Annotated in this window: 197 protein-coding genes, 5 tRNA genes and 1 pseudogene (2 of these 203 only partly in view); 103 read left to right on the top strand and 100 right to left on the bottom strand. The window is 66.8% G+C overall.

What is annotated here, in order from left to right; genetic code table 11:
- The 7 genes from GGR46_RS08820 to GGR46_RS08790 form a co-directional block, all read left to right on the top strand.
- Positions 1-1,207, top strand: the 3' portion of a protein-coding gene (locus tag GGR46_RS08820) for an MFS transporter (RefSeq protein WP_183996493.1). Its footprint begins 128 nt before the window's first position; the window shows 1,207 of its 1,335 coding nt (coding positions 129-1,335); its start codon lies off the left edge, out of view; its stop codon occupies positions 1,205-1,207.
- A 223-nt stretch (positions 1,208-1,430) separates the two neighbouring features.
- Positions 1,431-2,153, top strand: coding sequence for a GDSL-type esterase/lipase family protein (locus GGR46_RS08815; protein WP_183996904.1), 723 nt, complete (start codon positions 1,431-1,433; stop codon positions 2,151-2,153).
- Positions 2,150-4,102: a glycoside hydrolase family 97 N-terminal domain-containing protein gene (locus tag GGR46_RS08810; RefSeq protein WP_183996491.1), complete on the top strand. Its 1,953-nt coding sequence runs from the start codon at positions 2,150-2,152 to the stop codon at positions 4,100-4,102. Before GGR46_RS08815 ends, GGR46_RS08810 begins: the two co-directional genes overlap by 4 nt.
- A gap of 54 nt (positions 4,103-4,156) precedes the next feature.
- Positions 4,157-4,600 carry a cupin domain-containing protein gene (locus tag GGR46_RS08805; protein ID WP_183996489.1) on the top strand — a complete coding sequence of 148 codons (444 nt, stop codon included), beginning with the start codon at positions 4,157-4,159 and terminating at the stop codon, positions 4,598-4,600.
- A 14-nt stretch (positions 4,601-4,614) separates the two neighbouring features.
- A complete protein-coding gene (locus GGR46_RS08800) occupies positions 4,615-5,760 on the top strand; it encodes a Gfo/Idh/MocA family protein (protein ID WP_183996487.1) in 1,146 nt (381 codons plus the stop codon).
- A 26-nt stretch (positions 5,761-5,786) separates the two neighbouring features.
- Positions 5,787-7,130, top strand: coding sequence for a Gfo/Idh/MocA family protein (locus GGR46_RS08795; protein WP_183996485.1), 1,344 nt, complete (start codon positions 5,787-5,789; stop codon positions 7,128-7,130).
- A 109-nt stretch (positions 7,131-7,239) separates the two neighbouring features.
- Positions 7,240-8,262 carry an oxidoreductase gene (locus tag GGR46_RS08790; RefSeq protein ID WP_183996483.1) on the top strand — a complete coding sequence of 341 codons (1,023 nt, stop codon included), beginning with the start codon at positions 7,240-7,242 and terminating at the stop codon, positions 8,260-8,262.
- 104 nt (positions 8,263-8,366) lie between these two features.
- Here the strand turns inward: GGR46_RS08790 and GGR46_RS08785 are convergent, their stop codons facing one another.
- Positions 8,367-10,586, bottom strand: coding sequence for a beta-glucosidase (locus tag GGR46_RS08785; protein ID WP_183996481.1), 2,220 nt, complete (start codon positions 10,584-10,586; stop codon positions 8,367-8,369).
- A gap of 143 nt (positions 10,587-10,729) precedes the next feature.
- Positions 10,730-12,781: an NAD(+) synthase gene (locus GGR46_RS08780; protein ID WP_183996479.1), complete on the bottom strand. Its 2,052-nt coding sequence runs from the start codon at positions 12,779-12,781 to the stop codon at positions 10,730-10,732.
- A gap of 95 nt (positions 12,782-12,876) precedes the next feature.
- Between GGR46_RS08780 and GGR46_RS08775 the strand changes: the two genes are divergently transcribed.
- Entirely contained in the window at positions 12,877-14,388 is a 1,512-nt protein-coding gene (locus GGR46_RS08775; RefSeq protein WP_183996477.1) for a hypothetical protein, read from the top strand.
- A gap of 62 nt (positions 14,389-14,450) precedes the next feature.
- Here the strand turns inward: GGR46_RS08775 and GGR46_RS08770 are convergent, their stop codons facing one another.
- The gene (locus GGR46_RS08770) at positions 14,451-15,167 is read right to left on the bottom strand and encodes a murein L,D-transpeptidase catalytic domain family protein (protein ID WP_183996474.1); all 717 of its coding nucleotides are present in this window, start codon (positions 15,165-15,167) and stop codon (positions 14,451-14,453) included.
- Positions 15,168-15,428: 261 nt separating this feature from the next.
- On the opposite strand from GGR46_RS08770, the gene GGR46_RS08765 reads away from it, so the two are divergent.
- The 5 genes from GGR46_RS08765 to mtnA all read left to right on the top strand — a co-directional run bounded on the left by GGR46_RS08765 (position 15,429) and on the right by mtnA (position 19,104).
- Positions 15,429-16,145, top strand: coding sequence for a L,D-transpeptidase family protein (locus GGR46_RS08765; RefSeq protein ID WP_183996472.1), 717 nt, complete (start codon positions 15,429-15,431; stop codon positions 16,143-16,145).
- A gap of 45 nt (positions 16,146-16,190) precedes the next feature.
- Positions 16,191-16,808: a methylthioribulose 1-phosphate dehydratase gene (locus tag GGR46_RS08760; protein WP_183996470.1), complete on the top strand. Its 618-nt coding sequence runs from the start codon at positions 16,191-16,193 to the stop codon at positions 16,806-16,808.
- Positions 16,805-17,347, top strand: coding sequence for a cupin domain-containing protein (locus tag GGR46_RS08755; protein WP_183996468.1), 543 nt, complete (start codon positions 16,805-16,807; stop codon positions 17,345-17,347). Before GGR46_RS08760 ends, GGR46_RS08755 begins: the two co-directional genes overlap by 4 nt.
- Positions 17,348-17,431: 84 nt before the next feature.
- Positions 17,432-18,061, top strand: a complete 630-nt coding sequence (gene mtnC, locus GGR46_RS08750; protein ID WP_183996465.1) for an acireductone synthase — start codon at positions 17,432-17,434, stop codon at positions 18,059-18,061.
- Positions 18,058-19,104 carry an S-methyl-5-thioribose-1-phosphate isomerase gene (mtnA, locus tag GGR46_RS08745; protein WP_183996463.1) on the top strand — a complete coding sequence of 349 codons (1,047 nt, stop codon included), beginning with the start codon at positions 18,058-18,060 and terminating at the stop codon, positions 19,102-19,104. Before mtnC ends, mtnA begins: the two co-directional genes overlap by 4 nt.
- Before the next feature lie 57 nt (positions 19,105-19,161).
- Here the strand turns inward: mtnA and GGR46_RS08740 are convergent, their stop codons facing one another.
- Positions 19,162-19,869, bottom strand: a complete 708-nt coding sequence (locus tag GGR46_RS08740) for a hypothetical protein (protein ID WP_183996461.1) — start codon at positions 19,867-19,869, stop codon at positions 19,162-19,164.
- 118 nt (positions 19,870-19,987) lie between these two features.
- Positions 19,988-21,145, bottom strand: coding sequence for an aminotransferase (locus tag GGR46_RS08735; protein ID WP_183996459.1), 1,158 nt, complete (start codon positions 21,143-21,145; stop codon positions 19,988-19,990).
- An 85-nt stretch (positions 21,146-21,230) separates the two neighbouring features.
- Between GGR46_RS08735 and GGR46_RS08730 the strand changes: the two genes are divergently transcribed.
- Positions 21,231-21,464 carry a hypothetical protein gene (locus tag GGR46_RS08730; RefSeq protein WP_183996457.1) on the top strand — a complete coding sequence of 78 codons (234 nt, stop codon included), beginning with the start codon at positions 21,231-21,233 and terminating at the stop codon, positions 21,462-21,464.
- Positions 21,465-21,680: 216 nt separating this feature from the next.
- Here the strand turns inward: GGR46_RS08730 and GGR46_RS08725 are convergent, their stop codons facing one another.
- The 4 genes from GGR46_RS08725 to GGR46_RS08710 form a co-directional block, all read right to left on the bottom strand.
- Positions 21,681-22,148 carry a hypothetical protein gene (locus GGR46_RS08725; RefSeq protein WP_183996455.1) on the bottom strand — a complete coding sequence of 156 codons (468 nt, stop codon included), beginning with the start codon at positions 22,146-22,148 and terminating at the stop codon, positions 21,681-21,683.
- 71 nt (positions 22,149-22,219) lie between these two features.
- Positions 22,220-23,062 carry an NPP1 family protein gene (locus tag GGR46_RS08720; RefSeq protein ID WP_183996453.1) on the bottom strand — a complete coding sequence of 281 codons (843 nt, stop codon included), beginning with the start codon at positions 23,060-23,062 and terminating at the stop codon, positions 22,220-22,222.
- A 301-nt stretch (positions 23,063-23,363) separates the two neighbouring features.
- Positions 23,364-24,407 carry a rod shape-determining protein gene (locus tag GGR46_RS08715; RefSeq protein ID WP_183996451.1) on the bottom strand — a complete coding sequence of 348 codons (1,044 nt, stop codon included), beginning with the start codon at positions 24,405-24,407 and terminating at the stop codon, positions 23,364-23,366.
- 251 nt (positions 24,408-24,658) lie between these two features.
- A tRNA-Arg gene (locus GGR46_RS08710) sits at positions 24,659-24,735 on the bottom strand.
- A gap of 59 nt (positions 24,736-24,794) precedes the next feature.
- On the opposite strand from GGR46_RS08710, the gene GGR46_RS08705 reads away from it, so the two are divergent.
- The 3 genes from GGR46_RS08705 to GGR46_RS08695 all read left to right on the top strand — a co-directional run bounded on the left by GGR46_RS08705 (position 24,795) and on the right by GGR46_RS08695 (position 27,966).
- The gene (locus GGR46_RS08705) at positions 24,795-25,544 is read left to right on the top strand and encodes a queuosine precursor transporter (protein WP_183996448.1); all 750 of its coding nucleotides are present in this window, start codon (positions 24,795-24,797) and stop codon (positions 25,542-25,544) included.
- A gap of 104 nt (positions 25,545-25,648) precedes the next feature.
- A complete protein-coding gene (locus GGR46_RS08700; protein WP_183996446.1) occupies positions 25,649-26,479 on the top strand; it encodes an alpha/beta hydrolase in 831 nt (276 codons plus the stop codon).
- A gap of 143 nt (positions 26,480-26,622) precedes the next feature.
- Positions 26,623-27,966 carry a methyl-accepting chemotaxis protein gene (locus tag GGR46_RS08695; RefSeq protein ID WP_183996444.1) on the top strand — a complete coding sequence of 448 codons (1,344 nt, stop codon included), beginning with the start codon at positions 26,623-26,625 and terminating at the stop codon, positions 27,964-27,966.
- Positions 27,967-28,106: 140 nt separating this feature from the next.
- Here the strand turns inward: GGR46_RS08695 and GGR46_RS08690 are convergent.
- The 10 genes from GGR46_RS08690 to GGR46_RS08645 all read right to left on the bottom strand — a co-directional run bounded on the left by GGR46_RS08690 (position 28,107) and on the right by GGR46_RS08645 (position 34,708).
- Positions 28,107-28,178 (bottom strand) — tRNA-Cys (locus tag GGR46_RS08690).
- Positions 28,179-28,305: 127 nt separating this feature from the next.
- Positions 28,306-28,381, bottom strand: a tRNA-Pro gene (locus GGR46_RS08685).
- A 125-nt stretch (positions 28,382-28,506) separates the two neighbouring features.
- Positions 28,507-29,019: a cysteine hydrolase family protein gene (locus GGR46_RS08680; protein WP_343058087.1), complete on the bottom strand. Its 513-nt coding sequence runs from the start codon at positions 29,017-29,019 to the stop codon at positions 28,507-28,509.
- Between the two features lie 7 nt (positions 29,020-29,026).
- Positions 29,027-29,692 (bottom strand): phosphoribosylformylglycinamidine synthase subunit PurQ, encoded by a 666-nt coding sequence (purQ, locus tag GGR46_RS08675; protein ID WP_183996440.1) that lies wholly within the window; start codon positions 29,690-29,692, stop codon positions 29,027-29,029.
- A complete protein-coding gene (gene purS / locus GGR46_RS08670) occupies positions 29,689-29,919 on the bottom strand; it encodes a phosphoribosylformylglycinamidine synthase subunit PurS (RefSeq protein ID WP_183996438.1) in 231 nt (76 codons plus the stop codon). Before purS ends, purQ begins: the two co-directional genes overlap by 4 nt.
- Positions 29,920-30,138: 219 nt before the next feature.
- Entirely contained in the window at positions 30,139-30,918 is a 780-nt protein-coding gene (gene purC / locus GGR46_RS08665) for a phosphoribosylaminoimidazolesuccinocarboxamide synthase (RefSeq protein ID WP_183996436.1), read from the bottom strand.
- A 104-nt stretch (positions 30,919-31,022) separates the two neighbouring features.
- A complete protein-coding gene (locus GGR46_RS08660; RefSeq protein WP_183996434.1) occupies positions 31,023-32,006 on the bottom strand; it encodes a DUF4349 domain-containing protein in 984 nt (327 codons plus the stop codon).
- A 110-nt stretch (positions 32,007-32,116) separates the two neighbouring features.
- A complete protein-coding gene (locus tag GGR46_RS08655) occupies positions 32,117-32,986 on the bottom strand; it encodes a DUF4349 domain-containing protein (protein ID WP_183996432.1) in 870 nt (289 codons plus the stop codon).
- Positions 32,987-33,299: 313 nt separating this feature from the next.
- Positions 33,300-34,214 (bottom strand): hypothetical protein, encoded by a 915-nt coding sequence (locus GGR46_RS08650; RefSeq protein WP_183996429.1) that lies wholly within the window; start codon positions 34,212-34,214, stop codon positions 33,300-33,302.
- Between the two features lie 173 nt (positions 34,215-34,387).
- The gene (locus GGR46_RS08645; RefSeq protein WP_183996427.1) at positions 34,388-34,708 is read right to left on the bottom strand and encodes a UrcA family protein; all 321 of its coding nucleotides are present in this window, start codon (positions 34,706-34,708) and stop codon (positions 34,388-34,390) included.
- A 114-nt stretch (positions 34,709-34,822) separates the two neighbouring features.
- Here GGR46_RS08645 and GGR46_RS08640 point away from each other — a divergent pair, with 114 nt between their 5' ends.
- The gene (locus tag GGR46_RS08640; protein WP_183996425.1) at positions 34,823-35,761 is read left to right on the top strand and encodes a LysR substrate-binding domain-containing protein; all 939 of its coding nucleotides are present in this window, start codon (positions 34,823-34,825) and stop codon (positions 35,759-35,761) included.
- Between the two features lie 42 nt (positions 35,762-35,803).
- Here GGR46_RS08640 and GGR46_RS08635 read toward each other — a convergent pair whose 3' ends face one another.
- Both GGR46_RS08635 and GGR46_RS08630 read right to left on the bottom strand, forming a co-directional pair.
- Entirely contained in the window at positions 35,804-36,421 is a 618-nt protein-coding gene (locus GGR46_RS08635; RefSeq protein ID WP_183996423.1) for an outer membrane protein, read from the bottom strand.
- Between the two features lie 130 nt (positions 36,422-36,551).
- The gene (locus GGR46_RS08630) at positions 36,552-37,175 is read right to left on the bottom strand and encodes a hypothetical protein (protein ID WP_183996421.1); all 624 of its coding nucleotides are present in this window, start codon (positions 37,173-37,175) and stop codon (positions 36,552-36,554) included.
- 68 nt (positions 37,176-37,243) lie between these two features.
- On the opposite strand from GGR46_RS08630, the gene GGR46_RS08625 reads away from it, so the two are divergent.
- From GGR46_RS08625 to GGR46_RS08615, 3 genes are all read left to right on the top strand, one after another.
- Complete coding sequence (locus GGR46_RS08625; protein WP_183996419.1) at positions 37,244-37,588, top strand: hypothetical protein; 345 nt, start codon at positions 37,244-37,246, stop codon at positions 37,586-37,588.
- Entirely contained in the window at positions 37,585-39,825 is a 2,241-nt protein-coding gene (gene parC / locus GGR46_RS08620; protein ID WP_183996417.1) for a DNA topoisomerase IV subunit A, read from the top strand. The genes GGR46_RS08625 and parC overlap by 4 nt, the downstream gene beginning before the upstream one ends.
- Positions 39,826-39,985: 160 nt before the next feature.
- Positions 39,986-41,602: a putative bifunctional diguanylate cyclase/phosphodiesterase gene (locus tag GGR46_RS08615; protein ID WP_183996902.1), complete on the top strand. Its 1,617-nt coding sequence runs from the start codon at positions 39,986-39,988 to the stop codon at positions 41,600-41,602.
- On the opposite strand, the gene GGR46_RS08610 is transcribed toward GGR46_RS08615, so the two are convergent.
- From GGR46_RS08610 to GGR46_RS08595, 4 genes are all read right to left on the bottom strand, one after another.
- Complete coding sequence (locus GGR46_RS08610) at positions 41,572-42,762, bottom strand: CCA tRNA nucleotidyltransferase (protein WP_183996415.1); 1,191 nt, start codon at positions 42,760-42,762, stop codon at positions 41,572-41,574. The two genes, GGR46_RS08615 and GGR46_RS08610, sit on opposite strands and share 31 nt — an antisense overlap.
- Positions 42,750-43,340 (bottom strand): CoA pyrophosphatase, encoded by a 591-nt coding sequence (locus GGR46_RS08605; protein WP_183996413.1) that lies wholly within the window; start codon positions 43,338-43,340, stop codon positions 42,750-42,752. The genes GGR46_RS08610 and GGR46_RS08605 overlap by 13 nt, the downstream gene beginning before the upstream one ends.
- Positions 43,337-43,903: a DUF1285 domain-containing protein gene (locus GGR46_RS08600; RefSeq protein WP_183996411.1), complete on the bottom strand. Its 567-nt coding sequence runs from the start codon at positions 43,901-43,903 to the stop codon at positions 43,337-43,339. Before GGR46_RS08600 ends, GGR46_RS08605 begins: the two co-directional genes overlap by 4 nt.
- A gap of 312 nt (positions 43,904-44,215) precedes the next feature.
- A complete protein-coding gene (locus tag GGR46_RS08595) occupies positions 44,216-44,737 on the bottom strand; it encodes a GNAT family N-acetyltransferase (protein ID WP_183996409.1) in 522 nt (173 codons plus the stop codon).
- A gap of 183 nt (positions 44,738-44,920) precedes the next feature.
- On the opposite strand from GGR46_RS08595, the gene GGR46_RS08590 reads away from it, so the two are divergent.
- Complete coding sequence (locus GGR46_RS08590; RefSeq protein ID WP_183996407.1) at positions 44,921-45,292, top strand: dihydroneopterin aldolase; 372 nt, start codon at positions 44,921-44,923, stop codon at positions 45,290-45,292.
- Between the two features lie 170 nt (positions 45,293-45,462).
- On the opposite strand, the gene GGR46_RS08585 is transcribed toward GGR46_RS08590, so the two are convergent.
- A complete protein-coding gene (locus GGR46_RS08585) occupies positions 45,463-46,077 on the bottom strand; it encodes a hypothetical protein (protein WP_246425934.1) in 615 nt (204 codons plus the stop codon).
- Positions 46,078-46,531: 454 nt separating this feature from the next.
- Between GGR46_RS08585 and GGR46_RS08580 the strand changes: the two genes are divergently transcribed.
- The 5 genes from GGR46_RS08580 (at position 46,532) to GGR46_RS08560 (ending at position 49,651) form a co-directional block, all read left to right on the top strand.
- Entirely contained in the window at positions 46,532-47,212 is a 681-nt protein-coding gene (locus tag GGR46_RS08580) for an energy transducer TonB (protein ID WP_183996405.1), read from the top strand.
- Positions 47,213-47,297: 85 nt separating this feature from the next.
- Positions 47,298-48,059 (top strand): MotA/TolQ/ExbB proton channel family protein, encoded by a 762-nt coding sequence (locus GGR46_RS08575; protein WP_183996403.1) that lies wholly within the window; start codon positions 47,298-47,300, stop codon positions 48,057-48,059.
- A gap of 100 nt (positions 48,060-48,159) precedes the next feature.
- Complete coding sequence (locus tag GGR46_RS08570) at positions 48,160-48,642, top strand: ExbD/TolR family protein (protein ID WP_183996401.1); 483 nt, start codon at positions 48,160-48,162, stop codon at positions 48,640-48,642.
- 32 nt (positions 48,643-48,674) lie between these two features.
- Positions 48,675-49,097 (top strand): ExbD/TolR family protein, encoded by a 423-nt coding sequence (locus tag GGR46_RS08565; RefSeq protein WP_183996898.1) that lies wholly within the window; start codon positions 48,675-48,677, stop codon positions 49,095-49,097.
- A gap of 188 nt (positions 49,098-49,285) precedes the next feature.
- The gene (locus tag GGR46_RS08560) at positions 49,286-49,651 is read left to right on the top strand and encodes a tetratricopeptide repeat protein (RefSeq protein WP_183996399.1); all 366 of its coding nucleotides are present in this window, start codon (positions 49,286-49,288) and stop codon (positions 49,649-49,651) included.
- Positions 49,652-49,747: 96 nt separating this feature from the next.
- Here GGR46_RS08560 and dcd read toward each other — a convergent pair whose 3' ends face one another.
- The gene (gene dcd, locus GGR46_RS08555; RefSeq protein ID WP_183996397.1) at positions 49,748-50,299 is read right to left on the bottom strand and encodes a dCTP deaminase; all 552 of its coding nucleotides are present in this window, start codon (positions 50,297-50,299) and stop codon (positions 49,748-49,750) included.
- A gap of 82 nt (positions 50,300-50,381) precedes the next feature.
- On the opposite strand from dcd, the pseudogene GGR46_RS25385 reads away from it, so the two are divergent.
- Positions 50,382-51,926: pseudogene (locus tag GGR46_RS25385) on the top strand (glycosyl hydrolase 115 family protein); the annotation flags it as partial.
- A gap of 601 nt (positions 51,927-52,527) precedes the next feature.
- Entirely contained in the window at positions 52,528-52,971 is a 444-nt protein-coding gene (locus GGR46_RS25380; protein ID WP_343058086.1) for a hypothetical protein, read from the top strand.
- On the opposite strand, the gene GGR46_RS08545 is transcribed toward GGR46_RS25380, so the two are convergent.
- From GGR46_RS08545 to GGR46_RS08530, 4 genes are read right to left on the bottom strand one after another with little or no spacing between them, the layout of a single operon-like run.
- Positions 52,968-53,336 (bottom strand): VOC family protein, encoded by a 369-nt coding sequence (locus tag GGR46_RS08545; protein WP_183996395.1) that lies wholly within the window; start codon positions 53,334-53,336, stop codon positions 52,968-52,970. The genes GGR46_RS25380 and GGR46_RS08545 overlap by 4 nt on opposite strands.
- A 21-nt stretch (positions 53,337-53,357) precedes the next feature.
- Positions 53,358-53,798, bottom strand: coding sequence for a cytidine deaminase (locus GGR46_RS08540; RefSeq protein WP_183996393.1), 441 nt, complete (start codon positions 53,796-53,798; stop codon positions 53,358-53,360).
- Positions 53,795-54,487 carry a GH25 family lysozyme gene (locus GGR46_RS08535; protein ID WP_183996391.1) on the bottom strand — a complete coding sequence of 231 codons (693 nt, stop codon included), beginning with the start codon at positions 54,485-54,487 and terminating at the stop codon, positions 53,795-53,797. Before GGR46_RS08535 ends, GGR46_RS08540 begins: the two co-directional genes overlap by 4 nt.
- A gap of 4 nt (positions 54,488-54,491) precedes the next feature.
- On the bottom strand, positions 54,492-54,977 hold the full coding sequence (locus GGR46_RS08530) for a UPF0262 family protein (RefSeq protein WP_183996389.1): 486 nt from the start codon (positions 54,975-54,977) through the stop codon (positions 54,492-54,494).
- 83 nt (positions 54,978-55,060) lie between these two features.
- Between GGR46_RS08530 and GGR46_RS08525 the strand changes: the two genes are divergently transcribed.
- Both GGR46_RS08525 and GGR46_RS08520 read left to right on the top strand, forming a co-directional pair.
- Positions 55,061-56,554: a replicative DNA helicase gene (locus GGR46_RS08525; RefSeq protein WP_183996387.1), complete on the top strand. Its 1,494-nt coding sequence runs from the start codon at positions 55,061-55,063 to the stop codon at positions 56,552-56,554.
- Between the two features lie 42 nt (positions 56,555-56,596).
- The gene (locus tag GGR46_RS08520; protein ID WP_183996385.1) at positions 56,597-58,039 is read left to right on the top strand and encodes a S41 family peptidase; all 1,443 of its coding nucleotides are present in this window, start codon (positions 56,597-56,599) and stop codon (positions 58,037-58,039) included.
- Here GGR46_RS08520 and GGR46_RS08515 read toward each other — a convergent pair.
- From GGR46_RS08515 to GGR46_RS08460, 12 genes are all read right to left on the bottom strand, one after another.
- Entirely contained in the window at positions 58,033-58,635 is a 603-nt protein-coding gene (locus GGR46_RS08515; protein ID WP_183996383.1) for a hypothetical protein, read from the bottom strand. The two genes, GGR46_RS08520 and GGR46_RS08515, sit on opposite strands and share 7 nt — an antisense overlap.
- A 13-nt stretch (positions 58,636-58,648) precedes the next feature.
- Positions 58,649-59,413 (bottom strand): phosphoadenylyl-sulfate reductase, encoded by a 765-nt coding sequence (locus GGR46_RS08510; RefSeq protein ID WP_183996381.1) that lies wholly within the window; start codon positions 59,411-59,413, stop codon positions 58,649-58,651.
- Positions 59,406-59,831, bottom strand: a complete 426-nt coding sequence (locus tag GGR46_RS08505) for a DUF934 domain-containing protein (protein ID WP_183996379.1) — start codon at positions 59,829-59,831, stop codon at positions 59,406-59,408. Before GGR46_RS08505 ends, GGR46_RS08510 begins: the two co-directional genes overlap by 8 nt.
- Positions 59,824-61,455 carry a nitrite/sulfite reductase gene (locus tag GGR46_RS08500; protein WP_183996377.1) on the bottom strand — a complete coding sequence of 544 codons (1,632 nt, stop codon included), beginning with the start codon at positions 61,453-61,455 and terminating at the stop codon, positions 59,824-59,826. Before GGR46_RS08500 ends, GGR46_RS08505 begins: the two co-directional genes overlap by 8 nt.
- 1 nt (position 61,456) lies before the next feature.
- On the bottom strand, positions 61,457-61,753 hold the full coding sequence (locus tag GGR46_RS08495) for a DUF2849 domain-containing protein (protein WP_183996375.1): 297 nt from the start codon (positions 61,751-61,753) through the stop codon (positions 61,457-61,459).
- A complete protein-coding gene (gene cobA, locus GGR46_RS08490) occupies positions 61,750-62,535 on the bottom strand; it encodes a uroporphyrinogen-III C-methyltransferase (RefSeq protein ID WP_183996373.1) in 786 nt (261 codons plus the stop codon). Before cobA ends, GGR46_RS08495 begins: the two co-directional genes overlap by 4 nt.
- A gap of 92 nt (positions 62,536-62,627) precedes the next feature.
- On the bottom strand, positions 62,628-63,221 hold the full coding sequence (locus GGR46_RS08485) for a hypothetical protein (RefSeq protein WP_183996371.1): 594 nt from the start codon (positions 63,219-63,221) through the stop codon (positions 62,628-62,630).
- A gap of 59 nt (positions 63,222-63,280) precedes the next feature.
- Positions 63,281-64,579, bottom strand: a complete 1,299-nt coding sequence (locus tag GGR46_RS08480) for a glycoside hydrolase 5 family protein (RefSeq protein ID WP_183996369.1) — start codon at positions 64,577-64,579, stop codon at positions 63,281-63,283.
- A 153-nt stretch (positions 64,580-64,732) separates the two neighbouring features.
- Positions 64,733-65,023 carry a TFIIB-type zinc ribbon-containing protein gene (locus GGR46_RS08475; RefSeq protein WP_183996367.1) on the bottom strand — a complete coding sequence of 97 codons (291 nt, stop codon included), beginning with the start codon at positions 65,021-65,023 and terminating at the stop codon, positions 64,733-64,735.
- Between the two features lie 6 nt (positions 65,024-65,029).
- Entirely contained in the window at positions 65,030-65,737 is a 708-nt protein-coding gene (locus tag GGR46_RS08470) for a Bax inhibitor-1/YccA family protein (protein WP_425506538.1), read from the bottom strand.
- Positions 65,738-65,958: 221 nt separating this feature from the next.
- Complete coding sequence (astD, locus tag GGR46_RS08465; RefSeq protein WP_183996365.1) at positions 65,959-67,374, bottom strand: succinylglutamate-semialdehyde dehydrogenase; 1,416 nt, start codon at positions 67,372-67,374, stop codon at positions 65,959-65,961.
- Between the two features lie 60 nt (positions 67,375-67,434).
- On the bottom strand, positions 67,435-68,784 hold the full coding sequence (locus tag GGR46_RS08460; protein WP_183996363.1) for a protein adenylyltransferase SelO family protein: 1,350 nt from the start codon (positions 68,782-68,784) through the stop codon (positions 67,435-67,437).
- Between the two features lie 18 nt (positions 68,785-68,802).
- Here GGR46_RS08460 and GGR46_RS08455 point away from each other — a divergent pair, with 18 nt between their 5' ends.
- The 3 genes from GGR46_RS08455 (at position 68,803) to GGR46_RS08445 (ending at position 72,370) form a co-directional block, all read left to right on the top strand.
- Positions 68,803-69,666 carry an alpha/beta fold hydrolase gene (locus GGR46_RS08455; protein WP_183996360.1) on the top strand — a complete coding sequence of 288 codons (864 nt, stop codon included), beginning with the start codon at positions 68,803-68,805 and terminating at the stop codon, positions 69,664-69,666.
- Positions 69,667-69,765: 99 nt separating this feature from the next.
- Positions 69,766-70,899 (top strand): glycosyltransferase, encoded by a 1,134-nt coding sequence (locus tag GGR46_RS08450; RefSeq protein ID WP_183996358.1) that lies wholly within the window; start codon positions 69,766-69,768, stop codon positions 70,897-70,899.
- A 67-nt stretch (positions 70,900-70,966) separates the two neighbouring features.
- Complete coding sequence (locus GGR46_RS08445) at positions 70,967-72,370, top strand: nitronate monooxygenase (protein WP_183996356.1); 1,404 nt, start codon at positions 70,967-70,969, stop codon at positions 72,368-72,370.
- A gap of 48 nt (positions 72,371-72,418) precedes the next feature.
- On the opposite strand, the gene GGR46_RS08440 is transcribed toward GGR46_RS08445, so the two are convergent.
- Both GGR46_RS08440 and GGR46_RS08435 read right to left on the bottom strand, forming a co-directional pair.
- Positions 72,419-72,859 (bottom strand): PilZ domain-containing protein, encoded by a 441-nt coding sequence (locus tag GGR46_RS08440; protein WP_281396567.1) that lies wholly within the window; start codon positions 72,857-72,859, stop codon positions 72,419-72,421.
- 158 nt (positions 72,860-73,017) lie between these two features.
- A complete protein-coding gene (locus tag GGR46_RS08435) occupies positions 73,018-74,016 on the bottom strand; it encodes a 2-hydroxyacid dehydrogenase (RefSeq protein ID WP_183996352.1) in 999 nt (332 codons plus the stop codon).
- 96 nt (positions 74,017-74,112) lie between these two features.
- On the opposite strand from GGR46_RS08435, the gene GGR46_RS08430 reads away from it, so the two are divergent.
- Both GGR46_RS08430 and GGR46_RS08425 read left to right on the top strand, forming a co-directional pair.
- Positions 74,113-74,589 (top strand): SH3 domain-containing protein, encoded by a 477-nt coding sequence (locus GGR46_RS08430; protein ID WP_183996350.1) that lies wholly within the window; start codon positions 74,113-74,115, stop codon positions 74,587-74,589.
- 169 nt (positions 74,590-74,758) lie between these two features.
- Positions 74,759-75,154 (top strand): lysozyme inhibitor LprI family protein, encoded by a 396-nt coding sequence (locus tag GGR46_RS08425; protein ID WP_183996348.1) that lies wholly within the window; start codon positions 74,759-74,761, stop codon positions 75,152-75,154.
- Here GGR46_RS08425 and GGR46_RS08420 read toward each other — a convergent pair.
- Positions 75,151-75,435, bottom strand: coding sequence for a hypothetical protein (locus GGR46_RS08420; RefSeq protein WP_183996346.1), 285 nt, complete (start codon positions 75,433-75,435; stop codon positions 75,151-75,153). The genes GGR46_RS08425 and GGR46_RS08420 overlap by 4 nt on opposite strands.
- 50 nt (positions 75,436-75,485) lie before the next feature.
- Positions 75,486-76,673 carry an acetyl-CoA C-acyltransferase gene (locus GGR46_RS08415; protein ID WP_183996344.1) on the bottom strand — a complete coding sequence of 396 codons (1,188 nt, stop codon included), beginning with the start codon at positions 76,671-76,673 and terminating at the stop codon, positions 75,486-75,488.
- A gap of 88 nt (positions 76,674-76,761) precedes the next feature.
- Between GGR46_RS08415 and GGR46_RS08410 the strand changes: the two genes are divergently transcribed.
- The 9 genes from GGR46_RS08410 to GGR46_RS08370 all read left to right on the top strand — a co-directional run bounded on the left by GGR46_RS08410 (position 76,762) and on the right by GGR46_RS08370 (position 91,123).
- Positions 76,762-77,022: a hypothetical protein gene (locus tag GGR46_RS08410; RefSeq protein ID WP_183996342.1), complete on the top strand. Its 261-nt coding sequence runs from the start codon at positions 76,762-76,764 to the stop codon at positions 77,020-77,022.
- Positions 77,012-77,779: a prepilin peptidase gene (locus GGR46_RS08405; protein ID WP_183996339.1), complete on the top strand. Its 768-nt coding sequence runs from the start codon at positions 77,012-77,014 to the stop codon at positions 77,777-77,779. Before GGR46_RS08410 ends, GGR46_RS08405 begins: the two co-directional genes overlap by 11 nt.
- Positions 77,780-77,806: 27 nt before the next feature.
- Complete coding sequence (locus GGR46_RS08400) at positions 77,807-78,577, top strand: SIMPL domain-containing protein (protein ID WP_183996337.1); 771 nt, start codon at positions 77,807-77,809, stop codon at positions 78,575-78,577.
- Positions 78,574-79,986: a coniferyl aldehyde dehydrogenase gene (locus GGR46_RS08395; protein ID WP_183996335.1), complete on the top strand. Its 1,413-nt coding sequence runs from the start codon at positions 78,574-78,576 to the stop codon at positions 79,984-79,986. The genes GGR46_RS08400 and GGR46_RS08395 overlap by 4 nt, the downstream gene beginning before the upstream one ends.
- A 391-nt stretch (positions 79,987-80,377) precedes the next feature.
- Entirely contained in the window at positions 80,378-80,827 is a 450-nt protein-coding gene (locus GGR46_RS08390; protein WP_183996333.1) for a MarR family winged helix-turn-helix transcriptional regulator, read from the top strand.
- Positions 80,828-80,908: 81 nt separating this feature from the next.
- Positions 80,909-82,984, top strand: a complete 2,076-nt coding sequence (locus GGR46_RS08385; protein ID WP_183996331.1) for a malate synthase G — start codon at positions 80,909-80,911, stop codon at positions 82,982-82,984.
- 110 nt (positions 82,985-83,094) lie between these two features.
- The gene (locus GGR46_RS08380) at positions 83,095-85,383 is read left to right on the top strand and encodes an autotransporter assembly complex protein TamA (protein ID WP_343058083.1); all 2,289 of its coding nucleotides are present in this window, start codon (positions 83,095-83,097) and stop codon (positions 85,381-85,383) included.
- Positions 85,383-89,606, top strand: a complete 4,224-nt coding sequence (locus tag GGR46_RS08375) for a translocation/assembly module TamB domain-containing protein (RefSeq protein ID WP_183996329.1) — start codon at positions 85,383-85,385, stop codon at positions 89,604-89,606. Before GGR46_RS08380 ends, GGR46_RS08375 begins: the two co-directional genes overlap by 1 nt.
- A gap of 53 nt (positions 89,607-89,659) precedes the next feature.
- Positions 89,660-91,123 carry an FAD-dependent oxidoreductase gene (locus GGR46_RS08370; protein ID WP_183996327.1) on the top strand — a complete coding sequence of 488 codons (1,464 nt, stop codon included), beginning with the start codon at positions 89,660-89,662 and terminating at the stop codon, positions 91,121-91,123.
- Positions 91,124-91,259: 136 nt separating this feature from the next.
- Here GGR46_RS08370 and GGR46_RS08365 read toward each other — a convergent pair whose 3' ends face one another.
- From GGR46_RS08365 to GGR46_RS08345, 5 genes are all read right to left on the bottom strand, one after another.
- Positions 91,260-92,474 (bottom strand): flavin monoamine oxidase family protein, encoded by a 1,215-nt coding sequence (locus GGR46_RS08365; RefSeq protein WP_183996325.1) that lies wholly within the window; start codon positions 92,472-92,474, stop codon positions 91,260-91,262.
- Positions 92,471-92,926: a MaoC family dehydratase gene (locus GGR46_RS08360; protein WP_183996323.1), complete on the bottom strand. Its 456-nt coding sequence runs from the start codon at positions 92,924-92,926 to the stop codon at positions 92,471-92,473. Before GGR46_RS08360 ends, GGR46_RS08365 begins: the two co-directional genes overlap by 4 nt.
- Positions 92,926-94,872: an acetyl/propionyl/methylcrotonyl-CoA carboxylase subunit alpha gene (locus GGR46_RS08355; protein ID WP_183996321.1), complete on the bottom strand. Its 1,947-nt coding sequence runs from the start codon at positions 94,870-94,872 to the stop codon at positions 92,926-92,928. The genes GGR46_RS08360 and GGR46_RS08355 overlap by 1 nt, the downstream gene beginning before the upstream one ends.
- 124 nt (positions 94,873-94,996) lie before the next feature.
- Positions 94,997-95,320: a DUF3088 family protein gene (locus GGR46_RS08350; RefSeq protein WP_183996893.1), complete on the bottom strand. Its 324-nt coding sequence runs from the start codon at positions 95,318-95,320 to the stop codon at positions 94,997-94,999.
- A complete protein-coding gene (locus GGR46_RS08345) occupies positions 95,317-95,829 on the bottom strand; it encodes a nuclear transport factor 2 family protein (protein WP_183996319.1) in 513 nt (170 codons plus the stop codon). The genes GGR46_RS08350 and GGR46_RS08345 overlap by 4 nt, the downstream gene beginning before the upstream one ends.
- Positions 95,830-95,905: 76 nt before the next feature.
- Between GGR46_RS08345 and GGR46_RS08340 the strand changes: the two genes are divergently transcribed.
- Positions 95,906-96,337, top strand: a complete 432-nt coding sequence (locus tag GGR46_RS08340; RefSeq protein WP_183996316.1) for an endonuclease domain-containing protein — start codon at positions 95,906-95,908, stop codon at positions 96,335-96,337.
- A 20-nt stretch (positions 96,338-96,357) separates the two neighbouring features.
- Here the strand turns inward: GGR46_RS08340 and GGR46_RS08335 are convergent, their stop codons facing one another.
- Positions 96,358-97,959: a carboxyl transferase domain-containing protein gene (locus GGR46_RS08335; RefSeq protein WP_183996314.1), complete on the bottom strand. Its 1,602-nt coding sequence runs from the start codon at positions 97,957-97,959 to the stop codon at positions 96,358-96,360.
- Between the two features lie 127 nt (positions 97,960-98,086).
- On the opposite strand from GGR46_RS08335, the gene GGR46_RS08330 reads away from it, so the two are divergent.
- Complete coding sequence (locus tag GGR46_RS08330; protein WP_246425932.1) at positions 98,087-100,156, top strand: M13 family metallopeptidase; 2,070 nt, start codon at positions 98,087-98,089, stop codon at positions 100,154-100,156.
- Positions 100,157-100,201: 45 nt separating this feature from the next.
- Here GGR46_RS08330 and GGR46_RS08325 read toward each other — a convergent pair whose 3' ends face one another.
- The 5 genes from GGR46_RS08325 to hmgA form a co-directional block, all read right to left on the bottom strand.
- Positions 100,202-100,570: a hypothetical protein gene (locus GGR46_RS08325; protein WP_183996309.1), complete on the bottom strand. Its 369-nt coding sequence runs from the start codon at positions 100,568-100,570 to the stop codon at positions 100,202-100,204.
- Complete coding sequence (locus tag GGR46_RS08320) at positions 100,567-101,721, bottom strand: isovaleryl-CoA dehydrogenase (RefSeq protein ID WP_183996308.1); 1,155 nt, start codon at positions 101,719-101,721, stop codon at positions 100,567-100,569. Before GGR46_RS08320 ends, GGR46_RS08325 begins: the two co-directional genes overlap by 4 nt.
- Before the next feature lie 143 nt (positions 101,722-101,864).
- Entirely contained in the window at positions 101,865-102,299 is a 435-nt protein-coding gene (locus GGR46_RS08315; RefSeq protein ID WP_183996306.1) for a hypothetical protein, read from the bottom strand.
- A 134-nt stretch (positions 102,300-102,433) separates the two neighbouring features.
- Complete coding sequence (locus GGR46_RS08310; RefSeq protein ID WP_183996304.1) at positions 102,434-102,787, bottom strand: Rieske (2Fe-2S) protein; 354 nt, start codon at positions 102,785-102,787, stop codon at positions 102,434-102,436.
- Between the two features lie 154 nt (positions 102,788-102,941).
- Complete coding sequence (gene hmgA / locus GGR46_RS08305; protein ID WP_183996302.1) at positions 102,942-104,219, bottom strand: homogentisate 1,2-dioxygenase; 1,278 nt, start codon at positions 104,217-104,219, stop codon at positions 102,942-102,944.
- A gap of 160 nt (positions 104,220-104,379) precedes the next feature.
- On the opposite strand from hmgA, the gene GGR46_RS08300 reads away from it, so the two are divergent.
- Entirely contained in the window at positions 104,380-105,723 is a 1,344-nt protein-coding gene (locus tag GGR46_RS08300; RefSeq protein ID WP_183996300.1) for a dicarboxylate/amino acid:cation symporter, read from the top strand.
- A gap of 138 nt (positions 105,724-105,861) precedes the next feature.
- Here the strand turns inward: GGR46_RS08300 and hppD are convergent, their stop codons facing one another.
- Complete coding sequence (gene hppD, locus GGR46_RS08295; RefSeq protein ID WP_183996298.1) at positions 105,862-106,899, bottom strand: 4-hydroxyphenylpyruvate dioxygenase; 1,038 nt, start codon at positions 106,897-106,899, stop codon at positions 105,862-105,864.
- 205 nt (positions 106,900-107,104) lie between these two features.
- Here hppD and GGR46_RS08290 point away from each other — a divergent pair, with 205 nt between their 5' ends.
- Positions 107,105-107,410 (top strand): hypothetical protein, encoded by a 306-nt coding sequence (locus GGR46_RS08290; RefSeq protein WP_183996296.1) that lies wholly within the window; start codon positions 107,105-107,107, stop codon positions 107,408-107,410.
- Between the two features lie 37 nt (positions 107,411-107,447).
- Here GGR46_RS08290 and GGR46_RS08285 read toward each other — a convergent pair whose 3' ends face one another.
- Both GGR46_RS08285 and GGR46_RS08280 read right to left on the bottom strand, forming a co-directional pair.
- On the bottom strand, positions 107,448-108,794 hold the full coding sequence (locus tag GGR46_RS08285) for an FAD/NAD(P)-binding protein (protein WP_183996294.1): 1,347 nt from the start codon (positions 108,792-108,794) through the stop codon (positions 107,448-107,450).
- Between the two features lie 18 nt (positions 108,795-108,812).
- Positions 108,813-109,088, bottom strand: a complete 276-nt coding sequence (locus tag GGR46_RS08280; RefSeq protein ID WP_425506536.1) for a DUF6356 family protein — start codon at positions 109,086-109,088, stop codon at positions 108,813-108,815.
- Between the two features lie 273 nt (positions 109,089-109,361).
- On the opposite strand from GGR46_RS08280, the gene GGR46_RS08275 reads away from it, so the two are divergent.
- Both GGR46_RS08275 and GGR46_RS08270 read left to right on the top strand, forming a co-directional pair.
- Positions 109,362-110,927 (top strand): MFS transporter, encoded by a 1,566-nt coding sequence (locus tag GGR46_RS08275; protein WP_183996889.1) that lies wholly within the window; start codon positions 109,362-109,364, stop codon positions 110,925-110,927.
- A gap of 8 nt (positions 110,928-110,935) precedes the next feature.
- Positions 110,936-111,412, top strand: coding sequence for a YbaK/EbsC family protein (locus GGR46_RS08270; protein ID WP_183996292.1), 477 nt, complete (start codon positions 110,936-110,938; stop codon positions 111,410-111,412).
- A gap of 7 nt (positions 111,413-111,419) precedes the next feature.
- Here GGR46_RS08270 and GGR46_RS08265 read toward each other — a convergent pair whose 3' ends face one another.
- The 6 genes from GGR46_RS08265 to GGR46_RS08240 form a co-directional block, all read right to left on the bottom strand.
- The gene (locus GGR46_RS08265; RefSeq protein ID WP_246425931.1) at positions 111,420-112,499 is read right to left on the bottom strand and encodes a sialidase family protein; all 1,080 of its coding nucleotides are present in this window, start codon (positions 112,497-112,499) and stop codon (positions 111,420-111,422) included.
- Between the two features lie 206 nt (positions 112,500-112,705).
- Entirely contained in the window at positions 112,706-125,755 is a 13,050-nt protein-coding gene (locus GGR46_RS08260) for a hypothetical protein (protein ID WP_183996290.1), read from the bottom strand.
- Positions 125,756-125,920: 165 nt separating this feature from the next.
- On the bottom strand, positions 125,921-126,859 hold the full coding sequence (locus GGR46_RS25835) for a helix-turn-helix domain-containing protein (protein ID WP_183996288.1): 939 nt from the start codon (positions 126,857-126,859) through the stop codon (positions 125,921-125,923).
- Between the two features lie 217 nt (positions 126,860-127,076).
- On the bottom strand, positions 127,077-128,483 hold the full coding sequence (gene phoA / locus GGR46_RS08250) for an alkaline phosphatase (protein ID WP_183996285.1): 1,407 nt from the start codon (positions 128,481-128,483) through the stop codon (positions 127,077-127,079).
- Between the two features lie 17 nt (positions 128,484-128,500).
- A complete protein-coding gene (locus GGR46_RS08245) occupies positions 128,501-129,538 on the bottom strand; it encodes a phosphatidylinositol-specific phospholipase C1-like protein (RefSeq protein WP_183996282.1) in 1,038 nt (345 codons plus the stop codon).
- Between the two features lie 63 nt (positions 129,539-129,601).
- The gene (locus tag GGR46_RS08240) at positions 129,602-132,352 is read right to left on the bottom strand and encodes a TonB-dependent receptor (protein WP_183996279.1); all 2,751 of its coding nucleotides are present in this window, start codon (positions 132,350-132,352) and stop codon (positions 129,602-129,604) included.
- Positions 132,353-132,725: 373 nt separating this feature from the next.
- On the opposite strand from GGR46_RS08240, the gene GGR46_RS08235 reads away from it, so the two are divergent.
- The gene (locus tag GGR46_RS08235; RefSeq protein ID WP_246425930.1) at positions 132,726-132,947 is read left to right on the top strand and encodes a hypothetical protein; all 222 of its coding nucleotides are present in this window, start codon (positions 132,726-132,728) and stop codon (positions 132,945-132,947) included.
- 102 nt (positions 132,948-133,049) lie between these two features.
- On the opposite strand, the gene GGR46_RS08230 is transcribed toward GGR46_RS08235, so the two are convergent.
- Positions 133,050-134,978, bottom strand: coding sequence for a lipoxygenase family protein (locus GGR46_RS08230; RefSeq protein ID WP_246425929.1), 1,929 nt, complete (start codon positions 134,976-134,978; stop codon positions 133,050-133,052).
- A 150-nt stretch (positions 134,979-135,128) separates the two neighbouring features.
- Between GGR46_RS08230 and GGR46_RS08225 the strand changes: the two genes are divergently transcribed.
- Positions 135,129-136,295, top strand: a complete 1,167-nt coding sequence (locus GGR46_RS08225) for a GGDEF domain-containing protein (protein WP_246425928.1) — start codon at positions 135,129-135,131, stop codon at positions 136,293-136,295.
- An 81-nt stretch (positions 136,296-136,376) separates the two neighbouring features.
- Here the strand turns inward: GGR46_RS08225 and GGR46_RS08220 are convergent, their stop codons facing one another.
- The 9 genes from GGR46_RS08220 to GGR46_RS08180 all read right to left on the bottom strand — a co-directional run bounded on the left by GGR46_RS08220 (position 136,377) and on the right by GGR46_RS08180 (position 150,640).
- Positions 136,377-138,035, bottom strand: a complete 1,659-nt coding sequence (locus GGR46_RS08220; protein WP_221262587.1) for an FAD-binding dehydrogenase — start codon at positions 138,033-138,035, stop codon at positions 136,377-136,379.
- Complete coding sequence (locus tag GGR46_RS08215) at positions 138,032-139,756, bottom strand: AMP-binding protein (RefSeq protein WP_183996274.1); 1,725 nt, start codon at positions 139,754-139,756, stop codon at positions 138,032-138,034. Before GGR46_RS08215 ends, GGR46_RS08220 begins: the two co-directional genes overlap by 4 nt.
- On the bottom strand, positions 139,753-141,039 hold the full coding sequence (locus GGR46_RS08210; RefSeq protein ID WP_183996272.1) for an acetyl-CoA C-acetyltransferase: 1,287 nt from the start codon (positions 141,037-141,039) through the stop codon (positions 139,753-139,755). Before GGR46_RS08210 ends, GGR46_RS08215 begins: the two co-directional genes overlap by 4 nt.
- Positions 141,032-141,931 (bottom strand): MaoC family dehydratase, encoded by a 900-nt coding sequence (locus GGR46_RS08205; protein WP_221262586.1) that lies wholly within the window; start codon positions 141,929-141,931, stop codon positions 141,032-141,034. Before GGR46_RS08205 ends, GGR46_RS08210 begins: the two co-directional genes overlap by 8 nt.
- Before the next feature lie 5 nt (positions 141,932-141,936).
- Positions 141,937-143,247, bottom strand: a complete 1,311-nt coding sequence (locus tag GGR46_RS08200) for a 3-oxoacyl-ACP reductase (protein WP_183996270.1) — start codon at positions 143,245-143,247, stop codon at positions 141,937-141,939.
- Positions 143,244-145,739: an acyl-CoA dehydrogenase gene (locus GGR46_RS08195; protein WP_183996267.1), complete on the bottom strand. Its 2,496-nt coding sequence runs from the start codon at positions 145,737-145,739 to the stop codon at positions 143,244-143,246. Before GGR46_RS08195 ends, GGR46_RS08200 begins: the two co-directional genes overlap by 4 nt.
- A 221-nt stretch (positions 145,740-145,960) precedes the next feature.
- Entirely contained in the window at positions 145,961-146,431 is a 471-nt protein-coding gene (locus GGR46_RS08190; RefSeq protein ID WP_183996264.1) for a protein activator of alkane oxidation PraB, read from the bottom strand.
- Between the two features lie 447 nt (positions 146,432-146,878).
- Positions 146,879-147,364 (bottom strand): DUF2147 domain-containing protein, encoded by a 486-nt coding sequence (locus tag GGR46_RS08185; RefSeq protein ID WP_246425927.1) that lies wholly within the window; start codon positions 147,362-147,364, stop codon positions 146,879-146,881.
- Between the two features lie 63 nt (positions 147,365-147,427).
- On the bottom strand, positions 147,428-150,640 hold the full coding sequence (locus GGR46_RS08180) for a TonB-dependent receptor (protein WP_183996262.1): 3,213 nt from the start codon (positions 150,638-150,640) through the stop codon (positions 147,428-147,430).
- A 446-nt stretch (positions 150,641-151,086) separates the two neighbouring features.
- Between GGR46_RS08180 and GGR46_RS08175 the strand changes: the two genes are divergently transcribed.
- The 6 genes from GGR46_RS08175 (at position 151,087) to GGR46_RS08150 (ending at position 157,315) form a co-directional block, all read left to right on the top strand.
- Entirely contained in the window at positions 151,087-151,716 is a 630-nt protein-coding gene (locus GGR46_RS08175) for an ABC transporter ATP-binding protein (protein WP_343058080.1), read from the top strand.
- Positions 151,713-152,921, top strand: coding sequence for an ABC transporter permease (locus GGR46_RS08170; protein ID WP_246425926.1), 1,209 nt, complete (start codon positions 151,713-151,715; stop codon positions 152,919-152,921). The genes GGR46_RS08175 and GGR46_RS08170 overlap by 4 nt, the downstream gene beginning before the upstream one ends.
- Positions 152,902-154,380, top strand: a complete 1,479-nt coding sequence (locus GGR46_RS08165; protein WP_183996257.1) for a TolC family protein — start codon at positions 152,902-152,904, stop codon at positions 154,378-154,380. The genes GGR46_RS08170 and GGR46_RS08165 overlap by 20 nt, the downstream gene beginning before the upstream one ends.
- On the top strand, positions 154,377-155,663 hold the full coding sequence (locus tag GGR46_RS08160) for an efflux RND transporter periplasmic adaptor subunit (protein WP_183996255.1): 1,287 nt from the start codon (positions 154,377-154,379) through the stop codon (positions 155,661-155,663). The genes GGR46_RS08165 and GGR46_RS08160 overlap by 4 nt, the downstream gene beginning before the upstream one ends.
- Positions 155,664-155,804: 141 nt before the next feature.
- Complete coding sequence (locus tag GGR46_RS08155; RefSeq protein WP_183996253.1) at positions 155,805-156,320, top strand: RNA polymerase sigma factor; 516 nt, start codon at positions 155,805-155,807, stop codon at positions 156,318-156,320.
- Positions 156,317-157,315, top strand: coding sequence for a FecR family protein (locus tag GGR46_RS08150; protein WP_183996251.1), 999 nt, complete (start codon positions 156,317-156,319; stop codon positions 157,313-157,315). Before GGR46_RS08155 ends, GGR46_RS08150 begins: the two co-directional genes overlap by 4 nt.
- Before the next feature lie 338 nt (positions 157,316-157,653).
- Here GGR46_RS08150 and GGR46_RS08145 read toward each other — a convergent pair whose 3' ends face one another.
- Together GGR46_RS08145 and GGR46_RS08140 are read right to left on the bottom strand one after the other, a co-directional pair.
- A complete protein-coding gene (locus GGR46_RS08145; protein ID WP_183996249.1) occupies positions 157,654-158,430 on the bottom strand; it encodes an anti-sigma factor family protein in 777 nt (258 codons plus the stop codon).
- Positions 158,427-158,939 carry a sigma-70 family RNA polymerase sigma factor gene (locus GGR46_RS08140; RefSeq protein ID WP_183996247.1) on the bottom strand — a complete coding sequence of 171 codons (513 nt, stop codon included), beginning with the start codon at positions 158,937-158,939 and terminating at the stop codon, positions 158,427-158,429. Before GGR46_RS08140 ends, GGR46_RS08145 begins: the two co-directional genes overlap by 4 nt.
- 166 nt (positions 158,940-159,105) lie before the next feature.
- Between GGR46_RS08140 and GGR46_RS08135 the strand changes: the two genes are divergently transcribed.
- The 8 genes from GGR46_RS08135 to GGR46_RS08100 all read left to right on the top strand — a co-directional run bounded on the left by GGR46_RS08135 (position 159,106) and on the right by GGR46_RS08100 (position 170,341).
- A complete protein-coding gene (locus tag GGR46_RS08135; RefSeq protein ID WP_183996244.1) occupies positions 159,106-160,185 on the top strand; it encodes a catalase family peroxidase in 1,080 nt (359 codons plus the stop codon).
- Complete coding sequence (locus tag GGR46_RS08130; RefSeq protein WP_183996242.1) at positions 160,182-160,802, top strand: cytochrome b; 621 nt, start codon at positions 160,182-160,184, stop codon at positions 160,800-160,802. Before GGR46_RS08135 ends, GGR46_RS08130 begins: the two co-directional genes overlap by 4 nt.
- A gap of 348 nt (positions 160,803-161,150) precedes the next feature.
- Positions 161,151-162,710 (top strand): TonB-dependent siderophore receptor, encoded by a 1,560-nt coding sequence (locus tag GGR46_RS08125; protein WP_183996240.1) that lies wholly within the window; start codon positions 161,151-161,153, stop codon positions 162,708-162,710.
- Positions 162,668-163,291 carry a TonB-dependent receptor domain-containing protein gene (locus GGR46_RS25715; protein WP_183996866.1) on the top strand — a complete coding sequence of 208 codons (624 nt, stop codon included), beginning with the start codon at positions 162,668-162,670 and terminating at the stop codon, positions 163,289-163,291. Before GGR46_RS08125 ends, GGR46_RS25715 begins: the two co-directional genes overlap by 43 nt.
- Positions 163,292-163,778: 487 nt before the next feature.
- Complete coding sequence (locus tag GGR46_RS08115; RefSeq protein ID WP_183996238.1) at positions 163,779-164,999, top strand: AAA family ATPase; 1,221 nt, start codon at positions 163,779-163,781, stop codon at positions 164,997-164,999.
- Positions 164,999-165,454 (top strand): hypothetical protein, encoded by a 456-nt coding sequence (locus tag GGR46_RS08110; protein ID WP_183996236.1) that lies wholly within the window; start codon positions 164,999-165,001, stop codon positions 165,452-165,454. The genes GGR46_RS08115 and GGR46_RS08110 overlap by 1 nt, the downstream gene beginning before the upstream one ends.
- The gene (locus GGR46_RS08105) at positions 165,451-167,388 is read left to right on the top strand and encodes a hypothetical protein (RefSeq protein ID WP_183996234.1); all 1,938 of its coding nucleotides are present in this window, start codon (positions 165,451-165,453) and stop codon (positions 167,386-167,388) included. Before GGR46_RS08110 ends, GGR46_RS08105 begins: the two co-directional genes overlap by 4 nt.
- Positions 167,389-167,440: 52 nt before the next feature.
- Positions 167,441-170,341 carry a hypothetical protein gene (locus tag GGR46_RS08100; protein ID WP_183996232.1) on the top strand — a complete coding sequence of 967 codons (2,901 nt, stop codon included), beginning with the start codon at positions 167,441-167,443 and terminating at the stop codon, positions 170,339-170,341.
- A gap of 185 nt (positions 170,342-170,526) precedes the next feature.
- Here the strand turns inward: GGR46_RS08100 and GGR46_RS08095 are convergent.
- From GGR46_RS08095 to GGR46_RS08085, 3 genes are all read right to left on the bottom strand, one after another.
- A tRNA-Glu gene (locus GGR46_RS08095) sits at positions 170,527-170,601 on the bottom strand.
- Between the two features lie 82 nt (positions 170,602-170,683).
- Complete coding sequence (recJ, locus tag GGR46_RS08090) at positions 170,684-172,447, bottom strand: single-stranded-DNA-specific exonuclease RecJ (protein WP_183996230.1); 1,764 nt, start codon at positions 172,445-172,447, stop codon at positions 170,684-170,686.
- Between the two features lie 57 nt (positions 172,448-172,504).
- Positions 172,505-172,666 (bottom strand): hypothetical protein, encoded by a 162-nt coding sequence (locus tag GGR46_RS08085; protein WP_183996229.1) that lies wholly within the window; start codon positions 172,664-172,666, stop codon positions 172,505-172,507.
- A gap of 235 nt (positions 172,667-172,901) precedes the next feature.
- Between GGR46_RS08085 and smpB the strand changes: the two genes are divergently transcribed.
- The 5 genes from smpB (at position 172,902) to GGR46_RS08060 (ending at position 179,214) form a co-directional block, all read left to right on the top strand.
- Entirely contained in the window at positions 172,902-173,384 is a 483-nt protein-coding gene (gene smpB / locus GGR46_RS08080) for an SsrA-binding protein SmpB (protein WP_183996228.1), read from the top strand.
- On the top strand, positions 173,377-173,934 hold the full coding sequence (locus GGR46_RS08075; protein ID WP_343058079.1) for a DUF2062 domain-containing protein: 558 nt from the start codon (positions 173,377-173,379) through the stop codon (positions 173,932-173,934). The genes smpB and GGR46_RS08075 overlap by 8 nt, the downstream gene beginning before the upstream one ends.
- A 202-nt stretch (positions 173,935-174,136) precedes the next feature.
- A complete protein-coding gene (locus GGR46_RS08070; protein WP_183996226.1) occupies positions 174,137-176,218 on the top strand; it encodes a M13 family metallopeptidase in 2,082 nt (693 codons plus the stop codon).
- A 196-nt stretch (positions 176,219-176,414) separates the two neighbouring features.
- A complete protein-coding gene (locus GGR46_RS08065; protein ID WP_183996225.1) occupies positions 176,415-178,811 on the top strand; it encodes a hybrid sensor histidine kinase/response regulator in 2,397 nt (798 codons plus the stop codon).
- A 40-nt stretch (positions 178,812-178,851) separates the two neighbouring features.
- On the top strand, positions 178,852-179,214 hold the full coding sequence (locus GGR46_RS08060) for a response regulator (protein WP_183996224.1): 363 nt from the start codon (positions 178,852-178,854) through the stop codon (positions 179,212-179,214).
- A 109-nt stretch (positions 179,215-179,323) separates the two neighbouring features.
- On the opposite strand, the gene GGR46_RS08055 is transcribed toward GGR46_RS08060, so the two are convergent.
- Entirely contained in the window at positions 179,324-180,040 is a 717-nt protein-coding gene (locus GGR46_RS08055; RefSeq protein ID WP_183996222.1) for an MOSC domain-containing protein, read from the bottom strand.
- Positions 180,041-180,215: 175 nt separating this feature from the next.
- Here GGR46_RS08055 and recA point away from each other — a divergent pair, with 175 nt between their 5' ends.
- From recA to GGR46_RS08035, 4 genes are all read left to right on the top strand, one after another.
- Positions 180,216-181,295 carry a recombinase RecA gene (recA, locus tag GGR46_RS08050; protein ID WP_183996220.1) on the top strand — a complete coding sequence of 360 codons (1,080 nt, stop codon included), beginning with the start codon at positions 180,216-180,218 and terminating at the stop codon, positions 181,293-181,295.
- A gap of 220 nt (positions 181,296-181,515) precedes the next feature.
- Complete coding sequence (locus GGR46_RS08045) at positions 181,516-182,910, top strand: RNB domain-containing ribonuclease (protein WP_183996217.1); 1,395 nt, start codon at positions 181,516-181,518, stop codon at positions 182,908-182,910.
- Positions 182,907-183,374, top strand: a complete 468-nt coding sequence (locus tag GGR46_RS08040) for a DUF1801 domain-containing protein (protein ID WP_183996215.1) — start codon at positions 182,907-182,909, stop codon at positions 183,372-183,374. The genes GGR46_RS08045 and GGR46_RS08040 overlap by 4 nt, the downstream gene beginning before the upstream one ends.
- Positions 183,371-183,997: a glutathione S-transferase family protein gene (locus tag GGR46_RS08035; protein WP_183996213.1), complete on the top strand. Its 627-nt coding sequence runs from the start codon at positions 183,371-183,373 to the stop codon at positions 183,995-183,997. The genes GGR46_RS08040 and GGR46_RS08035 overlap by 4 nt, the downstream gene beginning before the upstream one ends.
- Positions 183,998-184,003: 6 nt before the next feature.
- On the opposite strand, the gene GGR46_RS08030 is transcribed toward GGR46_RS08035, so the two are convergent.
- From GGR46_RS08030 to GGR46_RS08015, 4 genes are all read right to left on the bottom strand, one after another.
- Positions 184,004-184,327: a hypothetical protein gene (locus GGR46_RS08030; RefSeq protein ID WP_183996211.1), complete on the bottom strand. Its 324-nt coding sequence runs from the start codon at positions 184,325-184,327 to the stop codon at positions 184,004-184,006.
- Between the two features lie 10 nt (positions 184,328-184,337).
- Positions 184,338-184,904, bottom strand: coding sequence for a hypothetical protein (locus GGR46_RS08025; protein WP_183996209.1), 567 nt, complete (start codon positions 184,902-184,904; stop codon positions 184,338-184,340).
- 82 nt (positions 184,905-184,986) lie between these two features.
- Positions 184,987-185,841, bottom strand: a complete 855-nt coding sequence (gene trhO, locus GGR46_RS08020; protein WP_183996207.1) for an oxygen-dependent tRNA uridine(34) hydroxylase TrhO — start codon at positions 185,839-185,841, stop codon at positions 184,987-184,989.
- On the bottom strand, positions 185,828-187,147 hold the full coding sequence (locus GGR46_RS08015; protein ID WP_183996205.1) for a dicarboxylate/amino acid:cation symporter: 1,320 nt from the start codon (positions 187,145-187,147) through the stop codon (positions 185,828-185,830). The genes trhO and GGR46_RS08015 overlap by 14 nt, the downstream gene beginning before the upstream one ends.
- Before the next feature lie 155 nt (positions 187,148-187,302).
- On the opposite strand from GGR46_RS08015, the gene GGR46_RS08010 reads away from it, so the two are divergent.
- Positions 187,303-188,556 carry a M24 family metallopeptidase gene (locus GGR46_RS08010; protein WP_425506534.1) on the top strand — a complete coding sequence of 418 codons (1,254 nt, stop codon included), beginning with the start codon at positions 187,303-187,305 and terminating at the stop codon, positions 188,554-188,556.
- Between the two features lie 191 nt (positions 188,557-188,747).
- Here the strand turns inward: GGR46_RS08010 and map are convergent, their stop codons facing one another.
- Together map and GGR46_RS08000 are read right to left on the bottom strand one after the other, a co-directional pair.
- Entirely contained in the window at positions 188,748-189,506 is a 759-nt protein-coding gene (gene map / locus GGR46_RS08005) for a type I methionyl aminopeptidase (RefSeq protein ID WP_183996201.1), read from the bottom strand.
- Position 189,507: 1 nt separating this feature from the next.
- Complete coding sequence (locus GGR46_RS08000) at positions 189,508-189,714, bottom strand: ParD-like family protein (protein ID WP_183996199.1); 207 nt, start codon at positions 189,712-189,714, stop codon at positions 189,508-189,510.
- Positions 189,715-189,815: 101 nt separating this feature from the next.
- Here GGR46_RS08000 and GGR46_RS07995 point away from each other — a divergent pair, with 101 nt between their 5' ends.
- Both GGR46_RS07995 and alaS read left to right on the top strand, forming a co-directional pair.
- Positions 189,816-190,367: a site-2 protease family protein gene (locus GGR46_RS07995; RefSeq protein WP_221262585.1), complete on the top strand. Its 552-nt coding sequence runs from the start codon at positions 189,816-189,818 to the stop codon at positions 190,365-190,367.
- Positions 190,368-190,435: 68 nt separating this feature from the next.
- Complete coding sequence (alaS, locus tag GGR46_RS07990) at positions 190,436-193,087, top strand: alanine--tRNA ligase (RefSeq protein WP_183996195.1); 2,652 nt, start codon at positions 190,436-190,438, stop codon at positions 193,085-193,087.
- Between the two features lie 43 nt (positions 193,088-193,130).
- Here alaS and GGR46_RS07985 read toward each other — a convergent pair whose 3' ends face one another.
- The 3 genes from GGR46_RS07985 to GGR46_RS07975 form a co-directional block, all read right to left on the bottom strand.
- Positions 193,131-193,655 (bottom strand): hypothetical protein, encoded by a 525-nt coding sequence (locus GGR46_RS07985; protein WP_246425925.1) that lies wholly within the window; start codon positions 193,653-193,655, stop codon positions 193,131-193,133.
- 2 nt (positions 193,656-193,657) lie between these two features.
- Positions 193,658-194,173 (bottom strand): hypothetical protein, encoded by a 516-nt coding sequence (locus GGR46_RS07980; RefSeq protein ID WP_183996192.1) that lies wholly within the window; start codon positions 194,171-194,173, stop codon positions 193,658-193,660.
- Between the two features lie 72 nt (positions 194,174-194,245).
- Entirely contained in the window at positions 194,246-196,045 is a 1,800-nt protein-coding gene (locus GGR46_RS07975) for a cation:proton antiporter domain-containing protein (protein ID WP_183996190.1), read from the bottom strand.
- Between the two features lie 375 nt (positions 196,046-196,420).
- Here GGR46_RS07975 and GGR46_RS07970 point away from each other — a divergent pair, with 375 nt between their 5' ends.
- Positions 196,421-199,009, top strand: coding sequence for a TonB-dependent receptor (locus GGR46_RS07970; protein ID WP_246425924.1), 2,589 nt, complete (start codon positions 196,421-196,423; stop codon positions 199,007-199,009).
- Positions 199,009-199,827, top strand: coding sequence for a hypothetical protein (locus tag GGR46_RS07965; RefSeq protein ID WP_183996188.1), 819 nt, complete (start codon positions 199,009-199,011; stop codon positions 199,825-199,827). The genes GGR46_RS07970 and GGR46_RS07965 overlap by 1 nt, the downstream gene beginning before the upstream one ends.
- A 75-nt stretch (positions 199,828-199,902) precedes the next feature.
- Here the strand turns inward: GGR46_RS07965 and GGR46_RS07960 are convergent, their stop codons facing one another.
- On the bottom strand, positions 199,903-201,123 hold the full coding sequence (locus GGR46_RS07960; RefSeq protein WP_183996186.1) for an NADP-dependent isocitrate dehydrogenase: 1,221 nt from the start codon (positions 201,121-201,123) through the stop codon (positions 199,903-199,905).
- An 82-nt stretch (positions 201,124-201,205) separates the two neighbouring features.
- On the bottom strand, positions 201,206-201,823 hold the full coding sequence (locus GGR46_RS07955; RefSeq protein WP_183996184.1) for a class I SAM-dependent methyltransferase: 618 nt from the start codon (positions 201,821-201,823) through the stop codon (positions 201,206-201,208).
- 152 nt (positions 201,824-201,975) lie between these two features.
- Between GGR46_RS07955 and GGR46_RS07950 the strand changes: the two genes are divergently transcribed.
- From GGR46_RS07950 to pssA, 3 genes are all read left to right on the top strand, one after another.
- Positions 201,976-202,374, top strand: a complete 399-nt coding sequence (locus tag GGR46_RS07950; RefSeq protein WP_183996182.1) for a hypothetical protein — start codon at positions 201,976-201,978, stop codon at positions 202,372-202,374.
- A gap of 83 nt (positions 202,375-202,457) precedes the next feature.
- Positions 202,458-203,186: a phosphatidylserine decarboxylase gene (locus GGR46_RS07945; protein ID WP_183996180.1), complete on the top strand. Its 729-nt coding sequence runs from the start codon at positions 202,458-202,460 to the stop codon at positions 203,184-203,186.
- A gap of 50 nt (positions 203,187-203,236) precedes the next feature.
- Positions 203,237-204,022 carry a CDP-diacylglycerol--serine O-phosphatidyltransferase gene (gene pssA, locus GGR46_RS07940; RefSeq protein WP_425506542.1) on the top strand — a complete coding sequence of 262 codons (786 nt, stop codon included), beginning with the start codon at positions 203,237-203,239 and terminating at the stop codon, positions 204,020-204,022.
- Here pssA and GGR46_RS07935 read toward each other — a convergent pair.
- On the bottom strand, positions 203,973-204,191 hold the full coding sequence (locus GGR46_RS07935; protein WP_183996178.1) for a hypothetical protein: 219 nt from the start codon (positions 204,189-204,191) through the stop codon (positions 203,973-203,975). The two genes, pssA and GGR46_RS07935, sit on opposite strands and share 50 nt — an antisense overlap.
- Positions 204,192-204,548: 357 nt before the next feature.
- On the opposite strand from GGR46_RS07935, the gene rpsB reads away from it, so the two are divergent.
- The 15 genes from rpsB to GGR46_RS07860 all read left to right on the top strand — a co-directional run bounded on the left by rpsB (position 204,549) and on the right by GGR46_RS07860 (position 219,417).
- Positions 204,549-205,346 carry a 30S ribosomal protein S2 gene (gene rpsB, locus GGR46_RS07930; protein ID WP_183996176.1) on the top strand — a complete coding sequence of 266 codons (798 nt, stop codon included), beginning with the start codon at positions 204,549-204,551 and terminating at the stop codon, positions 205,344-205,346.
- A 216-nt stretch (positions 205,347-205,562) separates the two neighbouring features.
- On the top strand, positions 205,563-206,495 hold the full coding sequence (tsf, locus tag GGR46_RS07925; protein WP_183996173.1) for a translation elongation factor Ts: 933 nt from the start codon (positions 205,563-205,565) through the stop codon (positions 206,493-206,495).
- A gap of 159 nt (positions 206,496-206,654) precedes the next feature.
- On the top strand, positions 206,655-208,622 hold the full coding sequence (locus GGR46_RS07920) for a glycoside hydrolase family 84 protein (RefSeq protein WP_183996170.1): 1,968 nt from the start codon (positions 206,655-206,657) through the stop codon (positions 208,620-208,622).
- Positions 208,623-208,767: 145 nt separating this feature from the next.
- Positions 208,768-209,499: a UMP kinase gene (pyrH, locus tag GGR46_RS07915; protein WP_183996168.1), complete on the top strand. Its 732-nt coding sequence runs from the start codon at positions 208,768-208,770 to the stop codon at positions 209,497-209,499.
- Positions 209,500-209,512: 13 nt separating this feature from the next.
- On the top strand, positions 209,513-210,070 hold the full coding sequence (gene frr / locus GGR46_RS07910) for a ribosome recycling factor (RefSeq protein WP_183996166.1): 558 nt from the start codon (positions 209,513-209,515) through the stop codon (positions 210,068-210,070).
- Positions 210,071-210,124: 54 nt separating this feature from the next.
- Complete coding sequence (locus GGR46_RS07905; protein WP_246425923.1) at positions 210,125-210,856, top strand: isoprenyl transferase; 732 nt, start codon at positions 210,125-210,127, stop codon at positions 210,854-210,856.
- Positions 210,853-211,647: a phosphatidate cytidylyltransferase gene (locus GGR46_RS07900; RefSeq protein WP_183996162.1), complete on the top strand. Its 795-nt coding sequence runs from the start codon at positions 210,853-210,855 to the stop codon at positions 211,645-211,647. Before GGR46_RS07905 ends, GGR46_RS07900 begins: the two co-directional genes overlap by 4 nt.
- A complete protein-coding gene (dxr, locus tag GGR46_RS07895) occupies positions 211,644-212,801 on the top strand; it encodes a 1-deoxy-D-xylulose-5-phosphate reductoisomerase (RefSeq protein WP_183996160.1) in 1,158 nt (385 codons plus the stop codon). Before GGR46_RS07900 ends, dxr begins: the two co-directional genes overlap by 4 nt.
- Positions 212,798-213,931: an RIP metalloprotease RseP gene (gene rseP / locus GGR46_RS07890; RefSeq protein WP_183996158.1), complete on the top strand. Its 1,134-nt coding sequence runs from the start codon at positions 212,798-212,800 to the stop codon at positions 213,929-213,931. The genes dxr and rseP overlap by 4 nt, the downstream gene beginning before the upstream one ends.
- Positions 213,932-213,999: 68 nt before the next feature.
- Positions 214,000-216,828: an outer membrane protein assembly factor BamA gene (bamA, locus tag GGR46_RS07885; RefSeq protein WP_183996156.1), complete on the top strand. Its 2,829-nt coding sequence runs from the start codon at positions 214,000-214,002 to the stop codon at positions 216,826-216,828.
- Positions 216,828-217,580 carry an OmpH family outer membrane protein gene (locus GGR46_RS07880; RefSeq protein ID WP_221262584.1) on the top strand — a complete coding sequence of 251 codons (753 nt, stop codon included), beginning with the start codon at positions 216,828-216,830 and terminating at the stop codon, positions 217,578-217,580. Before bamA ends, GGR46_RS07880 begins: the two co-directional genes overlap by 1 nt.
- Complete coding sequence (fabZ, locus tag GGR46_RS07875) at positions 217,577-218,056, top strand: 3-hydroxyacyl-ACP dehydratase FabZ (RefSeq protein ID WP_343058077.1); 480 nt, start codon at positions 217,577-217,579, stop codon at positions 218,054-218,056. Before GGR46_RS07880 ends, fabZ begins: the two co-directional genes overlap by 4 nt.
- A gap of 118 nt (positions 218,057-218,174) precedes the next feature.
- A complete protein-coding gene (rpmE, locus tag GGR46_RS07870; protein ID WP_086130097.1) occupies positions 218,175-218,405 on the top strand; it encodes a 50S ribosomal protein L31 in 231 nt (76 codons plus the stop codon).
- Positions 218,406-218,544: 139 nt separating this feature from the next.
- Positions 218,545-218,802 (top strand): PilZ domain-containing protein, encoded by a 258-nt coding sequence (locus tag GGR46_RS07865; protein ID WP_246425922.1) that lies wholly within the window; start codon positions 218,545-218,547, stop codon positions 218,800-218,802.
- Positions 218,803-218,898: 96 nt separating this feature from the next.
- On the top strand, positions 218,899-219,417 hold the full coding sequence (locus GGR46_RS07860) for a hypothetical protein (protein ID WP_183996152.1): 519 nt from the start codon (positions 218,899-218,901) through the stop codon (positions 219,415-219,417).
- A gap of 16 nt (positions 219,418-219,433) precedes the next feature.
- On the opposite strand, the gene GGR46_RS07855 is transcribed toward GGR46_RS07860, so the two are convergent.
- The 5 genes from GGR46_RS07855 to GGR46_RS07835 form a co-directional block, all read right to left on the bottom strand.
- On the bottom strand, positions 219,434-220,471 hold the full coding sequence (locus GGR46_RS07855; protein WP_183996149.1) for a DUF2332 domain-containing protein: 1,038 nt from the start codon (positions 220,469-220,471) through the stop codon (positions 219,434-219,436).
- 92 nt (positions 220,472-220,563) lie between these two features.
- A complete protein-coding gene (locus GGR46_RS07850) occupies positions 220,564-222,420 on the bottom strand; it encodes a methyl-accepting chemotaxis protein (protein ID WP_183996147.1) in 1,857 nt (618 codons plus the stop codon).
- 122 nt (positions 222,421-222,542) lie between these two features.
- On the bottom strand, positions 222,543-225,053 hold the full coding sequence (locus GGR46_RS07845; RefSeq protein WP_183996145.1) for a TonB-dependent receptor domain-containing protein: 2,511 nt from the start codon (positions 225,051-225,053) through the stop codon (positions 222,543-222,545).
- A gap of 557 nt (positions 225,054-225,610) precedes the next feature.
- Entirely contained in the window at positions 225,611-226,312 is a 702-nt protein-coding gene (locus GGR46_RS07840) for a tetratricopeptide repeat protein (protein ID WP_183996143.1), read from the bottom strand.
- Positions 226,313-226,373: 61 nt separating this feature from the next.
- Positions 226,374-226,463 (bottom strand) — tRNA-Ser (locus GGR46_RS07835).
- A 126-nt stretch (positions 226,464-226,589) separates the two neighbouring features.
- Here GGR46_RS07835 and GGR46_RS07830 point away from each other — a divergent pair.
- From GGR46_RS07830 to GGR46_RS07815, 4 genes are all read left to right on the top strand, one after another.
- The gene (locus tag GGR46_RS07830; protein WP_183996141.1) at positions 226,590-227,615 is read left to right on the top strand and encodes a lytic murein transglycosylase; all 1,026 of its coding nucleotides are present in this window, start codon (positions 226,590-226,592) and stop codon (positions 227,613-227,615) included.
- Positions 227,599-228,789, top strand: coding sequence for an SPOR domain-containing protein (locus GGR46_RS07825; RefSeq protein ID WP_183996140.1), 1,191 nt, complete (start codon positions 227,599-227,601; stop codon positions 228,787-228,789). The genes GGR46_RS07830 and GGR46_RS07825 overlap by 17 nt, the downstream gene beginning before the upstream one ends.
- A gap of 17 nt (positions 228,790-228,806) precedes the next feature.
- Complete coding sequence (locus GGR46_RS07820; protein WP_183996138.1) at positions 228,807-229,976, top strand: D-alanyl-D-alanine carboxypeptidase family protein; 1,170 nt, start codon at positions 228,807-228,809, stop codon at positions 229,974-229,976.
- Between the two features lie 184 nt (positions 229,977-230,160).
- Positions 230,161-230,686 carry the 5' portion of an AAA family ATPase gene (locus tag GGR46_RS07815; protein ID WP_183996136.1) on the top strand. Its footprint extends 464 nt past the window's final position, so the window shows 526 of its 990 coding nt (coding positions 1-526); its start codon is at positions 230,161-230,163; its stop codon lies off the right edge, out of view.

Here is a 230,686-nt window from a genome sequence, read left to right as displayed (position 1 = left end):
CACCGACTTCCAGGCCCAGGCGAGCGCCTTCGCGTTCTTCTTCGCCTATTTCGTCGTCTCGATCCCGGCCTCGGCGCTGGTTTCGCGGCTGAAGGCGGTGCCTTCGATCATCGCCGCGCTGATCACGATGATCGCCGGCTGCCTGATCATGCTGACCGCCGCCAACGCCGCCAATTACTGGCTGGTGCTGCTCGGCCTGTTCGTGATGGCCAGTGGCATCACCGTGCTGCAGGTGGCGGCCAACCCGCTCGCCGCGGCGCTGGGTGACCCGAAGGGCAGCCATTTCCGCCTGGTGCTCAGCCAGACCTTCAACTCCTTCGGCACCTTCCTGGGCCCGCTGCTCGGCGCGCATCTGTTCCTGCAGGGCGTCGAAGTGAAGGAAGGCACCGTGATCACGCCGGAAGTCCGCGCCCAGGCGCTGCACGGCATCGATTCCGCCTATTTCTGGATCTGCGGCCTGATCGCCGCGCTGGCGGTGTTCTTCTTCCTCAGCCGCCGCGTCGTGACCGAGGCCGCTCCGGCACCGGCTGCGAGCAGCGACGGCCTGTTCGCGGCCTTTTCGTCGAAATGGGCGCTGTTCGGCGGCCTGGCCATCTTCCTCTATGTCGGCGCAGAAGTGTCGATCGGTACGCAGATGGCGCTGTTCCTCAACTCGAACGCGATCTGGGGCCATTCCGACGCCGCCTTCAGCGTGCCGCTGCTCGGCTACGCAATGGGTAGCGACGGCGTGCAGGGCGTCTCCCTGCAGGAAGCCGGCAAGGCGGTCGCCTTCTACTGGCTGGGTGCGATGGTCGGCCGTGCGGTCGGTTCGGGCCTGCTCACCGTAGTGAAGGCGCACAAGCTGCTCGCGCTGTTCACCGCGATCGCCGCCGCCATGTGCCTCTATGTCTTCGCGGTTGGCGGCGTCACCGCCGGCTTCGTCGCGCTCTCGATCGGCCTGTTCAACTCGATCATGTTCCCGGTGATCTTCACGCTCACCCTGGAGCGCTCGACCGCCAGCGCCGAATCGACCTCGGGCCTGCTCTGCACTGCCATCGTCGGCGGCGCGATCCTGCCGCTGCTGGTGGGCCTGGTCTCGGGCTCGCACGGCTACAGCTTCGCGCTGATCGTGCCGGCGATCTGCTATGTCGCACTCTGCTTCTTCGCGATCGCTGCCGGCCGTGCGCCGACGGTCCGCGCCGAAGGCGGGGTTTCTTCGGTTCACTGATCGGAGAAGAAGTCGTTCGCTTGCCGCCGGATCCCCGGGTCTCCCCCTCCGGCGGCAAGGAACGAACTGGTGCGCGAACGCTGTCGAACGCGATCCCGACATCCGCGCACAATGCCGGGCCGATCCACTAAACGGCAGTCCCGGAGAGAACTTGCGGGCTTTTCTTCGGGAAAGCCGGCGGGCTAGTGTCCCCGGTATCCGTTCGATGCCGGAGACGCCTGAGATGCCGATCGTCCGCCGCGGGTTCCTTGCCGGAGCCCTGTTCCTTCCTGCCGCCGCCCGTGCCGCCCAGGCGCAGGAGAGCTGGGAGGACAAGCACCAGCGCCAGCTCAAGGAAGACTGGCCCTGGCTGGGCCGCTATGCCGCGGACAATGCGAAGCTGATCGCCTCGGGCCGGAAGGTCGACATCGTCTTCATGGGTGATTCGATCACCGAGGGCTGGGCATCCAAGCATTCCGCCTTCTTCACCCCCGGCCGGGTCTGCCGTGGGATCAGTGGCCAGACCACGCCGCAGATGGTGCTGCGGATGATGGCCGATGTGATCGCGCTCAAGCCGCGTCTGGTCCACATCATGGCAGGCACCAACGATATCGCCGGCAACACCGGCAGGATCACGCTCGAGCAGAGCTGCGACAATCTCCGCATGATGACCGAGCTGGCCCAGGCGAACGGCATCAAGGTGCTGCTCGGCTCGGTACCGCCGGCCGATCATTTCCCCTGGCGCCCCGGCCTCGAGACGGTGCAGCCGATCAGGGCGATCAATGCGTGGCTGAAGGACTATGCCCGCCGCGCCCGCGCGGTCTATGTCGACTATACCGGCGTGCTGGCGACGGAAGCCGGGGCGATGAAACCGGGCATGGCGTATGACGGCGTCCACCCGACCGAACAGGGCTATGCCGCCATGGAGAGCGTCCTCGCGCCGGTGCTGAAGGCGCACAAGGCGTGAGGCTGTTCCTTGCCGCAATCGCGCTGCTCTCCGCGGCGCCCGCTTCCGCGCAGCAGATCCTCACCGCGGTGTCGCCCGATGGCAGCAATCGCATCGCGATCCAGCTCAACGGCTCGGGCACGCCGACCTATGCCGTTTCGCGCGGCGGCAATCTGGTGATCGCGCCGTCTCCGATCCTGCTCGATCTCGATACCGACACGCTCGGCTATAATCTCGCCATCACCGGATCGGAGACCGCCAGCGCCGATGCGCGCTACCCGATCGTCGCGGGCACCGCAGCGGAAGGGCGCGATCACTACAACCAGCTGACCGTCCATTTCCAGGAGCGGGGCGGGGCGAAGCGCAAGCTCGACATCGTGCTGCGCGCCTATGACGACGGCGTGGCGTTCCGCACCGTCGTGCCGGTCCAGCCCCAGACCGCTGCCGCGATCATCCGCTACGAGCGCACGGGCTTCTATTTCCCGCCGACCTACAAATGCTGGGGCTTCAACGTCGGCAAGTTCGGATCGAGCCACGAAGGCGAGTTCGATCCGGTAGACCTGCCGCACCTGCGTGACCACAATCTCTTCGATCTCCCCTTCGCCTGCGAGACCGGCAAGGCCGCCTTCGCGATCACCGAGGCGGACCTGCTCGATTTCGCCGGCATGTACCTCACCGGTCGCGGCGATGGCGGGCCGGGGCTGCAGCTTAAACTGTCTCCCTCGCTCGACGATTACCGGATCGCGGTGCACACCCGCATCGGCAGCCCGATCGTCACGCCGTGGCGCGTGGTGATGCTCGCCGACCAGCTCGGCAAGCTCAACGAGAGCACCCTGGTCACCAACCTTTCCAGCCCCAGCCGGATCGAGGACACCAGCTGGATCAAGCCGGGCCTGACCAGCTGGGACTGGTGGAGCGGGCCTTCGATCGCGGCACTGCCCGGCCAGCGCAGTACCACTGCGGTCGCCAAGGCGCTGATCGACTTCGCCGCCGCCAACGGCCTGCCTTATTCGATGATCGACGAGGGCTGGTATGCCGGTGCCGGCGGGGGCGGGGTGCGCCGCCCGGGCGTCGACATCACCAAATGGGCCGATGCGATCAACCTCCAGGAAGTCGCCGACTATGCCCGCTCGAAGAAGGTCCGGCTCTGGGTGTGGATGCACTGGCAGGCGCTCGACGATCAGCTCGAGGACGCGCTGACGCTCTACGAGAAGCTCGGCATCGCGGGCATCAAGATCGACTTCATGGACCGGGACGACCAGTGGATGGTCAACTGGTACACCCGCACGCTCGGTGCCGCGGCGCGCCATCACCTGATGGTCGATTTCCACGGCGCCTTCCCGCCGCGCGGCCTGGCGCGCACCTGGCCGAACTTCATGACCCAGGAAGGCGTGATGGGGGCCGAGTACAACAAGTGGAGCCGGCGGGCGACCTCGCGGCACAATGTGATGCTCGCCTTCACCCGCGGGCTGATCGGCCCGATGGACTATACGCCGGGCGGTTTCCGCAACGTGACGCCGGCCGAGTTCCGCATCCGCGGCGACCTGCCGTTCGTCCAGACCAGCCGCGCGCACGGGCTGGCGATGTATGTCGTCTTCCTCTCGCCGATCGGTGCGGTGTCCGACAGCCCGGACACCTATGCCGCGAGCCCTGCCGGGTTCGATTTCATCAAGGCGGTGCCGGCGAGCTGGGACGAGACGCGCTACCTCGCCGGCGAGACGGGCGAGTATATCGTCCTGGCCCGCCGCAAGGGCAGCCGCTGGTATCTCGGCGCGATGAACAGCGAGACGGCGCGCACGGTCACCGTGTCGCTCGACTTCCTCGGCAAGCGGGGCGGGGCGATGCGGCTGTGGACCGACGGCGCCCGGCCCGACACGCCGATCGTCACCGGGAAGCGGGTAGCCGATGGCGAGACGTTGACGCTCGATCTCGCCGCCAATGGCGGGGCCGCGGCGATATTCGAGAAATAGGGGTTTCAAAACTCATACAATTGATGTTAGCTCTTTCCGAAAGAGGAGAGGGTGATGCGGATCACGCGTAGGGACGTCGGCATTGCCGCGGTCGCGATCTTGTGCGGTTGGGGCGCCGGTGCGCTCGCCCAGCAGCACGATGTCCTCGGTCCCGCGGTGTGGGACTGGAACAAGCTGGCGGTGAAGAAGACCGATGTCGGCGAAATCCGCGACCTCGTCCGCCGGCCCACCGCGACGCTCGACGAGCTGGAGATGCATGTCACCACGCTCAACCCGGGCCTGTCCTCGCATCCGCCGCATACCCATCCCAACGAGGAGCTGGTGATCATCGACACCGGCACCGTCGAGACGCTGTCGGGCGGCAAATGGGAACGGCTCGGGCCCGGCTCGGTGATCTTCAATGCGTCGAACGCGCCACATGCGTTGCGCAATGCGGGCGGGACCCCTGCCACCTATCACGTTATCAACTGGAAGACCGCCGCCACGCCGGCCAAGTGACAGGAGAGCACGAGATGGACCGCCGATCGATCCTCGGCATTGCGGGCATTGCCGCGATGCTGCCCCCCGAAGTCCTCGCCCAGTCGCAGAGCTCGGGCAACGCACCCTCGGAGAATGCCGCGCCGGTGGGCCCCGAGCCTGGGGTGAAGCACCGGATCGACTTCGGCGTGATCGGGCTCGACCACGCGCACATCTATTCGATGACCGACGCGATGATCCGCGGCGGCGGCGTGCTCAAGGCGTTCTTCTCGGCCGATCCCAGGCAGGTCGACACGTTCCGCAAGCGCTATGGCAACGCCGTGAAGATCGCGCGGAGCGAGGACGAGATCCTGGGCGACAAGTCGATCAGGCTGATCGTCGGCGCGCCGATCCCCGATCTGCGCGCGCCGCTCGGCATCCGGGCGATGCGTGCGGGCAAGGACTATCTCGGCGACAAGCCGGCGATCACGTCGCTCGACCAGCTCGCCGAGGTCCGCAAGGCGATCGCCGAGACCAGGCGCAAGTTCGCGATCCTGTATTCCGAGCGGCTCGAGGTGCGCGCGGCCGTCCATGCCGGCGAACTGGTCCAGCAGGGCCGGATCGGCAAGGTGATCCAGACGGTCAACCTGGCCCCGCACCGCGTCGGCGCCGGCCGGCCGGACTGGTTCTGGGACAAGGCCCGCTATGGCGGCATCCTCACCGATATCGGCAGCCACCAGGCCGATCAGTTCCTGTTCTACACCGGTTCGAAGACCGCGCATGTCGTTGCCGCGCAGACCGGCAACCTGAAATGGCCGGACAAGCCGGACTTCGAGGATTTCGGCGACATGATGCTCACCGGCGACGGCGGCACCGGCTATGTCCGGGTCGACTGGTTCACGCCCGACGGCTTGCCGACCTGGGGCGACGGCCGGCTCTTCATCCTCGGCACCGAGGGCTATATCGAGCTGCGCAAGTACGTCGACATCGCCGGGCGTCCCGGCGGCAACCACCTGCTGATCTGCGACAAGCAGGGCGTTCGCTACATCGACTGCTCCAAGGTGCCGCTGCCCTTCGGCCCGCAATTCATCGCCGATATCATAGAGCGCTCCAGCGTGGCGCAGGACCAGGAACAGGCCCTGCTCGCCGCCGAACTGGTGCTCACCGCACAGAAGAACGCGACGCGGCCGGTCACGGCCTGAACCGGACAACACAGGAGGAGAGGGGCATGCGGCTTTCCAGACGCCAGACTTTGGGTGCCATCGCGGCGCCGATGATCGTGCCGTCCAGCGTGTTCGGCCAGAATGCGCCCTCCAACCGCGTGACGATCGGCGCGATCGGCGTCGGCCGGATCAGCCGCGTCCACGACATGAAGGAAATCCACAAGCACGCCGACGCCCAGATCGTCGCGGTGTGCGATGTCGATACCAAGCGGCTCGGCGCGGGCATGCAGCTGGTCGACGACCGCTATGCCGCCAGCACCGGCAAGCCTTATTCGGGCACGCGCGGCTATACCGATTACCACGAGCTGCTTGCGGCGAAGGACATCGATGCGGTGCTGGTCTCCACTCCGGACCACCAGCACGCCCCGCTAGCCGTGCATGCGGTGCAGGCGGGCAAGCATGTCTATCTGCAGAAGCCCGCCTCGCTGACCATCGCCGAGGGCCGGCGGATGGCCGACGAAGTGAAGAAGTCGGGTCGTATCCTCCAGATCGGCTCGCAGCAGCGCGGGCAGGACCCCTGGCCGCAATTCCACCGCGCCTGCGAGCTGGTCCGCAACGGCCGGATCGGCAAGCTCAGGCATGTCGAGATCGGCCTGCCCGGCGACCCCTCGGGGCCCGAGGCGCCGCAGATGCCGATCCCGGCCAACCTCAACTACGACGCCTGGCTGGGAACCACCCCCGAGCAATATTACACTGAGATCCGCGTCCACCCGCAGAACAGTTTCGAGGATCGCCCGGGCTGGCTGCGCATGGAGCAGTTCGGCGCCGGCATGATCACCGGCTGGGGTGCGCATCATGTCGACATCGCCCATTGGGGCATGGACATGGAGCATAGCGGCCCGGTCGAGGTCTGGGGCAGCGCGGAATTCCCCAAGTCCGGGCTATGGGACGTGCACGGACCCTTCGAGACGCATGCCCGCTATGCCAATGGCGTGACGATGACGATATCGGGCGCGCTGCCGAACGGGGTTAAGTTCATCGGCGACAAGGGCTGGGTGTTCGTCCAGCGTACGGGCGCGGTCTCGTCCTCCGATCCATCCAAGCCCGCCGACATTCCGCTCACCGCCAGCGATCCGAAGATTCTCGACAGCGTGATCGGGCCGAATGAAGTGCAGCTCTACAAGGCGCCCGAGCAGCACCGGAACTGGCTCGATGCCATCCTGAAGGGCGTACCGGTCAGCGCGCCGGCCGAGATCGGGCACCGCGCCTGCTCGACCTGCTTGCTCCACCACATCGCGATGAAGACCGGTCGCCGTCTCAAATGGGATCCCAAGGCGGAGAAGTTCATCGGCAACGATGCCGCCAATGCGATGCTCAGCCGGCCGCAACGGGCGAAGTACGCGATTTGACCCTATTCCGTCATCCCGACGTTCGCCGGGATGACGGTTCTTGGCGAACGATTGGAAACTTCCCGAGGCTGGCCTAGGGCGCCCTGGCAGGCAGAGTAAGGAGCGTTGCATGATCCGCACCGGAGTGATCGGCTATGGGCTGGGCGGTCTCGCCTTCCATGCGCCTTTGGTCGATGCGGTCCCCGAGCTGGAGCTGGCCGCCATCGCCACCTCGCGCGGCGCGGACGTCCATGCCCGCTATCCCGATGTCGCGGTCGTCACGCCCGACGCGCTGCTCGCCGACCCGTCGATCGAGCTGGTGGTGGTCACCACCCCCAACGACACGCACGTGCCCCTCGCGCGCCGCGCGCTGGAGGCGGGCAAGCATGTCGTGATCGACAAGCCCTTCGCCACCAATGTGCCCGACGGCGAGGGCCTGATCGCGCTGGCAAAGGAGAAGGGCCGGCTGGTCAGCGCCTTCCACAATCGTCGCTGGGATGGCGACTTCCTCACCGTGCGCAAGCTGCTCGACAGCGGCGTGCTCGGCGAGGTCATGCTGGCCGAGCTGCGCTGGGACCGGTTCCGCCCTGCGCTCGCCCAGGCCTGGAAGGAAGACCCCGAAGCCGGTGCCGGCATCCTCGCCGATCTCGGCCCGCACCTGATCGACCAGGCGCTCCAGCTTTTCGGCATTCCGCAAGCCGTCCAGGGCGACATCGCCGTCCAGCGCGAGGGTGGCCGTACCGACGACTATTTCGAGATCACCCTCTTCTATGGCCAGCGCCGCGTGACGCTTTCCGCTGGCCGCCTGTTCGTGACACCACGCCCGCGCTTCTGGCTGCACGGCACCAGGGCGGACTTCGCCAAGCACGGCCTCGACCCGCAGGAGCCCCGCGTGAAGGACGGCGCGCGCTACACCGATCCGGGCGTTGGCGACGAGGAACCGCAGTTCCATGGCACGCTCACCCGCGCCGATGGCGGCAGCGAGATCGTCCCGACCGAGACCGGCGACTATCGCGGCTTCTATTCCGGTATCGCGCGCGCCATCGCTACGGGTGGCCCCGCGCCGGTGCCCGGCGAGGACGCGGTGCTCGGCCTGCGCATCGCCGAGCTGGCGCGGGAAAGTGCGCGTGAGGGACGGCGGCTCGGCCTTTAGCCTTGCGCCGAGGCGTCATCCCGGCCCCAAACCGTCATCCCGACTTTCGTCGGGATGACGCGTTGTGGCGGGGACGACGACTTACTTCGGATTCCTGCTGCTGGTTACGGCCGCCACCCCACCGCGATCGTCCGCGCCTGCAGCGTCACCGGCACCGTCGCGACGAGGTCTTTCGCCGACGTCCCCAGCATCACCTGTACGGTCCCGCCGGCGATCTTCCACGAATTGCTAGCCCCGTCGAACGTCGCGAGCAGGCGCGGATCGACTTTCAGCGTCACCGTCTTCGCCTCGCCGGGCGCGAGCTCGACCTTGGCGAAGCCGCCCAGCCGCTTCGGCGCTTCCCAGCCGGTACCCGCGACATAGAGCTGCGGCACGGCCTTGCCCTTCACCTTGCCGGTGTTGCGCACGGTGAAGCTCGCTGAGACGGTGCCGTCATCGGCCCGCGCGCTCAATCCGGAATAGCCGAATTCGGTGTAGCTGAGCCCGTGCCCGAACGGGAAAGCCGGGGTCAGCCCCTTGGCGTCATACCATTTGTACCCGACGGTCGCGCCTTCGCCGTACGTCGTGTCGCCCTTGTTCGGGGTCGAGGGCCTGGCCAGCTGGTCGAGGCTCGCCGGGAAGGTCGCGGGGAGGTGGCCCGAGGGGTTCACCTTGCCGAACAGCAGGTTGGCGATTGCGCTGCCGCCCTGCGTGCCCGGATACCAGGCGGCGAGGATGCCGGCGACCTGGCCGCGCCACGGCGTCAGCACCGGCCCGCCGGTCTCGAGCACCACCACCGTCTTCGGATTGGCCTTGGCCACCGCCGCGATCAGCTTGTCCTGGTCGCCATCGAGGTTCAGCGCCACGTCGAACGCCTCGCCGGCCCATTGCGTGCCGAACACGATGGCGACGTCCGCGCCCTTCGCAGCCTTGGCCGCGCCGCCGGCGCTGTTGCCATCGACGAATACCAGTTCGGCATTCGGCGCCTGCGCCTTGATCGCGGCGAGCGGCGCGTCGGGATAGTACATCACCGGCCCCGGCCAGCTGGTCGGCTTCAAACCGGGCACCGCATTGCCGCCCACCGGATAGACCAGCGACGAGCCGCTGCCTGCCAGCACGCCCTTGTCCGCCCGCCCGCCGATCACGACGATCTTCTTGACCGCCGGCGACAGCGGCAGGATCGCGCCCTTGTTCTGGAGCAGCACCGCGCCGCCCTCGGCATCCTTGCGCGTCACTTCGGCGCTCTTCGCCAGCAGCTCGGGCGCCAGGTCCATCGGCGCCTCGGTCACCGGCTGGTCGAACAGCCCATTGTCGAACATCGCGTGCAGGATCGCCCCGGCCATCGCATCGAGGCGTTCCCTGGAGACCGCGCCCTTCGCCACCGCGTCCTTCAGCGGCGCGCCGAAATAGGGTTCCTTGTCGAACGGGAAGCCCGAATCCTGGTCGAGCCCGGCATTGGCCGCCGGCGCGGTCGAATGGGTCGCGCCCCAATCCGACATCACATAGCCCTTGTAGCCCCAGTCGCGGCGCAGCACGTCATTGAGCAGCCAGCCATTCTCGCAGGCATGGGTGCCGTTCACCCGGTTGTACGAGCACATCACCGAGCCCGGATTGCCCTTCTCGATCGCGAACTGGAAAGCGAGCAGGTCACTGGTCCGCGCCACCACCGGATCGATGATCGAGTTGCCGGTGTCGCGATCGGTCTCCTGGTCGTTGATCGCGTAATGCTTCACGGTCGAGATGATGTGGTTCGACTGGATGCCGGCGATCTGCGCGCCCACCATGGTGCCGGCGAGCAGCGGGTCCTCGCCGCCATATTCGAAGTTCCGCCCGTTGCGCGGCTCGCGCATCAGGTTGACGCCGCCGGCGAGCATCACGTTGAAGCCCGAGGCACGCGCCTCGTTGCCGATCATCGCGCCGCCGGCATGGGCCAGCTCGACGTCCCAGCTCGCCGTGGTGGCGAGGCCGGAGGGCAGGGCGGTCCGTCCGCGCTTGCGCGCCGCGCCGCCCTGGGTGGCGACGCCGACGCCCGCATCGGTCTGCCACTGGGCCGGGATGCCCAGCCGGGGAATGGCGGGGATATAGCCCGCCGAGCCCGGCCGTGCCTCGGCAGGGGCCTTGTAGCCGTTCTTGGGTGCGAAATCGGTGCCGAAATAGCCGAAGACCAGGACGAGCTTCTCGTCCTCGGTCATCTGGGCGAGGACCGCCTTCACCCGGGCATCGGGCGAGAGCCTGGCGTCCATCCAGGGGCGGGGCTGCTCCTGCGCGGCGGCAGGCGCCGCGGCGGCAAGGGCGACGCCCAATGCGATGATCGAACCCGCAAGGGCGTGGCGGTGCAGCTTCATGATTCCCTCTCCCGCGATTTTTGTCAGCGTTGTCGGGAAGGATATACAGGTCAAGCCCTGGTAACGCTATCACCGAGATGGTCGTAGAACATCGACTGCACCGTCATCCCCGCCTTAGCGGGGATGACGACAAGGGTAAGAGCTCAGGGCAGATTCGCCTTCAGCTCCTCGATCCACGGCCGCGCAACGCCGTCCGAGGGGGCGCGCCAGTCGCCGCGCGGGCTCACCGCGCCGCCGGCCGAGACCTTCGGCCCGTTGGGCAGGGCGGAGCGCTTGAACTGGCTGGTCTGGAAAAAACGGAACAGGAACTCCTCCAGCCACCGCGCGATCGTCGCCAGGTCGTACTGGTGGCGCGCATCCTCGGGGAAGCCGATCGGCCATTGCCCGGCCTGCGCATCCTTCCAGGCATGCCAGGCGAGGAAGGCGATCTTGGACGGCCGCAGCCCGTACCGGATCGTGTAGTGGAGGAAGAAATCGTGCAGCTCGTACGGCCCGATCCGGTCCTGCGTGCTCTGCATCTTGCCGTCCGCATCGGCGGGGACCAGCTCGGGCGAAATCTCGGTGTCGAGGATGCTGGTCAGCACCTCCGCTGCCTCACCGGTGAACTGGCCGGTCTGCACGGTCCAGCGGATCAGATACTGGATCAGCGTCTTGGGCACGCCGGCATTGATGCCGTAATGGCTCATATGGTCGCCCACGCCGTAGGTGCACCAGCCGAGCGCGAGCTCGCTCAGGTCGCCGGTGCCGAGCACGAAGCCGGCACGCTGGTTGGCAAGGCGGAAGAGATAGTCGGTGCGCAGGCCCGCCTGGACGTTCTCGAAGGTCACGTCATAGACCGGCTCGCCCTTGGCGAAGGGATGGCCGATCCCCTCGAGCATCGTGCGTGCCGCCGGGCGGATGTCGATCTCGGCACCGGTCACGCCCAGCGCGTTCATCAGCGCCCAGGCGTTGGACTTGGTGCCGTCGCTGGTCGCGAAGCCGGGCATGGTGAAGCCCAGGATGTCGGTGCGCGGCCGGCCGAGCCGGTCCATCGCCCTGGCCGCGACGATCAGCGCGTGGGTGGAATCGAGCCCGCCCGAGACGCCGATGACGATATGCTTCGCGCCGGTGGATTCCAGCCGCTTGCGCAGCCCCTCCACCTGGATGTTGAACGCCTCGTAGCAATCCTCTTCCAGCTTGGAGGGTGTGTTGGGCACGAAGGGAAAGCGGCGCAGCTTCCGGAGCAGGCCCTTGTCGGCATAGTCGGGGCGGTGCTGGAAGACGATGCGGCGGAAGCGCGTCTCGGGATCGCCATTGGCGGCGGCGCAGTCGTTGAACGTGCCCATCCGCATCCGCTCGAGGCGCAGGCGCTCGAGGTCGATGTCCGCGCACACCACTTCGGTGGTCAGCTCGAAGCGCTCGGTGGTGGCGATGCACTCGCCCAGCTCGTGGATCATGCCCTGGCCGTCCCAGGCGAGATCGGTCGTGCTCTCGCCGGGGCCCGAGGCCGAATAGACATAGGCGGCCACGGCGCGTGCCGATTGCGCCGCACAGAGCATCGCCCGCTCGCGTGCCTTGCCGACCACGATGTTCGAGGCGGAGAGGTTGCACAGCACCAGCGCGCCCGCCAGCGCCGCCTCGGTCGAGGGGGGCAGGGGTGCCCAGTAATCCTCGCAGATCTCGGCATGGAAGACGAAGTCGGGCAGTTCCTCGGCGGCGAAGATCAGGTCGGTGCCGAAGGGCACGGTCTGCCCTGCCACCTCGATTTCCAGCCCGGCCAGCCCGGCGCCGAGCGCGAACCAGCGCTTCTCATAATATTCGCGGTAATTGGGCAGGTAGCTCTTGGGGATGACGCCCAGGATGCGCCCGCGCGAGATCGCCACCGCGGTATTGTACAGCCGGCCGCTCCGCCGCAGCGCCGCGCCGACCAGCAGGACCGGCTTCAGCTCGGTGCTGGCCGCGACGATCGCCGCGATGCCCGCCTCGGTCGCCTCGCAGATCGTGTCCTGCAGGTGCAGGTCGTCGATCGCGTAGGAGGTGACGCTGAGCTCGGGATAGACGAGCAGGTCGGCGCCCATCTCGTCGCCCTGCCGGGCCAGTGCGATCGCCGCCTCGGCATTTCGCACCGGATCGCCCACCGTCATGATCGGTGTGCACACCCCCGCGCGGATCATTCCCTGGCGGTGGATCGAATAAAAGGGGTGGGACTGCGCCATCGTCTCCGTCTTGTAACGACATGTTTCGATCTGATGCCGTCCCTAGTCGCTCGGGTGCGCTTGTGCCAGTCCTGCACAGGCTCTACCCGCAGGCCATGCTCCACTGGACCCGCCGCCAGTTCGACGCGCATCCGGTGCGCACGGTCATGGCCGTTTTCGTCGCGTACACGATCTTCAAGATCAACCTGAAGTTCTTCGCGCCGGCAGGGCCGTGGTGGCGCGGCTGGCACGATCAGATGCAGTATCTGAAGTCGGCCAGGGCCTTCCTGCATTTCGACCTGAGCCCGGACCAGCATTGGTACCCCTTGCTCTATCCGCTCGCCGGCGCACCCTTCGCCTGGGCGCCGACGCCGTTCGTACCGATCAACCTGCTCTGCTATGCGGGGGCCTTCTGGGGCTTCTACCGCGTCTGCGCGCGCTTCGGGGTAGGAGGACTGGCCGCGGGCCTGCTCTTCCTCGCCGCGACGATCGGCGACCTGCGCGTCTCCAAATTCTGGCTCGAGCCCTGGACGACGACCATGTCGGCCGCCTTCATCTGGCTGGCCTTTGCCGAGGCCGCCGACATGATGTTCGGTACGCGCCGCCGGCCCTGGCGGCTCGGCGCGCTGCTGATGGCGATCGCGCTGGTCCGCCCGGCGGACGTGGTGGTGAGCGCGGTGATCGGCGGCTTCGCGCTCTGGCGCCCGGTGCTGATCGAGAAGCGCTGGGGTGACCTGTTCAAGGGCCTGGGCGGGGCAGGGGCGGCATTGGCTCCCTATGCGGCGATCTATCTCGCCATCTACGGCCCGCGCCTGACCGACTACACCATCCTGTCGGGCGATTACGGCTTCGCCTTTGCCGATCTCGGCTGGAAGGCGAGCATCCTGCTGGTCGATCCCTCGCCCTGGTTCCCCGGCGAGACCGGACTGCTGCGCGAGCTGCCCTGGCTGCTCACCGGCACCGCGGGCCTGATTCTGGGCGTGATGCGCCTGCAGGGGCCGATGCGCTGGCTGACGCTCTGCATGGGGCTGGTGGCGCTGATCTACACCCTGATGATGCTCGCCTATGTCGATCTGGTACCCAGCGGCATGTGGCGCTTCTTCAACGCGCATTATTTCAAATGGCTGTTCCCGATGGCGGCGCTGTTCACCTGGCTGCTGGTCACCTGGCGTGACCTGCGCGGGCTGGCGGTGGTGGTGGCGCTGGTGCTGCTCGCCAGCTTCCGCATCGTCCCGCGCCCCGCCGAGCCGCAGGAGCAGGCCAAGGCCATCGTCTTCGTGGCGCCCGATGCGCCCTGGCAGGACATCTATTTCGCCCGTTCGGCGATCGTGGATGCCAGGGGCGCCCAGCGAAGCCCGGCCGACTATCACCAGCTGCCGATGGGCGACCGGGTGATGGCGATCGCCTTCAAGCGCCGCTTCGAGGGCGATGTGCTGTGGTACGGCGTCACGCCGGCCAGCATCGCCTCCTGGCCAAAGGGCAGCGGCAAGGCCGAAGTGGTGCTGCCGGGCAGCTGGCCGCAAAAGCCCCTTGCGCGCTACGCGACGAAGCTGACCTTCGGGTACCCTTGCTGGGCACCGCCCTTCCCGTGCGGGACCGGGCCGGGGCCGGGCCTGCCGAAGAACTGAGCGCAAACGGAAAAGGCCGGGCATCTCGCCCGGCCTTCCTGGTTTCCTGGAATGTCGGCCGCTCAGACCTTGGCGGCGTAGATCATCCGGCCCGGTCCCAGCCGCTCGAACAGCTTGGCCAGCTGGTTCTCGCCGACGGCGAAGCAGCCCTGGCTGCGGCCGAGCTTGCCGTGCCTGGCGATCATGTCGTCGTTCGCATACCAGGCCGAGTGGACCACGATCGCGCGGTCGAGCGCGTTGTTGTTGGTCGGGTCGAGGCCGAGCAGGCGCTGCGAGTCGCCATGCTTGCCGACATAATAGTCGGCCGTCAGGAACGCGCCTTCGCAGGTCGCTTCCGAATTCACTTCGTTCGAGAAGCGCTGGAGCATGCCGCTATGGCTCGGGTCGGAGCCGATGCCGTGCGCGACGAGGAAGCGCTCGACCTGGCCGGTGCCGAGGTTGACGATATGGAAGCGCTGGTTGTTCGACGAGGTGGCGAAGTCGGCGATCGCGATCCGGTCGTGCGACGGGATGCGCATCGAATGGCGGTTGAGCGAGGCCAGCGCCTTCTTGAACAGCTCGGGGCGGATGCCGTTCGGCACGCCGGGCACCTTGGGAGCCGCAGCCACTTCGGGCGCCTTGGGGATCGCCGGGACCGGGGCAGGGACCGGCATCGGTGCCGGTGCCATGGCGGTGTTGATGGTACGCGAGGCGCAGGCCGAAACCGCTGCACCACTCGCCATCACAAGCGCCGACTTCAACAAGGCGCGACGCGACTGAATCGTATCGAGGCTATTCATCACTATCCAAAAGACCCGCTGCTTTACCCCTTGGGGGAATCTATATCAGACAGATGGTAAGCGCGGCGCTTAACATCTGTCCCAAGTTGCGCGACTCGCCGCAACGCATGCCCGGTTCGCCGAAGCCCTGCCGAAATCCGGAACATTGCCAGCGATTTGCGCACCCTAGATATGTCCGATTCGGCAGCGGCACGAAATTAGGTTAATTTCGTTAAGGAATCGCCCTGAGCCGTCCTGGCTCGAGATTCGGAGAGCTGTTTGATGCGTTCCGGCGTCCTTGCCGTCCTTCTCCTGGCCTGTGCCACGATCCTTCCCGCCATTCCCGCCGCCGCGCAGGTCGCCGCATCCGACACGATGCAGGTGGCGCCCTCGTCGCTGCGCAACGGGCAATGGGCCTGGTACGAGGCGCCGCGGCTCATCCAGGCCAGCACCAGCGACTGGGATCCCGTCTCGATCGTCGTCAGCATTCCGGACCAGCGCGCCTATGTCTATCGCGGCGGCCGCCTGGTCGGGGCCAGCACGGTCTCGACCGGATCGGACGGACGCGAGACGCCGGTGGGTGCCTTCACCATTCTCCAGAAGAAGGTGTTCCACCGCTCCAACCTCTATTCGAACGCACCGATGCCCTTCATGCAGCGACTGACCTGGGACGGGATCGCGCTGCATGCCGGCCGCCTGCCGGGCTATCCCGCGTCGCATGGCTGCATCCGCTTCCCCGCCGCCTTCGCCAAACAGCTCTATGCGCTGACCGAGATCGGCGGCGACGTGATGGTCACCGACGAGCCGGTGCGCGATCCCGAGCGTTCGGGGCCGTCCACGCCGATCCTGATGGCGGATGCCCGCAACCTGGGCGGCGAGGCGTTCAACATGGTGACCATGCCCGGCCTGGCGCCGCGCCCGCAGATCCAGCCCGCGACCTGGGTCACCGGTCCGGCGCGCGAAGTCGTCCAGCCGCTTCCCCGCCGCGGCTCGAAATAAATTCTGTAATGCGCGCGACGCTTTGGATCGGCTAAGCGCGATTCCATGACGATGTCGTTCGAAGACGCAGCACAGGGCCTGGTCGAGGTCGGCCGCCGCCTCGATGCACGAGGCTGGGCTCCCGCCACCGCGGGCAATTACTCGGTCCGCCTCGAGGACGGCAGCATCGCCGTTACCGTATCCGGCTGGCACAAGGGCAGGCTGACCCCGGCGGGTATCATGCGCGTCGATCTCGACGGCACGCCGCTCACCCCCGGCAAGCCCTCGGCCGAGACCGACCTGCACCTCGCCATCTACCGCCTGTTCCCGAATGTCGGCGCGGTCCTGCACGGCCATTCGCCCGAGGCCGTCGGCATGAGCCGTGCCGCCGCCGATGCGAAGGAGTGGGTGTTCGCCGGGCACGAGATGCTCAAGGTCTTTCCGGGCAACACCACGCACGAGGCGGAGATCCGCCTGCCGATCGTCGACAACAGCCAGGACATGGCGGTGATCGAGGCGGCGATCCGTCCCGCATTGCTGGCGCCGGACGCAGCACCCGCCTATCTTATCCGCAGCCACGGGCTCTATGCCTGGGGCAAGGACCTGGCCGAGGCCGAGCGGGTGCTCGAGGGCACCGAATGGCTGATCGCCGCCGAACTGGCCGAAAGGGCATGGAAACGATGACCCATCTCCGCATCTTCGACGAGGCCGGCGGCGCTCCGCTGACCGACACCCGCGATGCCGCCGACATCGCCGCTGCGCTCGCCCCGATCGGCGTGCGCTTCGAGCAATGGCCGTCGCGCCCGCTCGCCGGCGATGCCGGCCAGGACGAAGTGCTGCAGGCGTTCGCGCCTGAGGTCGAGCGCCTCAAGGCCGAGAACGGCTATCAGTCGGTCGACGTCATCCGCATGGTCCCCGACCATCCGGAGAAATCCAACCTGCGCACCAAGTTCCTCTCCGAGCATCGCCATTCGGAGGACGAGGTACGCTTCTTCGTCGAAGGCGAGGGGCTGTTCACCCTGCGCGAGGGCGAGAAGATCTATGCGGTGCTGTGCGAGGAGGGCGACCTGATTTCCGTGCCGGCCGGCACCCGCCACTGGTTCGACATGGGGCCTTCGCCCCGGTTCACTGCGATCCGACTGTTCACCAACGCGGACGGCTGGATCGCCAACTTCACCGGCGACACGATCGCGGACCGGTTTCCGCGGCACGAGCCTGCCTAGCCGTCATCCCGGCGAAAGCCGGGATCTCGTGCCGCATGCGCCTTCGCCTGAGATCCCGGCTTTCGCCGGGATGACGAGAGTATCATGAAACCCAAATCCATCCTTCTCGACATCGAAGGCACGACGAGCAGCATCAGCTTCGTCGCCGACGAGCTTTTCCCCTATGCTCGCAAGCATTTGGCGGCATTCGTTGAAGCGAACCCGGAAGTCGCCGCGCCGATCCTGGTCGAGGTGCCGGGCGACGATCCGGTCGTCACGCTGATCCAGTGGATCGACGAGGACCGCAAGGCGACCCCGCTCAAGACCCTTCAGGGCCTGATCTGGGCGCAGGGCTATGCCGATGGCGAGCTCAAGGGCCATGTCTACCCGGACACCCCCGAGGCGGTCCGCCGCTGGACCGAGGCAGGGCTCCAGGTGAACATCTATTCCTCGGGCTCGATCGCCGCGCAGAAGCTGATCTTCGGTCATTCGATCGCCGGCGACCTGACCCCGCTGCTCGGCAACTATTTCGACACCACCACCGGCCCCAAGCGCGAGGCGGATTCCTACACGAAGATCGCCGACGCGCTCGGCCTCGCGCCGTCGGAACTGCTCTTCGTCTCGGACATGCCGGCCGAGGTCGATGCCGCCCGCGAAGCCGGGCTCCAGGCGCTGCTCATCGATCGCGCCGGCGGCCCGGCCGATGTCCACACTCTCGCGGAAGTCCTCCCATGATCCTCGAAGGCAAGCCCACCCGCTCGATCCGCCGCACCGAAGACGGCAAGGGCGCGGTCATCCTCGACCAGCGCCAGCTGCCCTGGGAAATCAAATGGGTCGAACTGCGCGACGTCAATGCCGCAGCAGTCGCGATCCGCGAGATGTGGACGCGCGGCGCCCCGATGATCGGCGCCACGGCGGCCTATGGCTATGCGATGGCGCTGGCGGTCGATCCGAGCGACGCCAGCCTCCAGGCGGCCTATGACAAGCTTCACGAGACGCGTCCCACGGCGATCAACCTGCGCTGGGCGCTCGATGAGGTCCGCGCCGCGGTGAAGGACCTGCCCGAGGCGGAGCGTGCCCAGGCTGCCTTTGCCCGCGCCGATGCGATCTGCGATGAGGATGCCGAGCTTTGCCGCGCGATCGGCGAGCATGGGCTGGAGCTGTTCAAGGCGCTGCACGCGAAGAACCCGGATCGGCCGCTCAACATCCTGACCCATTGCAATGCCGGCTGGCTGGCGACGGTCGATTACGGCACCGCCACCGCGCCGATCTATCTCGCGCACGATGCGGGCATCCCGGTGCATGTCTGGGTCGACGAGACCCGCCCGCGCAACCAGGGCGCGCTGCTCACTGCCTTCGAGCTGCGCAACCACGGCGTGCCGCACACGGTGATCGCCGACAATGCCGGCGGCCTGCTGATGATGAAGGGGCAGGTGGACGCGGTGGTGGTCGGCACCGATCGCGTCACCCGCAACGGCGATGTCTGCAACAAGATCGGCACCTATCTGAAGGCGCTCGCGGCGCACGACAACGCCGTGCCCTTCTATGTCGCGCTGCCCTACACGACGTTCGACCCGAACACCGAAAGCGGCGCCGACATCCCGATCGAGGAACGCAGCGCCGAGGAGCTGACCCGGCTCAGCGGGCCGCTGGCAAGCGGGGAAATCGGCACTGTCCGGGTAACCGATTCCCCCGCCGCCAATCCAGCATTCGACGTGACGCCCGCACGCCTGGTGACGGGTTACATCACCGAGCGTGGGGTGCTGGACCGGATCTGAGGTTCATTTGCCCGTTCCCCGGCGAATACCGGGGAACAGCATTGGCCTTCTCGCCGCTCAGCGCGGTTCGGTCTTCACCGTCGTCGTCGTGGTGGTCGATGCCGCCGGGCGGGTGACCGTCGTGGTGGTCTTGCGCACCGGCTTCTTCACGACCTTGCGCGTGGTCGTGCGCGCCGAGGAATAGCTGCGCGCCGGCTGGGTCGTGGTCGTCTCGATCGTCGTCGCGACCGGCTGAGCCGCCGCGGTACGCGCCGCCGCTGCATCCGCCGCCGCCGACTGGGCGGCCGCAGCCGCCGCTTCGGCGCGGGCAGTGGCCGCGGCCGCATCGCTTTGCGCGGTCATCGCCGCAGCCTGCGCGGCTTCGCGCTGGCTGGCCTCGGTCGCGGCATTGGCCGAGGCATTGGCCGCGGCTACCTGCGCGTCGCGGCGTGCATCGCGCTCGGCAGCCATGGCGTCACCCTTGTTGCGTTCGGCCTCGGCCAGCGCCTGGTCGGCCAGGCCCGAGGCGCGACGCGCCTCGTTGATCGTCGAATCGCGGTGGTCCCGTGCCATCTGGTCCTTGGCGACGCGCAGCGCTTCCTGTGCCTTGGCCATCGATTCGCTGGCATAGGTTTCCGCGCCCGCGGTCTGGGCCGCTTCCACCTTTGCGGTGGCCTCGGTGAGGGCAGTGCGTGCGCGGTCGATACGGCTCTGGGCAAGCGACGGCGTCGCGACGAGCAGCGCGGTCACGGCGGCGCCGCGCATCAGCAGCTTCATGTTACGCATGGTACAACTCCAGTTTGTCCCGCGGCCGGCGAACGTGCCGGAAACGAGCCGAGTTGCGTCTTGCGCGGTGAAGCGGACTCTTCCGTCGATGAAGCGCCCGTTGCCCGAGTCGCAGGCTTCAGCCGGCCAGTCGATCGCGCGCTTCGGCGATTCGGGCGATCGCGGCGTCGAGCGTCGCGTCCTCCTTGACGAAGCAGAAGCGCAGGACGTTGGTCACGGCATCTTCGGCGTAGAAGGCCGAGACCGGGATCGAGGCGACGCCCGCTTCGTCGATCAGCTTGTTGGCGAAGCTGACATCGTCGAGGCTGATGCCCGACGCGGTGAGATCGACGGACAGGAAATAGGTCGCGGCACTGGGCAACACGGCGAAGCCGGCACCTTCCAGCCCTGCGCGCAGCCGGTCGCGGCCATGCTGGAAGCGATGGCGTGCCTCCTGCACCCAGCCGTCCTGCGTCGCGAGCCCCTCGGCCACGGCCCATTGCAGGTTGGGCGGGGTGGTGAAGGTGAGGAACTGGTGCGCCTTGGAGATCACGCGCGCGAGGGCAGGGGCGGCGCAGATCCAGCCGACCTTGAAGCCGGTCAGCGCGAAGATCTTGCCCGCCGATCCGATCTTCACCGTGCGCTCGCGCATGCCGGGGAAGCCGATCAGGGGAAGGTGGCGCGCACCGTCGAAGGTGACATGCTCCCAGACCTCGTCGCAGATCGCGGTCAGGTCATGGGAGACGCAGAAATCGGCGAGCATCGCCAGCTCGTCGGCGCCGCACATCGTCGCGGCGGGGTTGAGCGGGTTGTTGAGCAGCAGCACCCTGGTCTTGCTGGATACCGCGGCTTCGAGCGCCGCCCTGTCGATCTTCCACTCCGGCGGGCTCAGCCGCACGAACTTGGGCACGCCGCCGGCCTGGCGGATCAGCGGCACATAGGCATCGTAGAGCGGCTGGAAGCAGATCACCTCGTCGCCGGGCGACACACAGGCGAAGATCGCCGCGGCCAGCGCCTCGGTCGCGCCGGAGGTGACGACCACTTCCTCCGCCGCCAGGTTGAGGCCCTGGTGCCGCGCGTAGTGCTCGGCCACCGCGCCGCGCAGTTCGGGCAGGCCGATCATCGGCGGATACTGGTTCGACTTCTCCAGCATCGCCTTCGCCGCCGCCTGCAGTACCGCCTCGGGTCCGCGTCCGTCGGCGAAGCCCTGGCCGAGGTTGATCGCCCCGGTCTCGCGGGCGCGGGCGGACATGGCTTCGAAGATGGTGGTGCCCATCCGGGCGTAGAGCGGGTTCATGCCGGCAAGCTTGTGGCGGCTTGCATCTTCGGGTGCAACCGCCGCATTAGGCCAGCGTTCAGGCTTGCGCCAATAAAGGAAGATCATGAGCAAGACCCCGCCCAAACCGCAGGATGCGCAGTCGCCTTACCCGATCGAGGAGGCACCGCACGACCATCACGACGAAGGCAGCGAGGCGCTCCAGGCGATGAAGGATCTCGCGGACGCGAAGAAGCGCTGGAAGCCCGATGCCAAGCAGATCGGCATGGGTGCCGCGATCGGCATCGGCTCGGCCGCGATCGTTGCCGGCCTGCTCTACTGGCGCGGCGGCAAGAAGTAATCGCAAGGCGACCGGCGGCGAAGCGCCTTCGTCGCTCGATCCACGCCCTACGTCGCACGACGCTCGTCGCCCGGTGCCCATGCCGCCACAGCGCGGGGGTGCCGGCGCGACCTGAACCCGACAGTTGCGCCGGCATACATCCCTGTGCCGGGCCGGAACGACGCCCGTACCGGTGCCGAACGGGCGTCCTGCTGGCCGGGGCGCCCGTCTTGGCGTCTATCGGGCTTCCACCACCGCGGCACGGATGTGGAAGAGATTGCTCGACACCTCGTCCATCTGGACCGGGCCCTGCATCCTGTACCCGTCCGCCGCGACCACCTTCGCCAGCCCGCCGAGCAGCATCTCCTGCCGCTTCGCCAGGAATTCCTCGCCCGTAGGCGGCGGGATCGTCGCGGTCACCGCGCATCCGCGGGCATCGCAGCTGAAATCGACCTGCTCGAGCAGGGGATAGGCCTGGCGGACATGCGCGGTCACCTTGTCCGGCATCACGGGCGCATTGGCCGGCACGATGACGGGAGGGGTGAGCGTATTGCTGGCCGCGACGGCGAGCGCACCGGTGATCACCACGCCCTCGGCAGGCGGCTGGTTCCCGTTCTCCGCGCCGCGCTGGACGAGCCAGAGGCCGGCCAGGGCGATCATCAGCACCGCGCCGCCCAGCGCGAGCAGTTGCAACTTGCGATCCATTGCCTTGTGCACCTCGATGGGGTTCCACCCCGCGCCGCCGGGGGTTGGGGGCGACGCGGGATGGAGAGGGGTCAGCAGATGGTCGAGCCAGCCGGGCAGCCCGGGGAGTTCGAGCCCGAGTCGGTGTTCGGATCGAACCCCGGCGTGATGCTGCTGTTGACGCTGGCTGCGAGGACGCCCGAGAAGCGGGAGTCCTTGTTGTCGAAATTGCCGCTGCCGAAATTATAGTTGGAGATGGCGTTGCGGACGCTGGCCGACGGATAGCCGTTCCAGCTGATCAGCGGCTGGATCAGCCACTGGCCGGTGCCGTTCTCGGGCGGCTCGTCGCCATTGTCGGTCTTCGAGAAGCGCCACAGGTGCGAGAAGCCCCAGGTCTCGTAGTGATAGACCATCTTCACGTGCTGGCCGGTCGAGTCGCTCTGGAAGCGCAGCTGGCCGCCGCTGGTGGCGCGGGTTTCCCACTTGCCGTGGTCGCCGCGGGTGACGCCGACGACGGTGCTGTTGGTGCCCTGGTCGGTGGTCCAGACGATCACCGATTCCCAGTCATAGGCGTGCGAGAAGTCCGACTGCCAGAAATAGCTGTAGACGCGGGCGCAATAGCCGTTGTTGCAGCGGGCGCGAACATAGACGTTGCTCGTCGTGCGGTAGCTGGCCTGGCGGCACGAAGCCGGGGGCAGGGTGGCGTAGGTCGAGGCGCCCTGGCTGATCGCGCCCGACGCGTTGACCGCCGGCACGTTGAAACAGACGTCGGTGTCGAAGTCGATCGCGGGCTGGAAGCGCTTGTCGAGCGCAGTGGCCAGTTCGGGCAGCGCCGCGACCGGGGCCGGCCAGCCCTGTGCCTTGGCGGAATGCGGCGACAGCATCGCGAACGCCCCGAAGGTCGCGATGGCCAGAATTTGAATTTGGCTCTTCATATAATCTCCCAATGCAAGACAATGTGGAGTCAAGTCGCGCAAATTCGTTTCCGCAATTAGTATTGCGGATGTATAGTTTGATAATATTTATAACGAATCGCGCGTTATTTAATTCGCGCGTTACTGTGAAACTATTGTTGCAGTATTTAAGTTGAGATCTTCGTAATGATATTATTCATGATCTTCTGGCTCTATTGCGCGCGCCAAAACGCCTCTTCAGCCCATGCGCGCATGTGCCCTCAGAAGGGAGACGGGAGATCGCGAATATCAGGACAAAGATTTTTTGCGGCCGGGCAGCCGATCAGGTGCTCGACATTGCGCCCCGATACACCGGGTCCTCGAGCGCCCGCCCGGCGCCGGTGGCGACGCACATCAGGGCATTCTCCGCGACCATGACAGGCAATCCGGTTGCCTTGGACAGGACGTCGTCCAAATTCGCGAGCAGGCTGCCGCCGCCGGTCATCACGATGCCCTGGTCATAGATGTCGGAGGCCAGCTCCGGTTCGGTCTTCTCCAGCGCCGAGTGCACGGCCTCGACGATCTGGGCGGTGAGGTCGGCAAGGGCATTGGCGATCTCGCCCTGATTCACTTCCACCTCGGAAGGCATGCCCTTCACCAGGTCTCGCCCCCTGACCTTCGTGGTCTGGCCGATGCCGTCTTCCGGAATCTGGGCGGTGCCGATCTCGACCTTTATCCGCTCCGCCGTGGCTTCGCCGATCATGAGGTTGTGCTTGCGACGGATTGCGGAGGCGATCGCCTCGTCCATGCGGTCGCCGCCGACGCGAATGGAGGCGCTGTACGCCAGGCCCTTGAGAGACAGGACGGCGACCTCGGTCGTGCCTCCACCGATGTCCACGACCATGACCCCGAGCGGTTCGGTGATGGGCAGGCCGGCACCGATGGCCGCTGCCATGGATTCCTCGATCAGATAGACCTTGCCGGCGCCCGCGTTGGTGGCCGCCTGCTGGATGGCACGCCGCTCGACCTGAGTCGCGCTGCTCGGAATGCTGACCGCGATCTCCGGGCGGCGGCCGATCCGCATCGGGCGGCCGCCGACCTTGTCGATGAAATACTTGATCATCTGTTCCGCCACCTCGACATCGGCGATCACGCCATCGCGCATCGGGCGGATCGTGCGGACGTTGTCGGGCGTCTTCCCGAGCATCAGCTTCGCCTCGGCGCCGACCGCCCGGACACGCGAGATGCCGCCGGTCGTTTCCATCGCCACCACCGATGGTTCGCTGAGCACAATGCCTCGGTCCCGCAGGTAGATGACTGTGTTTACCGTGCCGAGGTCAATCGCGAGATCGTGGGAGCCGCTCGAGAAGAAGCGAGGAAATTGCATCAAGTTCAATCTGTTGGCATCGCGTGCGCTTCGCAGAATTGCGGAGCGCGATATCGATCGCACGGGCCGGTGCGGTGGGCTGGTCGCGGGGGCGGGTCAAGCCATTATCGGCTGGAATGACCCGCTGCAGCGCCGACGTGAGCGCGATCGGGCGAGCAGGTTCTGGCGCACCCGAAGGGAGCGACTTCGAACCCCTCAGGGTTCGCAAGCGCGAACGCGCGCGAGCTTGCTGCGAGGCTCTTCCAAAAAATTGGCGCGCCCGGCTGGATTCGAACCAGCGACCACGAGCTTAGAAGGCACGTGCTCTATCCAACTGAGCTACGGGCGCGCGACGGATGCCCCTAGCGTGGATTGCGCGGCAGCGGAACCGGGATCATAGATGCGTGCATGAACTCCGGGGACGGGAAGCCGGCGCAGGTCGCCGCGAACACGCTGCGCGGCGGGCAATTCCGCTATTACGACTTCATGATGGCCGCCTTCGTGGCGATCATCCTGCTGTCGAACGTGCTCGGCGCGGGCAAGGTCTCGCAGGTCTGGCTGCCGATCTACAACGACTATTGGCCGTTCGGCGCCGGTATCCTGTTCTTCCCCGTCTCCTATGTGATCGGCGACGTGCTGACCGAGGTGTACGGCTATGCCCGCGCACGCCGGGTGATCTGGGCGGGCACCGGGGCGGTGCTGTTCATGGCCTTCATGTCCTGGGTAGTCGTCGCGCTCCCGCCGGCGCCGAGCTGGGGCAACCAGGCCGCGTACGAGACGATCTTCGGCCAGGTACCGCGCATCGTCCTCGCCTCGGTCTGCGCCTTCTGGGCGGGCGAGTTCGTCAACTCCTACGTCCTCGCCCGGATGAAGCTGTGGACCGGTGGCAAGATGCTATGGACCCGCACGATCGGCTCGACGATCGCGGGCGAGGGGATCGACAGCCTGATCTTCTACCCGCTGGCCTTTCTCGGTGCCGAGGGCTGGACCACGACGCTCGTCATCCAGGTGCTCTTCACCCAATGGGCGCTCAAGGTCGCGTGGGAAGTGATCCTCACGCCCGTCACCTATCTGGTCGTCGGCTTCCTCAAGCGCCGCGAGGGCGTCGACGTGTTCGACGAGGGGACCGATTTCACGCCCTTCGCCACCCGCGTCTGATCCGGATCAGGGAGTCCGCGCCGATATTTGCGAATACCCGAAGGAGTAGCTGACACCGGGCGACAAGGCTGTCATTCTTCCCGCGATTCTTTGGGGAGAGCATCATGACTGCGACGACGGAAGAGACTTTCGGCAGCACCGGGCACGTCAACATCTTCTTCCGCTCCTGGCTTCCCGAGGGGGAGCCGCGCGCGGTGGTGGTGATCTGCCACGGGGTGAATTCGCATGGCGGCCAGCATGAATGGACGGCCCAGCGCTTCGTGGAGAAGGGCTATGCCGCCTATGCGCTCGACCTGCGCGGCCGCGGCCGTTCCGAAGGCGATCGCTTCTATGTCGAGAAGATCTCCGACTATGTCGACGATGTCGCCGGCACCATCGCCATCGCCAAGTCGCGCCACCCGGGGAAGAAGGTCTTCCTGCTCGGGCACAGTGCCGGCGGCGTCACGTCCTGCACCTACACGCTCGACAACCAGCACGAACTGGCCGGCTTCATCTGCGAGAGCTTCGCCTTCCAGGTGCCGGCGCCCGGCTTCGCCCTGGCTGCGATCAAGGGCCTCAGCCACATCGCGCCGCATCTCGGCGTGCTCAAGCTGAAGAACGAGGATTTCTCGCGCGATCCCGAATGGGTGGCGACGCTCAATGCCGATCCGTACATCAAGGACGAGGTTCAGCCTGCCGCCACGGTGGCCGCGCTGGTCCGCGCCGACGAACGGATGCGCGAGGAATTCGACACGATCACGATTCCGGTGATGATCCTGCACGGAACAGAGGATCGGGCGACCGTCTGCCACGGCAGCGAATTCTTCTACGAACATGTTGGATCGAGCGACCGGACCCTCAAGATTTACCAGGGCCATTACCATGATTTGCTCGCCGATCTTGGCAAGGAAGGCGTGATGGCAGACATTCTGGAATGGGTCGAAGCGCGAACGTAACGATCAACTTCGCGTAATTTATGTAATTGTACGCGAACGGAAAAATATTGTTACGTATATTGGCGAAGCGGCAATTTGCGGAGGTGGGCACTCTATAATGTTCAGCGGAGCAACACTTTGTTGCAGATGCTGAGGGAATGCCCATGCACTGGTTTGTCGCTAACGCGCCCATTCGCCGTAAGCTGCTAGTAGCGTTCGGCTCGATGGTGGCGCTCGTCGCGCTTATGCCGCTCACCCTGTTGCTGTTTCCCGCGCTTGCCCTGGCTGTCGGCATTGCCGCCACCGTGGCGGCCGCGGGTCTCGGCGTCTGGTATCGCAAGGCGATCGCCGACCCCTATGTCACCACCGTGCTGCGCATGGAGGCATTGGCGGCCGGCGATCTCGCCAGCCCGATCCAGTTCACCGAATATCGTGACTGTGTCGGCCGTCTCACCAAGGCGATGTTCACCTTCCGCGATGCCGCAGCGGGGCAGATCAAGCAGAATGAGGAAGCCGAGCATCACGGCGAAATCGTTCGCGGCATGACCGCCAATCTCGAGCGGCTGGCCCAGGGCGACCTGACCGCCGACATCGTCGAGGAATATCCGGCAACCTATGCGAAGCTGCGCGAGAACTTCAACGCGGCACTCGCTTCGCTGCGTGCGCTGCTCGGCGCCGTGACCGAGAGCACCTCGGCCATCCGCAACGGATCGGGCGAGATTGCCCAAGCCTCGGAAAGCCTGGCGCGCCGTACCGAGGCCAATGCCGCGAGCCTGGAGCAGACCACCGCCGCGATCAGCCAGATGGACCAGCGCCTGAAGGCGACCGCCGAAGCCGCCGCCAACACCGTGGCGCGTGCCGACGGCGCCACCGCGACCGTGTCGGGTGGCCGTCAGGTCGTCGATGAGGCGGTGCAGGCGATGAACCGCGTCAATGACAGCGCCAAGGGCATCGATTCGGTCATCGAGGGCCTCGACAAGATCGCCTTCCAGACCCGGGTGCTCGCGATGAACGCCGCGGTCGAGGCCGGCCGCGCGGGTGAAGCGGGCAGGGGCTTTGCCGTTGTCGCCGATCTCGTCTCGGCGCTCGCCATGCGGGCCGAGGAAGAGGCCGGGCGTGCCCGCGAGCAGCTCACCGCCACCCAGGTCGATATCGTCGCCGCGGTGACCATGGTCGAGAAGGTCGATGGCGCGCTCGCCCATATCGCCGAGGACGTCAGTGGCGTGCATACGCTGCTCAACCAGATGGCGGCCGACAACCAGGCCCAGTCGACCGCGATCAGCGAGATCAGCAGCGCGATCGGCACGATGGACGTGTCGACCCAGCAGAATGCCGCGATGGTCGAGGAAACCTCGGCTGCCGCCCGCAACCTCACCGTCGAGGTCGCGACCCTCGCCGAGCAGGCGTCGCGCTTCCAGATGACGGGCGGCCGCAAGCCGCTGTCCTTCCCGGCGCCGGGCCTGGCTGCCTCGCTGAACGGAGAACATGCGGGGTTCGCACTGAACTGAGCTTCGTCCCGGCGGACGCCGGGATGCTTCCGGACCTGTGGGTTCGCCATCAGGCGGGGCGATCGCGGCACTTCCCGCGGTCGCCCGCTCGTTGGAGCAAGGCATCACCGATATAACCATATAGGATATATGGGTATGCGAGTCCGGGGCCGGAATCGAACCGGCTCCTGGCGGGTTTGCAATCCGCTGCGTTCCCACTTCGCCACCCGGACATGGGTGTTCGCCGCTGGTGTGGCCGGAGGGATTTGCACCCTCTAGCATCGGATCCACATACCGACCTCGCACTATATTGCGTTCGGCCACCACAGAACGACTGAAAAGCGTTGGTTCTTGGAAAGGTGGTCAGGGTGGGGGATTTGAACCTGCAGCCCCCGGTCCCAGGCCGGGCGCTCTGACTCTCTTGAGCTACACCCTGAAAACGGGCGCAGCGAAGCATTCCGTCAATGTCGACAGGTGCTGGGTCGCGGTTGCGAGAAGAGAGTGATCGCAGTCATGGTGCGAGCGCAATCGCAATCGCATGATTCGCGGATTCGTACAAGCCTATTTGGATAAGTTCAGTTCGTGGGGGCTGCGCAGTACGCTTCCGAAATGGTGCTGCCAAAGCCGCGCACCGAGATCTGCGCTGCGGTCTAGGGACGAGCCGACGCTCAGCCATTGCAGCAAGGTGGGGCGCAATCCCGCGTCGAACAGCATGAAGCCCGCTGCCAGGCAGCAGGTATCGGCCTGGATGCCGCAGACGTACACGCGTTCCGTTTCCCGCGCGCGCAAATGGTCGATCAGCTCGATCGGCGGAAGATAGCCGTGCTTCACGAAGATATGGTCGGCCGCGACAAGGCTTTCGTCGTCAGGTGCGGGCTTCCAGCCGAGCTGGCGCTCGAACGGCGTCACCGATTCGTCGTGCCGCTCGATCGTCGCCACGGTGTGGAGGGTGCGGCTCAGCGCGCGGATGCCGTCCACGATCGCATCCGGCACGGCAAAGCTCGGCTGGACGTCGACGACCAGCAGCGCAAGTCCGGGAAGGGTGGGGCGCTCGGCTAGCAGCGGCCCCGGCACGCTGGCCTCAGGCCACCGCCTCGAGAAGGCCCTCGAACAGCCGGCGGCCGTCGGTGCCGCCATGCGCGGCTTCGATACGACGCTCGGGGTGCGGCATCATGCCCAGCACGTTGCCGGCCTTGTTGAGCACGCCGGCGATGTTGCGGGCCGAGCCGTTGATGTCGGCGGCATAGCGGAAGGCGACGCGGCCTTCGCCTTCGATCCGGTCGAGCGTATCGGCGTCGGCAAAGTAGTTGCCGTCGTGATGCGCCACGGGAACCGTGATCTGCTCGCCCGAACGATAGCCCGAGGTGAAGATCGACTGCGAATTGTCGACCGTCAGCGGCACGTCGCGGCAGACGAAGTTTAAGCCCGAGTTGCGCATCAGCGCGCCGGGCAGCAGCCCGGTCTCGGTGAGGACCTGGAAGCCGTTGCAGATGCCGATCACCGGCATGCCCTTGTCAGCCGCCTCGACCACGGCCTTCACGACCGGGGAGCGCGCCGCGATCGCGCCGCAGCGCAGATAGTCGCCATAGGAGAAGCCGCCGGGCAGGGCGATCAGGCCGAGACCCTGGGGCAGCTCGCTTTCGCCGTGCCACACCATGGCGGGCTTCACGCCCGTCACCGCCTCCAGCGCGACTGCGATGTCGCGATCGCAGTTGGAACCGGGAAAGACGATGACTGCGGTCTTCACAGCTTTTCCACCCGGTAGTTCTCGATGACGGTGTTGGCGAGCAGCTTGCGGCACATCTCGTCGACGGCCTCGTCGCTGGTCGAGTCTGCGAGCTCGAGCTCGAAGATCTTGCCGGCGCGGACGTCTTCGACGCCTTCAAAGCCGAGGCCGCCCAAAGCGTGCTGGATGGCCTTGCCCTGGGGGTCGAGCACGCCGTTCTTCAAGGTGACGATGATGCGGAGCTTCATGGGCAGGGCCTATGGCGCGGAGTGCGCCGGGCTGCAACCCCATCTAGGCATCATCGCCATCAATCCGTCATCCGGCCGAAATCGTCATCCCGGCGAAAGCCGGGATCTCAGGCGAAGGCGCGGGACGGGTCGCGCAAACATGGGGAAAGAGCCGCCCGAGATCCCGGCTTTCGCCGGGATGACGGGTTGATTGGGAATGACGTTATTGGCTTGGGAGGCTTACTTGCCCCGGCGCTTCCGGTGGCTTTCGAGGTCCAGCACCGCCGAATCCTCACCTTCCGGGAACAGGCCGAGTCGGCGCGCGACTTCCTGATAGGCCTCGACTTCGCCGCCCAGGTCGCGGCGGAAGCGATCCTTGTCGAGCTTCTCGCCGGTGGTCATGTCCCACAGGCGGCAGCCGTCCGGGCTGATCTCGTCGGCCAGGATGATGCGCGAATAGTCGTTGTCCCAGATCCGGCCGAACTCGAGCTTGAAGTCGACCAGGCGGATGCCGATGCCGGCGAACAGGCCCGAGAGGAAGTCGTTCACGCGGATGGCCATGTCGGCCATGTCGTGCAGTTCTTCCTGGCTCGCCCAGCCGAAGCAGAGGATGTGCTCGTCGGTGACCAGCGGGTCACCCAGCGCATCGTCCTTGTAGTAATATTCGACGATCGTGCGCGGCAACGGGGTGCCTTCCTCGATGCCGAGCTTCTTGGCGAGGCTGCCGGCGACGACGTTGCGCACCACGACTTCGATCGGGACGATCTCGACCTGGCGGATCAGCTGCTCGCGCATGTTGAGGCGGCGGATGAAGTGAGTCGGGATGCCGATGCCGGCGAGCAGCGTGAAGACGTGCTCGGAAATCCGGTTGTTGAGGACGCCCTTGCCGTTGATCGTGCCCTTTTTCTGGGCGTTGAAGGCGGTCGCGTCGTCCTTGAAATACTGGATCAGCGTACCGGGTTCGGGACCCTCGTAGAGGATCTTTGCCTTACCTTCGTAGATCTGCCGGCGGCGTGCCATCGGGTGCTTTTTCCCCTGGAAAGTCATTGCCCCGGCGGCACGGGGAATCCGCGCACGTGCCGGGGCGAGAGGCGGCCTATACCCAAAGGGGGGGTAAGGTGCAATCACACATCCTCGTTAACGGGTTCCAATCCGGCATGGCGCCATCGCCGTGCCACCGGGCGGAGCAGAAGCGCCACCGGTACCGCAAGCACTGCCCAGGGGAGCAGGAAGATCAGCAGCACCAGCAGGGTACGCAATGCGCCGATCACGGTCGCGCCCGATTGCAGGATCGCGTCGCCGATCTGGCCGAAAAAGCCCTGGCGGGTCGGTGCCGCGATCGGTGCGGTGGTCGGCGTGTAGCTGATCGCGAAATCCGAATAGGCGACGCGGCCCTTCAGCGTGCTCATCCAGCCCTTGGCCTGGTCGAGCTCCTCCTGGGCCTGGGCAACGCTGCGCTCGGCCTCGACCAGCTCGCTCACCCGCCCGGCGCGCCCGCGCAGCATTTCGGTCAGGCGCGACACCAGTATCTCGCGCTGGCGGATGCGGGCGCCGGTATCGACCAGGTCCTTCGAGACGTCCTCGGCCGAGATTTGGGTATCGACCGCGCGCCCGCCGGCCTTGCCGACCAGCCGGGTGAAGTCCGCCGAAACGCGCTGCGCCAGGTTGCTCGCGATGCGCAGCTTGAGGCTCGCCTGGGTGGCGCCATCGTCATTGCTGCCGCGCTCCATCGCGACGAGCTGGCAGCGGGGTCCCAGCCGGTTGCACAGGTCGAGATGTGCCTGCTGCGCGGTGGCTACGGCCCCGGCCGGGAGCCGGTAGCCGAGCGTGTAGCTGTAGGCGACCTGCGGTACGCTGATCGGGATGGCGTCGGTCGCCGGCACGGCTTCGTTGGGAGCGGCGGGCTCCGCTGCCGGTGCGCTGACGCCCGGCGCCTCCACCATCCTGGGCGAGGAAGGTGGCATGTCGACATTATAGGTATTCAGCGGCTCGGCCATCCTGTGCACGAAGCTCGGCCCCGAATTGAGCAGCATAATGCAGGTGCCCGCAGCAAGGATGGCGGCAAGACTTCCGCTACCCAGCAACACCCAGCGATTCGGCTTGCGCATCGCGTCTCTCCCCTTGTTGATTATGATATAACATCACATAATTGATACCGAAACAAGCGGGGCGACCATGGGCCGTCCCGCTTGCCTCCCTAGAAGGGGATCGGGACGGATCAGGCCGCTTCGGCTGGCTTGCCGCGCTTGCGCCGCACCAGCAGTACGACCGGGATCGCCAGCAGCACCCAGGGGAGCAGGTAGATTGCCAGCGTCAGCAGCGCGCGGACGCCGATCAGGAAGCTGGCGAAGGATCCTTGCCCCGCCTCGGTGAGCTGCCCCGCCACGCTGCCCGAATTGGTCGCCGGGGCGATTGCCGAATAGCGGATCTCGAAGTCCGACATGGCGACGCGGCCCTGCAGCTCGGTGAGCCAGCCGCGGGCCTGGTCGAGTTCCTCCTGTGCGGCCGCGACACTGCGCTCGGCCTCGACCAGCTCGGAGACCTTGCCCGAGCGCGTGCGCAGCACCTCGGTGAGCCGCGCGACGAGCAGCTCGCGCTGGGCGATCCGTGCCTTGGTGTCGACGATCTGCTTGGAGACGTCGTCGGTGGAGACCTTGGTGCCGGTCGCCCGCCCGCCGGCATCGGCCGCGGCCCTGCCCAGCGCGTCGGAAAAGCGGTGCGCCTCGCTGGTCGCGACGCGGAGCTTGGTCATCGCGTCGCCGGTCTTGTCCTGGCTGTCGTCGCGCTCGAAGGCGAGCAACTGGCAGCGCGCCGGGCCCATCTCTTCGCACAGCCGGCGATGTGCATCCTGGACCGCGCCCAGCTTGTCGGTCGGCAGCAGATAGCCCAGCGAATAGCTATAGGCGAGCTGGGGCAGGCTGACCTTCACCTTGTCCGCCGCGGCGCCCTTGGCGTCGCCCGCCGTATCACTGGCGGGCTGGGTCATTTCCTGAACAGTGACATCGCTCTTGCTGCCCTGGCCATTGTCGGCCGCAGAGCATCCCGCCAGCGCACCGCCCAGCAGAAGCAACGGAATAAGACGCTTCATAATCCCTCCTTGCCACAATCTGGCCATAATCCATCACAGAGATGGGATTTGAGTCAAGCCACAATTTTGCCCCATTTAAGGCGAGATTATGGCAAGGCAGATCTTGGCGCGGCAAGTCGCGCCGTCCGTCGCCCGCTGGCGCGTGCGGGGTCGGCGATGCCTCGGCGTGCAACGCGCGTGCGGGCGCGGTTCCCGGCGGATGCCAGGGGCCAGTTGCGATGGGGTTCCTGTGGTCTGGGCACCATCGATGGTGCGCCGAACCCGGGCCCCGGCCTGCGCCGGGGAGCCGATACTGTCGAACCTCGCCCTGGCGCTAGGCGTGCTGGTCCTCTTCGTCGCGTGAGAACCAGCGCTGGATCAGGTTGCGATTGTCGCCGCGCTCGCGGTGCGCATGGCCGTCGCCGCCATTGTGGACGCTGTCATAGCCGTCGTCATGGCGCGGCTCGGGGTCGGAGCCCACGGCGCGGCCGTGGATGATCCAGCGCAGGACCAGCACGACCGCGAGCATCAGCAGGCACCAGGGCCCGACGCTCGCCAGCAGCTGGACGAGCTGGGCGACCGAATTCTCCAGCGTCTGCCCTGCGGTGCGGAAATTCGCTTCGGACGAGCCGAGCCCGCTCAGCGCGCTGCTCGATTCATAGGTGAACAGCATTGGCGCGTTGGCAAGGGTCTGGCCCTGGCTCGCCTCCACCTCGGCGATCATCGAGAGCGCGTTCTGCAGCCGCGCCGCGCGCGCCTGGCCCTCGGGGGCGGTGCTGGCGCGGGCGTTCTGCAGCTGGTCCTGCAGTCGCTTCACCACCGCGGTGCTGCGCGCGGTCGCGGTCGAATCCGCGCCGGTGATCTCGGTATCGACCAGCACGCCGTCCGATCCGGTCACGTTCTTGGTCACCGCATCGCCAAAGGGGCGAGCGATCGAGGGGTCGATGCGGATGGTCAGCACCGCGCGGGTCTTGTTGCCGTCGTCGACGCGGTAGCGCATCGAGAGGATGCGGCAGCGCGCCGGTCCGATCCGGTCGCAGGCATCGGCATTGGACTGGAGCACGCCCTTCACCCGGCTGCCGGGCAGGCGATAGGCATAGCGATAGTCGAAGCCCGTGCCGGTCGAGGCAAAGGCCTCGGCATTGGCAGCCGAAGCGAATTCGGACTTGTCCTTGCCGTCCGCGGAGCGATTGCCGTCATCGCATCCCGCGAGCAGCGCAAGCGCCGCCAATGCCCAAACGACTCGCATGGGGTTCTCCCTGTTCCCTGAACGAGGAGTAACCATATTTTTGTGACGGGCCCAACCCGCCTGGATGGCACCGGCTTTCCCTTTTCGGGATCGCGATGCGCGATATCAATGATGCTTATGGGTTGGCGGGCGGTGTTGCAGACCGCCCGCCTCTTCGCCTTCCGAGGGATCAATCAGGGACGGGCGGAGATCTGGGTGGTGCCGGCGTGCCGCGCGACCGCCTGCTGGCGGGCCTCGGCGACCTGCTGGCGCAGCAGCGCCTTGCAGCGCAGGCCGCTGGGTGCCTCGGTCACATAGCCGGGGCGGGTGGTCGGGCAGACCGTGTCGACCGCACGGGCCAGCCGCCGGTCGAGCGCGGTGCGGCCTTCGGCACGCGACAGGTCGAGATCGGCATAGGAAACGCGGATGACGGCGTGGCTCTGCTGGGCCTTGGCGGCCAGCGGGATGAGCGCGGGCGAAAGGATCAGGGCGAGGGGGATGAGGGTCTTCAGCATGGCTTGTTCCTTTGGATGCGCGCCATGTTCGGCACCCCCGTCATTTGCGCCCGGACGCGCCGCGGGGCCAACAAATCATTGGCCATGATATATAAGCTGTGCTTGTATATTTGGATGCGTCGCCTTCCTCCGCTTTCCGCCGTCCGGGTGTTCGAGGCTGCCGCCCGGCACGGCAATTTCACCCGCGCCGCGGAAGAGCTGGGCATGACCCAGGCCGCGGTCAGCTATCAGATGAAGCTGCTCGAGGAGCGGGTGGGGGCGCCGCTGTTCGCGCGTAGCGGGCGTGGTATCATGCTCACCGATGTCGGGCGCCGGATCGCGCCGCAGATCACCACGGCCTTTGACGCGATGGGCGACGCCTTTGCTGCGGTGCACGCCGAATCCGAAAGCGTGATGCGGATCACCGCGCCGCGCACGCTCGCCACCAACTGGCTGGCCGGCCGGCTCGGCTCGTTCCAGCTCGCCCGTCCCGAACTGGCGGTGCAGCTGCACGTGGGCGATGAGATGGTCGACCTGCTCGCCGGGGAAGCGGATGTCGCGCTGCGCGGCGCGCCCGGCCCGATGCCGGGCCATAGCTGCCACTTCCTGATGGGCATGCCGGTGGCGCCTTTCGCCAGCCCGGCCTTCCTGGCGAAATACCCACCGGTGCGCATGCCCGCCGATCTGCTCGATCTGCCGCGGCTGACCTACAATGATGACTGGTGGGACCTGTGGTTCGCCGCCGCGATGGGCGAGACCCCGGAATATGCCGATCTGGCCGGCGTCCGCTTCGATTCGCAGATCCTCGACGGCAATGCCGCGATTGCCGGGCACGGCGTCTCGATCCTCAGCCCGCCCATGTGGTTGCCGGCGGTCCGCTCCGGCCAGCTCGTCCAGGTGCTGCCGCAGACGGCCCAGTATCGCAATGCGTTCTGGCTGATGTACGCCGAGAGCAAGCGCAACCAGCCCAAGGTCCGCGCCTTTCGCGAATGGCTGCTGGAGGAAGTGAAGGCCTCGCTGGCGGACGACCCCTGGGGCGCACTGGTGCCGCCGGAGGGTTGCCCGACAGACTGACAGGGGGATGGGGACAAGCCATCCCCCTGCCGCCCCTATGATCTAGAAGCGCACGCCGATGCCGGTGAGCAGTTGATGGCGGTCGTTGTTGCCCTGATAATCGTCAGATCGCGTGAAGCGATATTCGGCTTTGGCATAGACGTTCTTGGTCAACTTCTGCTCGACGCCGGCACCCACGCGCAGGCCATTGGCGGTGTCGGGACCATAGTTTCGGCCGTCGCTACCGTGGGTATCGTAGCGCAGGTCCGCCCAGCCAGCCTTGGCAAAGATTAGCGTCTTCGGGCTCAGCGCATAGCCGATGCGAGCAGAGACATCGATGTCGCGCGCCGCGTCGGTCTTGAAGGTAGTCGACCCGGTGCCCGGGAACGGCCCCATCTTGGCGCTGCCCGCGACGACCCAGCCGATACCGCCTTCGACACCGATGGTGACCCGCTTACCGATGGCCACGTCATAGCCGACCGCGCCGCCTACGCGCAGCCCGGTCAGTTCGCCGCCGGAAAGTGCATCGTCGCCGCTCTGGTCCAGGCCGATCGTCGCTTCGATGCGCGGGCCGGCAAATGCCTGGGCGGGCGTCTTCTCCTGCTCTGCATCCTGGGCAAACGCAGTGTTCGTGCCGACGAGGCAAGTCGCGGCGACGACAATCAGGATAGAATTACGCATGTTCTGCTTACTTTCGTTCGAGTTCCCCTGTGTGTTTCGGAGACGGAACGATTGCGGCGATCCCGTAATAGCCTGTGAAAATTCCCGCCGCGCAGATGGGCATCGTCCTCATCTGTCTCAGACACGAGATTTAAGGGGCGGTTTCCGGCGGGATCAGGTTGGGTGGGCAGCTATTCAGCTTTCCGCGTGCCTCGGCCAGCGTCTTCTGATGAAGGGCGATGCGTTCCGCGGACGTCGGCACCTGCAGACTGCCCTCGGCCACCACTACCTCTCCCCGCCGCCGCTGCAGGCGGAAGGTGCCGCCCGCTGCGAGCATGCGTCCGAGCGGGCGATTGGGCTCTTCATCGGTCACCAGCGGAAAGGATGCGGCGATGCCGGGGCGGCCGGTCTTGGACTTGAGGTTGAGGACATAGGCTCGCCGGTCCCAGTGCTGACCGTCCGGCGCAATGATCCGAAGGCTGTCCGCCAGCGTGACCGGGGCGGTTTTCGTGGCATAGAAATAGCCGTGCACCCAGGGTGTGGCGGTGTTCGGCTCGGGGAACCAGATGTTGAGCAGGAAGGGGCTGTCCCCACCGCCGATCTCCAGCCTGCCCGTCTGCGCGATCGGCTTGCCGTCATGGAGGCGAAGCAGCGTCTTCATCACGCCGCCGGTTATGGGGGCGGTGACCAGGGTCTCCTGGCAGCCCTGGGCAAGGGCGTTGGGCGTGCCGAAGGCGGTAAAGGCAAGGGCGGTGAGCAGGATCGATGTGCGCATGGGGTGGCCTGTTCTGGAATGATGTTCCTTGCCTGGCCTGCATCGCGCGCTGTGCCTGCCGGCCTGCGATGAAGCACGCCCACGACGCGACGGGGCTGGCATGGCCGATTCACGGCGCGGGCAAGTGGCGAAAAGCCGGACTGCCGGCGCTGGTAAAGTTGGAAATGTTCTGCTTTAGTTCCGGAATGTTCCTTCAGTCCGATCCTGGCGTCCGATCATCGGCTTTCCTGCGTGTGTGGAGATTCAAGGGATTCAACATTTTCCGGCGGCGCTCGGGGATAAGTATGAGAAATCAATTGATTAGTTATCCGGTCGACTGGGTCGATGTGGGGGCGTTCAACCCTTTGGTTGAATGTTGCCATGCCCCGGCTTGGCGCTTGGCCTTCGCTGCTGCTATCCGGGGTGGGAAATGAGCCTCGACACCGACATTCAAGATCCCGGCGCGCCTTCCGACGTCCCCTTCGACAGCGCGCTTTCCGAGCGGTACCTGGTCTACGCGCTCTCCACGATCACGGCGCGCTCGCTGCCCGATGTCCGCGACGGATTGAAGCCGGTCCACCGCCGCCTGCTCTGGGCGATGCGGCTGCTGCGGCTCGATCCGGCGAGCGGCTACAAGAAGTGCGCCCGCGTCGTCGGCGATGTCATCGGTAAATACCACCCGCACGGCGATCAGTCGGTCTATGACGCGATGGTCCGTCTGGCCCAGACCTTTGCGCTCCGGTATCCGCTGGTCGACGGCCAGGGCAATTTCGGCAATATCGACGGCGATAACGCGGCTGCGTACCGATATACCGAAGCGCGGCTCACCCAGGTCGCCATCGACCTGATGGACGGGCTCGACGAGAACGCCGTCGATTTCCGCCCGACCTATAATGGTGAGGATGAGGAGCCCGAGCTCTTCCCGGGCCTGTTCCCCAATCTGCTCGCCAATGGCGCCGCCGGCATCGCGGTCGGCATGGCGACCAGCATCCCGCCGCACAATGCCGCCGAGCTGATGAATGCCGCGGTAGCGCTGATCGACAATCCGGCGGCGAATGTCCTCGACTATGTCCAGGGGCCGGACCTGCCGACCGGCGGCATCATCGTCGACAGCCCTGCAGCGATTGCGGAAGCCTATGCCACCGGTCGTGGCGGTTTCCGGGTGCGGGCCAAGATCGAGAAGGTCACCGAGAAGGGCGGGGGCTGGCACCTCGTCGTCTCCGAGATCCCCTACGGCGTCCAGAAGGGCAAGCTGATCGAGGGTATCGCCGATCTCATCAACGAGAAGAAGCTGCCGATCCTGGGCGACGTCCGCGACGAGAGCGCCGAGGACATCCGCATCGTGCTCGAGCCGCGCAGCCGCACGGTGGTGGCCGAGGACCTGATCAACAGTCTGTTCCGCCTGTCGGACCTCGAGGTGCGCGTTCCGCTAAACCTCAACGTGCTCGACAAGCATCGCACGCCGCGGGTGATGAGCCTGCAGGAAGCGCTGCTGGGGTGGATCGAGCATCAGTTCGTGGTGCTGCGCCGCAAGTCCGAGCATCGTGTCGCCAAGATCACCGACCGCCTCGAGCTGGTCGGCGGCTACATCATCGCCTTCCTCAACCTCGACCGGGTGATCGAGATCATCCGAACCGAGGACGAGCCCAAGGCCGTGATGATGGCGGAGTTCGAGCTGACCGACCGCCAGGCCGAGGCGATCCTCAACATGCGGCTGCGCAGCTTGCGCAAGCTCGAGGAGATGGAGCTCAAGCGCGAGCGGGACGCGCTGGAGAAGGAAAAGGCCGATCTCGAGCTGCTGCTCTCGTCCGACGCCCGCCAGCGCACCCGGATGAAGCGCGACCTGGCGAAGATGATCGAGCGCTACGGGCCGGAGACGGCGCTGGGCAAGCGCCGCACCCTGGTCGAGGAAGCTGCGCCGGCACGCGAGATCCCGCTCGAGGCGATGATCGAGCGCGAGCCGATCACGGTGATCCTCTCGGCACGCGGCTGGATCCGCGCGATGAAGGGGCATGTCGAGGATCTGTCGGGCGAGGCGCTGAAGTTCAAGGAAGGCGACTCGGCCTTCCTGGCCTTCCATGCCCAAACCACCGACAAGCTGCTGCTCGCCGCCGACAATGGCCGTTTCTACACGCTGGGCGCGGACAAGCTGCCCGGTGGGCGTGGGTTCGGCGAGCCGGTGCGCCTGATGATCGACCTGGAGGGCGAACGAAACATCGTCGCGCTGCTGCCGGCGAGCCAGGCACCCAGGCTGCTCGTCGCGGCGGACGATGGCCGCGGCTTTGTCGTGAAGGCCGAGGACGTCATCGCCGAGACGCGCAAGGGCAAGCAGGTGGTGACGCCGCGCGCCGGCGCGCATCTCAAGCTGGTCCGGCCCATCGGTGCCGAGGACGATGCGGTCGCGGCGGTGGGCGACAACCGCAAGCTGCTGGTCTTCCCGCTCACCGAAGTGGCGGAGCTGGCGCGCGGGCAGGGCGTGCAGCTGCAGCGCTACCGCGACGGCGGATTGAGCGACGTGCGGACCTTCAAGATGGTCGACGGGTTGAGCTGGGCGATGGGCGGCGAGAGCGGCCGGACGCGCACCGAGTCCGATCTTTCGCCCTGGCGCGCGACACGCGGTGCGGCGGGCCGGATGGCGCCGAACGGGTTTCCGCGCGACAATCGTTTCTAGGATGACGTAAAACGCTTTTGTTTCAGGCGGTTTTAACCAATCGGGGCTAGGCCGGGGCGTGATGGTATTCGCCAGGACGAAGAAAGCCCGTGTCGTGGCGCCGCTGCCCCTGCCGCAGCAGCCGGCTTCGCTTGTCTTCGGCCCGGGCATCTCGGCGATGATGCTCGACATGCTGCCGGTGCCGGCCGCGCTGGTGGAGCTGCAGGATGACGTGTTCGTCTTCGACGCGGTGAACCGATCCTTCCGGGTCGCCGGCCTCGGCACCGTTGCCAGCGAATCGCCGCTGATCCGCCTGCTCGGTGCGCGGCTCCGCCGCTTCATCGAATCGAACGAGATCCAGTGCGAGATCAGCTGGCAGTTCGGCGACGAGGTGGATGCCCGGCACTTCCGGGTGATGCTCGCCAAGCGTGCCGACCGCCGGTCCTTCCCGCGCTGCATGGTCACCCTGGTCGACCACACGTCGGAACTCCGCACCGAATACAGCTTGCGCCGCGAGATGGCGACGGACAGCCTCACCGGCCTGCCCAACCGCGCTGGCTTCTCCGATGCGCTCGAGCATGCGATCACGCCCGAAAATGCCCAGGATTTCGCGGTGATGGTGGTCAATCTCGACCGGTTCAGCCGCGTCAATGCCTGTATGGGCGGTCTGGCGGGCGACGAGCTGCTGATCACGGTGGCGCGCCGGGTGAAGGGTGCGCTGCGCAGCCGCGACACGCTGGCCCGGATGGGCGGCGACGAGTTCGGCGTGCTGCTTACCCTCGACGAGGGGCCGAGCGACGCACTCCATGTCGCCAAGCGCATCCAGGCGGCCCTGGCCAATCCGTTCCGCCTCTCGGACTTCGAGATCCGGGTCGACTGCTCGATCGGCATCGCCCTGGGCAGCGACAATGACGGCGACCCCGAGGATCTGGTCCGCAACGCCCAGTTCGCGGTGAAGCGCGCCAAGAAGAGCGGCCGCACCGAAATCTACCAGGCCCATACCTTCGACATCGCCCGCGAGCAGTTCGGCATCGAGACCGAGCTGCGCCGGGCGATCGAGCATGGGCAGATGACGCTCTGCTACCAGCCGATCTGCGACCTCGCGACGGGCAAGATCATCTCGTTCGAGGCGCTGGCCCGCTGGACCAACGAGGAGGGTGTCCGCCTTTCGCCCAACGACTTCATCCCCGTCGCCGAGGAATCGGGCCTGATCATCCCGCTCGGCCGCTGGGCGATGGAGGAAGCGGCGCAGACCATCGCGGCCTGGGACCGGGCGGCGGGCGGGGACGCCGGCGTCAAGGTCGCGGTCAACCTTTCCGCGATCCAACTGCAGCGCGATCATATCCCCGCCATGGTCAAGGGCGCGCTCGACCGACACGGCGTAGCGGGCGACCGCCTGACCCTCGAGCTCACCGAAAGCGCGATCGTCACCGATCCGGACCGCATCGCCCAGACGATGAACGCCCTCAAGGACCTGGGCACCACGCTGGCGATGGACGATTTCGGCACGGGCTATTCGAACCTCGCCTATCTCCAGAAGCTGCCGATCGACCTGCTCAAGATCGACCGCAGCTTCGTCTCCGGCATGCTGGCCGACCGCGACAAGGTCGCGATCGTCCGCGCCATCCTAAGCCTCGCCCAGGCGCTCGGCATGCAGACCACCGCAGAGGGTATCGAGACCAACGAACTCGCCCAGACCCTGGCGGCGCTGGGCTGCACCTATGGCCAGGGCTTCCTCTACTCACGCGCCCTCGAGCGCGAGGACGCCTACGCGCTGCTCGTCGAGCGCAACGCCTGAGCTACCGCTTCGTCGGCCAGTGCCGACACGCGTGCCTCATCCGGAAAACCCTCGGCGATCCAGGCTTCCTCGACCTGCTTCATGAGCTGCGCGACCTTGGGCCCGGCCTTGATGCCGCGCGCCACGATCGCGCCGCCCGAGAGCGGGAAGCGGGGCGGCTGCCACGCTTCCAGCACCGCCACTTCCGAAAGCGGGCTGCCGAAGATCAGCAACCGGTCGCGCGCCGCCTCCACGCCCGCGCGCCACGCCATCGAGACGAAATTGCTTTCGGGCGGCACGACCGCGGAGGCAAGACGCTTGCGCTGGGCCTTCGAGAGCTTGAGCCGCGCGGCGATCAACTCGGCGAGCGTGGCGTCGGTCGGGATCAGCGAGGCGAGCCGGCGGATCGCATCGGGAGCGACACCGGCAGCGTCCTCGCGCGCCGCGAGATTGGCGAAGCGGTCCGCCGATGTGATCTCCGGCAGCACGGGCAGGAAGATGCCGCGCTCGATCATCAGGGCGACCACGCGGACCGCGTCCTTCGCCACCAGCAGCTTGAGCAGCTCATCGGCGATGCGCTCGCGGCTGAGCGCCATCAGGTCTCTCGAACGCGCCGTGCAGGCTTCGAGGCCAGCCGGATCGGCGACGTCGCCGAAGCGGGCGAGGAAGCGGAAGAAACGCAGAATGCGCAGATGGTCCTCGGCGATGCGCTGGAACGCATCGCCGATGAAGCGGACATGGCGCACCTCGAGATCGGCCAGGCCTCCGAAATAGTCGAAGATCTCGCCGCTCGCCGGATCGGCATAGAGCGCGTTGATCGTGAAATCGCGCCGTGCCGCGTCCTCGCGCCAGTCATCGGTGAAGGCGACGGTGGCGCGGCGGCCGTCGGTGGAGACGTCACGGCGCAGCGTGGTGACCTCCACGGGGCCGCTTGCCAGCACCGCGGTGATCGTGCCGTGATCGATGCCGGTGGGCACGGCGCGGATGCCGGCGCCCTTGAGCAGCTCCAATACCCGCTGCGGCGGAAGCGGCGTCGCGACATCGAGATCGGAGACCGGCAGGTCGAGCAACGTATCGCGCACCGATCCACCGACGAAGCGCACGTCGCCGAGCACCTCGACCAGATGGGCGAGCCCCTCGCGGTGCCGCCAGTCGGCATCGGGCAGGATCATGCCGCCCATTTCAGCCGCCTCGAAAGATTGACCAGCATTGCCGCCGTTGCTCCCCAGATCCGGCGGTCCTGCCAGAGTATCTCGTAATAGCGCCGCTCATGGCCCTGATATTGCGCCACCTGCTCGCGCTGGTTGGCGGTGTCGAGGAGGAAATCGAGCGGCACCTCGAAAACGCTGGCGACCTCGGCCTCCGATGGCGTGAGCAGCAGATCGGGCGGCACCACGCCGACCACCGGGGTGACGACATAGTTGGTGACGGTGCGATAGCTGTCGGTGGTGCCGACCACTTCGACCGAGGCGGGCGGCAGGGCGATCTCTTCGTGCGCCTCGCGCAGCGCCGCGCCGATCGGGCCATCGTCTTCCGGATCGATACGGCCACCGGGAAAGGCGACCTGGCCGGCATGACTGCGCAAAGTCTCGGTACGCTGGGTGAGGATCACGCCGGGAGAGGCGCGATTGGTGACGGCGATCAGCACCGCGGCGGGGTTGCCGCGCACCGCGGGGTCGAAATCATAATGGTCGCCGGGGAGCAGTAGCGGTGAATGATCCGCCGCGAGTGCGAGGCGCAGGCGATCGGCGAGGCTCATTCTGCCGGCTCCAGCGGGAAGAAAGCGCCGTTGCTCCACACGCCCGGCGGCGTGCTGCCATTGGCCAGGGCGATCTCGGCCAGTTCGTAATAGACGGTGCGGGCGACCAGTGCCTCCAGCCCGCGGCGGACATGGAGATAGGGGCGGGGGCCGTCCTCGCGATCCTCGAAGCGCAAGCCGTGCTCCGGGCCGGCGGTGACGAGGTCGCCGGTGTTGAGGCGGAAGGCGAGCTTCATGGCGTCGCCTTCGCCCTCGCGCTTCATCTCCACCGCGGTGAAGGGCGCATCCTCGACGTCGATGTCGAGCTTCTCGACCGGCGTGACCAGGACGAAGCGCCCGTCGGGCTCGCGGCGCAGGATCGTCGAGAACAGGCGGACCATCGGCAGGCGCCCGATCGGCGAGCCCTGGTGGAACCAGGTACCGTCGCGGGCGATGCGCATGTCGCTATGCCCGCAATGGCTGGGGTTCCAGCTTTCGACCGGCGGCAGGCGATCCTCTTCGGCGAGGCGTGCGATCTCGGCAAGCGAGAGGCTGGCGAAGTCGGGCGGGGGCGTGGAGGGCATCGATTCGCCTCAATCTGCCGGCGCGGCGGGGCCGCGGAAGTTTACGAAACATACGCTACGGGGCCCCTGATTCCCGGTCCCCGGATGGTTCAGCGAACGAAGGCTGTGGAGGAAAAGCTGCGAACGGTCGGCCATGCCGGAGACCCAAGCAGACAAAATCCTACATTGGAAGCTGCGACTTGGCTTTTCCCCGGCGAAGGCCGGGGCTCAGTCCTTGCGAATCACGCGCCTCGGCGCGTCTTCGCCGCGCACACTTAGTCTGGGCCCCGGCCTTCGCCGGGGAAAGAAGCGTTGCTCGGATTTGGTTGCTACTCAGGCCGCTCGTCGAAGACGGGCCCCGACCTGGCCCGGACCAGCCGGCACCCCGGCGCCGCGGGCGAGCAAGCGGCGCGCCTCGAACGGGCCGGGCAGGCGCCAGCCGCCGGTCTTCTCCGCGGTGAAATCGAAGAAGCGGGCATAATATTCGGGATCGCCGACCAGCATCAGCGCATCGGCGCCGACGACCGGAGCGGCTTCCGCCGCTTCGAGCATCCGCTCCATCAGCATGCGGCCGATACCGCCCTGCTGGCGATCGGGCTGGACCGCGACGGGGCCGACCATCACCATGGGCACACTGCCGCCGCCATCGCGTTCGAGCGCGACCGGCCAGCACTGGATCGAGCCGAGCAGGCTGCCATCGTCCGCCACCGCGGCGAAGCTGAGTTCCGGAATCTCCGAAGTGCCAAGGCGGACCTTGTACGCAGTGCGCGCGCGTCGGCCCGGACCAAAAGCACGGTCGAGCAGCGTCTCGACGGCCTGAGGATCCACGGTCTCCAGCGGCAGCAAAGCGATCACTTCATACATTCCTTTCACAACAACGCCCGACCTGCGGATCGGGGCCGCGCGAAATAGCGCCCATCGGCGCTTTCGCAATACTGAATATATGCATGGCGGGGCCGAGAGGGAGGGGCGGGCTTTCCAGCAAGCGTGCATCTGCTATTGGGCGCGGCCTGTTTCCCCCTGAAAGGCATTGGCGACTTGCCCGATTCCCTGAAGCTCCAGGTCCATGACCTGGAAGTCGAAGTCCTCACCGGCGTCTATTCGGAAGAGACGCACCTTCCACAGCCGCTCCGTATCTCGGTGACGGCGGACATCGACCTGCCCGAACGCTTCGAGCCGGATACGCCGCTCAGGGCGTCCAAGAATTATATGGACATCAAGCACGCGGCGACCGACGGGCTGCCCAAGGACGTGCACTTCACCCTGGTCGAGGCGGTGGCCGAGCACATCTGCGACACGCTGTTCGTCGGCGATGCGCGCGTGCAGCGCGTCGAGGTGCGAATCGTCAAGCTGGCGATCGCGGAACAGGGCGAATCGATCGGGATCACGCTGGTCCGCGAGCGGAAGTAACAGAATCCCTCTCTCTCCCGCCTGCGGGAGAGAGAGGGAGCCGCAGAAGGCGGCGGAAGGGTGAGGGTGTCTGCGGGCGGCGAGCGCTTCGCTTGCCTCCAGCACTCACCCTCACCCGGTCTCGCTACGCTCGACCACCCTCTCCCGCAGGCGGGAGAGGGGATCGGGTGCTAGGCACACGGCCCCAGCGAGCGCAGTACGAAGGCATAGTCCTCGCGCGCCTTGGCGGCGTTCTGCGGATCGTCCGATTCGACGCTTTCCGTCGGCAGGCTGCGCGGCAGGCCGCAGGCGAGGCGATACCAGAGGAAGGTATTCGCCGCCGGCGCCCCGGCCGATTCGTCGACAATGTCCCCCAATGAAACACTCCAGCGCGGCGTTTCGCCCGGACGGCGCAGGATCTGGAGCGACACGGGCGCGCCGCCGGCGGTCTGCAGGAACACCTGGGTTTCCCCCTCGCCGGGCAGCGAGCCCGGGACGTGGAAGGCGTTGCCGACGCCGGTGATCGCCGGTGCGGCATCGGCGGCGAGCGCATCCCTGGTGATCGCGCGAACCTGCGCATCCAGCTCGGGCAACCAGTTCATCTGGCTCTGTAATCCGGTGAGCTGCACCGTGCCCGGGCGGCTGGGCACCGGGCGGGCGAAGAGCAGCACGCGCTGCTTGGCCAGCTTGGGCGGCTTGCCCTTGGCGTTGAGGGGCACATCGGCGGTGTAGGTGATGCGCGAGGAAAGGGCCTGCGTGCCGCGAATCAGGGCCGAGACATCCGCCTCGATCAGGAATCTGGCCATACCAGTGGCCAGACCAGGCGATTCTTCCGCCTTCAACCGGTCCGCCTTGCGAATGCGTGCGTCGACGATCAGCGGCGCCGTCGTCACTTGCCGTGCCAGGGTGGCATAGCTGGGTAAAACAGGTGCGGTTTGCCCCTGTGTTTGCGGGGGGTTAGCGGATGCACCTAAGGGTGCAGCGAGCGCAATCGCGCAAGAAAATATGGCGGGGAAGGTGCGGGTCATGCCGATCGGGTTACCGGAATCCGTTACGGCTATACAGAAATAATTCCGTCATCCGCCGATTGTAGGTCGGGTTTGTCCGACAAAGGGTTTGCGTAGACCCGGTGCGCGCGATAGAGACTCGCCCGCTGCCGAATTGGACGCATTTATAGCGCACGGCGGGCAGGCTTGTGCACGGGTCGCAAATCCGCCGCATAGGGCTGCATGTCAGGGATTAGAGGAGTGACGTTGCCGGATGTCTTACGCTGACCGCAATACAAGTGGCAGCCGCGTCGTCGCGATCGTTCTGGTTGCGATAATCGTGGCTGGCATGGGGTATGCCTTCGTCACGGGCCTTGCATATCAATTTGTCAAGAAGCAGGCGGAAAAGCTGAACACGTTCGACGTGCAAGAGCCGCCGCCCCCGCCCGAAGAAGTGCCGCCGCCGCCGCCGCCGCCGGATACCCCGGTGCCGCCGCCGCCGACTCAGATCGCAGTGCCGCCGTCCGTGGTGCAGGTGCCGACTCCGTCGCCGCCCATCCAGACGACGCCCAACATTCCGCAGACCCCGCCGCCGACGAGCCCTCCGGCTCCGCCCGCGCAGCCGGCTCCTCCGCCGCAGCCGCCGGCACCGCCGCGGATTGCAAAGAAGCTCACGCCCCGCGGTTCGCCGCAGAGCTGGGTTACGGATGACGACTATCCTGCCTCTGCGCTCCGCGCCGAGCAGGCCGGCACCGTCCGCTTCCGCCTTGACGTCGATGCGTCGGGCAAGGTGACCAACTGCACCGTAACGGGTTCGAGCGGCGTGTCCGTTCTGGACAGCACGGCTTGCAACCTGCTCAAGCGCCGCGCCCGGTTCAATCCGGCCGAGGACGAGGGTGGGAACAAGATCCCGGCTCCTTACAACGGCAGCTTCACCTGGAAGATTCCGACCTAGGCCGAGTGATTTGCTGGCGCGCTCCAGCGAGGGCGCGCCGGACCTGTGGATAAAAGCGCTATTTAGTTAGAGGAAAGAACCGACAATGCTCACGACCATTCTCGCCGCCGCGGCGCCCAAGGAAAACCCGTACGGCCTGATTCCCGCGCTCCGTGAGGGCGGCCTGATCTCGCAGACGGTGTTCGGCATTCTCGTGCTGATGCTGTTCTTCTCGCTCTACATCCTGTTCACCAAGCTGTTCGAGCAGCAGAAGATCCTCAACCAGGCCAAGCGCGTCCGCGCCGGCTTCTGGAGCGCCAACAGCCTGCGCGAAGGCGCTGCGAAGCTCGAGAAGAACTCGGCCTATCGCCAGCTGGTCGACGACGGCCTGGCCGCCCAGGAGCAGCACTCGAAGCTGACCGACCCGGTCGAAGCCCATGACTGGCTGCACGGCTCGCTTGCCCGCTCGGAAGACCTGATCAACTCGCAGCTGAAGAGCGGCCTGTCGTTCCTCGCCACCGTGGGTTCGACCGCTCCGTTCATCGGTCTGTTCGGTACCGTTATCGGCATCATCCGCGCGCTCGTGAAGATCGGTGCGGCTGGCCAGGCGTCGATCGACGCGGTCGCCGGTCCGGTCGGTGAAGCGCTGATCATGACCGCCGTCGGTCTCGCCGTCGCCGTTCCGGCCGTGCTCGCCTTCAACTGGCTGCAGGCTCGCAACAAGAAGATCAACGAGAGCCTGAACGCTTTCTCGAACGATCTGCTCGGCTACCTGGCTTCGGACGGCCGCGTGCGCCCGACCGTTGCCAAGGCTGCTCCGGCCAAGGCCGCTCCGGCCGCGACCACCAGCACCGCGCCGCGCGCCTAAGCGATCTGGAATATATGGGCCGCGCTTCCCCTGGCGGGTGCGCGGCCCTCTCCAGCCCGCAGGGGCTGGGGATTGGATTAGAAGAATAGGATAGCGCGCAATGGCGATGAGCGTAGGAGGGGGTGGCGGTGATGACGCCCCCATGTCGGACATCAATACCACGCCGCTCGTCGACGTGATGCTGGTGCTCCTCATCATCTTCCTGATCACGGTTCCGGTCGTGATCCAGACGGTGAAGCTGGAACTGCCGAAGGTCCAGTTTGAACCGACGATCACCAAGCCCGAGAACGTTGCGCTCTCGGTCACTGCCAACAACGGCAAGTGCGAAGTCTTCTGGGGCATGACCCCGGTGACGAGCCAGGAACTGGTCGAGCGTGGCGTGAAGAAGCTGAAGGCCGAGATCGACAAGCAGGGTGGCATCAACGCCGCCGGCCTCGAGCTCCCCGAAGTGCACATCCGCGGCGACATCAACACGCCGTACCGCTGCATCGGTGGCACCATCTTCGCGATGCAGATGGCCGGCTTCGTCAAGGTTGGCTTCATCTCCGAACCGCCCGCCGGTTCTGCCACGACCCGTCTCTGACGGCCCGGCTCAAAGGAGTTTAGACTATGGGTATGAGCGTGGGCGGCGGTGGTGATGACGGCCCGATGATGGAAATCAACACGACGCCGTTGATCGACGTCATGTTGGTGCTTCTGATCATGATCATCATGACCATTCCGATTCAGACGCACGCGGTGAAGGTCGACCTTCCGCAGTCGAACAACAACCCGCAGAACGTCGTCGAGCCGGAGAAGAACAAGGTCTATATCGATGCGCAGGGCCAGGTTTTCTGGAACAGCGCGCCGATCGACGACGTGACGCTTCGCCAGTATCTCGACCAGACGCTGCAGATGTCGCCGGAGCCGGAGCTGCACTTCCAGCCCGATCCGCAGGCACGCTACGAAGTCGTCGACCGCATTCTCGCGATCATCAAGCGCGCGAATGTGAACAAGCTCGGCTTCGTCGGCAACGAGCAGTATCGCAACGATTTCTGATCCGCCGCCCTTCGGGGCCTGGATCTGGAACAAGGAGAGGCGGTCCTTCGGGGCCGCCTTTCTTTTTGTCCGTAGGACTACGGAGGCGCATCAATCCGCTTGTGCACGTGACACGGAAGTGTAACACTACTGTCTTCAAAGAGTCACGAAACAGTCTCCGTGACGTAACAAAAGAAGGAGTAGGAGTTATGCGCACCGCGCTCATTGTCCTTGCAGCCGCCCCGTTCGCGCTCGCCACGCTTCCGGCGCAGGCCCAGCGTGACAACGGGGATCCCGTAGCCAGTGCCGCCATCTTCAATGGCAATTATTCGAAGGCGGAAGAGCAGCTCAACGCGCGCCTGCGCCTCGATCCGAACCAGCCCGAGCTGCTGCTCAACCTCGCGGCGGTCTATGCCCAGACCGGACGCACCGCGGAGGCACGGGCGCTCTACATCCAGGTGCTCCAGCAGCGCGATGTCGAGATGGATCTTACGGCCGACCGCGTGGCGAATTCGCATGTGATCGCCAACAAGGGGCTGCAATATATCCGCACGCTCCAGCTGACGTCGCGCTGAGCCCCATTTCCTGCCGTCTGGCTGCGTGAAGCGTAGCCAGCGGCGGACAACAGGCGCCGCCGATCGCGGCGCCTTTTCCATATCTGGATTAGAGGCTTAGAGCCGGGGCAGGGTGACGCCGCGCTGGCCCATATATTTGCCCGCACGATCGGCATAGCTGGTCTCGCAGGGCTGGTCGCCCTTGAGGAACAGGAACTGGCACGCGCCTTCGTTCGCGTAGATCTTGGCGGGCAGCGGCGTGGTGTTCGAGAATTCCAGCGTGACATGCCCTTCCCATTCGGGCTCGAGCGGCGTCACATTCACGATGATCCCGCAGCGCGCATAGGTCGACTTGCCCAGGCAGATCACCAGCGTGTCGCGCGGGATGCGGAAATATTCGACCGTCCGGGCCAGCGCGAAGCTGTTCGGCGGGATGATGCACACATCGGTCTTGCGATCTACGAAGCTGTTCGCAGCGAAGTCCTTCGGGTCCACCACCGCCGAATCGACATTGGTGAAGATCTTGAACTCGTCCGCCACGCGGGCGTCATAGCCATAGGAGCTGAGCCCGTAGCTGATGCAGTTCTCGCGGCGTTGTGCCTCGACAAAGGGCTCGATCATGCCCGTTGAGAGGGCCTGTTCGCGAATCCAGCGGTCTGAAAGGATCATGCCCCCGTTTTGCCGGAAGCACGCGACGGGGCAAGTGGCTTGTCGGATTGCAGGGATGTGCGCATAACGCAGACAAATAGACATGGGAGAGGCTATGCGCGGGTTGGTGGCGGCTGCACTGGTGGCGACGGTGGTTTCGGTACCGGCGCTGGCCTGTAAAGGCGCGGTGACGGTATGCTCCACGGCCGACGGGACGAGCTTCGCGCTGATCCGAGGCGGCAAGCCTGCGACCGTGCTGGTCGATCCCGCAGCCGACCCGGCCGTGCGCTATGCCGCGGAGGGATTTGCCGGCGACCTCCAGCGCGTGAGCGGCACCAGGGCCGTGCCGGCGCTGGGGCAGGTCGGTACGACGGGCCCGGTGGTGATGATCGGCGTGCTCGGCCAGAGCCCGATGATCGATGCGCTGGTTCGTGCCGGCAAGATCAGGGCGCAGGACATCGCCGGCGAATGGGAGGCCTTCCGCCAGATCGTTGTCGACAATCCCGCGCCGGGTATCGACCGTGCGCTGGTGATCGTCGGCTCGGACCGGCGCGGCGCGGTCTATGGCGCCTATGATCTTTCGGAGAAGATCGGGGTGTCACCCTGGCACTGGTTCGCCGATGTGCCGGTGGCGAAGCGTGCGAACGTTTACCTCACCGCCGGATCGCGGCGCGACCAGCCGAAAGTGCGCTATCGCGGCTTCTTCATCAACGACGAGGCACCGGCCTTCTCCACCTGGGTCCAGAAGAAGTTTGGTGGCGCGAATGCAAAGGCTTACGCGCATATCTTCGAGCTCGAGCTCAGGCTGAAGGGCAATTATCTCTGGCCGGCGATGTGGGCGCCGCGTGCCTTCAACGACGACGATCCGCAGAACAAGATCCTCGCCGACGAGATGGGCATCGTCATGGGCACTTCGCACCACGAGCCGATGACCCGGGCGCAGGACGAATGGCACCGCAATACCGCCGGAGGCGTGACCGGGGGCAAATGGGACTACACGGCCAATGCGGCGAACCTGCGTGCCTTCTGGCGCGGCGGGATCGAGCGGATGATGTCGAAGGGCGACGGCAAGGGCTATGAGAGCCTGGTGACCGTGGGCATGCGCGGCGATGGCGACGAGCCGATGGCGGAGGGCACGGCGACCAAGCTGCTGGAGGGCATTGTCGCCGACCAGCGCAGGATCATCGCCGAGGTGACCGGCAAGCCGGCGGACCGGACGCCGCAGGTCTGGGCGCTCTACAAGGAAGTGCAGGACTATTACGACCATGGCATGCAGGTGCCCGACGACGTGACCCTGTTGTTCGCCGACGACAATTGGGGGCAGGTACGCCGCTTGCCCGATCCGGGCGCCCCGCCGCGCAAGGGCGGCTACGGGGTCTATTACCACTTCGATTATGTCGGCGGGCCGCGCAACTACAAGTGGCTGAACACCAATCAGATCGAGAAGAGCTGGCAACAGATGGACCTGGCCTGGCAGCGCGGCGCCCGGGCGCTGTGGATCGTCAATGTCGGCGACCTGAAGCCGATGGAGTATCCGCTGAGCTTCTTCATGAAACAGGCCTGGAACCCCGAGGCGATGACGCCCGAGGCATTGGCGAGCTATCCGGCCGAATGGGCGAGCGAGCAGTTCGGCCCGGAACAGGGCAAGGCGATCGGCGCGCTGCTGACGCGCTATTCGCAGCTCGCAGCGCGGCGGAAGCCCGAACTGATCGATGCGGATAGATTCGGGCTCGGGCGGGGCGACGACCCGGCGCGCGATGGGGGCGAGTTCGGTGCGATGGTCGGCGAATGGGATGCGCTCGAGGCCGCGATGCTGAAGGCCAAGGCGCGGGTGCCTGCAAATGGGAGGGACGCGTTCTTCCAGCTGGTCGAGCATCCGATAGCGGCGATGGCGAACCTCTATCGGCTCTATTACGCGGTCGCGTGGAACCGTCGGCTCGCGGAGGGGAACGACAGCCGTGCCAATGGCTTTGCCGACCAGGCGGAGACGCTGTTCGCCCGCGATCAGGAATTGAGCGACCGCTATCACGCCATCGCTGGTGGCAAATGGGACGGGATGATGCTCCAGACCCATATCGGCTACACCAACTGGCAGCAGCCGGAGAAGCAGGTGATGCCCGAGGTGAAGCGGGTGGCGGGCACGCGCCGTTCAGTTGTCGGCCTGCGTCAGGGGGGGGGCAGACGTCGCCACCACGATCGAGGCGGGCGATTATGCACGGGCGGTAGGCGGCAAGGGGCTGCGCTGGCAGGTGGTCCCGCATCTGGGGCGCACCCGCGAGGCGGTGCTGGCACTTCCGCAGGGGCAGCCCGCGACCAGCGTGGCGGACGGGGTCCGGCTGGAATATGCGGTGCCGGTCGCCAAGGCCGGAGACCTGAACGTGCAGCTGATCCTGGTGCCGACCCTGGGCACCGGCGCGGATGGCAAGCTGCGGGTGGGTGTCTCGATCGATGACGGTCCGGTGGAGGTGCTGACCGACCTGCTCACCCCGGCGCCCAATGCCGCGGACAGCCAGCCGAAGCGCGACTGGAACAAGGCGGTGGAGGACAATGCTCGGACGCTGACCGCGCACTTCCCGGGCGTGGCGGCGGGCAGGCATGTGCTGAAGGTCTGGCGGATCGACGACAATGTCGTGCTGCAGCGGATCGTGGTGGGAACGGGCGCGCTGCCGGGGAACTATCTGGGCGGGCGCTAGCCCTGCACCACGTGCCACAGTTCCCCGCAGGGACCGATCACATAGGCCAGCGTCAGTCCCCAGGGCATCAGTGCCGGCGGCCTGGGATCGGGCACGCCGAAGCTGCCCGGCAGATCGAGGGACTGGATATGTGCCCACCAGGCATCCAGATCCTTCACGATGAGCTGCATCATGAAGTTGTTGCCCCAGCCTTCGTCATAATAGTCCTGGAGCAGGAAGCTGCCGGCATCGCAGGCGAAGCCGGCCACGCCGGCCGCTTCGAACGTGATCTCGAAGCCGAGCGCCTGGTAGAAGCGCTTGGAGAGGGCGAAGTCCTTGCCGCCGGGGACGAAGGGACGGATCGTGGTCGTGGCGAGGCTGGTCATATGGGGCTCTCTCGCCCGGTATCAGGCCATGCCGAGGTCGCGGGGGCCGAACGCTGCCGGGAGCAGCTGGGAGAGCGTGTACTCCGCAATCTCGTCCCCCGTGGCGCCGCCGCAGAAGACGGGCAGGTCGCGGCCACCGAGCTGGGCGGCCTCGTTGATGATCTGGCGGCAGCGGCCGCACGGGCTGACCGGGGCGGTGTCTGCGTGTCCCATCCGGCCGCCGATCACGCCGATCGCGACGACGTCCTTCAGACGCCCTTCGCTGCTGGTCCTGGCCAGCGCCACCGTCTCGGCGCAGAGCGACAGGCCGTAGCTGGCATTTTCGAAATTGGCGCCGGTCACGACCGTGCCGTCCGAGAGCAGCACGGCGGCGCCGACCGCGAAGTTCGAATAGGGGGCATAGGCGTTCTTCGAGGCTTCGCGGGCGGCCTCGATCAGTGCCTTGGGGTTCACTTCGCTCATTTCGCCATCACGTCCCAATTGACCGGTGCGCCGACGCCTTCGATCCGGCGGTGGCGCGATGCCTGCCATATCGACCATGGCCGCGCGAAATACGAGGGGGGGAAGAAGCGCTGCTGCGCCCAGAGCAGGCGCGGAAAGGCGTCGCTGAGGCGATACTGGTCCTCGAAGCGGCTCGAGACCATCAGGATCGCCGGCTTGCCGATATGCGTCTCGACATCGTGGAGGAAGCGGCCGATTTCGCCGATCACCACCTGGCGCTCGGGCCGGGCAGGGCAATCGGGCTGGAAATCGATCTGGACCGCGGGCGGCAGTTGGTCGTCCGAGCGCGGCACCGTGGTCATGAAGTTGCCCGACTGATCGGTGGCGAGTTGGCAGAGCGAGTAGACGTGGAGCGCGCCACGACGGATGCCGGCCTCGAAGGTCCAGCGCCAGTTCTCGGGGAAGCGGAGGTCGCGCGCCTGGGAGCCGGTGGTGGCGCGTATATAGGCGAAGTCGATCCCGGCCTTCTTGGCGGTCCACCATTCGATCGGCCCCTGTTCCTCGGACACGTCGACGCCCTGGACGGGGAAGTCGGAGGGCGTGGGGCGCCAGCGCGAGGCAAACAGCCAGGCACTCCAGCCGAGCAAGGCCAGAAGCAAAAGCGCCGGCACGACGAAGCGCAGCCGGCGTACGAGAACGCGGATGTGCAACGTCCTAACCCTTGATGTGAAGCACGCAGATCAGCGTGAACAGGCGGCGGGCGGTATCGAAGTCCACGTCGATCTTGCCTTCCAGCCGGTCCTTGAGCAGCGTCGCCGCGTCGTTGTGGATGCCGCGCCGGGCCATGTCGACGGTTTCGATCTGGGCAGGCGTGGCGTTGCGAATCGCGGCATAATAGCTGTCGCAGATGGCGAAGTAATCGCGGATCGGGCGGCGGAATGCGGCCAGGCCGAGGATCAGTGTCTCCTGATGGGAATCGTCGGCGCGCTTGATCTCCAGTGCCAGCCGGCCTTCCTGCACCGCCAGATGGAGCTTGTAGGGGCCGGCATAGCTGTCCGCCTGGGGGCGCTGGGGCGCGAAGTGATTCTCCTCGAGCAGGTCGAAGATCGCGATCCGGCGCTCCTGCTCGATATCGGCCGAGCGCCACAGAATCGTGCGCTCGTCGAGCGTGACGTCGATGATGCGCGGATCTGCGGCCATACCGCCGTTGCTTTGCGACCTATTACCGTTTTCCACAAGCTGTGCGGTTGCCGGAAACGCCGGGCGGTGCGCATAGGATGGGGATGGCGCAACCGATCCCCCTTCCGATTCCCGATTCTCCCGAAGGCCTGAGCCTGCCCGCGAACGTCGAGGCGGAGGCCGCGCTGCTCGGCGCAATGATGATCGACAACCGAGTCGCGGAAGACGTGCTGCAGAAGCTGCGCCCCGAGCATTTCTTCGAGCCGCTGCACGGGCGGATCTATGACGCGATCTCGACGCTGGTGGGCGACAACCGTCTCGCCACGCCGGTGACGCTCAAGCCGCTCTTCGCCGCCGATGCCGCGATGAAGGAGCTGGGTGGGCCGGCCTATCTGGCGCAGCTGACCGGCAACCCGGCCAGCTTGATCGGCGCGCGGGCGTTTGCGGACCAGGTCTATGACCTTGCGGTGCTGCGCGCGCTGGTCGGCGTCGGGCGCCATCTGGTCGACAGTGCGCTCGATACCAGCGAAGAGATCAATCCTGCCAAGCAGATCGAGCAGGCCGAGCTAAAGCTATACGAAGTCGCGGAAAAGGGCGGCGAGGATACCGGCGCCAAGAGCTTCACCCGCGCCGCGACGGTGGCGGTGCGGCACACCGAGCGGGCGATGAACTCGGGTGGCAGCGTGTCGGGCATCACCTCGGGCCTGACCGACTTCAACGCGATGACCGGCGGCCTCAACCGTTCCGACCTTCTGATCCTTGCCGGGCGCCCGGGCATGGGCAAGACCTCGCTCGCCACCAACATGGCGTTCAACGCGGCCAAGCGATACCTCGACGACATGGAGGCTGGGATTCCGGAGGACAAGTCGATCGGCGCGCCGGTCGCCTTCTTCAGCCTCGAAATGTCGGCCGACCAGCTGGCGCTGCGTATCCTGTCCGAGCAGTCCGAAGTCTCGTCGGAGAAACTGCGTACCGGCAATATCTCGGGGCCTGAGTTCATGAAGTTTGCGCGGGCGGCGGGCGATCTGGAGCGGCTGCCGCTCTATATCGACGACACGCCCGGCCTGACCATCGCGGCGCTGCGCACCCGTGCGCGGCGACTGAAGCGTCAGTACAAGATCGGTTTCGTGGTGGTCGACTATCTCCAGCTGCTCACCGGCTCGGCCAAGGCCTCGGGCGACGGGCGCGTGCAGGAAATCTCGGAGATCAGCCGCGGCCTGAAGACGCTGGCCAAGGAGCTGCACGTGCCGGTGCTGGCGCTGTCCCAGCTCAGCCGCGCGGTGGAAAGCCGCGAGGACAAGCGGCCGCAGCTCTCCGATCTTCGTGAATCGGGCTCGATCGAGCAGGACGCAGATATCGTGCTGTTCGTCTATCGCGACGAATATTATCACGACTTCAAGGCGCCCAAGGTGCCCGACGGCAATTCGACGCCGGACGAGATCGCCAAGTACCAGGCCTGGCAGGACCACCAGCTGCAGGTGGCGAACAAGGCGAGCGTGATCATTGCCAAGCAGCGTCACGGTGCCACCGGTACGGTGGACCTGCGCTTCGATCGCCAGTTCACCAAGTTCAGCGACCTCGCGCCGGGCGGCTATTGATCCGGCTTGCCGGACTTCGGTACGCTTGCGTATCAAGTCGGCATGCCGTTCCTAGCGTTCGCGATGGCCGCCTGTCCGGCGGGCCAGCTTAGCCCCGTCCGGGCCATCGAAGATCTGGAACTGGCCATCTCCGCCGCAGAGGCGGGATTGCCCGACATCTATTGGCGTCAGAGCCCGGCGCAATGGGCGAGGCGCAAGGCCGAAGCGCGAACGGCGATGGCGCGAGTTACCAATGAGGAAGAATTCTTCCGCGCGCTGAGCCCGCTGCTGCGCGGGATCGGCGAGGGGCATCTCTCGGTGGCGCGCAGCGAGGGGATGAACTGCCGCTATCGTGAGACGGCACAGCTCTTCCCGCTCGACCTGCTCTGGCGCGACGAAGGCGCCTTTGTCACCGCCGGTTATGGCGGAGCGGCGGACGTGCCGGTGGGGAGCCAGCTGCTCTCGGTCGGCGGGCAGGGCCACAAGGCGATGCTCGAGGAGATGGCGCGGGTGAGCGCGCATGACGGCGACAACCGGACGGGGGTGATGCGCGACCGGCTGGGGCGCGGCTATGCGGCGGTGCGCTGGTGGATGCGCGGCAACGAGCGCGATTATGCAGTCCGGCTGAAACTGTCCGACGGCCGGATCGTCGCGCGGTGGCTGGCGCCGGTGCCGTTCAGCGCCCGGCCCGCGCCGCCCGAGGATCCCGCACCGGTGGCGACGCTGCGTTGGGTGAATGTCGACACCGCCTATCTTTATGTCCCGACCTTCAGCAACAAGCGGTATCGGGCGGCGGGGGCGGACTATCGCGCGACCGTCCAGGCGATCTTCGAGCAGATTGCCGCGCGTGGGACGAAGAATCTGATCCTCGACCTGCGCGACAATGGGGGTGGATCCGAGCCGAACGAGAGCATCCTCCTGTCCTATCTGATCGAGGAGCCGTTCCGGAAATACGCGTCGGTCCGTTCGCGGTCGAACAGGCTCCGGGTGACGAGCCTGTCCGGCAAGGTTTTCGAGCAGGAAATCTATGATGCCGACGAGTTGAGAACGGTGGAGGCGGCGCCGAATGGCGATCTGCTCCGCATCGACGCTCCGCCCGAGGGCCTGATGACGCGCTGGGAAAGGGCGCGCCCGGTCTTCAAGGGCCGGCTGGTCGTACTTGCAGGCGGCTATACCTTCTCGGGCGGCGCCGAGCTGGCATCGATGCTCCGCGCGACCAACCGCGGGCTGTTCGTCGGCGAGGAAGTGGGTGGGACCCATGGCGGCAACACCAGTGGCTATAAATGGGAGCTGACCCTGCCCAATTCAGGGATGGAGATCGGCATCCCGCTGCTCGCCTTCCGCTTCACATGGCCTGAACCGCATCCCAATCACGGCGCCATGCCGGATTGCTTCGTCCAGCCGCGTGTGGGCGAGGTGCGGGTGACGAAGGATGCTGCCTATGACGTGGCGCTGCGGGCACTGAGCAGGGCATGGGCGGCGCCCTCCAGGACGGTCTGTCAGTAGCCGAGACGCTTCAGTTCCTGCTTCACTGCGGCGATCGTCTTGAAGCGATAGTGCGTGTCGCCGCCCTCGCGCGAGCTGCATTCGCAGCCGACCCCGCCGAACTTCTTGCTGAGCCCCTCCAGATAGGTCAGCGCCGGCTTGCCGATAGCGGGCGTATCGAACAGGCGGACTTCGTAGAAGGCGCCGCTATAGTCGTAATGCTGCTGCGGCCATTTGAGGATGACGATCAGCTCGCGATCCGCGTCGCGATCGGCATTGGCGAAGCCGATCGCCGCGACCTCGGCGTCGCCGCCTTCCTCCTCGCCGGTGGTGACCGCGATCTTGCCCCAGGCGCCGTCCGGCTGCTGCACCAGTGCGAACAGCTCGCGGAAGCTGACAGTGTAGTTGTTCTGTAGTTCGCCGCGCTGATAGTCGGCGAAGATCGTACGTCGGCCATTCCAGGGCGCATCTACGATATTCAGATCGCCTTCGGGCCGGTCGAGGATACGCGCGGCGAAATGTGCCGGGGGCTCGCCGGTCTCGAGGCGCCAGTCGGGAGCGGTAGCGTTCGCAGTGGCGAGCAGGGCGAGGAGCGGGAACAGGGGCCGAATCGACATCGGCCCGAACCTATCAGAAGCTCGGCTGGTTGGGGTCGCCGTCTTCGATCGCGGTGTGGATGCCGCACTCGGTCTTGTCCCAGCCGCGCCAGCGACCCGAGCGGGGATCTTCGCCCGGCTTGACCACGCTGGTGCACGGCGCGCAGCCGATCGAGAGATAGCCCTGTGCCTCCAGGGGATGGCGAGGCAGGCTGTGCATCTCGAAATAGGCTTCGATGTCGTCCTTGGTCCAGCTGGCCAGCGGGTTGAACTTCAGCCGGTCGCCATCGAGCTCGAAGCGGGGCAGGGCGTTGCGGGTGCTCGCCTGGAATGCCTTGCGGCCGGTGATGCTGGTGTCGAAGCCGGCGAGCGCCTTTTCCAGCGGCATCACCTTGCGGATTTCGCAGCAGCCGTCCGGATCATAGGACCAGCGCAGGCCGGTGGCGTCGCGCTTCTCGATCGCCTCGGCATCGGGCACGATGATCTGGAGGTTCTTCAGCCCGATGAATGCCGCGAGCTGGTGAACATAGGCAAGCGTCTCCGGGAAATGCTTGCCGGTATCGAGGAAGATCACGGGGGTGTTCGGATCGGCCTGGGCGACCAGATGGAGAAGGGCCGCGCTCTCGGCGCCGAAGGACGAGACGAGCGCGACGTCGCCTAGCATGTGGTTGCCCAATACTTCGCGCAGCATCTCGGGCGTGTCGGTGCCGCGGAACAGGTTGTTCAGGCGGATCGCGTCAGCCGCCGTCCAGCGCGGGGCGACGTCCAGTCGATCAACCTTGCGTACGGCTTCAGCCATGCCGGCGTTTCCATACGGGCACCGCAGGATCGGCTGCCGCCTGATAGTGGAATTCGTAGCGGGCCAGGCTTGCCGCGAGCACGGCCTCGTCGACCGGAGCCTCTGGTGCGAAGCTGTCGAAGCCGCAGCGGCGCATCAGCGGGATCTGATCGACCAGGACGTCGCCCTGGGCGCGCAGCTCGCCGGTATAGCCCGCCTCCCGCAGGATGCGGCCGGTGGAATAGCCGCGGCCGTCGCGGAACTTGGGGAAGCTCACTTCGACCAGCGCGAGGCGATCGAGATAGGGGAGCAGGATGCGCGCATCCTCGCCGCTCTCGATGCGGACGGCCGTGGCGTTGGACTGGCCGAGGAACGCGTCGAGGGTGACGGCGGGCTCCTCATGCGTCTCGTCGTCGCGGTAGCGCAGCAGATCACCCATAGATCGCCTCCTTGAACGGGGCCATGCCGAGGCGGCGATAGGTATCGAGGAAGCGTTCGCCGTCCTCGCGCTGGGCGAGATAGAGGTCGGTCGCCTTCTCGATCGCGTCGACAATGCCGTCCTCGCTGAAGCCGGGGCCGGTGATCGTGCCGAGCGACACGTCCTCCGCGCCCGAGCCGCCGAACGACAGCTGGTAATTCTCGACGCCCTTACGGTCGACACCGAGGATGCCGATGTGACCGGCATGATGGTGGCCGCAGGCATTGATGCAGCCGCTGATCTTGAGCTTGAGTTCGCCGAGTTCGCGCTGGCGGCCGATGTCCGAGAAGCGCGTCGCGATCTTCTGCGCGAGCGGGATCGAACGCGCGTTGGCGAGGCTGCAATAGTCGAGGCCCGGGCAGGCGATGATATCGCTGATCAGGCCGAGATTGGCTTCGGCCAGGCCCGCTTCGCGCAGCTGCTGCCACACGGTGTAGAGATCGGCCTTGCGGACATGCGGCAATACGATGTTCTGGGCGTGGGTGACGCGCAGCTCGTCGAAGCTGAACTGTTTGCCGAGATCGGCCATCAGGTCGATCTGGTCGGCGGTGGCGTCGCCGGGGATGCCGCCGATCGGCTTGAGGCTGATCGTGACCACCGCATAGCCCGGCTTCTTGTGCGCCGAGACATTCTGATCGAGCCAGACGGCGAAATCGGGATCGCTGCGGTCGAGCGTGTCGGGCGCGTCCGCGTCGAAGGCGGGCGGGGCGAAATAGGCGGCGATACGATCGAACTCGGCCTGGGGCGGATCGATGCCGAGCGCCTTCACCGCGGCGAATTCCTCCTCGACCTCGGCACGATATTTGTCCGCGCCGAGCTCGTGGATCAGGATCTTGATCCGCGCCTTGTACATGTTGTCGCGGCGGCCATAGCGATTGTAGACGCGCAGGCAGGCTTCGAGATAGCTGACGAAATCGTCGAAGGGCACGAAGTCCTTGATCAGCGGCGCGATCATCGGGGTGCGGCCCATGCCGCCGCCCACGTAAATCGCGGCACCGAGCTGGCCGTCCTTCTCGACGATCTGGATGCCGATATCGTGCAGGCGCATCGCCGCGCGGTCTTCCTCTGCTGCGATCACGCAGATCTTGAACTTGCGCGGCAGGTAGCTGAATTCGGGGTGGAACGTGCTCCACTGGCGCAGCAGCTCGGCCCAGGGGCGCGGATCGGTCAGCTCGTCGGCTGCGGCACCGGCGAACTGGTCCGACGAGATGTTGCGGATGCAGTTGCCGCTGGTCTGGATGGCATGCATCTCGACCGTCGCCAGCTCGGCGAGGATGTCGGGCGCGTCCTCGAGCTTGATCCAGTTGTACTGGAGGTTCTGGCGGGTGGTGAAATGGCCATAGCCGCGATCATATTTGCGGGCGATGTGCGCCAGCATGTGCATCTGGCGGCTGTCGAGCGTGCCATAGGGCACGGCGACGCGCAGCATGTATGCGTGGAGCTGGAGGTAGAGGCCGTTCATCAACCGCAACGGCTTGAACTGGTCCTCGGTAATCTGGCCGGCGAGGCGGCGGTTCACCTGGTCGCGGAATTCCTCGACGCGGGCCGCGACGATGGAGTGGTCATATTCGTCGTATTTGTACATGTCAGATCACCCAGCTGCCGGCATTGGGGTCGGCGGGCTTCAACGTCAGGTCCGGACGGACGGTGGGGCCGAGCGCGCGGATGCGGTCCTTGATGTGCGCGGGGCGGGGCCCCTCGGGCGTGGCAGTCGCGTCGATCACATAGGGACCGTTGACCCGGCGCGCGCCTTCCTCGGCATGGGCGATCGCCTCGCCCTGGTCGCCGACATCGACGGCATCCTCGACATGGCGCGACCAGCCCGAGCCGGACCACCAGGTGACGTCGCCGGTGGGAAGATCGTTTCCGGTGAGCAGCTTCATGCCAGCGCCTCCGCCGCCTTCGCCCAGTTGGCGAGCTTGTCCTCGGCATCGGCTAGCATCACGACTTCGCCGACGATGATGATCGCGGGGCTCTGCACCTGCTCGCGCGCGACCATCGGACCGAGATCGGCGAGCAGGGTACGCAGCGCGCGGCTGCCCTCCAGCGTGCCGCGCTCGAGCACCGCGACGGGCATGTCGGGCGAGACGCCGTCATTCATCAGCTTCTCGGAGATGTCCGGGCAGGTGGCGACGCCCATATAGATCACCAGCGTGCGGCCCTTGCCGGCCAGGCCGGACCAGTTCTGCTCGCTGAGGCCCTTGCATTGGCCGGCGACGAAGCTGACCGCGCTCGACCAGTCGCGGTGCGTGAGCGGCAAGTTGACCTCGGCGGCCGCACCCAGCGCGGCGGAGATGCCCGGGATGACTTCCACCGGCAGGCCGGCGGCGCGCACGGCTTCGACTTCCTCGCCACCGCGACCGAAGATGAACGGGTCGCCGCCCTTGAGACGGACGACGATCGCGCCGGTCTTCACATGTGCGACGATCAGTGCGTTGATCGCATCCTGCGGCACGGTGTGCTTGGAGCGGCTCTTGGCGACCGAGATGCGGTGGGCCTGGGGGGCGAGATCGAGAACGCGCGGATCGACCAGCCCGTCATGGACGAGCACATCGGCCTGCTTGAGCGCCTCGACGGCGCGCACGGTGAGCAGGCCCGGATCGCCGGGGCCCGCGCCAACGAGAATCACGCGCCCGCGCGCGGTGGGATCGAGAAGGGTCGCCATGGACGGCAGATGGGCCGCGACGGCTCGGGGGGCAACGGACGGTTGCTTGGGGTGGGGCTAGGGAAACTATCGCCAGTGGCTGCGTGTAGCCGCTAGGGGCGATCGAGAAGCCCGATGGGCGGCTCTGGTGGCATGTTCAGGCGCCCTTTCGGGCTTGGCCAGAATTTGAACTTCGTCACAGCAAACCAGACGAGGCCGGCAAAGACCACCGTGCCGATCATCAGGTACAGACCATTCATTCGGTCCGAGGTGTACAGCTCACGATCCCGCCATATCAGGCTCAGCCAGAATGCCAGAAACATCAGGCTGATGGTGGATGCGGGGGCATCGCCGAAATAGTGGATGTAGATTCTGGATATCAACGCATCCCGCCTGTTCTCCTCCGCACGAAGGCGCCAGGTGCGCATTGCGATATGCGCGGCCAGAATACTGAAATAGAACATCAGTGCGGTGATCGCGGCGGAGCTGGACAGTAAGAGCCAATAGTCGTGGAGGTTGTCCAAGTGCTCGAAGGTCGGGCTCTTGAGCGCAAAATAGGCCGCGGTAAAAAATCCCTGAGACGTGAACAGCCACGACATCCGGTGATGGATGAGTGTGTGCTCGAACTGAATTTTGTTCAGAGCCTCCGCATATTCGAGTTCGTACGTCGGGTCTTTCGGAACGCGATCCCTCATAGCGCCAGACATGTTTCCTCCCCCTCAGGAAGCACCAGTCTATCACGCGCTACTGCGATCCGCAGATCGTTTTAGTCCACAATGGCGAGAGCCCGGGCATGCGCCTGTATCACCGCGCGGGTAGAGACGTCGCTGTCGAACACGCCGTACCAGCCCTGGGGCTCGTGGGGCGGATCGCCTAGCCAGGCGGTGTCGCCGGGGCGGAAGCGGTGGTCGCCGTGCACCGGGCGGCCCTCGCCGTTCCAGGCCCAGAAGTTGGAGCCGGCGATGATGGCTGGATTGGCTTCGACTGCGTCGTAGATCAGCTTGTAATACAGGTCCTTGTAGCGAGTTGCTGACTCTGGATCATAGCCGCCGCCGTCGCGTGGATAACCGAATTCCTCGATCGCCAGCGGCTTGCCGATCTCGGTCGCCAGCGCGAGGTGCTGGGCGATGTACTCGCGCACCCTGGCGAAGCTCGCGTCGTTGGTGCCGGCGATATCCTTCGCATCGACCCAACCCCAGTTGAGCGGCCAGATATGGGCGGTGAGATAGTCGATCTCGGGGAAGGTGTGCGCGGCCTTGTAGACATCGGCGCGCTCGACCGAGCCCTTGAGCCCTTCGCTACCGGTGGAGACGAGGTGCCTGGGCGAAAGCGACTTGATCAGTTTCGCCGTGCCCTGGATCCAGCCATTGTACGCAGCGAGGTTCGGCTCGGCGGATTTGGAGCTGCCGCCGGGACGCGGTTCGTTGGCGAGTTGCCAGGCCATGATCGTGGAATCGCCGGCATGGCGCTTCACGGTGGCGCGGACATAGTCGTGGAACAGGGCGACGGCCTCGCTGTTCGCGTAGAATTGTGCGGTCATGTCCGGGAATTCGGGCCAGGGATGGGCCGGATCGTTCGCGTCGAGATACTTCCCGCCATTCACCCAGCTGAGATAGGTCATCATCCCGCCCGACCATTCCCAGAAATTGGTGAGGTAGAGCACCGCCTTCATGTCGCGCTTGGCGAGCTCGGAGAGCGCATAGGCCAGGCCGTCGACCAGGGCCGGGTTCCACGCGCTTCCCCTGGTGCGGAAGGCCGGCTTCACCGAGTTCTTGAGCGGGGAATCCTCGGCCGAGGCGGCGATGCGCAGGTTGCGGATACCGATCGAGGCCAGCGTGTCGAGCTCGCGGCGCAGGCGGTCCCGATTGCCCCAGGGCGCATCGGCCCCGAGCCAGGCGGCGTACCACATGTTCGTGCCAGCGAAGCGATAGGGCTTGCCGCCGAGCAGCAGGCCAGTGCCCTTGCGGGTGACGAAATCGTCGGGAGCGGCGATTGCGGGAAGGGGAAGCGCGGCGCCGGCGAGCGCGGCAGCGGTCGATCCGAGCACGGACCTGCGGGTGATCATGGTCTTCCTCCCCTGTTAGCGGTCACAGCATAACCGCCACGGCGCGGGGAGGAAGTGGGGTTGGACGGGGCGCGGCCTTCGCAGGTGAGGAGGGTAAAAGGCCGCGCCCGTCCGCCCGCGCGTATTGCGCCTGCACGCGGGCTGGGATCAGGGTCAGTCGAACAGTTCCTCGAGGAACGACTTGCGGCGCTTCTGCGGATAGTGCCCGCCAAGGCCGTGGCCGCGATCATCATAGCGCGGGCGCTCGTCGCGATACTCGCCGCGATATTGCGGCTGGGGAGCCGCCGGTGCGGGCGCCGGGGTAGCGCTGCGCTCGATGATCTTGTCGAGTTCGCCGCGATCGAGCCACACGCCCCGGCAGCTGGGGCAATGATCGATCTCGATCCCGGAGCGCTCGACGGGCACCAGCACGGTGCCGTCGACGGGGCAGGTGAAACTGGCCATCGCGTGTTACTCCCGCTCGCCCGTCAGGTTCAGCAGCAGCTGGAACATGTTGATCAGGTTCAGATAGAGCGACAGCGCGCCCATGATCGCCAGCTTGTCGGCAGCTTCGCTGCGACCGTAGTGGGCGTACTCGCTCTTCAGGCGCTGCGTGTCCCAGGCGGTGAGGCCGGCGAAGATCACGATGCCGATGACCGAGAACAGCGTCTGCAGCAGCGACGAGCCGAGGAAGATGTTGACGATGCTCATCAGCACCACCGCGATCAGGCCGACCATCAGGAAGGTGCCCATGCCGGTCAGGTCACGCTTGGTGGTGTAGCCGAACAGGCTCAGCGCCAGGAACATGCCGGCCGCGGCGAAGAAGGCGGTGGCGATGCTCTCGCCCGTGAAGACCAGGAAGATGCTGGCCATCGACACGCCCATCACGCCGGCAAAGGCGAAGAAGGCGGTGCGCGCGCCGGCCGTGCTCATCCGGTCGATGCGGAACTGGAAGAAGAAGATGAAGGCGAGCGGCGCGAACATCGCCACCCATTTCAGCGGCGTGCCGAAGATCAGCGCGACCAGTGCCGGCGTGCTCGCCACGGCAAGCGCGACGAGGCCGGTGATCGCCAGACCGATCCCCATGTTGCGATAGATGCCCAGCATGTGCTGGCGCAGTCCCTCGTCAAAGCGCGCGGCTGCGGCGCCGGTGCGGGGAGTCTGGTAGAGAGGGTTCACGTGCGAAAACTCCAATCGAAGCAAAGCATTCGATCGAGCGACGCCCGGGGCCGGTTCGGTGGGGAAGGGGGACTTGGCCGTCCGAACCTGCACCGAGCGCGCTCGATGCGGTCCGACATCACGAGGGCTTGGAAAGCCCTCGCCAGAGGGGCCCGGTCCGCTTCTGGAATGTAGGCGGCGGGTCGTGGCGCTTCAACGCCGCGATTGTAACGAATTGTTGCTCAGGCGTCCCTGAGACCGACCCCCATCGAGGCGCGGGAGGATTCGCTTTCCGACGAGACCACCGGATAGGCGCAATAGTCCGCGGCGTAATAGGCGCTCGGGCGGTGGTTGCCCGACCAGCCCACGCCCCCGAACGGTGCCGCCGACGAAGCGCCGTTGGTCGGCCGGTTCCAGTTGACGATCCCGGCGCGGATGTTCGCCCAGAACTGGTCGTAGCGCTTGGGATCCTGCGAGACGAGGCTGGCCGACAGGCCGTAGCGCGTGTCGTTGGCCTCGATGATCGCGTCCTCGAAGCTGTCCGCCCGGAAGACCTGGAGGATCGGGCCGAACAGCTCGACGTCCACCTTTTCGCGCGCGCCGGTCATATCGATCACGCCGGGGGTGAGGAAGGGGCGGCCCTCGATCGGGCGCTCCATGTGGCGGAGCGGACGGCCGCCCATGGTCGACAGCGCCAGGAAGCTCTCGGTGAGCATGTCGGCCGCGTCATTGTCGATCACCGGGCCCATGAACGGCGCCGGATCGGCATGGGGCTCGCCGATGATCAGGCGGCCGATCAGCTTGTTGAGCTCGCCCATCAGCGGATCGAACAGCTTCTGGTCGACGATCAGGCGGCGGGCGGCGGTGCAGCGCTGGCCGGCGCTGGTGAAGGCCGACTGAACCACCAGCACGGCGGCCGAATAGAGATCGGGCGTGTCCCACACCACGATCGGGTTGTTGCCGCCCATTTCGAGCGCGAGGATCTTCTCGGGCCGGGTGGCGAACTGGCGGTTGAGCGCGATGCCGGTATTGGCCGAGCCGGTGAACAGCAGGCCGTCGATGTCCGGATGGCCGGCGAGCGCCTTGCCCTCGTCCGGGCCGCCGACGAGCAGGCGGACACAGCCCTCGGGAATTCCGGCGGCGTGGAAGCAATCGACCAGGAAGGCGCCCGAGGCCGGGGTCTTCTCCGACGGCTTGAACACCACGGCATTGCCGGCGAGCAGCGCGGGGACGATGTGGCCGTTGGGCAGGTGGACCGGGAAATTATAGGGGCCGAGCACCGCCAGCACGCCGTGCGGCTTGTGGCGCAGTGCCAGGCGAGTGTTCATCGGCGCATCGATCCGGCGCTGGCCGGTCCGCTCCGAATAGGCGGTGATCGAGATATCGACCTTGGCGATCACCGTCTCGACCTCGGTGCGCGCTTCCCAGAGCGGCTTGCCGGTCTCGCGGGCGATGAGGTCGGTGAAGGCGTCCGCTTTCTGCCGCACGACATTGGCGAAACGGCGCAGCGCCTCGATCCGATAGGCGAGCGGGTGGGCCGCCCAGGCGGCCCAGCTCGCGCGGGCGAGGGCGACTTCCCTGTCGGCGTCTCCGCTAGTCTGGCGCCAGAGAACCGCACCGGTGGCGGGTTCGGTCGAGATGATTTCCGTGCCGGGCATCGATTTCGGGGAGAATTGGTCTTTCGGGAAGGTTGCCGTGCTTTGCACGAATTTGGGCGGCTAGGCCAGTGCCTCTGCCATATGTCGGATCGCCGCGACCTTGGCATGGAGCGGCGCCCAGTCATCCGATTCGGCGATCGATGCCCAGAGCGTCTCCACCTCGTCGATCAGCATCGAGCAGGGTGTGCCGGACCAATAGGCGTGGTCGCGTGCCTTGCGGGGCTGGTAGAACTCCAGCTGGCCACGCAGATCGTCGAACGCTTCGCCATAATGGGTAGGAAGCTCGCCGCCGAACGCATCGAAGAAGAACTCGTCGAGCGGGGTCAGCGTCTCGGCCAGGGCCTTTTCCAGCACGCGGGTGAGGATGCCGTCCGCCTCGGTGCCGCGGGGATTGACGCCGAGGCGCCAGAGCAGGGCTTTGGTGACTTCGCGCTGATAGGTTTCGGGGTAGGCTTCCATCGCCTCGATCAGCGGTTCCTCGTCGGCGATCAGGCGCAGCGAGATGGCGAGCTGCATCGCGTCCCAGTAGATCGCCTCGGGCTGGCGGCCGAAGGCGTAGAGCCCGGCATGGTCGAAATAGGCGGCGGTGAAGCCCGGCTCCCAGAAGGGAGCGAAGCGCCACGGGCCGTAATCGAAGCTCTCGCCGGTGACGTTGATGTTGTCGCTGTTGAGCACGCCGTGGACGAAGCCCGCGGCCATGAAGCGCGCGGCCATCGTCCCGGTGCGCTCGCAGACATGGGCGAGCAGGCGGGCGGGGCCGTCCGCGCCCGGCTCCTCGCCATAATAATGGCGCAGCACATAGGCGACGAGGCGCTCCATCGCCTCGGCCTCCTGGAAATGGGCGAGGCGCTGGAAGGTGCCGATGCGGATATGGCCGTGGTTGAGGCGGACCAGCACCGAGGAGCGGGTAGGCGAGGGCTCGTCGCCGCGGTGGAGCTCCTCGCGGGTCTCGATCAGCGAGAAGGTGCGGCTGGTGGGTACGTTCAGTGCCTCGAGCATCTCGGTGGCGAGGATTTCGCGGACGCCGCCTTTGAGCGTGAGGCGGCCGTCGCCGAAGCGGCTGTAGGGGGTCTGGCCCGAACCCTTGGTGCCCAGGTCCATCAGCCGGCCGTGCGAGTCGGTCATCTGCGCGAACAGGAAGCCGCGGCCATCGCCGATCTCGGGGTTGTACACGCGGAACTGATGGCCGTGATAGCGCAGCGCCAGCGGGGCTTCGAGCGAGCCCCTGAGCGGTTGGAATCGGCCGAAATGGGCGACCCACTCCTCGTCCGACAGACCGTCCAGCCCAACCTCGGCCGCGGCACGGTCGTTACGGAATCGCAGGCTCGTCTGCGGGAAGAGCGCGGCGGCGACGCGATCGTAGAATGCATCGCCGAGTTCGAGGATCGCCTGTTGCGGAGTGAAGTCCATGCGGCGATATGGGGAACAATGGCCGAGCGACGCAACTATTCCGACGGTTTCTGGTGGTCGCGGGACGGGATTCGTCTCCACTATCGCGAATATGCAGGCCCGGCGGACAAGCCGCCGGTGCTGTGCTTCCCGGGGCTGACGCGCAATGCGCGCGATTATGAGGCGCTGGCCGAGCGGCTGGCCGGGCAGTGGCGCGTTATCTGCGTCGAGTTCCGCGGGCGGGGGGAGAGTGGGTATGCGAAGGATTCGATGTCCTATGTGCCGCTCACCTATTTCCAGGATGTCGAGGCGCTTCTCGAGGCATTGAAGGTCGAGAAGTTCATTGCGATCGGCACCTCGTTGGGCGGACTGGTGACGATGCTGCTCGCCGCCACCGAGCGCGACAAGCTGGCCGGCGTGGTGCTCAACGACGTCGGTCCCGAGATCAATCCCGCGGGACTGGCGCGAATCCGCACCTATGTCGGCAAGGCGGTGTGGTACCCGACCTGGATGCACGCGGCGCGCGGCGTCGCGGAGGGCAATGCCGATGTCTATCCGGACTATGGCATCGAGGACTGGCTGCGCATGGCCAAGCGGCTCTACCGGGTGAACAGCTCTGGCCGCATCGTCCTGGACTACGACATGAAGATCGCCGAGCCGTTCCGCGTGCCGGGCAACGAGGCCGGGCCGGACATGTGGCCGACGATCGACGCGATCAACGGCCGACCGCTGCTGATCGTGCGCGGCGAACGCTCGGATATCCTGAGCGAGGACACCGCCGCGAAGATGGTGGCGCGGGTGCAGGGCGCCGAGCTGGTCACCGTGCCCGGCATCGGCCACGCGCCGACGCTGGAGGAGCCCGAGGCGGTTGCGGCGATCGAGCGGCTGCTGGCGAGGATTTGATCGCCGTCACGGCGCCGACCCGGGAACGTGACGAACTCTTGCCGCGCGATATCCTGGCTTTCGCCGGGAAGACTGATTGACTATCGAGCTTTCCCAACGATGCCTGTCCACATCCTCCACCTCCATTCGACCTTCAACCTCGGCGGCAAGGAAGCGCGCGCCGTGCGGTTGATGAACGCGTTCGGCGACAAGGCGCGGCACACGATCGTCTCGGCGATGCCCGACCAGCTCGAGGCGCGGGCGATGATCGCCAAGGGGATCAAGTACGAGATCGCCCAGGACCCGCCGCCGCTCTCGGGCAAGCCCTCGGTCAAGCGCTACGAGGCGATCGCGCGCTACATGCGCCGCTTCGATCTGGTGCTGACCTACAATTGGGGCGCGATCGACGGGGTGATGGCGGCGCGGGTGTTCGGCAAGGGCCTGCCGCCGGTGATCCATCACGAGGATGGGTTCAACCAGGACGAGGCCGAGAAGCTCAATCCGGTGCGGAACATGTACCGCCGGCTCGCATTGCCCGCCGCCAACGCGCTGGTCGTGCCGTCCGAGATACTCGAGAAGATCGCGCTCCGGCAGTGGCGCCAGCCCGTCGAGCGGCTGTTCCGCATCGCCAACGGCATCCCGACCCAGCTCTATGCCGGCAAGCCCGACATCGAGCTGATCCCCGATCTCAAGAAGAAGAAGCCCGGCACGATGGTGATCGGCTGCGTGGCGGGCCTGAGGCCGGTCAAGGACCTGCCGATGCTGGTCCGCGCGGTGGCGGGGCTCAATACGCGCTTCAAGCTGGTGATCGTGGGCGAGGGCCCGGAACGCCAGAACATCCTCGACGCCGCCGAGGCGATGGCGATCGAGGACGACGTGATCCTGCCCGGCTTCCTGCCCGAGCCGCACCGCTATATGGGCCTGTTCGACGTGTTCGCGCTCTCGTCGAAGAGCGAGCAGGCGCCGCTTTCGGTACTGGAGGCGATGGCCGCGGGGCTCCCCGTCGTCGCGCCCAAGGTGGGCGACATCCCGAAGATGGTCGGCGAGCGCAACGTGCATTTCCTGCCGCCCGAGCGCACCGAGGTGCAGCTGCGCGATTTCATCGGCTCGTTCGCCAAATATCCCGAGGAACGCTCGCTGGTCGGCGAGGAGAACCGGGCGCGCGTCCGTGCGTTGTTCGATGAAGGTGAAATGATCGCCGCCTATGCGCGGCTCTATGGCGCCGCGATGGGACGGCCTGACGCACTGCAATAACGAATGTTGCTCGCTTGTTGCGTCCGATCCGTCTAGCGTCGCCCGAATTTTTTAGTCTGGAGGTTCTGTGTTCAAGGGTCTGTCACCCATCCTGTACAACGGCCGTGAAGTCTGGCCGATCGTCGAGGGGGGCAAAGGCGTGGCTGCCACCAACCACGCCAGCGCAGGCGCCTGGGCCGCCGCGGGCGGCATCGGCACGGTCTCCGCGGTCAACGCCGACAGCTATGATGCCGAAGGCAAGATCATTCCCCAGATCTATCGCGCGCTCACCCGCCGCGAGCGCCATGAAGAGCTGATCGAATACGCGATCGAAGGCGCCGTACAGCAGGTCAAGAAGGCCTTCGAGATCGGCGGCGGCAAGGGCGCCATCAACATCAACGTGCTGTGGGAAATGGGCGGTGCGCAGCGCGTGCTGCACGGCGTGCTCGAGCGCACCCGCGGCATGGTGGCGGGCGTCACCTGCGGCGCGGGCATGCCCTACAAGCTCAGCGAGATCGCGGCGTCGTACAATGTCAACTACCTGCCGATCGTCAGCTCGGGCCGCGCCTTCCGCGCCCTGTGGAAGCGCGCCTATTCCAAGGCGAGCGAGTGGCTGGCTGCGGTGGTGTACGAGGATCCCTGGCTCGCCGGCGGCCATAACGGCCTGTCGAACGCCGAGGACCCGCTGAAGCCGCAGGACCCGTATCCGCGCGTCAAGGAACTGCGCGAAGTGATGCGCGAGGGCGGCATCTCGGACAGCGTGCCGATCGTGATGGCCGGCGGCGTCTGGTATCTGCGCGACTGGAGCAACTGGATCGACAATCCCGAGCTGGGCGCGATCGCCTTCCAGTTCGGCACCCGTCCGCTGCTGACCCAGGAAAGCCCGATCCCGGCCGAGTGGAAGGCCAAGCTGATGGAGATCGAGGAAGGCGAGGTGCTGCTGCATCGCTTCTCGCCCACCGGTTTCTATTCCTCGGCGGTGCGCAACCCGTTCCTGCGCAGCCTGGAAGCGCGCAGCGAGCGCCAGATCCCCTATTCGACCGAAGAGGCGGGCGACCACACCTTCCAGCTCGACGTGGGCGTGAAGGGCAAGAATTTCTGGGTAACCCGCAACGACCTGCTGCGCGCGCGCCAGTGGTTCGGCGAGGGCTTCACCTCGGCGCTCAAGACCCCGGACAACACTTTGGTGTTCGTGACGTCGGACGAGCAGCAGATCATCCGTACCGATCAGAAGGACTGCATGGGCTGCCTCAGCCAGTGCGCCTTCTCGTCCTGGGCGGATACCGAGACGAACTCGACCGGCCGGCTGGCCGACCCGCGCAGCTTCTGCATCCAGAAGACGCTGCAGGACATCGCGCATGGCGGCCCGACCGACCACAACCTGATGTTCGCGGGGCATGCTGCCTACAACTTCAAGCGGGATCCGTTCTATTCGAACGGCTTCGTTCCGACGGTGAAGCAGCTGGTGGACCGGATCCTGACGGGCGACTGAGGGCGACCAAGGGGTTTCCGGCGCGGCTTTGGCCGCGTCTCGGGGACGTCAGGAGACTTCGGTCAAATCCGCCATGGCGGAGGCGCGGCCGGACTGGCCGCGAAGACGATTGAGGCCGGCACGCAGCCAGCTCTGGAAGATGCTGGGGCTCGTGTCGGCCGAGGCGCTGTTCGCGGGCAGCGTAGCATTGGTGGACGCCAGGATCGGGCCCAAGGCCACACCCTCATTGGCGGCACGGAGCAGTGCGTTGAAGTTCAGTCGCTCGATCAGCTGAATGCCCAGCGCCTTGCCCTTGACCCATACCACCTTGCCGACCAGCGCCAGCGAGGCCCTGCGGACCTCGACATAGGTGCCCGGCTTGGGTGGGAAGGGTGCCAGCAGCATCAGGCCATGCGGCGAGATGTTGCGGATGGTGACGTCACTCCATCCTCTCTTGCTGCGCATCTGGGCGGGAATGACGACCTCCCGCCTCGATTCTCTCGGTATCATCGGATTTCCCCCGACGCGCCACCCGAATAGGTGGCTTCGCGTAAGTAGAATTACGCAGAATTGTATTTACCGGGTGCTTGTGGACTCTGGTTAACGCGCCGGAAGAAGCTCCATATTGGAGGTATCGGCGAAGTAATCAGAAGTATTTATAAGATCAGCTACAGCCAGCCATCGAGTACCTGATCGGGTGGGCGATGCCCGTCGGACCAGGCCCGGATATTGGCCATCACCTTGACCCCCATGTCCTCGCGGCCCTCGAACGTGGCGGAGCCGAGGTGCGGGAGCAGCACGACATTGTCGAGATCGAGCAGGCGGGGATCGACCGCGGGCTCGTTGACGTAAACGTCGAGCCCGGCGCCGGCGATGCGCCGCTCGGCCAGTGCCGCGATCATCGCTTCATTGTCGATGATTTCGCCGCGGGCGGTGTTGATCAGCCAGCCGCTGGGGCCGAGCAGATCGAGCCGACGGGCGTCGATCAGGCCGCCGGTGCTGCCGGTGTGCGGGGTGTGGATGGTCAGGATGTCCGCCGCCTCGAGCATCGAATCGAGATCGCCATGCCAGGTCGCACCGAGCTGCGCCTCGAGCACCTGGGGCAGGCGGTGGCGGTTGTGGTAATGGATCTGCAGGCCGAAGGCGCGGGCGCGCATCGCCACCGCCTGGCCGATCCGCCCCATGCCGAGGATGCCGAGCTTCTTGCCGCCGATCCGGTGGCCGCGCATCGACGTGGGCGCCCAGCCGGTCCAGCCGCCGGCACGGACCAGCTCGTCCCCCTCGACCAGCCGGCGGGGCACGGCGAGGATCAGCGCCATCGCCATGTCGGCGGTATCCTCGGTCAGCACGCCGGGGGTGTTGGTGACGGTGATGCCACGCTCGCGCGCCGCCTTCAGGTCGATATGGCCGACGCCGGCGCCGTAATTGGCGATCAGGCGCAGGCGATCGGGTGCGGCGTCGATCAGCGCGGCATCGATCCGGTCGGTGACGGTGGGGACCAGCACGTCGCAATCGGCCATCGCGGCGGCGAGCGCCTCGGCGGTCATCGGCGTGTCCGTGGGGTTGGCCACCGTATCGAACAGCTGGGCCATGCGCCCCTCGATGCTCTCGGGCAGCGCGCGGGTGACGATCACCCGGGGGCGGGAAGGGCGCGGGCCTTGTGCCATAAAGAGCGGCTTGGCCGGTGGCAGGGCGCCAGTCAACGGTTGATGGCGGGGGCGAGGTGCGCGTAGATGGCCCGAACACTATTCAATGGGGGTCGCATGCGTTTCGGGAAGTGGGCCGTGCTCGGCGTCGTTGCGCTGGGGCTGGCCGTTCCCGCGGCGGCCCAGCGCAAGACGCCCTATTTCGTTTCGATCAAGGCGGAGAAGGCGCGGATGCGCACCGGGCCGGGGCGCAACTATCCGTCGAACTGGCTCTACCAGCGCCGCGGCCTGCCGCTGAAGGTGATCGACATCTATGGCGAGTGGCGCAAGGTCGAGGATCCGGACGGCACCCAGGGCTGGATGCTCGCCAACCTGCTCGACGACGTGCGCACCGCGATGGTGATCGGCACGGTGACCGAGATGCGGGACGCCCCCCGTTTCAATGCACGGATCAGCTGGCGGGCAGCGCCGGGGGTGGTCGGCCGGGTGAGCCGCTGCGCCAGCAACTGGTGCTGGTTCGACGTCGCGGGGCGCGGCGGCTATGTCGAGCAGAGCCATATCTGGGGGACGGACCCCGGCGAGACGGTGAACTGAATTGGCCGGATAGGGGTGGGGTTTCTCAAATAGACCGTCATCCCGGCGAAAGCCGGGATCTCGTGCGGCTCCTTCTCCGCGCCTTCGCCTGAGATCCCGGCTTTCGCCGGGATGACGGTTATGGGGAGCCTGAATGGTGCGCAGGCGTTGCAGGGTTGAGGAGAAACGAATGACCTTCCGATTTGCCCTTGCCGCCCTTGCCGGTGCGATGATCGCGACGGGTGCTTCGGCGCAGACTGCGGGCGCCTTCATGCAGAACCCGGCCTTCAAGGACCCGGCGCCGGCCAAGTGCGAGACGACGTTCGACATGCAGCATTGCGCGGCGCACGACCTGCGTGTCGCCGATGCGCAGATGAGCGCCCGCTATTCGGCGCTGCGGGCGCGGCTCAAGCCGGCGGCACGGCAGAAGCTGCTGGTCGAGCAGCGCAAATGGCTCGCCGAGCGCGATCGTGGCTGCATCGCCAAGGGGGATCGCTATCGGGGCGGGTCGATCGCGCCGGTGGTGGTCGCGCAGTGCTGGGTCGATGTGACGAAGGCGCGGGCGAAGGTGCTGGCGAAGCGCTAGGCCAGCTTGTGGGGCGTCGGGTCGCCGCGTTCCTCGATGAGCTGGCGGCGGGCCTCGGTGCGGGCCTCTTCGTACCAGGCACGGGCGGTATCGGGGAGCGAGGCGAGGATCGCCTCGTCGGGCTCGACAGCGATGCGGCCGACCAGGGCCTCCACCTCGATGCCGAGCAGCGGCGCGAGGAGGCGCATGGTGCGGGCGCGGAGGCGGAACTCGAAATCGTCGAGGCGCGCCGATTCGACCTCGGCCTTTTTGAGCAGCGCGCCTCGTAGATCGAAGACCATCTCGTCCTCTCGATCGTCGTCCCGGCTTTCGCCGGGGCGACGTGGTTGGTTCAGTCCAGCAGTTCCACTGCCATCGCGGTCGCTTCGCCGCCGCCGATGCAGAGCGAGGCGAGGCCGCGCTTCGCGCCGCGCGTCTCGAGCGCCGAGAGGAGCGTGGCGAGGACGCGGGCGCCGCTCGCGCCGATCGGGTGGCCGAGTGCGCAGGCGCCGCCATTGACGTTGAGCACGGCGTGATCGAGCGACAGCTCCTTCATCGCGATCATCGCGACGGCAGCGAAGGCTTCGTTCACTTCGAACAGGTCGACATCGCCGATCCCCCAGCCGGCCTTGGCGAGGGCTTTCTTCATCGCGAAGACCGGCGCGGTGGTGAAGCGCGACGGGGCATGGGCGTGCGCGGCATGCGCGACGACGCGGGCGACGGGGGTGAGGCCGAGCTTCTCGGCGACGCTCCGCCGGGTCATCACCAGCGCGGCGGCGCCGTCGGAGATCGAGGAGGCATTGGCTGCGGTGATCGTGCCGTCCTTGGAGAAGGCGGGCTTGAGCGTCGGGATCTTGGCCGGATCGCCCTTGGCGGGCTGTTCGTCGGCGGTGACCTGGACCACGCCCTTGCGGGTCTTCACTTCGACGGGGGTGATCTCGCGGTCGAACGCGCCGCTCGCCTGGGCGGCCTTGGCGCGCTCGAGGCTGGCGATGGCGAAATCGTCCTGGGCGGTGCGGGTGAACTGATATTCCTGCGCCACTTCCTCGGCGAAATTGCCCATCAGCTTGCCGGGCTCATAGGCGTCCTCGAGCCCGTCGAGATACATGTGGTCCTTGAGCACGTCATGGCCGATGCGGGCGCCGGCGCGGTGGCGGAGCGACAGGTAGGGCGCGTTGGTCATGCTCTCCATGCCGCCCGCGATGAGCAGCTCGACCGAGCCGGCGGCGAGCGCCTCGGCGGCCATGATCGCCGCCTGCATGCCCGAGCCGCACATCTTGTTCACCGTGGTGGCCTCGATGTGGTTGGGCAGGCCCGCCTTGAGCGCCGCCTGGCGTGCCGGGGCCTGGCCGAGGCCGGCGGGTAGCACGCAGCCCATGTAGATGCGCTCGATCGCATCGCCCTTGAGCCCGGCGCGCTCGACCGCCGCGCCGACGGCGGCGGCGCCGAGATCGGTGGCGGAGGCGTCGGTCAGCACGCCCTGGAAGCTTCCCATCGGCGTGCGGGCATAGGAAGCGATGACGACGTCGTCGGCGGACATATTGGATCCTCTCGATTGTTGGGGCGCATCTAGTATCGCTTGCGACGGTTTGCAAAAGCCGCGCGGCCCGGCATGAAAGGCGCCGAACATGAACCTGGTCGAGATTCTCAAATGGTATGCCTCGATCAGCGGGATCATCGCAGCGTTCATGGTGTCGCTCGATCTGGGGCGGCGGATCACCGGCTGGGGGTTCGTGCTGTTCGTCACGTCGAGCATCGCCTGGATCGGCGGGGCGCTGATGACCAAGGACGAGCCGCTGTGGACGCAGAACATCGTGCTGTTCGGGATCAACTGCCTGGGCATCTATCGCTATCTGGTCCGCAGGAAGAAGCCCGCGCATGACCATTGACCCGGTCTGGGGCTGGGCGGTGCTGCTGGGCGTGCTGGGGCTGGTCTTCGGCAGCTTCATCGCGACCCTGGCGATCCGCTGGCCCGCGGGGCGGGCGATCAGCCATGGTCGCTCGGAATGCGACAGCTGCGGCAAGGGACTGCGCGCCGGCGAGCTGGTGCCGGTGCTGAGCTATCTCCTGCAGCGCGGCCGCTGCCGGGGCTGCGGCGCGCCGATCCGGATGAACCATGTGCTGACCGAGCTGATCGGCGGCGCGATCGGGGTGGCAGCGGCGATCGCCTCGCCCGATCCGGCGGGGGCGGCGGGCGCGGTGTTCGGCTGGCTGCTGCTCACGCTGGCGGCGCTGGACGTGGCGGCGCTGTGGCTGCCCAATGCACTGACCGCGGCGCTGGCGGCGACGGGGCTGGGCACCGGGCTGCTGGGCCTGAACCCGCCGCTGGACGAGCGGCTGATCGGCGGCGCGGCCGGGTTCGGCGTGCTGTGGCTGGTCGCCTGGGGCTACAAGCGGCTGCGCGGGCGGCAGGGGCTGGGGGGCGGCGATCCCAAGCTGTTCGGCGGGATCGGGCTGTGGCTGGGCTGGCACGCGCTGCCCCTGGTGCTGCTCGCCGCCTGCCTGATCGGGTTCGCCGGGATATTCGGGCTGATGCTCGGCGGGCACAAGGTGACCGCGACCGACCGGCTGCCGTTCGGCGTGATGCTGGCCGCCGCGGCGTTCGCGGTGTGGCTCGGCTTGGCGATCGGGCCGATACCGGGTTAGGCTCCCCGCAAAAGAGGGAGAGACGGCATGCGGAGCTTGATGCTGGGCGCGGGCGTGGCGCTGAGGGCATGTGTCGGGGGCGGCGCGCTGGCGCAGGACAAGCCGGAACCGCCGCGGATCGACGTCGTCGCCGGAGGCACGATCGAGTTGCCCGCCGAGATCGCGGCGATCCGCTATGTGGTGCGCGGCGAAGGCCAGACCGCCGACGAGGCGACCAGGGCGCTGGTCGCACGCAAGGAGCAGGTCGAGCGCGCGCTGGGCCAGTTCTCCGATACGAAGCTGGACATCCGCACCGGCACGATGCGCGTGCAGGAAGTGCGCAGTGCCGAGTGCCGGCGCGGCGAGATGGGCATGCAGCAACCGCGACTCTCGACCGGCCCCTGCGCCGTGCAGGGCCATATCGCCGACATGAACGTGACGGTCACCGTCTCGCCGATCGACCGGGCGGGAACGCTCACGGGCGCGGTGGCCCAGGCGGGTGGATCGGACGTCTCGATGGCGCAGTTCGCGCTGCGCGATCCCGCGGCGGCCAGGCGCAAGGCGATGGCGGTGGCGCTGGCCAACGGCAAGGCGCAGGCGGAGGCGATCGCCGCCGCATCGGGCGCCAAGCTGGGGCCGCTGTTGCGGGTGACCGATTTCGATGCACGGGACGGGCTGATCGCGCAGGATATCGGAAGCTTGCCCCGGGTGGTGACGGTCAGCGGGGCGAACAGCCTAGCATCTGTGCCAGTCGCCATAAATCCGGACAAGGTTACGATCCTCGCCCGCCTCACCCTCAGCTACGAGATTGTCCGATGAGCATGCGTGATCTGCTGGATGCCCAGCGCAAGGCCTTCATGGCCGAACTGCCCGTTTCGCTCGACGTACGCCGCGACCGGCTGAAACGCACGATCGCGATGGTCGCCGACAATGCCGACAAGCTCTGCGACGCGCTGAGCGAGGATTTCGGGCATCGCAGCCGCGAGCAATCGATGATCACCGACATCGCCGCCTCGGTCAGTCCCCTGAAGCATGCGCTCAAGCATCTGGCACGCTGGTCGAAGCCGCAGCGCAAGCCGGTGCTGTTCCCGCTCGGGCTGCTCGGCGGGCGCGGGCATATCGAATATCAGCCCAAGGGCGTGGTGGGGATCATCGCGCCGTGGAACTTCCCGGTGCAGCTGGTGGTGAGCCCGCTCGCCGGGGTGTTCGCCGCCGGCAACCGCGCGATGGTGAAGACCAGCGAATACACCCCGGTCACCAGCGCATTGATGGCGGATCTGGCCGGGCGCTATTTCGACGCGACCGAGCTGGCCTTCGTCAGCGGCGGGCCGGAGGCGGGCAAGGCCTTTGCCGAATTGCCGTTCGACCATCTGCTGTTCACCGGCGCCACCGGCATCGCCAAGCATATCCTGCACGCTGCGGCGGACAACCTCGTGCCGGTGACGCTGGAGCTGGGCGGCAAGTCGCCCGTGGTCGTCGGCCGTTCGGCCGATATCGCGCAGACGGCCGAACGGGTGGCGCTGGGCAAGATGCTCAATGCCGGCCAGATCTGCCTGGCGCCCGATTACATGCTGGTGCCCGAGGAGAAGGAGGCGGAGGTGGTCGACGGGCTCGTCGCCGCGGCTTCGCGCATGTATCCGACCCTGTTGTCCAACCCCGACTATACCGCCGTCATCAACGACCGGCACTATGAGCGGCTGACCGGCTGGATCGAGGATGCGCGGGCCAAGGGCGCCGAGGTGATCGCGGTCAATCCGGCGAACGAGGACCTGGCCAGCTCGAACGCGCGCAAGCTGCCGCTCCACATCATCCGTAACCCGACCGACGACATGACGGTGATGCAGGAGGAGATATTCGGGCCGATCCTGCCGGTGCGGCGCTATGGCAAGCTCGAGGATGCGATCGGCGAAGTGAACCGGCGCGACCGGCCGCTGGCGCTCTATTATTTCGGCAAGGACGAGGGCGAGAAGCGCCAGGTGCTCGACCGGACGATCTCGGGCGGGGCGACGATCAATGACGTGATCTTCCATGTCAGCCAGGAGGAGCTGCCGTTCGGCGGCATCGGCCCGTCGGGCATGGGGGCCTATCATGGCGAGATCGGCTTCCGGACGTTCAGCCATGCCAAGGCGGTATACAGCCAGCCGAAGCTGGACGTGGCCGGGCTGGCCGGGCTCAAGCCGCCCTATGGCAAGAAGACCCGTGCCGCGATCGCGCGGCAGATGAAATAGAAGGCGATGCTGCAATCCTCCCCCGCAGGGGGAGGGGATCAGCGAAGCTGGTGGAGGGGGCTGCCGCGATACGCTTTGGAGGTTCGACTGCCTCAACCAGCTGCACCGGGACTGGGCCCGGCCTTCGCCGGGGAAAGCCAGCATCGCGACAGCTTCGTGACAGGAATACGCACTAGACGCACTTGCGGGCGCCGCCGGCTGCGCGCAAAAAAAAGGCCGCCCCGAAGGACGGCCGTGAAAGTCTTAGGAGAGGATGCCTGAAAGGCCCGATCTTTGTGCATCGCAGCGGTTCATATCGCAAGTGCGTAATGTTACCGGTAGCATTGCAAAAATTGCAACTGGTCAACGTTGTCAGTTGTGCGTGGAGGAATATGATAAATAGGAACGCGCTATGACCGCGCTGACACTCGAGAATTTCCTGCCCTATCGCCTGTCGATCGCGTCGAACGCGGTATCGGATGCGGTGGCCAGCGCGTACCGCGCCTTGTTCGGGCTCAAGATTCCCGAATGGCGGCTGGTGACGATCCTCGCCGAAGGCGGAGCGATGAGTCAGCAGGCCCTGTGCGGGCGCACCCGGATGGACAAGGTGACGGTGAGCCGGGCCGCAATCGCGCTTTCCGAACGCGGGCTGATAAGCCGGGCGAGCAATCCGGGCGACCAGCGCTCGCACCTGCTGACGCTGAGCAAGGCGGGGTGGGAGCTCTATGAAGAGGTCGCGCCCAAGGCGCTGGAGCTCGAGCGGCAGGTCTTCGCCGGTTTCTCGGACGCGGAGCGCCAACTGCTCCGCGAGATGCTCGACCGGATCGAGACGGCAGTGGAGCGGCTCGAAGCAAAGGGTTGATCCCGGGCCCGGCTATCGCCTAAGCCGGGCTTGCCCTCCCCAGGCGAACGCTGAAATATCGTGTCTGCCAGGAGGATTTTCATGACCGTCATTCGTTCCGGCCTGTCCGTCGCCGAACCGCTCGCGCGCTTCGTCGAGGAGCGGGTGCTGCCCGGGCTCGATATCGCAGCCGAGGGGTGGTGGGCCGGTGTGGCGGAGATATTCGCGCGATTCGCGCCGGAGAACCGGGCGCTGCTGGCGAAGCGGGATGCGCTGCAGGCGATGATCGACGCCAATCCGACGCTGTCGGGCGACGAGAAGTTCCTGCGCGACATCGGCTATCTGGTCGACGAACCGGCGCCGTTCGCGATCGGCACGCGCAATATCGATGCCGAGATCGCGACGATGGCCGGGCCGCAGCTGGTCGTGCCGGCGCTCAACGCCCGCTTCGTGCTCAACGCAGCCAATGCGCGCTGGGGGAGCCTGTATGACGCGCTCTACGGCACCGATGCGCTGCCAGGGGTGGCGAAGCCTGGCGGCTATGATGCGGAGCGTGGGGCGCAGGTGATCGCGTTCGCCAAGGATTTTCTCAACCGGACGATTTCAGTGCCGGGCGAGGATTGGGCAACGATGTCCTCTTCGGAGGAGCCGCCGATCTTCCATGACAAGGGCGTTGCCGAGTTCGTCAGCTGGCGCGGCAACTCGCTGCTGTTCAAGCATAACGGGTTGCATGTCGAAGTTGTGGTCGATCGGGAGAATCCGATCGGCAAGGGCGACCCGGCGGGTATCGCCGACGTGCTGCTCGAATCGGCGTTGACTGCGATCATCGATCTCGAGGACTCGATCGCCGCGGTCGATGCCGAGGACAAGGTTACCGCCTATGCCAATTGGCTGGGGCTGATGAAGGGCGACCTGGAGGAGAGCTTCGAGAAGGGCGGCAGGCGGGTAACTCGCACGCTGAACCCTGACCGGACCTATGACCAGGGTGTGACGTTGCCGGGCCGGGCGCTGCTGTTCGTCCGCAATGTCGGTCATCTGATGACCACGCCGGCGCTGCATCTGGCCGATGGCAGCGAGGCGCCGGAGGGCATTCTCGACGCGATCCTGACCAGCACGATCGCGCTCTACGACGTTCGCGGCATGGGCAGATATCGCAACAGCCGCGCGGGCTCGATCTACATCGTGAAGCCCAAGATGCACGGGCCCGAGGAATGCGTCTTCACCAACGCGCTGTTCGACGCGGTCGAGGACCTGCTCGTGCTGTCGCGCCACACGATCAAGGTCGGCGTGATGGACGAGGAGCGGCGGACCTCGGCAAACCTCGCCGCGTGCATCCATGCCGTCCGCGATCGGATCGTGTTCATCAACACCGGCTTCCTCGATCGCACCGGCGACGAGATCCATACCAGCATGCGTGCCGGACCGATGGTCCCCAAGGGCGAGATGAAGGGCGCGGACTGGATCAAGGCCTATGAGGACCGCAATGTCCGCATCGGGCTCGCCTGCGGCCTGTCGGGCAAGGCGCAGATCGGCAAGGGGATGTGGGCGGCGCCGGACCGGATGGCCGACATGCTCGCCCAGAAGATCGCGCATCCGATGAGCGGGGCCAATACCGCCTGGGTGCCTAGCCCCACCGCGGCAACCCTCCATGCGCTCCATTATCACCAGGTCGATGTCTTCGCCCGGCAGAAGGAGATTGCCGGCGAGGCGGTTCCGGGCCTGAAGCCGCTGCTCACCGTCCCGCTGGCGGTGGGGCGCAACTGGCAGGCGGAGGAAGTCGCGCAGGAACTCGACAACAATGCCCAGGGTATCCTCGGCTATGTCGTGCGCTGGATCGACCAGGGCGTCGGGTGCTCCAAGGTGCCCGACATCCATGACATCGGGCTGATGGAGGATCGCGCGACGCTACGCATCTCTTCGCAGCACATGGCCAATTGGCTGCTCCACGGTGTGGCGCACGCGGCGGATATCGACGCGGCGCTCTCGCGCATGGCGGCCAAGGTCGATGCTCAGAATGCGGCCGACCCGCTCTACCGGCCGATGGCGGGGAACGAGGCGACGAGCCTGGCCTTCCAGGCGGCGCGGGCGCTGGTGTTCGAGGGGCTGGAGCAGCCCAATGGCTATACCGAACCACTTCTCCACAGATTTCGCGCTGAAGCGAAGGCGGTAGCACGCTGAAATCCCCTGACTTTCGGAAATTAGGGGACCCAAAGTGCATTTGGGTCGTTACGCTTGCGAGAGGGCCGGGGTAGGTAGACGGCTCGAAAGGGAGCCTGTTGCGTAAAGGGGTGAAGCGGATTTGGCTGGCGGCGCTCGCCGGTACGGCATTTGTGCCGGGGTTGGCGCATGCCCAGATTTCGGATCCGAAGCCGGGGCAGGGTGCGCCGCCTTCCGGGCCCGAGCCTGGCAGTCCCAAGCCGGCCCCGGCGCAGGACGGCACCGTGGTCGTCGCACCCGTCGACGAGAGCCCGATCGTACCCGATGATCAGTTCGAGGCGGCGATGCCCAAGATCGAGGGCGACATCAACGCCCCGCTCGAGGCGATGCCGTCGCCCGCCGGCGCGCCGACGCCCACGCCGCCACCGGTGACGCAGGGTCAGGCGGCGCAGCAGGTGAAGGACCAGGCCGAGGAGAGCTTCGCCGCCGCGCCTGCCGAGGATCCGGAGTTCGCCAGGCCGCTGCCGCCGCTTGCCGAGTTCAAGGTCGAACCGCCGGTGGAGGACAAGGTCGCCGACAAGAAATCGGTGACGATCCGCTACACCACGCATGAGGAAGGCCTGTCCGCGGTCGGGCTCGAGGACCTGTTCGAGGACCTCTCCGCGCTGGAGAATGGCGGCGGGAAGGCGGCGAACGCGGCGATGGTGGCGGCGCGGGCGCGCGAGGACGAGCGGCTGGCGATCCGCCTGCTCAATTCGCGCGGCTATTACGACGCCACCGCGGTCTCGACGATCGACCAGGACCCGAAGACCCCGGGCACCGTGCGCGCGACGATCAGCGCCACGCCGGGGCCGCTCTACCGGCTGGGCAATGTCACGGTGTCGAGCGATCCGACCGTGCCACCGGGGCTGCTGCTGCGCGAGCTGAACCTCAATCCCGGCGATCCGATCGAAGCGGAGCGCGTGCAGGGCGCCGAGGCCAATGTGGCGCTGCGCCTGCCGCAGCAGGGCTATCCCTTCGTCAAGGTCGGCCAGCGTGACATCCTGCTCGATGAGGAGACCCATATCGGCGATTATGCGCTGCCGGTGGCTCTCGGGCCGCGGGCGGTGTTCGGCGACATCCGCACCGAAGTGGGCAGCGGGACGCTTGCCGAGCAGGCGGCGCGCGAGGCCGAGCGCAAGGCGCAGCGTGCGGAGCGGGGGCAGCGCGGCGAGCGCCGGCAGCGCCGGGCGCGCAAGCTGGTGTTCGACGCCGATCACATCCGGGTGCTGCGCCGCTACAAGCCGGGCGAACTCTATGACGTGCGTGCGGTCGATGACCTGCGCGAGGCGATGATCGCCACCAGCCTGTTCTCCACCGTCTCGGTAGAGCCGGTGCGCACGGGGCAGGCGGGTCCGGACGACACCGAGGTGGTCGACCTGCTGGTCCGCCAGAACCCGGGCCGGCCGCGCACGCTGGCGGCGGAGCTCGGCTATTCGACCGGGCAGGGCATCCGCCTGACCGGCAGCTGGACGCATCGCAATCTGTTCCCGCCCGAGGGCGCGCTGATCGTGGCGGGCGTGCTCGGTACGCAGGAGCAGGGGCTCACCACCACCTTCCGCCGCTCGAATGCCGGGCAGCGCGACAGGACCTTCCAGATCGCGGCGCAGCTGAACCACCAGGATTATGACGCGTACGAGAGCTATACCGGCACGCTCTCCTTCCGATATTCGCGCGATTCCACGCCGATCTGGCAGAAGCGCTGGACCTATTATTACGGCGCCGAGCTGGTCGGTTCGAACGAGGACCGCTGGAACTACAACCGTAACCAGCGCGACCGCGGCACCTGGCTGATCGCGGCGGCGCCGCTGTTCCTGGGCTATGACAGCTCGGACAATCTGCTGAACCCGACGCGCGGCTTCCGGATCAAGGGCAATGCCAGCCCGGAGACTTCGGTGCGCGGCGCGGCGCGGCCCTATGCGCGTTTCATGCTCGAGGGCACCTATTACCAGCCGGTATCGAGCAACATCGTGATCGCCGGGCGGGCGCGGGTGGGTTCGATCGTGGGCATCGCACGGGACGACCTGCCGCCCTCGCGGCGCTATTATTCCGGCGGTGGCGGATCGGTGCGCGGCTTCGGCTATCAGGAGCTCGGCCCGCGCGCCCCGGACGGCAAGCCGGTGGGCGGGCGCAGCTTCAACGAGTTCGCGATCGAGGCGCGCTACCGCTTCGGCAATTACGGCATCGTGCCGTTCATCGACGCCGGCCAAGTCTATGAGGGCATCTACCCGACGGGCCAGAACATCCGCTTCGGCGCGGGCATCGGCGGACGGCTCTACACCAATTTCGGCCCGATCCGCGTCGATGTGGCGACGCCGATCGCGCGCAAGCCGGGTGAATCCAAGATCTCGCTCTACATCTCGATCGGGCAGGCCTTCTGATGGCCGAGGAGACGCCCGAAGCCGTGGCGGCCGAGCCCGAAGTCGTGAAGGTCCGCCGGCCGCTGTGGCAGCGCGTTGCCAAATGGACGGGGATCGCGCTGGCGGGCCTCGCGCTGGCGATCGGGGCGCTGGTGCTGGGGATAAACACCCAGCCCGGCCGGCGCTTCGTCGCCGACCAGATCGCGCGTCTGACGCTGGGATCGGGACTCAATTTCCGCATCGGACGGATCGACGGATCGCTCTATGGCGCGATGATCCTGCGCAACGTGCAGGCGCGCGATACCAGGGGCGTGTTCGCCACCTCGCGCGAGATCCGCGTCGACTGGCGGCCCTTCGCCTATCTCAACAACCGGATCGACGTGCGCAGCGCGACCAGTCCCGAGGTCAAGCTGCTCCGGATGCCGGCGCTCAAGCCGTCGGGCGATCCGAACGCGCCGCTGTTGCCGGACCTGAATATCGATATCGGCCGGCTAGATGTGGCGCGGATCGACATCGCCAAGGAAGTCGACGGTCGCGCGCGCTATCTCGGGCGACTGGCGGGCAAGGCCCATCTCGCCGACGGGCGGGCGCAACTGGTGCTCGACGGCGCCACGCTGACCGGTCCGAACGTGCCGGGCGGGGACAAGCTGGCGCTGACGCTGGATGCGACGCCGGACAAGAACCGGTTCGATGTCGACCTGAAGCTCGATGCGCCGGCCAAGGGGCTAGTCGCGGGGCTGGCCGGGCTCGAGGCGCCGCTGGCGCTTGCGGTGCAGGGCAAGGGCGACTGGGCACGTTGGCAGGGCAAGGCGCTCGGCACGCTGGGCGGTGCGCAGATCGCCAATCTCGACCTGACCGCGACCAATGGCCGCTTCCAGCTGCGCGGGCCGCTTCATCCCGGCGTGTGGCTGAAGGGGCCGGTCGAGCGGCTGGCATCGCCGCAGCTCGATCTCGACCTCGACATGACCTGGGGCGACCGCGTTGCCGACGGCGTGATCAAGCTGCATTCCGATGCGCTCTCGGTTGAAGGCAAGGGCAAGATCGATCTTGGCCGCAACACCTTCCACGACTTCAAGATCGATGCTGTCCTGCTCAAGGCAGGGACGATCGCGCCGAACCTGGTCGGGCGATCGGTGCGCGCCGCGCTGGCGCTGGATGGCGCGTTCAATCGGCCGGTGGTCGACTACAAGCTGAGCGCCGGGGCGATCGGCTTTGGCGAGATGGTGGCCGAGCAGCTCTATGCCGAAGGCCGGGCGCAGGTGGACGCGAACCGTATCCTCGTGCCGGTGAAGGCGCGGGCGAAGCGGGTGTCGGGGCTGAACGCCGCGGCGGGCGGGCTGGTGACCAACCTGACCGTGAACGGCGACCTGGCGATTTCGGGCCAGCAGGTGCTGTCCGACAATCTGCGCATCCGATCGGACAAGATCGACGCGACGGCGATTATCGCTGCCGATGTCGGGCGTGGGCGGTATACGGGTGCGCTCAAGGGCCGGGTGAACGACTATCAGATCGACGGCGTGGGCATCGTCGACCTGAAGACCGATGCCGAGCTGTACGCGGCGCCGGGAGGTGGCTGGGGTATCAAGGGGCACATCGCTGGCAATTCGCGCAAGATCTTCAGCGACGGCGCGCGCGAGTTCCTCGGCGGGAATGCGGTCGCCTCGGCGCGGCTGGTGCTCGATCCCAAGGGCGTGATCAGCATCAGCGACGTCAGGATGAAGGCGCCCAAATTCCGCGTGCTGCGGGGTTCCGGGCGCTATGACCCGGCCGGGCCGATCCTGATCAACGCCGATGCGGTGTCCGACCAATATGGCCCGCTGACCGCGCGGGTGATCGGTACGCTCAACGCGCCGGTGGTGCTGCTCAAGGCAACCAAGCCGGGGCTGGGGATCGGCCTCGCCAATCTGGAGGCGCAGGTGCGCGGGCGTGGCGATGCCTGGGCGGTGCTGGCCAAGGGCGACACCGATTACGGGCCGTTCAATGCCGATGTGCTGGTGCGCACCGGCAACCGGCTGGCGATCGACATCAATGCGGGCCGTTTTGCCGGCATGGACATCACCGGCAAGGTCGCCCAGACCGCCGCCGGGCCTTTCGAGGGCGCGGTGGCGTTCAACGGATCGGGCGTGGTCGGCCGCGCGGCACTGTCGGCGCAGGGCAAGCTGCAGCGGGCCGACGTGCATGCGACCGCTTCCAACGCCAAGATTCCGGGCCAGGCGGGACTGACGATCGGCCGCGCGCTGATCGACGGGACCGTGGTGCTGGCGGACACGCCGGAGATCACCGGCGACGTGCAGATCGCCAACCTGCGCCAGGGCAATTTCGTGCTGAAGACCGCGCGGGCTAAGATCGCCTATGCCGGCGGCAACGGCACTGCGCAGCTTTTCGCCAACGGCTCGACCGGCGTGCCCTTCCAGATCGCGGCGAACGCCAAGCTGGCGCCGGACAATTGGCTGGTCGCGGTGCAGGGCAATGGCAGCGGGGTGAATTTCCACACCACCCAGCCGGCACGCATCGCGATCCGCGACGGCGTCTATCACCTCTCGCCGACCCAGCTCGATTTCGACCGGGGCAAGGCGCGGATCGCCGGCAGCTATGGCAAGGGCATGGTGCTCCAGGCGCGGCTCGACAGCCTCGACCTGGCGGCGATCAACGCCTTCGTCCCCGATCTCGGCATCGGCGGCACCGCGACCGGCAGCCTGGACTTCGCCCAGACTTCGCCCGAGGCCTTCCCCGCAGCCGATGCGCGGCTGGAGATCGCCGACTTCACCCGGGCGAGTCTGGCCAGCGTCTCGACTCCGGTGAACGTCAGCTTCGTGGGCAAGCTGCTGCCGGGTGGGGGCGACGCGCGCGCGCTGATCCGGCGCGGCAACACGACGATCGGCCGGGTGGTGGCGACGCTGAGCCCGCTCGGGGCAGATGCCGGCTCCTGGACCGAGCGCATGTTCGCCGCGCCGCTCTCCGGCGGTATCCGCTATAACGGCCCGGCGGCGGTGCCCTTCTCCCTGGCCGGCCTTTCGGGCCAGCAGTTCGACGGACCGATAGGCATCGCGGCGGACTTCTCGGGCAAGGTGGAGGAGCCGCGCCTCACCGGCGTGGTCCGTGCGACCAACCTCACCTATGAAAACGAGAATTTCGGCACCCGGCTCACGGGCATGCAGATCGACGGTACCTTCTCGAACGACGCGTTCCTGCTCAACTCGCTCACCGCCAAGGCGGGTGACGGCACGGTGAAGGCGCAGGGCCGGGTGAGCCTGTCCTCGGCGAACGGCTATCCGATCTCGATCACCGCGGACCTGAACAATGCCCGCCTCGCACGCAGTGACGCGCTGGGAGCTACGGCGACAGGCCAGATCACGATCACCAAGAACCCCGATGTCTCGAAGATCGAGGGCCGGCTGACCATTCCCGAGGCGCACTACCAGATAATCCGCCAGGGTGCCGCAGAAGTGCCCGAGCTCACCGGTATCCGCCGCAAGCGCGCGACCGGCGAAGTGGACGAACCGGCCAGCGTGGTCCGCCGTTCCTTCGGCGATTTCGACCTCAACCTGCGCATCAACGCCGACAATCGGCTGTTCGTCACCGGCATGGGGCTGGAGTCCGAATGGCGCGCGCAGATCAATGTGCGCGGCACCACGCTATCGCCCGATATCCGCGGCACGATGGAGATCGTGCGCGGCACCTACAGCTTCGCCAGCCGCCGCTTCGACATCTCGCGTGGCACGATCCGCTTCCAGGGATCGGCACTGACCAATCCGAGTATCGACATCCAGGCGAGCACCACGGCGGAAGGGATCACCGCGATCCTCACCGTGTCCGGTACCGCCCAGCAGCCGCAGATCGCGTTCAGCTCGACGCCGACGCTGCCGCAGGAGGAAGTGCTGGCACGGCTGTTCTTCGGCACGAATGTGACCAACCTGTCGGCCACCGAGGCGATCCAGCTCGCGGCTGCGCTGCAGTCGCTCAGCGGCTCGGGCGGCGGGCTCAATCCGCTCGGTCAGCTCAAGTCCGCCACCGGCATCGACCGGCTGCGCATCCTCGGCGCCGACGACGTCAGTGGCCGCGGCATGGCGCTGGCGGCGGGCAAGTACCTGACTGACGACATCTATGTAGAGATCATCACCGATGCGCGGGGCTTCACCGCTACCCAGCTCGAGATCTCGCTCAGCCGCACGCTGAGCCTGCTCTCCCAGGCGGGGTCGTTCGGCGGATCGAGCGTCAGCCTCAAATATTCGCGGGATTATTGAGCCGGCGCGTTTTCTGTTTACACTGGTGTAAACAGACCGGCGGGAGAGGGCGCGTGGCCGAGCATTTCGACGTGGTGATCGTGGGGGCCGGCATCTCCGGCGTGAGCGCGGCCTGGCATCTCCGGACCAACAGCCCGGACCGCAGCTATGTGATGCTCGAAGGCCGCGAGCGGCTGGGCGGCACCTGGGATCTGTTCCGCTATCCGGGCATCCGCTCGGACTCGGACATGTTCACCCTGGGGTTCTCTTTCCGCCCGTGGACCGAGAGCAAGGCGATCGCCGATGGGCCGTCGATCCTCAACTATCTCGACGAGGCGGTGAAGGATTACGGGATTGGCGAGCATATCCGCTATTCGACCCGGGTGACCGGCGCGAGCTGGTCGAGCGCGGATGCGCTGTGGACCGTCACCGCCGAGCGGGGCGGAGAGACGGTGACCTTCACCTGCGCCTTCCTGTTCCTGTGCACCGGCTATTACAATTATGCGCGGGGTTACACGCCCGACTTTGCCGGGGCAGCGGACTTCAAGGGGCGGATCGTCCATCCGCAATTCTGGACCGAGGACGTCGACTACAAGGACAAGCGCGTCGTCGTGATCGGCAGCGGTGCGACCGCCGTCACGCTGGTGCCCGAGCTGGCCAAGCAGGCGAAGCAGGTCACCATGCTCCAGCGCTCGCCGACCTATATCGTCTCCCGGCCCTCGCAGGATGCCATCGCCAACTGGATGCGGGGCTGGATGCCGGCAATGACCGCCTATGGCCTCACCCGTTGGAAGAATGTGCTGCTCCAGCAATTCTTCTTCCGCCTCGCCCGCAAGAACCCGGAGAAGACCAGGGAACGGATCGTCCAGATGGTCCGCGACGAGCTGGGGCCGGACTATGATGTCGGCACCCACTTCACACCCAGCTACAATCCCTGGGACCAGCGCGTCTGCCTGGTGCCCGATGCGGACCTGTTCGCCTCGATCAAGGGCGGCAAGGCCGAGGTGGTGACCGACACGATCGACCGCTTCACCGAGACGGGCCTGAAGCTTGGTTCCGGCAAGGAGATCGCGGCAGACCTGGTCGTCACCGCCACCGGCCTCGAGATCCAGCTGTTCAGTGGCATGCCGATCACTGTCGACGGCAAGCTGTTCGAGCCGGCCAAGGCGATGACCTACAAGGGCATGATGTTCTCCGACGTGCCCAATTTCGCGATCGCGTTCGGTTACACGAATGCCAGCTGGACGCTGAAGGCAGACCTGACCGCCAACTATGTCACTCGCCTGCTCAACGCGATGCGCAAGCGGGGCATGCGGCAGGTGACGCCGCGGCTGGCGGCACCGGTGGAAGAGGTGCCGTTCCTCGACTTCACCTCGGGCTATGTCCAGCGCGCCTCGGACAAGCTGCCCCGCCAGGGGCATCGCAAGCCGTGGAGGCTGAACCAGAATTATGCCCGCGACGTGATGGCACTCAAGTTCGGCGGGATCGACCAGGAAATGGAATTCTCCAATCCGGCACCGGTGGGGAAGGCGGCGTAAAGCCCTCTCCTTTTGGGAGAGGGTTGGCTGAGGGTAGCCGATCTGCAGGCGGCGGCATCCAAGGTGCGCTCACCCTCATCCTTCCCACTGGCCTTCGGCGGCGGGCCCCTTCCTTCTCCCAAGGGGAAGAAGGAGTTTAGCCCAGCAACGCCTTCGCCGCTGCGACGCCGCTGTTGTACGCGCCATGCGCCGTCGAGAACTCCCCGTCCGAGGTCGCTTCGCCGGCGAAGCGGATGCGCGGGTCCACACCGTCGCGGAGGATCGCCCGGGCGGCATGGCGGCCGGGCAGGGCGTGGCTGTAGCCGCCCAGCACATACGTCTCGCGGCCCCAGGCCGAGCCGGCGACGAAGCGGAGCCGCTTGCGCCAGTCGCTGCCGAGCAGGTGGACCAGCTCGCCGATGGCGAACTCCGCGGCGCCGTCCAGCCCTTCTTTCTCCATCGCCCGGGCACCTTCACCGCCGAGCATGCACTCGACGAGGGGGCGGCCGAAGGGCTTGAGCGTGTAGGTACCGGTCAGCGCACTGCGCGGATTGCCGAGCAGATGGGCGTTGTCGTCGATCTCCTCGGCGTCCTCCAGCGTGAAGAACAGCTTGTCGGCCAGGCCGAGCGGCAGTTCCGAGGCGGCGTGGAGGATCGCGTCATGGCCAGGCAGGCGGATCGCGCCGCTGGCGAGGACGTTGCTGGAGACGGTGACGATCGCGGCATTGGCGATGACCGTGCCGCGCGGCGTCTCGATGCGGAGCTGCTTGCCCGAGGTGTCGATCGCGGTGACCGGCGTGGCCAATGCCACGGGCAGCGCGGCGGCATGCGAGGAGACCAGCGCGCCATAGCCGTCGCAGACCCGCCAGTTGATGTCGAGCGAGGCCTCTTCATAAGCGAGCCAGTCGGTCACCGACATCTCGCGCATCGGGGCGCCGTTGATATAGCCGGAGAGTGCGTCGAGCGCCGCGTTCCACTCGCCGTCCGGCGGGAGCAGATCGGAGGCGAGATCGCTCGGCGGCGGGCTGTGCATCGCGTCCATGAACGTCTCGAACGCGGCCCAGAGCGCCTGCTGCTCCGCTTTGGTGGCACCGAGCCCGCGCCATTGCTCGCCCCAGCGCGCAGGCGAGCGGTAGACCTGGAACCCGCGCGCCTCGGCGATCGCCGCCCAGGGGTTCTTGGTCGCCGAATGGAGCCAGCCCGCGCCCATGTCGATCGGCATGCTGGCGACGTGCACGGTATGCGCGCGGCCGCCGAGCCGGTCCTGCGCCTCGAGCAGCAGCACGTCCTTGCCGGCATCGGCGAGGGTGCGCAGCGCCGCGACGCCCGCCGCACCGCCACCGATCACGACGATGTCGGCGCTGTCCTTCATGCCGCCGGCCGGCTCTTGAGCAGGGCGGAGCGCAGGCACTCGCACACCACTTCGTCGCGCTGGTTGAGCATGCGGTGCTTCCAGGTGACGATGCCCTGGCCGGGACGCGACTTGCTCGGGCGCAGCTCGGTCACTTCGCTTGTCGCGCGCAGCGTGTCGCCGATGAACACCGGCTTGGGCATGCGCAGCTCGTCATAGCCGAGGTTCGCGACCAAGGTGCCGGCGGTGGTGTCGCCCACGGTGATGCCGACCATCAGGCTGAAGGTGAAGGTGCCGTTGACGAGGATCTGGCCGAACTCGCTCGCCTTCGCCGCCTCGGCATCGAGGTGGAGCGGCTGGGTGTTGTGGGTCATCGTCGAGAACAGGAGGTTGTCCGTCTCGGTAACGGTGCGGCGGAGTTCGTGGGCGACGGTGTCGCCGACCTGCCATTCGTCGAAATACCTGCCTGCCATCAGTCTTCCGCCTTCTCGACCTTCACCAGCAGTGCACCTTCGCTCACCTGGCTGCCCTGCGCCACGTTCAATTCGGCGATCGTGCCATCGAACGGCGCGGTGAGGCCATGCTCCATCTTCATCGCCTCCAGCGTGACGAGGCGCTGGCCCTTGGTGACCGTGTCGCCCGCCGCGACCTCGACCGCGGTGACCCGGCCCGGCATCGGGGCCAGGATCGCGCCATTGCCTGCGGAAGCGCCTGCGCCGCCGCCCTTGGAGGCAGGGAAGGAGAAGAAGTGGGGTGCGAAGCCCTTTTCAGACTGAGCCCAGCTCCCGTCATCCTCATGGTCATAGGTATAGGGTTCAACCGGCCCGGTCGCGTCGAGGTCGATTTCCAGCACCTCGTCATCGACGGCGAACCGCACCTTGTGCTGCGGCGCGGCGTTCAATCGGAAGCCGAACAAGGGGTTCCAGCGGGTCGATGCGGTGGCGACCCATTCGCGACCGCCGCTGCTCGAGAGGATCGGCTGTTCGGCGATGGGCTTGCCGGAATGGGCGAGCAACAGCAGCGCACCCGCCGAGAGCAGTTTCGCATCGGGCGTCTCACGCTCGACGAGACTGTCGAGCTTGCGCTCGATCAGGCCGGTATCGATCGTGCCGGCGACGAAATCCGGATCTTCCAGGGCGTGCGCCATGAATTCGGCATTGGTCTTGATCGGCCGGACCCGAACGGACTTGCACGCCTCGGCGAGCCGGGAACGCGCCTCGTCGCGATCCAGGCCGTGCGTCACGAGCTTGGCGATCATCGGATCGTAGAAGGAGCTGACCTCACCTCCCTGCACGACACCGGTCTCGATGCGGATGGCATGGGGGAGCAGGAAATCGTCCAAACGGCCGATGCTCGGCAGGAACCCCTTGGTGGGGTCCTCGGCATAGAGGCGCGCTTCCATCGCATGGCCGTGGATCTGCAATTCGCGCTGACGCTTGGGCAATTCCTCTCCCGAGGCGACGCGAAGCTGCCATTCGACCAGGTCCTGGCCGGTGATCTCCTCGGTCACCGGATGCTCGACCTGGAGGCGGGTGTTCATCTCCATGAACCAGATGCGATCGGCGCGCAGGCCTTCGCTGGCATCGGCGATGAACTCGATGGTGCCGGCGCCGACATAGTCGACCGCCTGGGCTGCGCGGACGGCGGCGGCGCAGATCGCCTCGCGCGTCTTTTCGTCCATGCCGGGAGCCGGGGCTTCCTCGATCACCTTCTGGTGGCGGCGCTGGAGCGAGCAGTCACGCTCGAACAGGTGGACGACATTGCCGTGGCTGTCGCCGAACACCTGCACTTCGATATGGCGTGGCGAGAGGATGTACTTCTCGAGCAGCACCCGGTCGTCGCCGAACGAGCTGGCGGCCTCTCGCTGGCAAGAGGCGAGGGCGTCGAGGAAATCCCCCGCTGCATCGACCCGGCGCATACCCTTGCCGCCGCCGCCGGCGACGGCCTTGATGAGAACCGGATAGCCGATCGCGTCGGCTTCGGCCTTGAGCCGGTCGGGCGACTGGTCCTCGCCGAGATAGCCGGGGGTGACGGGCACGCCGGCCGCGATCATCCGCGCCTTGGCGGCGTCCTTCAGGCCCATGGCGCGGATGCTGTCCGGCTTCGGGCCGACCCAGACCAGGCCGGCGGCGATCACCTGCTCGGCGAAATCGGCATTCTCCGAGAGGAAGCCGTATCCCGGGTGAATTGCTTCCGCGCCGGTTGCCTTGGCCGCGGCGATGATCTTCTCGCCCACCAGATAGGATTCGCGGGCCGGCGAGGGGCCGATGTGCACGGCTTCATCCGCCTGGCGGACGTGCAGCGCCTTGGCATCAGCGTCCGAATAGACCGCGACGGTGCGGATTCCGAGCTCACGAGCGGTGCGGATGATGCGGCAGGCGATCTCGCCGCGATTGGCGATGAGCAGGGACTTGATCATCGATATTCAACCATCTGGTTGTGCATTGTCTTGAATCCCTTGAATCTCCACACACAGGCGCGCGGCCGGTGTCGGTGGACTCCCGAGTCCGGTTTCAACATGGAAAATCCTACATTTCCAGTGCTCACGGGTGCCGCTCCGGGAAGCCATGGCGCTCGGCCAATGCAGCGAGCAGCGCTTCGATGTCGTTGGCGAAGCCGACGCTGCCGTCTTCCTTGGCCCAGACCAGAGCGGGAAGGTTCTGGTTGTCCTCGCCGATTGCCTCGACCACCGCGGTGCGGGGGCGAGGCCAGGCGACGCGGACCACGTCGATATTGGCGGCGCGCTCGGGGAAGGTGGCGAGCAGGCCCTCCACGATCATGCATTCCTTGCAGTAGAAATGGCGTTCGCCGCCATGGGCCGGGTCGGCCCAGTCGGGGTCGAGCAGGAAGAGCGTGTCGCGGCTCATCGCACGGTGCATCCGGTGGTGCGCTGCGACCAGGTGACGTTGAGCACCTTCCAGCTGCCATTCTCGCGGATCAGGTCGAAATGGTTGGTGCCGCAATGATGCGCCTTGCCATCGATCAGGAAGACATAAGGTGCCCAGACCATGGCGATATCGCCATCGACTTCGATCGCGGGCGTGGAGATGCGCTCCTCGAGCTTTTCCGGACCTGGCTTGATGCCGCCGGCGAAGTCGGCCCAGCTGAGGTGGCGGATCGTGCGGCTGCCATCGGGCTTTTCGACCGCTACGGTGGCGCCGCCTTCGGGACGCGTCTGCGCGAGGATCGCGGCGCCGTCATGCGCGGCGAGACCGGCGAACATCGCGTTGATCGGGGCAAGCACCGCAGCGGCTTCCGCGTCCTCATAGGGGAGCGGATTGGCCGGGGGGAGCTTGAGGGTGGGGGTGACCGGCCCGGACTGCGCGAGGGCTGGGAGCGGGGCGAAGAGGAGGGCGGCGAGGAGAAGCTGCTTCATTCCGGACCTTTCAATTCCTCCCCGAGCTGGTCTCGGGGAGGGGGACCATGCGAAGCATGGTGGAGGGGCGGTTGCGATGTTCAAGGATCATGCGCCCAGAGGGAGCAAGCGCGCTGTGCAGCGGGCGCGAGCGCAGCGGCGTGAGATGAGCCTGCCGGAAGGGCTGTTGTGGCGGGAGCTTCGCAAACGACCTGCTGGGCTCAAGTTTCGACACGAGCACGCGACGGGCGAGTTCAGCCTCGACTTCTATTGCAGCGACGCTCGGCTTGCGATCGAAGTGGATGGCGGGGCGCATGGGTTTGGCGAACGGCCTGCTCGGGATGCGCGGCGGGACGCCTGGCTGGCGGGATGCGGTATCGCGACGCTGCGAGTGCCGGCGGCCGAGGTTCTTCGGGACCTCGATGCTGTCTTGCGGGGGATCGTTGTTGAAGCGCTTGCGCGCTTGCCCCTCCACCACCCGGCTGCGCCGGGCGGTCCCCCTCCCCGAGACGAGCTCGGGGAGGAATGAAGGGAAGGCCGCTTCTTCTCTCACATCCGGAACACGCCGAACGCCGGCCGCTCGGGGATCGGCGCATTCAGCGTTGCAGCCAGCGCAATGCCGAGGACGTCGCGGGTCTGGGCCGGATCGATGATCCCGTCATCCCACAGGCGCGCGGTGGCGTGCCAGGGGTTGCCTTCGTCCTCGTAGCGCTGGCGGATCGGGGCCTTGAAGGCCTCCGTCTCTTCCGGCGTCCATTTGTCCGCGTCGCGGTGGACCGTCGCCAGCACGCTGGCCGCCTGCTCGCCGCCCATCACCGAGATGCGGCTGTTGGGCCAGGTGAACAGGAAGCGCGGCGAATAGGCGCGGCCGCACATGCCGTAATTGCCGGCGCCGAAGCTGCCGCCGATCAGCACGGTGATCTTGGGTACAGTGGCGGTGGCGACTGCCGTGACCAGCTTTGCGCCATGTTTCGCAATGCCTTCCGCCTCATACTTGCCGCCGACCATGAAGCCGGAGATGTTCTGGAGGAAGAGCAGGGGAATGCGGCGCTGGCAGGCCAGTTCGATGAAATGCGCGCCCTTCTGGGCGCTTTCGCTGAACAGCACGCCGTTATTGGCGATGATGCCCACCGGCATGCCCCAGATATGCGCGAAGCCGCAGACCAGTGAAGTGCCGTAGAGCGCCTTGAACTCGTGGAACTCGCTGCCGTCGACCAGGCGGGCGATCACCTCGTGCACGTCATAGGGCGCGCGGACATCCTCGGGGATGATGCCGTACAGCTCTTCGGCGGCGTATTTCGGCGCGCGCGGATCGAGCAGCGCGATGTCCGGATTGCGATCGGCGGGGAGGTGGCTGACGATGTCGCGGACGATGGTCAGCGCATGCTCGTCATTCTCGGCGAGATGATCGACCACGCCCGACTTGCGGGCATGGAGGTCGCCGCCGCCGAGATCCTCCGCGGTGATGACTTCACCGGTGGCGGCCTTCACCAGCGGCGGGCCGGCGAGGAAGATCGTGCCCTGTTCGCGGACGATCACCGTCTCGTCGCTCATCGCGGGGACGTATGCGCCGCCGGCGGTGCAGCTGCCCATCACGCAGGCGATCTGCGGGATGCCCTTGGCCGACATGTTGGCCTGGTTGAAGAAGATCCGGCCGAAATGATCGCGATCGGGGAAGACCTCGGCCTGGTGGGGCAGGTTGGCACCGCCGGAATCGACCAGATAGATGCAGGGCAGGCGGTTCTGCTCGGCGATCTCCTGGGCGCGGAGATGCTTCTTCACCGTCATCGGATAATAGGTGCCGCCCTTCACGGTGGCGTCGTTGCAGACGATCATCACGGTGCGGCCGGAGACACGGCCGATGCCGGCGATCATGCCGGCGCCGGGCACTTCGCCCTCGTACATGTCGCAGGCTGCGAGCTGGCCGATCTCGAGGAACGGCGCTCCGGGATCGAGCAGCCGTTCGACGCGCTCGCGGGGCAGCAGCTTGCCGCGGGCGGTGTGGCGTTCGCGCGAAGCCGCGCTGCCGCCGAGCGCCGCCTGGGCGACATCGGCGCGGAGTTGATCGACCAAGGCGCGGTTATGCGCAGCGCGCGCGCGGAAATCCTCCGCGTCCGCCGCAACCCTCGAATCGAGCACCGGGGCGCTCATAGATAGGGCATCCTTCCTGTCCTAGTTTTCCTCTCCCTACACCGCCGAAGCGGGCATGGGAAGGTGCTGGCGTAACGCAGGATGCAGGAGTAGCACCCCTGCCATACAGCAATACAGGAGAGTCGCGTTGAAGACTTATACGCTCCTTGTCGCGGCGCTGCTCGCGACAACCGCCTGCACCCCGTCCGGACCGGGCACGGGTACCACCGCAGCGGCCGGCACCGGGGTCGGCGTCGACCTGGCCGGGCTCGACAAGCAGGTGAAGCCAGGCGACGATTTCGAGGAATATGCGAATGGCGGCTGGCGCGCGAAGACCGAGATCCCGGCGGACCGCACCGCGACCGGCATGTTCCTCGACGTGTTCAACAAGGCCGAGGCGAACAACAAGGCGATCATCGACGCCGCGCTGAAGGCGAATGCCGCTGCGGGCACCGACACGCGGCGCATCGCGGACTGGTACAACGCCTATACGGACACCGCGGGGATCGAGGCGCGGGGGATCACCCCGCTCAAGCCGGTCCTGGACGCGATCGCCGCGCTGAAGGACAAGAAGGCACTCTCGGCGATGCTGGGCGGAAATGTCCGCGCCGATCTCGATCCGCTCAACGCGACCAACTTCCACACCGAGAACCTGTTCGGCCTGTGGGTCAGCCAGGCGCTCGACAAGCCCGACACCACGGTTCCCTATGTGCTGCAGGGCGGGCTGGGGCTCGAGGATCGCGACTATTATCTCTCGCAGACCGACGAGATGAAGAAGGCGCGCGAGGGCTACAAGGCGTATCTGGCCAAGATCTTCACGCTCGCCGGCATGAGCGATCCGGCGGCGCGCGCCGGGCGGGTGTTCGACCTGGAGACGAAGATCGCCACCGCGCATACCGACCTGGTCGCCAGCCAGGATCCCAACAAGGCCAACAACTGGTGGAAGAAGGCCGACTTCGCCGCCAAGGCGCCCGGGATCGACTGGGACGGCTTCTGGGTCGCCGCAGGACTGGGCGGTCAGCAGGAATTTGTCGTCTGGCAGCCGGACACGACTGTGAAGCTCGCCAAGCTGGTCGAGAGCGAGCCGATCGAGGCGTGGCAGGACTGGCTAGCCTTCCACCAGATCAACCAGGTCACCGCGGTGCTGCCGGCGAAGTTCGACCAGGCGAGCTTCGACTTCTTCTCGAAGCAGCTGCGCGGCCAGCAGGCGATGCGCCCGCGCGACAAGCGCGCCATCGCCAGCGTGAACAACAATCTGGGCGACGCGGTCGGCCAGCTCTATGTGAAGGACTATTTCCCGGCTTCGTCGAAGACCGACATCCAGAACATGGTGACCAACATCAAGGCGGCGTTCGACAAGCGCGTCGCCGGGCTCAGCTGGATGGACGAGGCGACCAAGGCCGAGGCACGCAAGAAGATCGAGACGATGCGCGTGGGCGTCGGCTATCCCGAGACGTGGCGCAGCTATGCCTCGCTCGAGGTGAAGGCGGACGATCCCGTCGGCAATCTGATGCGGGCGGACAAGGCCGAGACCCAGCACCAGCTCGCCAAGATCGGCAAGCCGGTCGACAAGGGCGAGTGGTGGATGACGCCGCAGACGGTGAACGCGGTGAACCTGCCGCTGCAGAACGCGCTCAACTTCCCGGCGGCGATCCTGCAGGCGCCGTTCTACGATCCCAAGTCGGACGCGGCGGCGAACTATGGCTCGATCGGCGCGACGATCGGGCACGAGATCAGCCACAGCTTCGACAATACGGGCTCGAGCTTCGACAGCGCCGGCAAGCTGCGCAACTGGTGGACGCCCGAGGACCTGAAGCACTTCCAGCAGGCGAGCGCCGCGCTGGCGGCGCAGTACAGCGCCTATGAGGTGCTGCCGGGGCTGTTCCTCAACGGCAAGCAGGTGCTGGCCGAGAACATCGCCGACGTGGCGGGGCTTACCGCGGCCTATGAGGCGTATCACGCCTCGCTGGGCGGCAAGGAGGCGCCGGTGATCAACGGGCTGACCGGCGACCAGCGCTTCTTCCTGGCCTTCGCGCAGAGCTGGCGCGAGAAGCAGCGCGACCAGGCGCTGCGGGCCGAGGTGGCAACCGACGCGCACGCGCCGGGCCGCTGGCGCGCCTTCACCGTACGCAATCTCGATGCCTGGTATCCGGCGTTCAATGTCCAGCCGGGCGAGAAGCTGTACCTGGCGCCGGACAAGCGCGTGAAAATCTGGTGAAGCCATAATTCCTCCCCGAGCTCGTCTCGGGGAGGAATTTGAAGCTCAGCGCCGCGGTGCAGGCAGCAGGATGCTGGCCACCAGTCCGCCGATCGCGATGACGAACGCGGCGCCGACCAGCCAGGTCAGCAGGCCGATCGAGAAATTGCCGGGATTGCTGCTGGCCGGGTCGTAGAGCTTCCCGAAGAAGCTGCCATAGAGCATGCCGACGGCGACGCCCCAGCTCGCAGCGAAGAAGCTGCGCGTGGCGAAGCTCTGGCGGCCGACCAGGATGGCGGCGGCGATCATCATGCTGCCCGCCAGCATGTCGTCCATCCAGAACACCGCCGGTCGGCCCGCGCCCCAGGAGCGATAGCCTTCGCCCGCCATCAGCAGGATCGCGCCGATCACCCCCAGGATGCGGAGCGCCTTCACGCGGCGCCGATCAGCTCGCGCCCGATCAGCATGCGGCGAATCTCGTTGGTGCCCGCGCCAATGTCGAGCAGCTTGGCGTCGCGGGCGAAGCGCTCGACCGGCCAGTCCCTGGTGTAGCCAGCGCCGCCCAGCGCCTGGATCGCCTCGAGCGACACCTTCACGGCGTTCTCCGAAGCGAGCAGGATCGCGCCGGCCGCATCGAAGCGCGTGGTCCGGCCGGCATCGCAGTTCTTGGCGACGGCGTAGACATAGGCGCGGGCGCTGTTCAGTGCGACGTACATGTCGGCGACCTTGGCCTGCATCAGCTGGAAATGACCGATCGGCTGGCCGAACTGCTTGCGCTCGCGCAGATACGGCAGGACGACGTCGAGACAGGCCTGCATGATGCCGAGCTGGATGCCGGAGAGCACGGTGCGCTCATAGTCGAGGCCCGACATCAGCACGCCGACGCCGCCGTTGAGCGGGCCCATGACATTCTCTTCGGGCACTTCGCAATCGTCGAACACCAACTCCGCGGTAGGCGAGCCGCGCATGCCCATCTTGTCGATCTTCTGGCCGATCGAGAAGCCGGGCATGTCCTTCTCGATCAGGAAGGTGGTGATGCCGCGCGAGCCCTCGCCGGTCTTGGCGTAGACCACCAGCGTATCGGCATAGGCTGCGTTGGTGATCCAGAATTTGGTGCCGTTGAGCACATAGCCACGGTCGGTCTTCTCCGCGCGCAGCTTCATCGAGACGACGTCCGAGCCGGCGCCGGCCTCCGACATGGCGAGGCTGCCGACGTGCTCGCCCGAGATCAGCTTGGGGAGGTACTTGGCCTTCTGCTCGGGGCTGGCCCAGCGGCGGATCTGGTTGATGCACAGGTTGGAGTGCGCGCCGTAGCTTAGTCCGATCGAAGCCGAGGCGCGGGCGATCTCTTCCTGCGCGACGACATGCTCGAGATAGCCGAGGCCCAGGCCGCCAAATTCCTCCTCGACGGTGATGCCGTGCAGGCCGAGCTCGCCCATCGCGGTCCACAGCTCGTCGCGGGGGAACCAGTCCTCGGCATCGATCTTCGCCGCGAGCGGCTCGATCCGCTCCTTGGCGAAGCGCTGTGTCGTCTCGCGGATCATGTCGGCGGTCTCGCCGAGACCGAAATCGAGCGTGGGTTCCATGGCCTCTCTCCAGGTATGCGCGTCAGCAGTGCTGACCTATTTTCCTGCCTTTTCCCCGATTTCACGCGGGGCGGCAAGGGGAGAGAGAAGGGGTTGGGAAATTCCCCCGGCGCGACCTCATGCCGGGGGAACCGGGGGAGAAATCAGGCGTCGGCGCCGGCGAGATCCATTTCGTCCTCTTCCCGCAGCGCATGACTGGTCGGCCAGATGCCGATCGAGGCGGGAACGCCGCTCACCTCGATCCAGCTCCATTGCTTGTCGCCGCCCGACAGGCTGACCGTGCGGCCCAGCGCCTTGATCGACAGTTTGCCGTCCTTGGTGGTGTAGGGCGCGTCGAGCAACGGACCGCCCAGGAAGCTGATCTTGCAGGTGCCCGACGGCGCCAGATCGGGCATGCGGATGAGGATGTCGCCCTTGATCGCATTGCCGAGGATCTTGGCATCGACATAGAGATCGGCCTGCAGCGGCTGGAGAGCCTTGACGTTGCCCGAGCCGATCTGCGGGAATCGGTTGAGATAGACGTCGTAGGTCTCGCCCTGCTTGAGCGCAGGGTTCACGAACTTGGTAAGGTCGGCCATGGTTCGCTCCTGTGGAATGGCAAGTATCGTGAGCGATATTCGCCGGGGAGCATTGGGCGCGTTCAAGACGAGTCGGTCAATAAAAAGCGGAATGACTTGCCGGACAACTTGGTCCGAACCGGATATGGCGCTATTCAGGCAGTGATGATCATCCTGTCGCGCACCACGACTGGCCAGAGGCGCAGTTTCGCACCGGTGCAGGGGCCGCCGACGCAGACGCCGTCCGCGATCCGGTAGAGCGCGCCGTGCCAGCTGCACTGGATGTGGCTGCCATCGGGCGTGAGATAGTCGTCGAGCTTGTTCGACAACGGCAGCGCCATATGCGCGCAGAGATCGAGATAGCCGTGTACGGTCTCTCCCTGGCGGACGACGAAGCCGTGGAAGCGGCCGGCGCGCATCTCGAGCACGAAGTTGCGGGCCTTGCCGTCGGGGATGAGATCGAGCGGGCCGAGGGTGACGTTGGGTGGGGTTTCGGTGAGGCGTTCCATAGTCAAAATACCTCCCCCAGCTTGCTGGGGGAGGGGGACCGCCGCCGAAGGCGGTGGTGGAGGGGCGCGGCGGGCACCGCCGCGTTTGCGGCGGCCCCTCCACCACTCGCTTCGCGAGCGGTCCCCCTCCCCGAGACGAGCTCGGGGAGGAATTTCATGGCAACTGCGCCTTCGGAAAGCCTTCCCAGGCCGCGTCGTAATCGGGCTGGGCGCGGTCGAGGGCGTGGCGGGTCGGTTTGTACGGCCAGCAGGTCTCGACCATGAACGCCATCGTGCCCGCGATCTTGTGCGGCTTGAGATCGGCGTTGGTCGCGCCCTGCCAGCTGGTCACGTCGGGGCCGTGGCCGGCCATCAGATTGTGCAGCGACAGGCCGCCGGGGGCGAAGCCTTCGGCCTTCGCGTCATAGGCGCCGGTGATCAGGCCCATTGCCTCGGACATGATGTTGCGGTGGAACCAGGGCGGACGGAACGTATCCTCGGCGACCATCCAGCGCGGCGGGAAGATCACGAAGTCGGCATTGGCGCGGCCGGGGACGTCAGACGGCGAGGTCAGCACCGTGAAGATCGAGGGATCGGGGTGGTCGAAGCTCACCGTGTTCATCGTGTTGAACCGGGCGAGATCGTAGCGCCAGGGCGCGAGATTGCCGTGCCACGCGACCACGTCGAGCGGGCTGTGGGGCAAGGTGGTGGTCCATAGCGAACCCAGATGCTTCTGGATCACCTCGAAGGGCTCGTCGCGATCCTCGAACCAGGCGGCGGGCGTCTCGAAGTCGCGCGGATTGGCGAGGCCGTTGGCGCCGATCGGGCCGAGATCGGGGAGGCGGAACAGCGCGCCGTGATTTTCCGCGACATAGCCGCGCGCCTCGCCATCCGGCAGCAGCGCGCGGAAGCGGACGCCTCGGGGCACGAGCGCGATCTGGCCGGGGGCGATGTCGATCCTGCCCAGCTCGGTGAGCAGGGTCAGCCGGCCGGCCTGGGGAATGAAGAGCAGCTCGCCGTCCGCATCGAAGAAGACACGGGTCTCCATGTCCTTGTTGGCGGCATAGACGTGCACCGCCACGCCCTCCAGGTCCGCAGGGTCGCGGTTGGCGAGCATGGTGGTCATGCCGTCGACCAGGTCGGTGCCCGGGGCAGGCGCTTCCACGGGGTTCCAGCGCAGGCGATTGGGGGGCAGGGGATCGTTGACTGTGCCGGGGGCGAAGTTCGCTGCGCCTTCGTAGCGCCTGAAGGGCGGGTGCTCGGCGGTGGGGCGCAGGCGATAGAGCCAGGAGCGGCGGTTCTCGTGGCGCGGCGCGGTGAAGGCGGTGCCGGAGAGCTGTTCGGCATAGAGGCCGAAGGCGGGCTTCTGGGGCGAGTTGCGACCGACGGGCAGCGCGCCGGGCACGGCCTCGGTGGAAACATGATTGCCGAAGCCGGGGAAATAGTCGGTCATCGCATCCTCTCTATGCCCGTCTCTCTGCGGTGCCGCACATAAAGTGTCAAATGATACTATCTGTCGCGCGGGCAGCTTTACGGGCACGAACCTAAACTTTCTTGGGCCGTACCCGGGTAATTCCTACTTCTTTAGTGGGTTTAATTCGGAGTCGTAACCAATGGCCACCACCAGCGCTGCTGCACCGCGGCGGTTCCAGCTACCTGGCTTCGGCGTGCAGGTCGCGATCGGCATGGCCGCCGGGCTGGCGCTGGGGCTCGCCGCGCGGGCGATCGGTAGCGATGGCGAGACGGCGAACGGGCTCGCCCAGGCGCTGCAGACGATCGGGCAGATCTTCGTGCAATTGCTCAAGGTGCTGGTGCCGCCGCTGGTGTTCACCGCGATCGTCGCCTCGATCGCGGCGTTGCGTGACCTCAACAACGCCGCGCGGCTGGTGGCACAGACGCTGCTATGGTTCGCGATCACCGCGGCTATCGCGGTAGGGATCGGTATCACGCTGGGGCTGGTGCTCCAGCCCGGCCATCATAGCGCGGTGGCTGCGGCCACCGCTTCGGCGCCTTCGAGCACCGGTAGCTGGCTCGATTTTCTGAAGGGTCTGGTGCCGACGAACTTCCTCGGCATCGCGGCCTCGACCAAGCTCAGCGATGGCAGCGCGACCACCGGGCTTTCGTTCAACGTCCTCCAGATCATCGTGCTGGCGGTGGCGATCGGCGCGGCGGCGGTGAAGGCGGGCGAGGCGGGGCACCGTTTCCTGGACTTCAACGCCTCGGCGCTCACGGTCTTCCGGCTGCTGCTGCGCTGGGTGATCCGCCTGACCCCGATCGGCACCGCCGCGCTGATCGGCGATGCGGTGGTCCGCTATGGCTGGGAGTCGCTGGCGGCGCTCGGTACCTATGCGGGCGCGGTCTATATCGGCCTGGGGCTGGTGCTGCTGGTCGTCTATCCGCTGCTGCTCGCGGCGCACGGGCTGAGCCCGTTGCGTTTCTTCGCCTCGGCATGGCCGGCGATCCAGCTGGGCTTCGTCTCGCGCTCCTCGGTGGGCACGCTGCCGGTGACCGAGGACGTGACCGAGCGCGCGCTGGGCGTGCCGCGCGCCTATGCCGCTTTCGCGGTGCCGCTGGGCGCGACGACCAAGATGGACGGCTGCGCGGCGATCTATCCGGCGATCTCGGCGATCTTTGTCGCACAATTCTACGGCATCCCGCTCGGGCTCGAGCATTATGCGCTGATCGCCTTCGTCTCGGTGCTGGGATCGGCCGCCACCGCGGGCCTGACCGGCGCGACGGTGATGCTGACGCTCACCCTCTCGACTTTGGGCCTGCCGCTGGACGGCGTGGGGCTGCTGCTGGCGATCGACCCGATCCTCGACATGGGGCGGACCGCGACCAATGTGGCGGGGCAGATGCTGGTGCCGGTGATCGTCGCCAAGCGCGAGGGCCTGCTCGACGAGACGCGCTTCCGGGAAGGGGCGGGTGAGGCGCGCGGCGAACTCGCGCTGGCATGAGGTTGGTGGCCGGGTGGAGCGCCACGCTACGCAACTGGCAGCGCTCCCCCGGCTTCCTCTCCAAACTTTCCGGGGCCTCAACGCGTGCCCGGCAAATCCGATCCCGGCCCCTGTGCCGGGATCGTGTTTAAAAGGGGGTTAAGCGTCGACCTTGATCACGCCGCGACGGATCTGGTCCAGCTCGATGCTCTCGAACAGCGCCTGGAAGTTGCCGTTGCCGAAGCCTTCATTGCCCTTGCGCTGGATGATCTCGAAGAAGATCGGGCCGAACATGTTCTCGGTGAAGATCTGGAGCAGGATGCCCTCGTCGCCGACATTGCCGTCGATCAGGATGCGGTTCCTGCGCAGGCGCTCGAGGTCCTCGCCGTGCCCGGGGACGCGCTTGTCGACCAGCTCGTAATAGGTCTCGATCGTGTCCTGCAGCTTCACGCCGCGCGCACGCAGCCGCTCGACCGTGTCGAAGATGTCCGGCGTGGTGAGGGCGAGGTGCTGGATACCTTCGCCCTTATACTCGCGGATGAACTCCTCGATCTGGCTCTTGTCGTCCTGGCTCTCGTTCAGGGGGATGCGGATCGCCTTGTCCGGCGCGATCATCGCCTGGCTGAACAGACCGGTGGCCTGACCCTTGATGTCGAAATACTTCTGCTCCTCGAAGGCGAAGAGCGTCTTGTAGAACTCCGACCACACCCGCATCTGGCCGCGGCGGACATTGTGGGTGAGGTGGTCGAGCAGGTCGAGCCCGACATTGTTCTCGGCCTCGGCGGCTTCCCAGCCGTCGAACGCGGCCCAGTCGGCATAGAGATCGGTGCCGTCCTGGATGAAATAGAGGTACGAGCCGCCGATACCCTGGATGACGGTGTCGTCCTCCTCGGTCGGCTTGGCGCCGTGCTCGAGCGCCCATTCCATCGCCTTGGCCGGATCGGCGACACGGAAGGCCATCGCGCTGGCCGAGGGGCCATGCTCGCCGCGGAACGCCGCCACGCGGCCGGCCTCGTCGCGGTTGAGCATCAGGTTGATGCGGCCCTGCTTGTAGCGGGTGATGTTCTTGCTCGGGTGCCGGTGGGTCGGCACGAAGCCGAGCTGCTCGAACTGCTTCCCCATCGCCTCGGGATCGGGCGAGGTGAATTCGACGAATTCGAAACCGTTGAGGCCGAGCGGATTTGCAGGATCGATCATGGGTACACGCTCCAGAATGATGGGGCGCGGGCTAACCCCAAGTCGAGTTAGTGTCAATTGATACTAACTCCGGAGAAGCTGATCCGGAATGGTTGCTCCGCCGCAGGATATCCTCCGATTGCGACGAGACTCCCGGCGGGCGGCTTCGCCCGGATGCTAGATTTGTCCGGCGCGACGATGCGCGGTCAAAGAGCGGGAGATCGTGATGGTTACGGAAGCAACCGAGGCAGGATTCCAGGAAGTCGCCAACCTGGATGTCAGCTGGCAGTTCCAGATCGGGCCGGACGTCAACGGCAGCCTCAACGGCGTGGTCAATTCGGCGAGCGGCTATTTCTATGTCGAGGCGCCGGGTGCCAATCTTCCCTATGTCCAGCTTTCGCTGAACAATGGCGGCAGCTGGTACACGATGCCCAACAATGCGTCGGTCTACGCATCGGGCGGCAGCGACATCATGTACACCGTGCAAGTGCCCAACGATGAGACGATCAAGTTCCTGATCACACTGGACTAAGGCAGTATCGGCGAGCGGGCGGTATCCGCGAGCGCGGCTACAGCCCCTCGCCGCCGACCCAGTGCGCGTTGGACAGCCGGCGCGCGACGCTCCAGGTCTGGGTGCGGATGTCGGGCACCGCGACGATCTCCCAGAAGGCGCCGCGGGTCATCGGCCCGAGCGCGTAGAGATTGCCGTTGGGCCGCCCCTTCGCGTTGATCGTCTGGCCCTGGTTGTCGACATCGATGCCGAGATGCGCCGCATCCGGGCGGATCACCCCGCGCGCCGCCAGCTTCTGGAGCAGCGGCTCATCGGTGCGGTTGAGGTCGCCGAGCGGGCCGGTGCAGTTGACGATGCGCTGGACACACAGGGTCTCGGTCGCATTGGCGCCGCGACGGCGCAGCGTGACCTCGATGCCCTCGGGCTTCTCCGCGAAGCCGAGCGTCTTGCCGGCGATCACTTCGAGCTGGCCGCGCTCGATCACCGCCATCAGCCGGGCATAGACTTCGGGGGCGAGGCGGTGGCGATGGACGTCCCACCAGGGGCGGAGATGGCGCAGGAAGCGGCCGCGCTCGGCCTCGCTGGCATTGCCCCACATCGCCTGGGTGAAGGGGCGCAGCTCGTCGACCGCATTGCGCCAGCCGATCTCCTCGCCGCGGGCGCGGAGCGACTGGAGCAGCTTCGACGCGGTGGTGGCGGGGCGCTCGGCCAGCTTCTTCCAGTCGCTGCCCGGCGCATGGCTGCGCGGCAGCAGGCCGCGACGGGAAAGGGCGATGATCTTGCCCTTGAAGCCGCGCGCATCGAGCAGCAGCACCACGTCGATCATGGTCAGGCCGGTGCCGATCACCAGCACCGTGTCGTCGGGACCCAGACCCTCGGGCACGCTCGCGGCCCAGGGATCGCCCTTGTAGCGCTCGGCCGAGAGCTTGTCGGGATCGAGGCCGGGCGGATCGTGCGGGGGCAGATTGCCGACCGCGAGCACCGCGGCATCCGCCTCGATCGTGCGGCCCTTGAGGCGCACCGTCACGCCGTCGGCGAATTCGAGATCCTCGACCTCGTCGCGCACCAGCGTGAGCCGGTCCGGGTGATCGAGCAGCGCGGCATCGAGCAGCTCGCGCAGATATTCGCCATAGGTCACGCGGGGAATGAAGGCAGTCGCCGCATTCTCGACGCCGCGCCCCTCGAGCCAGCGGACGAAATGCGAAGGATCGTCCGGAAAGGCGCTCATGTTCGCGGCGCGGACGTTGAGCACATGGCTCGGATGCGCGGCGCCATAGGCGAGGCCGAGGCCGGCCACCGGTGCGCGCTCGATCAGGGTGGCGCGGGGGCCTTCGTGGCGGAGCAGGTTGATCGCCTGCAGCGTGCCCGAAAAGCCCGCGCCGATGATGGCGACGTGCTCGATCATTTTAGGCGGTCCCCCCGCTCAGATTTCGTATTCGATCTGCCACTCGGGCTGCTGGTGCGCGAGCGGCTTGGCGTTCATGCCCGGCTGGCGTGCCATCATCTGCGCATAGAGGCGCTTCACTGCGTCGCTCGCCGTGCGGACGAACAATGCCGGGAAGATCGCATGGACGACACAGGCGGCGCCGCCGATGATCATCGTGAAGCCGAATCGCGCGGCCGTTGCAGCATGCTCGCCATAGGACTCGCCGACGGCGCGCGGGTGGGAGAGGAAGAAGCGCTCGAACATGGCCGCCATGTACCCGCCCCGGGCGGCCATGTGAAGTAGAGCTTTTGATCGCCCAAGCTGGGCTTTGCCCGCATTTGGCTTGCAATGTGCCGCAGAAATCGCCGAACCTGCCCGTGAGGCGTGCCGAAGAGCGCGCACTAGCGACGGGGGTTCCAACCATGGCAGGACTGTGGTTGGTTAGCGCTAACAATATAAGGGGAAGATAGCTTGAGCCAGGATCTGACGTCCGACACCCCGTCGGCGCCCGAGGGCGATCATCATGTAGCCACCAAGAACGAGAAGATGGTGATCGCGGCATCGTCGCTCGGCACCGTGTTCGAATGGTATGATTTCTACCTCTACGGGCTGTTGGCGACGACGATCTCCGCCCAGTTCTTCGCCGGGGTGAACGACACCACCGCCTTCATCTTCGCGCTCGCCGCCTTCGCCGCCGGTTTCGCGGTGCGGCCGTTCGGCGCGCTGGTGTTCGGGCGGATCGGCGACCTGGTCGGGCGCAAGAACACCTTCCTCGTCACCATGGGGATCATGGGCGGATCGACCTTCGCGGTCGGCCTGCTGCCCAATTTCGCCACCGCCGGCGTGCTTGCGCCGATCCTGCTGGTGACCTTGCGCGTGCTGCAGGGCCTGGCGCTGGGCGGGCAATATGGCGGTGCCGCCACCTATGTCGCCGAGCATGCGCCCAACCACAAGCGCGGCCTCTACACGAGCTGGATCCAGACCACCGCGACGCTGGGCCTGTTCGCCTCGCTGCTGGTGGTGATCGGCACCCGTTCGTGGCTGGGCGAGGCGGCGTTCGCGAGCTGGGGCTGGCGCGTGCCGTTCCTCGCCTCGGTGCTGCTGCTCGGCGTGTCGCTCTGGGTGCGGCTGCAGCTCAACGAGAGCCCGGTCTATGCGCGGATGAAGGCCACCGGCAACGTATCCAAGGCGCCGCTGACCGAGGCGTTCCTGCGCTGGGGCAACCTCCGCATCGTGCTGATCGCGCTGTTCGGCGCGGTCGTCGGCCAGGCGGTGGTCTGGTACACCGGGCAGTTCTACGCGCTGTTCTTCCTCGAGAAAACGCTCAAGGTCGACGGGATGACGGCGAACGTGCTGATCGCCATCGCGCTGGCGCTGGGCACGCCGTTCTTCGTGTTCTTCGGCTGGCTGAGTGACAGGATCGGGCGCAAGCCGATCATCCTGGCGGGCTGCCTGCTCGCTTCGATCACCTATTTCCCGCTGTTCCATGCGCTGACCCAGGCGGCGAACCCCGCGCTGGCGGAGGCGCAGGCGAAGGCGCCGGTGACCGTCTATGCCGATCCGGCGACCTGCTCGGTCCAGTTCGATCCGATCGGCAAGAACAAGTTCGACAGGACCGGCTGCGACGTCGCCAAGTCGACGCTGGCCAAGGCGGGTGTTCCCTATGCGAGCCAGCCGAATGGCAATGGCGAAGTCAGCATCGGCACGCAGAAGGTCGAAGTTGGCGAGCTATCCGGCTATTCGAAGCGCCTGGGCGCTGCCCTTACCGAAGCCGGTTACCCCGCCAAGGCCGAGGATGCTCGCATCAACAAGCCGCTGGTGGTCGCGATCCTGTTCGCGCTCGTCCTGCTGGTGACCATGGTCTATGGCCCGATCGCCGGCATGCTCGTCGAGCTGTTCCCGAGCCGGATCCGCTACACCTCGATGTCGCTGCCCTATCACCTGGGCAATGGCTGGTTCGGTGGCTTCCTGCCGGCGACCGCCTTCGCAATGGTCGCGGCGACGGGGGATATCTATTACGGCCTCTGGTATCCGGTGGTGGCCGCTGCCTGCACCTTCATCCTCGGCCTGTTGCTGCTCCCGGAAACATTCCGGAAGAAGATCGAGGACTAGAAACCGGCATGACCGTCGAAACCGTGCGCGCGTGGCTTGCCGAACAGGCTCCCGATCTTGGCCTGATCGAACAATCGGCAAGCACCGCGACAGTGGCGGAAGCGGCGGCGACGCTTGGGGTCGAGCCCGGGCGGATCGCCAAGACCCTGGCATTGCGGGTGGGCGAGGGCGTGCTGCTCGTCGTCGCCCGCGGTGACGCCCGGCTCGACAACAGCAAGGCCAAGGCGGCGTTCGGCGGCCGGGCCTCGATGCTCGGCGCCGAGGAGGCGGAGGCACTGACCGGGCACCCGGTGGGCGGCGTCTGCCCCTTCGGACTGGCGACGCCGCTGCCGGTCTATTGCGACGTGTCGATCCGCGATTTCGCCACGGTGTTCCCGGCGGCGGGATCGCGCACCGCATCGCTGGAGGTCGAGCCCGAGCGCCTCGCCGGGCTCGTGTCGCAGCGCTGGGTCGACGTCTGCAAGCTGCCCGAGGGCGTTTCCTGAGCGGCGCCTATCCCGCCAGGCGGGCCGGATCGACCACGACATAGCGGATCCGCCGGCGGTTCCAGGTATAGGTGATGTGCACCAGCCCGTCCGCCGACTGGATCACCGCCGGATAGGCATAGCCGTCGGGCAGGGGCTCGCTCTCCAGCGTCAGCGCCGGGTGCCAATGCACCCCGTCGCGCGAGATCGCGATGTTGAGCGGGTAGCGCTTGCCCTTGCCGGGGCTCTCGGCCTCCTGCGCCGAATGGTTGTAGACGATCAGCTGACGCCCGTCCTTCAGCGTCACCGCGTCGGTGCCCGAATTGGGGTTGGGCAGGTCGACCGCGAACAGCTTGCCCCAGCTCCTGCCGTCATCGGCGGACTGGGTCGCGACCAGCGCGCCCTGGCGGCTGCGGGCGATCGCCTCCAGCTTGCCGCCGGGCAGGAACAATATGCTCGGCTGGATCGCATCGAAGCGCGCTTCGGTATCGAAGGGCAGCGGCGCGGTCGACGTCCAGCTTCTGCCGGCATCCTCGCTGCGCTCGAAATGCAGTTTCCAGCCTTCGCGCAGATCCTCGGTGCTCGAGGGTGAGAGCCAGGCGCCGCTCTGCAGCGCCACCGGCTTGTTCTTGATCGGACCGAGAATGCCGTCGGGCAGGCGCTGCGGCTTGCTCCAGCTGCGGCCGCCATCGGTGGAGGTGATCGCCATGCCCCACCAGGTCTGCGGGCTCGGGCCGACCTTGTAGTAGAGATGCAGCGGCCCGGCGGGGTCCTGGAACAGCACTGGGTTCCAGGTCGGCTGGCGGGTGCCGTCCGGCTGGATGCCGTTGGCGACTGACTTTGGCGTCTCCCAGCCCTTCGGACCGCGCCGGGCGAACCAGATCTCGACATCCGGATTGCGCTCGTGCGTGCCGCCGAACCAGGCTGCCGCCAGCGTACCGTCGCGGGTCTGGACGATCGTCGAGGCGTGGCTCTGGGGATAGGGCGCGCTTTCATAGATGAACTCGCGGAGCAGCACCGCGTCCTGCTCCGGCGCGGCGGATAGCGGCGCAGCCCAGGGCGCCGCCGCGATCGGGAGGGCCAGGGCGAGCATCAGGGTGCGGAGCATCGGGAGACTGCCTTTGTGCGAGCGAGGGGAGGCGTGTTGAACATGGCCCGGCCGCGCCGCGCAAGCCGTTTCGGGCCAGGCGGCAGATGACAAGAGAGCCCGCGCAGTCGCCTGCGCGGGCTCTCGGCCCCCCCAAGGTGGGGCCAGCAGCGGTGTCCGGTACGGTGCGGGATTCCGGTCCGTCCGTACCGTGGCTCCGGCTGCGGTCAGAAGCCGATCTTCACCCGGACCGAGGCGCGGCCCTCGCGAGTGTTCTCGCCGGCCGAGCCTTCGAGCGCGACGCCCAGGCGGACATTCTTGCTTGCCCGGGCATCGATGCCCACGCCCAGCGTGCCGAGCACCGGTGCGATCCGCACGCCGGTCACGCCGAAGCTGCCGGTGCCGGTCGGCGCGCCCGAGAAGCGGACATTGCCCACCGTGTCGCGATCGCCCGAATTGTAGCGAACGCCCATGCTGACCCACGGCATCGCCGTGCCTGCGCCGGTCTTCACCTTGGCACCGAGGCGGAGCTCCGCACCGGCGGTGAACAGGTCGCGGTTGGCCGAGGCCATCTGCAGGCCCAGGCCGCCGGTGGCATTCTCGGTGAAGCCGTCGCGCTGGTCGCGGACCTTGCTGGCGTTGCCGATCAGGGCGAGGCGAAGGCCGTTGCCCAGCTCGGTGCGGAAGCCGCCCGACACGCCCACCGAATAGCCGGTCGAATGGATGTCGCCGGTGGCGAGCGAGGTGCTGGTGCCGATGACCAGGGTGCGCTTGCTGTTCAGGTCGCTCGAATACCAGCTGCCCGAAGCGGCGATGAAGGCGCCGCCCGCATCGTAGCTCAGATAGCCGCCCAGCTGATACTGGTTGCCGCTCACCGTGGCGTAGCGGCTGTTCATGTCCGCATCGATCTGGGCGACGCCGCCGGCGATGCCTGCGGTGAAGCCGTCCATCCGGGTCTCCACGCCCATGGCGACGCCCGCCGTGGTGGTTTCGAGGCCGGCATGCACGCCGTCGCCGAGCAGCTTCTGATAGCCGCCATAAACCTGGCCCCAGATGCCGCCATTGCCCGCTTCGCCATTGTCGGCGCCCGGCAGCGTCGCGCCGGAGAGCGCGCTGGCGAAGCCGTTGCCGGCGGTGGTGGTGGTGCGGACATCCGCCAGGCTCGACCCGGCGAACCCGCCGCCGATCAGCGCATCGCTGCCGTCACCCACGCGCTCGCGGAGCAGGTTGGTGAACAGGTTGTTGGCCGAGATGGTCGCGGTCGAGACATCGGCGAGGATTTCGCCGCTGAAGCTCTTGAATGCGGCGACCCGCTGGCCGGTGCTGAGCGAGGTGATCGAGTTGAGCGTCGCCGCCCACTGGTCCGAGGCGTTGCCGGTGGTCGAGTTGCTGAGCGCATTGGCGACGGCGAGCGTGTTGGTGTCTCCCGCTGCGACGCCGTCGTTGAACTCCATGTTCTTCTGGACCTGGAGGACGACGGCGTTGGCGACCAGATCGTAGCGCAGGCGCCACTTCAGGTTCGGGTTGCTCGCCACCGTGGCGAACACGCTGCCATTGGCGAAGGTGCCGGTGAGGGCGTTCGCCTGGACGATCGTGTAGAGCTGGTTGAAGCGATAGTCGCTCGCCGCCGCGGTCAGCGCGTTGACCTGCACCGTGCCGCCGGTGAGCGTGGCGGTGCCGTTCACCTTGATGCTGTCCGACGCGAAGTTCAGGCTCGTGCCGCCGAAGTCGAAGAGCAGCGTGCCGCCGCTGGCCACCAGGCTGCCCGTGGTGAACGACCCGATCGGGTTGACCGCGCCGAACGTGCCGGTGGCGAGGCCGCCCGGCGAGAAGGTGCCCGAGCTGACCGTCAGCGCGCCCGCCAGCGTGCCCGAGCCGATCAGCGTGCCGCCCTGGACGCGGATGCCGCCCTGGGTGGAGCCCGAGAAGGCGAGGGTGCCCGCGGTCACGTCGAAGCGACCCGTATTGGCGAAGGTGCCGGCCAGCGTCAGCGTGCCGATGCCCTGCTTCTCCAGCGTGCCCGCGCCGGTGATGCTGCCCGAGAAGCCCGAATTGCCCGTGCCAGAGACGATCAGCTTGCCCGCGCCCAGCGCCAGCGTGCCGCCGCCACCGGCGCCGTTCGACAGGCCGCCCACCGTTTCGGTGTAGCCGGCCAGGTCGAAGGTCGCGTTGGTGTTGATCGCCACCGTCGCGCCATTGGCCAGGCGCTCGTTCGCGCCGAGACGGAGCGTGCCAGCCTGGACGATGACGGTGTTCGCCGTCGAGGTGCCGTTCAGCGTCGAGACCGAACCGGTGTTGAACAGCGTGCCGGAGGCCAGGTTGGCGTTCACCGTCGCACCGCTCAGCTGGACCTGGCTGGCCGTCAGCGTGCCGGTGCCGGCCAGGGTGCCGGCGATACCGGCCATACCCACCGTCTCGTTGAACGTGCCGAGGTCGAACGTCGCGCCGACGCCGACGTCGAGCGTCGCGGTATCGGCGATCCGGTTCGCCGCGCCGAGCGCCAGCGTGCCGGCCTGGACCGAGACATTGCCCGCCGCAGTACCGTTCAGCGTCGAGGTGCCGCCCAGGTTGAACACATTGCCCGCGCCCAGGTTCGCATTCACCGTCGCACCGTTGAGCTGATACTGGCTCGCGGTCAGCGTGCCTGTGCCGGCCAACGTGCCGTTCAGGCCGAGCAGGCCCACCGTGTCGTTGAATGCACCGATATTGAGCGTGGCGCCGCCGGCCACCAGCACTTCGGCGGTGTCGGCGATGCGATCCGCGCCGCCGAGCTGGAGCGTGCCGCCCTGGACCACGACATTCGCCGCGGAGGTGCCGATCAGCGTGGACGTGCCGGCGAGCTGGAACAGCGTGCCCGCACCCAGGTTCGCCTTCACCGTTGCGCCGGTCAGCTGATACTGGCTGGCGGTCAGCGTGCCGGTGCCGGCCAGCGTGCCGTTCAGGCCGAGCGTGCCGATCGTGTCGCTAAAGGTGCCGATGTCGAACGTGGCGTTCGATGCGACTGCCACCGTGGCGGTGTCCGCGATGCGGTTTGCTGCGCCCAGCACCAGCGTACCGGCGTTCACCGAGGCATTGCCCGCCGCAGTGCCGTTCAGGAACGACGTGCCGCCGAGCTGCACGACCAGGCCAGTGCCGAGATTGGCGTTCACGGTCGCGTTGGTCAGGTCGTACTCGGAAGCGGTCAGCGTGCCCGTCCCGGCCAGCGTGCCGTTGAGCAGGAGGCCGGCGACCGTGTCGCTGGAGCCGCCGAGGTTCAGCGTCGCGCCGCTATCGACCTGCACCAGTGCGGTGTCGGCCAGGCGGTTCGCCGCGCCGAGGCTCAGCGTGCCGCTATTGACCACGACATTGCCGGCGGCGGTGCCGTTCAGCGTGCTGGCGCCGGTCGAATAGACGGTGCCGGCGCCGAGATTGGCGTTCACCGTACCGCCGCTCAGGTCATATTCGGTCGCGGTGAGCGTGCCGGTGCCCGCCAGCGTACCGGCGATGACCGCCAGCGCCACCTTTTCGTTATAGCCCTGCAGGTCGAAGGTCGCCCCCTGCGCCACGCCCAGGTTGGTGGCGTCCGCGATACGATCGCTGGCGCCGAGGCGCAGCGTGCCGCCGGATACCGAGACCGTCGCGCCGGAGGTCGTGCCGTTCAGCGTCGAGATGCCGCCGCTGTTGGTCACCGGACCCGCCAGGTTGGCGTTCACCGTCGCGCCGGCGAGCTCGATCAGAGAGGCGGAGAGGGTGCCCGTACCGTTCAGCACGCCCTGCAGCTTCGCCTGCGAGACGGTCATGCCGATATTGGCGAGGTCGAGCGTGCCCGCGCTACCGACCAGCAGCGTCGAGGCCGGATCGAAGCTCGCGCCGGTCGCCAGGGTGAGGCTGCCCGAGCGGACCTCGGTCGTCCCCGTATAGCTCGCTGTGCCGCCAAAGGTCAGGTTCGCGCCGTCGATCAGCAGATTGCCGGTGGTGCCGGTCAGCGTGCCGCCAAAGGTCGAGGTGCCGCTGGTCAGGCCCAGCGTGTTGGTGCCGAGCGCAACGGCACCGGTGCCCGACAGGGTGCCGATCGCTTCCGAAGCGGCGAGCTGCAGCGTGCCGCCGGTGATCGCCACCGAAGCGGTGTTCGCGATCGCGTCGCCGCCGGTGAGCAGCAGCGTGCCGTTGGCAACGGTCCACGAACCGATGCTGTTCGGGGTGGCGATCGTCCAGGTGCCGGTGCCGGACTTGGTCGCGCTCTCGATGTTGAGCACGGTGCCCAGCGTCGCCGAGCCGCTGCCGACCAGCGCCAGCGTGTCGTTGCCCGCGCCGCCGTCAAGCGATCCGGTCACGGTCGCGCCGGTGCCGAGGGTGATGGCGTCGAGACCGTCGCCGCCATCATAGCCGCCGGTGAGCGTGCCGAGGATGTTGACCACACGGTCGCCGGTGCCGGCCGCGGCAACCGTGCCGGTCGTGGTCGAGCCTGCGTTCAGGTTGATCGTGACCAGTCCGGCTCCGCTGGCGAAGATCGCGGCGACGCCGCCGGTGATCGTGCCGCCCGACTGGTTGGTGATCGTCGCCGGACCTTCGACCGAGACGCCCGCGCCGGTGCTGCCGCCGGTGATCGTGCCGGAATTGACGACGGTGCCGCCGCCATTGACCACCACCGCGTTGTTGCCGGCGATCGAGCCGTTGTTGACCAGCATGACGCCGCCGCCGCTGGTGGCCACGCCGCCGGTGATCGAGCCGCTGGCCTGGTTGGTCAGCACGGCATTGGCGCCGGTCAGGTACACGCCGAGGCTGGTGCCTTGGATCGAGCCGCTATTGTCGACGGTCGCGCCGGCAGTGCTCGCCCGCACGGCGATGCCGGTGCCGGTGATCGTGCCGCTGTTGATGACCGACGCGCTGGTCGCGCTGGTGATCTGGACGCCGGTGGTGCCCTGGATCAGCGACGAATTGTTGAGGGTGAAGTTGTCGGTGGCGATGTTGAGTGCTGCGCCGCCGCTGATCTGGATCGTGCCGGTGTTGGTCACGCTGCCATTGGCGCCCGCCATGGAGACGCCGTTGATCGTCCCGGCGTTGGTGACCGAGCCACCCTGCGCGAATACGACGGCAGGTCCCGCAGTGCCGGCGATCGTGCCGCCGGCAAGGTTGATGACCGTGGCGTCGGCGCCGGTCGCGTCGATACCGCGGCTGCCGGTGATTTGGCCCGAATTGGTCACGCTCGCACCTGCACCCGACAGGACGACGCTGCTTGCGCCGCCGGTGTTGACGGTGCCGGTGAAGGCGACCGCCGAGCCGTCCTGCACGACGAAGCTGCCATTCTGGGTGGCGTTGCCCGAGAAGGTGAGGGCCTCACCCGCAGCAAGGCCGTTCACGAACACATTGCCGGTGCCACTGACATTGCTCGCGAAGGTGCCGCTCGCCGCCTGGTCGAGCACCAGGTTGCCGCCGCCCAGGATCACCTTGCTGCCCGAGATGCTGTCGGTCGTGCCGACCAGGCTGCCGCCGGTGATTGTGGTGTTGCCGGTCCAGTTGTTGGCTCCGGTAAGGAGCAGGTTGCCGGCGCCGGACTTGGTGAAGTTGCCGCTGCCAGTGATGTCGGCCGCGACGATGCCGTTGGTCGCCTGCTGATAGACCAGGCCGCCGTTGTTGACGATCGACGAGCCCGAGATGCTGTTGCTGTCGCCCTGGAGGGTGGCGCCGAAGTTGATCGTGGTCGTGCCGGTCCAGTCGTTCGCGGCATTGGTGAGGACGATTGTCCCCAGACCACCGATCACGACGTCCTGGTCGGGATCGACGCCAACGCCGGTACCGGTGGTGATCGCGCCGGTCAGCGTGGCGATGACGCCGTCGTCAGCATTGAGCGTGGACGGATCCGCCGACGAAGGCGTGACGACCTCGAGCGAGATGTTGTTGGCATAGGTGCCGGTGGCACCGAAGGTCGCGGTCGGGTCGATCATGTGGATCGTGCCCGAGCCGAAGCCGCCTGCGGTTTCGGTGCGGATCTTCGCGCCGTTGACGAAGATGTCGCCGGTAAGGTCGGCGGTGTCGGTGAAGGTCACCGTTCCCGCCGGGGTGCCGTTGCCGGCATAGATGTCCGCGGCGTTGTTGGCGCCGACTCCGCCGGTGATGGTCATGTCGCCCGAGACGAGGCCGAACGCCTCGAAGTTCATGAAGTTGGCGAGGGTGACGTTGTAGGTCGTGCCGGCGCCGAGATCGGCGTTCAGGCGGTCATGGCCCGCGCCGCCGTTGACGATACCGGAGATCGTGCCGCCCAGATAGGTGAAGACGTCGTCGCCATCGCCCAGGTCGACATTGGCGATCGAGCCGCCGGACTGGATGAAGCTGTCATTGCCGCCACCCAGGTTCACGTCGGTGATCGTGCCGCCGCGGAAGATGACATTGTCGACGCCGTCGCCCGATGTGGCGTCGTAATCGCCATAGACAACGCCCGACAGGTCGATGTTGCGCGTGCCGTTGCCGGTCGAGACGATGCTGCCATACATGTACGAGCCATACTCGTTGGTCATGTTGACCGTGCCGTCACCCGAGAGCAGCGCAGCGGCCGTACCGCCGACGAGCGCGCCGCCATTGTGATTGGTGATCGTCGAGGTCTGGCCACCGGCGGTGTCGATCGAGATGCCGTAGCCGCTATTGCCCTGGAGCGTGCCCGAGTTCTCGATCGTCACCGCGCCGCCCGAGATGGTCACGCCATTGGCGCCGCCGACGATGATGCCGGTGGTGTTGCCGTTGACATAGCCACCGACGTTGGTGACCGAGCCGCCTGCGGTGAAGCGAACGCCGTCGCCGGTGTTGAGGTTGGCATTGGTCTGCCAATATGCGGTGGCGTTGTCGCCGGCGGTGCCCGCGACGATGACGCCCGTGTTGGTCAGCGTCTGATAGTCGTCGCTGCCCATCACGCCATTGACCTGGCCGGCGATGACGCCCGCGTTGGTGAGGGTGGTGCCATAGGCCTGCAGCGTGACGCCGTTGCCCGCGGCGATGATCCGGCCGCCGGCCTGGTTGTCGACGGTGCCGCCATTGGTGATCACGCCGTCATAGCCGCCGGTCGACTTGATCAGGCCCGCATTGGTCACGCTGGTGCCGGTGTTGGCGAAGACGCCGATGCCGTCGGTGACGATCAGCTTGGCTCCATGGTCGACGGTCAGGCTGCCGCCGCTGTTGACCAGCGAGACGCCGGTCGTATCGCTGACCTGCAGGAACGCAGTCGCGTCGAGCGCAAGGCCGCTGGCGTTCACGCTCCAGCCGCCGCCAGCCACTGCCTGGGTGCCGCTCAGCGTCAGCGTCTCGCCGCCGCTCAGATTATACGCCTCGAAGCCCGACAGGGTGGAAACGTCGAGCGTGGCGGGCGCGTAGATGGTGGCGCTGAACGTGTCGTTGCCGGCGCCGGCATCGATGCTGGTGAAGCTGCCGCCCCACCAGTTAAGCGTGTCGCTGCCGGCGCCGAGCAGGATCGCGCCATTGGTGACGGAGTTGGTGCCCAGCGTCACCGTGTCGTCGGCGGTGCCGGTCAGGTTGATCGCGGCGGTGGTGGCGTTGATCGTGCCGTAGTTGGAGATGTTCACCGCGGTCGTGCCGCCGGAGGTGATGCCGTAGAGGCCACCGGTGATGGTGGCGCCGGCATAATTGCTGACATAGCCGCCGTTCAGCGAGACGGCCGTGCCGTTGGCGTTGACCGTGAAGCTGCCGGTATTGCCGCCCGAGAGCGTGCCGGAGCCGATGAAGCCGCTGTTGTTGACGTTGCCGTTGCTGGCGAACGAGACGCCCGTGGCCTGGCCGACGATCGAGCCGTCGCCCTGGTTGGTGACGATGGCGTTGACGCCCTGGAAGTTGACGCCGCTGCTGCCGGTATTGATGCCGACGATGCTGCCGGTATTGTCGACATAGGTGCCAGTGGCGCCCGCATAGACCCCGCCGGTGCCGCCGCTGACCAGCGCGCCGTTCCGGTTGGTCAGGCTGCCCGTGGCCGTGCTGGCGAAATACACGCCATAGCCCAGCGCTGCATCGTTGCCGCCGGTGATCGTGGCATTGTTGTAGAGCGCGTTGTTCGCGCCCGACAGGTCAACGCCGGCATTGGTGGTGCCGCTGATCAGGCCGGAATTGCCCAGGCTCAGCGCGCCGGTCGCGCTGATGCCGGTCGCGCCGAGAATCGACGCGCCATATTGGTTGGCGACGCTGCCCGAGGTGAGCAGCAGGCCGGCGCCGGTGGCCGAGCCGGCGCCATAGCTGTCGGTCGCGCCGTTATAGGCCGTTGAGGCGATCAGGCCGCTGTTGTTCACGACGACGTCCGCCAGCATCGACGCACCTGCGCTGAAGCCGAGGATGCGGCCGTTCGTCTGGTTGGTGATCGTGCCGCCATAGGCCAGGATGCCGTAGTCACCGCTGGTGGTGAGCGTGCCTGTGGTGCCGCCCGAGAGCGTGCCGGCCGCGATCGTGCCGCTGTTGGTGACGCTGGCCGTGCCGCCGGTCGCCACGCCGTTGGAACGGCCGACGACCAGGCCGGCATTGGTCAGGGTGAGGGCGCCCGCGCCGCCCATGCCGATGCCGTTGCCGCCGCCCGCATTGCCCTGGCCGACGATCTTTCCGCTGCCATAGTTGGTGACGGTCAGCGCGCCCGTGCCGCCCTGGTTCTCGATCGCGTTGTAGAGATTGCCGGCGATCAGGCCGTAATTGTTGACCGTCAGCAGGCCGGTGGCGACGACGCCGCCCGAGCCGACATGGTTGATGCCGGCATTCTGGCCGCTGATCGTCGCGGTCGAGTTGCTCGCGGATCCGTTATTGATGATCGAGGTGCCGCTGGTCGCGGTCACGGCAATCGCGGCGCCATAGCCATTGTCGCCGCCGGTGCCGGTGTTGGTGATCGAGCCGAAATTGTCGACGCGGTCGTTCACGCCGCCCAGGCGCACGCCGACATACTGGCCGCCCGCGACCGAGCCGCTCAGGCCGACGCGCAGGATGTTGTTGTTGCCGGCGAGCGTCACGCCGGAGGCATTCGCACCGCTGCGCGCGCCGGTGAGCGTGACCTGGCCGCCGGTGGCGGAATCGACGGTGAACAGGCCGGTGGTGGTGATCGCGCCGCTCAGCGAGACGGTGCCGAGCGCCTGGACGTTGCCGTCGCCGCTGATCGCGCTGGTGAAGTCGTAATTGTCGTTGCGGTTGAAGATGAGCGTACCGCCCGAATCGACGGTGATCGCGCCGGTGATGCGCCCGCTGGTGGTGCCGTTGCCCACCTGGAGGCTGCCGCCCGCGACCGTCGTGCCGCCGGTATAGGTATTGAACCCGGTCAGGGTGACCTGGCCGCCTTCCACGCGCAGCGCGCCGGTGCCCGAGATCACCGTACCGATCGAGCTGGCGCCCGACTGCACATAGGTGAGCGTGCCGTTGTTGGTGATGCTGCTGCCCGAGATCGCGCTGGTCGAGCCACGCACGGTCACGCCCGAGTTGATCGTCGTGATGCCGGTCCAGCTGTTGCCGGTGCCGGTGAGGTTGAACAGGCTGCCGCCGATGCCGGCGAAGGTCACCGCCTGCGACGCGCCGATCGCCTGGCCGGCGGCGTTGGTGCCGCTGCCCGAGGTGATGCTGCCGCTCAGGATGGCATTTCCGCCGAACAGGTTCTCGAACACGGCCGGCTGGCCGTTCAGCACCGCCGGAACGTCGAGTACGAAGTTATTCGCATAGACGCCGGATGCGGCGAACTGGACGTTCGACGAGAGCAGGTGGACGACCGCGCTGCCGAACGCACCGGAGCCGTTGGCGCGCACGATTCCGCCATTCGCATTGATCGTGCCGAGGCCGCTGGTGCCCTGGAATTGCAGCGTGCCGCCATTGACGTTGACGTTGGCCGCGGAGTTGGCCGCGCCGGTCAGCACCCAGATGCCGCCGTCGAGCTTCGTGATCGTTTCCACGCCGGTGGCGTTGGCGAGCGAGAAGATGCCGGTCTGGCCGGTGACGCCGTTGCCGGTGCCGCGCAGCTGCACGGTGTCGTTGCCGCTGCCCAGGCTGATCGCGCCGAAGACCGCCGCATTGATCGTGCCGGCATTCTGCAGCGTCATCGCGCTGGTCGCGCCGCTGACCGGGTCGGTGATGCTCTGGGTGGCCGCGCTGCCGTTCACCTGGCCGTTGTAGATCGACACCGTCTCATCGCCGGCGCCGGCGGAGATCGAACCGGTGGAGGAACCCGCGTACAGGTTGATCGACGTCGGGGAATTGCCGTTGACCACGATGCCGGCACCGGTGCTGCCGCTGGTCAGCGTGCCGTAGTTGTTGATCGTGCCGAAGCCCTGGGTGAACACGCCGGCGCCGAAATAGGCATCGTTGCCGCCGGTGATCGTGCCCCCGACCGCATTGGTAAGGGTGCCGCCGGCCTGGAGCAGCACGCCCGAATAGTTCGCGGCGGTGATCGTGCCCGAGTTGCGGATGGTGGCGGTGCCGGCCCCGCTCTCCACCGCGCCATGGCCGTTGCCGGTCGTGGTGATGGTGCCGACATTGTTCAGCGTCATCGAGCTGGTGGTGCGGACCCCGCCCAGCGTCGCGCTGATCGTGCCACTATTATAGAGCGCGAGCGAGGCGCTGAAGACACCATAGCCGGCGCCGCCGGCCACGAAATTGTTCGACCCGTTGAGCGTGCCGCTGCCGATCGTGCCCGAATTGCTGACGCTCAGCGTGCCGCTGCCGACATTGTTGATGCCGGCGGGGCCCGCACCGACGATCTGGCCGGCATTGGTGAGTTGCACGGCGCCGCTGTTGATCAGCAGGCCCGAGCCTTCGCCGGTCGCGCCATAGATACGGCCGGTGGCGTTGTTCTGGACGATACTGGTGCCGGTGATCTCGACGCCGGCGAAGCGGTCGCCCTGGATCAGGCCGTCATTGGTGACATAGGCGCCATTGTTGGCGCGCGCGCCGTCCCAGCGTCCGATCAGGGTCGCGCCGGTGTGGTTGGTGAGGCTGAGCTGGTCGCTGCTGGCGAGGACGCCATTGCCCTGCGTCGTGATCGAGCCGCCGGCGGCATAGGTGATCGTGCCATAGTTATCGACCGTGCCGCTGCCGATCGCGATAGCCGAGGATGCGCCGGTGCCCGAGGTGATCGTGCCGCTGTTCTGGATGTTGTTGCCGTTGCCGCTCGAATAGATGACGTCGCCGGTCGCGCTCAGCTGCGCGCCCGACTGGACGAACATCAGGTCGGGGGTCGTCAGCGTGACGCCGACGCCAGAGATGTTGGTCAGCGCGCCGTTGAGATAGAGCGTCGTCGCGTTGCCGCCCGATACGGTCCAGCCCGCGCCGCCGCTACGGCTGCCGGTGAGGGTCAGGTTGCCGGTGGTAAGGTAGAAGTTCTCGAAATTGGTGAAGTTCGCCTGGTCGAGCGTGGCGTTGGTCGACGAACCCATGTTGACAAAGAAGCCGTCGGTGCCCGCGCCGCCATCGACGGTGCTGCCCAGCGTACCGCCCAGATAGCTGAAGCTGTCATTGCCGTCGCCCAGTGCGATCGCGCCGGACACGCTGCCGCCCGCGTTCAGCGTGAAATTGTCGACCGCGGTGTTGGCGCCGCCCGTTGCGTCATAGCCGCCGGCCAGCGTGCCCGCGACAGCGATCGTGCGGGTGCCGTTGTTGGTCGCGGTGATGTTGCCCGTGGTGGTCGAGCCCGCCTGCAGGTTGACCGACTGCGCGCCCGTGGCGTTCAGCTGGATCGCGCCGGTGGTGCCGCTGATCGTGCCGCTGGAGGTGATGCTGGTGAGGGAGCCCCCGGACACGATGCCCCAGGTCGCGCCGTTCACCGTGCCGCTGTTGACGACGGTCAACGGGTTGGTGGTGGAAGTGATGCCGGTGTTGCCGGTGATCAGCGCGCCGGCGCCGGTGTTGTTGACCGTCCCGATCGAGCCCTGGATGCCGGCGGCGGTACCGCCCTGGATCGTGCCGGTGTTGTTGATAGTGGTCGAGTTGACCATCAAGATGCCCTGGGCTGCACCGTCGATCGTGCCGCTGTTGGTGATCGTCTGGATGCCAAAGCCCTGGAAACCGGCGGCGCCGGCCCCGGTGGCGCGCAGCGTGCCGGCATTGTTGAGCGTCGAGGTGCTGTTGCCGGAGGACAAAGCGGGGGCGCTGGCAGCGGTGGACGTGACAGTCGCGCCCGAGCGGATGATATAATCGTACACGCCGCCCGAATTGTAGATGGCGGTGCCGGCGGTAATGTTCGCGCCGATGTCGATCGTGCCCCGGCCGGAGGGCGCCCATGCCTGGAGATAGAGGCCATAGGTCGCCGCGTTGATCGCCGCGGTGGTGGTGACGTTCAGCGTGGCGGTGGACGGGCTGCCGGTCGTCAGCGATACGCCGGTGCCGAACGCGGTGGTGTTGCCGATCGCCGCGCCCACAGTGACGGTGGTCACCCCGCTGCCGGTGCTGCCGACGCTGATGCCGGTCCCGCTGCCGGCGCTCACCGCGTTGATCGTGCCGTTTCCGCTCGTCGTGATCGTCGAGCCGGTGGTGTCGGTCGAAAGGATGCCCGTCGGCGCGGTGATCGCGCTCTGCGAATTGACGGTGCTGCCGCCGCCGGTGGCGGTGAAATGCAGGCCGACCCCAGTCGCGTTGATCGTGCCGCCGGTCGAGGTGAAGGACGTGCCGTAGTAATTCTGCGCGTTGACGCCGGTGGCGAAGCCGGTGATCGACGATCCGCCGATCTGGAGGCCGGCGTTGACGCCCGAAATGGCGTTGATGCCGGCGACCGCGGTGCCGTTACCGACGAACGACTGGTCGAAGCCGGTCGACTCGAGGGAGATATAGCCGGCGGGCGCGGAAAGGTTCAGGCCATAGCTGCCGGTGAAGGTCGACCCGCCGGACAGGAAGGTGATTCCCATATTGGCGTTGGTCTGCAGGTAAAAGGCCGCGCCGCCGCTGGCCGTCGTGCTGATATTGTTGGTGCCGGCGAAGACCATGCCGGTCGTGTTGAGCCCGCTCGTCGAGCCCTCGACGTCCAGCGCGTTCGCATTCGGCGTGCCGTTGGTGTTGGCGATCGTGACGCCGTTCGTCTCAAGCCCGGTGCCGCCGGTGACGTTGGTGATCAGGACGCCGCCACCGCTTCCGGTCTGGTTGTTGACCGTGGGATTGCTGCCGCCGGTGCGCTGGATGGTGCCGCCGCCCGAAGGCGAGACGATCGTGGTCTGCGCCGCCGCGGGCGTGGCGACCAGGCCGATGCCGATCAGCGCGGTCGAGCCGAGCAGTGCCTTGCGCAGCAGCGCCTCACGGTCCACGCGCACCGAAACTGCCTTGGACGCACGTGCGCCATTGCCACGATCGATCATTCTGAAAACCCCCGAAACCAGATGACCGTGCGCCCCCACGACTCAACGGGACACACGGCGGACATGGGGGAATCCCGTAGTCCCAAATGGGGGCTTTGCTGTTGAACGTGCGTCCCACCGATTTGGACCGGTGTCGCAGAGCGGGAACGTTCCCGCTTTGGTACATCAACGATTCAGGAGGTTTCTCGCGCGGCAATCGCTGGGGGTTTCGCCGAAGCGCGCCTTGAACAGCCGGCTCAGATGCGCCGCGTCGCTGAAGCCCAGGCGCTCGGCGACATCGCCGATCCGCTCCAGGCTTTCGGGATTGAGCAGGGTCTGGCGCGCGGCCTCCAGCCGCATGTCGCGGATATAGGCCTGCACACCACCCGTCGGCTCGAACAGGCGGTGCAGCGTGCTGCGCGAGACGCCCAGCTTGCGGCACAGATTGGCGACGGTGAGCACCGACGAGCCGAGATGCGCATCGATTTCCTTGCGCGCGCGAAGCATCAGCGTGGCCGGGTCCTCGCGGAAACCGGCGGCCTCGGTGCGATTGGCGCCCTTCAGCGTCAGCACCAGCATGTCGAGCATCGACTTGCCCAGTTGCGGCGCATCTTCCGCGCTGAACCGGGGCAGGGCATCGCGCACCTGCAGTGCGTGCGAGGTGAACATCCCGATCTCCGCGGGCGTGAGCACCGTGCCGTGCAGGCTGGTGACGTCGAGCCCTGCCTCGATCGCCAGATGGCGTGGCACGCTCAGCGAGATGCTGCGCCCGCCGGCGGAATCATGAGTGGAGGTCTGCTGGCGATCGACGAGGACTGCCGAGCCGGGCATCTGCACCCAGTCCTGCGCGTGCTTGCCAACCACGCCCGCCGCCTTGCCGTCCAGGTTGATGGTCAGCGCCAGCGTCTCATTGCCAATGTCGATCAGCCGCTTGTCGCGACGCCAGCGCTGGGCGGAGATGTCGGTGAACACCAGCGCGATCTCACCGAGCTGGGCGATGCTGCTGGAAATGCGGAACTGCTCGAGCGGCTCGGTATGATAGAGCGGCGTCATGCCCGGCCAATGGTTCAGCCACACCTCGTGGCGATCCTTGGCTTCGATATCTGCGGTCGTGTACCGGTGCACGCGAACAGGTTGCGATGCCAAACTACACTCCCGGTTTCTATGTTTCCGGGGTTTCTATTCGATTCCCGGCATTTAGGTCCCCCGCATTATAGATAGAAACATTCACGCGCACGCAGATTCTGCGCGCGCATGTCCTGAACCGGCGCAACATTGCGGAAAATTAATCTTCCGTCGGCGGATCGCTGCTGGGCGGGGCGCGGGGCACCGCCTGCTCCGATCAGCGGAGGCCGAGCGCGTCGCGGATGATGTAGTGGAGGTCGGTCTGGTCGAGCAGGCCGCTGACGTTCACTGCGCGCGGGCCATAGGCGGCGATGCGCAGCTGGGTGCCGGTATGGCCCTGCGATCCTTCCTCCGCGGTGCCGTAGTTCACGGTCATCACGCCACCCTCGCGCGTGTTCAGCGCTGCGGTGAGGCCCGGTGCCTTGGTGCCGTTGCCGACGATCTGGCTGGTATGCGCGTGGTCGGCGGTGACGATCACCAGCGTGTGGCCATCCTTCCGGGCGAATTCCAGCGCGACCTGCACCGCCTCGTCCAGATCCACCGTCTCGCCGATCTGGCCGCAGGGATTGGCGGCATGGTCTTCCTTGTCGATCGAGGCGCCCTCGACCTGGAGGAAGAACCCCTTGCGATTGCTCTTGAGCAGCGAGATCGCCTTGCGGGTCATGCCCGCGAGCGTCGGGATGCTGGCATCGCGCGCGGCATTGGGCTGGCAGGTGATTGCCGGCTTGTCGATGTTGCCGTGGAAGCTGGCCTTGGGGCCGGTCCAGCGTACCGGCATGTTGCCCTCGGCGAACAGCCCGATCAGCGGCTGCCTGTCGTCGGCGCGGGTAACGGCATCGAGTTCGGATGCGTTGCGGACAATGCGATAGCCGCGGGCCTGGGCCTGTTGCTCGAGCGTCTGACCCTTCCACTTGCCGGCCGTCGCAGCCTCAGCGAAGCTCTTCGCACCGCCGCCCAGCACCAGATCGGCGCGGGTGTCGAGCAGCTGCTCGGTGATCGAGCCGAGGCCGCCATTCTCCAGCGCGTTCTGCGGGCAGGTCTTCAGCGTCACCGCCGGCGCGTAGCAGCTGCGGAAGGCGACATGGGCGATCTGCGCGCCCGGGGTCGCGTCCTGGATCTCGGCGGTCGAGACGTCTCCAGTGGCGAGGCCGGCTGCCCTGGCATATTCGAGCAAAGTGCGCTGCGCCTTGCCGTTCACGTCGACGCCGATCGCGCCGTTATAGCTCTTCACGCCCGATGCCCAGGCGGTGGCCGAAGCGGCGCTGTCGGTGACATAGTTCGGCTTGCCGGTCTCGCGATCGAGCGAATAATGGGTGTACTGGCCGGTGAAGGGCAGGGCGTCGATGCCCTTGAAATAGCCGCCGGCTCCCTCGGCATAGTTGCGTGCCAGGGTAATCTCGGAATCGCCCATGCCGTCGCCGATCAGCAGGATGACGTTGCGGACGTCGCCCTGCTTGCTCAGCTTCTCGTAGAGCGCGCGCATGTCGCCCGGCAGGCGGCGTGCACCGCCCGGCTCGCGCACGTCGCCGCGTGCCGCGCGCGACAGGTCGGGCGCGGCTTCCTGCGCAAAGGCGGGCTGGCTGGCGAGCGCCAGAAGCGCGGCGAGGGCGATACGCGAGATCATGGCAATACTCCGGAAAATCAGCGGGTCTTGGGTTCGGTGATCGGGGCGCCGCATCCCTGCGGACGGCGCACCGGATTGCACAGCGCGATCGCGCCGCCGGGCATCGTCACCCGGTAGCCGCCCGCGAAGCGGGGGTCGGGCCAGAGATAGTCGGTCGAGATGTATTGCGCGCCGCTGGTGAAGGCGGCGTCGCGCGGACGGGTGTCGTTCGCGCGGGCCTCGCGGGTATTGGCATCGGCGCGGGTGCGGACGAGGAAATTGGCCTTCACCGCCTCGGCGATCCGTGCGGCATCGCCCACCGGCTCGTTGATCGTCATGTACGCCGCGGCGGGGGACGCCTCGTCGGTGTTCACGAAGAACACACGTCCCTCCAGCGACTTGCGCGCGCCCCGATAGAGCGCGACCTTGGCGGGCGTCTCGTCGAGCGCAAACAGGAACTTGCCGCGCGATGCTGCCAGCGTCGGCCAGTTGTTGGCCAGCACCGCGTCGCGCAGCGTCGGATATTTGCCCTGCACATCGTCGGGCACGATCAGCTTGTTCGGCGACAGCACCGAGCGCACCTCGGCGTCGAGCGCGTCATAGGCGGCTTCGCTATAGGGCTCGCCCTTGATGAAGCGGCCATTGTCGTTGGTGTTGAACATCAGCAGGATCGGCACATGGCCCGGATGCGCGTCGGACCAGGTGCGGATGATCGTCAGGCACTGGACCAGCGTCAGGCAGCTCGACCGGTTGTCGAACCCCGCCATGTGCTGGACCTTGAAGCCCGGGCGCTGCATCGCCGGGTCGGTCGAACCATCGGCATAGAGCCCGCCCTTGGGATCGTACCAGATGTCGAGCTCGAGCTGGCGTGCGCCGGCATCGAGTTGCTCGACCAACGGGCGGTGGGAATAGTCGAGCGAGTCCGCGCTGTTCGCATCGAACGCGCGCAGCTGTTGCATGCGCTCCGCTGGCATCGCCTGCTTGTAGCTGTTGTGCGTGCCCAGCATCACCAGGTCGTTGATGCGGACCGGCGCAGGCGCGGCGGCAAGGGCAAGCGGGGCGAACAGCCAGAACATCGCATTACTCCAGCAACAGGGTGGGCCGGCGCACCCGAAGGCATGCCGGCCCGGTCATAGGCGTTAAAACTGGGCGCGGATGCCCAGCGTGATGCGGCTTCCCGAGAATTCGTAGGTGGTCGGGAAGGACGGATCCATCGTGTAGCCCGTGGTCTTCGCGTTCCCCACGTTGATGCCCTGCAGCTCCATGCGGAAATTGCGGGTCAGCTGGTAGCTGGCGGCGAAGTCGAACTGGCCATAGGCGTTGCGATAGACCGGATACATGTTCCGCTCGATCCGCTCCACATAGGCGCCCTTGCGGTTGTACGAGACGCGCAGCGAGATCGGGCCCTTATCGTAGAACACCGTCGCATTGTACGTCGTGTCGGACAGACCAACCGGCGAGGTCGGCACGCCAAGGTCCGACTGGCCGGTCAGCGAGCTGTCGAGGAAGGTGGCGTTGGCGTTGACGCCGAAGCCATCCGCCCAGTTGGCGAACATGCCGAACGGGATCACCGCGTTGAGCTCGACGCCGCTGACATCGTACGAGCCTTCGGCATTGACCGGCTGATAGACGTCGAAATCATAGACGCCGTTCACCGTGCCATTGGCGTTGTACACCGTGACATTGGGCACTTCGCCGGTCAGTCGGCTCTGCACCACGCCCTTGATCTTCTTCCAGAAATAGGACGCGGCCAGGATGCCGCCGTCATTGCCGAGATACTTCTCGACGCCGACTTCCCACTGATCGGCAAGCGTGGGCTTCAGGCCCGGATTGCCGTCGGTGTAACGGAAGCTGCTGAAGCTCGCGGTGCGCTTGTACGCCAGGTCGGTGAGCGCCGGGCGGATCAACGTCTTCGAGGCGGCCGCGCGCAGGTACAGGCTGCTGGTCAGCTCGGCATGCGCGTTGAACGAGGGCAGGAACTTCTCGTAGCGGCCGGTGCTCGAAATCGGCGTGCCGGTGAGCCCGGTGGTGCCGTTCGGGTTCTGGATCTGGTGGAACCCTTCCGAGGTGATCGTGGTGCGCAGGTAGCGGCCGCCCAGGTTCACGAAGATCGGGATCGAGACGTCGAACTCCAGGTCGAGCATCGCATAGCCCGCGACCGTGTCTTCCTTGACCTTGTAGTAGTTGGCGTTCTGGAACGGCGTCACGAAGCCGGCCGGGCGGAAGAAGCTGCGGGCATAGTCGTTCGAGACCTGCGACCAGCTGAGATTGCGCGCCTGATAGTCCTTGCCGCCGACGATATCGGTCACGTTCGTCAGCGGGCTGTCGCCGAGCTTGCGGACGTTGACATAGGCCGTGCTGCCGCGGGTCGGGCCCTGGATCTTCTCCTCGCCATACTGACGCTCATTGGTCTTGCTGGTGTAGCGGCCGCCCCAGTTGAGGCGCTTGAAGACCGACGAGCCGAAGTCCCAGCTCAGGTCGATCTGGCCGGCGTACTTGTCGTCGTTGATCTGCTCGCGGGTCGTCTCATAGGCCTCGAACAGGTACTTGCTCGGCGCGTTGTACATGTCGATCGTGTTGGGGTTGGCGCTCGGGATCGTCTCGCCGCCGGTCTCGGTGTAGCGGGTGCGCGACGGCGCATAGGCGACGTGCTTGAGGTTGGCGTAGTCCAGCACCCGCTTGGCGCCCGAATAGCCGCCCAGCGCGTTGACCGTCAGGTTGCCGACCTTCCAGTTCATCTCGCCGCTGAACTGGCGATAGTCGGTGTCGGTGAGGTACTGCTTGCTCAGGAATTCGTGCTGGGTGTTGGTGTACGACACGTCGCGCAGCACGACGATGCCGGAGTCGGACAGCGTCTTCGCGTCGAAGGCGTGGATCGTCTCGAGCGTCGAGTTGCTCGATGCCGAATAGCCTGCGGCGTCGTACTCGTCCTCGGTCGTGTCGTACGAGCCGATGAACGCGTCGAAGGCCAGGCTGAAATTGTCGCCCGGCTTGTACTGGAGCGAGCCCGAGATGCCGAGCCGGTCCTGGTCGTTCTGGTAGACGCGGTCGCCGACCTTATCGAGGAAGACGATCTTGTTCTTCATCGCGTCGGTGAAGGTGATGCCGGCATCGCGCTGCAGCACCGCGATCGCCTGGTTGCGATAGGTGGTGCCGGCGCGATCGGTCCAGCGCGCGATCGGGCGGAAGTTGATGCCCGAATTGGAATCGGTGCGGTTGGTGCGCTGCTGCTTGGCGACCGAGATCAGCGCGCCGAAATCCCCGAAGGTCTTGCTGGCGAGGAACGAGAAGCTCGGGTCGATCTTCTCGGAGATCGAGTTGTAGGCGCCCTCGGCGCTGCCGACCAGGCGCAGGCCCGGATTGTCGAACGGGCGCGCCGTGCGGATCAGCACCGAGCCGGCGATGCCGCCTTCCTCGTCCGCCGCGGTGGGCGACTTCTGGACGGTGACCGACTGGATCAGCTCCGAGGCGAAGATGTCGAACTCGACGTCGCGACCGCCCGAGCCCGAAGCGGTGGCGAGCTTGTTGATCGAGACGAAGGTGAACTCGCTCGGCAGGCCGCGCACGTTGACGCGGGTGCCCAGGCCCTTTTCGCGCTCGATGGTCACGCCGGGCATGCGCTGCAGCGCTTCGGAGAGGTTCTGCTCCGGGAAGTCGGCGATGTCGGTGGCGACGATCGAATCCGAGAAGCCAACGGTGTTGCGCTTCAGGTCGATCGCGTCCTCGAGGCTGCGGCGATAGCCGGAGACGACGATCGCGCCGTCTTCCTCGGCGACCGGTTCCGAAGCCGGCGCGGTCTGCGCGGCGGCCGGGACGATGCTGAGTGCCGCGAGCGCGGCGCCGAACAGAAGCTGCGTCGAATAAGAATGATGACTGGACTTGCCGTGCATATCTATCCCCCTCTGGATATGTGTTCCGCCGCGCCTTTCGCGGACGAGCGCCAGCGTTTCCCGGCCTGCGAGAGACCGGGATGGCGGTGTTGTTCGAACTTCTTCAGTTGGCGTTTCAGGAACCCGTCGGTTCCGTCACGCCTTCCTCTCCGCTCCTCCAAGCCTGACGACGGCCCTGACGCGTCTCGACTTGAAACTCTTCTTGTGCGGGGTCGGGTGGGGAAGAGATATTACGCCCCTGTGACGAAGGGCGAATATATCCGCGGCGCTTGGCGCGCTTCACCGGATTGCAGAGGATTTCGGCGCAGATAACGCTGCCGGGGCCTTCTCCTCGCGGCGTTTCTTCCTACCTCTCGGCAAAAGGAGGGAGAGGATGAAGCCGCAGCCTCGCATGTTCGCACCCGAGGTGATCGACTGCATCGCCGAGGGCAGGCTACCCAGCCTGGAGGAGCTGCACCGTGTCGCCGGCCATATCTGGTCGGATATCAGGGGCGCGCGGTCTGCTTTTGCCTGGGGGGATCTGACCGATGACAGTTCCGACCGACTGCTTACGCTCCGCGTCGCGGAGGCGGCGCTGGCGGGTAGCGCCCGCTAACCCAGGTGATGCAAAATCACGCGTGACCTGAGCCACTCACGACCGAGGCCGCGCTCTGGAAGCGCTTCATCGCAGTCGATGCGCGCGATCGGATACAGTGCCTCAAATATTCGTGCTGGTCGGAATCAGGCTCGGCTGGAGGAAGGGATAGGGGAACATGCGGTTGGCGTTGCGCGTCACGATCTGTTCCTCGACCTGCGCCAGCGCCGCCTGGAAGCGCGGCAGCGGTCCTTCGGCCCCGATCACCGCCGGATCCTGAAACCACTGCGGATAGGGGAACGAGCGGCAACGATAGTCGCCCAGCGGCCGATAATAGAGCGAGCCGAGCAGATACAGCGTATCGAGCTGTTCGAGCGCCAGCGAAACCGGGGGCATCATCGCCAGCCAGCCGGCCTTGTCATTCCCCGCCTGTGCGTTGGGAGAAGCAGCCCAGCCGGCGCCCGTCACCGCGGGCGCGAATTCCATGATCGCGCGCTGCGGGAAGTTGACTGCCGCATGCTGCGCGCTCGCGGTGAAGATCACCATGGTGCAGACATCGGCGAGCGCATGGCGCGTGGTGACCGCCGGGAAGCCGAAAATCTGCCCCTCGCCTGCGATCGATAGCGCCCATGCGGCGAGCTCCGTATCACCGGTCACCGCAGCGTCATTGGCATAATAGAGCGCGATATAGCCGTCCGCCCATTCGCGGATCGCCTGCCAGACGAGCAGCGCGTCGTCGCGATAGGCGTAGTCGGGCAGCATCGTCTTGTCCGCGACCTTGCGCGCCGCGAGGTTGACCGGGAGCATCGACTGCGAAAAGTCGAATGCCAGGCGATCGTCCGCCGCGGCGAGCTGGCTGGAGGTGATCGTGCCGCCGAAGATGTGGTCGATCGGCCCGTTGGCGGCGATGAGCGAGGTGGCGGCGGCATTGTTGATGAACAACGTGCCTTCGAAATGCGGGAGCAGCAGCGCCCAGATCGGATGCATCTGCGCAAGGTGGCGCTGCGTCGCGACTGCGATGGCCTCGATCACGAGGTGCGTGCGGGCAAGATGTGCGAACAGTTCGTGGTAATTGCCATCGGCGACCTGCACGACTTGCTTGGCCATTTCCCAGCCCCATTGCATGTCCGCATGCAGCGTGGGCAGGAACATCGGATTCGCCAGCGGATCCTGCCCGCATTGGATCGCCACCGGCACCAGCGCGCTCCCGCCGGGCGGCACCGCGAATAGCGCCATCGGCCGATAGATGAATTTCGCCTTGCCTTCCCAGACTCCGGACTGGAGCACCTCGAGCTCGCGATAGTCACAGATGTAGAGTCGCCCCTGGGCGAGCGCGACGTCGAGCGTGTCGCCGTTGACGACCGAGGCATATTGCGCGGCGCTCAGCGGGAAGTTCGCCGGCAAGGCGGAAATACCCGCGATCATCCCGGCATTGGGTCCTGCCGTGCGCAACCGCGCGAAGGTCGTGTCGTCGATGAATTGCCAGGCGATGCCGGGCAGGGCGATCGTGGCGAACAGGTCCCGATAGCTTTCGAGCGAGCGCGGCGCGCGCGATCCGATTGCCAGCCGTTCGGCATCGCTCAATTCGATCATCGCGCGCAGGCTGGCGACATGATCCCTGAGCATGGCGAACAGCGCCTCTTCCTCGACCGCCTCGACCAGCAGATGGATTTCTCCGGCGATCGAGCCGCCGCCCTTGGCCAGCTTGGCCTTGATCGTGGCGACCGAACTCTCGATCTTCGCGCATTCCGCCAGCATCGCCGCGATCTCGATCTCGGGGATCACGATCTCGTCACGGCCGATCGCCGCCAGTTTCACCGCGATCTCGTTGCGCGCGATCTCCAGGCCGATGCCGATCAGCAATATCCACCATTCGAGCGTGGGGGTTTCGCTCGACGGCAATGCCGCGACCAGGGGAACGCCCGGCAGGGTCGGCACGTCCGTGGTCCATTGATAAGTCCCGCGTGTCGCCTGGAGCTGCGCGGCGCGTGCGGCCTGCTGTGCCGGGGTGTCGTTCTGCGGAAGGCTGGGGTCAACGGGGGCACGCTGCATCGATTGGCTCCTGTCGAGCATTGTCGTCGCAGGGCTTGCTAGTCCGGTATGGTTAACAAGACTTTTGATACGAGAACTTCACACCGATATGGCAGTAATTCTCCCTCAAATTAACCAAAGAGTGAGATCGCGCCGATACGCCCTTGGCACATGATGAAGTTGGTCCAGCAGCTCCGTATTCGCCTGTTTCCGCCATTGCCGGAAGCGATCCGTGACGAATTCGTGCTGATGACTGCCGCGCAGCTTCAGGTGCAATCCAGAATGTTGTTCCTGGCGTTGTTCCTGACGGTGCCCACCGCCGCTTATGCCTATTCGGCCGGCGCCCCGTGGTTCGTTCGCTTCGGGTTGCCGGCGATCATGGGCGCTGCCTGCTTCGCCGGGTTCCTCTCGCTGAGCCGTGATCTCAGAATTTCGACGAGCGTGCGCCGCGCACGCAAGCTGATCCAGCAATCGACCTGGTCGTCGAGCACGCTGGCGGTGGTATGCAGTTCATGGTGCGTGGTCAGCTGGCTCGGCGCGCCCGCCGATACCAAGATCTATTATCCGCTGATCCTGTCGATGGGCGCGCTTTCGACCGCCTATTGCCTTTCCAGCGTCCGCAGCGCCGCCCTGCTCAATCTCGCGATCGACATGCTGCCGATTTCCGCATTGTTGCTCGCATCGGGCAACCGGCTGGATCTCGCCGCCGGCGTCAGCATGGCCGTCGCGACCTTCTTCCTGCTGCGCATGATCGTACTGCGCCACCGCGACCTCGTCAGCCTGCTCGAGCTCAAGCGCCAGATGCGCGTGCAGGCCAGCACGGATCCCCTGACCGGCCTGCTCAACCGGCGCGCCTTCGACCTGCAGGTCGAAGCGGAACACGCAACGGCCGAAAAGAGCGAGCAGGCCTTCTCGATCGCCCTGATCGACCTGAATGGCTTCAAGCCGATCAACGACAGCTATGGTCATGCGACCGGCGACCAGTTGCTCTGCGAAGTGGCCCGGCGCCTGCTTGATGCGTGCGGGCAGGAAGGCCTGGTGGCGCGGATGGGTGGTGACGAGTTCGCCGTACTTGTTCCGGCACGATCGACGATCAAGCGCGAGGTGATCGCCGATCGGCTGCTCGGTGCGTTGGCACGGCCCTGCGAGATAGGCGGGCATCGCATCCCGGTCAGCGCCGGTGTGGGCGTGGCGCATTGGCCCAGGGACGCAAGCGCGATTTCGGGCCTGTTCGAAGCAGCCGACCATGCGCTCTACGCCGCCAAGGGAATCCAGATAGTGCCCAACGCGAACCCCACCTACCCGGAGGGGCAGGTGCAAACGATCAGGGTCGCGTAGCAACCGGCAAGGCCCGCCTCCCATTTGGACGCGGCCTGCTCCGGACATCCGCTATTCACCGATATGGCGCGTGGGGTAGAGTTACCCTTGGAGGACTGCGCGCCCGGCCGCCCGGCCGCTGAACAGGCATCCGCCGAGAAAGGTCCCTTCGAGCGCACGGTAGCCGTGCATCCCGCCGCCGCCAAAGCCGGCTGCCTCACCCACGGCGAACAGCCCGGTGATCACTTCGCCGTCGCCGCCCAGTACGCGGGCGTCGAGATCGGTTTCCAGCCCTCCCAGCGTCTTGCGCGTCAGGATGTTGAGCCGCACGCCGATGAGCGGGCCATTGGCCGGATCCAGGATCGGGCGGGGCGGGGCGGTGCGCACCAGCCGCTCGGCAAAGCCGAGCCGGGCATTGCGGATGCCCATCAGCTGGAAATCCTTGGAGAAGCGATTGTCGAGTTGGCGGTCGCGCGCGACGATCGCGTCCTCGATCTCCTGCCGGTCGAGCTGCGCTGCATCGCCGATCCGGTTCATCCCTTCGACCAGCGTCGCGATATCGTCGGCGACGACGAAATCGGCACCGTGGCGCTTGAAGTCTTCCACCGGCCCGGGCGCCTTGCTGCCGCCAATCCGGCCGAGGATGCGCCGCCAGCTGCGGCTGGTGAGGTCTGGATTCTGTTCCGACCCGGACAGCGCGAACTCCTTGCGGATGATCGACTGGTTGAGCACGAACCAGCTGTACGGATTGCCGCCCCGCATCAGATACTCGAGCGTCCCCAGCGTGTCGTAGCCGGGATAGAAGGGCGCAGGCAGGCGCTTGCCGTACGCGTCGAACCACATCGACGAGGGCCCGGGCAGGATGCGGATGCCGTGATCGGCCCAGATCGGCCGCCAGTTGCGCAGTCCTTCGACATAGTGCCACATCCGGTCGGGATGGATCACGCGCGCGCCGGCTTCCTGGGCGATGCCGATCATCCGGCCATCCACGTGCGCGGGCACCCCGCGGACCATGAAGGCGGGGGGCGTGCCCAGTCGCTGGGGCCAGTTGCGCCGCACCAGGTCCAGATTGCCGCCGATCCCGCCCGAGGCGATCACGACGCTTCGCGCAGTGAGGGTGAACTCTCCGTCCGCTTCCCGCGTGCTGGCGACGCCGCGCTCCGCCGCGCTGGGGGCCAGGATGGTGCCGCTCACGCCCGCGATAGCGCCGCCACGCGTCTCCAGCGCATCGACGCGGTGGCGCCACAGGAAGCGCAGCCGTCCCTGGCGCTGCGCATCGAGCGCGGCGAGCGCAAAGGGCTCGACCAGTCCGGGGCCCGCCCCTGTGGCGATGTGGAAGCGGGGAACCGAGTTGCCGTGGCCGCTGGCATTTCCGTCGCCGCGCTCGGCCCAGCCGACTACCGGCATCACCCCCACGCCCTTGCTGCGCAGCCAGGTACGCTTTTCATGCGCGGCAAAGTGGACATAGGCCTCGGCCCAGCGGCGGGGCCATTTGTCGTCCTCCCGGTCGAACCCGGCCGTGCCCATCCAGTCCTGCCAGGCCAGCGCCAGACTATCGTGGATTCCCAGGCGCCGCTGCTCGGGTGAATCGACCAGGAACAGGCCTCCGAGGGACCAGAAGGCCTGGCCGCCGAGATTTTGCTCGGGCTCCTGATCGACGACGATCACCGTCGCGTTGCCCGCGACCGCCTCGAGCGCGGCGACCAGTCCGGAGAGTCCGGCCCCGACGACGATCACATCGGCTTCCGACTTGATGGTCATCGCACCTCCCTTCGCAGGATCTTGCCGACATTGGTCTTGGGCAGCGGCGTGTCACGCAATTCGACGATCGCCGGAATCTTGTAGCCGGTCAGCCGTTCGCGGCAATGGGCGCGGATCGCCTCGGCGGTCAGCGCGGGCGTGCGCGGACAGATCACCGCCTTGATCCGCTCCCCCTTGACCGGATCGGGCACGCCGACCACCGCGACTTCGGCGACGTCGGGATGGCCTGCGATTACCGCCTCGACCTCGGCAGGATAGACGTTGAAGCCCGATACCAGGATCATGTCCTTGATGCGGTCCACGATGCGTACCGCGCCGCCCTCGTCCATCACGCCGACATCACCGGTCGCCAGCCATCCGTCGGGAGAAAGCACTGCGGCCGTCGCCTCGGGCTGCCGCCAATAGCCGCGCATCACCTGCGGCCCGCGCACGCACAGCTCGCCAGGCTCGCCGATCCCGGCCCAGCCGCCGTCACCACGGCGCATCCGTACCTCGGTGGAGGGGACGGGAAGGCCGGCCGTGCCATTGTGCCGCATCCGATCCGGTGCCGTGAAATCGACCGGGCAGATGCACACGATCGGCGCGCACTCGGTTAGGCCATAGCCTTCTACCAGAGGCTTGCCGGTCATCGCCTCCCAGCGTGCCGCCACATCCGGATGGGTCGCCATGCCGCCCGCGATGGACAGTTCCAGCGCCGAGAAGTCGCGGGTGCTGAACGCGGCATCGTCCATCAGGCTGGCGAACAGCGTGTTGACGCCGGCGAGGCCCGAAAAGTGTTCCTTGCGCAAGATCCAGGATACCCTTTTCGTATCGCGTGGATTGGCGATCAGCACGTTGCGACCGCCGATCCCGCTGAACAGCAGCAGGTTCGCGGTCAGCGAGAAGATATGGTAGAGCGGCAACAGCGTGACGTTGGTACGCGGCCGATCGTCGGGCAGCTGCGACATGACCCAGGCACGCCCTTGCAACACGTTGGCAACGACGTTGCGATGCGTCAGCATCGCTCCCTTGGCCACGCCCGACGTGCCGCCGGTATATTGCAGGAAAGCCAGATCCTCCTGCGCGATCGGTACGCGGCGGAACGGCAACCGGCGCGCACGTCTGAGCACGGCGGGCCAGCGCAGCATCCCTCTGCCGGGATAGAGTGACGGCGCCTGTCCGGCGGCGCGCAGCATCAGCGTGACGAACCGCCCTTTCACCGGACCCAGCATGTCGCCCATCGAGGTGACCACGACATGACGCACCGCCGTCTCCTCACGGATCGCGGCAAAGGTGGCGGCAAACATATCCATCACCACCAGCACCGTCGCGCCGCTGTCGCGCAACTGGTGGGCCAGCTCGGGCGCGGTATAGAGCGGATTGACGTTGACCACCACGGCCCCGGCGAACAGCGTGCCGAACAGCGCGACCGGATATTGCAGGCAATTGGGCATCATCAGCGCGACGCGATCGCCCTTTTCCACGCCGTTCGCCTGCAGCCAGGCCGCGAACGCCCGGGCATCGCGCAGCACCGCGCCATAGCTGCGCCCGGTGCCGAGGCTGACAAAGCCTTCGCGCGCCGCGTGACGCGTCGCATCCCGTTCGAAGACATCGGCCATCGAACCCGCCGCATCGAGCTCCGCATCGATCGAGGTTGGAACGCCGGGGCTGTAATGGTGTGTCCAGAAGCGTTCGGCCCAGAGCCGGTCCGCATCCTCCGCCGGACGGGGCACGGCACTCATTTCTCGACCACCGCCACCACGCCCTGGCCTCCGGCTGCGCAGATCGAGATCAGTCCGCGCCCGCCGCCGCGCCTGTCGATGCTCTGGGCCAGTGTGGCGAGGATGCGTCCTCCGGTCGCGGCGAAGGGGTGCCCTGCGGCGAGCGAGCTGCCGTTGACGTTCAGACGGGACCGGTCGATCCCGCCGGGGGGCGCCGCGCGCGCCAGCCGCTCTTGCGCAAAGGTCGGGTCTTCCCAGGCCGCGAGCGTGCACAGCACCTGTGCGGCAAACGCCTCGTGCACTTCGTAGAAGTCGAAGTCCTGGAGCGTGATGCCAAGCTTGTCGAGCATCCGGGGCACGGCATAGGCGGGGGCCATCAACAGCCCTTCCGCGCCGCTCGCGAAATCCACCGCGGCGGTTTCGGCGGCGCGCAGATAGGCCAGGATGGGCAGGCCCTGGGCGTGCGCCCAGTCCTCGCTGGCGAGCAGCACGGCGGCCGCGCCATCGGTGAGCGGCGTCGAATTGCCGGCGGTCAGCGTGCCGCCTGTGCGATCGAACACGGGAGCGAGACGGGCCAGCTTCTCGGCGCTGCTGTCGGGGCGCAGATTGTTGTCGCGGGAAAGGCCGCGCCACGGCGTGATCAGATCGGCGAAGTCGCCCCGATCATAGGCGGCGGCCATGGCGCGGTGGCTGGCGGCGGCCAGCGCGTCCTGGTCGGCGCGGGTGATGTTCCATTGCTTCGCCATCTGCTCGCAATGCTCGCCCATCGACAGGCCGGTGCGCGGCTCGGCGTTGCGGGGCAGGTCGGGGCGGAAGGGAAGGTCGGGGCGAATGCCCGCCAGCGCCTTCAGTCGGCTGCCCAGCGTTCGGGCGCGATTGGCGCGCAGCAGGGCCTGGCGGAAGCGCTCGTTGATCGCGATCGGAGGATCGGAGGTGGTATCGGCGCCGCCCGCGATGCCGACCTCGATCTGCCCCAACGCGATCTTGTTGGCCACCAGGATCGCCGATTCCAGTCCGGTGCCGCATGCCTGTTGCACGTCATAGGCGGGGGTTTCGGGCGACAGGCTGGTCGACAATACCGCTTCGCGCGTGAGATTGATGTCGCGCGAATGCTTGAGCACCGCCCCCGCGGCCACTTCGCCCAGCCGCATTCCCGCCAGCCCGAATCGATCGACCATCGACTGGAGCACCGCGGTCAGCATCGCCTGGTTCGAGGCATCGGCGTAGGCGGTGTTGGAGCGCGCGAACGGAATTCGCCTGCCTCCCAGGATCGCCACGCGGCGCGGTTTGGGAATGCTAAGCACGGTCGGTCTCCCAGGGCTGGTGGCCGCGCCCGAGGCGGCCGATCAGGTGAAGGCGCGTGCCGCTCGCGTCGCGCACCGCGAAGTCCGTGGCGTCGGCCCGCACGTCGGCGCAGAAGGTGGCCCGCCCGGGCAGCAGGATGGGTGCGCGGAACGCCACGTCGATGGCCACCGCTTCGCTCTGCGCCCGCGGCAGCACCAGCGCGAGCGCACGGGCCTTGGTCCACATGCCGTGCGCGATCGGCTGCCGGAAACCGAACAGCCGGGCACCCAGCCACGACATGTGAATGGGGTTGCGATCACCCGACAGCCGGGCGTAGCGACGCGCCACGGCCCGGGGGATCGCTTCGGTCGCGATCGCTTCCGTCGCCGCGACGTCGCCGGAGAGGACAGCCAGCGGCCTGCCCGAGCCCGAGCGTGCGCCGATGCGAAGATAGCTGCTTTCGCTCTCCCAGACCGTCGCGCCGTTACGTTGCGCGGCGGCGAGGATGGTGAAGACCTGGCCGCGCGGGTGGGTGTGGAAGGCGCCGCAGCGGGCTGCGACGTCCAGCCGGTCACCGGGCGCGATCGCTGCGTGCTGCACGATGCGGTTGGCGACATGTACCAGCCCCACCATCGGATAGGGAAAGTCGCGGCGCATCATCAGCGCGAGGTGCAGCGGAAAGGCGAGGAGATGCGGATAGCTGGGTGGAACTCCCTGTTCGGGGACGAAGCCGCAAAGCGTGCGATAGTCGTCCACGGCCTGTCCATCGACGGCCACGCCGATGCGCAGCAGCCGAACGCGCGGCAGTACCGGCGTCGCGGGCGCGCGCTTGAGCAAGGTGGTCAGGCCGGCGCGCAGGACCTCGACCGGAGAGGGAGGCGCATCGAAGACGATGGTATCCGCCGTTGCCATTGGGATCATGCGCCCAACAGGCTCTGGCCGCAGACGCGGACGACTTCGCCGTTGATACCGCCGCTCGCCGGATCGGCGAGCCAGGCGATGGCTTCGGCGACGTCCTCCGGCTGGCCGCCCTGGCCCATCGCGTTCATCCGTCGTCCCGCCTCGCGGATCAGGAAAGGGATGGCGGCGGTCATCTGCGTCTCGATGAACCCCGGCGCCACGGCGTTGGCGGTGATGCCCAGCGGTGCCACGTCCCGGGCCAGCCGCTCCACCCAGCCGATCACGCCTGCCTTCGACAGCGCATAGTTGGTCTGCCCCATATTGCCCGCGATCCCGCTGAGCGAGGAGACCGCGACAATGCGGCCGCCGTGTCGGATCTGGCCCGCCGCCAGCAATGCCGCCGTGATCCGCATCGGGGCGGCGAGATTGACGGCCATCACGGCATCCCAGCGGCCGGGATCCATCCGGGCGATCGTCTTGTCGCGGGTGATGCCGGCATTGTGGACGACCACGTCATAGCCGCCATGCGTGGCGGCATCCTCGGCGATGCGCGCTGGCGCATCCTCCGCGGTCAGGTCGAGCGCCAGTGCACTGCCGCCCAGGCGCGCCGCCTGTTCGCGCAATACGGGCTCGGCCGCCGGCACGTCGAGGCCGACGACATGTGCACCTTGCCTGGCGAAGCAGCTTGCGATCGCGGCACCGATCCCGCGCGATGCGCCGGTGACCAGCACGACGCGCTGCCTCGGCGTTTCGGGCAAGGACAGGGGAGCCGCGCCGATACGGATCACCTGGCCGGAGACATAGGCCGACCGTCCCGAGAGCAGGAACGCCAGGCTGCTCGAGAGCGCAGCGGGTGCCGACAGCGGCACATGGACGAGTTGCACGGCGATTGCGCGGCGCGCCTCCTTGCCGAGCGAGCGCGCCAGCCCCTCCAGGCCGCGCCAGATCGCGGCGGCTTCCGCGTCGGGCGCCTCCGCCGGGTCGGTCGTGAGGAGAAGGATGCGGCCATTGGCGGCGATCGCACGGATATGGCCGTGGAGCACCCGGTACAGTGCGTCGGTATCGGCGACGGTGCGACACCCCGAAGCGTCGACCAGCAGCGCGTCGAAGCCCGGCATATCGCCGCCATCCACCAGTGCCACGTCGAGCGCGCGCAGCTCCTCCGTGAGTTGCGGCAGCAGCCGTCCGCCGCCGGCATCGGCGAGCAGGGCGGTGCGCGCGATCCGCTGCGGGTCGCGGTCGATCGGCACCGGCTGGGGCATTCCCAAGGTGCCGGTCAGCCAGTGCCCGAGCCCGGAATTGGCGAAGGCGAGATACCGGTCGCTCATTCGGCGGCCTCCGGCAGTGGCGTGCGTGGCATTTCCGTCGCCCGCCGCAGCCCTTCGGCGAGCCCGAAATCGGGCTCGAAATCGTCGACCTGGACCGCCAGGTCGGCATGGTGGGCGAACCGCTCGATCAGCACGCGCTCGGCGGGGTCGATCAGTCCCTGGGCTTCGGCAGCCGCGGCCCATGCGCCGAGCTGGCGATAATTCTGGGGCAGCCGCTCGATCCGGCCGGCACGGATCGCCTCGCGCAGCCGCTGTTCGATCGCCGCGACGCCCGGATAAGCGTCGAACGCGACATGGGTGGCGGCAATGGGATCGACTTCCATGCGGGGCGTCCAGCTTCCGGCGAGCAGCCGGTCACGTGCCGGGCCGTGCGTCTGCACGCATTGCGCCACGGCCGCGTCCATCCGGTCGTCCGGGCCTGCGACCGCACCGCCGAACGGGCGCACCAGCAGCCGGAGGATCGCAGCCGCGATACGGCTGGGATGATTGTCGATCACCGCGCGCAGCGCCGCATCCGCGCGGGCCAGCGCATCGCGCGCGGCCCAATGGACGAAAGGCCGGTCCGCCTCGGGACGGCCATCGTCCTCGAACCGCTTGAGGATGGCGGAAAGGATGAAGAGCTGGGACAGGATGTCGCCGAGCCGCCCGGTAACCGTCTCGCGCCGCTTGAGCGTGCCGCCCAGCGTCGCCATCGACACATCGGTCGCCAGCGCCAGCGCGGTCGAGAGCCGGGTCGCGCCGCGATAATATCGCGCCATTTCCGGTGCGGCTCCGCGCGGGGTGCCCAGCAGCAATCGTGCAGGCGTCGCAAATGTCAGCGCGCGTGCCGCATTGCGCAGCAGGAACCCGAAATAGCCGAACAGCGCGCGATCGAACGTGGCGAGCCCGGTTGCCCCGGGCGCTTCGGCCGAACGCATCAGCTCGAGCACATAGGGGTGGCAGCGGATCGCGCCCTGGCCGAAGATGATCAGCGTGCGCGTCATGATATTGGCGCCCTCGACGGTGATCGCGATCGGAATCTGCTGATAGGCGCGCGCCAGGAAATTGCCCGGCCCCATGCACACGCCCTTGCCGCCGATCAGGTCCATGCCGTCGTTGACGATGATGCGGGCGCGCTCGGTCACGTGATATTTGACGATCGCCGACACGACCGACGGCTTCTCGCCAAGGTCGAGCCCGGCGGCGGCCAGCTTGCGTGCTGCGTCGATCGCATAGAGGTGCCCCGCCATTCGGGCCAGCGGCTCCTGTGCGCCCTCGAACGCGCCGATCGGCACGTTGAACTGGCGCCGGATTGCCGCATAGGCACTGACGCTGCCGGTGGCGAGCTTTGCCATGCCGACATTGGAGGAAGGCAGCGATATCGCGCGTCCGGCGGCCAGGCATTCCATCAGCATGCGCCAGCCATTGCCGATCTGCCCGGCCCCACCGATCACCATGTCGATCGGCACGAACACGTCGTCGCCGGAGGTCGGACCGTTCTGGAATACGGCGTTGAGCGGCCAGTGGCGCCTTCCGATCCGGACGCCGGGATGGTCGCGCGGGATTAGCGCGCAGGTGATCCCCAGGTCCGCGGCACCGCCCAGCAATCCGTCTGGATCGCGCACGCGAAAGGCCAGGCCGAGCACCGTCGCAATGGGAGCCAGCGTGATGTAGCGCTTGTTCCAGGTGACGCGGAAGCCCAGCGTCTCTTTGCCCTGCCACATTTCCCGGCAGACGATCCCGGTGTCGGTGAGCGAGGCCGCATCCGATCCCGCATAGGGGCTGGTGAGCGCGAAACAGGGGATTTCCTCGCCCCGGGCCAGTCGCGGCAGGTAGTGGTCCTTCTGTGCATCGGTGCCATAGTGCAGCAGCAGCTCGGCGGGGCCGAGAGAATTGGGCACCATCACCGAAACGGCTGCCGCCGAACAGCGCGTCGACAGCTTCTGGATGACCTGGCTGTGCGCATAGGCGGAAAAGCCCAGCCCGCTATAGCGCCGGGGGATGATCATCCCCAGGAACCCCTTTTCGCGCGCATAGGCCCAGGCGGCGGGGGGCAGGTCCTGCCACACGGCGGTGCTTTCCCAATCGCTGGCGAGATCGCAGAGCCGTTCGGTCTCGATCTCGAGGAAGCTCTGTTCCTCGGGGGTGAGCGTCGGCGCGGGCGTTGCCAGCAGGCGCTTCCAGTCCGGCCGGCCGCCAAAGAGCTGCGCGTCCCACCAGATCGTCCCCGCGTCGATGGCCGCCTGTTCGGTGGCACTCATCCGCGGCATCACGCGGCGGAACAGCGTGCGGAGCGGGCGCGCCACCAGCCTGCGGCGCAATGGGCGTAGCGCAAGCAATGCCAGTGGCAGCCACAGCGCGGCGAGTACGACCAGCCAGCTATCGTCCACCAGCCCAAAGGTTCGGCCCGCGGCAATCCAAAGTGCGAGCCCACTCGCCCAGACCCATGCCGGGGCCTGGACCAGCAACAGCGCGAAGGCGGGGACGATGAGTGCCGCAGTCCAGAATGTCATGAACATAACGCTTGCTCCAGCGATACTGACATTAGTGTCAGTATAGGGGCGGGGTCTGTCAAGCGCGTTGATGAGCGCCGATCAGGTGCCTGTTTTTTGAGGGTTTTTTGGGCCGCGCGATTCACGGTTTCAGGGCTTGCCAGTCGGTTCCGCCCGATTTCCGGAAGGGGGCACGCGTGTAAGGTGCCGGGCGCCCGTCGGGAGAGCGCCCGGCGGGGGGATTAGTAGGTGAGAATCGGCGACAGCTTCACCGTGCCGGTGACCTTGCACGGCGAGCCACCGACCGGATTCGACGGGATCGTCGCACCGGAGAAGGTGAGGATTCCCGTCAGCTGGTTGTAGGTGCCCGACAGGTTACCGAAGCAATTGCCGGTGATCGCCGTCACGGTGACGTTGTTGATCGTGACGGTGGTCCCGCTGGCGGTCACCGCATAGGGCGTCGCGGTGAAGCTGACCGAACCGCAAAGTCCACCGCTGAGGATGATGCTCGTGACGCTCGCCGCGCCGCCGGTGGTCACGTTGCCACCGCCGCTCAGGCTGCAGCTCAGCGTGATTCCCTTGCTGACGGTAATCGTGCCGACATTGGTGATCGTGAACGGACCAGACGGCGAGAAGGTCTGGGCCGAGGCCTGCGGAACCAGGAACACAGCGGACGCTGCGAGTGCGCCGGCCGACAAGATCTTCTTGATCATTATTCCTCTCCTTGCGTTTCGGGCATTGCGATGCCCAATGCAGGGGGCAAAATTCTCCCCCTCCAATCAGACGCATGCGCGGGATCGTAGGGGGGATGGAGCCGCGTCGGCGGCGGAGAGATTGGACGGATCCGGACAGATCTGTGATGGGGAAGGGGCAGGCCCGCCGCATGGGTGATGCGCCAACCCGTTGTCACAGGCGCGACCACGACCTTGTTGCAGCGCGGACGCCTCTATTGTCGCGGGAGGTCGGCCACGATCTGGTTGGCCGATGAAAGGGTTTGAAGCCATCGACGGGCGGTTCGGCGGCTGCCGTTTCGGTGATTCGGGCTGCATCTGCGCGGTATGCTCGTCCGGTTGCCGCTGGGGCTGGTTGCGCCGCTTCCGAAAGAAGAAGGGGCATGCTTCCCCCGAAGCACGCCCCTTCGCGCATTCCACGTCGAATTCTCAGCGCGCGCGGCGCCAGGTCTGCGTGCGGCAAAGGAACACGGCAATGCATCCCTGCACCGCCAATGTGTTGGTATCCGATAGCGTGAGGGTGCCCTTGCTCGCGAGATTGCCGGTTTCAGGGTCGTAGAGTGGCCCGCCTTTCCAGCGCTTGGGACCTCCCGAAAACCCATCCAGCACGCGAAGTCCCTTCACCTTGCGCGTGCGCAGCGAGGCGTTGGGATTATGGACGTCGCGCTGGTCCGGATTGGCTCGCAGCGGTGCCCCGTCTATCACGCGCCCACATAGCGCGGTGCCGCAACGGTGGATTTCGACCATCCCGTCCTTGCGCTCGGTATGCCATTTGCCGACCAGCGGAGAGTCCTGGGCGGATTGCGCCGGGCTCGACACCGGGCTGGCCGCCAGCAGCGAAACCGCGATGATCGACAGCATGCGCATGTCGTTGACGAGAGACTTGGCAGGCAACGGTACCTCCATGGTGAACATGTCGATGCACGGGCATGCGCGCCCGATCCCCGGTGGGCGGGGATCGGGCGCGCGCCCCGGAGCTCAGAAGCGCTTCGAGAGGCGGAAGCCGATGATGCGCGGTTCCAGCGTGAAGACGTTGGTGGTCAGGCCCGTGTCGTCCGAATTGGTGAACGCATCGGTGATGGGCGTGTCGTTGAACAGGTTCTTGACGTAGAACTGGGCCGTCATGTTCCACACCGAATTCTCGGCAGTCAGCGCGACATTGACGTTGTTCCAGCCGTGCAGCCGGTCATAGGCGGTGTTGTAGACCCGGGCGAAGCTTGGCCCCTGGCGATAATAGTCGCCGCGCAGCGTCACTTTCCAGGCATCGGCGAAAACGCTGTATTCGGCGCCGATGTTCACGGTCACGCGCGGCGAATTGGGCAGTTCGTTGCCGCCCAGATCGGCGTAGAAACCGCGCCCGCCATTGGGGGCGCCGCTGCGCGGGTCCGTGCCGCCCAGCGTCCCCAGCGGGCTGAGGGCGGGATTGTAGGGCAGCAGCGGGTCGTAGGTGAATCCCATCAGCGCGTAATAGGGGATCTGTCCCTCGGGCGCGCCCGGCTCATAGTCGCCGAGCCGGTTCGATGCGCTGCACAGCGCCGCAAGCGCATAGGGGCCAAGCCCGCCATCGGGTGACTGCGAAAGCGGCGACGCCAGGATGGTCTCCACCGCTGCACGGGGCGCGATGCAGTTCGAAGGCACCTGGATCCACGGGCGCACGACCACCCAATCGGGATTGCCCTGGGTCCGGTTCATGATGTCGATCGAGCGTTCGCCCTTGGCAATGCGCGTGCGCAGATAGCCGGCGTTCAGGTTCATCCGGAAATTGCGCGACGGCCGCCACCAGGTCTCCAGCTCCAGTCCCATGCTCTTCGCGTCGAAATTCTCGTTGAGCGAGATGCGATCGACGATCTGCGACACCTGGTAGTTGGTGTAGTCATAGTAGAAACCGGTGAGATTGAACCCGCCTTTGCCGTTTCCCAGCACATTCTTGGTGCCGATTTCGAAGGCGTTCACATATTCGGGTTCAAAAGTCTGCGCCAAGGGCTGGTAGCGCACGATTTCGGGATCGAAATCTACGCGCGGCGGGTTCGCGCCGCCGCCTTTGTAGCCGTGCGAGAACGACGCATAGACCATGGTTTCGTCGGTGAACGAAAGCCGGGGCTTCCAGTCGAACACCGCGCGGCCGCTGAAACGTCCCCATTTCTGGACGATGTCCGGCTGGGCCGGATAGCCGATCGCCGACTTGCCGCCCGTCGATCCGCTCAGCACCGGGCCGACGCCCAGCAACAATTGGCTGGGATAGGGCGTGCTCGTCTTCGCATCGTTGGTGTAGCGCAGGCCGGCAGTCAACTTCAACGAATCCGTCAGCTTGTAATAGGTCTCGCCAAACAGGGCCCAGCTCTCGGTCTTCACGACATTCTTGCTGCGAAAGTAATTATGCCCTTCGCCGTTGATGCTGGCGAGCGGATTGGGGTCGACATAGATACAGTCTGCCACACTGTCGGCGGATCCGGTCGGCTTGCAATTGCGTGTGCCAATGGTGTACGTATTCTTGTCGAAGTCAAAGTTTGCGTCTAGATTGTAGAAATATTGAGAAATGAGCGTGAAGAAATTGCTGAAGACATAATAGTCGTCTTCGGATTTGAATTTCAGGTAATTGGCGCCAAGGCTGATGTTCAGGGGGCCATTCCAAGACGATTGGAACCGCAGCTCCTGGGTCCATTGCTCGTTTCGCGATTGGCTTAGGTCCACCGACAGGAAGCGGTTCGAGGCACCGAGCTGTGGGTCGGTGAAGACGCCGCCCGGCGTCAGATTCGGCGCAATGACCTGGGTGTCCAGCGCGCCGGTCAGTCCAGGCTGGGTGGAATCGCCGAAGATCGGGTTGGACGCGAACCGATTATAGTCCTGCGACGAATAATAACGGTCCCGGGCATAGGCGCTTTGCGATATCAGCTGCAGCCCGTCGGCGACGTCGAGCGCGAGATTGAACTGATAGAAATCGTTGCGAGCACGAAATACCGGATCGTAGCTTGTCGAAATCTCGCGCAGATTACGCGATTGGGTCAGCCCGGCATAAGGGTCCGTCAATTGGGGTACCGCAAAGATCGGCGCGTAATCCGGGGGCAGGCTGCCGATCCCGATGTTGCTGGCGACGAACACCTGCGGCAGGCTCTCGGCATTGGGCATGCCGAATGCCGCGTCGTCATACAACGATGCCGGGCGGCAACCTTGGCTCAGCCGTGCTCGCAGGGCGGTGGGCACCGGCGTGGTACCGATCTGGCTCGGGCCATCGTCGCGGGTACAGAGCTGTTTGCCACTGCGTGAGCGGTTGTCGTCCTCTTCGAAATGCTGCCACAGCACGCTCGCAGTGAAATCGCTGCTCGGCTTCCAGGACGCCGAGACACGGGTCGACCACAGGTCGCGTCCATTCACATGGGTTCGGTTGAAGCTGTTATATTCGAAGCCGTCCCGCTTGGTGTAGGCACCGGCGGCACGGACCGCCATCGTGCTGCTGAGCGGCAGGTTGACCATCCCGCTGACGCGCCGGGTCTCATAATTTCCTGCCTCGAGGGAAAGCGAACCTTCGAGCTTGTCGGTCGGCAGCACGGGCAGCACGTTGACGACGCCGGCGGTCGCGTTGCGGCCATATAGCGTGCCTTGCGGCCCGCGCAGCACTTCGACGCGCTCGACGTCGAAGAATTCCTGCTCGAACAGGCGATTGCGGATCAGAGGCGTGTTGTTGAAGCTGACGGCGACCGCCGGATCGGAACTGGCCGAAACGGCCTTGGTTCCGACGCCGCGGATTGAGAAGTTGAAGCCGGAGAAATTGCTCTTCGAGAAAGTGACGTTGGGAATGGCGCGCAACAACTCGCCCCCCGTCTCGATCTTCTGGCTGTCGAGCGCTGCGGAAGAGAAGGCGCTTACGGCGATCGGCACGTCCTGCACCGATTCACGCATCTTCTGGGCGGTCACGACGATCACGCCTGAATCCGTGGGTTCCTGCTGCTGGACCACTGCCGTCTGGTCCGATTGTGGCTTCGTGTCGGTGTCGGCCGAAGGGCCTGCGCGCACCACGAACACCGCGCCGCGCCGACGATAGGAGAGCCCGCTCCCGCGCAGCAACGCCGTCAGCGCCACCTCGACGTCGCTGGTGGCCACATAGCGCGGCGCGACTTTGCCCTGGGTGAGCGCGGCATCCGCCATGATCGAGACCCCGGCCTGCAATGCCAGGTCGCGCAGCGCGCCGGCCATGGATTGCGCTTCGATCCGGAACGCGACCACATGGGATGCGGCCTTAGCAGGAACGATTGTCGCCGCGGATAAAGTCGCTGTTCCGATCAGCAGCAGATATCGCGACACCGGCACCCATTTGCGCATATTTTCCCCTCCATTTTCGACGTTTCGGTTCGCTGTCGCCAAGTGACGCACCCACGTCGGGAAGTATGACGCGTATTCGGTCCAATGCGGGGGGATATGTAAAAAAATAAATCGTGTTTCTCAGTAAGATGGCGTTCGCAGTTGCAGCAATATTCCTCACGATGCACCGCAATAACGGCAGATAATCAGTGCCATTCTCTGCCCTGTTCGCGATATTGACAAGTAAATGGCGGACGTGCCTCTCTCAAATTCGAGGGGTCGGTATGCTTAGGCTGGAACGGATTTGCCGGCAGTACAACGCGCCAGCACGAACGCTTGCGGTGCTCGACACCGTGACGCTTTCGGTGGAGCGGGGAGAGTTCTGCGCGATTGTCGGGCCGTCGGGCTCCGGCAAGAGCACCTTGCTCAACATCATCGGTCTGCTGGACAGGCCCTGCAGCGGCCGGCTGGAAATCGGCGGCGAGGCGATCCGCTCCTGGACCCCGCACGCAACCGCTTCTCTGCGCAACCGCCTGATCGGTTTCGTCTTCCAGTCTTTCCAGCTGCTTCCCCGATTGACTGCGTGGCAGAATGTCGCGCTGCCGCTCCAGTATCGCGGCGTGGCAAGGCCCGCGCGCCGCGAGGTGGCGGAGGCGATGCTGGCGCGCGTGGGGCTGGCCGCATGGAGCGATCACCTGCCGAGCCAGCTGTCCGGCGGCCAGTGCCAGCGGGTTGCCATTGCACGCGCGCTGGTCGGGCAGCCGCAGCTGCTTTTGGCCGACGAGCCGACCGGCAGCCTCGACAGCGCGACCTCGCGCGAGGTGATGGCGCTGCTGCGCAGCCTCAACGCCGAGCTTGGCATCACCGTGCTGATGGTGACCCACGACCAGGAGTTGGCGGCGAGTTGTCCGCGCCAGATCCGGCTGCGCGACGGACGGATCGTCGAAGGATCCGAGGCGCGGGCGGCATGACGATGGACACGCCGGCGGCACCATGGCTCGACTCGCATGTTCCGGACACCCTGGCCGAGGCATGGACCAACCTGCGCGCGCAGGGGCGGCGTTCGGCGCTGGCATTGTTGGGCATCCTGATCGGAACGGCATCGATCATCGCCATGCTCAACAGCGGCCACATGGCGCAGCGTGAATCGCTCAAGCTGTTCGCCAAGCTGGGCATCGACATGCTCCAGATCCAGGCGGTGCCGGCAGGCGATGCCCCGGTCGCGCTGTCCCGGACAGCGATCGCGGCCCTGCCGGTCGTCGATCCCGAGGTTCTGGAGGTGATTGCGCTTGCCACCGGGCGGGCCACGGCGCGGGCGGGGGCGGCGTCGGCGGATCTCGCGATCTTCGCGCCCGCGCCGGCGCTCGCGCGAATGGTAGGGCTGGTCGCTGCGCGCGGCCGGATGCTCGGTGCCGCAGAGGACTGCGCGCTGTCCGTGGTGCTGGGGGCTGACGCGGCACGCGCACTGTCTGGACCGGCCGCAGCGGTGGGCCCGGGCAGCGTGCTGCTGCTGGGAGGCTATGGGTTCACGGTGGTGGGCGTGCTGGCCCCGGTGCGGCCGGAGACGCTCGATCCGGTCAACTACAACATGGCGGCGATGATCCCGCCGGGCTGCGCGCGGCGCGTGATCCCGGGCGGTGGCCCCAACGCGCTGCTCGTTCGACTGCAGCCGGGCGCCGACAGCAAGGCAGCGGGCGCGCGGATCAGCGCCCGGCTGACTCCGCGCGAAGGCACTCTCACCGTGCTCGACGCCCAGTCGATCCTGGCGACGATGCAGGCCCAGAAGGCGGTGCACAGCCGCATGCTGATCGCGATCGGGGCCGTTTCGCTGCTGGTCGGAGGGGTGGGCGTGATGAACGTGATGCTCATGAGCGTGATGGAACGGCAGCGCGAAATCGGGCTGCGCGCGGCCACCGGGGCATCGCCGGGCGCGCTGCGCCTGTTGTTCCTTACCGAAGCCGTTCTGCTCAGCATGGCCGGCGGCATTGCCGGATCGCTGTTGGGCGCAGGTATCAGCTATGCCATCGCGAGCGGATCGGGATGGGATTTCGATTTGGCGCCCTGGACGCTGGCGCTTGGTCCCGTTGTGGCCGGGGGGATGGGGTTGGTGTTCGGCCTCTATCCCGCAATCTCGGCCGCACGACTCAATCCGATCGATGCGCTACGTGCGGATTGAACCTGCGGCCTTGGCCCTTGCGGCCCTGGCGGCCCTGGTGCCAGCTCAGGCCCGTGCGCAACGCATCTCCGCGATTGCGCCCGTGCCCTCGCCATCGAGCATCGGGCCGTCACAGGTTGCGCGCCCCGTGGCGCTCAGCCTGGTGGAAGCAGTGGCGATCGGCCTGCGTGACAATCGCACGATTCGATCGGTGTTTCTGGAACGGGTGGCGCAGCGTTTCAGCCTCCATGCCGCCGAGCAAAGGTTCGCGCCGCGGCTGGACATCGTCGCCGATCTGTATCGGGCGGACGGCGCGGGACAGGTGATCGGGCAGGCGGATGTGCGCGGGACCGTCAGCTGGATGCTTCCCACTGGCGCGCAGCTGGGCTTCGTATGGGACCGGCGCCAGCGGCTGGATCGCCGGGAGAGCGGCGATACCGCGACCCTGGTGCTCAGCCAGCCGCTGCTGCGCGGCGGCGGCATTGCCGTCAATCGTGCACCGCTGCGCATCGCCCGGCTACGCGATGCGACCAGCCAGCTGATGACGCGCAACACGCTGGCGGAAACGATCAGCAGCATCGCCTTTGCCTATCGCGCGCTCCAGCGGGCCCAGGCACAGGTGGTGCTCGCCGAGATGGCGCTGGCCCGGACCAGCGAGTTGATCGCCATCAACAAGGCGATGATCGAGGCGGGCCGGATGGCGGCGGCCGATATCGTCCAGTCCGAAGCAGACCAGGCGAACCAGCAGGGCGCGCTCTACCAGGCGCGTCAGCAGCGTATATCGGCCCAATTGCAGCTGCTGGCGCTGCTTGCGCTCGATCCTGCCACCAATGTCGAGGCCGCCGATCCCATCGCGGCGGAGCATGTGCCGATCGACCTCGTCCCGGCGATCACGATCGCTCGGGAGAGCCGGATGGATATCCAAGCCCAGCGCTATGCCGTCGAGCAGGCGCGCGAGTCGCTGCGGATTGCACGCAATCAACGACTTTGGGATCTGTCGGTGGTCGCGACCGCCACGCGCACCGGCGGACGTGACTTGCTGAGTGGGCCACTGCAGCCGCGGACCGACAATCGCGTCGGATTGCAGCTTTCGATTCCGATCGGCGATCCGGGACCAAAGCTGGCGGTTATCGAGGCCGACACGAGCTTGCGCACCGCCGAGCTGCGACTGGAGGATCTCGACCAGGGGGTTGAGACGCAGGTGCGCGACGCGGTGCAGCGCGTCGAGGCGGCGTGGCTCCAGCTCGAATCGGCGCAACGCTACGAGACGCTGGCGAAACGCGCGGTCGAGATCGAGCGCGAGAAGCTGGAGGCGGGGCGATCGAGCAATTTCCAGGTCCTGTCGCTCCAGGACGGGCTGCGCACCGCGCAGATCCAGGCGCTGAACGCGACGATCGGCTATCTCGACGCCCTTACCTCGTTCGACCTCCAGATCGGTTCGACCCTCGAGAGCTGGAAAATCGACTGGAGCGATCAATGAGGCGGATGCTGCGCCGATCTGCGCCTTGGCTCTTTGCGCTGGCGGCCATCGCTGTCGCAGCCGCGTGGGCGCTGCGGCCCGCGCCGGGGGGCGGCGCGCAGCCGGCGGAAGCCACGGAACAGAGCCTGGTCGTAGAGGCCCGGCCGTTCGTTGCGACCCTGGTTTTCGCGGGCCGGATCGCCCCGGGAGACGCCGTGGGCGTCACGGCGCCGTTCGACGGCGCGGTGCGCACGCTCTCCTTCGCCTTCGGCAACCGCGTGCAGGCAGGGGACACGCTGCTGGTGCTCGATACCGGGGAGGCGGCGGACGCGCGCAATGTCGCGGAAGCGGCTCTGCTCAAGTCCGAACGGCCCGCGCGCGATCTCGCCAATTGGGCGAGCGGGCCCGAGGTCGCGGCGGCACGCCGTCGCCTTCGCCTGGCCGAGCTGGAACTGGCGCGGTTCGAACGCGAGGCCGGGGAAAGCCGCCGCCTGTTCGACAAGGGGTTGATCGCGCGCAATGAGCATGCCGGGGCCGAGCAGCAACTGATTGCCCAGCGCATGGCGACCACGTCGGCGCACCAGGAGCTGGCGGAGACGCTTGCGCGCGGCGACGCGGTGGCTGTGCGTGCCGCGCAGCTCGAGTTGAGCGTTGCGCGCGATCGCCTGCGTAACGCCGAGAACGAAATGCGCTCTGCGGTCGTTCGCGCGCCGGTCTCGGGCGCGATGGTGCGCCCCGCGACCATGGGGACGCTGTCGGGCGCCGCCCCGATCTATGCCGGCGGGCGGGTCACGCGCGGCCAGCTCATCGGGCTGATCGCGCGCGACGGCGGTCTGTCGGCCAGCTTCGACATCGACGAAGTGGATGTGAACGCGCTTTCGGTCGGCCAGGCGGTGACCGTTACCGGCCCTGGCTTTCCTGGAATCGTCCTTTCCGGCCGGGTGGCGTCGATCGCTGCCGATACGGGCGATGCGGGAGCGGCCGGGAAGACGCGCTTCGTCGCGACGGCGACGCTCGATGCGCCGCCTGCGGGACAGGCAAATCGGGTGCGGGTTGGCATGACCGCTGCGGTTGCGGTGATCACCGGGCAGAAGCCGCGCGCGATCGTGCTCCCCCCTCTGGCGGTGGAAGGGAGTGCGCCGGCCGCGACCGTGCGTGTGCGCGTCGGCTCCCGGGAGGAGCGACGCGCGGTACAAGTCGGCCAGGCAACCCCGCAAGGCGTCGAAATTCTCTCGGGCCTGAAGCCCGGGGAGACTGTGGTGTGGCGCGAGCCGAAACCCGTAACCCAGCCAGGATCGGAATGAAATGATGCGGGTGCTCTCCCCCCGATCCGCTTGCCGATGCGTCACAGGCAAGAGGGCGTGCATGCTTGCGACGCCAGATGCCGTAGGGGAAAGACGCACGCGATGTGGGCAAGCCGGATGGCAGGTGGGGCGGGTGGCGCGATGAGCGATGCCTCGCGCATGCAAGCCGATCTAACCCTGTGGGTGAGCCGGCATGGCCCCGCCCTGCGGAGCTATTTCCTGCGGCGCGTCGGCGAACCGGAAGCCGATGACCTGATCCAGGAAGTGTTCCTGCGCCTGCATGCGATGCGCCGCGACACGCCGATCGAAAATGTCGATCGCTTCATTTTCAAGGTCGCGCGCAATATCCTGATCTCGCGCCATCGTTATCTGGAAGCGCGGCATATGTCCGCGCATAGCCCCTTGACGGGAGCGAACGATCCCGTCGATGCAATCTCGCCGGAGCGCATCCTGATCGGCGTGGACGAATATGAACGCGCGGTTCGCGCGATCCTTGAGTTACCACCACGGGCGCGGACGGCGTTTCAGCTCCATCGGTTCGAGAAAATGACGTATCAGGAAATCGGCGAGCGGATGGGAATATCGCGTGAATCGGTCAAGGAGCTGATCCACCGGGCGCTGGTACGGCTCGCCGAGCGACTGGATCGCGACGCATGATCGGCCGCCGCCGCATGCGACCGGACAGGTCCGTTCGAGAACGCGCAGCGCAGCGTTTTCTCGCGTGGCGGGCGCATGATCCGGAACTCGACCCGGCGCTTCCGAGCGACGACGAGGTAGCCGCGACCGAGGAGATGGACAGGGTCTGGGCACTCACCGGGGCCGTCGCCGACGACCCCCGGCTGCGCGAGGTGCTGCGCAGCGATCTCGCACGTTTCGGCCCCGAGCAGCGGGCGCGGCGCCATCGCGCCATTGCAGCGGCGATTGCCCTGCTGCTGGCGGTGCCCGGCGTTGGGCTGGTCGGATGGCAAATACTCGCGCCCGAACCGCAGGCGGTGGCCGCGAGCGGGCATCATTTCTTCACCGGCGTCGGTCAGCGCACGGGGATCGTCCTTGCCGACACCTCAAGCGTTTCGATCGATTCCGACAGCGCGCTGGTGATCCGAATGGACGAGCGTCGGCGCGCAGTGACGCTCGAGCGTGGCCGGGCCTTTTTCAAGGTAGCGAAAGACCGGAAGCGGCCCTTCGTGGTGACGGTGGGGAACAAGCAGGTGCGGGCGGTCGGCACTGCATTCGAAGTGCGGATCGACCGGAACCGCGTCGTCGTGACGGTGTCCGAGGGTGTGGTCGAAGTGACCGAGAAGGGGCCCCGGCGCCCCGTCGAGCACCAGGCGTCGATCGAGGCAGGTAGCCAGCTGGTCGCCAATGACGACAATGGGTGGGACATCAGCCAGGTAGATTTGAAACAATCGACCAGCTGGTTGACTGGCCGGCTGTCGTTCATGGGAGAGCCGCTCGCCGATGCGGTCGAGCAGATGAACAGCTATTCCCGGCGAAAGCTGGTGTTCCGCGGCAATCGCGTCCCCAACGAGCGAATCGTCGGGGTATTTCGCTCGGGGGACACCGAAGCCCTGGCTCAGGCGATCGAGCTAAATGGGTTCGGAAGGATTGTCGCTGACACGCCTGAGCAAATCGAGATCGAAGTCCGCGAGTAGACACGGAAGGCCTCCAGCGTGGCACCCAGTTCTCGCCCTTGGTGCCACGCGTTCGGATATGTCCAAAGCCGCCGCCACGCGCGCAAGATCGCTCGATTCCGCGATTGGGTCGTTCCGGCTTTTCGGGCAACGGCCGACTTCCCTGGATCGGCCAGGCAAATCACCAGTCGGGCCACATCCTTCGGAAGCATTCTCGCATAGTATCGCCAGGTGCTGACGAACGGGTTGTGGGTGATCTTCGCTCGGGCGAACGGCAGTGCAACAACATCTTCTGCGTCCGCGGCTCAGCCGGCATTCCAGGCGTTTGCGCAGGATCTGGATCCGCTGGAGAGGAGACCTCATGTCCGCTGGAACTGCAATCGGACCTGGTTCGCGGCGTCGTGCAGATATTCGGGAGATGCACTTCCGAACACGCCGAAGCCGAGCCCTTCGTCCGCCCAGGTCCACCCGCTGACGCCACTTTCCCGCCGCGCGGTCATGCGCGCGGTCCCTTCGACTTCCATGGGGCGCACATAGAGTGCCATGCGGCGGCCCTTGCCGTCGCGATAGAGATAGAGGCCGGCCGGGCCGTGCTCGGTCGCCACGAGCCGGCCGCCGATCAGGCTGAGCCCTGCGGAACGCAGGTCCGGCGCAGCGATCGGCCTCGCCAGTCGCGCCGAAAACCAGCCGTCGAGCGCAGTGCGTTGCGCTGCGGCCAGCTCCACCGGGCGCGCTTCGTCGCTCGCATAGACGGCGTAGCTCGATGCTGCTTCGCGCGCGAGCGCGGCGGTGCCTGTACCGGGCGCAACCGTCCAGCCTCGCAGCGCCCATCCGGCCATGCCGCCGACGAACAGGAGCACGGCCACGCTCGCTGCCATCGCCAGGGATCGCAACCCAGCCCGGCGATGCCGTGCGCGGTCGAGCAGGTGCAGGTCCAGCGCGGGTGGGACGGGCTCGTCGGCGATCGAATCCAGCGCGGCGCGCAGCGCCTCGGTCTGCGCGCGATAGGCTGCGACCCGCAATGCCTCGTCGGGATGGGCCAGCAGCCATGCGGAGACTTCGGCATCCCGCTCCGGCGACAGGCTCCCATCGACATGTGCCTGCAGATCGGCCTCGCTCATCGGTATGTCGGTCATGGCACGATCCTCAGCGCCGGCCTGACAGCCGGCCGCTCTCCTTCCATCATCCGCCGAAGCCGCTCCCGGGCGCGGGACAGGCGCGACATGACGGTGCCCTGGGGCAGGTTCAGCACCGACGCGGCTTCCGCATAGCTCAACTGCTCCACGCCCACGAGCAACAACACGCTGCGCTGCTCCTCGGGCAGCAGAGCAACCAGTGTCAGCACGTCCCGCTGCTCCATTGCGCTTTCCTGCGTGGCCGGCGTGGCCAGCCGTGCCTCGGGCACTGCCTCGAGGGGTTCGCTCGTGCCGCGGCGTGCGATCCGCCGAAGCCGGTCGAGCGCAAGGTTATGGAGGATGGCGAACAGCCAGGAGCGCAGGCTCGCGGCCTCGCGGCGGGCGTGCCACGCTCCCAGCGCGCGCTCCAGCACGTCCTGGACCAGGTCGTCGGCATCGTCGCGGTCGCGCAGCATCGCGCGGGCATAGCGGCGCAGCGCCGGGATCAGCGGCTGCACCTGCGCGATCATTTCCCTGCTTGCCGACATGCCGGGGCTCATCTCGCATAGGACGATGGCGGGCCGGGATTATTCCAAGGTATGACCGGGCAGGGCGCGAAAATAGTTTAGAGCCGGCGTGGAATAATATGCGGTGCGTATCGTCCAACGGGCAGAAGCTATCAGGGAACGACGCGACATGCCTTCATTGAATCGCGCCACGGCCGGCGCCTATGCGCTGATCGGTGCCATCATCCTCCTGCTTGCCGGCGGGTTCGCCTGGGCAGCCGGATGGATCGGGCCGGGACGGATCAACGGCGGTGATGTGACCGCCGCACTGGAATATAATACGGGCAAGAAACAGCCGGGCTATCGCCGGGCCCATGCCAAGGGCCTATGCTTCAGCGGCAGCTTCATGGCCGACGGAGCAGGCAGCGGGCTGTCGGTCGCAAGCGTCTTCAAGGCCGGCCGCTATCCGGTGATCGGCCGCTTCTCGCTCGCCGGCGGCAACCCGCTGGCGGGCGACGGGCGAAACGTGTTCCATTCCATGGCACTGATCCTCAGGGCGCCCGACGGACAGGAATGGCGGCTCGCCATGGACCACACGCCGATCTTCCCCGTAGCAGATGTCGCGTCCTTCATCGCGCTCCAACGCGCCACGAAACCCGATCCGAAGACCGGCAAGCCCGATCCGGCGGTGATGAAGCCGTTCCTGGAGGCGCACCCGGAAGTGAAGGCGTTCCAGGCGTTCATGATGCAGGCGGTGCTGCCGAACAGCTTCGCCAATGCGACCTATTACAGCATCAACGCCTTCCGCTTCACCGATGCCGGCGGCACGACACGCCTGGTACGCTGGCAATTCGAGCCGGAAGCGCCGCTTGCCGGGCTGGACAAGAAGCGCCTCGACCAGCTGCCGCGCGACTATCTGTTCCAGGAGATGATCGCCCGCACGGCCCAGGCGCCGTCCCGCTGGCACCTCAAGCTGGTGGTCGCCAATCCCGGCGACGTGACCGACAAGGCGGCGGTGGCATGGACCGGGCCGCACCGCACGATCGATGCCGGCACGCTGACGATCGATGCGGTCCAGTCCGAAGAGACCGGCGCCTGTCGCGACCTGAATTTCGATCCCACCATCCTCCCGCCCGGCATTACCCCGTCCGACGACCCGCTGCTCGCCGGGCGGTCCAAGGCCTATTCCTCCTCGTTCACGCGCAGGGCCCAGGAAGGCCCGAACCCGAGCGCGGTGGGCCAGGACCTGGCGCGGGAGAATGCGCGATGATCCGCCACTCGCAGGACTTCCACCCCGCGCTGCGGGCGATCCACTGGCTGATGGCCGCAATGGTGCTCACGATGCTGTTCATCGGCGTCGGCATGGTCTCCACGGTGGGGCCGGCCTATCTGACGCTGCTGGGCCTGCACCGCCCACTCGGCATCGCGATACTCGTGCTGGTGCTGATCCGCCTGCCGCTGCGCCTGGCGACCGGCGCCCCGGCATTGCCCGAGGACCTTTCGCTCGCGGAGAAGCGCATCGCCTGGGCCTCGCACCTGCTCCTGTACCTGACGTTGTTCGCCCTGCCGCTGATCGGCTGGGGCATGCTCTCGGCCGGCGGCTATCCGGTCCGGGTAACAAATGGCTTCACCCTGCCGCCGATCCTTCCGCACGATCTGGGCATCTATGCCTTCCTGCGCACCGCGCACACGATTGTCGCGGTGCTGTTCTTCGCGCTGATCCTGACGCATCTCGCTGCGGCGTTGATGCACGGGCTGATCCGCCGCGACGGTGTGCTCCGAAGCATGACGATCGGGCATCGTCCGGTTGCGGTGTCGGGGCCGCCAGAGGAGCTCGAGACACCAGGCGATGATATTGTGGAGGAACCGGCCAATTTGCCGGCATGACCTCCGAACAGTTCCGGTTCCTTGTCACCGTTGCCAAGCGCGAGCCCGTCGTGAGAGCTGTCGGAGCGGCGGGCGCTACATGATCGGCCACGAGTGCGCGATCGCGGCGTTGTCGGACGGCACTATCAACGCATAGTGCCTCCAAAAGCATGTTTGCAATTAATAACCATTATCATTAGTGGCTTTGTTTCCAGGGAAGCAAGTCACCGCTTCCGTCTTCGCGAACGAGCCTCACTCGCTCCACTTCCGGATGCTGCTCGCCCCTGTGGTGGCCAGTTCGGTTCGAGCAGATGCGGCCGGGATCAGCATGGCGGGAAGGGTGAGGCGCGAGATAAAAAGGGGACATAGATGCGTCGTTCATTCTGCCTGCTGCTGGCGGGCGCCGGCTGGATATCCACACCGACGCTGCTTCATGCCCAGGAGGCGCCAGGGCAGGAGGTCTCGGGCGAAGACCAAGCCAGCGAGGGCATCGTCGTCACCGGCTATGGCCGCAGCAACCAACCGACCACCGCAACCGGATTGCCGCTCACTCCGATCGAAACGCCGCAGACGATCAGCGTGATTACGCGACAGCAGATCGACGACCAGGCCCTGATATCGATCAACGACGCGCTCGATTTTGCCGTCGGCATCTCCAAGAAAGATATTGATCGCGGTCGCAGCGCGATCTCGGCGCGCGGCTTCGACGTCCAGAATTTCCAGCTCGACGGCGCCCCATTCGCCAATGGCAATGTCGGCTTCGGCGAGACGAGCACGGCGATATACCAGCGCGTCGACCTGGTCCGGGGCGCGGCAGGCCTGATGCAGGGTGCAGGTGATCCGTCCGCGGTCGTCAACCTGATCCGCAAGCACGCCGAAGCCAGGGAATTCTCGGGGCAGATCAGCCTGGAGGCCGCGTCGTGGAACCGTTTCGCCGGGACCCTTGACGTGCAGTCGCCGCTGAATGCCGCCGGCACGGTCCGGATGCGTGCCGTCGCGCAGGCCTATCGGCAGGACGGCTTCGTCGATCGCGAGGAGAAGAAAGGCCTCGTACTCTACGCCGTGGTCGATGCCGACCTGGGCGCGAGCACCAAATTGTCGGTCGGCGCCAGCTATCAGCGGGACGACCGTGACGGCGTGATGTGGGCGCAGCTTCCCTATTGGTATACCGACGGCACGCGAACCCGCTGGCCACGCTCCAAGACCACCGGCACCGACTGGGGATTTTGGAACACCACGGAGATATCGGCCTTCGCGACCCTATCGCAGGACCTGGGTGGCAAATGGAGTATCCGGGGCGACCTTGGTTATCACAAGGGGCTGGAGGAGTCGCGCCTGCTATGGCTCGATGGCATGCCAGACCGGGTGAGCGGTTCCGGCATGGCCACCTCCGGATATTGGTTCAAGGCCGATCCCGAACAATGGAACGGCAGCATTCAGGCCAACGGTCCCTTCTCGCTCCTCGGAGGCCGGCATGACCTGGCCATCGGCGCGATGGTGAACCGCCTGGACGATGGCTGGACCAATCGCGATCCCGTTGCGATTGATCCGATCGCGGATTTCAATCATTGGAACGGGGAACTCGCCCAGCCCGCATGGGGATCTCGCTATCTGTCCAGCAGCGGCACCACCATGCAGGCGGCGGTCTATGCCACGACGCGGATCAGTCTGATCGGTCCGCTCAAGGTGATCGGCGGCGGACGGCTGAGCTATTTCCGGCGAGACGAAGACGCTGCGGGGACTAGCCCCGCCTACAGGCTGACCTACAAGGGCGTCTTCACGCCCTATGCGGGGCTGGTCTTCGACATCACGGACAACCTGTCCGCCTATGCGAGCTACACCAGGATCTTCAACCGCAGGGCAATGTCCGCGACCGGAACGGGCGTCTGCTCAATCCGCTCGAAGGCAAGAGTTACGAGGCCGGCCTGAAGGCGCTGCTGCTCGGCGGCAAGCTCCTGGCGACGGCCGCGGTGTATCGCATCGAACAGGAGAATCTCGCCGTCCCCGATCCGGGCCAGTTCGTGCCCGGCACTTCCAACCCGGCCTATCGCGGGGCGACAGGGACCGTCGCCAAAGGCTATGAGCTCGAAGTCGTCGGGAAGGTCACGCAGCAATGGGACCTCAGCCTGGGCTGGAGCGACTATAGCGCGAAGGACGCCGCCGGGCTCGACGTGCTTAGCCACCAGCCACGCCGGGCGTTCAACCTGGCGACCAAATATGCTTTTGCCGGCCCACTCGGCGGGCTGAGCCTTGGCGGCGCGCTCAAATGGGAGAGCCGCCCCCCGGTAACCGCGCAGAACCCCGGCACGGGGGTCGTCGAGCCGATCGGTCAGCCTGCCTATGCGATCGCCAACCTCATGGCGCGCTATGAGATGACCAGACAGCTGTCCGTGCAGCTCAATGTCGACAACATCTTCGACAAGACCTTCTTCAGTGGCAACAGCTGGTTCCCGGGCTTCGTCTATGGCGAGCCGAGAAATGCGCGGGCGACGCTGCGATACGCCTTCTGATCCTGGTTCGACGGTGCCCTTGGCCAGGGAAGGGAGGACGGATAATTCGCCCGAGCCGCCAAAGACGGGGGTCACTCCCAAGGGCGCCGTGAGCCAGGTGGCCATCGAGTTCGAAGATGCTTGAAAGGGCGATAGCCGGAACAAGTAGTGGGCGGCGATGCCCTGCCATCCTGGCGAGGTGGGCGCGGACCACCGTAACGTGAGTTCGCGTTCTACTTGCAGGACGAAGGGCCCAAATAGCGGGGCGAGATAAAAGCAGCGTCGGTCGGGCTGCATATGGTTGTTATAAAAAGGGAAATCGAGCCATCGCTCTGGCGGAGTTGCCGTCGTTGCCGCGAAATCTGCCAGGGATTTCAACGTTCGAAGCGCTGGCATGTCGGCCGGCAATGCCGGCGGGCAGCTGGTCACTGGTCCGATATTTGGGATTGGCGCCAGCGCTTTCGACCGATACGCAAGCGCTGAAATAACTACCGGCCATGGAATTACGATGCATGTTTCTGCTGAGCGCCAGCGCGTGATCACCGGCGCCGTCTCTCAGGTCAATGCGCATCTCGACGCGCTTAGCGCGCAGTTCGTGTCGCGGCGCGCCTTGCTCGAACTCGTCATGCTCGGCCTGATCTCGCGCGAGCATGTGTTGCTGATCGGCCCGCCCGGCACCGGAAAGTCGGCCGCCGTGCAGGCGATCGCGGCTTCGGTCGATGCGGTGTCCTTCGAATATCTGATCGGCCGTTTCACCGAGCCTTCGGAACTGTTCGGCGCACTGGATCTCGCCGCGTTGAAGGACGGGCAGGTCAAGCCCGTCACGCAGGGCATGCTGCCCGAGGCGGACATCGCCTTCCTCGACGAGATTTTCCTGGGCTCGACCGCGATCCTCAATTCGCTTCTGAAGATCCTCAACGAACGGACCTACCGTCGCGGCCAGTACAGCATGAAGACACCGCTGATCTCGTGCGTCGCCGCATCGAACGCGATGCCGGAGGACACGCTGCTCGCGGCGTTCGCGGATCGGTTCCTGCTGACGATGTTCGTCGATCCGGTCGGGGAACATGAGCTGCCGGAGCTGCTCCGTTCGGGCTGGGCGGCGGCGGGCCAGCCGGCTCCGATCGCGCCGATCGGCAAGGCGGTGATCGCCGAGCTGCACGAGGCGGCGCTCGCGATCGACCTGAGCGGGGTGCACGAAGCCTATGCCCATATCGTGCGGAAGATCCGGCTGACCGGCGTGACCCTGTCCGATCGCAAGATCGTGAAGGGCCAGAAGCTGATCGCGGCGGCGGCGCTGCTGCGCGGGGCGACCGCCGCGGGCCCCGAGGATCTGTGGCCGATCACCTATCTCGTCCAGTCGAAGGCGCAGCAGGAAGAGGCGCGCGAGACGCTCGCCGCCGAGCTCAAGCACAGCTTCAATCCGGTGCTGGCGGACAGCCTTGGCCATGCCACCTATGGGCCGACCGCGCATGCCGCGCATCTCGCGGACCAGGCGACGGCGCTTCTCGAATCGCGCCCGGCGCTGGTGACCGATCCGCTGCACGAGATCTGGCTCGTCCGGCTGGAGACGATGCTGACCCGGATCGATGCCGCGTTCGATGCCAAGAACCTGCCGCAACAGCTTCGCGCGATCCGCGGGAGCCTGGAGACGGTGCTCGAAGCGCATTCCAACGGAGCGACGGCGAAGGATGCGGCTCCGGAGGCAGTTTCCGCCGAGACGGCCTGATGCAGTGGCGCCGCACCGATCCCGTGCAGACCGTCGATGCGCTGATCGCCATCGGCGCCTCCGCCGTCGATGCGATGGCGGCGGGGTTGGCGGGCAAGACGGGCGTGTTCCGGACGCTGAAGGTTGAGCTCGGCGATGACTGGGCAGTGCTGTTCGCCGCTTCGGTGCCCGATGTGGACGAGGCGGTGTTACCGCACCTTGCCGGGGTCACGCCGCTTTACCGCGCCGCACGCGACTTCTGGCTGCCGGTCGGCGTGGCGATGGCGGTACCCGATCACGCGCGCGACTTGCTCTTGCGGGCGATGCTCGATCATTATTGCGTAGCGCTGCCCGCGATCGCGGTGCCGCGCTTCGCCGAAGGCCAGCCGAATACCGGCGAAGCCGATCTCTATCTGATCCGCGATCCGGTTCCGTTCAGCCAGTCTGCCCTCTCCCAGCGCCGGGTGGCGACATGACGGATGCTGCGAAGCGGCGTGCCGAGCGGCCGATATTCCCGGCGGCCTATGCCGGGTTCCTGCCGGTGTTCGAGCGCCTTTCCGATGCGCTGGTCGAGCTGCTGCACGGGCAATTGCTCCAGTTCGAGCGCCTGTCCTCGAGCCTCGACTGGCAGGAGCTCGCGCCCCAGGGTGAGTTCGAGGGGCTGGGCGGGCTGACCACGCGGGGCGAGATCGCGCATATCGTCCAGAGCGAGCTGCTGCTGCGTACCGAGGCGCCGCTCGAGTTCCTGCGCCGGCTCGCCGAAGCCGAGACGCTGTTCCTCGAGAAGCAATATGCCGATCCGGGCGTTCGGCCGGTCTATCGCGCGATCGTGTCGGTCGGGCCGGGGCTGCTCGGCCATGGACGGCTGGTGGCGCTGGCGGCGCTGTTCTTCATGGCGCGCATCGCGGCGGCGCGCGACGCCGAGTTCCACTGGTGCCTCCTGCCGCGCGAGCAGGGCGCGGTGTGGTTCGATGCGTTGTCGGTCAACACCGTCAAGCGATTCCTGCGTGCAGCGAGCTATCGCGAGATGAACGGCGACGATGTCGAGGCGGCGCAGCGTGCATGGGAAATGCTGGTGCCCGATGCCGGCGGCTCCGGCGCGCAGGACTATCACGACTGGACCATCGGTGCAGGCCCTTTCCGAGCCGGGGACCCGGGCAGCGCGCTGCGCTTCACGCTGCAGCCGCCGGTGCCCGGCGAACGGCGGGCCATGCAGGTTGGCGTGCGCCGGGGCGGCTCGGAACGCACGCGCACGACGATCCTGCTCCCCGATGACCGTATCTGCGTGTCGGCGCTCAACGATCCGTTCGCACCGCTGAAACCGAGCGATCTGCCCCGGCTCGCCACCGGGCCGAAGCCCGGGCTGGAAGGTTGGGAGCCGCTCTATTTCGTCACGCCGCGCCCCGATCGAAAGATCGTGCGGATGCCCGAGGGCGTGCTTGTCCTGGCGGGCGAAGCGAGCTGGAAGTCGAGCCGGCAATGGTTCATTCCGCTGCCCGAGGACGTCAAGCTGGCGGGGATAGTCCTGGAGGACCGCCTCCTCCAGATCGCGACGCATTCCGCGCGCTCGGGTCAGGATGTCATGCGCTATTGGGCGGTCCAGCTGGCCGACGCGCAGGGCAACGTGGCCTCCGGCCTGGTCCGTAAGGTGCCCTCGGCGCATCTCTTCCGGAATCAGCGGCCCTGGGCGCTGCCGGCCCTCAATTGGGGCGGCAGCCTCGAAATCTATTCCACCTTCGGCAAGGCGTTCGTGTTCGCGGAACGGGGCTGGGGGGAGGACGCGCGGTTCTCGCCGCTGGACACGGCACCGAAGCTGCTCTGGTCCAATGGCGTCTATAGCATCGTACGCGACAAATCCGATCCGTCCTGGGTCCAGGCGCTGCGGCACACGAAGCGCAGATATGACCGGTTCGCCATCGACCGGGAGGCGTTCGACGCGGATCGGCTGCTCGATATGATCTATGCGCCGATACAGCGGAGCCTCGCCTATAGCGTCACTCCCGGTGTGTGGACGGTGCCGTCCCGCAACGCTGCCGCCGAAGCAGCGACGTTCCGGCTGGAGCCGCACGAGACACTGCTCGCCGCCTATGGAACCCCGCAGCAACTGACCGCGCGGATATGGTCCGACGCGCGCTATGGCGGCAAGGGGACGGTGTGCACGATGCGGTATGAAGGGGGCACGGGACCGCTCAGGCAGGCAGTGATCAAGCTCGGGCCGGACGCGCTGTCGGTCGTCAAGGTGCAGCTCGGCGATGACGGTGTCTGGGCGATGGCTGTCGATGACAGCAAGGCGCCGGCGGAGCTGCTGTTCTATCGCGGCAAGCTTGGCCGTGCGGGGTGCCAGCGCTTCGATCTCCAGGCGCTGGCGGGCGAAGCGGTGCGCGTCGAACTGAGCGGCCTGCATGACTGAGCGGAGCCATGTCGCGCGGCGCGCCGCCCGGTTCGCCAGGCGGGATTTCCCGGTGCAGCCCACCCGGGCAGGCCTCGCGAAGTGCCATGGCGTTGCGTTCGTGCTGCGCGCGGATGCACCACTCCCCGACTTGCGCCCGCTCCGCGATGCCGTCCGCGGGATGTGGCGCGGCAGGCTCCCCGACGATGCCTCCCGGACGCTGTTCCTGGCAGCGTTCACCAGGCCCTTGCCGATCGATCCCGATGCCTGGCCGACGGTGCTGCCGCTCCGGCTCGCCGGTGCCGCCACCTTGTCCAGCTTTGCCGGTCAGGACCCGCTATCGCCCGATCGTGCGGCGGCAACCCCGGCCGGCGAGGTGCGCAGCTGCGACCTGTGGTGGGCCGGCCGCCTGCATCGCATGGCGCTCGCCGCGCTCGAACCGGTTCCGCTCGCAAGCCTTTGGGACATGCCGCGGCTCGACCTGCACGTGCCCGTGCCGCGATCGCGTGTTCCGCTAATGCGCGCCTCCGCGGCAACGGAGCGCGGGGAAACGGCCGGACGCCTGACGCCGGTCTCCCGTGCCGCGGTTTCGATCGAGCGGGAAGGGGCGGACCTGCTGCGCGACATGGCCGAGCAGTTGCGCGCGGACGAGCAGCGCCTAAGGCTGGCGTCGATAGCCCGGCAGGCATTGCGCGGCCTGGTCGGGCTGATCCCGGCCATACCCGCCGGCGGCGGCGGTGGCAGCGATGGCAGCGGTGGCGGCGGTGTACCGCAGGCGCCGCGCGTGCCGGGGTTTCTCGCCAACATCGCGGGCTGGCTACGCTGGCACACCCCTCTCGGACGAGGGCTGCGCAGCCAATATGACCGGCGGCTCGGGCTGGTGGAGAAGATGATCTCGGCCGGCGATCTTGATGCGGCGCTCCGCCTGGCGCTCAAGCTCGGCAGCGGCAATCCCGGGCGGAAGCCGCTGAGTCGCTATCCGAACGCGCTGCCGCAGATGCGCGCGCGGCTCGATTTCGACCTGGCCGACGAGGGCTTTTCCGCGCCGATTCTGAACGGCGCCGGCTTCTATGCGCTGCGCGGCCGCTATCTTCAGCTTGCCGAACAGCTGGAACGCGACGGCGATTTCCGCCGCGCCGCCTATATCCATTCGCAGCTCTTGAGTGATCACCAGCGCGCCGTGCTGGTGCTGGAGAAGGGCGGGCTCTTCAGCGAGGCGGCCAAGCTCGCGCTGGACAGCCGGCAGGCGCCCGCGCTGGCCATTCGCGTGCTGTTCCGCGCCGGCGATCTCGACGCTGCGCTGGGCCTGGCGAAGCGCACCGCCTGCTTCGATGCGCTCGCCGAAGACAGCCGGGTCAAGGAGCCGGCCTTTCACGCCTTTGTGATCAAGGCCTGGACCGACGCGCTGATCGCCACCGGGCAACCCTTGCGCGCGCTGCAGGTCACCGACCATCTGACTGCCGCGGCGCCGGTCGACGATGCACTTCTCGAGACGAGAAGGCGCTGGCTCGCCGCCGCGCTGGTCGTGAGCAAGGCCGAGGCATTTGCGGGGGAACTGGCGGTACGCGCGATCCTGACCGCCCGGTGGGACGGAACGGACCTGTCGCCCGCGGAGGTCGCTGCCTTCCCGTATATGCCCGTCCGCAGCGCGGTTCCCCATGGCGCCGCGCTCTATTGGGTCCAGGCGGCGCTCAGGGGCGATACCGAGCAGCCGGAGGAGGCGGTGATCGAGCTGCTGACCGTGCTGTCCAGGCTGGCATCGGCCGCCAGTCCCGAACAGGCGGATTTCTGGAAGGGGCCGGCCCAGCCGTTCGTCGAGGCCTTTGTCCGCGCGGCGATCGCCACGGCCTCGAGCCGCTTGTCGACACGCGATCTCCAGGCATTGCGGTCGATCCTCGGCGATGCCGGTCTTGCCGTGCTGGAAACGGACATCGGCAAGCTGGCGAAGCTCCACGTCGCGCCGCCGCCGCCGGACCGGGAATGGCTGGTGCCGCCCGCCATCTCCGCCCGCCCGCCCGTGCGCTGCGCCTGTGTGCTGGCCAATGGCAATCTGCTGGTCTGGCGGGAAAGCCGTTTGCTCCAGCTGCTCGATCCCTATGGCGCGACACTGTGGCAGCAGAATGCAAGCGACGTGACTGCGCTGGTCGCGGTGGGAAGCAGCGGGCATGTGATCCTCGTCCAGGCGCAGCGGGACGGCACCAGCCTGCTCACCCGGCTCGCCACGCATAACGGGACCTTCCACACGATCGGAAAGGTCGCACTCGCCGCGTATCATGACGTGACGTCCGAAACCCAGTGGCTGGTCCAGATCGGAGGCGAGATAGGCGCGCTGGATCTCGCGAAACTATGCGCACCCTCTCCGCAGATCGAATTCCTCTGGTCCTGCAGCCTAACCGATCGCCTGCGGGCCATCGCATTTTCACATCACGCGGACGGCCCGAGCTGGGTTACCGTGGATACGAGTCGTGAGCGGGGCGGCGTCCTTGAGATCTGGACATTGCATCCGAACGGAAAGCTTTCGACCAGCATCTGCTTCTCCCCCGACGCGGCCGAGCCGAGGGCGCCGAGTGACTGGCTTTGGGATCACCGGAAGAACGTCCATCGCATGAAGACCAAGCACGGCGGCGTTACTGCGTGGCTGACAATCCAGCCCTGGAGCGAGGATCAGGAGGAACGTGCACGGATGGCTGCTGCCGAGCGGATGCGGTCCGAAATCGGGAGGTTCGACACGGTGCAGGCTGGCGACTTCGGTCGCCGCCACGTCACAGCGATTGTGGATGAGAATGGCGACGCGGTCATTTACGTCGCACAGAGCGCAGACGAAGTTCGGCCACTGATGTTGCGAAATGCCCAGGGGCTCTTTTGTCTGGCTCGGGGCGTCGAGACAAGGAACGGGGAAGTGTCGACCGTTCTACTGGCAGACGAACATGGGCGCATCTTTGCGGTCGGCTCTCAACGGGTGAGCATCTTCTAGACCATTCCCTCTCGTGAACGGGCGATTCGAATTCGTCATCGTCTCGGGACGCAAAATCGAGGAATATCGCCCAAAGGCATGCCAACGCATGCCATTGAAGCCGCGAGGAATGTGGGGCGAGAAATGGGAACGACTTTAGCCAAATCGTCGGAAATGGCCGCTTTGTGCCATTTTCTGTTCGACCATGGTGACCCCTACGGGAATCGAACCCGTGCTTCAGCCGTGAAAGGGCCGCGTCCTAACCGCTAGACGAAGGGGCCATGCCGAAGCGTGGAGGCGGCCAGTTAGGGAAGGATCGGCACCGGGTCAAGCGGCTTTGATCGCTTCCTTTTGATTATTCTCCTAATCCGCCCAGGCGGCGTCCTCGACGTGCAATTCCGCGGCGGGTCGCGAGCCCCAATCGTCGATCCTGGCACGGCCGGCGAGCCAGAGCTTGCGGTGGCGCGGGGCGGAGAGCAACGCCGCGCCCAGCTCGGTATCGGCCTGGCGGAAAGCGACGGCCTTGAGGCTGCGCCCATCCGGGCCCGACACGATCAGCCGGACATGCCCGCCCGATCCGACCACATCGGCCTTGATCACCGTCACCGGCCCGGCGACCACGCGCGGTGCGGGCCAGCCCATGCCATAGGGGCCGCCGACTTCCATCGCATTGACCAGATCGGGGCAGACGCCGCCCGGTGCGACCACGGCGTCGAGCAGCAGCGCCCGCTCGCCCATCGCCTGGGTCACGCGCTCGCCGAGCCGTTCCTCGAGGAATGCGACAAAGGCATCGACCTTGTCCGCATCGATCGTCACGCCGCAGGCCATGGCATGGCCGCCGCCGGCCTGGAGCAGCCCGGCATCCTTGGCCGCGAGCACCGCGGCGCCCAGGTCCACACCCGGGATCGAGCGGCCCGAGCCCTTGCCGACGCCGTCCTCGTCGAGCGCGATCACGATCGCGGGTCGGCCGAGCTTTTCCTTCAGCCGTCCGGCAACGATGCCGATCACGCCCGGATGCCAGCCCTTGCTCGCCACCACGACGACGGAGTGGTTGGCCTTGAGCAGGCTGATTTCCTCGGCCTCGGCCTGCACGCCGGCCTCGATCGCGCGGCGCTCCTCGTTGAGGAGGTCGAGCTCCTCGGCGATGATGCGCGCCTCTTCGGGATCGCGGGTGGTGAGCAGGCGCACGCCCAGGTCCGAACGGCCTACGCGCCCGCCGGCATTGATCCGGGGCCCCAGCGCAAAGCCGAGATCGGTACAGGTCGGCGCGCGCTTGAGGCGCGAGGCCTCGATCAGCGCATTGAGCCCGATGTTGCGCCGCTGCGCCATCACCTTGAGGCCCTGGGCGACGAAGGCGCGGTTGAGCCCCCGCAGCGCCGCGACGTCGGCCACGGTGCCGAGCGCGACGATGTCGAGCAGGTCGAGCAGCTTGGGCTCTGCCCGGTTGGCGAACCAGCCCCGGGCCCGCAGCGTGCGGATCAGCGCGGCGCCGAGCAGCCAGGCGACGCCGACCGCCGCCAGATGACCATGTGCTGCGCCTTCTTCCTCATCGAGCCGGTTGGGGTTCACCAGCGCGAGCGCCACGGGCAGCTCGGTGGTGCATTTGTGGTGATCGACGACGATCACTTCGGCGCCGGCGTCGCGTGCCATCTCCAGCGCCTCGAAAGCCTGGGCGCCGCAATCGACGGTGACGATCAGGCTGGCGCCTTCGCCCTTCAGCCGGACCAGCGCCTCGCCCGAGGGGCCATAGCCCTCCATCAGCCGGTCGGGGATATAGGGGCGGGCCTCGAGGCCCAGGTCGCGCAGCAGCAATATTAGGAGCGCCGCGGAGGTGGCGCCGTCCACGTCGTAGTCGCCGAAGATCGCGACCTGTTCGCGCTTCTCGATCGCGTCGGCGAGCCGTTCGGCGGCCTTGTCCATGTCGCGGAAGATCGACGGGTCGGGCATGAAGGCGCGGATGCTCGGCGCCTTGTGCATGTCGAGTTCCTCGCGCGGCACGCCGCGGGCGAGCAGAAGCTGGGTGACCAGGTCATCGGGCACCAGCCCGCCACGCGAATCGCTGGCGAGGCCGCGCCAATGCCAGGGCTGGCCGGTGATCGAACGCTGGATATTGAGTACGACGGACATCGGAACAGCTATGGAACAGGGCAGGGGGCCTGTCCATCGCCGCACCGCTGGCACAGGCTAGTCGGCCTGCTGCTGGGCCACCTGCTCGAGGCGCCGGGCATAGGCCTGGGCGAACTCGCCATGGATCCTGGCGATGCCGGGATCGGTAGCGGCGCGCGACTTTTCCGCGCTCAGGCGTTGTCGGCGTTCGAGATACTCACGGTCGGTCTGCGGGGGCATGGCAAAGCTCCGGCTTGAAGCGGCAGCTTTCCTGTTGCTGTCATTCGGCGCCGTGCTCTGTTTCCGGGGGCGCCAATATCTTGTTCCTACGCGTATTTTCCGGACCCGGCATGCATCTGGATCAAGAAGCAAACGCTTCGTCGCATTTGCGGCACTGCCCGCGTCGAACGGATTTTCCCCGCGCGAACCGCCCGGGCTGGCGCTCGCTGGATTACATGCCTACATCGCGCCTCTTATGGCTCGTCCGCGTCCTGCCCCAGAGAAAGTGAAGACCGTCGCCGAGAACCGGCGCGCGCGTTTCGATTATTTCATCGAGCACACCTATGAGGCCGGCATCGCGCTGACCGGCACCGAGGTGAAGTCTCTGCGCTTCGGCGAGGGCTCGATCACCGAGGCCTATGCCGAGGTGAGCGACAGCGGCGTCTGGCTGGTCAACTCGAACATCCCCGAGTTCAGTCACGGCAACCGCTTCAACCACGAGCCGAAGCGTCCCCGTAAATTGCTCCTTCATGAGCGGGAGATAAACAAGCTCCATGGCGCTGTGGCGCGCGAGGGCATGACCTTGGTGCCGCTGTCCATCTATTTCAACGGACGGGGCCGCGCGAAGGTCGAGCTCGCGCTGGCGAAGGGCAAGAAGACGCATGACAAGCGCGAGTCGATCAAGGAGCGGGATTGGAAGCGCGAGCAGGGGCGCCTGCTCCGCGGCAGCCGTGACTGAGTCCGTCCCGACGGCCGAAAAGTCGCGCTTTCGCCGCTGGCTCGACAAGGCGACGCCCAGCCGCGAATCGGTGGAGACCAATCGCTGGCTGCGCCCGGTCGCGCACCGCGTGATGCACAGCTCACTGTGGCGCTTCACCCGTCGATCGGTGCCGCGCGGCGTGGCGCTCGGCATGGTGACCGGTGTGCTGGTCCCGATGGGCCAGATTCCCGCCTCGGCCATTCTCGCGCTGCCGCTGCGCGCCAATATCCCGGCCGCCGCGGCGACCACCTTCATCACCAACCCCTTCACCACGCCGCCGCTCTGGGTGGCGGCCTATTGGCTGGGCAGCTGGATGATCGGCCCGGGCGAGGCGATCCAGAAGGCCCAGGTGATCGAGCAGACCTGGAGCGACTGGCTGGTCCACCAGGCCGGGCCGGCGACGCTCACCGGGCTGGTGACCATCACCGGGGCTCTCGCGCTGGTCGGCTATTTCGGCACGGCGCTGGCATGGCGGCTGTGGATCGCCCGCAAGTGGAAGCGGCGCCAGGCGGCACGGGCAGCGGCCTGACCGTCATCCCGGCGAAAACCGGGATCTCAGGCGGCAGGGCCGTGCGGCCAGGTTTGCTGGCGTAACGGCGTCCTCATCCCCGTTCACGCAATCCCCGGAAACATGATTGGTCGCCGAAACGTAACAATGTTGCGTTCGGTCGATTGACGGAGCGTATCGACGGGGTAAGACAGCGCGCATCAACTTGTTCGGGGGTCCCCTCATGCGCCTGTCGCTCCTCACCACCACCTTCCTCGCCGCGCCCGTGCTGCTCGCCGGCTGCGCGCACAACCAGCCGCTGCCGACCGCCCCGGTCGAGGCCGCGCCCGTCACCGAGGCGGAAGCCGCGCCGCAGCCCGAGGCGCCCAAGCCGGTCTACGGCACCTATGGCTTCGACACCGCCGGCATGGACACCGCGGTCAAGCCGGGCGACGATTTCTACAACTACGCCAACGGCGCCTGGGCGAAGAACACCCCGATCCCGGCCGACAAGTCGAACTACGGCTCGTTCAACATCCTGGACGACAATGCCAAGAAGCAGACGCACGAGATCCTCGACGCGGCCAAGGGCGATCCGAACTCGAAGATCGGCACCGCCTATGCGACCTATCTCGACACCGCCGCGATCGACGCCAAGGGGCTGGCCCCGGCCAAGCCGTGGATCGACCAGATCAAGGGCCTGAAGTCCAAGGCCGGCTATCCCGCGCTCGCCGCCGCCGCTCGCCGCAATGGCGTGGGCGTGCCGTTCGGTGCCTATGTCGGCCAGGACGACAAGGAACCCGAAGTCTATGCGCTCAGCCTCGGCCAGGCCGGGCTCGGCATGCCGGACCGCGACTATTACCTCTCGAAGGACGCCAAGTTCCTCGAGACCAAGGCCGCCTATGAGAAGCATCTCGCCACCCAGCTGACCAATGCCGGCGAGCCCAATGCCGCCGCGCGCGCCAAGGCGATCGTCGATTTCGAGACCAAGATCGCCGCGGCCCAGTGGACCCGGGTCGAGAGCCGCGACGCGAGCAAGACCTACAACAAGATGACCGTCGTCCAGCTGCAGAAGTCGGCGCCGGGCTTCGACTTCAAGGCCTTCTTCGCCGCCGGCAAGGCACCGGTCGACACCGTCATCGTCGCCCAGCCGAGCGCGATCACCGGCATTGCGAAGCTGATCCAGCAGGCGCCGCTCGACGTGCTCAAGGATCAGCTGCTGGTCCGTACGCTCGACGGCTTCGCCGACGTGCTGCCGAGCGCCTTCGACAAGGAGCAGTTCGCTTTCTACGGCACCACCCTTTCGGGCACGCCGGAGCAGGAGGAGCGCTGGAAGCGTGCGGTGGACTTCACCACCGGCGCGCTCTCGGACGACGTCAGCCAGGTCTATGTCGCCAAGTATTTCCCGCCCGAGACCAAGGCGGCGGCGGACAAGCTGGTTAAGAACGTCATCGCCGCGATGGACCGCCGCATCGACAAGCTCGAATGGATGGCGCCCGAGACCAAGGTCAAGGCACATGCCAAGCTCGCGGCCTTCACCCCGAAGATCGGCTATCCGGACCGCTGGCAGGACTATGGCTCGCTGACGATCACCGCGGGTGACGCGTTCGGCAACAACGTCCGTTCGAACAACTGGCAGTATGACGACAATATCGCGAAGCTCGGCCAGCCGATCCGTCGCTGGGAGTGGGGGATGACCCCGATGACGATCAACGCCTATGCCAATTTCGGCATGGTCGAGATCGTCTTCCCGGCCGCGATCCTGCAGCCGCCCTTCTTCGATCCGAACGCCGATCCGGCGGTCAATTATGGCGGCATCGGCGCGGTGATCGGCCATGAGCTGAGCCACCATTTCGACGACCAGGGCGCCAAGTACGACAAGGAAGGCCGCCTGACCGACTGGTGGACCCCCGCCGACGTCGCCGCCTTCAAGGCGCGCACCGACGCGCTGGTCGCCCAGTACGACCAGTATGAGCCACTGCCCGGCATGCACGTGAAGGGCGCGCTGACGCTCGGCGAGAACGTCGCCGACCTGGCCGGCCTCACCGTCGCCTATGACGCGTACAAGGCCTCGCTCAACGGCCAGGACGCTCCGGTGCTCGGCGGCTTCACCGGCGACCAGCGTTTCTACCAGGGCTGGGCACAGGTGTGGCGCCGCAACTATCGCGAGGCGAACCTGCGCCAGCGCCTGCTGACCGATCCGCACTCGCCCTCGCAGCAGCGCGCCTGGGTCGTCCGCAACCTCGATCCCTGGTACGGCGCCTACAACCCCGATCCGGCCACCAAGCTGTTCCTGGCGCCCAACAAGCGCGTCCGGATCTGGTGATCTGACTTCTCCCTCTCCCCTTGTGGGAGAGGGAGGGGCCCGCCGCCAAAGGCGGTGGGAGGGTGAGGGGGCTTAGCCGACTCCTCACCAATTCTCCTTCACCCTTCCGCACGCTTCGCGTGCTCCCTCCCTCTCCCACAGGGGGAGAGGGAATTGGGTCCTTGACCCGCGCCCTTTGACCGAACATCGGTGGCGCATGGCCACGTTGCCCGTTCACACGCCGATATCGCCGTCCCGTCGCTGGCTGCCCTTCGCGGCGGCGATGCTTGCGGGCATCCTGGCGGGCGCGCTGATCCTGCTCACCCTGAACGACCGCGCGGTCGCGGTCGGCTTCGTCGCGGCGGGCCTGCTCGCCGCCGGCGCGCTCTGGGGCGCGCGCAAGCTCTTCCATGCCGATGCCGCCGCAGATCGGCCGATCGACTGGTCGGTCGCCCAGGCACTCGCTTCGGCAAGCGACGATGCACTCGCCGTGACCGACCGCGCCGGCCGTCTGGTCTGCGCCAACAACCGCTTCGAAGTGCTGTTCGCCGGCTGGCCGACCCCGCCCAATCTCCCCGTCAGCGACGCGGCGATCGCCGCGCTCGGCACCGCCGCCCGCACCGCCTGGCGCGACGGCGAGGCCCGCGAGGACGGCATCCAGGTGTTCGGCGCCCCCGTCTCGGCCCGTGTCCAGCGCGTCGGCGAGGAATCGCTCGTCTGGCGCTTCATCGGCGTCCAGGCGCTCGATCTCGCCAGCCAGACCCAGGCGCTGATCGACGGCCATACCGGCGATCGGCTCGGCTCCTCCGGCATCATGGCCGCGATGGTCTCGCCCGAAGGCCGGGTCCGCGCCGCCAATCGCGTCTTCCGCCTGCGTGCCATGGGCAATGGCGAGGCGCCGGTGGAGGGCAGGGACTTCGCCCGCTTCCTCATCACCGATTCGATGGGCCTGGTCCGTTTCGAGCGCGAGGGGCTGGAGGGCAATCCGCTCCGCGTACTCCAGATCCCGTTCCTCGATGGCGAGGAAGCGCCGCTGCTGGTCGCGCTGCTCGACGAGGAGCGGGACAATGCGCCGACTCCTGCGATCGGCGCCAGTGCCGGCGCGCATGTCCGCTCGCTGATCGCGCTGCTCCCGCTCGGCCTTGCCCTGGTCGACCGCGACGGCCGTTTCGTCAGCATGAACGATGCGTTCGTCCGCGCCACCCGGGTCAACGCCGCCGCGCCACCGCTCTATCCGGGCGACCTGGTGGTGCGCGAGGACAAGTCCGCCCTGGCCGATGCCGTGCGCCGCTTTGCCGGCGGCGCGTCGCAATCGGCCGAGATGACCGTCCGCATGTCCGACGCGCCCGACGAGCCCGTCTCGATCGGCATCGCCGGCGCCCGCGGTCTCGGCGACGCCGCGGTCCTGATCAGCCTCAAGGACTCGGGGGAGGAGTCCAAGCTCAAGCGCCAGGTCGCCCAGGCGACGAAGATGCAGGCGGTGGGGCAACTTGCAGGGGGTGTTGCGCACGACTTCAACAACATCCTCACCGCGATCATCGGGCACTGCGACCTGATGCTGATGCGCCATTCGCCCGGCGACAGCGATTATGACGACATCCAGCAGATCCGCGCCAATTCCAACCGCGCCGCCTCGCTGACTCGCCAGCTGCTCGCCTTCTCGCGCCAGCAGACGCTGCGCCCGCAGCTGCTCCAGCTACCGGACGTCATCTCCGAAGTCTCCAACCTCCTGAAGCGCCTGCTCGGCGAGACGGTGCGGCTCGAGGTCAAGCACGGCCGAAACCTCGGCCCGGTCCGCGCCGATCCCGGCCAGCTCGAGCAGGTGGTGGTCAATCTCGCGGTCAATGCCCGCGACGCAATGCTGTCGAAGAACCCGAGCGGCGGCGGCACGCTGACCATCGAGACGATGGCCGTGCCGGCCTCCGAGGTGCGGCGCATGGACGACGACGTGCTGCCGGTCGGCGATTATACCGCGCTGCGCATCGCCGACACCGGCACCGGCATTCCGCCCGATATCCTCGCCAAGATCTGGGAGCCCTTCTTCACCACCAAGGAAGTGGGCAAGGGTACCGGCCTCGGCCTGTCGACGGTCTATGGCATCATCAAGCAGTCGGGCGGGTTCATCTTCGCCGAGAATGCGCCGCAGGGTGGGGCGGAGTTCACCATCTATCTGCCCGTCCATGCCGCGACCGAGGCACCTATTGCGGCCAAGCTGCCCGGCGTGAAGGAGAAGCCGGTCGATACCTGGGGCACCGGCACGATCCTGGTGGTCGAGGACGAGGACATGGTCCGCGCCATCGCCGAGCGGGCCCTTACGCGGCAGGGTTATACCGTGGTCACCGCCGAAAATGGCGAGGCCGCGCTGGAACTCATCGAGACGATCGATCGCCCAGACTTGCTGATTTCCGACGTCGTCATGCCGGTGATGGACGGGCCCAGCATGGCGCGCAGGGTCCGGGCCAAATATCCGGACCTGCCGATCCTGTTCATGTCGGGTTATGCCGAAGAGCAGCTGCGCAAGTCGATTGATCTGGAGCAAGTTTCCTTCCTGCCGAAACCCTTTTCGGTGCAGCAACTTGCCGAAGCCGCACGAGAAGTGCTCGCACCCAAATAAACCCTTGGCGTTTCGCGACTTTCCTGCGATGGGAACGGACATGCCGGGGCCCCAGAAGATCCTGATCGTCGAAGACGAGCCGCTCATTGCGATGATGCTCGAGGACTTCCTCGATGCGCTCGATCGCCTCGTCGCGGGCACCGCGGACAGCGTCGCCTCGGCGCTCGAGCTGGTCGAGGCCGGCGGCATCGATGCCGCGATCATGGACGTCAACCTGCGCGGCGGCGAGACCAGCTGGCCGATCGCCGATGCACTCGCCGCGCGCGGAATCCCCTTCGTGCTCGCCACCGGCGGGGCGGGGGATTCGATCCCCGAAGCCTATCGCGATCGCCCGGTGCTCTCCAAGCCGTTCACGATGGACAGTGTCGAGAAGGTGCTGGACAGCCTCGTCGGCGTCGACTGAGAAGCACCCTGGCCGTCATCCCGGCGAAAGCCGGGATCTCGGGCGATGGCGCGATACGGCACGAGATTCTGCCCCGACCTCAGGGATGGCGGCTGGAGCCTGACGAACCTCAATCCACCAGCCTCACCGCATCCCCGATCCGGATCAGCCCAGGCCGCGCCGGCCCGGCATAGATGCCGTACATATTGCCGAATTCCTGCGCGACCGTCCGCATCACGCGCGGTTCCTTCGCGCCGGTCTCGGGATCGATCGTCACCATCACGCATCGCGCGATTGGATCGGCGCACTGGACCACCGCGCCATCCTCGTCATTGCCGAAAGCCAGCCGCCGGCCCTGCCATTCGGTGGCGAGAAGGTCGCTCTCCACGATCACGTTGATCCGGAACCGTCCGATGTCGAGCGCACCGCCATGGGCCGCCTCCAGCGTGGCATGGCCGGCACTGGTCTGGATCGAGACCGGCATCGAATCATAGCAGCCGCGTGCCACCTGGATCAGCGCGGCGGGCTCGCGCGCCGCCGCCTCCAGATGCGTCTTGAGCATCGGGTCGTGCAGGGAGAGGCTCGCGCCGTCGGGCGTCTCCACCGTCACGGCGCTCGTCTTGGGCCGATTCGGATCCTCGAAACGGGCGCGGTGGAGCACCATCGCCGGCACCTCGCGTCCGGTGAGCCAGGGGAAGCGCGTGCCGTTCGCGGCCCGGACGAAGGCGTATTGCCGGTCGCCCTCGATTCCCTGCCAGTCGAGCTCGGCAACGGTCAGCTGCTCTCCCGCCATGGACTTGACCGGGAATCGATTGAGCGCGCGGACATGGCCGACGATGCGAGTCATTGCGCGGCGCTAGCGGGGCGTGTGGGGGAGGGCAATCGCGCCGTTCGGCGCCGAGTGGAACGATTATGGAACAAAAATTCTGTTCCGCTCTTGTTCTTTGAGAACAAAGGCGATACACGGGCTTCCAACACAGGTTGATGCAGCGTGCTAAACCTTCTAGCGACGGGGACTTCCAATGGCAGCTTCGCTCAAGGTGATTGACGGCAACATGGCGATTTCTTCGGACAAGCAGAAGGCGCTCGACGCCGCACTCGCGCAGATCGACCGCGCATTCGGCAAGGGCTCGGCGATGAAGCTCGGCTCCAAGGAGACGATGCAGGTCGAGGCGATCTCGACCGGTTCGCTCGGACTCGACATCGCACTCGGCGTCGGCGGCCTGCCGCGCGGTCGCGTGATCGAAGTCTATGGCCCGGAAAGCTCGGGCAAGACCACGCTGGCGCTCCATGTGATCGCCGAGGCGCAGAAGACGGGCGGCGTCGCCGCGTTCGTCGACGCGGAGCACGCGCTCGATCCGGTCTATGCCAAGAAGCTCGGCGTCAACATCGACGAGCTGATCGTCTCGCAGCCCGATACCGGCGAGCAGGCGCTCGAGATCGTCGACACGCTCGTCCGCTCGAACGCGATCGACGTGCTGGTGGTCGACTCGGTCGCCGCGCTGGTGCCCCGCGCCGAAATCGAGGGCGAGATGGGCGACAGCCATGTCGGCCTCCAGGCGCGCCTGATGTCGCAGTCGCTGCGCAAGCTCACCGGCTCGATCAGCCGCTCGCGCTGCATGGTGATCTTCATCAACCAGCTGCGCATGAAGATCGGCGTGATGTACGGCAATCCGGAGACCACGACCGGCGGCAACGCGCTCAAGTTCTACGCCTCGGTCCGCCTCGACATCCGTCGCACCGGACAGATCAAGGACCGCGAGGACATCATCGGCAACACCACCCGCGTGAAGGTGGTGAAGAACAAGGTCGCCCCGCCGTTCAAGCAGGTCGAGTTCGACATCATGTATGGCGAGGGCATCTCGAAGATCGGTGAGATCCTCGATCTCGGCGTCAAGGCCGGGCTGGTCGAGAAGTCGGGCGCCTGGTTCAGCTATGACAGCGTCCGGATCGGCCAGGGTCGCGAGAATTCGAAGAACTTCCTGCGCGACAATACCGAGCTGCGCGAGCGCCTCGAAAAGGCGATCCGCGCGCGCACCGAGAAGGTCGCCGAGGGACTTATGGCGGGTCCCGACGCGGATGACGGTGACGACGACCTATAATGGAATATCAGGCCGCGCCCGCGTGCGACGCGTGTGGCAGCGGTCACGGGCTCAGCCCATCGGAAGACCCGGCGCGTTGCCCCGCGCCGGGTCTTTCCCGTTCCGGGGCCGGTTCGCGCGCGTGGAGATCGTGAACTTTGTGAACTTCCGCGTCCGGGCAACGTGTCCGTGCGCAACGTTGGCAACTTTTCAGCGCCGCCGGGCGCGCTAAGGTAGCGCGATGAAGGCAGTCCTCGATCCCGATTGCGCGCTTGCCGGCGGCCTCGCCGCCATCCGCGACCAGTTCCATGTGCCCGAGGGCTTCCCGCCCGAAGTCACGGCTGCGGCGGAAGCTGCCGCCCGGCGCGCGCCGACCGCGCATGTCGATCGCACCGCGCTCCCCATGGTCACGCTCGATCCGGCCAGCGCCACCGACCTCGACCAGGCCTTCGCGATCGAGACCAGCGGCAGCGACCTGCTGCTCCACTATGCGATTGCCGATGTCGCCTGGTTCGTCGAGGATGGTGATCCCGTCGATTCCGAAGCCTGGAAGCGAGGAGCTACGCTCTACCTGCCCGACGGCAAGGCAAGCCTCTATCCCAAGGTGATCAGCGAAGGCGCTGCGAGCCTGCTGCCCGATGGCCCGCGTCCCGCGGTGCTGTTCACCGTGCGGGTAGCGCCCGATGGCGAGGTGAAGCTCGAATCCGCCGAGCGTGCGCTGGTCGCCAGCCGCGCCAAGCTTGCCTATGAAACTGCAACCGAGGCTGATCTGTCGCCCCAGTTCACCGATCTCGCCCGGCGTATCGCCGAAGCCGAGGCACGGCGCGGTGCCGCTCGTGTCGATCCGCCCGAGCAGGAAGTCGTCCGGCGTCCCGATGGCGGCTATGCGCTGGCCTTCCGCGCTCGCCACGCGTCGGAGGACCGGAATGCGGCCCTGTCGCTCGCCGCGAACCTCGCCATCGCCGATGTCCTGCAGGCGCATCATACCGGTCTGTTCCGGGTGATGGCCGAGCCTGACGCGGCAGCGGTCCAGCGGCTGCGCAACACCGCCCGTGCCCTCGGGATCGCCTGGCCCGAGAGCCAGTCGCTCGTGGCCTTCCGCACAGGTCTCGATCCTGCCGACCCGCGTCAGGCGGCACTGATGCTGGCGATCCGCCGTGCGGGGCAGGGGGCGAGTTATGCGCCGTGGCACGCCGGCACGCTGCCCTGGCACGCCGCCGTCGCCGCGCCCTATGCCCATGCCACCGCGCCGCTCCGCCGCCTGGCCGACCGCTATGTCATCCGGGCGACCCTGGCGATCATGGCGGGCCAGCCCGTGCCCGATGTGGTCGAACAGGCCTTTCAGCGCCTGCCCAAGGTGATGGGCCACGCGGATGCGCTGGGCGGGCAGATCGATCGTGCCGTGATCGATCTGGCCGAGGCGGTGATGCTCTCCGGCCGCGAGGGCGAGACCTTCGCGGCGGTGGTCACCGATGTCGACATGCGCGGCGCCCGGATGCAGCTCGCCGATCTGCCGGTCGTCACCCGGATCGATGCGCCTGGTGCGGTGCCCGGGACGGAGTTGCGCGTCCGCCTGGTTGGTGTCGACCTGGCCAACCGCGCGATCCGGTTCGAAGCCGTGGCAGATGCGGGATGACGACGTCCGCTGATATCGCGGCGCAGGTCGAGGTCTTCATCGCGCGCTTCACGCCCGAGATCGCCGAGCGGGTCCGTGCCGCCCGCGCGGTGCTGCGCGAGCGGCTGCCCGGCGCGACAGAGCTGGTCTATGACAATTACAACGGTCTCGCGATCGGCTACGGCCCGGGTGACAAGACGTCCGAGGCGGTGTTCAGCCTGGCCATCTACCCGCGCAACGTGCTGCTCTATTTCCTCCCCGGCGTCGGCCTGCCCGATCCGGAAGGGCTGCTCCAGGGGGAGGGCAAGGTGGGGCGCTATGTTTGCCTCAAGCATGCGGCGCTGCTCGACGACCCCGCGGTGATCGCGCTGATCCACGCCGCGCTCGACCGGGCGAAACGCCCCTTGCCGCCCGAGGGCGGACGCACCATCGTCAAGTCGATCTCGGCCCGGCAACGCCCGCGCCGCCCAGGGGAGGCAGCATGACCGTCATCGTCCATCATCTCGAGAATTCCCGTTCGCAGCGCGTGCTCTGGCTGCTCGAGGAGCTGGGCCTGCCCTATGAGGTCCGGCGCTACGAGCGGAACAAGGCGACGATGCTCGCGCCGCCCGAGCTGCGCCGCATCCATCCGCTCGGCAAGTCGCCGGTGATCGAGCATGCCGGCAATGTCGTCGCCGAGACCGGGGCGATCGTCGAATATCTGGTCGAGCTGGGCGACGGCAAGCTCGGCAAGCCTGGGCACCGCGAGGATGCGCTGCGCTGGCGGCATTTCCTCCATTATGCCGAGGGTTCGCTGATGCCGCCGCTGTTCACCAAGCTGGTGCTCAGCCGGGTGCCGCTGTTCGGCAAGATGGCACAGAAGAAGTTCCAGCCGATGATCGACGTCCATCTCGACTATGTGGAGGCTGAGCTGGCCGGGCGGCCGTGGTTCGCCGGCGCGGAATTCACTGCCGCGGACGTGATGATGAGCTTCCCGCTCGAAGCAGCGGTGACCCGGGCCAATGCGACCGAGGGGCGACCACATATTGCCGCGTGGATCGCTGGGATCCATGCCCGGCCGGCCTATCAGGCGGCGCTCGCCGCCGGCGGACCCTATGCCTATGCCTGACCGGCCCTAGACCAGTACGAAGCCGGTCGCGGTGTTGATGAAGTCCTTCACCGCGTCGAGGATGGCGTTGACGGCGTTCTGCACCATCACCAGCGTCATGCTGGTCATCGCGACGATCACCGAGACCGCGGCGCGGATCTGCATGTCGAACAGGATCTCGGCGCCCTGCAGCGTGTACTGGGCATGGTTCTCGGCGATCGCCTCGACCTGGATGGCAATCTTCTTGAGCTCGGGGATCGCATAGCTCTGCATCTGCGCCCATACCCCGCCCGCCAGCCCGCGTCCGGCGGTGACCATCTGGTCGACGAGCCCGTTCACATCCACGCTCATCCGGCTTCTCCTAGCGGCCCAGTTGCTTGGCGCGCTGCACGGCCATCGCCGCGCGCAGGGTGGCGCCAAGGCCGCCGTCGAGCAGCGGGCCGGTGGCGACGGCGGGGATGCCCAGTGCGCCCTGGGCCTGGTGGAAGGCGCGCAGGTCGTGGAATTGCTGCTGGAGCAATTGCATCAGAACCACGTCGCAGTCGCCCTGGGGCGGCGTGCCGATCTTCTGGCTGAGCGCAGGCGGCAGGTCGACCAGCGAGAGTACCCTGGCCATCGCCTGGGTGGACGGGCAGTTGTTCAGCACCCGGTTCGCCTGTGCCCGGGCGACGAGCAGCGCGACCCGGCCCTCCATATTGTCGTAGAAGTCGGTATTCTGGGCATAGGCGCCCGCGGGCTGGCCTGCATTGGTGACCATCTTCGCGACGAAGCTGGTCGTGTCCTGCAGCATCGAGCCCAGTTCGGTATCGGTCTGCGCATCATAGGGTGCGGCGAGCTGGACGTGCGTACAACCGGCCAGCGCTGCCGCGAACACCAGCATCGCGGCAAGCTGCCAAGCGCGCTGCGTCAACCGGACCAGGCCCTGCATCCCGTCTCTCCCCCTTCTCGACGGAAGCTTCCACCTCCGCAGTCAAAAGTCCAACCTCGTTTTGGCCGTCATGGCCGAATGCCTAGTCCCGGAAGCCGAGATGATCGCAGGCCGGGCAGGGGGCGTCCTCGCTGGCGATGAGACCCTGGCAGCGCTTGCACAGGGCCCGGTTCCGGGGCTGGAGCGCATGATCGACGGTAACACGCTGGTCGAACACGAAGCACTCGCCCTGCCAGCGGCTCTGCTCCGCGGGCACTTGTTCGAGATAGGCGAGGATGCCGCCCTTGAGGTGATAGACCTCGTCGATTCCCTCGGACTTGAGGAAGGCGGTCGACTTCTCGCAGCGTATGCCGCCGGTGCAGAACATCGCGACGCGCGGCATCGGCCCCTCCGCCTCGCGCTCGGCCCGGAACTTGCGGAACCATTCGGGGAACTCGCGGAAGCTGCGGGTCTCCGGATCGATCGCGCCGTTGAAGGTGCCGAGCGCGACTTCATAGGCGTTGCGCGTGTCGATCACGATCGTATCGGGCGCGTCGATCAGCGCGTTCCAGTCCTCCGGCGCGACATAGTGGCCGACACCTTCGAGCGGATCGATATCCGGCTCGCCCATCGTCACGATTTCGCGCTTCAGCCGGACCTTCATCCGGTCGAACGGCATCGCCGCGGCGCCCGAATATTTGACGTCCACCCCGGCGCAACCGGGCAGGGCGCGGACATGGTCGAGCAGTTGCGCGATCGCATCGGCACTGCCGGCGACGGTGCCGTTCAGCCCTTCCTTCGCGAGCAGCAGCGTGCCCTTGATGCCCAGCGCCTCGCACAGGGCGAGGAGCGGCGCCTTCAGGCTCTCGACATCGGGAAAGCGGGTGAACTGGTAGAGCGCGGCGACGCGGACGGGCAGGTCCGCGTCGGGCGCCGCTGCGGGATCAGGACTGGCCATAATCCTCGAAGCTGTCGGTCTTGGTGGTGGCGCCGCTCACCGGCAGGACTGCCGGTTCGGGATCGCCCGGCGTGTCGAGCTTGCCTTCCCAGCGGGCGACGACGACGCTGGCGACGGCATTGCCGATCACGTTGGTCGCGGTGCGGCCCATGTCGAGGAAATGATCGACCGCAAGGATCAGCAGCACGCCCGCCTCGGGGATGTTGAAGTGGCTGAGCGTGCCGGTGATCACGACCAGGCTGGCGCGCGGCACGCCGGCGATGCCCTTGCTGGTGACCATCAGGATCAGCAGCATCTGGATCATCGTCATCCAGTCGAGATGGATGCCGTACGCCTGGGCGATGAAGATCGACGCGAACGTCATGTACATCATCGAGCCGTCGAGATTGAACGAATAGCCGAGCGGCAGCACGAAGCTGGCGATGCGCGGCGGCACGCCGAACCGGTCGAGCGCGTCGAGCGTGCGCGGATAGGCGGCTTCGGACGAGGCGGTCGAGAAGCCGAGCAGGATCGGATCGCGCAGATAGCGCAGCAGCGTGCCGGTGCGCGGGCCGACGAGCAGGAAGCAGGCGCCGAGCAGCACCGCCCAGAGCGCGAAGAGGCCGAGATAGAAGCTGCCCATGAAGAAGGCGAGGTCGCCGACCACGCCGATGCCCTTGGTCGCGAGTGCCTTGGCCACCGCGCAGAACACCGCGACGGGGGCGAACAGCATCACATAGCCGGTGACGGTGAGCATCACCTGGACCAGTGCCTCGAGCCCCTTGACCAGCGGCTCGCCCTTTTCGCCGATCGCGGCGAGGCCGACGCCGAAGAACAGCGAGAAGATCACGAGCTGGAGGATGTCGTTGCTCGCCATCGCATCGATGCCGCTGGTCGGCACGATATGGATGAAGAACTTGGCGAGATCGAAGCTGGAGCGGTCGACGCCGCTCGATGCCGTTGCCGCCGGAACGGTGAGGTTCAGTCCGACGCCGGGCTGGAGCAGGTTGACGAAGATCAGGCCGAGCGTGAGCGAGACGAGGCTGGCGCAGACGAACCAGAAGAACGCCTTCAGGCCGACGCGGCCGATCGCGCCGCCGCCGCCCATGTGCGCGATGCCCACCACGAGCGTGGAGACCACCAGCGGGGCGATGATCATCTTGATCAAATGGAGGAACATCTGAGTGGGGATGTCGAGGCCATATGCCCAGCTCTCGATCGCCTTCGCCCCTTCCGGCGTGCCGGACAGCGAAACGTTGAGCACATAGCCCAATATGCCGCCGAGCAGCAGTGCTGCCAGAATGAACCAGGTAAGTCGCTTGCCCAAAATGGGTCCCCCTAAAATTCCGTGGCGCAGGCAAAGGGGATTGCGCCGCCCGGGTCAAGTCCCGCGCGCCCAGTCGATGCGCGCTGCCCTATGCACAGTGGGTATTGCCGCGGTGCGTGAACCGGCCTTATCGCATGCATCATCCTGTCCGGAGAATGACGATGCGCCTCGACCGCCGAACCCTTGTCCGCGCTGCTGCCGCGGCCCCGCTGCTGGCCCTGCCGGGCGTGCTGCGCGCCGCCGAGCCGGACCTTTCGGCGCTGGAGGACATCACCAAAGGCGCGGTGCCCATCGGCAATGAGGAGCGCGCGGCGCGGCTTGCCCGGGCACAGAAATTGATGCGGGCCGACGGCATCGGCGCGGTTTTGATCGAGGGCGGATCGTCGCTGATCTATTTCACCGGCCTGCGCTGGGGGCGCAGCGAGCGGCTGACCGCCGTGGTGCTGCCGGCCGAGGGCGAGCCGTGCATCGTCACGCCGTTCTTCGAGGAAGCGCGCACCCGCGAGGGACTGGCGATCCCGGCCGAGGTGCGGGTGTGGAACGAGGACGAGGACCCGCTCAAGACCGTCGCCGGTTTCCTCAAGGACCGCAAGCTCGCCCATCTGCCCGTCGGCATCGAGGAGACGGTGCGCTACTTCGCCGTCGACGGGCTGCAGAAGGTCGGGCTGAAGGTGGTGTCGGCGAACCCCGTCGTGCGCGGCTGCAGGATGATCAAGACCGCGCCCGAGATCGCGCTGATGCAGTTGGCCACCGATGTGACCATCGCCGCCTATCGCTGGGTCTATCCCCGCGTCGAGAAGGGGATGAGCCAGCGCGACGTCTCCGCGCTGATGGACGCCGCGACCAAGAAGCTGGGCGGCAGTCCGGAGTTCAGCATGGTGCTGGTCGGCGAGGGCGCGGCCTATCCGCACGGGACCAAGGTGCCGTCGCCGGTGGAGGACGGGCGGATCGTGCTGATGGACTGCGGCTGCACCGTGCAGGGCTATCAGTCCGACGTATCGCGTACCTGGGTGCACGGCACCGCGACGGCCGAGCAGCGGAAGGTGTGGGACCAGGTCGCGCAGGGCCAGCAGACTGCCTTCGCCGCGGCGAAGCTCGGCGCGACCGCGGGCAGCGTCGACGATGCGGTGCGTCGCTATTATGCCTCGATCGGCTGGGGTCCGGACTACAAGCTGCCCGGACTGTCGCACCGCACGGGGCACGGCATCGGGCTGGACGGGCACGAGCCGGTCAACCTGGTGCGCGGCGAGGCGACCAAGCTGGCGCCGGGCATGTGCTTCTCCAACGAACCGGGCATCTATATCCCCGGCAGCTTCGGCGTGCGGCTGGAGGACTGCTTCTACATGACCGAGAGCGGGCCGAAATGGTTCAGCCAGCCGCCAAGGTCGATCGACGCGCCGATGGGGTGAGGCGCGGGGCATACCGGGGCTTCGGAAGTTTACGAAGCATACGGCACGCCGCCCCGGTTTCCCGCACCCCGAAATTCGAACCCGGCCCATGAAAGCGGGCACTGACGGGTGGAAGAGGGCGCGCTGCGGCTGCATCCATCAGCGTAGATCAGACGAAATCCTACATTGCAACCAGCCGGCGCCGGGCGGGCTCAGGTACCGTCGGCGCGCAGGGTGAGCACCTCGACGCCGGTGGCGGTGACCGCGACGGTGTGCTCGAACTGGGCGGAGAGCTTGCCGTCGCGGGTGACGACGGTCCAGCCATCGTCCTCGGTCTCGACCATGCGGCTGCCCTGGTTGACCATCGGCTCGATCGTGAAGGTCATGCCCTCGCGCAGCCTCACGCCCGTGCCCGGCCTGCCGAAATTGAGCACCGAGGGTTCCTCGTGCATCTCGCGACCGATGCCGTGGCCGCAATATTCGCGGACTACGGTGTAGCCGTGCTTCTTGGCGTGGCGTTCGATCGCGAAGCCGATATCGCCGAGATGGGCGCCGGGGCGGACCTGGCGGATGCCCTGCCACATCGCCTCCTGCGCGACCTTCGCCAGCCGGCGCGCCGCCGGGGGAACGTTGCCGACCAGATAGGTCTTGCTCGAATCGGCGATGAAGCCGTTCTTCTCCAGCGTGATGTCGAGATTGATGATGTCGCCGTCGCGGATGATGACGTCGGGATCGGGCACGCCGTGGCACACGACCTGGTTGATCGAGCAGTTCAGGACATATTTGAACCCATACTGCCCCTTGCTCGCCGGGCGGGCGGCGAGGTCCACGGTAATGAACCGCTCGACCAGATCGTTGACCTGCATGGTCGACATGCCGGCCAGGTCCTGGCCGTCCAGCATCTCGAAGACCGATGCCAGCAGCTTGCCGGAAATCCGCATCAGCTCGAGTTCGTCGGGCGTCTTGACCATGTCAGGCGGCCGCAGCTTCCGGCATCGGGGCCTGCGCCAGTTCCAGCTGCATCCGGACGATATCGGTGAAGGAGAGGGCCGGATTCGCCTCGGCGAGCATGCCGATCTTCATCCAGAACTCGGCCTGGGCGTTGATCGAGCGGCACATCACCGTGCTGGCGCGGCGAATCGCCTCGTGCAGTTCATCGTCTATCTTAACAATGCCCATGGGTTCCTCGGGTAATATACGAATCGTATATGCTTCGTATATCGCCTTCGTCTGGAATCGCAAATAGGCTGTCGTCGGGTTTGCCGGAAATTGGGGGAGTTATGCGGGTTCTGGCGATGGCGATCTTCTTCCTGACCGCCTTTGGCGTGATGGGGGTGCTGAGCGAGCATTTCCGGGGCGATGCCGGGCTGGTGCTGCGGCTCATGATGGATGCGATGCTCTGCTTCGTCGCGGTGCTGGTGCACGAGCTGGGTCATGCCGCCGTCGCGCGCCAGCTGGGCGCGGACATTCGTGCGATCGTGGTGCTGCCCTTCGCGTTCAATACCAAGCGGCGCGAGCTGCGGCTGAAATGGCGGGCGGGGATGGGCGATCTGGGCGGCTATGTCTCCTACACGCTCGACAGGATCGATGCGCGCCGCAAGCACATGATGATCGCCGCTGCCGGCCCGATCGCGAATCTCCTGCTCGCGTTGGTTGCAGGTACGGGTGCCGCGCTGGTCGGCACCGACACGCTGGGCGGAGCCTTGCTCGGCGCGCTTGCCTTGCTTTCTGCGGGCATGGGAATCGCCAATCTCGTGCCGTTCACGGGCAGCGACGGGCACCACATCCTCGAAGGTTTCCGCGCAGGCGCCCGCAATAAACCGGTGAGATAGGCGGGCTTTCACGCTGATCGAAGTGTTTCGCTTGAGCGAAAGCCTGTCCGCAACTAAGTCGGCGGCTTATGACTTCGACCAACGATATCCGCCGTTCGTTCCTCGACTATTTCGAGGGCCAGGGCCATGCCCGCGTTCCCAGCGCTCCGTTGGTGCCGCACAACGACCCGACCCTGATGTTCGTGAACGCCGGCATGGTGCCGTTCAAGAACGTGTTCACGGGTCTGGAGAGCCGGCCCTATTCGACGGCGACCAGCTCGCAGAAGTGCGTACGCGCCGGCGGCAAGCACAATGACCTGGACAATGTCGGCTATACCGCGCGCCACCACACCTTCTTCGAGATGCTCGGCAACTTCTCGTTCGGCGACTATTTCAAGGAACAGGCGATCACGCATGCCTGGACCCTGCTCACCAAGGTGTGGGGCATCCCGGCGAACAAGCTGACCGCCACCGTCTATCATACCGACGACCAGGCATTCGAGCTGTGGAAGAAGATCGCCGGCCTGCCCGAGGAGCGGATCATCCGCATCCCGACCAAGGACAATTTCTGGGCGATGGGCTCGGACGGTCCGTGCGGGCCCTGTTCTGAGATCTTCTACGACCATGGCGACCATATCTGGGGCGGCCCGCCGGGATCGCCCGAGGAGGATGGCGACCGCTTCGTCGAGATCTGGAACCTCGTCTTCATGCAGTTCCTGCAGGAGAATGACGAGATCATCGGCGACCTGCCGCGCCCCTCGATCGACACGGGCATGGGCCTGGAGCGCGTCGCCGCAGTCCTCCAGGGCGTCCACGACAATTACGATACCGACACGTTCAAGGCGCTGATCGCCGAATCGGGCGCGCTGACCGGAGCCTCGACCACCGGCGAGAACCAGGCCAGCCACCGCGTGATCGCCGATCACCTGCGCTCGGCCGGCTTCCTCATCGCGGATGGCGTGCTGCCCGCCGCCGAGGGCCGTGGCTATGTGCTTCGCCGCATCATGCGCCGCGCGATGCGCCATGCGCACCTTCTGGGCGCCAAGGATCCGCTGATGCACCGCATGGTGCCGTCGCTGGTCGCCGAGATGGGCGCTGCCTTCCCCGAGCTGGTCCGCGCACAGCCGCTGATCGAGGCGACCCTGCTGCAGGAGGAGACCCGTTTCCGCCGGACGCTGGCGAACGGCCTGCGCCTGCTCGACGAGGCGACTGGCGGCATCGGCGAAGGCGGCACGCTGCCCGGTGAGACCGCGTTCAAGCTCTACGACACGTTCGGCTTCCCCTATGACCTGACCGAGGATGCGCTCCGCGGCCAGGGCATGACCGTGGACCGTGCCGGCTTCGACGAGGCGATGAAGCGCCAGAAGGATGCCGCGCGCGCAGCCTGGAAGGGCTCGGGCGAAAAGGCTTCGGAAGAGCTGTGGTACGATTTGGCCGACGAGCTGGGCGGCACCGAGTTCACCGGCTATGCCGGCACCCAGGGTGAAGGCCAGGTGCTGGCGATCGTCAAGGACGGGGCGAAGGTCGACAAGGCAGCGGCCGGCGACAGCGTGACGATCCTCACCAACCAGACCCCCTTCTACGCCGAGAGCGGCGGCCAGATGGGCGATGTCGGCGTGATCTCTAACGACAAGATGAGTGCGGCGGTGGCGGACACCTCCAAGCCGCTCGGGCGCCTGCATGCACATCATGCCAAGATCGAGACGGGCGAGGTCGCCGTGGGCGATGCGGTGCAGCTCACCGTCGACGTCAACCACCGCGACCGCGTGCGCGCCAACCACTCGGCGACGCACCTGCTGCACGCGGCGCTGCGCAAGCGGCTGGGCGGGCATGTCACGCAGAAGGGCAGCCTGGTGGCGCCCGATCGCCTGCGCTTCGACTTCTCGCATCCCTCGGCGCTGTCCGCCGAGGACATCGCGGACATCGAGGCCGATGTGAACGCCCAGATCCGCCATAACGGCGCGGTCGAGACGCGGCTGATGACCCCGGACGACGCGATCGCCGCGGGCGCCATGGCGCTGTTCGGCGAGAAATATGGCGACGAGGTTCGCGTGCTCTCGATGGGGCTGGGCGAGGATGCGTCCTACTCGGTCGAGCTGTGCGGCGGGACCCACGTCAATGCGACGGGCGACATCGCGATCTTCAAGATCGTCTCGGAGAGTGCGGTCTCGAGCGGCGTGCGTCGTATCGAGGCGCTGACCGGCGAAGGCGCGCGGCTGTGGCTCAACGGCCGCGACGCGCAGCTGCGCGAGGCGGCTGCGGCGCTCAAGACCTCGCCCGACGACGTCGTGGCGCGTGTCGGCGCACTGGTCGAGGAGCGGCGCAAGCTCGAGCGCGAGCTGGCCGAGGCGAAGAAGGCGCTGGCGCTGGGCGGCGGCGGTGCCGCCCAGGCCGCGGGTCCGGAGCAGGTCGCCGGCATCAACTTCATCGGCCAGGTGATCGACGGGCTCGAACCCAAGGAACTGCGCGGCGCGGTCGACGAGGCCAAGCAGCGCGTCGGCGCGGGCGTGGTCGCGCTGGTCGCGGTCAATGACGGCAGGGCTTCGGTCGCGGTCGGCGTGACCGACGGGATCGGCGCGAGCGCGGTGGACCTGGTCAAGGTCGCGGTGGCAGTGCTGGGCGGGCAGGGCGGCGGTGGCCGTCCCGACATGGCCCAGGGCGGCGGCCCGGACGGCGACAAGGGCGCGGACGCGCTCGAGGCGGTCAAGGCCGCGCTGGCGGAAGCGCTCGCGACGGCCTGATTTTCAGTTCCTCCCCGGGGCGCGCTCGGGGAGGAACTTCACATCACAACCCCGGTGCCCAGCCTTCCTCGGGCGAGACCCACAGCACGCGCTGGTTCATGTCGGCGCGGACCTGGCCATCGACGATCACGTCGGAAATGATGCCGTCGCCATCTGCGCGGTCGCGGTAGCAGCGCTTCCGGCCGGCGAGCGGCTGGAGCGCGAGCATCAGGCGCTGGCGGACGCTGGTCTCGATCGCGGGCGCGAGCCCTGCGCCGTCCTTGGTGAGCTTGCCCGAGCGGAAGTCGATCGGGCGCACGGTCGAGCAGGCGGCGCCGTCCTCGATCTGGCCCGAGGTCTGGTACTCGATCAGGATCGTCGGCTCGGTCGAGACGACGCCGGTGACCGCCGCGTCGAACCGGCCATCTTCATGCACCGTGTAGCGGACCATGGTGGCGCAGGTGCGCGCGCGGGTGTCCGGGCCGATGCAGCGGATCTTGCCGGCGCGGGCCGGGTCGAGCAGGTCGGGTGCCGGCAGTGGCGCAGGCGCGGCGGTGGCGAGCAGGAGGAGGGTGGCGATCATCGGCATCATCAGTTCCCGAGCTTGTAGCCGTCCTTGTCGCCCACCCAGACGAACTTCTGGCTGAGATCGGCGCGGACGGCGCCGTCGATGGTGAGCTCGTTGAGCAGCAGGCCGCCCTCGGCCGGCTTGATCGCCGTGCAGGAGGCCTTGCCGTCGAGCGAGGAGACCGCGGCGGCCATCTGGCTCTTCACCGCGCTGGAGGTCGCTTCGTCCGCCGGCGCGCCGTTCACGAGCACCTTGCCGTTCTGGAAATCGGCGAGGTTGATCGTCTCGCAGAACTGGCCGTCCTTCACGGTGCCGCGGGTGCGGATCTCCATGGTGATCAGCGGGGTGGGGGCGAGAAACAGGCGGGTGGCCGATTCATAGCTCTCGCCGCTGATCCTGTAGCTGGTCATGCCGAGGCAGGTCTTCTTGTCCTGGTTCGGCAGCACGCACTGGATCTTGCCCTGGCGGGCCTGCGCGACCGGATCGGCGGTCTGCCCTGCGGCGGCCGTGGCGGCGAGAAGCAGAAGGCTGGCGATCATCAAGAAACTCCCGGAACTGGACTGGGCACGAGAAATGCGCTGCCGCCGCGTGGCGGGCAAGCGCAATCGGCGTCAGGCCGGCGCATCGGCCTCCTCGGTGTCGCCCTTGCCCAGCCGCACGCGGCGGAAGCGCGGCTCGCGGTCCATGCCGGCGACGTCCTTGATCTTCTTGCGCATCTCGTCGCGCTTCTCGTGGATCGAGGCGATCACCGGGCCCACCGCCATGCCGAGATCGACCAGCACCACTTCGGAGAGCTGGAGCGAGCTCTCCAGCGCCTCGGGCACCGCCTCGGTCGCACCGGCGCGGTAGAGCTCGGCGGCGTGCGCGGTGTCGCGGGCACGGGCGATGATCGGCAGATTGGGGACCCAGCCGCGCACGCGGCGGGTCAGGCGGACGGTGAGCACCGGATCGTCCATCGTCAGCACCAGCGCCTTGGCATGGCCGAGGTTGAGCTTGTCGACCAGCTCGGAACGGGTGACGTCGCCGAACAGCACGTTGTAGCCGCCGCGCCGGGCTGCGTTGACGTTGTCGATGTCCGCATCGACGCCGAGATAGGGCAGGTTGTGGCGGCGGAGCATGTCCGCCACAGTGCGGCCGACGCGGCCGAAGCCGATCACCACCGTGCCGTTCTGCACTTCTTCGAGCGCGGCATCGGGGGTTTCCTCTCCCTTCGTGCGCTCGATCAGCTGTGCGAACGCACGGCCCGCCTTGGCGAGCAGCGGCGTGGCGGTGAGGCCGATCGCGGTCACGGTGGTCCAGAAGGCGCCGGTGCTGGGCGAGATCAGCCCCGCGGCGCCGGCGACGCCGAGCACGATCAGCGTGGTCTCCGAAGGGCTGGCCATCAGCACGCCGGCCTCTGCCGCGGTGCCGGCCCGCGCGCCGGAGAGGCGGAGCAGGCCGGTGGTGACCGCCGCCTTGACGACCATCACCAGCAGCGAGGCGCCGAGCAGGGGCGCCCAGTTGTGGACGATGAAATCGAGGTCGAGGCGCATGCCGACGGTGATCAGGAACACACCGAGCGCGAGGCCCTTGAACGGCGCGGTGATCGCTTCGACCTCGCCGTGATATTCGGTCTCGGCGATGAGCAGGCCCGCGATCAGCGCGCCGACGATCGGCGACAGGCCCACCGCGCTGGTCGCCAGGCTGGCGACGATCACGACGAGCAGGCTGGCGGCGAGGAACAGCTCAGGGCTCTTGGTCCGTGCCGCCTGGGCGAACATGCGCGGGAGCAGCATCCGGCCGCCGATGAACAGGATCGCGACCGTGACGATGCCGAAGCCGAGCGTCGAGGCGAGCTTGACCCAGCCGGCTTCGCCGCCCGCCGCCGGCGCCAGCGCGCCGAGCAGGAAGATGATCGGGACGAGCGCCAGGTCCTCGAACAGCAGCATCGCGAAGGCCGATCGGCCGACGGCGCTGGTGGTGCCGGCGATCGGCAGCACGATCGCGGTCGAGGACAGGGCCAGCGCGAGGCCGAGACCGATCGCGCCGCCGGTGCTGAGGCCGGTGAGATAGAGGACCGCCGCCAGGATGAGTCCGGCACCCAGCAACTCCGCCGCGCCGACGCCGAAGACGAGCGTCCGCATCGACCAGAGGCGCTTGAACGACAGTTCGAGGCCGATCGAGAACAGCAGCAGGATGATGCCGAACTCGGCGAACGGCTCGATCGCGTGCGCGTCCGAAATGGTGATGTGGTAGAGCCAGGGATTGGTAGGCACGAGACTGCCCAGCCCGAACGGGCCGACCAGCGCGCCGACCAGGATGAACCCGATCACCGGGCTGATCCGGAAGCGCGCGAAGGCGGGGATCACCAGCCCGGCCGCGCCCAGGATCACCAGCGTGTCGCTGAGGCCGCTATTGCCGAGGTTCAGCATGCGTCGGAGACAGGCGCGCGGGACGCGATCGTAGCGGGGCGGATAGTGGTAAATGGCATGCGTCTAGGCATGCATGCGCGGGCCCATATTGCAAGGGCACCGGCTGGTATTTGTGGCCTCGCGGATCGATTGACTTGGCTGCGCACCGGATTGAGGGCGCTCCTGAGTCCGCCGGATAACCAACCGTTTCCGTAGCGGTATGCGCATTGGGCAAGCCTGATCGAGCACAAACTATCGCTGGTCGCGGAACTGTCATCTTCCCGCAGCGAGATCGTCACCGGCCGCGCTCAACGGACCCCGGAACAGGGCATGCTGCAGCTGCGAAACCCTGTCGTGCGCGCCGCCGGCGCGGGCCGAGAACATAAGGGGTCGACAATGCGAACCGTACGCACGCTTGGGATGCTCGGCATCTCCGCGCTTTCCTTCACCATCGCCAATGCCGCGCACGCGCAGAGCGCGGCGGACGACACCGAGACCGAGATCGTCGTGTCCGGCCAGCGCGCCAGCCAGAAGCGCGCGATCGAGGCCAAGCGTACCGCGATCGGCGTGCTCGACGTGGCGGCGGCGGACGAGATGGGCCGGCTGCCGGATCGCAACGTCTCCGAGGTGGTGGAGCATCTCCCCGGCGTGGGCGTCACCTACGACCAGGGCGAGGGCCGCTATGTCGCGATCCGCGGCGTGCCGTCGAACCTCAACAACTACACGCTGAACGGCATGGAGATCGGCAATCCCGACGGCACCACCCGTTCGCTGCCTCTGGACATCGTCTCGGGCCAGCTGCTCAACCGGGTCGAGGTCTCCAAGGTCAAGACCGCGGACATGGACGGGCAGGGCATCGGCGGCACGATCAACCTGGTCTCGCAGACCGCGTTCGACTTCAAGGAGGCCTTCGCCTTCTCGGCGAGCGCCAAGGCGGGCTATCAGGAACTGAACAAGAAGGTGCCGGTGCAGGGCGACGCCAGCCTCGCGGCGCGCTTCGGCGCCGACGAGCAGTTCGGCCTGGTGCTGGGCGTCAGCTATTCCTATCGCGACTTCAATAGCGAAGGCTTCTATCCGGACAACTGGAAGCCCAACGCGCTGTTCGCGCGCGGCGGCACGCCCGACAACATCAAGTACACCGAATATTCGCTGGCCCGCCGCCGCCTGGGCGGCACGGGCTCGTTCGACTGGCACCCCAGCGACCGCCAGACCTTCTATGTCCGCGGCTTCTATTCGAAGTTCACGGAGGACGAGATCCGGCCGCGCTACCGCCTGGACTTCACCACCACCGCCTTCACCGTCAATCCGGACGGGCTGACCGGCTATACCAACGGCGTGGCGAGCAGCGCCACCGGCACGCCCGGTTCGGGCCCGGAGCGCCGCGAGGACCTGCGCCTCGACTACAAGGCCAAGTGGCTCGCCAGCGGCATGGTCGGCGGTACCACCGAGTTCGATGGCTTCAAGCTGGCCTATGAGGGCGGCTACAGCCGCAACCAGACGCTCGACAAGTTCCCGATCTGGCAGTTCCGCTGCAATCCGGGCCGCGTGACCTTCGACTTCAGCGAGCCCCTGTACGTGGCCAAGCCGGACACGGAGTGCACCGCCAACCAGCTGCAGTTCCGCCAGTATCAATATTCGCACCAGCTCAACGACGAGAAGATCTGGCAGGGCAAGGTCGACGGCACGATCGACCTGAGCGGCCTGGGTTTCGTCAAGTTCGGTGCCAAGTACCGCAACACCGACCGCAGCTTCGACCAGAACACGCCCACCTGGGTGCGCGCCTCGGCGACCGCGAACCGCTGGACGCTCGGCCAGTACAATCTGGGTGGCGCGGCGGTGTGCGTCTATCCGGACAACACCGGCCGCTGCTTCAGTAACGGGCCGACCTTCAACATCCCGTCGCTGCAGCAGTTCACCGAACAGCATCTCGGCGATGCGCTGATGCCGCTCGATGTGGCGACGACGCTTGCCAACAACAGCCTGTCCGACTTCCGGCTGAAGGAGAAGGTGTGGGCCGGCTATGTGATGGCTAGCCTCAGCTTCGGCGCGGTCACGGTGACACCGGGCCTGCGCTACGAGCACACCAGCCTGGACGATCGTGGAAACGCGCTGCGTGGCGGCAGCGCCATCGTGCCGGTTACGGTGAACAACAGCTATGACGACTTCCTGCCGTCGCTGGTCGTCAAGATCGCGCCGTCGGACCAGGTGATCGTTCGCCTGGCCTATTCGCGCAGCCTGGGCCGGCCGGAATATTCGAGCCTGAATCCCGGCGGCTCGATCAGTGCGCTCGGCACCGACAACAGCGCCTCGTTCGGCAACCCGGACCTGAAGCCCTATCGCGCCGACAATCTCGATGCGACAGCCGAATGGTATTTCGCTCCGGGCGGCCTGTTCAGCGTCGGCGCCTTCGCCAAGTTCATCAAGAACCCGATCTTCAGCCAGGCCACCGTGCTGACCAACGCTACGATCCTGGGCGTGACCTATCCCACGATCACGGTCAGCCAGCCGTTCAACGCCGACAAGGGCGACATCATCGGCATCGAGGCGCAGTACCAGCAGCAGTTCACCTTCCTGCCGGGCCTGCTCTCGGGCTTCGGCGTGCAGCTCACCGCGACGCTGACCGACTCGAACCTCAAGCTGCCGAACGGGCGGACTTCGACCTTCCCGAGCCAGTCGCGCTATCTCTATGGCGCCGAGCTGTTCTACCAGCGCGGCCCGGTGGAAGCGTCGGTCGCCTATCACAATACCGGCCACGCGCTGCTCGCCGTCGGCGATCCCAGCTACAACGACCAGTATAATGACGATCTGCGCCGCCTGGACGCCAAGGCCAGCGTCGCGGTCCTCAAGGGCGTGCGCATCTTCGCCGAGGCCCAGAACCTGACCGACGAGCCGACCCGCCAGTATCAGGGCGGCAACACCAACTGGATCATCCAGAACGAGCGCTATGGGCGGACGTTCTACATGGGCGTCTCGGCGAAGTTCTGATGCTGATCGCTTCCCTCATGCTTCTGGCTGCCGCACCCGGCGGCCAGGACGCATCGCCGCCGCGCGAAGCCCCCATGCTCGCACCGGCCGAAGTCACCGCGCGCTGGCCGGCCGAGGAAGCCAAGCAGGGTGTCGTCGCCGATGTCCGGCACTTCTACGCGATCAGCAATAACCTGATCGGCAAGTACGACAAGGCTACCGGCAAGCGCGTCGCCCGCTGGGAGGGCGACAGGCGGCTCTACCCGCACATGAACTCCTGCGTGATCGACGGCACGATGCTGGTGTGCGCCGCGTCCAACTATCCCGCCGTGCCGATGGCGAGCGCGGTGGAGTTCTTCGACACCCGCACGATGCGGCATGTGAAGAGCGTCGCGCTGGCGCCGTTCCCGGGCTCGCTCACCTGGATCGAGCGCAAGGGCGACAAATGGTGGGCGATGTTCGCCAACTATCCCGCCGATCACGGCGGCGAGGGCGGGCGCGATCACCGCTGGACGGTGCTGATGGAACTGGACGGGCAGTTCCAGCCGCTCCGCTCCTGGCATTTCCCGCCCGAGCTGCTTGCCCGCTTCGCGCCGATGAGCAGCTCGGGTGGATCCTGGGGCAAGGACGGGCTGCTCTACGTTACCGGGCATGACCGGCCGGAACTCTATGCGGTCAGGCTGCCCGAGGCCGGGACGCTGCTCGAATGGGTGGCGACGGTGCCGATCCCGACCAATGGCCAGGCGGTGACCTGGGACCCGGTGCAGCCGCGCACGCTCTGGTCGATCGAGCGCAAGGCCCGGGAAGTGGTGGCGAGCCGGATACCGGCGGTCCGCTGAACCCTGTCTCTTCGAACGGCAAAAAAAGGGGGAGCGTCGCCGCTCCCCCTTCGCATTTCCGGTGATGCCAAAGGCTTACGCCCAGGCAGCCATCTTGGCCTCGAGGTTCTCGCGGATCGCCTCAAAGAACTGCTCGGTGGTCATCCAGGGCTGGTCCGGACCGATCAGGATCGCGAGATCCTTGGTCATCTTGCCGCTCTCGACGGTCTCGATGCAGACGGCTTCGAGGGTCTCGGCGAACTTGGTGACGTCCGGCGTGTTGTCGAACTTGCCGCGGAACGACAGGCCCTGGGTCCAGGCGAAGATCGACGCGATCGGGTTGGTCGAGGTCGCCTTGCCCTGCTGGTGCATGCGGTAGTGACGGGTGACGGTGCCGTGCGCGGCTTCCGCCTCGATCGTCTTGCCGTCCGGCGACATCAGCACCGAGGTCATCAGGCCGAGCGAGCCGAAGCCCTGCGCGACGGTGTCCGACTGGACGTCGCCGTCATAGTTCTTGCAGGCCCAGACGAACTTGCCCGACCACTTGAGCGCCGAGGCGACCATGTCGTCGATCAGGCGGTGCTCGTAGACGATGCCGGCATCCTTGAACTTCTGCGCGAACTCGGCGTCGAAGGTCTCCTGGAACAGGTCCTTGAAGCGGCCGTCATAGGCCTTGAGGATCGTGTTCTTGGTCGACAGGTACAGCGGCCAGCCGCGGTCGAGCGCGTAGTTCATGCTCGCCTTGGCGAAGTCGCGGATCGATTCGTCGAGGTTGTACATGCCCATGGCGACGCCGGCGGCGGGGAAGTCGAACACTTCATATTCGAGCTCGTCGCCATTGGTGCCGACCCACTTCATCGTGAGCTTGCCGGCGCCGGGGACCTTGAAATCGGTCGCGCGATACTGGTCGCCGAACGCGTGACGGCCGACGACGATCGGGTCGGTCCAGCCCGGGACGAGCCTCGGGACGTTCTTGATCACGATCGGCTCGCGGAACACGACGCCGCCCAGGATGTTGCGGATCGTGCCGTTCGGCGACTTCCACATCTTCTTGAGGCTGAATTCCTCGACGCGGGCTTCGTCCGGGGTGATCGTGGCGCACTTCACGCCGACGCCGTACTGCTGGATCGCCTTGGCGGAATCGATCGTGACCTGGTCGTCGGTCGCGTCGCGATTCTCGACCGAGAGGTCATAGTACTTCAGGTCGATGTCGAGATACGGCTTGATCAGGCGCTCGCGGATCCACTGCCAGATGATCCGCGTCATTTCGTCGCCGTCGATCTCCACGACGGGCGTTGCAACCTTGATTTTAGCCATTGCTCGCTTGTCCTTTTTAGGGGTTTGGCGAGCGTCTAGGAGGATGGGGCGGGGGGATCAAGCCCGCCCCCTGCAACCGGTATCAGTCGTTCCACGCCCACCAGAGCTGCGCGGGCGGAATGTTGATCCACTCCATCGCGTGATCGATGTGCGACCAGTGCGGGGTGAGGAAGTTCTTCACGCGCGGATTGTACTGGTAGACCAGGAAGGCGCCGCCCTTGCGGATCACTTCGCGCGTCGCCTTGGCGATCGCGTCGCCAACGCCCGGCGGAAGCGTCGAGAAGGGCAGTCCCGACGCGATGTAGTCCGCATGTTCGAATCCGTGATCACCAACGATCTGCTTCACGTCCGCCGCGGAGCCCTGGATCGCGATCAGGCGCGGATCGGGAATGCTCTGCTTCAGGTAGCGGATGAAATCGGGGTTGGTGTCGATCACGATCAGCTTGCCGTCCGCCGACAGCCTGTCGAGGATCGGGCGGGTGAAGGTGCCGACGCCCGGGCCATACTCGACGAACAGCTTGGTGTTCTCCCAGTCGACGGGGGCGAGCATCTTGTTGATCGTGAAGCGCGACGAAGGCGCGATCGCGCCGACCATCACCGGGCGCTTCAGGAATCCGCGGAAGAACATGCCCCAGGGCGACGGCACGCCGGCGGGGCGGCGGTTACGCGTACGGGCCTTGGCGGCAGTGGAAGCGGGCATGGGCGACCTTATTACAATTCGGGGACAGTCGCGGCATTTGGGCAATTCGAACGAACATGCAAGCGGTGCGGTTGCATTTCACCGCATCCGGGTGGTTCAGTTGTGGGCAAGTCGCGGTGCGGCACTCTCCAGGCGACGAGAGGGAGGATGGCATGATCCTGACGATAATGGCGCTGCTCCTGGCCGTGCCGCAACGGCACAGCGAGCCCGATATTGCCCGGCCCGAGCTGCTGAGCACCGCGGACAAGTTCGCTCCGATCACCGACGCGGCGCTGATCGCGGTGGCGAAGAGGCCCTTCGATCCGATGAGCGACCCGCGCAAATGGAAGCTGGCGGTGGGGCTGCACCGCGGCGTGCCGGTGGTCGCGAGCTATGTCTGCTCGGATGTCTGCCCCCAGTACACCAAGCGAATCATCCGCTACAACGTCACCGCCGGTGCGGAATGCGACCGGGTGGGCGGCGTGTCTAAGGACATCGTCGTGCCCAAGGGGATCGGGGCCGGGCCGCGGCGCTATTGCCTGCCCGCGGTGGCGGCGCCCTTCCAGAACTAGGGGGCGGTGCCACGGACGGGGCGAGGGATAGGGCGGGCTCCACGCGCGTTGTGTTGACTGCGACACGCAGCTAGAGCCTTCCGATGGCATCCATTGACAAGCCCCCGCTCGGCACCCCCACGGTGAAATGGCGTTTCCCCGACATTCACCCCGAGGGCCGCAAATATGTGGCGATCGCCGCCGCGATCGCGCTGCTCAGCCTTTTCGTGTTCGATTTCATCACCTGGCCGCTGGTGTTCCTCACCTTCGGCGTCGCGGCCTTCTTCCGCGACCCGATCCGCGTGACGCCGCAGGGCGAGGGCATGCTGATCGCTCCGGCCGACGGGCTGGTCACGATGATCCAGCGCGTCGAGCTGCCGCCCGAGCTGCGCGGCCCGCAGGCGCTGGGCGAGGCACCGATGGTGCGCGTCTCGATCTTCATGAGCGTGTTCGACGTGCACGTGAACCGCACGCCGATCACCGGCACGATCCGCCACGTCATCTATATCTCCGGCCGCTTCCTCAATGCCGACCTCGACAAGGCGAGCGAGGAGAATGAGCGCCAGCACTTCATCGTCGAGGACAAGAACGGGCTGCGCATCGGCTTCACCCAGATCGCCGGTCTGGTCGCGCGGCGCATCGTCAGCTTCACCAAGCCGGGCGACATGGTCGTTGCCGGCCAGCGCGTCGGCCTGATCCGCTTCGGCAGCCGCGTCGACGTGTTCCTGCCCGAGGATTATGCCGCCCAGGTCACGCTCGGCCAGCGCACGATCGCGGGGGAGACGGTGATCGCCAGGAAGGGCGGCGCAGCGGTCACCGGCATCTCGCAGTGAGCGACCGGCGCGGCGACACGCGACTGCCGCGCACGCTCCGGCCGCGCCGCATGCGGCGGATGCGGCGCGGCCGGAGCGTGCGCGGGATACCGCTGCGGGCCATCGCGCCCAATACGGTAACCGCGCTGGCGCTGTGTTCGGGATTGACCGCGATACGGTTCGCCATCGACGGAAAATGGGAACTTGCCGTCCTGATGGTGCTGATCGCCGGGATGCTGGACGGCATCGACGGCAAGATCGCCCGGATGATGCGCGGCGAGAGCCGGTTCGGCGCGGAGCTGGACAGCCTGTCCGACGCGATCTCGTTCGGCGTCGCGCCGGCGCTGATCCTCTATCTCTGGTCGCTGCAGACGCTGGGTCGGTTCGGCTGGATGATCGCACTGATCCACGCGCTGTTCTGCGCGTTGCGACTGGCGCGGTTCAACGCGCAGATCGACGCCGAGGAACAACCGCACAAGTCGGCAGGCTTTCTCACCGGGGTTCCGGCCCCGGCCGCGGCGGTGCTGGCATTGCTGCCGCTCTATCTATGGCTGTTCACCGACGAGCCGCACTTGCGCTCGCCGGCTGTCGTCGCACCCTGGACGGCGTTCATCGCGGTGCTGATGATCTCCAGCGTCGCGACTTTCGCGCCGCATGTCCGGCTGAAGCAGCGCATCCGCTTCGAGGCGGTCGCGGTGCTGGTAGTGCTGGTCGCCGCGCTGGTCGCAGCACCCTGGCCGACGCTGGCCGTGATCGCGATCCTGTATCTGGTCTCGATCCCGTTCAGTGTGCGCAGCTATCGCCGGGTCAGGCAGCTGCGCGCAGCGGGAACGGTGCGGGACGGCGCGCCGGAGTAGCGTAGCGCACGGTGACGCGGGTCGGTACCAGCTCGGGCAGCGGCCGGGCGACGTTGCGGCCGAGCAGCTCGCGCATGCGGGGAAGCTGGGCGGTCACCGAGGAGGCGATCGTCCAGAGGGAAACCGCGAAGGCGGTGCCGAGCAGCAGATAAGCGAACAGCGAAACCATAAAGACTTCCTCCTGGGCGAGGGACCGCGCTAGATGCCGGAACCAATGTTCGGCGGGCTGGCTGCGTTCCTTGAACCGCTTATGTACGGTTAATGTTCCGCTGATGTTCCTTTGTCAACACGCAAACGGAACAAAAGTGAACAAAGGCGTTCTATGCCGTACGCAAGGGAGATAGGCTGGCGGTCCCCGGCGGCTATTCCAACCTTCGTATGGGGCCCAGGGGAGCTGGCGGTTGCATTCGCTGGCGCTTTCGGTTAGGGGCGCCGCCTCAACCCGCATGGGAAGCATCATAAACCGGTGCCGGACAGACGTTCGGTCACTCGCTTCCCAGAGGCACAACCGGAAGGAGTTATCCCTATGGCGGCACCTGTCGTCTCTCTGCAGCAGCTGCTCGAATCGGGCGCGCACTTCGGTCACCAGACCCACCGCTGGAACCCGAAGATGAAGCCCTACATCTTCGGCGAGCGCAACGGCGTTCACATCATCGACCTCTCGCAGACCGTGCCGCTCTTCGCGCGCGCTCTCGAGTTCGTGAACTCGACCGTCGCCGCCGGCGGCAAGGTCCTGTTCGTCGGCACCAAGCGCCAGGCGCAGGAGCCGATCGCCGAGGCAGCCCGCCGCGCGAACCAGCATTTCGTCAACCACCGCTGGCTGGGCGGCATGCTCACCAACTGGAAGACCATCTCGCAGTCGATCAAGCGCCTCAAGACGCTCGAAGAGCAGCTTTCGGGCGACACGCACGGCCTGACCAAGAAGGAAGTGCTGCAGCTCACCCGTGAGCGCGACAAGCTCGAGCTCTCGCTCGGCGGCATCCGCGACATGGGCGGCCTGCCCGACGTGATGTTCGTGATCGACGCGAACAAGGAAGAGCTGGCGATCAAGGAAGCCAACACCCTGGGTATCCCGGTTGTTGCGATCCTCGACTCGAACGTGAGCCCGGACGGCATCGCCTTCCCGGTTCCGGCGAACGACGACGCCTCGCGCGCCATCCGCCTTTACTGCGAAGCGATCGCCATTGCGGCGACCCGCGGCAACCAGGACCGTCAGGCGAGCTTCGGCGTCGACCTGGGCGCCCAGGAAGTCGCTCCGGTCGAGCCGGCCCTGACCGAGACAGCCGAGCAGGCCGTCGAGGGCGAGCGCCAGATCGACGCGTAAGTTGAAACCGGCTGTCTTCGAACTGACATAGGCACGCACTAGGCGGCCGTCAGTTCGAAGGCGCCGATCCATTCTCCCGTTCGTGCTGCGTTTGTCGAAGCACCGTCTTCCTTCCGGCGCCCGGCAAGAGAGAACGGCGCTTCGACGAGCGCAGGGCGAACGGGTTTTACATAGATGGCCGGGCTCCGTTCCGGCTGCCAGCTAGAGGAATTGAACATGGCCGAGATCACCGCAGCAGCCGTGAAGGAACTCCGCGAGAAGAGCGGCGCCGGCATGATGGACTGCAAGAAGGCGCTGACCGAGACCAATGGCGACATCGAAGCGGCCAGCGACTGGCTGCGTTCGAAGGGCCTGGCCGCCGCTGCCAAGAAGTCGAGCCGCACCGCGGCCGAGGGCCTGGTCGGCGTTGCCGTCGCCGGCACCAAGGGCGTGGCCGTCGAGGTCAACTCGCAGACCGACTTCGTCGCCAAGAACGAGATCTTCCAGAACTTCGTCCGTGACGTGACCGCGATCGCGCTCGAGCTGGGCGCCGACATCGACGTCATCAAGGCGGCTCCGCTGCCCGCCGGCACCGTCGAGGAAGTGCTGACCAACAACATCTCGACCATCGGCGAGAACCAGGTTCTGCGCCGCGCCAAGCAGGTGCAGGTCTCGCAGGGCGCGGTGATCCCGTACGTCCACAACGCGCAGGCCCCGGGCCTGGGCAAGATCGGCGTGCTCGTCGCGCTCGAGAGCGATGCCGGCGTCGACGTGCTCGAGCCGCTCGGCAAGCAGATCGCGATGCACGTCGCTGCTGCCTTCCCGCTGGCGCTGTCGGTCGAGGACCTCGATCCGGAAGTCGTCGAGCGTGAAGCCGCGATCCTGCGCGAGAAGAACGCCGAGAAGATCGTCGGCAAGTCGGCCGAGGTCGCCGAGAAGATCCTCAACGGCCCGATCGAGAAGTTCAAGAAGGAGAACGCTCTCCTCAGCCAGCTCTTCGTCATGGACGGCAAGACCCCGGTCGCCGACGTGATCGCCAAGGCTGCCAAGGACGCCGGCGCGTCGATCAAGCTGATCGACTATGTCCGCTTCCAGCTCGGTGAAGGCATCGAGAAGGAAGAGAGCGACTTCGCCGCCGAAGTGGCTGCGACCGCCGGTCTCACCAAGTAAGGTCTTCCCGGACCTGAATGCGCGGGCGCTGTCACCCCAGGGTGGCGGCGCCCGTTTGCGTTTGGGCTGCGTTGAAAGGCGTCGGCGGCGTCGATCCGCTCGACAATGTGTGTTTGGTTTCCTACCAATCTAATACCTTTCACGGCAGGAGCCTGTTCAATGCGAGTATCCCGTTCATTTCGTGCTGCTGCCGTTTCGGGTCGGGGTGCCGTGCTGGCGCTGGCGATGGGGAGCGCGATGCCCGCGTTCGCGCAGGTTTCGACTGCGCCCGCCATCTTCCCGACTCCGGCTGCGCTGCGACTGACGGGGCCGAGCTTCGCGCTGGGCGACGCGGTGGTGCTCGTGCGCGCGAAGGGCGTGGATGCGGCGACCGAGAAGCTCGTCCGCGAGGTGCTCGCCACCGCCGGCGTGCGCGACGTCCGGATTGCAGCGGCGCTGCCGAAGCGGCTCGACGCCACCTATGTGGTGATCGGCGAAGGCAACGCGGCGCCGGTTCGTGACGCGCTGGCCCGGAGCGGTGCGTCGGTGCCCGAGCAGGACGAAGGCTATGCGCTTGCCAGCCAGGCGAGCGACGGCGGCGCGCTGGTGGTGCTGGCGGGCAGGGACGGGGACGGGCTCTACCACGCCGCCCAGAGCTTCCGGCAGATCGTGGCGCGCGGGCGCGTGTCCTCGGTCACCGTGTCGGATTATCCGGCGATGCCGGTACGCGGCACGATCGAGGGCTTTTACGGCAAGCCCTGGTCGATGGCCGAGCGCGAGGATCACATCGCGTTCCTCGCCCGGTTCAAGGCCAACACCTATATCTACAGCCCGAAGGACGACGTGTTCGCCCGCGACAAGTGGCGCGAGGCCTATCCCGCCGACACGCTGCAGGCGCTCGGCAAGGTGGTGGACGTCGCCAATCGCGAGCATGTCAATTTCGTCTACGCGATCTCGCCCGGGCCCACGATCTGCTACAGCGATCCGAAGGACCTGGAGGCGGTGCGCCGCAAGTTCGCGGCGCTGCGCGGGCTGGGCGTGCGCAGCTTCTACGTCGCGCTCGATGACATCGAATATACCAAGTGGAACTGCCCGGCCGATGAGGCCGAGTTCGGCAAGCCCGGCGAAAAGGCCGCGGCTTCGGCGCAGGCCAAGCTGCTCAACGCGGTGCAGGGTGACCTGGCGGCGGCCGGACATGGCTCGCTGACCATGGTGCCGACCGAATATTACAACACCACCGAATCGCCCTACAAGGCGGAGCTGCGCAAGGCGCTCGACCCGCGCGTGGTCGTGCAATGGACGGGGACCGACGTCGTGCCGGCCTCGATCTCGGTGTCCGACGCGAAGAACGCGACCAAGGCGTTCGGCCGCAAGACGCTGCTGTGGGACAATTATCCGGTCAACGACTTCGGCGAGACGACCGGACGACTGCTGATGGCGCCCTATGACCGTCGCCAGGCGGGCCTTTCGGCCGAGCTCAGCGGCATCGTCTCGAACCCGATGAACCAGGAGGTGGCGAGCCGCCCGGCGGTGGCGGGGCTGCTGGCCTTCTCGTGGAACGACCGCGACTATAACGTCCAGCGCACCTGGCGCGCCGCGGCGCTCGACCTGGCCGGCGGCGATGCCGAGACCGCCGAGGCGCTGCTCACCTTCTTCGACACCCAGCATGTCGCGCCGACCTTCGGTCATCTGCCCTGGCAGCCCCAGGCGCCGAAGCTCAAGGCGCTGATCGACACGGCGCGCGATGCGCTGGCCGACAACGACCCGCATGCCATCGCCGGGTCGCTCGCAGCGCTTGGCGAGGCGGCCGACGCACTGGCCGCGGCGCCCGATCGTATCCGTGCTGGCGTGGTGGTGCCCGGCTTCGTGCGCGAGACCGGCCCGTGGCTCGACGCGGCGCAGCTCTGGGCGCGCGCCCTGCGCCTCACCGTGGATGGCCTGACTGCCGCCCGCGCCGGGCAGCCGGGTGTCGCGCGCTACTTCGCCGAGGCGACGGAGCTGACCGGGAAGGCGGCAGCGATTCGCTCGATCCCCGGCGCGACGCGCTTCGAAGGGCCGGTAAAGGTCTCCGATGGCGTGCTGGACCGCTTCATCAGCGATGCGCCGGGGCTGGTCTACCTCGCTCCGGCGCCTTCGCTGAAGGACTGATCGCACGCGATCCAGCCTCGTCCACAGCTGTTAGCGCTGTCACGGGCGGGCGCATGGCAAATAGGCCGTGCGCCCGCTTGTTCCTTTGTGCGCGCTCCTCTAGGGTCCGCGCCGCTCCCAGTATCCGTAGTAACCAAAGGCTCCGATGACCGCTCCCCGATTCAAACGCATCCTCCTCAAACTCTCGGGCGAGGTCCTGATGGGGCAGGGGCAGTTCGGCATCGATCCCGACACCTGCGAGCGCGTGGCGCTCGAAGTGAAGGATGCCAAGGACAGCGGCCTCGAGATCTGCATGGTCGTCGGCGGCGGTAACATCTTCCGCGGCCTCGCCGGCGCTGCGCAGGGATTCGATCGTGCCTCGGCGGATTACATGGGCATGCTCGCAACGGTGATGAACGCGCTGGCGATGCAGAACGCGCTCGAGAAGATCGGCGTGGACACGCGCGTCCAGTCCGCGATCCCCATGGCCTCGGTGTGCGAGCCGTACATCCGCCGCCGAGCCGAGCGGCACATGGAGAAGGGCCGCGTCGTGCTGTTCGCGGCGGGCACTGGCCTGCCGTTCTTCACCACCGACACCACCGCGGCGCTGCGCGCAGCCGAGATGCAGTGCGACGCGCTGTTCAAGGGCACCAGCGTGGACGGCGTCTATGATGCCGACCCCAAGAAGGTGCCGACCGCGAAGCGCTACGACACGCTGGACTATAACCGCGTCCTCGCAGACGACCTGAAGGTGATGGACGCCTCCGCGGTGGCCCTTTGCCGCGACAACAACATTCCGATCGTCGTTTTCAACATCCGCGACGAAGGCAACCTGACCCGCGTGCTCCGCGGCGAGGGCACCTCGACGATCGTCCAGAACGAAACCCAATCCGCATAAGAAGGAGCCGATAATGGCCGCTTACGACAAGGCAGACCTAGAGCGCCGCATGAACGGCGCGGTGGAGTCGCTGAAGCACGACCTGCAGGGCTTGCGCACGGGCCGCGCGAGCACCACGCTCCTCGATCCGGTGACGGTCGAGGTGTACGGCGCGCACATGCCGCTCGCGCAGGTGGCGACGGTCGCCGCGCCCGAGCCGCGCCTGCTCTCCGTCACGGTGTGGGACAAGTCCAATGTCGGTCCCGTCGAGAAGGCGATCCGCTCGGCAGGCCTGGGCCTCAACCCGATCACCGACGGCCAGACGCTGCGCCTGCCGATCCCGGACCTGACCGAGGAGCGCCGCAAGGAGCTCGCCAAGCTCGCCAGCAAATATGCCGAGGCGGCCCGCATCGCCGCGCGCAACGTGCGCCGCGACGGCAATGACAGCCTGAAGACCGACGAGAAGAAGGGCGTCTATTCGGAAGACGAGCGCAAGCGCCACGAGACCGAGGTGCAGAAGCTGACCGACGCCACGATCGCGGAGATCGACGCCGCTGCGGCCGCCAAGGAAAAGGAAATTCTCGGCAAGTGAACCTGGCGCACGCCCTGTCTGTTGCTTGCCGGAATGACCTCAGTGGCGTTTTCGATGGCCGCTAAGCCCGCCCCCGCGTCGGAAGGCGCCGCGCCCCCGCGCCATGTCGCCATCATTATGGACGGCAATGGCCGCTGGGCGAAGAAACGGCTGCTGCCGCGTATCGCCGGGCACAAGCAGGGCGTCGAGGCCGTTCGGCGGATCAGTCGTGCCGCGCGCAAGCTCGGCATCGAGGTGCTGACGCTCTACGCCTTCTCCTCGGAGAATTGGCGGCGGCCGGAGGAGGAGGTGCGGGACCTGATGGGCCTGCTCCGCCACTTCCTGGCGAGCGAGCTGGACGAGCTGGTCTCCGAAGGCGTGAAGCTGCGGATCATCGGGGCGTGGCGCAAGCTCTCGCCCGATCTGGTCGCGATGATCGACGGCGCGGTCGCGCGCACCGCGAACAACCCGGGGCCGACTTTGGTGATTGCGCTCAATTATGGTGCCCAGGCCGAGCTGGCCGAAGCGGCGCGGGTGCTGGCCGAAAAGGCCAAGGCGGGTGAGATCGACCCCGCCGCGATCGACGAGGCGCTGTTCCAGGACGCACTCGACACCGGCGACCTGCCGCCGCTCGACCTGCTGATCCGCACATCGGGCGAGCAGCGCCTGTCGAATTTCCTGCTGTGGCAGGCGGCCTATGCCGAATTCCTGTTCGTCGATACGCTGTGGCCCGACTTCGACGAGAAGGCCCTGACCGAGGCGCTCGATCAATATGGCCGCCGCCAGCGCCGTTTCGGGGGCTTGTGAGCAAGACCGGTTCCGAGCTCGCCACCCGGCTGGGCGTCGCCTTCATCCTGATCGGGCTGGCTTTTGCGGCGCTCTATTCCGGTGGCGTGGGCTTCTGGATGGTGGTGAGTGTCGTCGGCGTGCTGATGATGGGCGAATGGGCGATGCTCGCCGGCGCCAACCTCAAGGGCAAGCGGCTCGCCCAATATGCGATCTCGGTGCCGCTCGCCGCGATGCTGCCGGGGCTCACCCCCGAGCTGGGCAGCGCCGGGCAGGAGTTCCTCGCGCTCGGCCTGATCATCGGCGTGTTCTTCTTCCTGGCGATCGTCACCAGGGGCGCACAGCTCGCCCTGGGCGCCTTCTATGTCGGCCTGCCGGTGCTGGCGCTGGTGACGATCCGCGAGCAGCCGGTACAAGGGCTACTGCTCACCTTCTGGGCGATGGCGCTGGTCTGGGCGTGCGACAGCGTCGCCTATTTCGCCGGACGTGCGATCGGCGGGCCCAAGCTTGCCCCGGCGATCAGCCCGAACAAGACCTGGTCGGGCTTCCTGGGCGGCGTGGCGGGCGCGACGCTGTTCGCTTTCATCCTGGTCTGGCTCTTCGGCCTGCCCGTGGCACTGGCCTGGGCAACGCCGGCGCTGGCGGTGCTGGCGCAACTGGGTGACCTGTTCGAGAGCCATTTGAAGCGCTGCGCCGGCGTGAAGGATTCGGGCAATCTGCTGCCTGGCCATGGCGGCGTGCTCGATCGGCTCGACGGGCTCGTCTCGACGGCGCCGTTCGCTGCCCTGCTGGTGCTCTGGCTCGTTCGATGAAAAGCGTGACGATTCTGGGTGCCACCGGATCGGTGGGCAGCTCGACGCTCGACCTGATCGAGCGGGAACCCGAGCGATTCGAAGTGGTTGCGCTCACCGCCAATTGCGATGTCGAGAAGCTCGCCGCGGCGGCGATCCGGACCGGCGCGCGCCATGCCGTGGTGGCTGACGAAAGCTGCCTGCCCGCATTGCGCGAGCGGCTGGCGGGGACGGGGATCACCGTCGCCGGCGGTCCCCAGGCGGTGTGCGAGGCGGCGCGGATGGGAGCCGAATGGACGATGGCGGCGATCGTCGGGCTGGCCGGACTCGGCTCGGCGATGGCGGCGGTGGAGCAGGGCGGCACCGTGGTGTTGGCCAACAAGGAGCCGCTGGTCTCGGCCGGCGATCTGGTGACCGCGGCGGCACGACGCCACGGCGCCACGATCCTGCCCGCCGATTCGGAGCACAACGCGATCTTCCAGTGCTTCGATTTCGAGCGACCCGAGCGCGTGCGGCGGATCATCCTGACCGCCAGCGGCGGCCCGTTCCGGGACTGGGACCTCGAAGCGATGCGCGGCGTGACGCCGGCCCAGGCTTGTGCGCACCCCAACTGGTCGATGGGCGCCAAGATCTCCGTCGATTCGGCGACGATGATGAACAAGGGCCTCGAGCTGATCGAGGCGGCGCGGCTGTTCCCGGTGGCGAACCAAGCGCTTGAAATATTGGTGCATCGTCAGTCGGTGATCCATTCGATGGTGGAATATGTCGACGGATCGGTACTGGCACAGATGGGCCCTTCGGACATGCGGGTGCCGATCGCGCACACGCTCGCCTGGCCCGACCGGATGGCGACGCCGATGCCGCCCCTGGACTTTGTGGCAATGGCAAGGCTGGACTTCGAGGCGCCCGACGCGGTGCGCTTCCCCGCATTGCGGCTGGCACGCGAGGCGCTGGAGGCTGGTGGCGCTCGTCCGGCGATCCTCAACGCGGCCAATGAAGTGGCAGTTGCGGCCTTCCTTTCGGGCCGGCTCAACTTTCTTGAAATTGCCGCAATCTCTGCCGATACGCTTGATCGCTATGACCCGGTCGCTCCGGAAAGCCTCGAAGCCGTTTGGGCAATCGACGCCGAGGCTAGGCGGATCGCGGGCGAGCGTGTGAAGGACGGCGTCGCTTGATTCAAACTCCCGGCATCCTGGTCACCATACTCGCGTTCGCGCTGGTGCTCGGGCCGCTCGTGTTCCTGCACGAGCTCGGCCACTACCTCGCCGGACGCTGGTTCGGCGTGAAGGCCGAGGAATTCTCGATCGGCTTCGGCCGCGAGGTGGCCGGTTTCACCGACAGGCGCGGTACCCGCTGGAAGTTCGGCTGGCTGCCGCTGGGCGGCTATGTCCGCTTCGCCGGCGACATGAATCCGGCCAGTCAGCCTTCGCCGGAATGGCTCTCGCTGCCCGCCTCGGAGCGGGCGCGGACCTTCCAGGCCAAGCCGCTGTGGCAGCGCGCGATCATCGTCGCGGCGGGCCCGATCATGAATTTCCTCATCGCGATCGCGATCCTGGGCAGTTTCGCCGTCGCGTTCGGCGAGAATGTCACCCCGGCGACGATCGGTGAGGTCCAGGCGAACAGCGCCGCCGCCAAGGCCGGTCTGAAGACCGGCGACCGCATCACCGCGATGGATGGCCGCACGGTCGATGATTATTTCGACCTGCGCATGTTCACCGCACTGCGTGCCGGCGAGCTGGTGACGATCGATTTCCAGCGTGACGGGCAGGCCCGCCAGGTGCAGGCGACGATCGGCACGCTGAAGCTCAAGGATCGCTTCGGCAATATCTCGACCCGCGGCCAGCTCGGCGTCGGCCCCGCTGCCCAGCAGGTCCGCCAGGTGGCGATCTGGGAAGCCCCGCTCGTGGGCATGCGCCAGACCGGCGAGATCATCGACGTGACCGTCGAGGGACTGAAGCGTATCATTCTGGGCCGGATCCCGGTGAGCGAGCTCGGCGGACCGCTGAAGATCGCCCAGGCATCCGGCGAGAGTCTCTCGATGGGGCCGCTGGCGCTGGTCAGCCTGATTGCGCTAGTCTCGATTAATCTGGGATTCATCAACCTGTTGCCAGTCCCTGTGCTGGATGGCGGGCATCTGCTGTTCTACGCAGTCGAGGCTGTCCGTCGTCGCCCGGTGGAGCCTCAGGTTATGGAGTGGGCGTATCGTGGCGGTTTGATCGCAATTCTGGCGCTCATGCTGTTCGTTACGTTTAATGATCTCGGCGCGTTCGGCGTGTGGAGAAGTTTGGCCGGGTTGATCGGCTGATGCGGTTCGTGCAGGGCGGTGCAAGCCGCGTGGCTGACGGCCGGTATTTTGATTCCGACTGGGGTGGGATGGTGACTGCGATCAAGGCAACGAAAATCGGCGCGCGCGCCACGGCGACCCTTCTCGCGGGCACCATGCTCTCGGGCGCGGCGCTAGCGCAGACTGCGGCCCCGACGACGGCTCCGGCCCCCGCTGCGCAGACCGCTCCGGCGGTCCCGGCTCCCGTGACTCGCACGATCAAGTCGATCCGCGTGCAGGGTTCGCAGCGCATCGAGCCCGAAACGGTGCTCAGCTACACCCGCCTGCGGGTGGGTGACGCTTACACCAACGAGACGATCGACCAGGCGATCAAGGACTTGCTCGCATCCGAGCTGCTCGCCGACGTATCGATCGAAGGCGTCGAGAATGGCGACCTGGTGATCCGCATCCGCGAGAACCCGGTGATCAACCGCGTGATCTACGAGGGCAACAAGCGGCTCAAGGAAGACAAGATCAAGAAGGAAGTGAAGCTGGCGCCGCGCCAGATCTTCACCCGCACCGCGGTCCGCGCCGACGTGGCCCGCATCGTCGAGCTCTATCGTCGCCAGGGCCGCTTCGCCGCCGTGGTCGAGCCGAAGATGGTCAGCCTCGACCAGAACCGCGTCGACGTGATCTTCGAAGTGCATGAGGGCCCGAAGTCCAAGGTCCGCCAGATCAACATCATCGGCAACGAGGTGTTCTCCGACAGCAAGCTGCGCGGCGAGATGGCGACCAAGACCGCCAGCATCACGCACCTGATGAGCTCGAACACGAGCTACGACCAGGATCGCCTGGCCTATGACCAGCAGAAGCTCCGCCAGTTCTACCTGACCAACGGCTATGCCGATTTCCGCGTGATCTCGGCCGTGGCCGAGCTGACGCCGGACAAGAAGGACTTCATCATCACCTACGTGGTGGAGGAAGGTCCCCGCTACAAGTTCGGTCCGGTCACCGTCGACAGCGCGATCCGCGACTTCGACGACAAGAAGCTCGCCGCCGCGCTGAGCATCAAGGAAGGCGAGTGGTATAACGCCAAGGCCGTGGAAGACACGGTCGAACAGCTGAGCGAGACCGCCGGTATCGCGGGCTACGCCTTCGCCGACGTGCGCCCCGACTTCCAGCGCGACAAGGAAGCGCTGACGATGGGGATGAATTTCCACATCGCCGAAGCGAACCGCACGTACATCGAGCGCATCGACATCACCGGCAACCGCCAGACCCAGGACAAGGTGATCCGCCGCGAGTTCCGCGTGGCCGAGGGCGACGCCTTCAACACCTTCCTGGTCAAGCGTTCGCAGGACCGCATCAACTCGCTGGGCTATTTCCAGGACAAGTTCGAGATCGAGCGTGTCGAGGGTTCGGCGCCGGATCGCATCGTGCTCAAGGCGAACGTCGAAGAGCGCGCGAACGGCGAACTGACGCTGTCGGCCGGTTTCTCGAGCCTCGAGCAGTTCATCCTTCAGGCCTCGATCCGCCAGCGCAACTTCCGCGGCATGGGCCAGACCGTGTCGGCCTCGGTCGACTATTCGAGCTATTCGAAGTCGGTCGAGCTGGGCTTCACCGAGCCCTATCTGTTCGACAAGAACATCGCGCTGGGCGGCACGATCTTCCGCCGCGACTACAACGCGTTCAACTATCTCGGTTCGGACCGCCAGACGACCTACAGCCAGGTTTCGACCGGTGCCCAGATCGTCGCCGGCGTGCCGTTGACCGAATACTGGACGCTGTCGGCCCGCTATTATCTGGCCAAGGACAACGTCACGCTCGACAAGAGCAACTTCTATACCGACAGCAACAGCGACGGCGTTCGCGGCAACAGCCCGGGCGATACCTGCGATCCGCAGATCGCGGGGCGCTACTATTGCGAAGCGGTGGGCAACCGCCTGACCTCGCTGGTCGGCCTGACGCTGACCTATGACAGCCTGAACAGCCGCCTGCGTCCGTCGCGCGGTGAGCGACTGTCGCTGAGCGGCGACTTCGCCGGCGTGGGCGGCGACGTGCGTTATCTGCGTGCGCGCTTCGACGCCGACAAATACTGGAACGTCGGCAGCGGCTTCATCGCCTCGGTCTCGGCCGAGGGTGGCTACATCCACAGCCTGGAGAAGAGCCGTGGCGCGGGCATCGATTCGGTTCGCATCACCGACCGCTTCTATCTGGGCGAGCCGCAGTTCCGCGGCTTCGACATCCGCGGCGTCGGCCCGCGCGTGCAGCGCATCGCCTATACCGGCAGCGTGGCGGGCGGCGATCAGGCGCTGGTCACCGACCGCGACCAGATCATCGACGACGCGATCGGCGGCAAGGCCTATTACCTGACCAAGGCCGAGCTCGAGATCCCGCTGGGCGCGGGTGCGGCCGAGATGGGCCTGCGTCCGTCGATCTTCATCATGGCTGGCAGCCTGTTCAACATCACCCGTCCGGGGTCGTCGGTCGGTGTCGATCCGGCGTGCCCGACGTCGCCCTATGGCTTCTGTCAGAAGGTCGGTTCGGACGGCAAACCGGCGTTCAACGCCGATGGCTCGCCGTCGCTGCTTCCGCGGGACAATTTCCTGAAGGATCCCACCACCGGCCAGCAGCTCTTCGCCGTGAGCGCGTCGGATCCGGTGAACTCGGGCTTCTACACCACCTGTAAGGTCGGTTATGCCGCGAAGGCAGGCGATCCGTGCGTCGGTACCTCGGTCAACGCCATCGTGAACAACCCGATCGCGCCGGTCTATGAGCGCTATGTCGGCAACAGCGCCTCGCCGCGCCTGTCGATCGGCTTCGGCGTGAACTGGAATTCCCCCTTCGGCCCGCTGCGTATCGACGTGGCCAAGACGTTGCTCCACGCCAAGGGCGACGACACCAAGCTTGTAACCTTCAACGTAGGGACTCAATTCTGATGATTACCAAGAAGCGCATTCTCGCCGCGCTGCTGGCGGCTCCTGCCGCGCTCGTCGTCGCGGCCCCCGCGCACGCGCAGGTCAGCGGCAGCATCGCCACTGCCAGCCCGGTTCGCGTCGTCGATGCCTCGAAGGCGTTCTCTGCCGCGCAGCAGCAGATCCAGACGACCTACAAGGCGGCCTTCGAGCAGATCAATGCGCGCCGCCAGGCCGCGCAGAAGGAAGCCGAGCCGCTTCTCGCCCAGCTCGACACCAACAAGGACAAGAAGGTCGACGACAACGAACTCAAGGCTGCCCAGGCTGCCAAGAACCCGGTCCTCGACAAGATCACGGCGCTGCAGAACGCCGCGAACACCGACGTCCAGAAGCTGAGCAACCCGGCTGCACGCGCCGAGCTGTTCGCGATCGAATCGATCCTGCGCCAGTATGAAGCGGCCCAGCTGCGTGTCGTCACGGCTCGCAAGGTCGGCGTGATCCTGTCGCCGGAAGTGTTCATGTACGCGCCGGATTCGGCCGACATCAGCGACGCGATCACCGCCGAGCTCGACAAGTCGGTGCCGACCGTGAGCATCCAGCCGCCGGCCGACTGGCAGCCCGCCCGCGAGACGCTGGCGATGCAGCAGCAGCTGGCCCAGATCGAGCAGATCCGCGCCTACCAGGCCGCTGCCCAGCAGCAGCGCGCGGGCGCCGCTCCGGCAGCTCCGGCTCCCGCCGCACCGGCTGGCGCCAAGAAGCCCGCCGAGCCGCGGTGAGCGAGGAAGCAACGGTAGCCGCCGACATCGGCCCGCTGAATATCCAGCGGGTGATGGCGGCGTTGCCGCACCGTTATCCGATGCTGCTCGTCGATCGCGTCGAGGAACTGGTCCCGGACCAGCGAATCGTCGCGATCAAGGCGGTCTCGATGAACGAGGAATTCTTCCAGGGGCATTTCCCCGGAAGGCCGATCATGCCCGGCGTCCTCCAGATTGAGGCGCTGGCGCAGGCGGCGGGCGTGCTCGCGGTGGAGAGCCTCGGCCTCGCCGGTTCGGGCAAGCTCGTTTATTTCATGTCGATCGACGGGGTGAAGTTCCGCAAGCCGGTCGAGCCCGGCGTGCTGCTGCGTCTCGAGGTCGAGTTCATCCAGAAGCGTTCGCGCGTCTGCAAGTTCGCGGGCAGGGCGATGCTGAACGGCGAAGTCGCCACCGAGTGCGAATTCACCGCGATGATCGCGGATCCGCCTTCGGCCTGAGGCCAGGGCTTTTCCGACTTCCGGCGCCGCGCAGCCCCCAGGTTGCGCGGCGCTCGCGTCTCTGTTAGGGGCGCGCGCTCTGCCGGTCGGAAACCGGCGGCTTTCCAAGGAATTCGACGTGAAGAAAGATACCCACCCCGATTACCACATGATCAAGGTGCAGATGACCGACGGCACCGTGTACGAGACCCGCTCCACCTGGGGCAAGGAAGGCGACACGATGACCCTCGACATCGACCCGCTGGCGCACCCGGCCTGGACCGGTGGTTCGCAGCGTCTCCTCGATCAGGGTGGCCAGGTCGCGCGCTTCAACAAGCGCTTCGGCGGCCTCAACCTCGGCAAGAAGTAAAATTCTGGTGGGCTTTCGGCGCGTTGCCTCGTTAACGCGCCGTTAGCCAGCCGAGTCTAGCTTGTCTGGCATGGCAAGCGCAGCACGAGCATTCGCAGCGGAATTCGAACCGGCCGAGGAACTGGGCCGGCGGCGTTCCATGCGTGCGCCGGTTTCGCTCGATGCGAAGATCGGTCGTGGCGGCTTGGACCGCGCGCTCTGCAAGGTAGTGGACGTGTCGCTGCACGGCGCGCGAATCCAGACCTATTCCGAAGTCCGCGCCAATTCGATGATCTGGCTGGCACTGCCCAATGTGGGGCATGTCGCCGCCCGCGTGATCTGGTCGAACGATTTCGAGGCGGGCCTCGAGTTCCAGGCCGCACTTACTCCCGAAGCTTTCGAGACACTTACGGCATAACGATGGCACCATGCGCCGAAGTGAGGCGTGTGGCGATTGCGCATGTGTTCAAACTAAGACACTCTTCGCGAACTTCACCTGCTGGGGAAACTGGTGATGCTCAAGGGTCTGCTGCTTTGCGCGGCGGCATGTGCCGCGCCCACCACGGTCATGGCAGGCGATAAGGATCTGCCGATCGTCCCGAATCTCAAGGCGATGCTCGCCGCCGATGGCGCTGCGCGTGTCCCTGTGGCTCCGGGAAGGAAGGTCGCGACCGAGCGGCCGGCCACGTTCGTTCCGATCGCCTATCGCGGGCTGGAACGCGCCGATCTATCGACCGCCACCGTTTCGCATCCGCCCGTGCGACTGCAGTCCGGCGCCCCGGGCGCGGAGCTCAAGGCAGCGCCGAACTGGAACCTCACGGCAGTCGAGAACAGCGAGAACGCGACCAGCGCCCGCGGGGCCAGCTGGGCGGTGTACGATACGCTTTCCGACCATCGCAAGCCGCGTTTCCGCCGTTCGGCGCTGAGCACGATGCTCGTGCTGCGCATCGACGGGAAGGAAAGCACCTCGCCGGTCAGCGTTGGTGGGGGCGGTGTCGCCTCGGCCCTGTGGAAGGCGATGCCCGGGGACTGATCCCCTGGACCTTCCTTCATCCCAGCCAGTCGATCCAGTTGCCATAGGCATGGCAGGTCGCGAGCCTGCGCGTCTCGCCGCTCGGCCAGCAGGTCAGCGTCAGATGGACCTCGCTGCGCGTCGGCGTCCATTCGAAGCTGATCCAGGCCAGCGGACGCTCGGCAGTGGCGCGGGCACCGGCACCGTGGATGGCGCGCAGCACCGTTCCGCGATCCTCGCCGTTGAAATATTGCAGCACCATTGAGTGGAAGACGACGCGGCAGCGCCCTACCTCCTGCGGCTCGGCCAGGCGTGCGACGAGCCAGGAGGCGGCGTCGGACCGGTCGATCCGCGGCGGATGGCGCAGCGCCAGATCGAGCGCGCGCTCCAGCCGGCGGGCGCGGCCGGGCTGATCGGCCCAGACATAGGAGAGCAGTCGCTCGCGCGTCTCCGCATCGCCGGCGTCGAGCGGGTTGAGATCGACCCCGCGGGCGGCGGCGACCTCGATGGGAGCGGGAAGGGGCGCCGGCCCGGTCCATAGCGGCACGATGTGCACCGGCGAGTCCATGCAGCCGGCCAGCACTCCGCCCAGATCATAGCCATAGCGCGCCAGATTGAGGTTGAGCCCGCAGCTGGAGCCCAGCTCGAGCAGCTCGAAGGGCAGGCCGAACCTGCGGTGCGCGACCATCAGCGCGGCGCCGATCGCGGCGGCACGGCCGACTTCGTTGGTCTGGGGCGTATCCTGCATCCAGCGGGCGATGAAATCGTCCGAGGCGGCGAGGGCGGCGCCGATCGCGCCGTCATAATCGTCATGCTCGCGGGCATAGAGCGCGCGAAGTGCCGCGGGCTCGCCCCGGCGCGCCAGCGCGTGTAGCGCGGCATTGAAACGCATCGCCAGGGCCGAAGCGGAAGGGTCGCCCGGCCAGCCGGCGATGAATTCTGCGGTGCGCGGCGCGAGATAGAGCTGGCGATGGCCTGCCTCGAGCACCGACGCGACGAATGGCGAGCCGAGCCGCCGTGCGACCCGGGCCTGGCGGTGGAGCTCACCCGCGGCGGCAGGCACCATCATGTTCATTGTCGTTTTCCTTGCCGCCCCTCGGGGAGCGGAGACATTCAGGTACGGAAAAGCGCCAGTCCGGCGGCGTCATGCCGCCGGACTGGTTGCCTTCAGAAGGACTGCCAGTCGTCCAGTGCCGCGCCGTTGGTCGGGCGGACCAGCGCCGGGATCGCGGCGGCCGGCAGCGGCCTGGCCGCGATGTCGAACCCGCCACGCGCCGGCTTGCGGCCGCCGCCATGGCCGGCCTCGCCAACCTTGAAGCGACGGGCCTGCTCGGACAGCGTGGTCACTTCGCTGGCGAGGTGACGTGCCGCTGCCGAGGTTTCCTCGACCATCGCCGCATTCTGCTGGGTCGACTGGTCCATTGCGCCGATCGCGGTGCTGACCTCGCTGATCGCGGTGGCCTGGGCCTGGTTGTCGGTGGCCATCTCGCCGAGCAGCGAATGGACCTCGCCGACGCCGGTCGAGATGTCGGCAAGGGCGCCGTCGACCTTGCGCACTGCGTCCACGGCCGAGACGATGTCGGTCTGGGTCGCGGTCAGCTGGTCGCGGGCGCGGCCCGCTTCCTCTTCCGCCCGCATCGCCAGCGCCGAGACGAGATCGGCGACCACCGCGAAGCCGCGACCCGCCTCGCCGGCGCGGCCCGCTTCCACGGCCGCGTTCATGGCGAGAACGCGCGTCTGGAACGCGATCTTGTCCAGCCCCTCGATGACGCTGTCGATGCCCTTGGCGCTGTCCGCCACGCGGGTCATCGCCTGCATCGCCTCGTCGGCGGTCTCTCGACCGTTGGTGACCGTGGCGATCGTCTCGTCGGCACGCGAGACCGTGCGGTTGGCCGCATCGGCGGTCGCGCGCAGGCGGCCGTTCATCTGCGTCACCGCGGCAGCGGTCTCCTCGAGGCTGGCAGCGTTCGCTTCAGTGCGGCGCGCCAGGTCTTCGGAGGCCTGGGCGATCTCGTTCGAGCCGGTGTTGATCGACTGGGTCGATTCCATCACCGAGGCGATCAGCGCGCGCAGCTCGCCCACCGCGGCGTTGAAGTTGGTCTTCACCGCTTCATAGTCGCCCGGGAAGGCCTGGGTGATCTCGGCGGTGAGATTGCCGCCGGCGAGTTCGGAGAGATGCGCCGAGACGGTCTCGACGACCATCTTCTGCACAGCTTCGGCCTTGGCATTGGCGGCATCGGACGCCTGCTTGGCGACGGCCGCGTCGCGGAACACCAGCACCGCGCGGGCCATGTCGCCCAGCTCGTCGCCGCGATCCGTGTCCGGCACGGCGATGTCGTTCCGGCCGGCGGCGAGGTCCGCCATCGTCCGGGTAAGGCCCGACACCGGGGCGGCGATCAGGCGGGTGAGCATCACCGCGAGGGTGACGGCGATGCCGATCAGCGCGAGCGCGCCGAGGGCGAGGACCCACAGCGCGGTGCCGATGGCGGATTCCTGGCTGGCGCCGTTCTTCTCGATCAGCGCGGTCTGGGCGTCCTTGATCTCGCGCAGCGGGAGGACGGCGGCACTGGTCAGCACCGCCTTGCCGGCGGCACGCACCTCGGCCTCGGCCGCGTCGCGCTGGCCGGCCTTGACCTTTGCGATCAGGCGGTCGCTCCAGTCCTTGCGCCACTTGAGCGTTTCCTCGCGCGACTTGAGCAAGGCCGCCTCGAGCTTGGAATCCTTGAGCAGCTCCTGCAGCTCGGCCGAGGTCTTGTCATAGTCCTGGCGGCCCTCGTTGTACGACTTGAGATAGGTCTCGTCGCCGGTGACGAGGAAGCCGCGCATCTGGCTGTTCTGGCGCAGCAGCGCGGTCTCCAGGCCAAGCGTCTTGGCGTGGATCGACTGGCTGAGATTGTTCGCGTCGGTCGAGCCCCGAATCGACGAGATGCTGGAGTAGAACACCAGCATCACGATCGCGGCCGTCGCGCAGATCGTCAGGAAGGAGAGTCCCAGCTTCCTGGGTATCTTCATGGCCTTGAGCATATTTCTAGCCTTTCGAAGTGGCGGTTCCCGCGACCGCAGATGCCGCCACCCGCAAAGGGGGCCTTCGGTTGTCGATCAGGCCCGGGCCGCGCCCCCTCGCGCAGCCCGGGCCCCTTGCCCGATCAGAAGTCGAAGCGGACCGCCGCCGAGATGGTACGGCCGTTGAGCACATGGGCCCGGGCCACGCCCACCGCCGGGATCACCGCGTCGTCGATCGCGGTGATCGCGATGACGTCGAAGAGGTTGGCGGCATTGACCGACAGGGTGACGCGGTCGAGCGGACGGAACTGCACGAACGCGTTGGTCGTCGTGTAGCCCGGCACCTTCAGCGTGTTCGCGGCGGTGGCCCAGCTGCCGGTCGTCCCGATGACCACGGCGCCGACGCTGAACTTGTCGGTCGTGATCTGCGGGGTGACCTGGTAGATCAGCTTCGCCTGGTGCTGCGGCGTGTTGCCGCTGTTCGCCGGGGTGAACACGTCGTTGGTGATCTCGGCGTCGGTATAGGTCGCGCCCGCGGTCAGGCTGAAGATGCCCCAGCGGTAGCTGCCCTCGAACTCGGCGCCGATCGCCTTGTAGTCACGCAGCAGCGGCAGGCCGGTGGTCGAGTCGAGGTTGCTGTCCTCGGCCTTGGCCCAGAAGCCGGTGAGGTTCAGCGTCAGGCTGTCGTTGCGGTACTTCACGCCCGCCTCGGCCTGGTGAACGACGTCGACCGCATTGTCCTTGTCGACCATCTTGCCGGTGTTCGGGTTGACCAGCGGGCTGAACTGGATGCGATCGCCATTGGCGCGGCCGCCGCGGCTGTAGCGTGCGAACACGGCGAGCGGCTCGGCGATGCGCCAGTTGATGCCGGCCGAATAGCTCAGATAGCCATAGGTGTAATCGACCACGCCCGGGGTGGCCGGAGTGATTGCCACGGCCATTTCCGGCACCGAGATCACGCCGTCGCCATTGACGTCGCGCGGGGCGACGCCGACGCGGCCACCGCCCAGGTCGGCGCCGAACACGGTGCCTTCGGCCTTGCCGAAGTCATAGCGGATCGAGCCGCCGATCGCGACGCCGCCGATCTTCAGGTTGACCGAGGCGAAGGGCGCGTTGGTGGTGTAGCCGAGCTTGTAGCCGCGGCGGAACTGGCCCGGGGTCGGCGCGCCGTAGCGCAGCGTGCCGTCCTGGGTGACCTTGACGCCGCCGGCGGTGGCGACGTCGAGCAGCTGGGCATCGCCATTGTCCGAGATGCCGCTGAGCACGGTCGCCCAGTTCCAGTCCGAGTCGATGTTCTGGTGCGAGCTGTAGAGGCCGACCGTGGTGGTCAGGTCATGGCCGCCGAGCTTCCACACCTTGCTGGCGCGGATGTCGTTGGTGACGTTGCTCAGGTCGTTCAGGTCGGTGTCGGCGAGCATCATCAGTGCGCCGAGGCCGTTGCCGTTGAGCGTGCTCGGGCTGGCGATCACCGTGCCGGTGTTCGGGCCGCTGGCATAGCGCAGCGTGCCGCCCGGGGCGCCGAACGCCGCCGGCATCGCCGCCGCGGGCACGAACTGGGTGTAGTAGATGCCCATGTAATGGTTGGACATGCTCGAGTAGCGGAACTTCTCGGTCACGTCCCAGCCGGCGATGTCGAACTTCGCCTCGAGGCCCACCGACTTCTGGATCGGGTGCTGGCCGGCGGTGACGTCGTCGCGGACCGGCTGGTTGTTGCCGTTCAGGGTCAGCTGGGTCTGGTAGAACTTCGAGAACAGCGAGTCGTGGCGCACGTCATAGCCCGCGATGTTCTTGTACTTCGGATCGGCGTTGGTGCCGCTCACCGCGATCGGGGTGATGTCGTAGGCCGGCGTGCGGTCGTCGAGATACTTGGCGTAGAAGCGGATATAGCCGCCGTCGAACTCCTTGGTGACGTTCAGCTTGATCTGGCCGCCGCGAGTCGAGGTGAAGCCGGTCGCGCGCGGGCCTTCGCCGTCGCGGTAGAAGCCGCCGACATGGAAGCGCAGCGTCGGGGTGATCTTCGCGCCATAGTCGAAGTCGATGCGGCGCATGCCATAGTCGAGGCCGGCCGAGAGCTGCACGGCGCCGCCTTCGGTGTCGCCGGTCTTCGAGATGAAGTTGACGATGCCGCCGGGCGAGTTCGACGCGAAGGTCGAGGCCGAGCCGCCGCGGATCGCTTCCACCGCGGCCAGGTTCAGGTCGGCGCGCAGGAAGGTGTCGGCGGTCGCGAAGGCGATGTCGCCGAACTCGAGCACGGGCAGGCCGTCTTCCTGCAGCTGCAGGAACTTGGCGCCGGTCGAGGCGATCGGCAGGCCGCGGATGGTGATGTTGGCGCTGCCCTCACCGGTCGATGCTTCCGAGCGGATGCCGGGGATGTCGCGCAGGATCTCGGAGATCGAGCGTGCGCCGATCTTCTCGATCTCGCTGGCGCGCAGCGCGCTGGTCGAGGTGGCGCTGTCCAGGCGGTCGCGGCCCTTGGCGACGCCGGTCGAGAAGACTTCCTCGGTCTTCTTGGCGGCCGGGGCGTTCTGCGTCTCGCCTTCGGGCTTGGCGTCCTTGCCGGCCACGACCGGTGCGGTCGGCGTGGTCTCCGACGCCAGGGCCGGCGTGATCAGCGCGAACGGGGCGACGGTGATCAACAGGAAATGCTTCTTCATGCTATGCTTACCCACCTTGAAAATGGTGACCCGCAAGGGTCTTGTTTCCCTGGAATTCTCGTATGTTCTGGTGCTCCGCGCCGGGCGAAGCTGAAGCTGGTTACGGAGGGGCCTTGCCGGGGCGATGCGGACGCGCCGGGCACGCGGGGGCTGTCCCGTGCGACCGAGGTCATACGGGTGGGCCGTGCTGCAATGCCGGATGTGCGTTCGCGCGGCGCTGTCCCCCAACAGCACCTCGCTTCGACAGGGCGGAACGGCCAGATGCGCCGTTGCTGCCTGACTTACGGTCTTTCGCTGCCCGTGCCGGACAGTCGCGCCTGGACTTGCTCCTTCCCCCTCATGCGGCCGGAGGGCCACGCGAGTAATATAGCCGGGCGTTTCCCGTGCGTGTCGAAACTACGCAAAATATATATTCTGCGCAGATTCTGTATATCGCTGAGAACTAACGGCTTCTCGCGGGAAGGTGCTCTGCGCTGTTGCGGATGGCGCATCAGCTGTTGCGCATTGGACACATGTCGTGCCTGCCCGCGGATTGCGGCTAGAAGTGTCCCTGGCGCTTATTGCGGTGGCGTGGTTTGGCCGCGCTGGCCGACCAGATTCAGCACTATTTGCGCATATTCATTGTCCGGATCGAGCCCCCTGGCCTGGTCGGCTGCCTTGGTGGCGCCGGCAAGGTCACCCAGGCCGACAAGGGCAACTCCCTTGGCCGCGATCAGGTTCGCGCGCTCGGTGCCGGCCAGGTCCCTGTCGGTCGCGAGGAAACGGTCGATGAACGGGCCCATCTCCCCATAGGCGGAGAGGCTCAACAGGGTCGCGACATATTCCTTGGTCAGGTCATGCTGGTTGGGTGCGATCGCCAGGCCCTTGGCATAGCTGGCCTTGGCACCGGCGAAGTCCTGCACCTCATACTGGATCCAGCCGACCGCATAGGCGAGTTCGGCATAATGGAGGTTGGTCAGCACGAAATTGGCGGTGGCGGGGAAGCCGTCGATCGCCTGGCCGGCCTTCTTCGCCGCATCATAGGCGCGATACTGGTGCTCGTCATAGACGCGCACGTCGCTGCCGCAGCGCTCGGCGGCCGGCATGGTGGCGGGGAGAGCGGCGAAGCGGGCCTGCAGGGCAGGCAGCATTGCGGTGAAGCCGGCCCTGTCCTGGGCCTTTATCAGCGCGAAGGCCTTCTCGGTGTCGGGTTGGATCGCGGCGGCCTGGGCAGCGCGTTCCTCGCACGGCCCGGCGATCGCGGCGATGGGCGCGATCAAGGCGATGGCGGCGATTCCTGAGATCCAGTCTCTGCACATTGCCGTACCCCCTTGGGAGATATGGCGGAAAGGGTGGGATTCGAACCCACGGTACGCTTCCGCGCACGGCGGTTTTCAAGACCGCTGCCTTAAACCACTCGGCCACCTTTCCGTTGGGGCCTCCGCTATCCGGATTATCGACGATCCGCTACTATTTGTTGACGAAACCGGACGTCGGGGGGTTCTGCATCCGGTCTCCCTGTGGCACAAAAAGCCCATGCGGGGATCGAGTAGAGTGATGCGTAGCCTGTTGGCGCTTGGCGTGGCGGTGATCGCGGCGGCGCCTGTGGCTGCCCCTGCGATCGCGCAGGACGAGAGTGGTTTCCAGACCTATCTGGGCGAATTGTCGCGGCAGGCGGCGGCGCAGGGCGTGAGCCGGCGGACGATCGATACGGTCATCCCCACGCTCACCTATAACGCGCGGGTGGTGCAGCTCGACCGGCAGCAGCCCGAGACCGCGCCCAACGCCCCGATCTCGAATTTCGAGCCCTATCGCGTCAAGCATGTCGATGCCGCCCGGATCGGGCAGGGCAGGGCGGCCTATCAGCGCCAGCGCCCGCGGTTGCAGCGGATCGAGGCCGAGACCGGCGTGCCGGAATCTATCATGGTCGCGATCTGGGGGCACGAGACCAATTACGGCAAGGTGATGGGCGGGTTCGACCTGCCCCGCGCGCTCGCCAGCCTCGCCTATGAGGGGCGCCGGCGCGACCTGTTCGCCAGCGAGTTCATCGCCACGCTCAAGATGATCGACCGCGGCGTGCCGCGCGAGAAGCTGGTCGGCAGCTGGGCCGGCGCGTTCGGCGGGCCGCAGTTCCTGCCTTCGGTCTATCTCCGCCTCGCCCGCGACGGGGATGGTGACGGCATGGCCGATATCTGGACGAGCGAGGCGGACACGCTGACCTCGATCGCCAATTATTTCGTCAATGCCGGCTGGCGGAAGGGCCAGCCCTGGGGCTTCGCGGTCACCGTGCCCGCGAACCTCGACCGTGGCGCGATCGTCAACAAGACCGTCGCCCCGCGCTGCCCCCGCGTGTTCGACCGGCACAGCCGCTGGAAGACCATGGCGGAGTGGCGGGCGCTCGGAATCGTGCCGCAGACCCGCGCCTGGCCGGGCGACAATGTCCAGGCCACGCTGCTCGAGCCCGATGGCCCGGGCAGGACCGGCTACCTGCTCACCGGCAATTATCGCGTGATCCTCGATTATAATTGCTCGAATTTTTACGCTTTGTCGGTAGGCCTGCTCGCCGATGAGGTCGAACGCTAACATCTTCGCGCTCTCGCTCCTCGCTGCCATGGGCGGCGGGGCGTCGAGCCATGCCCATGCCGCACAGCACATGGGCTCTGTCGGGGCACAGGCCTATGGGGCGCAACAGTCTCAGCCGGACCCGCAATCCACCGAGACCTGGCGTGCCGCCGACGGCACGATCCGGTCCCGCCCCGCCCGGGTGCAGCCGGCCCCTGAGCCGGTCGCCCCGTCCCCCGAGCCTCAGCCCGAACCGCAGCCGCTATGGGCCGATCCCGCGCCCGTGCAGCAGTCGAGCGCGCCCGGCGCCTCCTACGCCGTGCCGGGCAGCGCGCCCGCACCGAAGAAGAGGGGCAAGGCCCCGCCACCGGCCCAGCCGCAATGGCAGCCCCAGCCGCAACAGACCGCGCCCTCGTTTCCCCAGGACTATAGCGACCCTACGGCCGGCGTGGCCGGGCCGAGCGGCTCGTCGCAGCCGGCTCCCGGCGAGACCCCGCGCTATGACGAGATCGGCTATGCCGGCGTCCGCCCGGTGAGCGGCTCGGCGGACCAGGCGATCGTCGCGGTCCACCGCTCGCTGCCGGCGAACAGCTATGTCGAGGTCACTTCGCTCGATACCGGCAAGACGATCCTGGTGCTGGTCACCGGCTCGGATCCCGGGGCCGACCATCCGATCGACCTGTCGGCCGGCGCCGCGCGCCAGCTCGGTGCCCAGGGCGACTCGATCGCCGTACGCATCCGCACCGTGAACCCGCCCTCGATGGACAAGGCCGCGCTCCAGGCCGGCCGGCCGGCCGGAGACCGTGCCGACGCGCCGCAGGTGCTGCTCACCGCGCTGCGCAAGCGCCTGCCGAACCAGCCTGGCTATGCCGCCGCGCCGCCGCGCGTCACGACGCCGGCCTATACCCCGCCGCGCACCGCCGCGCCGCGCCCGGCCCCCGTCCGCACGCCGCCGCCGGCTCCGCGTCCGGCGGCACGCGCAGTCGCACAGGGCAAATATCTGGTGCAGGTCGCCGCACTTTCTAACGCCGGGCGCGCACAAGCGCTTGCCCAAAGCCTAGGCGGGTTCGTAAAGCCGGGTGGCGGGCTCTATCGTGTCCAGCTCGGTCCCTTCGCCACGGCGGGCGAGGCCGAAGCGGCACGACGGCGCGCCGCGGGCGCGGGCTATGGAGATGCACGCGTCCAAGCCAACTGAAAGGCCGGACGAATCACATGAAGAAGTTGCTGCTCGCCGCATCGTTCCTGGCGCTCGCCGCCGCCCAGTCCACGAATGCCGCAGGCCCGCCGCCTTTCGATACGGTAGCGCCGGTCGCGTACATGGAGGACCTGTCCTCGGGCGCGGTGCTCTACGCCAAGGATGCCGACCGGCGCATGCCGCCGGCATCGATGGCCAAGATGATGACCGTCTATGTGGCGTTCGATCTGATCAAGAAGGGCGAGCTCAAGCTCGACAAGCAGATCGAAGTGCAGCCCGAGACCTGGAAGAAGTGGCACAGTCAGGGTTCGACCATGTTCCTGGCGGTGGGCGAGAAGCCGACCGTCTCCGATCTGCTGAAGGGCATCGTCACCCTGTCGGGCAACGACGCCTGCGTCGTCCTTGCCGAGGGCATTTCGGGCACCGAGGAAGCGTTCGTCCAGCGGATGAACGAGCAAGCCAAGCGCCTGGGTCTTTCCAACAGCCATTTCGGCACGTCGAACGGCTGGCCTGACGAAGGCCGCACCTATGTGACCGCGCGTGACCTGGCGCATCTCGCCGCCGCGACGATCAAGGACCATCCGGACCTCTACAAGCAGTATTATTCGCTGCCGAGTTTCACCTGGGGCAAGACGCTGGGCGCCGGCGCCGACATCAGCCAGGCGAACCGCGATCCGCTGCTCGGCCGCGTGCAGGGCGCTGACGGTCTCAAGACCGGCCATACCGACGAGGCCGGCTATGGCTTCACCGGCTCGGCCGAGCAGGGCGGCCGCCGCCTCGTCATGGTCGTCGCCGGGCTCACCACTTACAACGGCCGCGCCGATGAATCGGTGAAGTTCATGAACTGGGGCTTCCGCGCCTGGCAGGCCCGCCCGATCGTGAAGAAGGGCCGCAAGGTGGGTGAGGTCCAGGTTCAGGGTGGCACGACGGGCAGCGTCGGCGTGATCGCGCCGAACGACCTCAACGCCACCGTACCCGCCGGCACCGCGCCCGAGATGCAGGGCCGCATCGTCTATAACGGTCCGGTCCAGGCCGGCTTCAAGGCGGGCGACCATATCGCCGACCTCGTCATCGACTCGCCGGGCCTGCCTTCGCAGACCGTGCCGCTGGTTGCCGAGAAGGACGTGGCCGAGGCGGGATTCTTCGGCCGCGCCTGGCGCGGCTTCTGGTCGCTGTTCGGCTATTGATCACTCCCTCTCCCGTTGGGAGAGGCGTGGCCGGTCGGCCATGCCCCCGGCATGGCCTGAACAGCGCGGGGCGCTGTTTACCGGCCACGGGCCCCGCTCGGCGTAGCCGAGTGGGAAGGGTGAGGGCAGACCTCATTCTTCGGCCCTTACCCTTCCGGCGCTTCGCGCCTCCCTCCCTCTCCCAATGGGAGAGGGATTGGTGCTGATCGGCAACGAACCGGCCCATGAGGCACTCGCCGCCGCGATGCGGAACGGCAATCTCCACCATGCCTGGCTGATCGCCGGGCCCGAAGGTGTGGGGAAGGGCATGTTCGCGCGTCAGGCGGCGCTGCGCATGCTGTCCGAGGCGGCTGGGCGTGATCACCTCGCCCCCGGCTGGGACGTTCCCGCCGAAAGCCAGACCGTCCATCTGGTCGAGGCGGGCGCGCACCCCGACTATCGCGAGCTGGTCCGCCTGCCCAAGGATCCGGACAAGCCTGACGAGGCGCTGGCCCGCTCGATCACCATCGCGCAGGTCCGCTCGCTCCAGGCGCTGTTCGCCACCAAGCCGAGCTTCTCGCCGCGCCGCGTGATCGTCATCGATGCGATCGACGATCTCGAGCGCGGCGGCGCCAACGCGCTGCTCAAGAACCTCGAGGAGCCGCCGGCAGGGACGATCTTCCTGCTGGTGAGCCACGCGCCGGGCCGGCTGCTGCCGACGATCCGCTCGC

Origin of the sequence: Sphingomonas kyeonggiensis, assembly GCF_014196745.1 — a bacterium.
Classification (GTDB): domain Bacteria; phylum Pseudomonadota; class Alphaproteobacteria; order Sphingomonadales; family Sphingomonadaceae; genus Sphingomonas; species Sphingomonas kyeonggiensis.
Note: the sequence above shows the minus strand (reverse complement) of the source record. Positions and strands in the feature narration are given on the sequence as shown.

Bases quoted from the DNA above. Each gene is read 5' to 3' on its own strand.
- GGR46_RS08815 (WP_183996904.1), top strand. From the start codon at position 1,431: ATGCCGATCGTCCGCCGCGGGTTCCTTGCCGGAGCCCTGTTCCTTCCT.
- GGR46_RS08805 (WP_183996489.1), top strand. From the start codon at position 4,157: ATGCGGATCACGCGTAGGGACGTCGGCATTGCCGCGGTCGCGATCTTG.
- GGR46_RS08800 (WP_183996487.1), top strand. From the start codon at position 4,615: ATGGACCGCCGATCGATCCTCGGCATTGCGGGCATTGCCGCGATGCTG.
- GGR46_RS08795 (WP_183996485.1), top strand. From the start codon at position 5,787: ATGCGGCTTTCCAGACGCCAGACTTTGGGTGCCATCGCGGCGCCGATG.
- GGR46_RS08790 (WP_183996483.1), top strand. From the start codon at position 7,240: ATGATCCGCACCGGAGTGATCGGCTATGGGCTGGGCGGTCTCGCCTTC.
- GGR46_RS08785 (WP_183996481.1), bottom strand. From the start codon at position 10,586: ATGAAGCTGCACCGCCACGCCCTTGCGGGTTCGATCATCGCATTGGGC.
- GGR46_RS08780 (WP_183996479.1), bottom strand. From the start codon at position 12,781: ATGGCGCAGTCCCACCCCTTTTATTCGATCCACCGCCAGGGAATGATC.
- GGR46_RS08775 (WP_183996477.1), top strand. From the start codon at position 12,877: ATGCTCCACTGGACCCGCCGCCAGTTCGACGCGCATCCGGTGCGCACG.
- GGR46_RS08770 (WP_183996474.1), bottom strand. From the start codon at position 15,167: ATGAATAGCCTCGATACGATTCAGTCGCGTCGCGCCTTGTTGAAGTCG.
- GGR46_RS08765 (WP_183996472.1), top strand. From the start codon at position 15,429: ATGCGTTCCGGCGTCCTTGCCGTCCTTCTCCTGGCCTGTGCCACGATC.
- GGR46_RS08760 (WP_183996470.1), top strand. From the start codon at position 16,191: ATGACGATGTCGTTCGAAGACGCAGCACAGGGCCTGGTCGAGGTCGGC.
- GGR46_RS08755 (WP_183996468.1), top strand. From the start codon at position 16,805: ATGACCCATCTCCGCATCTTCGACGAGGCCGGCGGCGCTCCGCTGACC.
- mtnC (WP_183996465.1), top strand. From the start codon at position 17,432: ATGAAACCCAAATCCATCCTTCTCGACATCGAAGGCACGACGAGCAGC.
- mtnA (WP_183996463.1), top strand. From the start codon at position 18,058: ATGATCCTCGAAGGCAAGCCCACCCGCTCGATCCGCCGCACCGAAGAC.
- GGR46_RS08740 (WP_183996461.1), bottom strand. From the start codon at position 19,869: ATGCGTAACATGAAGCTGCTGATGCGCGGCGCCGCCGTGACCGCGCTG.
- GGR46_RS08735 (WP_183996459.1), bottom strand. From the start codon at position 21,145: ATGAACCCGCTCTACGCCCGGATGGGCACCACCATCTTCGAAGCCATG.
- GGR46_RS08730 (WP_183996457.1), top strand. From the start codon at position 21,231: ATGAGCAAGACCCCGCCCAAACCGCAGGATGCGCAGTCGCCTTACCCG.
- GGR46_RS08725 (WP_183996455.1), bottom strand. From the start codon at position 22,148: ATGGATCGCAAGTTGCAACTGCTCGCGCTGGGCGGCGCGGTGCTGATG.
- GGR46_RS08720 (WP_183996453.1), bottom strand. From the start codon at position 23,062: ATGAAGAGCCAAATTCAAATTCTGGCCATCGCGACCTTCGGGGCGTTC.
- GGR46_RS08715 (WP_183996451.1), bottom strand. From the start codon at position 24,407: ATGCAATTTCCTCGCTTCTTCTCGAGCGGCTCCCACGATCTCGCGATT.
- GGR46_RS08705 (WP_183996448.1), top strand. From the start codon at position 24,795: ATGAACTCCGGGGACGGGAAGCCGGCGCAGGTCGCCGCGAACACGCTG.
- GGR46_RS08700 (WP_183996446.1), top strand. From the start codon at position 25,649: ATGACTGCGACGACGGAAGAGACTTTCGGCAGCACCGGGCACGTCAAC.
- GGR46_RS08695 (WP_183996444.1), top strand. From the start codon at position 26,623: ATGCACTGGTTTGTCGCTAACGCGCCCATTCGCCGTAAGCTGCTAGTA.
- purS (WP_183996438.1), bottom strand. From the start codon at position 29,919: ATGAAGCTCCGCATCATCGTCACCTTGAAGAACGGCGTGCTCGACCCC.
- purC (WP_183996436.1), bottom strand. From the start codon at position 30,918: ATGGCACGCCGCCGGCAGATCTACGAAGGTAAGGCAAAGATCCTCTAC.
- GGR46_RS08660 (WP_183996434.1), bottom strand. From the start codon at position 32,006: ATGCGCAAGCCGAATCGCTGGGTGTTGCTGGGTAGCGGAAGTCTTGCC.
- GGR46_RS08655 (WP_183996432.1), bottom strand. From the start codon at position 32,986: ATGAAGCGTCTTATTCCGTTGCTTCTGCTGGGCGGTGCGCTGGCGGGA.
- GGR46_RS08650 (WP_183996429.1), bottom strand. From the start codon at position 34,214: ATGCGAGTCGTTTGGGCATTGGCGGCGCTTGCGCTGCTCGCGGGATGC.
- GGR46_RS08645 (WP_183996427.1), bottom strand. From the start codon at position 34,708: ATGCTGAAGACCCTCATCCCCCTCGCCCTGATCCTTTCGCCCGCGCTC.
- GGR46_RS08640 (WP_183996425.1), top strand. From the start codon at position 34,823: ATGCGTCGCCTTCCTCCGCTTTCCGCCGTCCGGGTGTTCGAGGCTGCC.
- GGR46_RS08635 (WP_183996423.1), bottom strand. From the start codon at position 36,421: ATGCGTAATTCTATCCTGATTGTCGTCGCCGCGACTTGCCTCGTCGGC.
- GGR46_RS08630 (WP_183996421.1), bottom strand. From the start codon at position 37,175: ATGCGCACATCGATCCTGCTCACCGCCCTTGCCTTTACCGCCTTCGGC.
- GGR46_RS08625 (WP_183996419.1), top strand. From the start codon at position 37,244: ATGAAGCACGCCCACGACGCGACGGGGCTGGCATGGCCGATTCACGGC.
- parC (WP_183996417.1), top strand. From the start codon at position 37,585: ATGAGCCTCGACACCGACATTCAAGATCCCGGCGCGCCTTCCGACGTC.
- GGR46_RS08615 (WP_183996902.1), top strand. From the start codon at position 39,986: ATGCTCGACATGCTGCCGGTGCCGGCCGCGCTGGTGGAGCTGCAGGAT.
- GGR46_RS08610 (WP_183996415.1), bottom strand. From the start codon at position 42,762: ATGGGCGGCATGATCCTGCCCGATGCCGACTGGCGGCACCGCGAGGGG.
- GGR46_RS08605 (WP_183996413.1), bottom strand. From the start codon at position 43,340: ATGAGCCTCGCCGATCGCCTGCGCCTCGCACTCGCGGCGGATCATTCA.
- GGR46_RS08600 (WP_183996411.1), bottom strand. From the start codon at position 43,903: ATGCCCTCCACGCCCCCGCCCGACTTCGCCAGCCTCTCGCTTGCCGAG.
- GGR46_RS08585 (WP_246425934.1), bottom strand. From the start codon at position 46,077: ATGGCCAGATTCCTGATCGAGGCGGATGTCTCGGCCCTGATTCGCGGC.
- GGR46_RS08580 (WP_183996405.1), top strand. From the start codon at position 46,532: ATGTCTTACGCTGACCGCAATACAAGTGGCAGCCGCGTCGTCGCGATC.
- GGR46_RS08575 (WP_183996403.1), top strand. From the start codon at position 47,298: ATGCTCACGACCATTCTCGCCGCCGCGGCGCCCAAGGAAAACCCGTAC.
- GGR46_RS08570 (WP_183996401.1), top strand. From the start codon at position 48,160: ATGGCGATGAGCGTAGGAGGGGGTGGCGGTGATGACGCCCCCATGTCG.
- GGR46_RS08565 (WP_183996898.1), top strand. From the start codon at position 48,675: ATGAGCGTGGGCGGCGGTGGTGATGACGGCCCGATGATGGAAATCAAC.
- GGR46_RS08560 (WP_183996399.1), top strand. From the start codon at position 49,286: ATGCGCACCGCGCTCATTGTCCTTGCAGCCGCCCCGTTCGCGCTCGCC.
- dcd (WP_183996397.1), bottom strand. From the start codon at position 50,299: ATGATCCTTTCAGACCGCTGGATTCGCGAACAGGCCCTCTCAACGGGC.
- GGR46_RS08545 (WP_183996395.1), bottom strand. From the start codon at position 53,336: ATGACCAGCCTCGCCACGACCACGATCCGTCCCTTCGTCCCCGGCGGC.
- GGR46_RS08540 (WP_183996393.1), bottom strand. From the start codon at position 53,798: ATGAGCGAAGTGAACCCCAAGGCACTGATCGAGGCCGCCCGCGAAGCC.
- GGR46_RS08530 (WP_183996389.1), bottom strand. From the start codon at position 54,977: ATGGCCGCAGATCCGCGCATCATCGACGTCACGCTCGACGAGCGCACG.
- GGR46_RS08525 (WP_183996387.1), top strand. From the start codon at position 55,061: ATGGCGCAACCGATCCCCCTTCCGATTCCCGATTCTCCCGAAGGCCTG.
- GGR46_RS08520 (WP_183996385.1), top strand. From the start codon at position 56,597: ATGCCGTTCCTAGCGTTCGCGATGGCCGCCTGTCCGGCGGGCCAGCTT.
- GGR46_RS08515 (WP_183996383.1), bottom strand. From the start codon at position 58,635: ATGTCGATTCGGCCCCTGTTCCCGCTCCTCGCCCTGCTCGCCACTGCG.
- GGR46_RS08510 (WP_183996381.1), bottom strand. From the start codon at position 59,413: ATGGCTGAAGCCGTACGCAAGGTTGATCGACTGGACGTCGCCCCGCGC.
- GGR46_RS08505 (WP_183996379.1), bottom strand. From the start codon at position 59,831: ATGGGTGATCTGCTGCGCTACCGCGACGACGAGACGCATGAGGAGCCC.
- GGR46_RS08500 (WP_183996377.1), bottom strand. From the start codon at position 61,455: ATGTACAAATACGACGAATATGACCACTCCATCGTCGCGGCCCGCGTC.
- GGR46_RS08495 (WP_183996375.1), bottom strand. From the start codon at position 61,753: ATGAAGCTGCTCACCGGAAACGATCTTCCCACCGGCGACGTCACCTGG.
- cobA (WP_183996373.1), bottom strand. From the start codon at position 62,535: ATGGCGACCCTTCTCGATCCCACCGCGCGCGGGCGCGTGATTCTCGTT.
- GGR46_RS08485 (WP_183996371.1), bottom strand. From the start codon at position 63,221: ATGTCTGGCGCTATGAGGGATCGCGTTCCGAAAGACCCGACGTACGAA.
- GGR46_RS08480 (WP_183996369.1), bottom strand. From the start codon at position 64,579: ATGATCACCCGCAGGTCCGTGCTCGGATCGACCGCTGCCGCGCTCGCC.
- GGR46_RS08475 (WP_183996367.1), bottom strand. From the start codon at position 65,023: ATGGCCAGTTTCACCTGCCCCGTCGACGGCACCGTGCTGGTGCCCGTC.
- astD (WP_183996365.1), bottom strand. From the start codon at position 67,374: ATGCCCGGCACGGAAATCATCTCGACCGAACCCGCCACCGGTGCGGTT.
- GGR46_RS08460 (WP_183996363.1), bottom strand. From the start codon at position 68,784: ATGGACTTCACTCCGCAACAGGCGATCCTCGAACTCGGCGATGCATTC.
- GGR46_RS08455 (WP_183996360.1), top strand. From the start codon at position 68,803: ATGGCCGAGCGACGCAACTATTCCGACGGTTTCTGGTGGTCGCGGGAC.
- GGR46_RS08450 (WP_183996358.1), top strand. From the start codon at position 69,766: ATGCCTGTCCACATCCTCCACCTCCATTCGACCTTCAACCTCGGCGGC.
- GGR46_RS08440 (WP_281396567.1), bottom strand. From the start codon at position 72,859: ATGATACCGAGAGAATCGAGGCGGGAGGTCGTCATTCCCGCCCAGATG.
- GGR46_RS08435 (WP_183996352.1), bottom strand. From the start codon at position 74,016: ATGGCACAAGGCCCGCGCCCTTCCCGCCCCCGGGTGATCGTCACCCGC.
- GGR46_RS08430 (WP_183996350.1), top strand. From the start codon at position 74,113: ATGCGTTTCGGGAAGTGGGCCGTGCTCGGCGTCGTTGCGCTGGGGCTG.
- GGR46_RS08425 (WP_183996348.1), top strand. From the start codon at position 74,759: ATGACCTTCCGATTTGCCCTTGCCGCCCTTGCCGGTGCGATGATCGCG.
- GGR46_RS08420 (WP_183996346.1), bottom strand. From the start codon at position 75,435: ATGGTCTTCGATCTACGAGGCGCGCTGCTCAAAAAGGCCGAGGTCGAA.
- GGR46_RS08415 (WP_183996344.1), bottom strand. From the start codon at position 76,673: ATGTCCGCCGACGACGTCGTCATCGCTTCCTATGCCCGCACGCCGATG.
- GGR46_RS08410 (WP_183996342.1), top strand. From the start codon at position 76,762: ATGAACCTGGTCGAGATTCTCAAATGGTATGCCTCGATCAGCGGGATC.
- GGR46_RS08405 (WP_183996339.1), top strand. From the start codon at position 77,012: ATGACCATTGACCCGGTCTGGGGCTGGGCGGTGCTGCTGGGCGTGCTG.
- GGR46_RS08400 (WP_183996337.1), top strand. From the start codon at position 77,807: ATGCGGAGCTTGATGCTGGGCGCGGGCGTGGCGCTGAGGGCATGTGTC.
- GGR46_RS08395 (WP_183996335.1), top strand. From the start codon at position 78,574: ATGAGCATGCGTGATCTGCTGGATGCCCAGCGCAAGGCCTTCATGGCC.
- GGR46_RS08390 (WP_183996333.1), top strand. From the start codon at position 80,378: ATGACCGCGCTGACACTCGAGAATTTCCTGCCCTATCGCCTGTCGATC.
- GGR46_RS08385 (WP_183996331.1), top strand. From the start codon at position 80,909: ATGACCGTCATTCGTTCCGGCCTGTCCGTCGCCGAACCGCTCGCGCGC.
- GGR46_RS08375 (WP_183996329.1), top strand. From the start codon at position 85,383: ATGGCCGAGGAGACGCCCGAAGCCGTGGCGGCCGAGCCCGAAGTCGTG.
- GGR46_RS08365 (WP_183996325.1), bottom strand. From the start codon at position 92,474: ATGAAGGACAGCGCCGACATCGTCGTGATCGGTGGCGGTGCGGCGGGC.
- GGR46_RS08360 (WP_183996323.1), bottom strand. From the start codon at position 92,926: ATGGCAGGCAGGTATTTCGACGAATGGCAGGTCGGCGACACCGTCGCC.
- GGR46_RS08355 (WP_183996321.1), bottom strand. From the start codon at position 94,872: ATGATCAAGTCCCTGCTCATCGCCAATCGCGGCGAGATCGCCTGCCGC.
- GGR46_RS08350 (WP_183996893.1), bottom strand. From the start codon at position 95,320: ATGAGCCGCGACACGCTCTTCCTGCTCGACCCCGACTGGGCCGACCCG.
- GGR46_RS08345 (WP_183996319.1), bottom strand. From the start codon at position 95,829: ATGAAGCAGCTTCTCCTCGCCGCCCTCCTCTTCGCCCCGCTCCCAGCC.
- GGR46_RS08340 (WP_183996316.1), top strand. From the start codon at position 95,906: ATGTTCAAGGATCATGCGCCCAGAGGGAGCAAGCGCGCTGTGCAGCGG.
- GGR46_RS08335 (WP_183996314.1), bottom strand. From the start codon at position 97,959: ATGAGCGCCCCGGTGCTCGATTCGAGGGTTGCGGCGGACGCGGAGGAT.
- GGR46_RS08320 (WP_183996308.1), bottom strand. From the start codon at position 101,721: ATGGAACCCACGCTCGATTTCGGTCTCGGCGAGACCGCCGACATGATC.
- GGR46_RS08315 (WP_183996306.1), bottom strand. From the start codon at position 102,299: ATGGCCGACCTTACCAAGTTCGTGAACCCTGCGCTCAAGCAGGGCGAG.
- GGR46_RS08310 (WP_183996304.1), bottom strand. From the start codon at position 102,787: ATGGAACGCCTCACCGAAACCCCACCCAACGTCACCCTCGGCCCGCTC.
- hmgA (WP_183996302.1), bottom strand. From the start codon at position 104,219: ATGACCGACTATTTCCCCGGCTTCGGCAATCATGTTTCCACCGAGGCC.
- GGR46_RS08300 (WP_183996300.1), top strand. From the start codon at position 104,380: ATGGCCACCACCAGCGCTGCTGCACCGCGGCGGTTCCAGCTACCTGGC.
- hppD (WP_183996298.1), bottom strand. From the start codon at position 106,899: ATGATCGATCCTGCAAATCCGCTCGGCCTCAACGGTTTCGAATTCGTC.
- GGR46_RS08290 (WP_183996296.1), top strand. From the start codon at position 107,105: ATGGTTACGGAAGCAACCGAGGCAGGATTCCAGGAAGTCGCCAACCTG.
- GGR46_RS08285 (WP_183996294.1), bottom strand. From the start codon at position 108,794: ATGATCGAGCACGTCGCCATCATCGGCGCGGGCTTTTCGGGCACGCTG.
- GGR46_RS08280 (WP_425506536.1), bottom strand. From the start codon at position 109,088: ATGGCGGCCATGTTCGAGCGCTTCTTCCTCTCCCACCCGCGCGCCGTC.
- GGR46_RS08275 (WP_183996889.1), top strand. From the start codon at position 109,362: ATGGTGATCGCGGCATCGTCGCTCGGCACCGTGTTCGAATGGTATGAT.
- GGR46_RS08270 (WP_183996292.1), top strand. From the start codon at position 110,936: ATGACCGTCGAAACCGTGCGCGCGTGGCTTGCCGAACAGGCTCCCGAT.
- GGR46_RS08265 (WP_246425931.1), bottom strand. From the start codon at position 112,499: ATGCTCCGCACCCTGATGCTCGCCCTGGCCCTCCCGATCGCGGCGGCG.
- GGR46_RS08260 (WP_183996290.1), bottom strand. From the start codon at position 125,755: ATGATCGATCGTGGCAATGGCGCACGTGCGTCCAAGGCAGTTTCGGTG.
- phoA (WP_183996285.1), bottom strand. From the start codon at position 128,483: ATGATCTCGCGTATCGCCCTCGCCGCGCTTCTGGCGCTCGCCAGCCAG.
- GGR46_RS08245 (WP_183996282.1), bottom strand. From the start codon at position 129,538: ATGTTCTGGCTGTTCGCCCCGCTTGCCCTTGCCGCCGCGCCTGCGCCG.
- GGR46_RS08240 (WP_183996279.1), bottom strand. From the start codon at position 132,352: ATGCACGGCAAGTCCAGTCATCATTCTTATTCGACGCAGCTTCTGTTC.
- GGR46_RS08235 (WP_246425930.1), top strand. From the start codon at position 132,726: ATGAAGCCGCAGCCTCGCATGTTCGCACCCGAGGTGATCGACTGCATC.
- GGR46_RS08230 (WP_246425929.1), bottom strand. From the start codon at position 134,978: ATGCAGCGTGCCCCCGTTGACCCCAGCCTTCCGCAGAACGACACCCCG.
- GGR46_RS08225 (WP_246425928.1), top strand. From the start codon at position 135,129: ATGATGAAGTTGGTCCAGCAGCTCCGTATTCGCCTGTTTCCGCCATTG.
- GGR46_RS08220 (WP_221262587.1), bottom strand. From the start codon at position 138,035: ATGACCATCAAGTCGGAAGCCGATGTGATCGTCGTCGGGGCCGGACTC.
- GGR46_RS08215 (WP_183996274.1), bottom strand. From the start codon at position 139,756: ATGAGTGCCGTGCCCCGTCCGGCGGAGGATGCGGACCGGCTCTGGGCC.
- GGR46_RS08205 (WP_221262586.1), bottom strand. From the start codon at position 141,931: ATGGCAACGGCGGATACCATCGTCTTCGATGCGCCTCCCTCTCCGGTC.
- GGR46_RS08200 (WP_183996270.1), bottom strand. From the start codon at position 143,247: ATGAGCGACCGGTATCTCGCCTTCGCCAATTCCGGGCTCGGGCACTGG.
- GGR46_RS08195 (WP_183996267.1), bottom strand. From the start codon at position 145,739: ATGACATTCTGGACTGCGGCACTCATCGTCCCCGCCTTCGCGCTGTTG.
- GGR46_RS08190 (WP_183996264.1), bottom strand. From the start codon at position 146,431: ATGATCAAGAAGATCTTGTCGGCCGGCGCACTCGCAGCGTCCGCTGTG.
- GGR46_RS08185 (WP_246425927.1), bottom strand. From the start codon at position 147,364: ATGTTCACCATGGAGGTACCGTTGCCTGCCAAGTCTCTCGTCAACGAC.
- GGR46_RS08180 (WP_183996262.1), bottom strand. From the start codon at position 150,640: ATGGCCGGCGCGCTGCGCGACCTGGCATTGCAGGCCGGGGTCTCGATC.
- GGR46_RS08170 (WP_246425926.1), top strand. From the start codon at position 151,713: ATGACGATGGACACGCCGGCGGCACCATGGCTCGACTCGCATGTTCCG.
- GGR46_RS08165 (WP_183996257.1), top strand. From the start codon at position 152,902: ATGCGCTACGTGCGGATTGAACCTGCGGCCTTGGCCCTTGCGGCCCTG.
- GGR46_RS08160 (WP_183996255.1), top strand. From the start codon at position 154,377: ATGAGGCGGATGCTGCGCCGATCTGCGCCTTGGCTCTTTGCGCTGGCG.
- GGR46_RS08155 (WP_183996253.1), top strand. From the start codon at position 155,805: ATGAGCGATGCCTCGCGCATGCAAGCCGATCTAACCCTGTGGGTGAGC.
- GGR46_RS08150 (WP_183996251.1), top strand. From the start codon at position 156,317: ATGATCGGCCGCCGCCGCATGCGACCGGACAGGTCCGTTCGAGAACGC.
- GGR46_RS08145 (WP_183996249.1), bottom strand. From the start codon at position 158,430: ATGACCGACATACCGATGAGCGAGGCCGATCTGCAGGCACATGTCGAT.
- GGR46_RS08140 (WP_183996247.1), bottom strand. From the start codon at position 158,939: ATGATCGCGCAGGTGCAGCCGCTGATCCCGGCGCTGCGCCGCTATGCC.
- GGR46_RS08135 (WP_183996244.1), top strand. From the start codon at position 159,106: ATGCCTTCATTGAATCGCGCCACGGCCGGCGCCTATGCGCTGATCGGT.
- GGR46_RS08130 (WP_183996242.1), top strand. From the start codon at position 160,182: ATGATCCGCCACTCGCAGGACTTCCACCCCGCGCTGCGGGCGATCCAC.
- GGR46_RS08125 (WP_183996240.1), top strand. From the start codon at position 161,151: ATGCGTCGTTCATTCTGCCTGCTGCTGGCGGGCGCCGGCTGGATATCC.
- GGR46_RS08115 (WP_183996238.1), top strand. From the start codon at position 163,779: ATGCATGTTTCTGCTGAGCGCCAGCGCGTGATCACCGGCGCCGTCTCT.
- GGR46_RS08110 (WP_183996236.1), top strand. From the start codon at position 164,999: ATGCAGTGGCGCCGCACCGATCCCGTGCAGACCGTCGATGCGCTGATC.
- GGR46_RS08105 (WP_183996234.1), top strand. From the start codon at position 165,451: ATGACGGATGCTGCGAAGCGGCGTGCCGAGCGGCCGATATTCCCGGCG.
- recJ (WP_183996230.1), bottom strand. From the start codon at position 172,447: ATGTCCGTCGTACTCAATATCCAGCGTTCGATCACCGGCCAGCCCTGG.
- GGR46_RS08085 (WP_183996229.1), bottom strand. From the start codon at position 172,666: ATGCCCCCGCAGACCGACCGTGAGTATCTCGAACGCCGACAACGCCTG.
- smpB (WP_183996228.1), top strand. From the start codon at position 172,902: ATGGCTCGTCCGCGTCCTGCCCCAGAGAAAGTGAAGACCGTCGCCGAG.
- GGR46_RS08070 (WP_183996226.1), top strand. From the start codon at position 174,137: ATGCGCCTGTCGCTCCTCACCACCACCTTCCTCGCCGCGCCCGTGCTG.
- GGR46_RS08065 (WP_183996225.1), top strand. From the start codon at position 176,415: ATGGCCACGTTGCCCGTTCACACGCCGATATCGCCGTCCCGTCGCTGG.
- GGR46_RS08060 (WP_183996224.1), top strand. From the start codon at position 178,852: ATGCCGGGGCCCCAGAAGATCCTGATCGTCGAAGACGAGCCGCTCATT.
- GGR46_RS08055 (WP_183996222.1), bottom strand. From the start codon at position 180,040: ATGACTCGCATCGTCGGCCATGTCCGCGCGCTCAATCGATTCCCGGTC.
- recA (WP_183996220.1), top strand. From the start codon at position 180,216: ATGGCAGCTTCGCTCAAGGTGATTGACGGCAACATGGCGATTTCTTCG.
- GGR46_RS08045 (WP_183996217.1), top strand. From the start codon at position 181,516: ATGAAGGCAGTCCTCGATCCCGATTGCGCGCTTGCCGGCGGCCTCGCC.
- GGR46_RS08040 (WP_183996215.1), top strand. From the start codon at position 182,907: ATGACGACGTCCGCTGATATCGCGGCGCAGGTCGAGGTCTTCATCGCG.
- GGR46_RS08035 (WP_183996213.1), top strand. From the start codon at position 183,371: ATGACCGTCATCGTCCATCATCTCGAGAATTCCCGTTCGCAGCGCGTG.
- GGR46_RS08030 (WP_183996211.1), bottom strand. From the start codon at position 184,327: ATGAGCGTGGATGTGAACGGGCTCGTCGACCAGATGGTCACCGCCGGA.
- GGR46_RS08025 (WP_183996209.1), bottom strand. From the start codon at position 184,904: ATGCAGGGCCTGGTCCGGTTGACGCAGCGCGCTTGGCAGCTTGCCGCG.
- trhO (WP_183996207.1), bottom strand. From the start codon at position 185,841: ATGGCCAGTCCTGATCCCGCAGCGGCGCCCGACGCGGACCTGCCCGTC.
- GGR46_RS08010 (WP_425506534.1), top strand. From the start codon at position 187,303: ATGACGATGCGCCTCGACCGCCGAACCCTTGTCCGCGCTGCTGCCGCG.
- map (WP_183996201.1), bottom strand. From the start codon at position 189,506: ATGGTCAAGACGCCCGACGAACTCGAGCTGATGCGGATTTCCGGCAAG.
- GGR46_RS08000 (WP_183996199.1), bottom strand. From the start codon at position 189,714: ATGGGCATTGTTAAGATAGACGATGAACTGCACGAGGCGATTCGCCGC.
- GGR46_RS07995 (WP_221262585.1), top strand. From the start codon at position 189,816: ATGCGGGTTCTGGCGATGGCGATCTTCTTCCTGACCGCCTTTGGCGTG.
- alaS (WP_183996195.1), top strand. From the start codon at position 190,436: ATGACTTCGACCAACGATATCCGCCGTTCGTTCCTCGACTATTTCGAG.
- GGR46_RS07985 (WP_246425925.1), bottom strand. From the start codon at position 193,655: ATGCCGATGATCGCCACCCTCCTCCTGCTCGCCACCGCCGCGCCTGCG.
- GGR46_RS07980 (WP_183996192.1), bottom strand. From the start codon at position 194,173: ATGATCGCCAGCCTTCTGCTTCTCGCCGCCACGGCCGCCGCAGGGCAG.
- GGR46_RS07975 (WP_183996190.1), bottom strand. From the start codon at position 196,045: ATGCTGAACCTCGGCAATAGCGGCCTCAGCGACACGCTGGTGATCCTG.
- GGR46_RS07970 (WP_246425924.1), top strand. From the start codon at position 196,421: ATGCGAACCGTACGCACGCTTGGGATGCTCGGCATCTCCGCGCTTTCC.
- GGR46_RS07965 (WP_183996188.1), top strand. From the start codon at position 199,009: ATGCTGATCGCTTCCCTCATGCTTCTGGCTGCCGCACCCGGCGGCCAG.
- GGR46_RS07960 (WP_183996186.1), bottom strand. From the start codon at position 201,123: ATGGCTAAAATCAAGGTTGCAACGCCCGTCGTGGAGATCGACGGCGAC.
- GGR46_RS07955 (WP_183996184.1), bottom strand. From the start codon at position 201,823: ATGCCCGCTTCCACTGCCGCCAAGGCCCGTACGCGTAACCGCCGCCCC.
- GGR46_RS07950 (WP_183996182.1), top strand. From the start codon at position 201,976: ATGATCCTGACGATAATGGCGCTGCTCCTGGCCGTGCCGCAACGGCAC.
- GGR46_RS07945 (WP_183996180.1), top strand. From the start codon at position 202,458: ATGGCATCCATTGACAAGCCCCCGCTCGGCACCCCCACGGTGAAATGG.
- pssA (WP_425506542.1), top strand. From the start codon at position 203,237: ATGCGGCGGATGCGGCGCGGCCGGAGCGTGCGCGGGATACCGCTGCGG.
- GGR46_RS07935 (WP_183996178.1), bottom strand. From the start codon at position 204,191: ATGGTTTCGCTGTTCGCTTATCTGCTGCTCGGCACCGCCTTCGCGGTT.
- rpsB (WP_183996176.1), top strand. From the start codon at position 204,549: ATGGCGGCACCTGTCGTCTCTCTGCAGCAGCTGCTCGAATCGGGCGCG.
- tsf (WP_183996173.1), top strand. From the start codon at position 205,563: ATGGCCGAGATCACCGCAGCAGCCGTGAAGGAACTCCGCGAGAAGAGC.
- GGR46_RS07920 (WP_183996170.1), top strand. From the start codon at position 206,655: ATGCGAGTATCCCGTTCATTTCGTGCTGCTGCCGTTTCGGGTCGGGGT.
- pyrH (WP_183996168.1), top strand. From the start codon at position 208,768: ATGACCGCTCCCCGATTCAAACGCATCCTCCTCAAACTCTCGGGCGAG.
- frr (WP_183996166.1), top strand. From the start codon at position 209,513: ATGGCCGCTTACGACAAGGCAGACCTAGAGCGCCGCATGAACGGCGCG.
- GGR46_RS07905 (WP_246425923.1), top strand. From the start codon at position 210,125: ATGGCCGCTAAGCCCGCCCCCGCGTCGGAAGGCGCCGCGCCCCCGCGC.
- dxr (WP_183996160.1), top strand. From the start codon at position 211,644: ATGAAAAGCGTGACGATTCTGGGTGCCACCGGATCGGTGGGCAGCTCG.
- bamA (WP_183996156.1), top strand. From the start codon at position 214,000: ATGGTGACTGCGATCAAGGCAACGAAAATCGGCGCGCGCGCCACGGCG.
- GGR46_RS07880 (WP_221262584.1), top strand. From the start codon at position 216,828: ATGATTACCAAGAAGCGCATTCTCGCCGCGCTGCTGGCGGCTCCTGCC.
- GGR46_RS07865 (WP_246425922.1), top strand. From the start codon at position 218,545: ATGCGTGCGCCGGTTTCGCTCGATGCGAAGATCGGTCGTGGCGGCTTG.
- GGR46_RS07860 (WP_183996152.1), top strand. From the start codon at position 218,899: ATGCTCAAGGGTCTGCTGCTTTGCGCGGCGGCATGTGCCGCGCCCACC.
- GGR46_RS07855 (WP_183996149.1), bottom strand. From the start codon at position 220,471: ATGAACATGATGGTGCCTGCCGCCGCGGGTGAGCTCCACCGCCAGGCC.
- GGR46_RS07850 (WP_183996147.1), bottom strand. From the start codon at position 222,420: ATGCTCAAGGCCATGAAGATACCCAGGAAGCTGGGACTCTCCTTCCTG.
- GGR46_RS07845 (WP_183996145.1), bottom strand. From the start codon at position 225,053: ATGAAGAAGCATTTCCTGTTGATCACCGTCGCCCCGTTCGCGCTGATC.
- GGR46_RS07830 (WP_183996141.1), top strand. From the start codon at position 226,590: ATGCGTAGCCTGTTGGCGCTTGGCGTGGCGGTGATCGCGGCGGCGCCT.
- GGR46_RS07825 (WP_183996140.1), top strand. From the start codon at position 227,599: ATGAGGTCGAACGCTAACATCTTCGCGCTCTCGCTCCTCGCTGCCATG.
- GGR46_RS07820 (WP_183996138.1), top strand. From the start codon at position 228,807: ATGAAGAAGTTGCTGCTCGCCGCATCGTTCCTGGCGCTCGCCGCCGCC.